The organism is Chromobacterium vaccinii, from assembly GCF_001855275.1.
In the GTDB taxonomy this organism is placed as follows: Bacteria; Pseudomonadota; Gammaproteobacteria; order Burkholderiales; family Chromobacteriaceae; genus Chromobacterium; species Chromobacterium vaccinii.
In genome coordinates, this window is the sequence record NZ_CP017707.1 from 1,067,292 (window position 1) to 1,290,817 (window position 223,526).

The window sequence follows — 223,526 nt, forward strand, 5'->3', positions numbered from 1 at the left end:
ACTATAGCAACTGATTTTTAGAGTGTTGCCAGGCAGAGCAGACAGTTGTATGCTGGCGAATGACTCCCACTTGCAAGCGGGAGTATAAAAAAAGGGCCGCATTAAGCGGCCCCAAGGGGTAGAGCACTGAAGCCCTGGCATTAGAGACTTCAGCCCACAAATAATAACATACGCATTATATTAAGCCAATAAATAACAGCCGCTTCTATGCGGCTGTTTTCTTTTTACCACGTCCAATAAATTATAATCACCTCTCGGTTTTTTATTTATTTACACCCAATTACCTCCATAAGCCCGATACCAAAATGAGAATATCAATCAAATAAAAACGGCTACATTTCTGTAGCCGTTTGCTTTACCACCCCCAGTTACTTCAACCACGTCGCACCAACTTCTTTATTTATTCATTCCTACTTTAAATTAATGCGTACCCAGCAAAGCAAATAACAAATCACTGACCAATGCCGATCCCAGGAACGTCCCGCCAAATACCAGCATGGCGACAATCATCAAACGCCAGCCATCCCTTTTAAATATCGTGACTTCCTGCTTTGTCAGCGCCAAACCGGCATACGCCAGAACCAGCGTCGCGCAAGACAGCGCGTCCACTTGGCTAAACCATTGGTTGCGCAAATCCGCGCCAGGCAGGCCCGGCAAGCTGGCCAATACGCCGACAATGGAAATCCATATCAGCGTCGAAATCTTGAACGGCAAATAGCGGTTCAGGAAGTACCCGCTCAAGCAAATTCCCAACATCAGCGCCACACCCGGCGCCACCATCACCAGTTCTTTCTTAGGCCCCATGACATGGCTCAGCACAATGATGGCGCCGGCCATCAACATGTTGCTGACAAAGCCGGCGACACCCAGCTTAGGCTCTTCCGTCTTCACCACCTCGATGTCCGATTCATGTATTTTGGCCGCCTCAGCCTGGCGCGGCTGGCGCAGCTTGCTCAACACCTTGTACAAGCCATTGGCGAACGGCAAGGCCACATACATGCCGAAGATAACGCCGGTTGCCGATGTCAGCAGATTACTCGCTGCAGCCAGCGCAAACAGTTCATCCTTATGCGTGGGCAGGATGGCTGTCAGCGTGGCGGCGCACGCGGCCATCATGCTGCCGCTACCGACGCCGCAGGCGATGCCCAACGCCTTATTGCTGAACACGTCCCAAGAAAAGACCAGCGGCACCAACAGCGAGAAAAAGATCGTGCCGAACATCGTCCCTATCGCGTACACGCTCAGCGTTCCCATGCCTTCCAGACTGCGCAGGCCGTAGCGCTCGGAAATGACGGCAATGTTTGGCTCACGATCAATGGAGAAGGTCGCCCCTACCGCCTCGCGCCCCATTCGGAACAACAGCACAGCAACCGGCATGGCCACTAGGGAAGTCGCCACGTTGCCGATCTCATGGAAGACCAGCACCGGCCCGGCCGCGATAATCGCGTTGATCTGCGGCCCCAGCAAGGTCGCCAGCTTGGCCCCCAGCGGCAACACCGCAATCAGTATCACCTGACTGAGCGAGTTTCCGACCGTCGGCCGCACCCAGCGGGCCGCAAGCGGATTGACGCTTGGGTTACAGATAGCGCCCAGAACAAAAGCGTACAGCAGGGGCAACAAAATGATGTTGCCCTTGCCGACCGCAAACTTTTGCACATAGATCAGCTCAGCAATGATGACGATGCCTATCGTGATTAGATGCGCCAGCTTGTTAAACCCTATGCCGCCTACCCCTTCCAACTCCCTGTACTGCTCTACGCCTGCATGTGCCATTTTTTTCTTTCTGCAGCTTCGTTGTGAACCCCGGCTTAGGGCGCCAGGATGGTTTCCACCAGCTTCACCCAATACGCGGCGCCCACGGATAGCGCCTGATCGTTGAAGTCGTAATGCGGGTGATGCAAGCCTGCTCTGCACGCCTCGCCCCCCACGCCCAACCAGGCATAGCAGCCCGGCCGCTGTTGCAACATGAAGGCGAAGTCTTCGGACCCCATCGACGGCCGCTGATTGGTCTTGATGTTCTCCGGTCCCAGCAAGGCCGCGGCGACTTCAATCGCTTGCCGGGCTTCCGACTTGGTATTGATCGTGGCCGGGTAGCGATACCAGTAATCCAGCTCGGCCTCGACACCCATGGCCAAGGCCACTTGATCGACCACTTCACGCATCCGGGCTTCGATCAGGGCTTGTACCGACGTTGACGCGTGCCGCACCGTACCGCGCAATACCGCGCGCTCAGGGAGGATGTTCCAGGTGGACCCGGCTTCCACTTGCGTAATAGACAGCACAACCGGGTCCAAGGGATCGACGTTACGGCTGACGATGGTTTGCAGCATGTTCACTAGCTGAGCCTGCGCGACCACCACGTCGTTGACCCGATTCGGCATCGCCGCATGGCCACCCTTGCCACGCAGGCGGATTTCGAAAATATCGAAGGCGAACATGATCGGCCCCGGATGCGTCGCCATCTGGCCAACCGGCAAATCTGGCCAGTTATGCAAGCCATAGACGCTATCCACCGGGAAGCGCTCGAACAGGCCGTCATCCAACATGTCACGGGCGCCGCCTTCATTCTCTTCCGCCGGCTGGAAAATGAAATGCACGACGCCGTCAAAATCCTTGCTATTGGCCAAATGCCGCGCTGCGCCTAGCAACATGGCGCAATGGCCATCATGGCCGCAGGCATGCATGCGGCCTTTATGCTCAGAGCGATAAGGCAAGTCGCCCTCTTCCTGCAGATGCAGGGCGTCCATGTCCGCCCGCAGCCCAATAGCGCGCGTTCCCTTCCCCGCCCGCAGCGTACCCACAACACCGGTTTTACCAATCCCGGTTTCCACTTCCAGTCCAAAGCTGCGCAGTAACTCAGCTATTTTCCCTGCCGTGCGATGCTCTTGAAATGCTGTTTCAGGGTGGCGATGGATGTCATGCCGCCAAATGGCCATATCCCGCGCTTCCGCATCAGATATTTTGTCAAAGCCGGTAACTCTTACATGTGCAATGGTTTCCACTTTTCCCCTCCCTTTAAATTCCCACTAGGACTTTCAATGCACTCGCTTGAGCCGAGTAAGAACCATGTCATAATGAGGGGCAATTCTAACCATCCATCAACTAATCGCCAATATCACAGATTAAAAATTTTGTTGCAGGCAGCGCAACAGGACTAATAGGGAATGTATGGAATTTAATGATATTAATGTTAGATATTTTTTTGAAGCCACCCGACTTGGAGGCATTCGGGCCGCTGCCGACTACCTCGATGTCTCACCATCCGCAGTTAGCCGCCACATCACCCAACTTGAAAATGAGCTAGGCATTGCATTATTTGAACGCCATCGCAGGAACATGATTCCAACACTGGAAGGTAATATTTTACTGGAATACTACAAGAGACATCAGACTGAACAAGAAACCGTAAAAACACGCTTGCAGGAAATTAAAGGTATTCATCGTGGCCATGTCGGTATCGTGACGGGCGGTGGGGTGATAGAGGATTTACTTGAGGCGACCAAAATATTCAGTAAGCAATATCCAAACATCACATACAATGTAGACATCCATGGCACCAATGACATCATAAGCGCCATCGTTACAGACAAAGCTCATATTGGTATTGTTTTTTATTCAATGCCCAACCCACACCTTAGAGTGCATCGAACTTCTATTCAGCCCCTTTATGCAATAGCGGCTCGCGGTCATCCGCTAGCCAATGAAACGCAACCGATTAGCTTTGCCCGCTTAGTACAAGAAAAAATCATCATGCCAGATATAAGCTTTGGCGTTCGGCAGATTCTACGCGATGCGGAAAAGAAAGAACGCTGCGAAATTATCCCCTACATTCAAACGAATAGCTTTGCTGTCATGATAGCGTTTGCCATTGCCGGGGAAGGCATCACAATTCAACCAAAATTCTCGGTACGAAAAGAAATTGAAAATGGCAGTTTAGTCGCCATCCCAATTCAACAGCAAAATCTTGAACAAGCAGAGTTACACCTAATCACACACCAAGGGCGCCAGCTAGGAATAGGCCCAGCCCGTTTACTGGAAATTCTGGCCAACAACATGCCCGCTTTCGTAGGCTGAAAAATAGTGACTGGCTCAACCTACCCACTTGACTTAGCCCCATTGGGGCTATAGAATTCGGCTCATAGGGTAGCGCATCAGGCGCAGCCCGCCACCCCTGAAAAGGAAGATAAAAATGGCAAGCTCCATCGCACAAGAAATTCACAGCCTGAAAATGCTGAGCGCGCAAATTGAATCCTTAATTAAAAAGGAAACTGGCGCAGAAATAGAATGGACATTCCGGGGGAAAGGAAATGAGAGATTCACAATCTCAGGCACTCCACGCGATGTGAATACTGCGGTGGCATTTTCTGCCCGAATGAAATCTTTACGACTTGAAGAACCCATCGTTTACGACGAAGAACTAGACACGTCCTTCGCCTACTTATGTAAATAAACCAGGGGCCTCGCATTGCGAGGCTTTTTCACATGAAAATTATCGAAAACTATACCGCCCCCACCACTGACGACCTTGCCAATCTGCGAAAAGCTCTTGGCTTTCAAGGCGAGGACATGGCGCACCTTGCGGGCGTGTCGGGCAGTAGCCAATGGAGAAAATACACTGGCGGCGCAGAGCCAAGAAAAATGAGCCTGCACATGCTGTTTTACGCTGCAGCACGCCTTACCCTGCCTGAACAAGAAATTCTTCAAGTCTTGGAAAAAATGCGTGAAATAGGTGCAACATTCGATTACAACGAGACCTCTAAAAAAATAGAGGGATAATAGCCACTCTGATTTCTATCCAGGCGAAATTGGCCTTATCAAAATTAGCATGGTGAGCTATGAACATTTTCGATACGTATAAACCTCTTCGCAATAAAATTAAAAAATATGATCTTGAAAAATCTTTGATTGGATTCTGGCGCTATGCCAATCACATAAGTGATAATACACCACTTCCCAGCGCTTCATGGTATTTCTATAATGGAACTACCTATATTCCACCCAGGGAGGTAATATTTCCATGGCAACTAGAAATTGCCTTAAAAGAACTTGTTTTAAATTGCAGTGAAAAAGGCGATGTAAGCATCGACCAATTTCATAACTTTGGAACTATCCTCGACGGCATAAGTAAAACCATCAATGCAGCTGACGGCATAAATCTTGATCGATCTAATATTTTTAATGGCATACTTAGAATATTGCATCAGCAGGTTGTATGGCAAGCAGGAATTCCATTTAGATCAATGCTAAGATATTATGAAATATTTAAACACCCAGACATATCCGCTTTGCTTCTTGAAAAATATGGACTGAATGCTACAGATATATTCCTCATTTCTCACCTATTGCTAGTTTCTCTTAAACAAAGCCCATTTATAGATCTCGATAAAAACTTTACCGAAATTGGCATTCCAAAAGACCTTTCATACAAATTGCTTTATGCGCTTATCGACAACTTAGAAAATACTAGAGCCTGCCTTAAAAATGACCAAGAATACAATAACTCATGGGCATACACGAAAAATCATCTTCGTTCCTTCCCATTAATTAAATTAAAAAACGGAAGAATAATATGCCCCTTCCCCTCTCTTCTTCACAAGAGACTAACAGAAGGTCTATACTTTGATTTTGTAAAAAATCCAACCTTCTCCAATCCTTACGGGCATTCATATGAGAATCACATTTTTAATGTCATTACTAAAACCTTTCCCTCCAATTACGAAGTAAAAAAAGAAACACCATACACTGTAAACAAAAATAAAAAACACGGATTTGATGCATTAATTGGCAGTAAAAATACATGCCTGCTCATTGAATGCAAAACATATCGCGCGCCACTGCTTGCCATATCTTCACAAGGTGGCGAAGAATTTAAAAAAGCTATAACCCGTCTCATTGACGCCGTAATTCAAACCTGCAAGAATGTCAAGGACATTGCAGATGGTCATACCTCATGGAACCTATCAGATCGAAAAATTGTCGTCTTTATTATCACTCTTGAGCCATGGTTTTTAGACGGCTTAAGTATGTTTTTGGATATGGATGCCGAAATTGAAACCAAGCTAAAATCCAAAAACTTTGACATGGCGCTCTATTCAACTATTGATTACTACATATGCTCAGCTGATCAGTTTGAAAAGTTCTGCCACATCACATCCCAAGTTGGCCTTGATAATTTTCTCCAAAAAACAGATAAGAAGTCCCATAGCATTAATAGCGCTCTAGATGGCGAATACTCATCGCATAGGATTAACTTCCCGCACACTACTATTTTTGAATTGGTAGATAAATTTAAAGAGCGAGTAAATCCATATTTTGATGAAGCACAATTCTAAAAAAATGCCCTGCCCCGCAGGGCATTTTTTTTACTTACCAAGCTAATGAAGAGATCGGGCGCTACACACCCCATACTGCATAGCCAAATTCATATATCCCCTTGCCACCTCATCCCAATTATCCACCGTCACCGGCTCCAGCTGCGGACATGGCCTGGCCAAGTTGACCGGAAGCGGCGGCGTTGGCGGCCTCGATGGCAGCATTGAGTTCGCGCAACCTGTCAGCACCAGGGCGACAGTCAATAGGCAGAGGCTGCTTTTCCACGACATGGTTATACCTTTCTATAATTTTTGGCTGCGCCTGGCGCAGTGCGCTCAACGTGGCTTCAATCCGCTGTGATAGTGCATGTAGCCGTTCTGTCTCAGCCCGGTAGCCTTCCAGATCGGCGCGGGCCTCGGCCGCCCCTCGCCGCGCATCGGCCATTGCCCATTGCTGGCGTATCGCGTCAGCTCCCTGGCCATATGCCCACCAGACCGACCCAAGCCAGCCCAGGACAACCACAGCGCCACCAGCGGCCCGTAGACGCCCTTTCACAGTCCCACCCGCAGAAAACCCTTGCACAGCTTCGCGCTGCGCACGCGTCTGCAGACGGCGTAGCCTTCGCGCCCGCCGCTGGCGTTAGTGTTGCCCTCGATCGTCAGCAACTTGTCGCCATCCACCCTCTCAACGATGCCGGTATGCCCCAGCCCCTTGCCGAAGTCCATGATGAACACGTCGCCAGGCTTCGGCGCGCTCACGCGCAGCGCTGGGCGCTCGTTCCATTGCCGCAATACCCCGCCAGTCTTCAACAATGGATTGACGGCGCCAGTCTCATCCGCCGCGCGCTGGGCGCACCAATAGACGAACGCCATGCACCAGGCCGCAGGAAACCCGATCCCCACCGCCTGCAGGTACTGACGCACCTTCGGCCCATCGTTGGAGCCGCGCGGCTGCTCCTCAACGCCTAATTGAGTCATTGCGGCTTGCACCAATTCCATATCATCCCCTTAGAAACAACAAAGCCCGCATCTGCGGGCATTTTTAATTCACTAAACTGCGTTACTGCTAACTGCCAAATTTATTGGCCTGCTTTTTAAGCCATGCCTCCAACCACTGCGCCCCCAAGATACCCACGACTGAACCGGCACCCACCAATGCCGGCAAAGGCATATCCGGAAACCGCATCAATACCAGGCCGGCAACCGTAGAAGTCGCGCCCCCCAAAATCGCACGCCCGACAGCCAGACGGGCCGTAATTTGCTCGCCACTTACCAGCATCTTGGCCAAGGCAATAGAAGCCCCGACCACTGCCAACATGATCACAATTAAAAGTGCCGCGACCCCTTTTCCAATCTCCTGCATGACACCTCGCTGATTACATATCATCATTTCACTTGCGCCACTGGAAGGTAATCGACAAAACAGGACTCACGCCCATCAACGCATCGTCTCTCAACCTTCTAACCGTACATTGCCATTGCACCCCTACGACCGGCTCCCGGCATTCAACCACTAGCGTCTTTAATTTATCGCGCCCGTTTTGCACTCTAACTTTTGGATTAACCTTGCCGACTTGCTCCCATTGATATTTCATCGCCTCGATCCCGGCATAGCGAACGATGCAATCCACTGGATTAGACTGAAACCAGCCGCCTACTACCTTTTCCGAATAGTCTTCTATTTTCGTGAGCGCAATTTCTACCTCCACTTGCTTACCTATAAAGTCCTTTGCGGAATAGGCTCCGTTCCCGACTTTCGCTAAGCGTCGGAACTCGGCCTCGCCTGCATTTCCTGCCGCCCCCTCGGCTCGCTCAATTTCAAGATTCAGCTCCCGCGCTGAAAACGCCCCGCTGGCCGGCAACGTCATGCGGCCTCCAACTGAGCAATGCGGGCCTCCAGCCGTTCGATATGGCTCTGCTGCTCCTTCATCGCCTCCACAAACAGGCCGGCCAGATTGCCGTAAGCGACCGTCAACGTCTTGGCTTCGTCGGCCGCCTCGGTCACCGCTTCCGGCTGCACCGCCTGCACCTCTTGCGCGATCAGGCCCACCTGACGCGCGCCGGTATCCTTGCGCGTGAACGTGTAACCGTTAAGACGTTTAACCTTGTCCAGCGCGTCCGCAATCGGCTCGATGTCGGTCTTCAGTCTCCGATCCGAAAACCACCCCACATTGCCCGCCGCAGTCATGTCGCCGGTTTTGGTATCGACAAACCATCGCCACTCATCGGCCGACCAGCCACCCAGGCCGAACACGCCGTCATGGCGAAGCGCCAGCTTTACCGCCCACACACCCGGCACATGAAAAGCCATGGCGGCAGTCTGCTTGTCGCCATTCCCATTAATATTAGCGCGCACCTCTAGCGCGGCGGCTTGATCACCCTTTGCCATCGCGCAGGCCAGATTGCCCGTCAGCAACTTATTACGCGCCTCAATATTGCCTGCCGCCCGGTAGTCGTTGCCCTGCCACAGATGCGGCATATCATTGACGCCCGGGCCGCCAAGGTGAAGCACCACTTGCGCCACGGCATCATCATTGCCGCCCTTGCACACCGCCAGCGCCGCCAGTTGCCGCTGCTGGCCTTCCTGCACCGCTCGCCAAACCGTATAGGCTTGTCCACTCGACGGGCAGGCGACTTGCAGACCACCCCAGCGCGCATCTGTCGCCCAATCCTTCCAGGAACTGCCGTTCGGCTGAGACGTCAGCGGCGCGAGAAACCGCTTGTTGCCCGTTACCTGCTGATCCCCGGCCAGCGCCAACAGGTCAGCCGCTTGCAACCCGTCCACGGTATCGGCATTCAGGCCGGACCCCGGACCGTGGTTTTTGTCATGCCAGACTTTCGCCCACGCGCCCCAACGCTCGTTATAACGACTGCGGAAATACAGCTGCGTGTTGTCCGGGTGATAGGTCTGGTACTGCTGAAACGTCATGCTGCCCTGCTCTAGCACCGACAACGCGCCGGCCACTGCCCACGGGTAATTGCTGCCTGTTGACGCGTTCGCGTTGGCTCCCTGCCAGAACCAGCCGTTTTGCCGACACGTGTTCAGATCAACGTCTTTGCCCAGGGCCTGCCGATGCATCAACAGCGCGCCATCGTTGCCGGTATGCCAATGACGGTTCCAATCGCTCCACGTGCCGTTTTCAAGCCGGGCCTCGTACACCTCGCCGCCCCATGCGCGGTATGTCAGCACGCCCCATTTGTCGCTCAGATAGTTGACCGTGAACATGCCATTGCTACCGCTGCCCGGTACGCCCTTGACGCCCTTTCCGCCATCGGCCTGCGCGTGATAAAAGCCGTTCGCGCGCTTGTCGGTCAGCTCGCCGCTGCCGATGTTGCGCGCATTGCCGCCCATGCCGTAGCTGGCCAGGTCCTGCGCCTCCAGCTTCTTGGCCAGCTGGCTAGCGACGGTATCGGAGAATTTGGCGTCGTTGTTCAACGCCGCGCCCAATTCCTTCAGCGTGTTCAGCGCATCCGGCGCACTGTCCACCACCCGCGCGACGGCGGCGTCAACATAGGGCTTGTCCGCGAACTTGTTTTCCAGCAGGCCGTATGCCTGCGACCACACCCGCCCCGCGCTATCGACCTCCAGCGTTTTCTTGCTGTTGATAAAAAACGCCAGGTTCTTCGTCCCGGTCATGGGTTTGTCGCCTTCATAGTCGGCAAACAGACCCGTGTCGGCGTCATCATCAAACCCATACCCGACCGCCGACGAATCCCCCTTATCCGGGTAGCCCTTGCCGGCGCGGACGGTATCCGCCCGCGACTGGCCGACCACATCCAGCCGGCTCGGCATGCCGGCGCGGCCAATCCGCACCCGGCCGCCTTCCTGATGCAACAGGGTATCGGACCCGCTCGCGCCAATCCGATGCTGTATCGTCGCGCTGCCGTCGCCGACGTGGATATCCACCAGCGCCGGCCCCTTCGTCGTCACATTGCGGAACACCCGCAGCGACGCGCCGGACACGCCATCCAGCGGCTGCGGGTCCAGATCGATCATCGCGCCGCCGGTCGCGGCCTGCGCGAACAGCCGGCCGTTGCCGTCGCTATGCACCACATCCAGCGACACAAAGCCCTTGTCCGGCGACTTGGCCGAATTGACGCGAACCGGGTCGCCTTTGCGCGCCGCCCAGCCGGTAATTTTGCGCGCCTCCTCGACGGCCTGCGCGACATCGCTGATGGACGCCGCGCTGGCCGCCGCGGCCGTGGCGCTGTCGCCGCCTGCCTTGGCGCTAGCCGCTGCTGCGGCGGCGCTGGCGGCGGCGTTTTTCTCGCTGGTGGCGCTCGCGCCCTGGCTGGCCTTGGCGGCGTCCTGACTGCCCTTCGCTGCCGTCTGGCTGGCCTTGGCCGCCTTCTCGCTGGCCGCCGCGTTCTTCTCGCTTTCCGCTGCCGCGTTGCGCGAGGCGATCAGATCGGCGGAATTGTCCACCACCACCTTGCGCGCCGCCTCCATCGCGCCCAGGCCCTCCCTGGCCCCGCGACTGATGGCCAGCCAGGACATCACCTGTCGCCCTTCGCCCAGCTCGTCGTAAAGCACGGCCTGATCGTTGTCGGTCAACAGCACATCGCGGAAGCCGGCCAGCGTCACCATCCAGCGCCGCTGCATCTTTGCCAGCTCGGCCGCCACTTCGCCCAGCGGCGAGCCGGTGAAGTTGCGAACGATGGCGTAAGCCTGGCCAGCCGCATTGCCGCCCGCGTAAGGCGTGCGCAGCTGCAAGGCGTCGCCGCTCACCGTGGCGATTTCATATAGCCTGCCGTCCGGGCCAATCAGGATATCGCCTGCGTTTGCCTGGCCATTCCATTTCGTGTCTTGGCCGCTTACAGTCAATGCCCCTTGCTGCACACTGATCTTGCCGACCCGATACCACGCAACATCCGTTGCCATTTCATTCACCCATAAAAAAAGCCCGCCGAAGCGGGCATCAACTTGAATTCAATTACACGTACAAACTGGCATCGGTAATCATGACGGTTTGCGAAATGCAGTCCATCGCGTCGCCGCCATCCTGCCCGCCTCTTGCCAAATGACAAAAGTCAGTTCGAAACCCGCCATCCTCCAAAAATCCATTCAGTAAGTCGTAATACGAGTAATAGCCAAAATCGCTGATGTATTTGCCATTGATCGAATAACAATACGCGGCATTCGGGCTATTCCAGCGCACTGGCGTAAACGTCCCATCCGCTCGCCGGCCGGGCGTCCCACCCTTGACTTGCTTGATAATGTGGATATTGGACGGCGTATGCACCACCGCATCCATCAACACCAAATTGCGCTGATTACTGTCATAGCAAATAGAACCATCCTCGCGCCGCAGTACCATGCCCCAGCGCCCGGCAACCGTGTTCGGCGTCCGACAGAACACCAAGACTTGCGGCTGGTGATTCGGATAGACCGCCAGCGTGATTTCCCAGCGCCCCGGCCCCGCGCCCTGCACCCCGACAATGCCGGCCCAGCCGCCGGAACGGCGAATGAACGGCAACGGCTCATACGGGCAGCTGACGTAGTAACGCAGCGTATACAGCGCCTTCATGAAGTCGTACCACTGAGGCACAATGCCGCTCGGCGTTCCCGTCACCGCGTTGAATTGCGCCACGCCGGCGAAGACCAGCGAATACGTCCGGTCGCTGACGACAATGCCGCCATTGCCATTTCGGACCATGAAACCATGCTGGCTCATCGAACAGACATCACATAAAGGGTTGTCGGCGCGACGTCGCCCGTCTGCTGCCACCAACGCACGACGGGATGGCCACGGCTGTAATCCATCCCGACACCGTGCATGCGCCTGCGGCCGCCGCCAATCGTCGGCCCGTAAATCTGCGTCACCCCCAGGGCGAACCCCGCCAACTCGGGATAGGCCCGTTCGCCATTGCCGCCGCCCAGGTAAATCACATCGACCAGGCTGCTCGCCATTGAATCGGTATGCAGCATCGCCCGGCCGCCCGCATCTTTCACCATCAATCCATGACTGCTCATGCTGACAAATCCCCAATTTTGACGCGCTCGACGCCGTTTTCATCGAACACGCGAATCACCCGATTACTGATTTCCGTCCGCGCGCCGCCGTCGCCGCTGCGGATCGACACATTGCCGCCGTTGTCCACGCTGAATCGGCCGCCACCCATATTCATGTTGCCGCCACGGATCGACGCGGCGTAGAGCGCCACCTCGGCGCGCACTTCGCCCGCCGAAATCTTGCTGGCCGACATCGTGCCATCTAGGATCAGATCCCCCGCGATGCCGACCGCCGACCGGCCGCCGACACTGCCGACCGTGAACACCTGGCGCACGCCCTCGCCATCCGGTTGCGCCACATAGAACTTGTCGGCCAACACGGCGAATTCGCTGCCGTTCGCCCCGTTGTTCAGCGCCAGGCCACTGGCGAAGGTCTTGCCGTTCGCCGTGCGGGTAATCTGAACCGACCATTTCCCCATCAGGCCATCCACGCTCTTGGCCTGCTGTGTAATCGTCGCCTCGTTGTCGCCTACCCGCGTGGACATCTGATCCAGGCGCTGCGCCAGCGAGCCGCTGGAGCCGGTCGCGGCTTGCAGCTCCTGGCGCACCGTCGCCAGCCCCGAATCCGTCTTGCTGGATAGCGTCTTGATGTCGGCCGCCATCGCATCATCGGCTTTGGCCCGTGCCGTCTGCTCTTGCAACAAGCCGGCCTGCGTCGTTTGCTGGGCGGCCTCATGCTTGGCTGTCAACTGGTCCAGCCGCTTGGCCAGCGCGCCACTAGCCCCCGTCGCCGTCTGCAACTCCTGCCGCACCGTCGCCAAGCCGCTATCGGTCTTGCTGGATAGCGTCTTGATGTCGGCCGCCAGCGAATCGTCCGCCGTCGCCCGCGCCGTTTGCTCTTGCAGCAAACCCGCCTGCGTCGTCTTTTGCGCGGCCTCATGCTTGGCCGTCAGCTGGTCCAGCCGTTGCGCCAGCGAGCCGTCCGGGCCGGTCGCGGTTTTGAGTTCCTGGCGCACGGCCGCAAAGTCGGATTGCGTGCGGCTGGCCAGCGTCTTGACGTCGCTGGCGATGGCGTTGTCCGCCTCAGCCCGCGCCGTCTGCTCCTGCACCAGATCGGCCCGCGCGTCGTCCAGCTTGGCGGACAGCTCCAGCCGCGCCGTCGCCTCCTGGCGCAGCGCGGTGGCCGTGGTCTTCAGCTCTTGCTTCGCCAGCGCGCGATGCCGGGCCTGCGTGTCGCCCAACTGGTCGCTGGTCAACACCGACTGCATGGCCGCATCGATGGCCGATTCCGCCAGCTTGGCGGCGTGGTCCACCTCCGCAGTGATGTTGGCCGCTTTTTCAATCGGCTTGCGCAACTCGTCGGCCAGCTCGCTGCCGCTGATCCCGCCTTGCAATTGTTGCAGCAACAGCGACGGGTCGCGGATGGTCGCCGCATCGGCGCGGGCGCGCGGCGATACATTGCCCCACCCGTCTGTGACTTGCAGCCAATAGTAGTAATGCACGCCCAGGCCGACGCCTTGATGCGTGAAGCTGTTCGCCGGATAGGCCCGGTCGCACAACGGCGTCGGATTGCCGTCGTTGGCGTCGGTGCTGTAGAACAACTCGGCCCCGATCAGTTCAGGCACGCCGGCCGGATAACGCCAGGTCAAACTGATTTGCATCGGGCCGCCCACGGCCGACAGCGCCGGCATCGGCGGCGGCGTGGTATGGCCGCGCGCGTTGACCTTACCCAGCGCCGGGATGCTGCGCAGGCCGGTGGCCGATACGCTGGACACCCGCACTTGCCAGACGCCCGGCAACAGCCCTTCTAGCTCGGCGTGATTGGCGGATTGTTCCGGCAGCTCGCGCCAGTTGCCGTTTTCCTCGCGGTATGCGACGACATAGCCGCGCAGGTAGGGATGATTGACCGCCGGCCAATCGACTTCCAACCGCACCGCGCGGCGGCCGTCGCCGGTCAGGTAGGACACTTCGCGCAGCGCCACCGCGCCGACCGGCGGAATCTGCGACGGATCGGGCAGGGTCGATGTCGGCGGCTGCTCGATGTACAGCCCCTGCTCGATGGCCGCCCACTTGTTCGGGTTGTGCTGCAAGCCGCTAATCTCGTAGATACCTGGCTCGCGCTCGCGCTTGGACACGCAGCGCCAAATCGTCGGCTGCAGATTGGTCCCGATCAGCGCCCAGGTCGTGCCCTCCACCGGCTGCGCGGGAAACGGCGCGACCAGCTGCAGGCGATCTGTTTCGCCCGCTTTGACCACCACGCCGCGCTGTATCAGCTGGCCGTCCGGCATCGGGCATTCCAGGCTATAGGCGATGCCGGCATCCAGCATGACCGGCGCGTCCAGCGTCACCGTCTTGCCCTTCACCGCCAGCAGCCGGCCGCCCATCCGCCGCCCGGCTACCGTTGGGTCAAACACCGTGAACAACTCGCCCGGCAGCAGATCGGCCGCGTACAGGCCGGCCCCGAAGTTGACCAGCTCCGTTTCCGTCTGCGCGGTTTCCAAGATGTAGCGCCCCAGCTGCTGCGCCTGCGCGCGGCTGGTACAGCCGACCGCGACCACTTCGGCCGGCTGGTAGCCGTAGCGCGCCAGGCCCTCGGCCTCCTCGACGTACTCAATCGACCGCTTCCAGCCGTCCGCCGGATCGACAAACGACACGCTGGCCACCGTATACCGGTCCGATTGCTCAGTGCTGGTATAGGTGAAGCGTCCATCCAGCACATTGGCCGGCGCGAAGTGCTTGCCGGGCGTGTCGCCGGGAATGTCGGCGACAACGCGGATGCCGCCCGCCGACGGAATCACCTTCCCGCAGAACACCGACGCCATGTCTTGCAGCGCCTTCCAGGCGTCCGCGCCGTCGCCGTGGTAGCCGTTCATTTCGAAGCGGCGACGCATGCCGCCCGCGCCGTCGCTGACAAGCTGGTCGCACCATTGGCCGATGCGGTACAAGTCCCATTTCCACGCGCCGTCCGCCGGCAGGCAGATATTGAACCGCTCGTCGGTGGCGAAGGTGTACAAGCACCAGGCCGGATTGCTGGAATGCGCCGGCTTGAACGTGCCGTCCCATGCGCCGCTATACGTCCCGGCGGCGGGATCGTAGTTGCTCGGCACCTGCAACACCGACAGATTCCATTCGCTGGTGATTTCCGGCAGCGCGCTGAACTGCCTGGCGTCGAATGTCACCCCAAGCAAGGCATAGCCCGGATAGCTTAGTTGCAGCGGCTGCAACACCGTATAGCTATCCCATGCCGTGGCGTTGATCAGCTTTTGCGACGTGCTGTCGGGCGTCAGCCGCCGCACCCGCACTTGCCACGGCCCGCGCCCCGGCAGATCGACCCGGACGCTACGCTGGTAATTGCTGCGGGTCTTGCCCTCGATGCCGATATTGCGCACCTGTTGCCAGGCCCCGCCAGGCTGGCAAACGTCAACCGCCAGATCCACTCTTGACGGGTTCGTGTCGCCGTCGTCGTTGATCGACATCAGGCCCCGCACGGAAACGGTTACGCGAATCGCGGCGGCATCCAGATTGTCGATGTTGCGCGAAATACCCGCTTTGTCGCCGGCCTTGACCTCGACCCCGACCGCGTATTCGGTTTCGATCTCATCGAACCCGGCCATCGGCGTTTGCGCCGCCGTACCGACCCGATGTTCCACCCGCACCCGTTCGAAGTTTCGCGTGCCATCCGAATTGTCCAGCGGCACGCCGCCAAAAAAAATGGACTTGTCACCCTCGACAAGTCCACCCATTTCGCCCAGCCCCACCAGCATCAACACCCTGGCCGTGGCCAGCGATTGCAGCGAGTCCAGCGCCTCTACCGGCCGGCGCGGCTCTTTTGGCCCGCCGCCGCCGGCACCGATGATTTCCAACGCCCCCATATCCCTTACATGTCCTCTACGCTGATACCCGCCGAAATGATGATGCCGCCCGCTCGATGTCGCCCCCAGCCCCAGGGCGCCGGCACGCCCTGCGCGCTGCTGTTCGCCGCGCCGTTGAACAGGTAGGACGGCTTGCCCTGCTGCTGCTCGCTCTGCGACTGATCCAGGCGCGGAACCGGCGTCAACATCAACACCGCGCCGCTAACCATCAGGCCGATGCCCAGCGCCATCAGCTGCGTTCCGCCGAATGCCCACGTCGCCGCGCCCACCGCGATCAGCACGCTGCCCAAAATCTGGCGACTGCCGCCGGCCCCGAACACTTCGGGCATGATCAGCACATCCCCTTGCGAAACCAGCGTCAGCTCTTGCTCCGCGATGTCTCTATCCGCGACCGTCACCCGGAAAGCCAGCCCCTGCTCGTCCAGGGCGCGCAGCGTGTTGTTAAATCCGGGATGCAGCGCGTTCAGCGCCGGCACCACCTCGGCCACCGACGCCACCGACAATCGATGCTCGTGGCCGTACTGTTCGCCCAACGCGCCCCCGAGGCGAATCGTTCTAATCTCGCTCATGCGCGATACCTCGCCCGGCGCACCGTCACCCGCTGCCACCAGCCGCCATAGATATGTGTCTCTGATTGCCGGTCGCGCAGATGGTGGAGAATGCGGCCGTCGCCCAGCCAGACGGCAACATGGTTCGGCCGCTGGCCTCGTATCTGCATCAACAGCACGTCGCCGGCCTGCGGCTCGTCATCGACCCAAACAAAACCGGCGGCCTCGGCCGCCGTGCTGAACAGGTCTAGACCGCGCTCCCACCAGCCGTCAGGCTCATTCGGGCGCGGCAAGGACACGCCGCGTTCGCCCGCGTACCAGTCCCGCACCAACTCCCAGCAGTCGAACACGCCATAGCAATACGGCCGCCCCAGGTAGTCGGCCCGCCAGCCGCACGGCTCGATATGGCGGTAATCGCCGCCCGGATGGCTAACGATGTGCCACGGCAGGCCAGAGCGCTCGCACATCGCCCGATCAATGAGCGACGGCTCCGCCGTGCCGTTCGGGTGGCTGTGCCAGATGCCGGCGACCCGACCCAACTGCTCGGCCGCCGCTCGCCCGGCGGGATCAAGACGGAAGAAGTTTTGCGGATCGTCCGCCAGGTTGCGGCAGGGATAGACGCGGCCGGAATCCAGCATCAGGCCGCAAGCCTCTCTCTCGCCGGCCTGCGCCGCAAAGTCCAGCATGGCGGCGATTTGTTCGGATGTTGCAGTCATCGCTTTACCTATGAAAAAAGCCGCTTTCGCGGCTTCTAAATTTGACGATCCTCTATTGCACATCCTGAAATGCCATTATCATTGAATGCTAGCTTGCATATCACATATGTTGAGACCCTGATCTACCCATACCGAAAATGGCTCTCAATTTCACAGTGAGTATTAAAGAATTAGCTTGAATGAAAAACATGGACCCTATTCAAAAAAATACCCCACCTAAAAAGCCCATCCTCCGAAAGAGCTTGAAGTCAATAGACTTGAAGAATCATCTTTTAAAGAAAGCCATTGATGTAAAAACGCAAGAAGAGGAAAAACTGAAGGCTGAAAAAGAAAAGACTGAGAGTGAAAATAGCAAAACCAAAGAAGACAAAAGAAAAGCCATAGCAGAGTGGCTATTAGCTCACTCAAAATTATTAATTGGATTTACGACTGCCTACGGTTTTATTTTACTGCTCTTATATTGCATTTCTCAAGCGAATTTCTTCCCCTCCGGGCTGTCAATTGGCGACAGCGTACTATTACTCTTCATCGCCTTAGCATTTGGATTTATAACTTTTCTTATTGCTGGAATGGGCTTGCTAACCTTCCAGCCTTGGATATCTTACACAGCCCAAGTAGAGAAGCCCCAGAAAAACCCAACTGAAGAAAATAAAAAAGCCGAAGAAAAGAGCAATGTAGAAAAAGAAGCAATTCAAGATGAAAAGAAAAAAACTCCCACAATAACACAGCTCATAGCATATATATTTTGCACACCCTGCCGAATATGGTTAATTTGCAAAAGGGCATACAACGAATGCAGAACTTTAACAGTAGGACTGTCATGCGAGCTTGTGAAAGGCTTTTTTTGTCGAATATGGTCCTTTATTAAAAGGGTTGCTGGAGCTATCAACAAAACCCCAGAAATGCTTATCAAAGTTATTCATGCTTTTTTTGACATACGCGCTCTAGTCATTACAACACCATTCCTACTTACATTTATAACCCTCTTCACTATCTACGTTGCAGAAAATGAAATATTCCCAAGCATTACAAACTTCTTCAACAACGAACCATACCTTAACATTAAAACATGGAGCCTATTACTTGGCCCCTTCCCATTTATTGCAATCTGGACCTACATCCTAACGTCAAAGTTTAAAAAACAAAATCTAAAAGCAGATTATTTTACGTGGATTATCGTATATTTCTCATGGTACTTCATAGGAATGATACTCGTAACATCCAAGGTTCCGTGGACATTTATTGTATACATGCTATCAAGTGGCTTTATCCTTTCATTGCTGGTCTTCCTAGTTATCGATTTAAACAAATCGATAAAGCAGGGGAAAAAAGACCAAACAAACATTAAAATTGGAATCGCAATTTTTTCAACAATCCTATTGGCAATGCCTTTATTTCAATGGGCAGATGTTGGATCAAAAATACTAAACAATGGTGTAATTCAGCCTCTTGGAATTTTCCAAGAAAGGGCTGCACTATGGGTTTCAAAAACAAACCTCGAAACCTTGGAAGATGCGGCCAAACTACAAGACATCCCGCTTAGTGTATGCAAGAATCCAGACGGCTCCGCAGTAGTAACCGACCTCAGAGTCTGGTGGCATGGGATAGGCAATCGAAGCTATGTTCAGTTGCTGGGGTTTTCTGATCAAGATGAAAAGAAAATAGAACGCGAGAAGAAAAACAACTTACTGAGAAACGAGAAGCCCTACTACACATATCCGAGAGTAGAATTAAAGGCAGACGAAGCACGCTTGATTTTCTCTAAAAATGTCCGCTGCACCGAAATTAACGATGCCCTTGTATTTCCATCAGACAAAAACCAGCCTGAAGATAGCTATTCCGCAAAGAAAATGCTTGCAGAACAAATTAAGCCCTTCATAGAAATCAAGAGCACTAAAGAAAATAAAAATCTTCTAGTGAAAATAACAGCCATAGGCTACGCCGATCCCATGCCACGACCTACCGCTAGCAATGAGGCTCTAGGTCGAGAACGTGCAACCCATGCTCTACTTATGTTATGCGACAAGAACCTTTACAAGGGAATTGACAATCCCAATATCGAAATTAAATCCATGGGCGCCCGCGCCCTTGTCAAGGACTGCACATCGATCAAGGATGTGAACTTATCCAAAGAGTGCAATGCCGCAAATAGACGTGTAGACCTACGGTTTAGCTATTCCCTAGAGAAGCCTAAATCGGCTAACACTCTTGATGATTTTTGCAAAAAAAATAAGCTTTAAACGTCTCTAGTTGTAACGGCGCATTCCGGGGCAACCACCATAATTGGCCAGGTTGTCTCGGATTTTTCAGCATCACGACTATCTAGCACTTCACTCATTGTTTTATCTATAAAAAAAGACCGCAGCTGCGGTCTTTTTTAACTATTTAACTGACAATCAACATTTGCTACCAAAAAGCAGGCCATTTTCATTCCAAAACAGCAGCCTACCCAATCTGACAACTACTTATTCACCAAAGGCTTCAATGCCTCACCTCTTAATTTATAGCTCTGATTAACCTGCTCGCTTCCAAATTTCAGCATTTTATCCATGTGTTTTTCAAAATTAGAGTTCTTCTCTTCCGAAACAAATTTGCATTCCACTAGTCTCATATTCAACCACTGCTGCAATGCCATTCCACTCATAGTATTAAGGCTTGTTACTTGCTGAGCCACTGAATTAGCGACATTAACACATGCACTATATTTACTTAACGCAGCCGCATCCATTTCTGCAGCGCTAGAAGACATCGAAAACACTAACGAAACCATTCCAAACAGCACAAACCTCATTACAAACCCTTTTCAAAACATCTAAAACAAAGCCCCCCAATGGGGGGCCAAAGCATCAGAACTTGTAGCTAACACCTACTTTGAATAGGTTAGTACCCGAGGCTACACTTTCTCCAGCCACTGAGTTCATCGCGCTCTTGATGTATTCGTATTCACCACGCAGAGCAACGTTTTTTGTGATGGCATAGCTGGCGCCTATACCAATACCAGGCATTACCTTGCTCTTGCTTTCGCTTCCGCTTTCACCTCCGGCCTCTCCTTTGAGCGTGGTGTGCACATTGTTGAGACTAACTTTACCAAAAATTTCCACATCATCAGACACCGGCAGGATGCCGACCAAAGCCAATCTCTCAGCGCGCATCGGAACCGAGAAATTGGCTTTCTCATCTTCATCGCCCGCCGCGTATTGCATCTTCCCGAGATCGATATATGACAACTCTGTCGCGAAATAGGAGCCGAAGCGGTAGCCTGCACCGACTTCCCAGCTGCCGCCTGCCGCTTTGTTATCTGTGATGCCTTCTTGGCTTTTCACCTTCTCCGTGTTGTAACCCAGATTACCAAAAACGTATGCGCCGCTCTCAGCCGCGTGAGCGGTAACTGCAGACATACCCAATACAGATGCAATGATGAAATTTTTCATTCTGATTAAATTTATTGTAGGTGGAACACTCATTTTCCCCAGAAACTTTCAAACGTATGTTTTCCTTCCGTGTTCCGACTAGGCAAGTTCCGTAACAGTATGTAAGGGTGTACTTACATATATTGTTTAACATGAAGATATTGTAAAAAAATCATTCAGGCATTAGAAAAATCATGAACAAATAGAGCAATTTAACTATATCGACGCATACCAGGACACCCGCCAAAGTGCGGCAGGTTGCCCCGAATGCGGCAGCTGGCCAACCGCTTTCCACATTTATCTAAACGCGGGTCCGTCACAGGCTGTTCCCGCGCGTCGAACATCGCCACACCCTGATAGCCGCAATGCGCCCCCCGATAGACAACATGCGCCGGGCAATAGCGTGTCACCAGCACACCCGGCGCTTTCTTGCCGGCCAGGTCTAGCCCGCTGCGCAATTCGAACGTGATGGCATCGCCGTTGTCGGCCTCGCGCCGATTAATCAGCCAGGTTTCCTCCGGGTACATTTCCGGGAAGTCTGCCAGCGCCCCACCTTCGCAAAATTTGGCATGCGTCACCCGTCGCACCAGCTGCCAGCCGACAAGGCCCTGATGCTGCATTACCAGCGCCGTGAAAATCCCCCGCACCTCTCGCCCATCCGACAGCGTCGCGACATTGCCGATAGACAGCTTCGGGCGCGGTGCGCCTTTCTGGCTGCTTTCAAATCCCTTGGCCTCGATGGCCCACGCCTCGTAAGCTAACCCTTGGAATGTCACCGCCTGGCCGTTGCCGCTGGCGGTAAACCGCATCGCCGGCACCGACACGCCAGGCGGCGGCCGCAGCTCAAACAGCTGCACAATCGCGTTCGGAACTAGCTTTTGCTTTTCCGCGTGTATCACGCCCATTTATTCCCCCGGATCGAAAACCTGTTCAAACGTCACCGCGACTACCTCATCTCCGGCCGCCAGATATGAGCGGTCCCACTCACTACAGCGGAACTTGGCCCGCGCCGCGCCGGGGTAGGTGAACCAGAACCAGCGCGCGCCGGCATGGCGCATTAAGAACGCCTCAATCGCATCCGCTTCGGCCTGGCTAACTGCGAAAGACAGCTTGCGCACGCGCGGCATACTGTTGATGCCGTCGGGCACCCGCTGGCCATAGCCATCGCCAAACCGGGCTTCCTTCACTCGCGCCCGGATTGACGACGCACCACCAAACAACGGCGTCCAGCTAAAAACCTCCGCCACATTACCCCCTGACAAAATCGTAAATCTGGCCGTCAGGTCTCATCGATTCGGCCAACTTGTTTTCTACTACGCGTTCAACCAGAACAAGAATTTCCCGGCCGCCGTCTGCGCCCTGCCGCTCCTCTGTTCGCGCCGTCGCACCTGGCGCAAGGTTGTTGATGATTACCTTCACCGGCTGAGCCGGCGCAGCGCCCCCGGCGGCGGGCGCGTTGACGCGGGTTAGAAAGTCCTTCAGATCGGCATTCGTCCGGCGATCTATTACGCGCTCGCCCTTGTCGAGCAACCACGTCCCTTCACGTGGGATAGTGTCGATACCGTCGTGCGCCATCCCCGACAAGTTCGTGCTGCTGATCGTGGACACCAGGCCGGCCGTAGACGACACCACCGACGCCATCGCGCCCATGTTCGCGGGCCAGGGCGCGCTTGCCGCAGCCGTTGCAATGGCTTGCTGAATTTTGATGATGGCGTCCGCAACGGCAAACGCCTTGCTCATGGCGAACATGGCGCGGTATATGCCGGATTGCTTGCCTTTGAAGCCAGCGGCCAAACCGGCCAGCCCATCAAACAGCTGACTGGAACTCGACAGCATCGCGGATGCGCGGTTGCGCTCAAGATTCAGTAGATCCGCATTCAACTGCTCTTGATTGCGTTTGATGTAGCCCGCGCGCTCGGTCTCTGTCAGCGTGGTCGCTTCCATGATCAGCCGATGCCGGTTTTCGTACTGGTCGCGTAACTGCTGGTCTTCGGACTGCAGCCCGATCCCCTGCCGCTCGCTACTGCGAAGCGCCTCGGTCGCCCGTTCATGCCGCTTGTCCTCGGCCGCGCCAAATTTGCCTTTCTCCTCCTGCGAAAGATTGCCGTTGTATTCGATATCGACTTTGCGTTGACCATGCTCGCGCTGCAGGCGCTCGGCGGCGTTGTCGTACTCGCCGCCGCGTAGTCGCTGGGCCGTGTCGCGCTGCTGCGCCTCGTAGCGCTCGACATCCCGGTTCAGCTCGTCTAGGAAGCGTTTGTTTTCCGCGCGCAACTGGCGCATCGCGTCCAACTCAGCCGCCATGGCCAACAGCCTTTGCTGGCTCGCCGCGCCCCACCCTGCATACTTGCCTTCCAAAATCTCAAAGCGCATGCGTTCAGCAGCTGACAGCTTTTCGACACCCATCAGCTCACGCTGCATCGCATCGATTGCGGCATCCTCTCTCCGGCCCTGCGCGCCGGCCCGCTTGCGCTCGGCGGCCTGCTTCTTGTCGAAGTCGTCGCGCAGCTTGCCGACGGCGGTTTGGTGCGCTCTCTCTGCCTGCAGATACGCCTTGCTACCTTTTTGCAGCTCGGCCACGATCGACTTAAACGCTTCCTCCTCTTTCTTGACGCGCTTGTCGTATTGCTCCCGGTCGCTCAGCCGGCTATCGTCTTCGGCGTATTTCTTCGCGCGGGCCTCGGCATCCTTGCGCGCCGCGTCCGCCGCTTCCCTGGCTTTTTGCGCCGCGCCGGCATCCTTCGATACCACCTTTGCCCGCTTCTCCAGCTCGGCCAGCTCCGACCGCATCGCAACCAGGCCCGCCCGCTTTTGTTCCAGCGTCTGCGAAAACGACCATTCATACAGATTGGCTTCGCCATCCTTGATCCGCTCCTTCAGCTGAGCCGCCCTGGCGTTGTCGCTCGATGCGTCGTAGTGCAGCGCGTTGACCGGATTCAGGAAGCGCAGCGCGGCACCGCCGGCCGCCTGCGCCTGTCCCCAGAACCCCGCCCCCTCTTTCCGGGCCTGGCGCATCGACTCTGCAACATCGTCGAAAGCGTCCGTCAAAATGGCCAACTGGCCAGAAATGAAGGACGCGACGCCCGATTGCGCGACCTCGGTTTTCATCGCTTCCCAAGAATTGACGAAATTGGCGCTGGCCTTTTGCGCCTCGCCGCCGAAAGCCGCCGCGTCCGCGCTCATGCGCTTCAGCTCGGCGGCGAACTTAGGCAGGAAGTCGGCGGCCAGCAGCTGGCCGGATTCCAGCATCTTGCTGAATTCGCCCGTTGTGACGCCAAGCGCGCGCGCCGCTGCCTGCGTTGCCACCGGCAAATGCTCGGCCAGCTGGCCCCGGAACTCCTCCGCCGATACCACGCCCTTGCCGGACATCTGGACCAGGGCCAACATCGCCCCCTGCGCCGTTTCTGCCGACAGGCCGAAGGCGCTGGCGGCCGTGGCCAGCGAGTCGAACACCTGGCGCGCATACGGCGCCAGCGGCGTCCCCTTCACTGCGCCGGCAAACTGCGCATAGGACGCTGACGCCTGGCCAAAGTCCGCCCCCAGCTCGGCCGCCAATTGACGCAGCCAGGCGATATCCGAAGCAATCGCCCGTAGGTCGCCGCCGCTGGCGTAAAACAGCGATTTCTGCAGCCGCTCGCTGGCGATCTGCGCACCATTCAGTGCCTGTACAACGGAAAGAACGCTGTCTTTCATCGCCTGCAGCGAAAGCGCTGCAGCAGCAAACAGCCCACCTTGCGAAAGCATCGCCGCGCTGGACGCCATGCTTTCGAGTGCCTTGCCTGCCCGCTTGCTGTCGCGCTCGATGTTGGCGGCGGCGTCCTCCACCGCCTTCTTACCCGCAGCCATATCGCTTTGCAGCTGGCCGACGCGCGCTTCCAGATTGATTACCAGCGAGCCAACGTTTTGCGCCGCCATTTACCCCCCTTTCCCCGACATCAGGCGTAGCGCCTCCCGCTCCATCGCCTGCAGCGCATCAAACAACCCGCTATCCAACGCCTCCCCACAGCGGGTCTCGACCACCGGCAGCGCGGCATAGTCCAGCCCATACGCCCCGACCGGGCCGACCCGCCATTGCGTTTGCATCGCGCTCCAAACCCGCCACGCCGGCAAGCCTTCGGCCAGCAGCTCGAAAGCCTCTGGCGCTGCTTCGGCCGGCAGCAGCGCATCCACCTGATCCGCCGGCACGCCGGCATCCAGCAGCGCGCGGCGGTTTTCCGACTGCGTGGCGGCGCGCTCCCCAAATTGCCAGCGCACCGCCTCTATCAGTTTTTTCTGACGGCGCCGCCGAATCGCAGCTCGTGGACGGCGCGCTGCAGCGCGGCATTCACGGCCGGCCCATCGACTGACAACAGCGCGACCTCCAGCGCCGCCAGGGACAACGGCACCGGCTGGCCATCCGGGCCGCATACGCCGTCCCAGGCCGTGAAGGTTTCGGCGTACAACCGCGCATTCTGGCGATAGATGGCCGACAGGTCGGCGGCCTCGTCCGCGCCAGCATGGCGCTGAAACAGCTCGTCCCAGGCCGGTTGCGACAACAGCCGGCCCGTCAGATGGATGGTGATGACGCGTTCGGTGCCGGACTCTGCGCGCGCATGGATTTCGGCCGGCACTCGCGCCAGACCGTCGTTTTTGATGATGAACATGCATACCTTTCACCAGGGCCAGAAAATCAGAACCGCCGCAACAACCGCCCTGACACGCAACGCAAAAGCGAGTGCTGCACCGATATCGACAGGGAACGAAAGCTCGATAACACAACCCCGGATGGAAAACTTGAATTGAAAATTTCTCGACATGACTGGTCCTTTGTTTGAAAAGCCCAGTCACTATTGCAGCCCCTAGCTGGTGGAATAAGGGGTGGATTTAGACGGTTAGCGCACCGTCAGCCTGAATTCGTCGTCGCCATTGGTTGGCAGCAGCGATAGTTGCAGCGTGGTCATGCTGATGTTGTCGCTGTCGCCGTAGTCGGCGTTACCGATGCTAACGGTTGCATCTAGCTGGATGATGTTGCCTTTCGCCTTGCCGTGAACCAGTGACAGCGGGCTGTTCATCACGCGCCGCGCCAAGCCGAACCAGTCGCGTTCGGCAATGCGGGTGGACTCGATTTGCAGGGAAGCCGTCGGCTTGCGGCCAGTAATCAGCACCCGTTCAGTACCGCCGGGCAAACTCCTGTGCTTGACCTCGTTGGCGATATCAATCGACAGGCTTTGCACGGCCGGGCTGAAGCCGAAAACTTGCAGACTGGCGACATTGGCGGCATCGAACGGCATGGGCGTCTGAAACGGCGTCAGCTTCAAGGCCGGCGCCACCTCATCGACAATGCCGCCATGGACGCCGGTAAACACGAATTTCATGCGCGGTAGCGCTTTGTTCTGCAGATCGAAGGACACCGTGCCGCGCGCGCCCGTCAGCTTGTGCTGAACGCCGTCCAGGTTGTAGTAAATGGTCAATGACTCATGGCCGGTGGAAACCGGCGCATAGCTCACCGCATCCTTGTCGATGGCCTCGACAAAACCGCAGCCCTTCAACAGCACGCCCCAGGCCGGCGCCGTGCCACGCGTCCCCGATCCGGCCAGCTCGACCTCGAATTCCGCCTTCATCCGTACCCCGGTCACAACCGATTCGGCATTGCCGAAGTAGGGCCGGACCACATTGCGCTCTGCCTTGTCGCTCTCGAATGGCGTGATTTTCGGGTTGGCGACCAGGATCGCGTTCGCGTCGCCTGTCGGTACGGCATCGATACCCTCTTGGCTTTCCACTTTGGCGACAATGGCCACCCGCTTACTGTTCAGCGGCATAAATCAGATCCCCCAAAACGCAAAAAAGCCCGCCGAAGCGAGCCAGAACATTTTCAATTTCCAATTAGTGTTCATTGGAAATTCACATCTCCCCTTCCCTGCGCCGGTACGTCAGCAGGTACTGCGCGCGGCAGACACCCAGCGCGGGGTTTTCCTCGTCGTAGTCCCAATCGATCATCCCTTGCTGCAGGTCTTGCAGACTGTACAGCGAGTCATGCAAAGCCAGATGCGCCGCCGTCAGCACGCCATCGCAGGCCGCATGCGGTTCATCGCCATCGGCCTGAATTTCCAACTCCACCGACAATTGCCGGTACTCGTAACCGACCGGACTGCCGGACAGCGGCGCGTCGCGCAGCTGATGCAGCACGATGGCCGGAAACTCGCCGAAACTGTAACCGCGCTCAAGGTCGCGGCTGACGCGATCCTCTGCCGGCGTCGCACCCTTCAACGCTTTCTCTATTGCCCGCATCAGGGCTTCAATCTTGCTCATATATCCCTTGAATAAAAAAAGCCCCGCATCGCGGGGCAATTTTTATACTCATTTACTTTCTATATCGGAACAAACAGACCTGCTCTATGCCTGCCTCTAATAAAGCACGCCTCAAAAAAGTGCTGGAATCATAAAACACATCTTGATCGCTAGGTCTTTTACCAATCAGATAATACGCCGCCTCCTGCGCCTGCACCCAGTTCCTTCTTGGCTCCCATACGCCATCAGGATAGACACTTACAACTGAAGGCTGCAAATCCGCATAATGATGCAGTGTGATTCGATCAAACTTCGCCATGTGTATAGCAACGGCAAAGTCCAGGTAAACCCCAAACAATCCGCTTACCGAAACTTGCTCTCGAAAGATACTTATATTCGGATACGTTTTATCAACATGAATCGGCCTTGTCATGAGCACCCCTGACAACACCTCTTCCAGCACCTCTTCCATAACCCCCCCCGGCAAGTGAATTAACTTCTCAAAATGCCTCCCCCGAGATAATACAAATTAAGGCATAAAAATAAAATTACATTATCGAAGTCGTTATGCCTCTTTCCAGTATATACGCCAAGTCGTGGCCACTATATGCGGAATTCCGTCTCCAATATCTTGTGATGACTCTTCCAATGCGTCGTAAACCAGCACCCCGCCGGCCCGGCCGCGCCAGCGCTCCAGGCGGCGCCGGATCACCCAGGCCACCGCATAGGCGGCGTCATAGTCCGGCGCGACGATGGACAGCTGTACCAGGCTGCGCACGCGGCCGGATGGCCGGCGCGCGATCTGCTGCCGCTTCTCGTCCAGCACCTGATAGGCAATCGCCGGCAAAACCGGCTCGTCCGGCAGATGCACCGGAAACACCCGATCCCCGACCAGGGCGGCCACTTCCGGCGCTGCCAGCAGTTCCACCAGCACCGCCCCTATCAACTCGACAACTCCCCGCTAATCAGCGCGCCGCGCACTTCATCCGCCACCGCGTCCAAGGCGCGCGGCAACTTGTCGGCGGCAGGCCGCATAAATGGATAGGGCGGGACAAATTGCCCCGCCCCTTTCAAGATTTCCCGCGTCGCGGCGCGTCTTCGTTCCCCGCCTGCAATCTTTTGCCCCCTCCCTCGTTTGATGTGGCCATATTCCAGATAACGGCCGTACCAAGCGCGCGACCGCAAGCCGACTTTGTAGGCGACCGCGCCGCGCTGGCCGCTGCCGCGCGAACTGGCAACCGTGATGGATTTGGCCAACACACCGGATCGACGCCGCACCCGGCGGCGGGCCTCGTCGCGCACCAGGGCGGCCCCCTTGCGCAGCCCGCGCCGTAAAATCTTGCGCTGCAGCTTGCGCGGCACCGCGTCCAAATGGCGCATCACCAGATCCAGGCCGTGAACCTCAACCGTTGCCATCGTCCGTCCTCAGCATCAGCACCAGATAGCCCCGGTCCTTGTGCGGCTCGATGGTTTTGACCTTCAGCGGCAGACCGTCCACCCACGCCCGCCACCCCTGCGCCACCAGCCGGCGCCGGATGGTGGCGCGCACGCTGCAGCCGGTTTGCTCGGCGAGCGCGGCCGTATAGGTCCGCGCGCCCAGGTAATCCACTTTGGCGTGCACCGGCTTCGGCTCACTCCAGCTGTCCCGCACCGCGCCGGACGGCTGGCGCGACTTGATGGGCTGGCTGAGCCGGATGCGGCTGTTCAGCATGCTGGCGTTCATAGCGGGCTTTCCGTCGGCCGGTAATGGGCAATCAGGCTGTCCACCAGGCTGTCAGGCAACGCCACCACGCTGCCGGCGCTGACTTCCTCGCGGTAGGCGTACAACGTGGCCACACGGAAGCGCAGCCACTGCCGCACATCCTCGGGCACGTCCGGCCCGGCCTCGGCAAAGCCGGCGCGGTAAACGATGGCAATCGCCCCCGGCACCGGGTCCACCGCCGGCCAGCCCTGCAACGGCTTGATGCACAAGCGCCGCTCGCCGCGCTCGATGTGGAAGGCGTCCAGCGGCAGCGGCTGGCGCTGTCCTTGCTGCAGCGCCTCAATGGCGACCACCTCGCGCCCGCCCGCAATGTCCAGATACAACCAGGGCAGGCCCGGCCAGGCGTCCAGCGTCTCGCGGCATTCGGCCAGCAGCAGCGGCCCGCCGATTCGCGCCTCGGCGCTGGCCACGGCCGCACGCTCAATCATCTGCAGCAGCGCGTCGTCGTCGGTCAAATCGGCATCAATCCGGCACTGCTCCCGCACTTCGTCCAGCGTCAGCACCGCCGCCGGGCTGCGCCGGATCACCTCGGCGGCCATTACTCGCCGCCTGGCTGCGCCTTGGCCTTGCTCTTGGCCGCCGGCTTGGTTTCGACCGGCGCCGGCTCGCCCTCGTCGTCTGCGCCCTCCAAGGCGGCCACGCCACGCGCAATCAGTTCATCGACGCGGGCCTGTCCCTCAAATCCAGCCACATCGCCCGGCGTATAAATGCCGTATGGCGCGGTAAACCTCACTGCAATCATGCTGTACCCCTCAAATGCAAAAAGGCCCGCCGTAGCGAGCCTTGAACCGTGCTTACTTGCCCCACTTGATGCCGACGCCGACCGCAATCGACTCTTGGTGGCGCGGGCCAAAATCATGCTTGGCGATCACGCGGATAAGCGTCTGGTCGCGCTGGAAGGCGCTTACCATCTGGCCGTCGGTATCCTTGTAAGTGGCTTCCTTGGAAAAATCGATTACCAAGGACTGGTCTTCACCGATGAAGCAATCCCCGAAGTCAGCGAAATACAGTTCCGACTCGTCGCCATCCTTGCCCAGGTTGTTCGGGATTTGCGTCGTCACGCCGACCGGGTAGCCCTTCAGCGTTCGATTGGCCAACTCCGGATAGACCTTGCTGCCCTTCATGTCCTTCAGGCCCTCCAGGAAACGGAAAGTCCTCGGAGACATCACCCAGCCCGGCGACACCATATTGGCGTCCGCGCCTTCCAGCGACAGAATCAGCTTGTTCAGGAAGTTTTCCAGCACCTGCAGCGCGGTCGCATCGATGGCGCTCAGCTCCGGCGCGGTAAACACGCTATTGGCCAAGGCCCAATGACGCAGGCCCTTGGGCAGGTTGCCGCTGCCGTCGTCGCGCAGAAACGCCTTGTCCTCGCGCGCGCCGACCGACGATGTCAGATCATCAACAATCAGCTGATCGACGTTCGGGCTGATGCCGGCATTGCTCAGCAAGTCATTGCTGATCGGCACCAGGGCCGACATCTTTTTGCTCGACAACTTCAGGTCATCGAACTTCACGCCGGTTACGGGCGCGTCGCTGTCAGAGCCGATATAGCCGACCGTCGCCCCGCCTCGCAGACGCGGAATCGTCAAATTGCCGTTGTTCAGCGGCAGCGAGCGCGCGCCCAGCTTGCGTACCACGGTTTTAGGACGCAGCAGCTCGATCACTTCGCGCGCCATATTGGTTGGCACCAGCACGCCGCCAGCGGACGGCGACCCGGTATTGAGCGCCGCCGCCACCTCCTGGCCATAACCGCGTTCATCCGCGATATTGGCGGCCTCGCGGTAATTGCCCTGCGCCTCGATCAGCGCCGCCGCCATGCGCGCCATGCCGCCGCCCTTCACGGTCGGCGCGGCCGGCGTCGCGTGGATCGGCGCCGCGCCAGCGCGCGGGCCTTGCGAGCTGTCCACCGGCTGCGCCGTGGCGGCTGTCATGCGCTCGGCGGCTTCAGCGCGGGCGATCTTGGCCCCGATGTCGTCAAACTCTTTTTGCATCGCGTCGATGCTGGCCACCTGTTCAGCGTTCAGCGCGGCGCCGGTCGCCTCCAGGGCGGCCAGCTGGTTCACAGCGGCGGACAGATCGGCACGGCGTTTTTTCAACTCAAGCACTACGGACATCCAGACTCCAGACGTAAAAAAGCCGCTGGAAGCGGCTGAAATGAAAAACGCGCCCGAAGGCGCGGTATGTTGGGTTTGTGTTGGGTTACAGCTGGGCGGCCATCGCCATCGCGGCGGCGGTCGCGCGCCGGGAAGACGCAAGCGGCGGCGGCCGGCTCGCGGCCACCTCGGCAGCCATCCGATTGATTGCCAATTGCTGGCTTTCCACCCGGTCGGCTAGGCCGACAAGCACGGCCTCAGTGCCGAAGAACAGCCCGGCATCGGTCGCCTTGACCGCAGCGACGGAAAGACCGCGGTTGTTTGCCACCACCCCGGCGAACTTGTCGTAATAGGCGTCCATGCGCTTTTCGACCGCCGCGCGAGCGTCGTCCGACAACGGCGCATCGCTGGCCATGTCGTTTTTGCGCGCGCCCCGGTAAAACGTGGTGACAGCTACGCCAGAGCTGGCCAGCTGCTGGCTGAAGTCGGCATGCTTCATGATCACCCCGATAGACCCCACCCCCGACGATTCGGACAGCGTGATATCGCTGCAGGCGCAGGCGATGGCGTAGGCGGCGGAAAACGCGTTGAAATGCACCAGGGCGTGAATCGGCTTGACCGCCTTGGCCGCCTCGATGTCGGCCACCAGCTCGAAACAGCCGACCACCGCGCCGCCAGGGCTATCCAGCTCCAGCACCATGGCGCTAACACGCGGATCGTTCAGGCCCGCTTGTATCTGGCTGCGGATGCCTTCATAGCTGGTTTGCGTGGCGCACAAATTGACGGACGCTTCGCGCGCCACCAACAGCCCTTGCACCGGGATCACCAGCAGGCCCGTTTGCTGCGCCGACTGCATCCGCTGTTCCGCCAGGCTGGCCATCGACGCCCGGCCGCCGTCATCGCGCCAGGCGGCAGGCTGCAGCGCGGCGGCGACGTGGACGCCCAGCTGGCGCAACTCGACGCCGGCCCGCTCCCCGGCCCAAGCCACCGCCTCATGCAGCACGTCCGGCAATACCATGTGCGGCTGATTCATCAGCTGCGACAGCAGAAATTGCCCCCTCACTGGCCAGCCTTTACCGACGGCGTGGCCAGCTGCGGCAACGAGGCCGCCACCGGATGGCGCGACAATGCGCCGATCAGCACGGCCGCCAGCAGGCTGCCGCCCTGGCCGCCGATCACGGCCGCCGGCGGCGTGTAGTTGGAAACGTTCATGTGTTGTCTCTCTCTTTCTGATCCTTGCGGGCTGCAAGGCTCTTTTCGCAGGTAGGGCTAGGCAGCTTTTGGCCCCAGGCAGGCCCATGCTGCCGCTGCCACGCGCGGAACTTGCCCATTGCCAAGGGCTTTAATCCGGTCCATCCGATGGGCCAACCCATCAACCACTCGACCCATTCCGGGTTCAGCTGGCCATGGTCCGAAGCCATCACCGCATGGTCTAGCCGGTCCCTTTCTCGGCTGGCGCCGGTCTTCCGGATCAGCGAGCCGGGCGACGTCCCCTTGCTGGCGCAGGCGGTCGGCGTTGGCCACAGCTTCACTTGTGCGCTCAGCCTCGGCTCCCCCCGGCTGTTCCACTTGCCCGCCGCTCGCTCTATCGCGTCGTCCGCGACCACGGTTTGCCACTGCGGCGAGCCAGATCCGATCCCGCTTATGGGGCGCTCCAAGGTCGGATGCTGATAGACAAGTCCATTCCGCATCGAACCCCATTTCGGCAAGATCACCGACGACCAAGGCCAAACCTCTTCCCACAAGCAAAGGTGAGTTTTCCAGCAAGACGAATCGGGGCTGTACTTCACCGATAATTCTTGCCATTTCGGCCCATAGTCCCGACCGCTCGCCCTTGATGCCGGCGCCCCGTCCTGCGGCGCTGATGTCTTGGCAAGGAAAACCGCCCGATACCACGTCAACAAGTCCCGCCCACGGTCTTCCGTCAAAACTGCACACGTCAGACCAAATTGGGAAAGGCGCGAGGCATCCATCGGTTTGTCGTTGCGCCAAAACTTGTGCGGCGTAGGCATCACGCTCAACGGCGCAGACGGTGCGCCATCCCAACAGATGGCCACCGAGTATTCCGCCACCAGCCCCGCCGAAAAGAGCCAGCTCATTCATTCGGCTCCCCAGCCGCTTACCGGGTCTTCCAAATCCATCACGTCGCGGCGGCCCTCCTTCACCGCCTCGATGATTTGCTCGCCGGTTTCCCGCGCCAGTTCCGAGTCAATTGGCTGCATGCCTTACCTTCCCGCATAAAAAAACCCGCCTTGCGGCGGGTCGGTTTAAAAATTACGGGTCAATAATACAACTTGAAAAAACAAACAATATCATATGATTAATATTGATTTTCTGGCACCCGCTCACAAATGTTTTCTATTCAACCTTGCGGAGGCTCAATATGAACTCCTACATAATCGAATTCAATGCAGATCGAACACCATCACAAGGCTTTCAAATCAGTCTTGACTCCATGGATGCAGGTCATTTCAGCGTACCAAACAATCACACACCCTGCAAGATAAAACCGGGAACCTATAGACTCACTTGGGAATTAGAAGGCACCATTGGCGACAGACTAATAGGAAAGCTGACCATAAAAGATAGATATAACAATCCAGTCAGCTTCAGCCCCATCCAAATCAACGACACAATCTTTGAAAATAACTACAAAATGGGTGCATTAGCACCTATCACCCTGCCAGAACAATAATCCACTTAATTTTTACAATTCCAAGTCCGGGTTATAGCTGGCTAGATAAAACACGCAGCCTCTGCATCCAAACACTCCCATAGCAAAGACTTACTTACGCAGTATCACTTACAATCTTGCTGTAATGAGGCATGAATACTAGAATCAATGCTCAAACACTTATGACTAGTCAGTCATGGGGCATGCCATGGACCCTTTCATCCTTGCCATACTCGGCGCCACTATGGCTGAGTTACTAGAATACAGGTACGCCAAGAGAAATCACATACCTTTCGACCTACTATACGCCATGTTCATTACTTTGTTTTCAGGGTTAATTTCATCCTTATACTTTAACACCTTTGATGCTCAGATCAATAAATTGACACCATTCCAATATGGCACATTTCTAGCATTTGCATTCAACACACTAATGCAACTATTTAGCCATACCGCGCAAAAACTCATAACCTGCATATATCAGTACAAAGCTCAAGTGCGTGTAATATATGTTCAAGAGCAAAAACAAGAATCTACCAATATTGACCTACAGCCATCACTCCCAACATCAGCTAGCTTATCACATGCGGTAACTGCCTCTGTCACAGCCGGCGCATCACCGCTTATAGTAAGCGGATGGCTTCAAATGTTCTTATGCGGCAGTCTCGGCTCACTAATTTGGGCTTTTTTTTCGCCTCCAACAGGAAAAATGCTAGCTCGACTCCCCCGCAACCCGGTATTAAGAACAACATTGATAGCTATCACCGGTGGCGTATACGTAATATTACTTGGGGCAAATAACGTCTCTGCGTTAATGGCTATTCAAATTGGCGCGTCTGCACCAATGATGTTAAAAAGATTATCAAATAACGAAACCTTACCTCAATAACATACAACTTATATTAATAACGGGCTGATTACAAAACGGTTAGTTATTGCAGAATGCTTTCGATCTCTGCTAGGGCCTCGGCATCAGCCTTGCTCTGCAGCGATGCGCCACGCGTGTCCACCATATTGAGCGGCTGCATATAGACATCGCCGCCAGGGATAGGCGGCAGGTTTTCCATTCGCCGGATATCATTCGCACATAGCCAGCCCCATTGCCGCCCAATCGCATACGCGGCATAGCGGCTCTGCGTGTCGCCGCGCAGCAGGCCGGACACGTTGAATTCGATATACAGCTCGCCACGTTCGGACGGCAACAACAGGTCGCGCATGCGGGCCTGTTCGTGGCGTTTGATCCAGGGCATCAGGCAATAGATCACATACTCGATGCCCTGATGCTCGATGTTGTTGTTTGTCGCCCGGTCCAAGAGACCGACTTTGTGTGGCGGCATTTTAAAAATCTGCGCCACCTCCAGGGCAGACAACTTACGCGCGTCGATCAGTTGGGCATCGGCATTCGTCATCGAAAGCGGTTTGAAGGTAATACCCTCCTGCAGCAACGCGACTTTCATCGCGTTGTCCCGGCCGGCGTACTCCCTCTTCCACGCCGCTTTGATCTGCAGCACCCGTTCCGCACTCAACGGCTTCACATCCTGGCCGCCGATCACCGCCGGCCGCTCCAACACGCCAGCCAGGTGCGTCCCATTCGCAAAAACCGCGCTGGCGTGGCCATGCGTCGCCAGGGCCAGGCCCAGGCTATCGCAATGCAGCTGTACCGGGCTGATGCCGGTATAGCCATTGCGCGTAAACCACCGCACATGATGGACCATGCGCGCCGGCATCGGCTCTTGGCCATTAAATTGGTAATACGGCATCAAATCCGCACCGCGCAGCACCGCCACCTTGCCGGCTTCCATCGGCAACAGTGCCACCGGCCGCCCGGCCTCGTCGCGCTCAATGTAGGAATAAGCGTTGCCATCATGCGCGGCAGCGATCTGCGCGCCTTCGGCATACTCGAACGGCGTTTGCCAGCCGTTGGGCTGGCGCAGAAGCTGGGCAACAGGATGATCCGTTACCCGCTCGCGCTGGTCGCCGTTGCGGCGATACAGTTCGCACGGCAGCTGCGCCAGCGACTCGGCCAGCGTGGTAATACATGCCTGATACGTGGTAATCGAAAGCGCCTTGTCCGGCGATACCGCCACCCCGGCCGCGCTCCGGCCGCCGCCGCCCAACAGGCTGGACAGCCACCCCGGATCGGGCGATGCCGCAGACTGGCCAAACTGCTGCGACATGAACATCAGCACGTCCTTCCCGCGCTGCGCGCCGTCATCCACGACCAGGCCAGCGCAAAGCCGCCGCCTACCATCCAACCGGCCGCAGCATGCAACAGCGACATGCCGACCGTCACCGCCGCCGCGCCGGCCAGTCCGACCAGCAGCGTCAAATAATCCAACTTACTCACAAACACACCTCGTCTTCGTAGGCGGAAACAAACGATTCCGCCATGGGGTGATACAGCGCCCGATTCAACGCCATGATCAACGCCACGATACCGTCGATTTTTTCCCTCGATTTGCCCTTGTTAGGGCGATAGTTGTCGTTGGAGTCGCGCAGCACCACCACATTGCCAGCCATCCAGCGCAATACCGGATGCCCGCCATGGGCCAGTGACTGCGAACAGATCATGGCTTCTAGCTCTTTGGTCGGTTCAGATAGGTTCTGGAAATTCTGCGATAGCGCGACCAGTTGCAAGCCGTCTTCCGTCAGTTCGCTGGCCAGCTTGCCGGCGTTCCATTCGTCAAAGCCGATGGCCTGCAGATCAAAGTTCGCCGCATCCTGCAGGATTTGGGCGCGGATCACATCCTGATCAATCCGCGTGCCTGCGGTGGCCGTGATATAGCCTTGCCGCGCCCACGTCGAGTAAGACACCCGGTCTTTTTGGTCGCGCACCAGCATGTTGTCCGCCGGCACAAAAAAGCGCGGTAGAACGTGCCATGGTTCCCCTGATTTTTCCGGGGGGAACAGCAGCACCCAGGCGGCAATGTCTGTCTTGCTGGCCAAGTCCAGACCTCCATAGCAGCGCCGATGCCGCAGCGCCTCGGCATCAACCACCGCAGCGCCTTTATCCCAGCTATCCAAGGAAATCCAGCTCTCGACCGACTGCGTCCAGATGTTCAGGCGCTTGGTCAGGAAGTTGAACAACGCGGTCGGCACCACGCGCGCTTTTTGGGCTTGCGTGCGCAACTCTTCCAAAAATACCGACACGCCAAGATTCGGATTGGCCTTGCACCATACCGACTCGTCAAACCAATCGTCATCCGGGTCCAGCGTGTAGATCACGCCGCCGAAACTATCGTCTTCCAACGCCGGGTCTTTGCCCTGATTTTCCAAAATCCGGATCAGGTAATTGCGCTGCTCCAGGCAGATGCTGCCCTCTTGGTTGAAACCGGCCGTGGTAATCGCGTGCATCACACTGCGGCGCCGCGCGCCGCGCCCGGTATCGATCACGTCCCATAGGTCGCGCGAGGGATGCGCGTGCAATTCGTCGATAATCGCGCCGTGGACGTTCAAGCCGTCCAGGGTTTTGGCGTCCGCGCCCAGCGGCACGAACTTGTTCGCCGTGCCAGGAATCCACAGCTTGTTTTTGTGGTTCTGCACCAGCTGGCGCAGGGCGGGCGACTTGGCGACCATCATTTCCGCCGCCGCATGCGTGATTTTGGCCTGCTCCAGCTTCGTCGCCGCCGTGTAGACCTGCGCGCCGGCCTCTTTGTCGGCGGCGAACAGGTACAAGCCCAGGCCGGCCAGCTTGGTGGACTTGCCGTTTTTGCGCGCTACCTCCTCGTAGAAGGTGCGGAAGCGCCGCCGGCCGTCTCGGTTGTACCAACCGAACTCGACCGCGATCCAGAACGCTTGCCACGGCGCTAGCTCCACCGGCTGGCCCGACCACTCGCCCTCGAAATGGCGGCAGTAGCGCGGGAAAAAGGCCAGCGCATGGGCGGCCATCTCTGGCCGCCAGGCCAGGCCGCGCGCTTCCTGCTGCTGCAGGTCGCGGAAATGCCGCTCCACCGCCAGCCGGACATATCGGCCGACCTTGATGCGGCCTTCCAGCACGTCCACGCCGTACTGATCCCACGGCTGTAAAACGTAACAGGCCGGAATCAATCCGGCCTGTCGTTGATGTACCCCAGCAGCTCGGCCAAGTCCTCGCTGATCACCCGGCCCTTGCTTAGCGCCTTGGTTTTTGCGCATGAGGCCACCGTCATTCCATTTCGTTTGAGCAATTCGCGTATCTGTTTGGCGATCTTTGCCCGGTTGTAGCTGGCGCTGACTTCATACCGGCGGCCGGTCTCCTTGGCCGCCGCGAAAATCTTGCCCCGATTGTCCAAAATCCACTGCTTGCAGGCTTGCCAGTCGGCAATAGCCGCGCAGATCAGGCCCAGCGCGATGCCGGCCGACGAATAGTCGAAGCCCGACGCCTGCAGCAGCGGCTGTATCTCGCGCCAGGCACGCGCTTCCGCCTTGGTCATCGACCAGGGCGGTTTTTTCGGCAAATTGGCGCCGCCCTCGCCCAGCTGGTCCATCACCGCGAACGGATCGGAGGCGAATAAGTCCGCCGTCAACATCCGATCCAGGGCGCGCACCTGGCCGGCGGCCATCACCGTCAAGCCGCCCTCGTCCAGGTCTTTCATCACCTCGCCCCGCGCCCGCCGCTCGGCGCGGGACTCATCGGTTTCCAGCGAACCGCCGTTGGCGTCCTCGTCGTAGCGATGGCCGTAGCGGTCCACTTCCTCGACATGCGTCCGCCAGTCATCGACCTTGTCCGCCAACAAGGCGATCTGCAGCAGCGCGGATGTCCAGTCCAGACCGGCGCTGTCCAGCGCGTTGATGGTGTATTTCCAAACGTCGCGGGCACGTTTGGAAGTCAAAAAGGCGGGCGGTTTGGGCATCACGCCGGAACCCGCTCGCAAAGGGGCTTTTCCGGCCATTTCAGAGCCTTTCAGCTAGTTGAGCGCGACAGAAAACAAAAAAGCCCCTTTCGGGGCTTGTTGGGGGGATTTAGACCCCCCCCTATGAAAATCCAGCGTGGAGAAAAGCGCGGTTAGGCACGCGGTCTTGGCCAGGCGGTCGGGCTGAAGGATTTCACCCCCCCTACCCCCTGGCCGGCCTCGCGCCGCCGGTTGCCGAACCCGCCGTCCTCCCGCGCGGTCTTGCGCGAGTGGCAGGAATGGCAAAGCGCCTGATGATTGGACGACTCGATGAACAACGACCAGTCGCCACGATGCGGGCGGATGTGGTCGCAATCGGTCGCCCGCTCCACGCATCCCGCCGTGGCGCAGCGATAGAGCGCCGCCTTCAGGCAGGCATCGCGCCGGGCAAACCAGATGCGTTGCCGATACCAGCGCCGAACCTTGGCCACGGTTTCATCCGACATCCGCCGTTGATCTGCCACCCGGCGAACATGGGATACATGGTCCGGACAGCAGCTGTTGCCAGGCGCTGCCATCTGGCGACAACCCTGCATCGCGTAGCGGCAAGGGCGGGAAGGTGCGACAGGCATAGACTCTCCTGAACAAAAAAGCCCGGCTGATTAGCTGGAGCTGGTACGTGAAACCCACTAGAACCCGTTAAAAGATTGCCCATCTAACCGTGGTCCCTATACTTAAAGCCCAGATGCTGAAGGCAACTCAGATGCTAGCGCCCCCGCTGCCGAGCAATGAGAAAGAACGTATCCAGTTCCTGCAAGAGCTCTTGATTCTGGACACATCGCCGGAAGACCGATTCGATATCTTGACAACGTATTGCCGCTCACGATTCAACGTCGATATCGCCTTGATTAGCCTCGTCGATCAAGACCGCCAATGGTTCAAGTCCCGAAGTGGGCTGGATGCTAGCGAAACCCCAAGAGAAATCAGCTTTTGCGGATACACCATCCTGAGTGCGGACATCATGGAAGTTCATGACGCGCTGAAGGACGAACGCTTTGCGGACAACCCGCTGGTCACAGGAATCCCAAACATCCGCTTTTATGCAGGCGCGCCGCTAATTCTCGCCAATGGGTACTGCATCGGCACGCTTTGCATCATCAACAAAGAGCCCATGCGACTGGCTGCGGAGGACAAGAGGCATCTGCAGGCACTTGCCAAAACAGTCACAGAAGAAATTGAAGCCACTACGGCAATCCAATGACAAGATGACCAAAATGCAAAAAGCCCAAGTCATTGACTTGGGCTCTGGACGCAACTATGGCGGTGTTTTCTGCATGTTATTGCGGAATTCATCCCGCGTCAAGCCATGTTCAATGCGTCATCCTCCATCTGCCGCAACAAAATCGGCTCCACAGCACCGCGCCCGGCCGCTAGCCACCCCTCAAGCAAGACCTCGATATGCTCCCGATAGAAGGTCGCCGCCGTCTGGCCATCAATCCCGAACTCACGGCCGAACTCTCGAAACGACCCCATACCGGTCAACCAGTACCGGACCCAATACGCAATGCCCTCACTGCCAAACCGCAGCGCATTCAAGTCACCCTCTTGGCCGTAGTGAGCGACAAAGGACGTCAGTTCCTTGAACGATCCTTCCAGATACAGCAAGCTGCCACTCATTACCCTTGCCATCAGTGCCACATGAAAACGCTGCTCCATCATGAGCAGTACCCGATGGATTTCACGCGCATCCATCAACGACAAGGCAAGACCTCGGGTGGACTCCCCGCCACACGCTTCGCCAAACGTCGCCACCGCCTTCATGCCGCCCGATTCAACACGTTCCAACGCACAACGCACAGCCGCTACAACATCACAAAACATCACGATTCCCCGAAATCTGTCAGCGAGGAAACCCCTTAGCCCGATCCGCGCCGGGCTTTGTTTTTGTCTGAAATTTTACCATGCGGGCGCGCTCAGCCAGCTAGGCGGCGGTCCCGATAATCCCCCCAGCTGCATTGCAGAATCAGGGCGTTTTCATACATCCGGCTCACGGCCCGATAGCCGATCATGTCCCGCAGACCGTCCTTTGTCTGGTTGCTTATGTAGACCGTTGGCAACCCTTCCGCCGACCGGCTATCTACCACCCGATTCAAATAGCGCAGGCCATGCCCGTTCGGGTCCAAGATTTCGACTTCATCAATGATCAGCACCGGATAGGAGGCGAAGCGGCTAAGCTCGGCATGCTCGCTGCGTCCGGGCCTCCCCCAGGTTTCGCATATCTCTGTCCGCATCTGGTCCGCCGTCACATAGCGCACCCCAAGGCCACAATGCCCAATCAGGTTTAAGGTCGCGGCGCTGGCCATATGGGTTTTGCCGGTTCCCGGCCCGCCGGTTATCACCACGTTGCCGGCGTTGCGGTCCCGTCCGACCCAAGCCACCCAGCCCTTAAACGCCTCAATGACTGCAGCTTGTGCTTCACACACCGGCTGCAAGTCCCGGAACTTTGCCTGTCGATACCGCCCCGGAATACCGCACCCCCACAACAACATATCGCGCCTTTCCTGCATTCTGCGTTCCCGCTCCCGCTCTTGACTGCACTTCAAGCAAATCGGCTTCCGCCCTGGCAATAGCTCGGCCTCAAACTCGCCATGCACGGCACAGACACCCATCGCCGGCACCATGCGCCCCAAGACCGGCAGACCATCAAAATATCGCAGCGCCTTATTCAATCCATCCATCGGCGGCCCCCTTCACATTCCCTAGCACAGCCGCCCCCTCATGCGCTTCCGCAGATGGCAGGCTTAGCCAACCCGGCGCAAACCGTCCAGCTTGACCACCCTTCACCACTCGCAGCCCACGGCGTATTGCATGCCCTGCAGACGGTTTTCCGTCCCCATCCATCGACTTCAAAACGCTGGCGAGATATTTGACCGGAATCTGTTCATCTGCTGGGATGTAAGCGCGACAGCGGGCGATGCCTTCCTCCAACGTCGGAACTGTCACCCCGGCATCTGCCCATGCCTGCACGGCAGGATGGGCAGCGCCGCCGACCTTCACCCCCAGCCGACGCGCGGTAATCGCCAGTGTCACCGCTGGGCTTGTCTGTCCTGCGGCCTCTCTCTCTCGCGCGGGATATGTATATTCATTACCCTGACTCCCTGATATGTCCTGTTCATCCTGCCGGCTCCCATCCTGATCAAGTCGCTGCAAATGGTCGGGAATGTGTTTCCAGACAAGGGTTTTCAACGCTGTAAGCTCTCCCCTTCCGCCTTTCCCCTTCGTGTCCCGTTCCTCCTGCGGACGTACCAATGCCAACGGCAGTTTCACCACCAGCTTTTGCACTTCCTGCACCGCGGCCGCACGCTTGACCAGCCCGACCCGGATCAACTCCTCAATCAAGGCATCAACCTGCTTATGCGACGGCCGCCAGGCTGGCCGTTTGCTACCGCGAGGCGGCACATACTGGCAGTTGATCGCCAGCACGGCGCGGCTAACGGGATAGCCCCGGCCGACGATGCCTGTCTGCATGTCCATGCACGGCCGCAAGCCGGCCACATACAGCCGATAAGCTTCCAAGCTGCATTCCAACAAAGTCGCCTGCTCTAGTTCAGATAGCAGAATTCTCATAGCCCCCCTTTTCCCCCAACCGCCGCAAGCGCGGCAAGTCGCGGGTTACCGTGTTTTTCCATCGGCAACGGCGGCAATTTCGACTCTGCCGCCGGCCAGTTCTCTTTAGCTGCCCGGCTCACGCTTTCACGATGCCCAGCGCCGTAGACTCGGCCCAAGCGCCTCAACTCGCGTTCGCGTAGCTGTATGGTCGGCAAGCTCAGCACATAGGCGGCATCAGCGACGACGTCACCGCTTACCCTCACCCACTCCATCCCGGCTCCCCAAGGATTTCTTCAATAGCTCGATATGGCGGCGCCGCAGCCGTGCCTTATCCTCCGGCTTGGCCTTGGATACCTTCCATGCCAGACGGTACAACTCCATGCGCAGCCAATCGGACATCAGCGCGCTACCTTCCTTCAGCCGGCTGAGCCAAAGCGCAGTCCACGAACCGCAACAACTCGGCATTGGCGCTGATCGACTCAGACAAGCCCGCTCTTGCTCTCGTCAACTGCTCTCGCGTCATGTCCTCGGCCAAGGCCGCAAACGCTGACAGACCTAGTCCAGTTTCTTTCGTGGCCACCATCATCAATGTGGCATGGCTACCCGCTGGCTCATGCATCAACAACTGAGCCGGAACCATGCCCAGCGGCGCCAGCAACTCGGTCAAGCACTGCAAGCGGATGCTCAGCGGCAATGTCATCAGGACTATCGGCATGGCGTTGCAATTGAGCAGGTTCTTTTCTTTCATCTGATCATCCAGCCAACGCCATATCCGATCCGAATTGCCCTTCAGCACTTGATAAGTGTCGCCCTCCACCATGAAATCAATGGGCCACACGCGTTCGAAGCCCATGACCAAATAGGTTTCCACCATCCGGGCGGCCGCAGCCTGACGGCTCAAGCCTTCCTGTTTTCGCCATAGGTCCACGTAATCCCGGATCACCCCTATTGGCGTTTTGTGCGAACTATGGCGCATGCAATTCATGTTCATTCCAGATAGCATATTTACCAATGTCATTTACAGAGGCCGCAACAGGCGACCCCGCGCAAGAAAAAAGCCGGACACGCCGGCAAGCGCTCCCGCTGACAGCAAGGGAACGAGGAGTAATCTAAGTTGGAGTCGATACCGCAGAGGGGGCGGTCCCGCGCAGATAGGCCCAATCGATATCGGGCCGCAGGGACTCACAACGGACACGTCCGTCAGTGAGTTTTTCCAAGTCGATACAGCGACCTGCAGGAACCTTGACCCGCCACTTGCAGACTGCCCACGGCGTTACACCGAGAGCACGACCGACAGCGGAAGGTCCATCCAGCAAGGCAAAAACGGCGTCAATAGGTGTTGCTTCTTTCATGGGCCGGGATTATCGATCCAAAGTTCATAAAAAGCAACCTTAAATAGACATGACCATGCTACCTAATCCAGATAACATTCAACTTATGGTTGAAGAAAAGAACACTGAAACACAGCTATCCCGGAACATCTGCACCCTAATGCAGCTGCACGGCCTCGCACCGAAGGCGTTTTCCACGCAGGTTCCAGTCACTTACGAGATGATGCGGCGCTATATGAGCGGCGCAGCCCGACCGCGTCCGGAAAAGCTTGCAAAGCTAGCCGAACTCTTTGGCGTAAAACCAGCAGATTTGGAATATGGCAGCTTCACGGCAGACATCACCGTGACCAGCCCCAGCATCACCATCACCCGACACGATGCCCCCATGGCAGAACCGACCACGCCCCCGGATCGGACCATTGCCATATCCGACCCGAAAGAACTCGCCAGTTGGCTAGTCGCCCAGGGCGACGACGCGCTAGCGGACTTTTTGAGAGGCTTGGCGGACACCCTGCAGAAGAAAAAGTAAAAGCGGCCAGTTGGCCGCTTTTTCTATTCAGGGTAATTTCCTATGCCGCGTTTGCAGGCAAGGGACGACGCTGCGCCATCATAGACGCCGAACTGAGCATAAAGGCCCACGCGCGCGAGGCATCGCCCCACTCGTCAACAAGAATGCTGCCATCACTTCTAATTCTTACTCGTACCTCAGCAACTAACTCTGTGTTTTCCGTATTTTTGTGCATTTTTATTTCTGCTTTTTGGGTAGTTCGAAGATGCAGCGCGAACTATACGCGTTCAAACAAACGAGCAAAACTAGACTTTCGTCTAATTACGTGTTTGTACTTACTTCAACGATTCTCTAACTCCCTTCCACAGCGGCAACTCGATACGCAAGCTGAGATAAAGTCTTGACTCCATGTAACTTTCTCATATTTTTCAGGTGCAGCTTTACCGTACTCAGGCCAATGTCCAGGCGCTTGGCCACCTCCTTTTGCGTTAGCCCCTCCCATACCAGCAAGTCGAAAACCTCCCTTTCTCTATCCGTAAACTTAGCCATTCGTGCATCCCGCGCCAATACGCGGGCGGCAACATCTGCCAGGGACGGCAGCAACAAAGACAGCATCTGCCTCGTGTAAGCCTCGCGCTCGACCGATTCACCGATCATCGAAATGATCACCCTACATTCATCACGATCCGCAATATAGGTCAGACCATGCATCATCCCTGCCCGCTTGCAGGCTGATTTGAAATCACGCAGCCGCCTACTATCACCTTCCTGCGGCACCAGTTCGTCGGACCATACTATCGGCCTCCCCGCCCCGGCCAAGATCACCGGATCGACCTCATGCCATGAGCGACGCCGATACAAGTCGAGCCAACGCCCTGGCCATCCCAAATCGATAGCCAAGATAGGTGTTCGTGACGGGATGTCACGCGACATCCTGGCCAGCAGCAAAGGAGGCGAGCCAGGCAAGCTGTACTGCAGCCCAAGCAAGAATGCCCTCAAATCATCCTGATCCGACATTGCCAGCAACGACCGCTGCCAGGGCACCAGCTGGGCCATGGCCAAAGGCGTCACCTCTCGCAACATCGAAACAACTTCCGGTGTCATTCGCATATACCTTGCAACCTACAATTTCCCTCCAAAGAATAGGGCTTGACGCGCAGGCCAACCATCCAACACATCCTAAGTTAATGAATAATAACAACTTACCTAGAATAGAACCATCTAAGCGAAGAAATAAAGTTCATTTAAATGAACTTTTAGTTGACACATCTACTTTTGATTGTAAAATGTGCAAACCTACTTTAAGTAGACCGCTCATTAACAATCTATGAAAACGTCACGGCATCCGTTCCGATGCCGTAACCGCATGCCCGACATAGTCAGGCATGGACACCAAGCTTATGCCGGCCAGCCGCACGATAAACAACGTGCGCGTCCCTGAACCGCTGGTCGGCATAAGCCTGCACCCGATAGCGCCCAATTGGACGTTATCGGATGCAGCCATGCGCTGCCGAATCTAAGGAGAATGAAAAATGCACCACCTGGACAAGACATCGCTGGAAGCCTTCAAGCAAGGGCTTGAGCAGCTGCAAGAGCAACTGCAAGCCAAACTCAACGAGGCCCGCAAGGCAATCAGCGAAATGCCGGAAAGTCAGCTGCGATCCGCTCACGGCCAATCACTGGAAGCCATGGCCGACAATCTGGATTCCTCGCTCACTTGGCTCAGAGAAGCCATTGCAGAGCAAGCGCAGTTGATAGACGAAATGGAATGAGCCTGCGCCATTACATCGTGCGGCAGATGCATCGACGCGAACAGCTGCTGCGCGTCTTTGCCCCTCCGGGCCTACCGCCAGAAATGGCCACCCGCAGGAATCGCACAAGACAACGAATCAACGACCGTGCAGAACGGATCTACCTGCGCGCCGACACCGCCAACGGCTGGGATTAACCAGCCGTTTTTTTACGCTCATTTCCGTTAGCACGCGTCACCGGCCGTTAGCAGTTTGTGAGCGCGCCGAAAGCGTCCCGTTAGCGGAAAGTGAGCAGTTTGTTAGCCCCCATGAGCAAACCAGACGCCAACCAGTTGCTTGCGGCTCTAGCAGGAACAGGCGAGAGCAAAGCGGCACGATTCCGCAGCCTCCTACCACAAATCAAGGCGGCAATAGAACGCGGAGTCAGGCACGCCCAAATCATCGAGGCACTGGCGGCCGATGGCCTGCACATGAGCCACGTTGAATTCCGGAACGCGCTCTATCGTGAACGCCGCCGCGAGGAAAACAAGAAAGCACCCCATGCCCAAGCAACCCAAAACATCCCGGCCAGCGCGGCCAATATGTCCATCGCAACCACGCCGGCCACCAAGACCTCACCTCAGTCAATCCGATCAGGTCGCTTTGACTACGGGAAATTCAGAGACGGAAAAACAAAATGGTGAACTCATGACATACAACGACACCCACATTACGCTTCAAGGCAAAGGCGGCGTAGGCAAGTCGCACATCACAAGCCTTCTCGCCCAAGCGATTTGGGCCATTTTTGGCATTCGTCCGTTGGGAGTCGATACCGATCCCGTCAACAAAACCCTGATGCATTTCCCTGCCTTGCAAGCGCGGGGGCTGGATATCCTGAACCACGATAACCAGATTAACAGCCGCCAGTTTGACACCATGGTGGAGTGGTTGCTTGAGCATGACGGCCCTGCAGTCATCGACAACGGCGCGACATCGTTCATTCCAGCGACGGGCTATCTAGCAGAGACCGGCGCCATTGACGTACTCAACGCGGCAGGCCGCCGCGTGTTTATCCATACCGTACTTGTCGGCGGCCAGGCGATGGACGACACCATAGACGGCCTAGCGGCGCTACTGGACAGCACTTCGGCCCCCATAGTGGTATGGGAAAACGAACACTTTGGCCCGGTTGAACGAGACGGCCGCAGATTCCGGGATTCCAGCGTCTATCACGAAAACCGCGAGCGCATCGCCGGCATTGTCACACTGCGCCGCCCAAATGCCGATCTGGCTGGCCGCGATATCGCAGAACTCAGTATCAAAGGCCAAACCTTTGCCGAAGCCCTGGCAAGTCCGGAATGGGGGCGCATGCCGAAACACCGGCTGCAAATGGTATGGGCTGATTACCTGCAGCAGCTTAGGCCGATCCTGACGCAAGGACTGCCGGAAGGGCTAGCCGCATGATAGCGCGCCCTCATAACGTCATTCCGCTGCAGGGGATGATGTCGCAATTATTAGCCTGCGGCTTCACCAATCCACTACGAGTCAAAATGACTGAAAGGCAGTTAATGCTTTTTGATGCAATGGAATCGCGCCAGCGGTATACCTTTCCCCAGCTGCACGCACAAACCAAAAATGAGCATGCTGACCAAACTAGGCGCGATATCGCTAAGCTCATGGCAATAGGCGCATTGCACATACAGCGCCAGCATAGTGCAAATGGCAAAACTTCTATGTACTGGAAAAAATAAAGCAATAATCAATTCCCAACAGGCTTATACCATCAGGACTCCACTCAATGAAAATTCAAGACGACATTCAACAACAATTCCATAACCTACAAAAAGCCATGCCAGAAATCCATAGGCATTTACGGTTGATGAAAGAACTGCTAGCAGACATTCAGGGCCAGTCTCTTATCTGCATTGAACATATAAACGCACACCTTCAAACGAATGCCGGCCCACACATTCGCATAATTGTCATAACGAGAGGTATACAGCTTAGCGTAGTAAAAGCGTTAGCAGCCAAACGGAATCTTTCAATGCATTACTCAATAGAAACCGGCGATATATATATCCATAGCGAACCATGGGCAGTGCTAGCCATATGCGACACCATGCTCAGCTTGCCTCTCACTCTTCCTGACGCAGCGTAACAAACAGCCCGCCACATAGCGGGCTGTTTAATTACCCCACCTCACCAATTAATATGCAAAAAGAAATCCACGCTATTATTGCGCCAATCCTCGCAGCCGGAGGCCAGCTACGGCAAGGACGAAAAAATCCAGTCCTGATCTTTCCTAATGGAAAAAAAACAGGAATCCCACACCATACAAGAGAGAAAAGAGCAATTAAAAATCTTAGATGCAGGCTAAAAAGGCTGCAAGAAACCAACCTAGCCATAGCTTAATTAACTTAGGGGAATAAAATGTGTATCGGGAATATTCAGGTAGGAAGTCTTGACCGTGCCAACATGAGCGCAGTCATATTTGAAGGTCTTACAATTCAAACAGCGGAGGGAAAGCCTGCACTGCTGGCCATTGTGGATGAAGATGGCAATATTATTGAAACAGGTGAAAAGGTTGCAAAAGAAGCGTGGAATGTTGCAATCGCAAGCTACAAGAATTTTCTAATAGGGGAAGGGCATATGCGAGTCCACACCTCCCCACCCGGACTGAAATTCCTTACTATTGAAAAGAAATCAGCTAAGCGCAGTAAACCACCAAAGCTAGCAGCTTAATACAAAGTCTAGGACTCTACTTTGATTTTTCCGCCAGTTTCCTAGACAACACCCGGATTTGCTCAACCACAAACAGGCGATCCGCGTCATCAAGTGGCGCAATTTCCTCTTGAATTGTTGCCGCCAGTGACGACAACCCCACGGAGGCCCCGCTCAGCAACTGCTGCAGCGAGATACCCAAGATATCCGCGAGCCGATCAAGAGTCGCCAAGCCTGGCAATGCATTACCGCGCTCAATCCTCGACAAAGACTCAGTTTCCATCCCTATGCGCTCAGCAACTACTTTTTGTGCCAGCCCTGCACGCTTCCGGGCCTCTGCGATGTTCGCCCCAACTCTAACCGCAAGCGTTGTTCCCATTTTCTTTGACGTTTCGCATCTACATATGATGTTTAACGTTGCCTTAGCTTGCCCATTAGTGGAATGACATGTTATGTTCACTATTGATGTATTAAGTTAATTTCAGGACATGTTTAGACCGCGCAACTTGTCATATGTCCGTCGTCAGGAAAGGACGCCATGCGACTCATCACCTGCCCACAATGCAAAGGAAAGCGCCATGTGCCTTGCAGTCTTCCATTCCTGACACAACGGCATCCATCGCATTGCCCGATCTGCAAAGGAGACGCGAGCGTTCGCATCCCCTGCCCATTCTGTGAAGGACGCGGCACCATCCCCGCCGCATGAATCAGGTTCTACCCCTTGCCCCCAGCCTTGCGCCGGGGGATTTTTTTGTCCAAACGCTATATCCACCTTTGACATCGCTTGCTAAACCATACGCGTCCGTCGATGCCTTCCGCACCCAGAGCATCCTGTTCGCGCTGTTCGCCTCGCTGCCGATGCTGGCGGTGGTCTATCTGTTCATCCGCCGCTTCGTCACCCGTCCGCTGCGGGAGATGTCCGAGGGCCTGGCCGAGCTGGCCAAGGGCGAAGGCGACCTCACCCGCCGCCTGCCGGAACGCAGCCGGGACGAAATCGGCGTCACCGCCCGCCTGTTCAACCAGATGCTGGGCACCGTGGCCGGCCTGGTGCGCCAGGTCAGCGACAGCGCCGACGCGGTGGCGCTGTCTGCGCGCAGCCTGTCCGACGGCGCTGGCCAGCTGGCCGCCAGCTCCCATCGCCAGAACAGCCAGTCGCAAGCCGCCGCCGAGGCGGTGGACCAGCTGGCCGCCCACATCGGCGAGATCGCCGGCAAGGCCGAGCACGTCAGCAGCGGCGCAGAGGAAAGCCTGCAGCGCTCGGAACAAGGCCGGCAAAGCCTGCACCGGCTGCAGCGCGAGGTAGGCCAGGCGGAAAGCGCGGTGCAGCTGATGGCGCAGGCGGAGAGCGAGCTGGTCAACTCCACCGCCGTGATCACCCACATGACCAAGCAAGTGCGCGAAATCGCCGAGCAGACCAATCTCCTGGCGCTGAACGCGGCGATCGAAGCCGCCCGCGCCGGCGAGCAAGGCCGCGGCTTCGCCGTGGTGGCCGACGAAGTGCGCAAGCTGGCGGAAAAGTCGGCCAAGTCCGCCAGCGAGATCGACGCAGTCACCGGCTCGCTCAATGACAAGACCGACGCGGTGCGCCAGGCGGTGAGCGCCGGCCTGCAATCACTGGAGGCCAGCCGCCACGCCACCGACAGCGTGGCCGGCGTGTTGGACGCGGCCAACCAGTCGGTGGCCGAGGTGCGCAGCGGCCTCAGGCAGATCGTGGAAGTGACCGAACAGCAGCGCCGCACCAGCCAGACGGTGAACGAGAACATCGACGCCATCGCCGGCATGGCGCGCACCAACGACGCCGACATCCGCCAGACCGTGGGCGCGGCCGCGGAGCTGGAGGCGCTGGCCAAGCGGCTGACCGACTCGGTGTCGCGCTTCCGGGTGTGAGCGCTTAACCCGGCAAAACCGGCTGCATCTGATAAAACAAGATAGACAGTTCCCCGCGCCCGGCTCTGCCGGGCGTTTTCCCAACCGAAAATGCGCCTGGCATTTGGCCGCGAGCCTCACTGCTGTTACACTGCCCAGCCTTTAGCCAACCGCGCCAAGTCATTGTGAAACCAGCCGCTTTTTCCAGTCTGCCCCTGCCCGCCCCCTTGCTGTCCAACCTGGACAGCCTGGGCTACCACCAGATGACCGCCATCCAGGCCGCCAGCCTGCCCGCCATTCTGGAAGGCCGCGACCTGATCGCCCAGGCCAAGACCGGCAGCGGCAAGACGGCTGCGTTCGGACTGGGCCTGTTGGCCAGCCTCAATCCGCGCTGGTTCGGCGTGCAGGCGCTGGTGATGTGCCCGACGCGCGAACTGGCCGACCAGGTGGCTCAGGAAATCCGCCGCCTGGCGCGCGCCATCGACAACATCAAGGTGGTGACGCTGACCGGCGGCACCCCGATGGGCCCGCAGATCGGTTCGCTGGAGCACGGCGCCCACATCGTGGTGGGCACGCCGGGCCGGCTGCAGGACCACCTGTTCCGCGAAACGCTGAACCTGGCCGGCGTGAAGACGCTGGTGCTAGACGAGGCCGACCGCATGATAGACATGGGCTTCATCGAGGAGATCGTCGGCATCGTCCGCGCCTGCCCGAAGACCCGCCAAACCCTGCTGTTCTCCGCCACCTATCCGGAAGACATCCGCAAGGCCAGCGCGCAGTTCCTGAAAAACCCGGTCGAAGTGAAGGTGGAGTCGCTGCACAACGCCGACCACATCGAGCAGTGGTTCTACAAGGTGAAGCCGGAAACCCGGCTGGAAACGGTGAGCCGCATCCTGCGCCATCTGCGCCCCACTTCGGCGCTGGCCTTCTGCAACACCCGCGAACGCTGCAAGGAGCTGGTGCGCGAGCTGCAGGAACAGGGCTTCAACGCGCTGACCCTGCACGGCGACCTTGAACAGCGCGAGCGCGACCAGATCCTGCTGCGCTTCGCCAACAAGAGCGCCACCGTGTTGGTTGCCACCGATGTGGCCGCGCGCGGCCTGGACATCAAGGAACTGGACGTGGTGATCAACGTCGACGTCACCCATGATCCGGAAGTGCACATCCACCGCATCGGCCGCACCGGCCGCGGCGAGCAGCACGGCCTGGCGCTGACCCTGGCCACCGACAGCGAAGCCAAGCGCCTGGTGCAGATCGAAAACTACCAGCAGGCCGACCTGACCTGGGCCGACGTGGAAGAGCTGACTCCGGCCCCCGGCGGCCCGCTGCTGCCGCCGATGGTGACGCTGGAAATCGCCGGCGGCAAACGCGAAAAGCTGCGCCCGGGCGACCTGCTGGGCGCGCTGACCGGCGACGCCGGCTTTCAGGGCAGCCAGATCGGCAAGATCAATATCTTCGAGTTCGCCAGCTTCGTCGCGCTGGAGCGCTCCATCGCCGAAGACGCGCTGGCCAAGCTGTCGCAATGCAAGATCAAGGGCAAGCAGTTCAAGATGCGGCTGGTCGGCTGATCCGTCCCGTCGTCATTCAAATGAAAAGGCCATCCCTGAGGATGGCCTTTTTGCTGCCTGCAAGACTCAACTCCGCCAAACTAGTACGGCTGGTCTCCCAGTATCGTCGCCCGGTGCATCACCCGCCGCGCCGGCCGGTAGTCGTCCACCGCGTAATGGATGGTGCAGCGGTTGTCCCAGAACGCCACGTCGCCCGGCTGCCAGCGCCAGCGGATCGAAAACTCCGGCTTGGACTGGTGGGCGAACAGGAATTGCAGCAGCGCGTTGCCCTCGCCGTCCGGCAATTCGTTGATGGCGATGGTGAAGCCTTCGTTGACGAACAGCGCGCGGCGGCCGCTTTCCGGGTGGATGCGCACCACCGGGTGGCTGACAGGCGGATGCTTGCGCCGCGTTTCATCCCAGCGGCGGCGATCGTCGTCGGTCAGGCCGTAGCGCGCCAGCGGGAACGATTTGGCGAAATCGTGGACGGCGCTCAAGCCTTCCAACCTGGCCTTCAGGCTGGCCGACAGCGCCTCGTAGGCGGCGATGCCGCTGGCCCACAGCGTGTCGCCGCCCAGCTCCGGCAGCTGCCGCGCCGCCAGCACCGCGCCCAGCGGCGGGGTCTCTATGAAGGTGACGTCGGTATGCCAGATAGCGTTGTCCTGCAAGTCCACCACATCGGTGTCCAGCACCACGATCTCGCGCGCGTCCGGGTGTTGCGGGTAGATCGGGTGGGTGTGCAGATCGCCGAAGCGCACAGCGAAATTGCGCTGCTGCAGCGGCGTGATGTCCTGGCCGCGGAAAAACAGCACCTGGTGGCGCAGCAGCGCCTCGTTCAATGCCCGGCGCTGCTCATCGTCCAACGGCCGCGCCAGGTCTATCCCCTCCACCACCGCGCCCAGCGCCGGGCTCAGGCGGGTCAATTGCAAACTCATTCAAATCCCCTCTTGCTTGTATTTAGTCTTGTTGTCCATGCCAAGGCGCCAGCCGATCCTGCAGCGCGCGCAGGCCCAGCTCCAGCGCGAAGGCCACCGCGGCGATCACCAGAATGCCCAGCACCACCACGTCGGTGACCAGAAACTGCGCCGCCGACTGCACCATGAAGCCCAGCCCACGCGTGGCCGCCACCAGCTCCGCCGCCACCAGCGTGGACCAGCCGGCGCCCAAACCGATGCGGATGCCGGTCAGTATCTGCGGCAGCGCCTCGGGCAACACCACCAGCCACAATAGCTGCGAGCGGTTGGCGCCCAGGCTCTGCGCCGCGCGCAGCCGGTTGCAGCTGACCTGGGCCACGCCGTGGCGGGTGGCGATGGCCACCGGCGCCAGGATGGCCAGGAAAATCAGCAGCACCTTGGACAGCTCGCCTATGCCGAACCAGATCACGATCAGCGGCAGATAGGCGAGCGGCGGCACCGGACGATATGCTTCCAGCATGGGATCAAGCAAGCCCTGTGCCAGCTGGCTGCGCCCCATCAGCGCGCCCAGCGGCACGCCCACCGCCACCGCGGCGCTCAAGGCCAGCGCGATGCGTTGCAGGCTGGCCTCCAGATGCTGCCACAGCGTGGCGTCCATGAAGCCCTGGCCGGCGACGACGAACAGCTTGCCCAACACTGCCTCCGGCGCTGGCAGAAACAACGCCGGCACCCAGCCGCTATGCGCCAGCAGCCACCAGCCGCCCAGCAGCAGCGCCAGGCTGGCCGCGCCCAGCCATAGCCGGGACGGCTCGCGCCCCGGCCTCGGGCCGGCCTCGATGCGGGAGGAAACCGTCAACAGCTCCCGCTCCGCGGTGGTTTCGGTGCCGCTCATGCCCATGCCTCCTGTCGGCGCTGGGCGAACACGTCGGCCAGCAGTTGTTCTCTCAAGGCGATGAATTCCGGATCGGACTTGATCGCCCGCGCGCTGTCGCCGGCGCGCCAGCGGCGGCTGAACGGCGGGCGCAGCGTCTTGACGATGCGGCCCGGCCCCGGCGACATCAACACCAGCTCGGTGGCGAGGAACAGCGCCTCCTCGATGTCGTGGGTGATCAGGAACACGCTGCTGCCGGACTCGGCCCATACCTTGAGCAGCAGCTCCTGCATCTGCTCGCGGGTGAAGGCGTCCAAAGCGCCGAAGGGCTCGTCCATCAGCAAGGCCCCGGCGCGGCCGGCCAAGGCGCGGGCGATGCCGATCCTCTGCTTCTGCCCGCCGGACAGCTGCCAGGGATAGCGGGCGCCGGCATCGGCCAGATCCACCTGCTCCAGCGCCCGCTCGGCCAATTCTCGGCGTTCGGCGCGCGGCGCGCCGCGCAGGCGCAAGCCGAAGGCGACGTTGTCCAGCGCGCTCAGCCAGGGCAGCAGCGCGTGCTGCTGGAACACCACCGCCCGGTCCGCGCCCGGCCCGGCCACCGGCGCGCCGCCGAAGCGCACGCTGCCGGAGTCGGGAAACTGGAAGCCGGCGAACAGATTGAGCAAGGTGGTCTTGCCGCAGCCGGACGGCCCCAGCGCCACCGCCAGCTCGCCCGGCCCCACGCTCAGCGACACGCCGTCCAGCGCCGGCTGCGCCTGGCCGGGATAGCGAACCGACACCCTGTCTGCGATCAGCGCCGCCATGCTCACCTCGCCGTCTTGACGAAGCGGTTGGTCACGTAGGGGCCGTAGTCCGGCTGCAGCGATTCCACCTTGCCCTGCGCCTTCAGGAAAGCGGCGGTCTTACCCACCGCGGCCACGAACGGCGACTGCAGCAGCGCGGCCTGATCGTCGCGGCCGAGGAAGCGGTTGCCCTTCAGCCCGGCCACCACGTCCGGCGCGGCGGCGCCGGTCAGCCGGCCGATCTTGGCGATGTTGGAAGCATTGGCGATGAAGGCCTGCGGATCGGCCAGATAAGCGCCGATGGCGTCCAGCGACACCTTGGCGAAGCGCGAGACGAACTCGGGATGCGCGGCGGCGAAGTCCTTGCGCACCACCCAGATGTCGTAGGTGGGCGCGCCCCATTTGGCCACTTCCGCAGAGCTGGTCAGCACCGCGCCGCCGGGCTTGATCTTGCCCAGCGCCGGGTCCCAGACATAGGCGGCGTCGATGTCGCCGCGCTGCCAGGCGGCCGCGATCTCGCCGGGGCGCAGATTGAGGATCTTCACCTTGGCCGGGTCAATGCCCCAATGGCGCAGCGCGGCCAGCAGGCTGTAATGGGTGGTGGAGACGAAAGGCACCGCCACCTTCTTGCCGACCAGGTCCTGCGGTTTGGCGATGCCGCTGCCCTTGCGCGCCACCAGCGCCTCGGCGAAGCCGATCTCGTCGGCCACCAGGAAGGTCTCGATCGGCAGGCCGCGGCTGGCGGCGGCCGCCAGCGGGCTGGAGCCGATGTTGCCGATGGCCACGTCGCCGGAGGCCACCGCCGCGATCAGGTCGGCGCCGCTGTCGAACTTGCGCCAGTTGATGCGGCTGCCGGTGGCCTTCTCGTAAGCGCCGTCGGCCTGCGGCACCTTGGTGGGGTCGATGCCGGTCTGGTAGCCGACGGTGACGGCGTCCGCCGCCGCGGCGACGCCCGAAACGGCCAATGCGGCGGAAAGGATCAGTTTGAGAAATGCGCGCGGTTTCGCCATGGCTTGTCCATTTGGTACGAGTTGGAAATACCGTTCCAATCTAACAAGCGCGCCGCGCCCGGCTAAGCAATTAATCCTGGCTTGCTTATCGCTTTTCCTGCAAAAACGTCCGCCCAAAAAAAACAGGGCCTTGCGGCCCTGTCGGATCTTCCCCGATCCCTGTCATTGTTCGGTTCACACTTTGTACTGCGCCACCGTGCGCTGGATATTGCCAGCCTGGTCGCGCAGTTCGCGGGCGGAATCGGCCGAATCGGACGACGCCTTGGAGTTGGCTTCCGCCATCTGCGCGATCTGCTCCACTTTTTGGGCGATGGTGTTGCTGGCGCTGCCCTGCTCGACAATGCTGTCGGAAATCTCGCCGATCAGCAGCATGCTGTGCGAGGAGTTGGTCTTGATCTGTTGGATGGTATCCCCGGCGTCGCGCGCTTTCTCCGCCTCTTCGTTCACCCTGGTCACCACTTGCTGCATGCCGGTCACCGCGGCCTGGGTGCCCTGCTGCATCTTGTCTATCACCGCGGAAATCTCGGTGGTGGAGCTGGCGGTGCGCTCGGCCAGCTTGCGCACTTCGTCCGCCACCACGGCGAAGCCGCGCCCCGTTTCGCCGGCGCGCGCAGCTTCGATCGCGGCGTTCAGCGCCAGGAGATTGGTCTGGTCGGCAATATCCTTGATCACGCCCAGCACAGTGGCGATGGTGACGCTGTCGTCGCGCAGCTTGCCGATGCGGTCGGACGCCTCGCCCACCGACTCCGCCACCGCGCTGATGCCGTCCACCGTGCCCAACACCACCCGACTGCCGCGGTCGGCGATTTCGCCGGCCTCCCTCGCCTGATGATTGGCCTCCCGGGCGCGGTCGGCCACATGGTTGATGCTGACCGTAACCTGCTCCACCGCGGCGGCCATCGCCGAAGCCGACTCGCTCTGCTGCACCGAGCTGGACGCGATTTCGCCGGACGAGTTCACCATATGGATGATGGAGCCTTCCATGTCCTCCACGCTGCGGCGGATTTCCTGGAAGCTTTGCTGCAGCCTGGCCATCAGTTCGTTGAACGCGGTGGCGGTCTTGCCGATCTCGTCCATCCTCGCCACCGGCGCGCGCAGGCGGAAGTCCAGCGAAGTCCGCACCGCCTGCATGGTGCTCAGCGTCTGCTCCAGGCTGCTGCGGATATTGAGGAACAGATGGCCGCTGAGCCAGCCGCACACCAGCACTGCCAGCGCCACCAATATCGTCGACTGCCACCAGGCGGCCAGATAGGCCGCAGCGTTGTCCTTGCTCAGCTGCTCAGCCAGTTTGTAGTTGAACTCGATATGATCGATCAGCGCCTGGTTCAACGCCTTGGCCTCGTTGGACATGTCGCCGGTCATCAGCTTGTCCGCCGCCGCCACATTATTGTCCTGGACCAGTTGCAGATACTTGTCGCGCTGCTGGCGATACATTTTCATGTCATCACGGTCTACCTGCAGCAGCTTGCGGTCGGCATCGTTGGAGATCAACTCTTTCTCGTATTTGTCCAGCGCCGCGTCGAAGCGCTTGTCCAGGTCCGCCAGCGCGGCGAACTCGGCCTTCTTGGCCGCCGGGTCCGACAAGGCCACGCTGCGCGCCAGCGTCAGCCTCACGTCCGCCAGCGCCTCCTTGGCGTCGTCAAGCGTGTGGATGCTGGGAAAAGTATTGATCTTCATGTAATCGAAGCGCTCATTGGCCTGCTGCTGCTTCCACAGGCCCTGCACGCCCAACGCCAGCATCACCAGCAGCGCCAGTATGGTGGTCAACAGCAGTCTTTTGGTAATGGTCATGTCCAACTCCTAGCAGGCCCGGCGCATCGAATTCGATTACGAGAATTTACTTAGAATATTTATAGCTTTCTTTGTCCAACAAACAACAAGTCATTCTGCATGACGCCATTCAGACATAAGCTGGCAATGGCCTTGATTTTGCGGAAATATTTTCATGTATAGACAAAAAGCGGTATCATCACGCCCCTCTGTCGCCGGGCCATGGGCCTCCGGCGGGTATTCACTGGGTTCCCTCACCCCATTCAGCAAAAAGGATGCATCAATGTTTGCCTTTACCGACCGGCAGCGCCTGTCCGCTCTGATACAGCTGTCGATGCTCCACATCGCCATCATCGCCTCCAGCAACTACCTGGTGCAGCTGCCGATCACCATCTTCGGCTTCCACACCACCTGGGGGGCGTTCACCTTCCCGTTCATCTTCCTGGCCACCGATTTGACCGTGCGTATTTTCGGCGCGTCCCTGGCCCGGCGCATCATCCTGGCGGCGATGGTGCCGGCGCTGGCGATCTCCTACCTGGTGTCCACGCTGTTCTATCAGGGAGCGTGGCAAGGCTTCCGGGCGCTGGAGCATTTCAACCTGTTCGTCGCCCGCATCGCCGCGGCCAGCTTCGCCGCCTACGCGCTGGGCCAGATCCTGGACGTGCAGGTGTTCAACCGGCTGCGCCAGCTCAAGGCCTGGTGGGTGGCGCCGGCCGCCGCGATGTTCTTCGGCAACATCAGCGACACGCTATCGTTCTTCTTCATCGCCTTCTACAAGAGCAGCGATCCGTTCATGGCCGCCAACTGGGTGGAGATCGCGCTGGTGGACTACAGCTTCAAGGTGCTGATCTGCATGCTGTTCTTCCTGCCCATGTACGGCGTGGTGCTGAAAATGATAGTCAAGCGCCTGCTGCGCGCCGGCGTCGGCGAACAGCTCCAGCCGGTGTAAAGCATCCTGACAAAGCAAAACGGCCAGCCTCCCTTCGGAGCTGGCCGTTTTTCATCGCGCTAAGCGATCAGGGGCGCATCGCCTCCCACACCTTGGCGCTGTCCACAATCTGCTCGAACTTGACGATCTTGCCGTCCTTCAGCGTGTAGACATGGGCGAAGGACGCGGTGAAGCTCTTGCCGGTGGCGCGGTAGGCGCCGTGGTAAAAGCCCTGGGCGACCACATTGTCGCCATCCACGTAGTAATGATCCACCGCCGCGCGGTAGCCGTCCCACTCGCTGCCCAGCCGCTGGAACACGTTTTCCACGATGGCCTGCGGGCCAACGTAAGTGCCGGCGTACGGAAAGCCCGCCGCCTCGGTCCATTCGGCGCCCGGCGCCAGCGCCGCCAGCAGGTTGCGGCCATTGTCTTCGGATTTGCCCTCGTAAGTGGCGCGGACAATGTCCAGATTGCTGCGATTCGTCATGATGCTTGCTCTCTCAAACAGGAATGGTTCTCAAATATGGCCGTACCCGGATAATTCAAGACAGCTCTTTCACCACCATACGCACCAGAAGGCAACTATCCCACCTGAAAGTGCCTACTTCTGACGAACGGCGCCGCTCCGTATACTGGCTTCATCCCGCGCCGGCGCCGTCCGCGCGCGCCAACACAGGCTGATTTGAATGACACCCTCCGCATCCCCGCGCCTCTCCATGCTGGAACTGGCGCCCATCGTCGCCGGCGGCGACGCCGCCCAGGCCCTGCGCGACAGCGCCGCATTGGCCCGTCATGTCGAGCGACTGGGCTACACACGCTTCTGGGTGGCCGAGCACCACAATATGGCCGGCGTGGCCAGTTCCGCCACCGCGGTGATGATAGGCCACATCGCGGCCCACACCCAACGCATGCGGGTCGGCTCCGGCGGCATCATGCTGCCCAATCACGCGCCGCTGGTGGTGGCCGAGCAGTTCGGCACGCTGGCCACGCTGTTCCCCGGCCGCATCGACCTGGGACTGGGCCGCGCGCCCGGCACCGATCCGCTCACCGCCCGCGCGCTGCGCCGCGACCGCCTGGGCCCCGGCGACGACTTCCCGCAGCAAGTGGCGGAGCTGCGCGGCTACCTGGGGCCGGAACAGCCGGGCCAAGCCGTGCGCGCCATTCCCGGCACCGGCACCAACGTGCCGGTATGGCTGCTGGGCTCCAGCCTGTACGGCGCGCAGCTGGCCGCGCAGCTGGGCCTGCCTTTCGCCTTCGCCGCCCACTTCGCCCCGGCCCAGTTGCATGAGGCGCTGCAGTTGTACCGCCATCTGTTCCAGCCCTCCGCCGCGCTGAGCCAACCGTACGCGATGGCCTGCATCCCGGTGCTGGCGGCGGACAGCGACGAAAAAGCCCAGCGCCTGGCCACCACGCCGTACCAGAAATTCCTCAATCTGATCCGCGGCGACCGCCGCCCGCTGCCGCCGCCGGTGGACAGCATGGATGGCCTGTGGAGCCCGCGCGAGGAGTTCTCCGTCCGCAGCGAATGGCTGGGCGCGGCGGTGTTCGGCGGGCCGGAAACGGTGAGGATAGGGCTGCAAAAGCTGCTGGACGAGACCGGCGTCGACGAGATCATGCTGTCGGTCGACTGCCACGACTTTTCCGACCGGCTGCGCTGCTGCGAGATCGTCGCCGGCATCCTGCCGCAGCTGAAAACGCGTCAGGCGACCCTCGCCGATTGACGCATGGGCGGACAAGAAAAAGCCGCGGCAAACGCCGCGGCTTTTTTTCCATGCGCCAACAGAAGCGGAGCTTACTCGGGCTCGCCGGCGATCAGGCGGTACACCTTCGCGCCCAGCACTCCGCCGATGATGGGGGCCAGCCAGAACAGCCACAGCTGCTGCACCGCCCAGCCGCCGACGAACAAGGCCACGCCGGTGCTGCGCGCCGGATTGACCGAGGTATTGGTGACCGGGATGCTGATCAGGTGGATCAGGGTCAGCGCCAGGCCTATCGCCAACGGCGCGAAACCGGCAGGCGCGCGCTTGTCGGTGGCGCCCATGATCACCAGCAGGAAGAACATGGTCATCACCACCTCGCACACCAGGGCCGCCAGCAGCGAATAGCCGCCCGGCGAATGCTCGGCGTAGCCATTGGAAGCAAAGCCCTTGGCCACATCAAAGCCGGCGCCGCCGCTGGCGATCACGTACAACACCGCCGCCGCCGCGATGCCACCCAGCACCTGCGCCACGATGTACGGTGCCAGTTGTCCCGCGGGAAAGCGCCCGCCGGCCCACAGACCGATGGACACCGCCGGGTTCAGGTGGCAGCCGGAAATGTGGCCGATCGCGTAAGCCATCGTCACCACCGTCAGGCCGAAAGCCAGCGCCACGCCGGCGAAGCCGATGCCCAGATTGGGAAACCCCGCCGCCAGCACCGCGCTGCCGCAGCCGCCCAGCACCAGCCAGAAAGTGCCCAGAAACTCCGCGCCATATGATTTCATCGTCTTTCCCCCTTCAGGTTTCGAAAAGACCAGGCGTCCAGTCCTCGATTCGCCATGCCAAGCATCTTTATGCGTGTCGGACGCCTGATCGCACGCCGTTTAACCATAGCAAATGAAAAAGGCCAGCATGCCCGCGCCATCCGGCGCTGCAAACTGGCCTAAATTCCCGACCTAATCTCTCCCAGCGAGATTGCCGGATCGCGCGGATGCAGGCAGGGCTGCCTTCCCGGCCGCCGCGCAAGAGCCGCCTTTACCACGCGATGCGCGGCGAAACCCCGGCCAGCCGGTGATATCATCGACGGCCCCCCACAAGAACGAACCCGCCCCCATGGAAGGACTGCTCGACTGGCTGCTCGGAACCCTGGCCCTGCCCAAAGTGGGCCTGTCGGCCGTTTTCATGATCAGCCTGGTATCCGCCACCCTGCTGCCGCTAGGGTCCGAACCCGCCGTATTCGCCTACATCAAGCTCAGGCCGGACATGTTCTGGCAGGTGATCGCTGTCGCCACGCTGGGCAATACCCTGGGCGGCATGATCGACTGGTGGATGGGTTACGGCGCCAAGGTGGCGCTGCTGCGTTACCGCCTGCGCCGCAGCCACCGCGCGCATAGCCATCCGCACGCGGAACCCACAAACCGTCCGCCGCGCAGCGGCAAACCGGCGCTGAATCCGCGCTACTTCCGCTGGATGCGCAAGCGCGGCGCGCCGATGCTGCTGCTGTCCTGGCTGCCGGGCATCGGCGACCCGCTGTGCACCCTGGCCGGCTGGCTGCGCATCCCGTTCTGGCCCAGCGCGTGCTACATGGCGATCGGCAAATTCCTGCGCTATGTTCTCACCACCGCCGCCCTGCTGTGGGTGCCGGACGATTTCTGGCGGGGTTTGGGGCAGTGGTTTTGAGGCGGGGCGGCGTTTTGGCTGCAGCCAAATCCGATTGAGAGCGGCGCTCGTCCTCAATCCCAGCCGAAAAGATAGGCCGGCTCGCTCAACTCGGCCAGCATCTGGCGGATGGTGGGACAGGCGTTGCCCTCCTCGTCCTCCACCGGCACGTCCAGTTCATCCTCCGCAATCGGAGCGACATCCCCGATAGTCAGATCGGTTTCGCCTGCCAGTTCCTCCAGCACGGCCAAAGCCTCTTCCACGGAACCGGCGGCGACGATATCGTTGCCGCCAACCTGATAAGCCTTCAACGGCTGCCCCATCCCTGCTTCCCTCATTAATGGTTCACTCATCCAACCGTCCCTGCGCGGGCCGGGTTTCCTAACTACAACGCTTTTCATGCGCATTCGCATTCCGGCGCATGATATTCCTTTTGTCGACATTTTCCGATCCGTCCACGCCGAAAAATCCGCTCTCCCACGCATGCGGGGAGGACATCCCGTCCATGCATGCCCCTCTGTCCACAATCCATGATCATGGCCTACTCGCAAGCGCCACCTCTTTGGAATGCACGGCCTATACTCAGTTTGCCTAACGCCAAGCCTGCATACAGTTGCCCAGCATGCCGCCAACCACCAAATAAAACCGAACAGGGACACTTTCAAGATGAAACCAGCAAAAATGATCGCGCAGGCCGCGTCCGTCGCCATCGCCTGCCTATTGCCGCACTCCAGCGCCAATGGTCAGGAGCTGTGGGATCCTCATCTGCGCGGCGTCAACGAAGGGCTGGCCGCAGGCGTGCTGCCGCCGAAAGGCGTCTATGGCGTGCTGAACAACTACTGGACCTGGGTGGACAAATACGACCACAACGGCGACAAGACCGGCCTGCGGGTCAGAGCGCTGATCGAATTGCCGGAAGTGCTGTGGTCGACCGGACTCAAGGTGTTCGGCGCCGACTACGCCGTGGCCATCGCCCAGCCGATCGACTACACCACGCTTAGCGGCGACGGCCTGCCCCCCAATGGCCGCTGGGGCACCTTCAACACCATCCTGGTTCCAGGACAGCTGTCCTGGGCCTTGCCCAACAACCTTCACCTCAAGGCCAGCCTGGCGGTCTACCTGCCCACCGGCAGTTCGTCCCCGGGCCGGCTGCCAAACGGCACCTATCTCGGCGCCGCCAACGGCTTCTGGACGCTGCAACCCGGTTTGGCGCTGAGCTGGCTGCGCAATGGCTGGAACCTGAGCATGGATGCCACCTACGCCTACAATTTCCGCAACCCGGACACCCAGTACAAGTCCGGTCAACAGCTGGCCATCGACTACACCGTCGCCAAAACCATAGGCAAATGGACGATAGGCATGGGCGGCTACCAGGAAAACCAGCTGAGCGACGACTCCGGCAGCGGCGCGGCGGCCTGCGCGCAGACCGGCGGCTGCCGCGCCAGCAACTACGGCATCGGCCCGCTGCTTGGCTATCAGCTTGGCAAAGTGAAGCTGATGGCGATCTACAACCACGGCTTCCACACAACCAGCGATGTCGGCGGCGACTCCTTCAATCTGCGGCTGAGCTTCCCGTTCCAGTAACGGACGGACGGCCTTCTTCGCTGGCGGAGGGCTGGCCCATGGCCGGCGCCAGCCGCCGCAAGATCTCCACAGCCGGCGACAGATGTGGTTGTGACAGCGAATCAGGGGCGGGTCAGGAATGTAGGTTAGGTTGAATGAAATGAAGCCCAACGTTTACCGAGGATGAATAGACTCCAAACATGGAAATCATCGTACTTTTCGCGACCAGCTGGACCGACAAGTTATTCCCAAATTGATTAATTGCATGAGCATGAAGCAACGCATTTACGCCAACAGAGCAATAATTACCCTGGCGTTATCTCAGAAACAGATATTGCACTTGCGCTAAAACTAACATCCATGCCTCCGGACATAACCACCGAAACATAACCTTCAGCACTACTTTCTATCACAAGATCGATAGGATTACAGTCATCAGAAATTACTTCATTTTGCAGCGCTTTTAAGTTTCTAGGCACCTGAACAACAAACATGATATGGATATAATTGCATACCACCCATTTCTTAGGCGGCGCACTTGGCTCTTTCCTAACCTTAATCACAAAACGAAGCAAATCCGACATCGGAGAAAACTCCAGCCTTATCAAATCCACACCATCATCCCATATCCGATCCCATAGTCCATCATAGATTTTATCTAGGAAAAAAACATTGCTGATAATATCTTTTTGAATCTTCATTTCTTCCTCCCCGGAAACACATAGTAATGATCTTTAGAACCATCAACATGCCCATTCTTCAACCCGTCACTCGGTCTAAGGTTAAAGTGCGGTCCTTGATCACCAACTTCACCAAAATCATGTCCTTCCATGTTATTTTGGATAACTACATATTGCCCCCGGAATTTTAAAGGTCCGTAGGTTGGGCTGAGCTTGCGAAGCCCAACCTACGGACCTCACTCTATTATGTTAACAAGCATTGCCTCCTCAAGTTTATCAATATTATTTACATCCATCCAAAGATCCTGATCTCTAAGCACATGAAATCTAAAAACGCACACCTCACCCAGTTCTGATTCATCATAACTAATAAATACAGCTCCTTTCTCCGAAGTACACGACTTCCATTCCTTACAAAAAGACTCAAGAAATGCCATTGCCTGACCAAAAACATCAGACGGGTCATCAACAAAATCCTCTACATGGAATTTATTTATAACAGCTTCCAATCCACTCACCCCCCCACACAACTCACTACCACCAACAACATCACCACCATCCCAAAACTTTGAAAAAAAGATACAACCCTCATCAAAAACAAATCCATCATTTAAAATATCACTTAAACCGCTTCCAAGATTCCCCTCAGAAAAAGAGCTCAACATCTTAGCCATCTTCGAATTAAAAAATCTCATCTCTTAACTCCCAAATATTGCTCCAACCCTTTATGCACAGCCTTTTCAAATCTATTATCCTTCAATAAATTCTGAATGGCTTTCGGAGCCACCTCACCACGTTTCAGATCAAAAAACTGCCATGAATTTGGATCAAAAATATATTTATTTCCATCATTATCCTGATAATGCAATTGACCGGCTCGTTTCCCAGGATTAGGATTTTCCACATCAATTCTTTCTTTCCCCACCCCTTTCCAAATTGTCTTACTAGCGGTTGCAGTGCCATCTGCTCCTAAAAGTTTCCCTCCATACTTCGTGGCATCTACTGGGCAACAATTAGCGTTGTGCACCCAAATCCCAAGCTCACCCACGTGGTAAGTTTGAAATTCCGCTACCTGGATGTTGAAAACAGTTTCCCGTACGGCCTCTTTCCCCTGGCTGATCACCGTCAACAAGCCATCAGCCTTGTCCAGCAAAGTCATGCCAGGCTGAAGCAACGCCGCCTTCCTCCATCCCCAATCCTTGATCCAGAATGGGTGCTCGGCCGTCGTCCTCAACACCTCCTGCTTACCTGCCGCATCTTCCACCACGACCCTGAAAATGTCCTGATCCGCAGTGGCTTTATGAGCTACAACCGGGCGGAAGCCATACTCTCCCGTTTCATCGCTGCGCGACCAAACCAGCTCCCCACCAACAAAAGTCTCAACTGGCTTCAAGCCCTTATCGGTCAAGATCGGCGTACCTGCTACGAAACATGCGCCGTTGGTACAGAAACTGACAATCTCTGTTTTTGCCTCACTCAAATACTTGTTTGCTGCGGCAAGGTCCCCCATTGCTACTGCTGCTTTCGCTTCTTTTGCCAACGATACGAGCAGGCCTGCATCCGGTAAACCACTTGCCAGAGACAGCATGACATCCGTTGCATCCTTGGCATCTCGTAACGATAGTGCCGTACCAACAATCGGTAATTGATCCGCCAAGGTCTTCAGAGCGAAAGCGCTACCCTTCTTTTCCGCATCTTTGACGATTTTCTGGATATCCTTGCCGCCACGCACTGGAATCTGCCAGTCCGCGAAAGCATTGTTCTCCATCTCCGTCTTCGCCGCGTTCACCGTCGTCGCGGCTGTCGAAGCGCCTCCTGTCCCCACCGACACACCGGCTACTAGCGCATTGACCAGATTCTCCCGGTCCGCCTTCTGCTCGGCATTCATGTCTTCCGGCTTCAGATGCTGCAGCACATTCAACGCATTGTTCAACGCCACTGCGGAAGCTCCCCCCGCAGCTGCCGCGCCACAATTTTGTCCGCTCGCCGCAGCGCCAGCGCATCCTACTGCGGCCTGCAGCACGGTACGCAGGGCTTCCGTTTGTCCTTCCGGCATGCCATGGTTGCTGAGGTCTTGCAAATAAGCTTTTACCTCCTGCGCCCCCATTCCCTGCAGGTATGCCAAGCCCGCATTCTGCGCCATGCCGGTCAAGCCATTGGCTAGGTTACCGGTGATACCTGCCAAGATAGCTGTCGTCACTTGACCATTTTTACTGCCGGGCGCCCATTTGGCGGCATCCGCCTCAGTGTCGATAGCAGCCTGCTGAAGCTTCTGGTACTCATCGCTGTCCTTCGACATGCCGCGATCTTCTGCCTGTTTCAACTCCTCCTTCGCCGCCTTGGCCGCTTCCATCTTGTTGGAGATGAATGTCCCCACCTGCTGGTTCAGCGCGTTGGCGGCATCAAACAAGCCCTGCACTTCGCTGGCGTTGAAGTTGTTGGCCAGCTTGCCGCTGCCGTCGCGGCCAGTGCTGACGTCGCGGTTGGCCGAGGCTGCCGCCTGTTCAGCCGTTTGACCGGTTTTCGCCTGTTGCAGCGCGCTGTCGGTGATGGTCAGGCTGCCGGCGCTGATGCCGGCGCGGGTGGTGCTGTTGTCGTGGTCCGACGCGGCCATGGCCATGCCGGTTACGCCATCGGTGCCGGCGGAGACGCTGATGCTGCTGGCGGTGAAGTCGGCGTGGTTGTCGATGTCCTTCAGCACCAATGCGCCGGTTTGCAGGCTGTTCTTGCCGTCCCGCGCCGCCTTGTCGGTGCTGGCGATTTCCGCTCCGTTCAGCATGGTGGCGCCTTTCACCGTCAGCTGGAAGCCGCCGTCGCCGGCCTGGATGCCTGACTGGCGCTGCACGCTGGCGTAATCGGCGTCCATTTTCTGCTGGCTGAGGCTGACCGAGCCGCTGAAGCTGCCGTTATAAGTGCCTTCGGCGCTGATCGATTGATTCAGGCTGTGGTAGGTGTTGGTGTCCTGCAGGCTATCGATCTTGAGGTCGCCAGCGATATCGCCCATCACCTGCTGGCCGCTGGCGATGCCCTGCAACGTGAAGTTGCCGCCGGACTGCAGGTTCAGCTTGCCGCCGGCATTCAGTTCGCTCAGCTGGTACTGGCTGCTGTTGCCGTCCACGTGGCCGCGGCTGAGGCTGACATTGGCGGTGATGCCGCCTTTGGGCTTGTCTTTCTCGAAGCCGATCATGACACCCACCCCGCCACTGCTGGCGCTGCTGGTGGTGTGCTCGCTGCTGGCGCTCTTGGCCGCCAACAGGGTGATGTCGCCTTCGGCCTGCAGGGTGAGGTCTTTGCCGGCGATGAACTGCGCGCCCTTGGCGGTGATGGTGCTGTCCTTGCCCGCGCCATGCGCCAGATCCATCACATTGCCGCTGGCCTTGAGCAGGCTGCCGCTTTCGTTATGGCTGTCGCTGACGGTGGTGCTTTCGCTGCGGCTGCCGCCAATCATCAGGCTCAGTTTGATGCCGCCCTTGGTCTTCTGGCCAGCGTCGCTCATCGCTTGCTGGTAGGCGGTGTAGCTGTTGTAGCCGGCCAGCGCGGCGGTGGCGGTGGACAGCGCCTTGACGCGGTCGTCCTTGCTCTTGAGCGCGGTCTCGGTGGCGGACTCCATCGCCTGCAAGCCGTTGATCAGCGGGCTGGTGAGCTGCAGCGTCAGGCCGCTGGACTTGCTGACGGTCTTCTGCACGCTGTGCCAGGTGTCCACCGCCACGTCCAGGTTCTGCTTCTTGGCGTCCAGCAGCAGATTGCCGCCGGCGGTGACGTCGCTGCCCTGCAGGGTGAGGGTGTCGCCGGTCTTGATGTTCAGATTGCCGCCTATGCTGCCCACCAGGCTGCGGTTCTGGCTTTGGGTGGTGCCCGCGCCGTCCATCTGCTGCGTCAGTTCCTTGCTGCCGATAGTGAAGCCCAGGCCGCCGCCGGAGAACAGGCCTGAGGTCTCCTCTTTGTGGTACTGGAACAAGCGGCTGGTATCGGTGCCGGAAGTGATGTTGAGATTGCGGCCGGCGTCCAGCGTCACGTCGCCGCTGCCCGCCACCTGGCTGGCGTGGATGTTGATGTCGCGCTGGCCCTTGAGGATCAGCGTATCGGCCGATACCGTGCTGCCAGCTTCGTGCGTGCTCTCGTGGGCCACGATATCGGTGGTGGTGCTGCTGCTGAACCAGCCGCTGGAGTGGTGCACGGTCTTGCTGTAATCGCTGTGCCGCTCCTCGGCGCTGCCGAGCGTGACGTCGCGCCCGGCCACCAGCGCTTCCTGGCCGTTGCTGGTCAAGCTGGCGGCCTGGGTGGAGATGTCGCGCCCCGCCTGCAAAATCAATCCGCCCTCGCCATGCGCGGCGGTGCCGTGCTGGGTGAGGTCGTAGTTGTTGCGGATGGTCTCGCCCCAGGTGTTGTCGTTGCGGCTTTCCGTCGCCACCGCGCCCAGCTTGATATCGTTGCCGGCGGACAGGGCCAGCTTGCCGCCGCTGGCCAGGCTGGCGCCGTTAAGCAGCGCGTCGCCGCCGGCGCGCAGTTGCAGGTCGCCCTTGCCGGCCAGGCCGGCCACGGTCAGGCTGTCGGCTTGCCAGTTATGGCTGTTGCCCCAGTTGTAGCCGATGTCGTGCTGGGTATTGACCTCGCTCTGCACGCTCAGCTGCTTGCCGGCCAGGGCCGTCAGGCTGCCGCCGGTGGATTGCGCGGTGGAGCCGGTCAGGCTCAGGTCGCCGCCGGCTTTCAGCAATACATCGCCGCCGCCTTGCAGCAACGAGGCATTGCGGGTTTGGCTCAGCGTATCGTAGCCGCCGCCCCACCAGCTGCCCGCACCGTGCTTGCTGTCCAGCGTGGACTCCATGGTCAGGCTGCCGCCGGCGGAGGCCAGCACGCTGCCGCCCGCCTTGGCGGCGCTGCCGGACAGGGTCAGGTCGTTGCCGGCGGCGAGCGCCAGGCTGCCGCCGATATTGAGCTGGCTGCCGACGTGGTCGGCCTGCTGGTATTGGTAGCTGCTGTACCAGTTGCCGCCGCCCAGGTCATAACGGGTTTCGCGGCTGAGGATGTCCAGATCGTGGCCGGCCTGCAGGCTGGCGTTGCCGGCCGCGTCGATGGCCGCCGCCTGCAGTTTCAGATCATTGCCGGCTTGCAGCTGCAAGTCGCCGCCGGCCCTGACGCTGCTGCCGGCCTGGCTGTGCTGGCTGTCGTCGGTGATGGTCAGGTTCTGCGCGGCGAGCAGGCCCAGATCGCCGCCGGCCTGCACCTTGCCGCCTTCGATGCGGATATTGTTGGCCTGCGCCAGCAGCGCGGTGTCGGACTTCAGCGTGCCGGTGTTGACCAGATCGCCGCTGGCCAACAGGCTCATGCTGTTGCCGGCCAGCACCGCGCCTTGTCCACGCAGCGATTTCTGATCGGCATTGGCCAGATAGACCATGGGCACCAGCACGTCCTGGCCGCCCACGTTCTGCTTCACCAGCCACACCATGTCGGACGTCAGCTTGGCCATCTGCTCGGCCGACAGCGCCATGCCCGGCGTCAGCTGGAACTGCTTGGCGTACTGCGCGCCGTTGCTCATCAGCTGCTGGTATTGCTGCATCGCGCTGCCATAGCCGGACAGGAAGCGCTTGCCGGTCATGTCGGTGACGGCGCGGGTGACCAGCTGCTGCTCGTAGAAGCCGTCGCCCAGGCGCTTCTCCACCTTGCTCGGGTCGTAATTCAGCTGCTTGAGCAGGTAGTCGGACGAGATGAAATTGCTGTACTGGGTGAATTGCGGGTTGGTTTCCACCAGGTAAGGCTGCTGCGGTGCCGGCTTGGCGTGGAACAGGCCGTTGTCCGGCACGGCGTAGCCCTTCTCCACCGGATTGGCGGCCTTGGCGCCGCCAGCGGACAGGGTCACCTGCTGGTTGGCTGGGGCCGGAGGATAAGCCTTGGCCAACTGGCTAGCCGCGGCGGCATCGACCCCGCCATTCTTCAGTTTCTGGCCATCCGCGCCGGACAGCGCGCCGTTCAACTGCGTGCCCTGGGTCTGGCCCACCATGCCCTGCAGGCTCTTGCCCGCCTCGCCCTGCACCGCAGTTCCGCCCAAGGCCTGGCCGGCCACGCTGGACAGCGCGCCGTTCAATTGCGCGCCCTGCGCCTCACCCACGCTGCCTTGCAAAGTTCGACCCGCTGTCGCGGCCTGCTGGCCGGCGCCATTGATCGCCTGCCCTTGGGTTTGGTTGACCGCTGACTGGTTATTGACGGCATTGCCGGTCACCGTGGACACACTCACCCGCGCCGCGTCCTTGCCATTGACGATGGTGGGGGCTTGTAGGCTTAGATGTTGGTTGGTGGAAAAAACAGCATCAAGGGAGCCTATTTTTTCTACTTGCTGCCTTGTAGATGAGTCACTCCACTCTTTATAGTAATTACCAGGAAATCCTTTATAGAAACTAGTCTCAACAGTCACTACCGTCTTATTCAAATCCTGCCCAACATTTTGAAGAGTTCCACTTACATGAGCATCACCACCAACATTGACTGAGCTATATCTATTCTGAAAATCATTTACATTTACAACCAAACCAGACCCAACCAATAAATTAGCTACTCGCGGCTGCGCAGATACCTGATCCTCTACAACTGCAATATCAGACACTCTTTTATACTCATCCAGCTTTACGGACACCCCCAAATGAGCACCCAATTCATACGGGGTGACATACTTACCATTATAAAGAACATTCTCTTGACTATATAGACCACCACCATAACCACTTGCAAAAGAAAAATCCGCGACAAACAATATATTTTTCGTCGAGTCGAATCTCAAGCCATCATTAAAATAGCGATAGCTTATTCCATCATTAGCACACACCGTCCTACCACCAGAATCACCGACACTCTCACAAGTTGGTTCCTTCACCACTTTTGTTGGAATAAAAAAAGCATCTTGCACAATAGTTCTTTTAGTAGAGGTTTTATTAACAGAAACCGGATTCGACTCATTACTCACCCTCCCGGCCTCAATAAACATATTCCCATCCGACTGCAAGGTCGCGATGTGATTCACCACCTGCCCCACCGCCGCGCCGGATTGTCCAATCCGCATATCCCCCTGGCTATATAACCAGGCGCCGTCATGGTTATTCAGCGTGCCGCCGATATTCAGCGCCATGCCCCCGGCCGAAGCCAGCAGCGCCTTGCCGCCGCTGTTGTCCAGGCTGCCGGCCTGGATGGCGATGTCGCCGGCGGTGATGGAGGCGGTATTGCTGAGGCTGGCGGCATGAATGTCCAGCGCGCCCGCGCCCAGGCTGCCGGCATTGACCAGGCTCTGGCTGAGCTGGGTGCTAAGCGTGCCGCCGATGTTGACGCTGCCGTTGTTGGTCCAGTTGACGCCCGTCAGGCTGAGATTGCCGCTGCTTTGCAGCTGGCCGTTATTGACCAGGTTGCCGCTGGCGCTGACGCTGAGGTTGCGGTTGGCTTGCAGCTGGGTGCCGGCGGCGTTGACGAAGTCGCCCTGCAGCTTCAGCGACAGGTCTTGCCCCGCCAGCAGGCTGCCGGCATTGGCCAGCGACACCGTGTCGATGGCTAGGTTGCGCTGGCCGTAGACGCTGCCGCCGCCGTTGTCCAGGCCCTGCGCTTTCATCTGCCAGTTGCCGTTGCCGGCGATCTGGCCGCCGTTGACCAGTTGGCCGGTCACGGTCAGCCGGCTGTCGCCGGCGCCCAGCGCCAGTACTTTGCCGCCGGCGTTGCGCAGGCTGCCGCTGTCCAGTTGCAGCGTCTGGCCGGCTTGCAGCAGGCCGCCGCTGTTGTCCAGGCTGCCGGCGTTCAGCGTCAACGCGCCGTTGCTGCCCAGCGTGCCCTGCTGGTTGTTCAGCGCCTTGCCGCTCAAGGTCAGGTCGCCCTGGCTGCTGAGCACGCCCTGGTTGTTGTTGAGGTCGCCTGCGGTCACTTGCAGCTGGCCGCCGGAGGTGATCTTGCCCTGCTTGCTGTTGTCGATCTGGCCGCTGATGGCCAGCGTGGCCTGCCCCGCGCCTGCCTGGCCGATCTGGCCATGCTGGTTGCCCAGGCTGGCGGCGCTGAGTTTCAGCAGGCCGGCCTGCAACGTGCCGCCGCCGTTTTGCGCGTCCTGCTTCAGTTGGACATCCAGCTTGGCGGCGCTTTGCAGCATGCTGCCGCTGTTGTCCAGTTGATTGGCGGTCAGCGTCAGGTTGCCGTTGGCGGCCAGCGCGCCGGCGGCGGAGTTGTCCAGCTTGCCATCCAGCTGAATCCGGCTATCGCCGGCGCCCAGCCCCTTGATTCCGCCGCCGCGGTTATCCAGGCTGGCGGCGTCCAGTTGCAAGCTGTCGCCCTGCACTACCCCCTTCTGGTTATCCAGCGCGCCCTGCAAGGTCAGCGTCAGCGCCTGGCCGCTGGCCAGCGTGCCGCCCTGGTTGTTCAGATCCTGCCGCACAGTAAGGGCCTGCGCGCCCTGGCTGCCCAGCGTGCCCTGGCGGTTGTCTAGCTGGCCGGCGTCCAGCGTCAAACCGCCGTTGCTCAGCAACTGGCCCTGCTGGTTGTGGAAGGCCTGGCCGATCTTCAGCTTGGCCTCGCCGGCGCCGATCTGGCGGATGTCCCCGGACTGGTTGCTGAGGGTGTCGGTCTTCAAGTTCAGGCCTTGGGCGGCGATATGGCCGCCATCGTTGGTGAGCGTGCTTTGCTTGCTCAGCTCCAGATGGCTGGCTGCCTGCAGGGTGCCCTTGCTGTTGTCTATCGTCGCCGCGTTGACGGTCAGGTCGGCGTTGCCGGCGACCTTGCCCTGGTTATGCAGCTCGCCGCTGACATCCACCTTGCTCGCCGCGTTCTTGCCCAACGCCAGGATCTGGCCTTTGTCGGCGTTGGTGAGGCTGCTTGCCGTCAGCTGCAGATCCTTGCCCGATTGAATCGTGCCAGCAGCGTTCTCCAGCGTACCGGCGCTCAGCTTCACTTGGCCATCGCTGCCGACAACGCCATCGTTATGCAACAGGGTGCTGGCGGTGAGGTCGACGCCCTGGCCGCCGATCAGGCTGCCCTTGCTGTTGTCGAACGTCTTCAGCTGGCTGGTGAGTTGCTGCTGGGCATAGATCTCACCCGCCTGGTTGCTGAGCGAGTCGGCGTTCAGCTTCAGACTTTGGCCGGCGATGTGGCCGCCATCGTTGATCAAGCTGGATTGTTTCGACAGGTCGAGATGGCTGGCCGCTTGCAGCGTGCCCTTGGCATTGTCTATCGTCGCCGCGTTGACAGTCAGGTCGGCGTTGCCGGCCAGTTTGCCCTGGTTGTGCAGCTCGCCGCTGACATCCACCTTGCTCGCCGCGTCTTTGCCCAGCGCCAGGATCTGGCCCTTGTCGGCGTTGGTCAGGGACGCGGCAGTCAGTTGCAGGTCCTTGCCGGACTGAATGGTGCCGGCGGCGTTCTCCAGCGTGCCGGCGCTCAACTTGACTTGGCCATCGCTGCCGACCACGCCGCCATTGTGCAGCAGGCTGTTGACAGTGAGATCGACGCCCTGGCCGCCGATCAGGCTACCCTTGCTGTTGTCTAGGGTCTTCAGTTGGCTGCTCAATTGGCCTTGAGCATACAATTCACCGCCCTTATTGCTGAGCGAGTCGGCATTCAGCTTCAAACTCTGGCCGGCGATATGGCCGCCGTCGTTGGTGAGCGTGCTTTGCTTGCTCAGCTCCAGATGGCTGGCCGCCTGCAAGGTGCCCTTGGCGTTGTCGATGCTGGCTGCGTTAACGGTCAGGTCGGCATTGCCGGCCAGCTTGCCCTGGTTATGCAGCTCGCCGCTGACGTCAACAGTGCTGGCGGCGTTCTTGCCCAACGCCAGGATCTGGCCCTTGTCGGCGTTGGTCAGGGACGCGGCAGTCAGTTGCAGGTCCTTGCCGGACTGGATGGTCCCGGCGACGTTCTCCAGTGCGCCGGCAGTCAGCTTCACCTGGCCATCACTGCCCACCACGCCGTCGTTGCGCAGCAGACTGCTGACGGTGAGGTCGACGCCCTGGCCGCCGATCAGGCTACCCTTGCTGTTGTCTAGGGTCTTCAGTTGGCTGCTCAATTGGCCTTGAGCATACAATTCACCGCCCTTATTGCTGAGCGAGTCGGCATTCAGCTTCAAACTCTGGCCGGCGATATGGCCGCCATCGTTGATCAAGCTGGATTGTTTCGACAAGTCGAGATGGCTAGCCGCTTGCAGCGCGCCCTTGGCATTGTCTATCGTCGCCGCGTTGACAGTCAGGTCTGCGTTGCCTGCCAGCTTGCCCTGGTTGTGCAGCTCGCCGCTGACATCCACCTGGCTCGCCGCATCCTTGCCCAGCGCCAGGATCTGGCCTTTGTCCGCGTTGGTCAGACTCGACGCGCTGAGCTGCAAGTCCTTGCCGGACTGGATGGTGCCGGCCACATTCTCCAGAGTACCGGCGCTCAGCTTCACTTGGCCGTCGCTACCCAATACGCCGTCGTTGTGTAGCAAGCTGCTGGCGGTGAGATCGACGCCCTGACCGCCGATCAGGCTGCCCTTGCTGTTGTCGAACGTCTTCAGCTGGCTGGTGAGTTGCTGCTGGGCATAGATCTCACCCGCCTGGTTGCTGAGCGAGTCGGCGTTCAGCTTCAGACTTTGGCCGGCGATGTGGCCGCCATCGTTAATCAAGCTGGATTGTTTCGACAGGTCGAGATGGCTGACCGCTTGCAGCGTGCCCTTGGCATTGTCTATCGCCGCCGCGTTGACAGTCAGGTCTGCGTTGCCGGCCAGTTTGCCCTGGTTGTGCAGCTCGCCGCTGACGTCAACAGTGCTGGCGGCGTTCTTGCCCAACGCCAGGATCTGGCCCTTGTCGGCGTTGGTCAGGGACGCGGCAGTCAGTTGCAGGTCCTTGCCGGACTGGATGGTCCCGGCGACGTTCTCCAGCTTGCCAGCCGTCAGTTTGACCTGGCCATCACTGCCCACCACGCCGTCGTTATGCAACAGGGTGCTGGCGGTGAGATCGACGCCCTGGCCGCCAATGACACTGCCCTTGGTATTGTCGAGGGTCTTCAGTTGGCTCATCAGCTGCTGCTGGGCATAGATCTCGCCGGCCTGGTTGCTCAGCGAGTCGGCATTCAGTTTCAGGCTCTGGCCAGCGATATGACCACCGTCATTGGTCAGGCTGGTTTGCTTGCTCAGCTCCAGATGACTGGCGGCTTGCAGCGTGCCCTTGGCGTTGTCTATCGTCGCCGCGTTGACGGTCAGGTCGGCGTTGCCGGCCAGTTTGCCTTGGTTGCTCAACTCGCCGCTGACGTCGACCTGGCTGGTAATGTTCTTGCCCAACGCCAGGATCTGGCCCTTGTCGGCGTTGGTCAGAGACGCGGCAGTCAATTGCAAATCCTTGCCAGACTGGATGGTGCCGGCGGCGTTCTCCAATTTGCCAGTCGTGAGTTTGACCTGGCCGTCGCTGCCCACCACGCCGTCGTTATGCAACAGGGTGCTGGCGGTGAGGTCGACGCCTTGGCCGCCGATCAGGCTGCCCTGGGCATTGTTCAGCGTCTTGAGCGTGCTGCTCAGCTGCTGCTGGGCATAGATCTCACCCGCCTGGTTGCTCAAGCTGTGGGCGTTCAGCTTCAGGCTCTGGCCTACGATATGGCCGCCATCGTTGGTCAGCGTGACTTGCTTGCTCAGCTCCAGATGATTCGCCGCCTGCAGCGTGCCCTTAGCGTTATCCATGCTGGCTGCGTTGACGGTCAGGTCGGCATTGCCGGCTACCTTGCCCTGGTTGTGCAGTTCGCCGCTGACATCCACCGTGCTCGCCACATCCTTGCCCAACGCCAGAATCTGACCCTTGTCGGCGTTGGTCAGACTCGACGCGCTAAGCTGCAAGTCCTTGCCGGACTGAATGGTGCCGGCGGCGTTGTCCAGCGTGCCGGCAGTCAGCTTCACTTGGCCGTCACTGCCGACCACGCCATCGTTGCGCAACTGGTCCGAAACGGTCAGATCGATACCCTGCCCGCCGATGACGCTGCCTTTGCTGTTGTCGAGCGTCTTCAACTGGCTGATCAGCTGCTGCTGGGCGTAGATCTCACCGGCCTGGTTGCTCAGGCTGTCCGCCTTAAGCGTCAGACTCTGGCCGGCGATATGGCCGCCGTCGTTGGTCAGGCTGGTTTGCTTGCTCAGCTCCAGATGGTTCGCTGCCTGCAAGGTGCCCTTGGCGTTGTCTATCGTCGCCGCGTTGACGGTCAGGTCGGCGTTGCCGGCCAGCTTGCCCTGGTTGCGCAGCTCGCCGCTGACATCCACCTTGCTCACCGCGTCTTTGCCCAGCGCCAGGATCTGGCCCTTGTCGGCGTTGGTCAGGGATGATGCGCTCAGTTGCAGATCCTTGCCCGACTGGATCAGGCCGGCGCCGTTGTCGAGCGCGCCGGCCCTCAGGTCCAACTTACCGTCGCTGCCCAGCACGCCGTCGTCGTTGTTCAACTGCTGGCGCGCGTCGACGGATGCCGACAGGACGCCGACCAGCCGGCCCTGGCGGTTGTCCAGTTGCGCCGCCTGCGCGTCCAGCCGGCCATCGCTGGCGATGCGGCCTTGTTCGCGGTTGTCGAGCGCGGCGGCGCTCAGGCGCAGCGCTCCGCCGCCGGCGTGACTGATTTCGCCGCCGCGGTTGTCTAGGTTGCCGCTTTGCAGCTTCAGACCGTGGCCGGCGCTGGCGAGCAGGCCCTGGCGGTTGTCGGTCTCGCCGTTGATGCGCCAGGCCGAGTCGGCTTGCCCGGTCTGCACGATCTTGCCCTGGCGGTTGTCCAGCGCGCCCAATTGCAAATCCACCTGGGCGGCGGCGAACTGGCCGCTACGGTTGTCGAGCTGGCCGTCGAGAGTGAGCCGGGCGGCGCCGGCGGCGCTCAGCCGGGCCTGCTGCGCGTTCACGTCGCCGGCGGCGCGGATGTCCAGCGCGCCGTGGCTGGCGCTGACCGTGGCGTGAGACAGATCGGCCTGGCCAGCCTTCAGACTGACGTCGCCGCCGGCCAGCAGCTGACCGCTGTGCTGCAACATGCCGGCGCTGGCCACCGCCAGCCGGCCATGGTCGGTCAGCTTGCCGTCGGCCTGGGCGCCGGCCGCCAAGGCGCCGTCGCCTTGCAGCGAGCCTGTGTTCAGCGTGAGGTCCCCGCCGGCGCTGAGCGCCTGATGCAGCGTGGTCTGGCCGGCGATATCGGCCTGGATCGCGCCCTCGGCGCGGGTGACGCCGTCGTGCCGCAATTGGCCATCGGCCTGCAGGATCAGATTCTGCTGGCTATGGGTCTGGCCGCGCAGGATAAGGTCGCCGGCGCTGGTCAACTGCAGATCGCCGGCCTGGGCCGCCATGGTGCCCAGCTGATTGACGCCGACGCCCTTCTCGGTGCCCACCAGCTTGATGGCGTTGGCGTACATGCCGCCCAGCTGCGCCACGTCCAGCGCAAAGGCCGGGGCGTCGCTCGGGCTTGCCGCCAACGGCTGGGCCGCCAGCGTGGCGGCGTCCACCTGATTGCGGCCCAGCACCAAGTCCAGCTTCTGCGCGTACAGATTGGCGTTGATCGATACCGCTCGGCTGATGATGGCGAAGCTGTCGACATTGGCGGCGTTGAGGCCGGCGCCATCGATGCTGACGCGGCCGCCGGCCACCTGGTAGCCGGTCAGCGCGCCTTGGGCGTTCAGCTGCGGCGCGCCGGTGGTCAGCGTGACTTGCGGGGTGTTGATGAAGCCGCAGCCGCTGCAGCTGATGCCCCAAGGGTTGGCGATCACCACCTGCGCGCGCTGGCCTGCCACTTCCAGGTAGCCGCGCAGCTGCGAGGGGTTGGCCTGCGTCACTTCGTTGAGGATGATGCGGGCGCTGCCGTTCTTCAGATTGGGGTTGCCGCTGATGTAGCCGGCCAGCTGGGTATTGACGTTGACCGTGCTGTTGTTGAGCAGCGCGCCGCCGGGGCCGACGTTGAATTGCTGGTACTGGTTGTGCGATACGCCGGCGGCGGTGGGCGCGGCGATCTGCACCACCGGCAAGCCGTTGGCCGACTGGATCACGCCCGGCTGCTTGCCCGCCGGCGCGTGCGGGTCAGCGGCGATGTCGGCCGCCAGGGCGCTGCTGCCCAATCCCAGGCCGATCAACAGCACGCTGAGGCGCAGCGAGAATGCCTTGGACGCCGCCGCCAGCGTGGCGGCGACGCTCTCCGCGCCATTGCCCTTGCCCTGTCCGCTGGCGTCTTCCTGCACCACCATCAGTTGGCCGCGGGATTGGTTGAAGATGATCCGATAAAAGTGTTTGTTCATGATGTCAGCTCAGCAAGACGGGACAGGGCAGCGGGCTCACCACTGCGCGGTGATCGAGAAATGGGTGATGGCGGGACGATCCCAGCCCTGCGGCTGGTGCAGCGCGCGCTCGTGGCTGAGTTCGGCGGACAGATGGCCGCCCAAGCTCATGCGCAGGCCGGCGGCCCAGCCGGACAGGCTGCGGACCGGACCAACATCGTAGGCCGGGCGCGCGATCTGGCCGGCATCCAGCCCCAGGTAGGGCTCCAGCGCCAGCGGACCGGCCGGCGGCAGCGGCCAGCTCAGCTCGTTGCGCAGGTAATAGCCGCTCTGCCCCACCAGCGTCTCGCCGTTGAAGCCGCGCACGGTGCAGCGGCAGCCGAGAGAGAACTGCTCGCTGGACATCAGCAGGTCCGGGCTGTACTGCCCGCGCAGCTCGCTGCTCCAGCGCAGCGTCTGCGATGCGACATGCAGCGGCAGCTGCAGCGCCAGCCTGCCCTGGTAAAGCTCGTGGCGGGCGGTCGGGCCGCCCAGCGCCGCCAGCGTGTCCGGCTGCGCGCCCCATGCGCCGATGCCCCGCTGGTAGCTGATCGAGCCATCCAGCACCGCCTCGCCCAGGTACTGGCGGTGGCTGAGCTCCAGCCCGGCGATGGTCAGGTCGCGCCGTTGCTGTACCACCTCGGCGTCCTCGATGAAGCTGCGCGACGCCTTGCGCGTCAGGCTCAGCTTCAGTTCGGTCTTGCCGCTCTGGTTGCGCCGCAACAGACGGGATAGCGACAGCAGCGTGTTGCGGCTATGGCCGCTGGAGGTGAAGCTTTGGTTCACCCCCTGCACCGTCTGGTGGTAGGCGAAGCCGCTGTAGCTGAAAAAACCGGTCCAGTTTCCCAGAGGCAGCAGCCAGGACAGCGACGCCGACTGGCTCAGCGGATGCGCCAGATGCTCGGCGTCCTGGCTCCAGGACAGCGACAGCGCGTCGTTGAGGCCGGTGGCGCCGCCCAGTGTCAGGCTGCCGGAGGTTTGCAGCCGTCCGGTAGCGTTCTGGCCCGAATCGTCCAGCGACAGCATGCCGGACAGCAAGCGGCCGCCGCTTCTATCCACCACCACGTCGCTCTCGCCCGGCGCGTCGGCCGGCGTCAGCTCCATCGTCGCCTGCTGGCCCGGCACCCGGCCCAGCTGCTCCAGGCCCTGCTCCAGGTCGCGCACATTGAGCAAGTCGCCCGGCCCGGCTGGGAAAGCGCTACGCAGGCCGATGTCGCCGCCCCCCGCCTTCAGCCGGATCGCGTGGATGCGGCCAGGCACCACCGCCAGCCGCAGTTGGCCGCCGCGCAGGTTCTGTTCCGGCAGGTAGACCCGGCTGGTGACGAAGCCACGCGCCACCATCTCGTTGGTGAGCGCCGCCGTCAGGCCGTTGATCCGGGCCAGGTCGACGCAACCGGCCAGGCCGGCGTCGGCCAGCGGCTGCAGCCAGGCCAGCCAGCCGGCCGGCGCGCCGTCCAGCTCCACCCTCGTCAGGGCGAAGCAGTGTTGGGCATCGGAAGCGGGAACAATCGTCTGCGGCGATGCCGCCGGCGTTGGAGCGAATACGTCCGGGCGCTGCTGCAGTTCCTGGCGGCGCTGTTCCAGTTGTTGTTGCTGGTGGCGGAGTTGTTGGTCGTTCTGTTGCAGCACCGCATCCGGCACGGTGGCGGCGCAAACCCAGGCGGGAAAGAGCAAGCCGCCCAGGCGGGCGGCTTTCGAGGCAAAGTTCATCGCGGAAATTAGAGTAAATGTTTAAATTTGTTTAAAATTTCTCCGCAAATGTTAACCATTTGTTTACATAATCGGATTACGTAAAAATACGTAATCAATCTACAGTTGATTGATAAACCCACCATTCATTCATTCAAAACGTATAAATTTCACAAAACTCAATAATGTAGATTTTAAATTCCAAAAATGACATGCAAATGCCATGAGCAAAAATACGACAACCATTCTGACTTCAGTTCCACGCATCCCTCCACGCCGCGCTCGACATCCTCGCATTCCCTTAAAAAAACAACGACATATTCCAAATAAGACCATATTCTCTACAGGGTGGTGCGGGATTGCGCTCTGCGGTAATCTGCCGACGAGCCAGCCAGGCTACTCGCCTGCGGCGCAATCATCCGCCGCCCGCGCACCCTCGCCCGGCAACCATTACAATACAAACTAAGAGACGCCTCGCGGCGCCCGACAACAACCCGGCCCGAGCCGGGAATTTCCCTTAGAGAAGCATTACCATGGCAATCAGTGTTTTCGACCTGTTCAAAATCGGCATCGGCCCATCCAGCTCCCACACCGTGGGCCCGATGCGCGCCGCCCGCCAATTCATCAGCCGCCTGGAAAAGGACGGCCAGCTGGACGCCACCGTCCGCGTCAGCGCCGAGATGTTCGGCTCGCTGGGCGCCACCGGCAAGGGCCACGGCACCGATGTCGCGGTGCTGCTGGGCCTGCAGGGCGAACAGCCGGACCTGATCGACACCGATGCCGTGGACGGCATGCTGGACGCCATCCGCAAACAGCGCAAACTGAAGCTGCTGGGCAAGCGCGAGATCGATTTCGTCGAAGGCGAGCACCTGATCCTGCACAAGAAGAAAACCCTGCCCTACCACCCCAACGGCATGATCTTCGAAGCCTTCGACGCGGCCGGCGAAAGCCTGTCCAAGCGCGCCTACTACTCGGTAGGCGGCGGCTTCGTGGTGGATGAGGCGGCGATCGACGCCGGCTTCGTCCCGCCGGGCGTCACCGAGCTGAAGCACCCGTTCAAGAGCGCGGCCGAGCTCTTGGCGCTGTGCCAGCGCCACGGCAAGAGCATCAGCCAGATCATGCTGGAGAACGAGCTGTCCTGGCGCAGCGAGGAAGAAGTGCGCGCCGGCCTGCTCAACATCTGGAACGTGATGCAGGCCTGCGTGAAACGCGGCTGCGAGCGCGAAGGCATCCTGCCGGGCGGGATGAAGGTGAAGCGCCGCGCCGCCGACATGCACCGCAAGCTGCTGGCCTCGCCGGAAGCCGCGATGCGCGACCCGCTGACGGTGATGGACTGGGTCAACCTGTACGCGCTGGCCGTCAACGAAGAAAACGCCGCCGGCGGCCGCGTGGTCACCGCCCCCACCAATGGCGCGGCCGGCATCATCCCGGCAGTGATGCACTACTACGCCCGCTTCGTGCCGGGCGCCAGCGACGACGGCATCGTCCGCTTCCTGCTGACCGCAGGCGCCATCGGCATCCTGTTCAAGCTCAACGCGTCCATCTCCGGCGCCGAAGTCGGCTGTCAGGGCGAGGTGGGTTCTGCTTGCTCCATGGCCGCCGGCGCGCTGTGCGAAGTGATGGGCGGCACGCCGGAACAGGTTGAAAACGCCGCCGAGATCGGCATGGAGCACAATCTGGGCCTGACCTGCGATCCGGTGGGCGGCCTGGTGCAGGTGCCTTGCATCGAACGCAACGCGATGGCTTCGGTGAAGGCCATCAACGCGGTGCGGATGGCGCTGCGCGGCGACGGCCAGCACTTCGTGTCGCTGGACCGCGTGATCAAGACCATGCGCGACACCGGCATGGACATGAGCACCAAGTACAAGGAAACCGCGCGCGGCGGCCTGGCGATCAACGTGATCGAGGTGCCGGTCAACATCGTCGAGTGCTGACCCCCCCCTGCTCCAAGCAAAAAAGCCGCGGCGAAAACCGCGGCTTTTTTTATTGGCTAAGCTCCTGCCCGCTGGCACACTGTAATCTGTCCCACCCACACCTGAGCTTCATTCCGTGCACTCACTAGACATAGAAACGCCGCGCCTGCTGCTGCGCCCGCTGCAGGAAAGCGACGCCCCCTTCATCCTGGAGCTGGTCAACGAACCCGCGTTCCTCGCCAATATCGGCGACAAGGACGTGCATGATCTGGCCGGCGCGCGCAACTACATCGAGAAAGGCCCGCAGGCCAGCTACCGCCAGCATGGCCACGGTCTGCTGATGGTGGCGCTGCGCGACGGCGGCGAGCCGGTCGGCATCTGCGGCCTGGTCAAACGCGACAGCCTGCCCCACCCCGACATCGGTTATGCCTTCCTGGCGCGCCACTGGGGCCGCGGCTACGCCAGCGAAGCCGGCGCCGCCTGTCTGGAGCACGGACGCGCACGACTGGATATCCACTACGTGGTGGGCATCACCGCGCCGCACAATCAGGGTTCGATCCGGGTATTGGAGAAACTGGGCCTGGTCTACGACCGCACACTGGACTTGCCCGGCATCGACGGCCCCAGTCTGTATTTCGTCCCGCCAGGCTCCGATCCAGTCTGATCGGCGCGCCAGGCGCAAAAAAACCGGGCTCAAGGCCCGGTTTTTTTACTGGCGAAAGCGTAGATCAAACCGCCAGATACGACGACTGCTTCAGACCGCGGCAGAACTCGGCGAAGTACAGGCTGCGCTCTTCCGGATTCAGATCGCACTCGCGGGTCTTGGCCTCGTAGCGGTTGAGCAGATCCTCCGGCGACAGGTGCACGTAGCGCAGCATGTCTTCGATGGTGTCGTGCTCCTCGATGCCGGAAACCTCCAGCTCGCCGCCTTCGCGCACGTAGACATTGACCGAGTCGGTATCGCCGAACAGATTGTGCATGTCGCCCAGGATTTCCTGGTAGGCGCCCACCAGGAACACCGCGATCAGGTACTCGTCGCCCTGCTTCACCTCATGCACCGACATGCTGGACTCGATGCTCTGCTGATCCACATACTGCTTCAGCTTGCCGTCTGAGTCGCAGGTCAGATCCTGCAGCACCGCGCGGCGGGTCGGCTGCTCGGCCAGGCGATGCACCGGCATGATGGGCAGCACTTGGTCGATGGCCCAGGTATCCGGCAGGCTCTGGAATACCGAGAAGTTGCAGAAGTACTTGTCGGCCAGGCGGTCGGTCAGCTCGTCGTACACCTGGCGCTGCGAACGCTGGCTGGCCTGCAGCTGGGTGTGCAGACGGCGGCACAGCGTGGCGTGGACTTCCTCAGCCAGCGCTTTTTCCTTCAGCGACAACCGGCCTTCGGCGTACATGTCGCTCACTTCCGACACACAATGGCTGGCGCGGTAGTAGATTTCGGTGACCAGCTCTTCATCGTTGAGGCTGGCCAGCTCCACCAGCTTGCGCAGCGGCAGCGACAGCTCTTCCGCGTTCTCGATCGGCTCCACCGTATCGGGCAGACGCTCGACGTCGGTCACGTTCATCAGCAGCACCGCGTGGTGGGCGGTCATCGCGCGGCCGGACTCGGACAGGATGCGCGGATGCGGAATGCCATTTTCGCCGCAGAATTCGGACAACATGGACACGATCACGTGGGCGTATTCGTCCATGTCGTAGTTGATCGAGCTGTCGTTGCGCGAATGGGTGCCGTCGTAATCGACGCCCAGGCCGCCGCCGACGTCGACATGGTCGACCGGCAGGCCCAGCGCGCGCAATTCGGCGAAATAGCGGATCGCTTCGCGGAAACCCAGGCGGTAATCGGCGATATTGGCGATCTGCGAGCCCATGTGGAAGTGCATCAGGCGCACGCAGTCGCCCAGGCCGGCCTCGATCAGCTTGTCGGTGGCCGAGATCAGCTGGCCGGCGGACAGGCCGAACTTGCCCTTCTCGCCGCCGGTGTCGGACCACTTGCTGGACGCCAGCGACGACAAGCGCACGCGCAGGCCGATGTTCGGGCGCACTTCCAGCTTGCGGGATTCCTCGATCACCAGCTCGACCTCGGACTCCTTCTCGATCACGATGAACACCTGGTGGCCCAGACGCTCGCCGATCAGCGCGAGGCGGATGAATTCGCGGTCCTTGTAACCGTTGCAGACAATGGTGCAGCCCTTGGGCGCCAAAGCCAGCACCGCCATCAGCTCCGGCTTGGAGCCGGCTTCCAGGCCGATGGACACGTCCTGGGTCGCGATGATGCTCTTGACCACCGCTTCCTGCTGGTTGACCTTGATCGGGTAGATGGCGGTATAGCGGTTGCCGTAGCCTTGTTCGGCGATGGCCTTGTCGAAGGCGCCGCACAGGCGGGTCACGCGATCCTGCAGAATGTCCGGAAAACGGACCAGAAGGGGCAGATCCAGGCCTTTGCCGCCCAGATCGCTCACCAGGCGATACAGATCGATTTCCTTACGCTGGCGCACATTGGGACGCACGACGATATTGCCGTTGTCGCCCACATCGAAATAACCAGCCCCCCAATGCCGGATGCCGTACAGGCTCCGGCTATCAGCCACAGACCAAGCCATGAGTTTTCCTCTCAGAACTTATGATGGATAACCCCGCTCCTTAGTGCACGGCTTTCGGGCTCTACAGCTTTTATGTGGGCCTGGGATGTCGGAGCGAAACAGAATGAATTGTCAGTTGTTGCATAGCGCAAACGAGCGCGGATTGTAACAACATCTCGCTGATTGACAAGTAAAAAAATGCACTCGTTCGCACTCGTCCGAATCGTTTTCCGCCGCCGCTCCCAAACAGCATCCTCCAGCTGGAAAAATCAAGGCAAGCAAAACAAAGGATTGCGCGCGCGGACCCGGCCCAGCCATGACATCGGGCACCATCCGCGCCCTCCTCAAGCATGCCTGTTTTTTCGCAAACGACAAGCTTTTCAACCAGATTCGCAACACTCTTTCCACCCCGCTGCCGCGCCGCGACATGACCGGAGAACAGGCCGCGATTACAATCGGGCATCACCCACTGCCATCGAACCGCCACGCCATGACGCACACGCCCTCCTTCCTGCAGCACGCGCTCGCCACGCCACCCGCACTCGCAGAATGGCCGCTGCCCGGCGGCCTGAAGGCCCGCTGGCTTGCCCCTGGCTGCGTGGAGCTGAATGGCGGCGCCGTCGATGCCGACTCTGTATTGCTGTCCTGCGGCGTGCACGGCAACGAGACCGCGCCCATCGAAGTGGTGGACGGCATGCTGAGCGACATCGCAGCAGGCCGGCTGGCGCTGCGCTGCCGCCTGCTGGTGATGTTCGCCAACCTGGACGCCATCCGGCAGGGCGTGCGCTACGGCGGCTACGACATGAACCGCCTGTTCAACGGCGCCCATGCCAAGCAAACCGAATGGCCCGAGTCGGCGCGGGCCGCAGAACTGGAAAGCGTGGCCGAAGCCTTTTTCGCGCCTTCTCGCGGCCGGCTCCTGCATTACGACCTTCACACCGCCATCCGCGGCTCGGCGTTCGAAAAATTCGCGATCTACCCCTTCATTCATGAACGCGCGCACAATCGCGAGCAACTGGCCTGGCTGCAACAATGCGGAGTCGAGGCCGTGCTGCTGCACAGCCAGCCGGCCAATACCTTCAGCTATCACACCAGCCATCGCTGCGGAGCGGACGCCTTCACGCTGGAGCTTGGCAAGGCGCGCCCATTCGGCCAGAACGACCTGTCGCGCTTCTCCGGCATAAACCGGGCGCTGCGCGCGCTGCTATCGGCCGAACCAGCCGCCAGCGGCGCGCAGCAGGCGCCGCTGCCCCTGTTCCGCGCCAAATACGATCTGGTCAAACTCAGCGAGGCTTTCCGTCTGCACCTTGCGGACGACGTCGAAAATTTCACAGTACTGCCGGATGGCATGCTGATCGCCGAGGACGGCGATGTCCGCTATGTGGCCTGCGGCGGCGAAGAGCGCATCCTGTTCCCCAACCCTGCGGTCAAGCCGGGACTGCGCGCCGGCATCGTGGTGGAACCCGCCAGCCTGGGCTGAGCGAGTCGGAATGCGCAAAAGAAAACGGGCCGCAATGCGGCCCGTTTTCGTCCAAAAGGCGCATCAGCCGGAAATGTAATTGAACAGCGACAGCTGCGCGACCTGGGCATAGGTCTTCTGCGTGTACTGCAGCGAGGTCTGAGTCAGGGTGAACTGGGAAATCGCCTGAGCCATGTCCAGGTTCTGCAAGTCGCCGATGCCGGAGTTGTATTGCAGATTCAAGTTGTCGCTCATGCTCTGCAGATTTGAATTTTCCTGCTCGCGCGCGCCCACCGACGCCAAACCGATGCTCATCTGCTGGGTCGCGTCGCTCATCTGGTTGATGATGGTGTTTATCTGCGTCGAAAAATTGGCCGGCTTGGGATTCTGACCCAGCAGGTTGTACAGATTGATCACCGAATCGAAAGCAGCAGTGGGGCTGCCGCCGCTTGCCAGCGAACCGAACACCGTATTGCCCGGATCGGAAATCGCCATGATCCGCGAGGAGCTGACCTGCACGCTGCGCTGGCCATCGTCGCCGTTGTAGGCGATGGTCGGCGGGTTGTTCGACAAATCCAGCGCGAAGGGCGCGGTGTTGATCTGATTGCCGCTGAACAAATAGCTGCCGTTGCCGTCGGTCGCATTGGCATAGCCAACCAACTCGGACAGCCCTTCCTTGACCGTTTTTTGAATCGCCTGCAGCTGCGTGGTCGACAAAGCGCCGCTTCCGGCATAGATCGCCTGGCTCTTCAACGAACCCATCAGGTCGATCGCGCTCTTCAGCGAGGTATCGGAATACGACAGCCAGCTGTCCACTGCCTGGGTATTCGCCTTGTACTGCGTATTCTGGCCGCTGGAAGTGTTCAGCAACTCGATTCGCGCGGCGGCGACGGGATCGTCCGATGGCGTGACCACGCGCTTCTGGTAGTCGATCTGCGTGTTCACCTGAACCAGCTGTGCCTGCAGGTTCGACATATTGTTCACGCCCGACTGATATAGCGTTGTTGAGCTGATGCGCATCGCCGCTCTCCTTCAAATAATGGCTTCAGGACATGATGCCCAGAATGCTGGAAAAGGTGCTCTGCGCAATCTGTATCACCTTGCTGCAGGCCTGATAGGACTGCTGGTATTTGATCAGATTGGCGGCCTCCTGATCCAGATTCACGCCGGAATAATTCGAGTTGTTGGTGGTGGCCTGCTCCAGCGTTTTTTGCGCGCCGGAATTCATCTGTCCGACGGCGAAACCCTGGTTGCCCACCGAAGCCACCATGGAGGTGTAATAAACCTGGTACGACTGATTATTGACCAGGTTGAGATTCTGCTGGGCGGTCAATTGCAGCAGATTGCTGTTGTCGCCCGACGCCTTCAAATTAGGCGCGCCAACCGTCGCGGGCCCCACGGTGAAGCTCTGGCCGAGGTCCGGCGAGCCGGACAGCTGGAAGCCGATGCCGACATCGACCGGCGGCACTGCCGTGGTCTGCAATTTGTAGCTGTTGGGCTGAGCGGTGTTGGCCACCACATTGTAAGGGCCGCCGCCATTCGTGCCGGTGATGGTCGCGGTCATCGTCACCGGTGCGGTGCCCGATGCCGTTATCGTCATATTGGTCATGCCGCTGGACGGGTGCGTCGCGTTTGTCGGAAACGGCAAGGTCGGAGGCGAGCCATTGATGCTGCCGGCGTAGGTGCCGGGCAAGGAAGACCACACGCCGGTCATCGTCACGCCGCTGGTGCCGCCCGCGGTGCCTGTCGGCACCAGATTGGAGGCGGTGGCCAGCGCCTTCGGGTCTCCCATCAGCACCTGGAACTGCCCCGCCGCGTATTGCGGCTTGGCGGCATAGGACGACAAGTCCTGGAAAATCGGCCCGCCGGGCTGCGCGTTGTAATCCAGCCCCAACGAGTTCTGGTAATTCATCGCCGCCGAGAAATTGATCGCCAGCGTGCCCAGCTGGGTTTGCGTCTGCAACAGCGCGCCGTCGCGGAAATTGAGCAGCCCGCCCAGCTGGCCGCTGCCCAACACGCTATTGGGCAAAATGACAGGAGCGCCGCCGGCCGGATTGACGAAACCGACCTGGCGATTGGTGTTGTTGTTGGGATCGGCCTGAGTGGTCAGTTGATTGACCGTGCCGCCGATCACCAGCGTCTGGCCGCTGCCGATATTGACCGTATAGGAGCCGTCGCTGGCGATGGAAACCGTCGCGCCCACCAGCTTGTTCAGCTGCAGCACCGCCTGATCGCGCGCGTCCAGCAGCCCGTTGGGCTGCGCCTGGGGAGCGGAGGCGTTGCCGCCGGTCGCGGAACCGATCTTCTGGTTCAGATCGGCGATCTGCTGGCCCAGGGCGTTGATGCTCTGCACCGTGGTGTCGATCTGGCCGTTGATCCCCTGCTGCATTTGCACCAGTTGGTTGTTCATCGAGGTCATCGACGTGGCCAGCGCCTGCGCCATGCTCAGCACGTTCTGGCGGACAGGCAGCGATGCCGGCTGCTGCGACAGCGTCTGCAACGCGCCGAAGAAGGACTGTATGGCCGGATTCGGGCTCTGGGTCGAGTTGGCGATGGTATTGTTGATCTGGTTCAACTGCTGCAGCTGGGAAGAATAAAAGCTGCTGTTGGCTTGCGCGCTCTGCACCTGGGTGGACAGGAACTGGCTATAGGTGCGCAGCACATTGGTGGCGTCCACGCCCTGCCCCAGAAAGCCGAAGCCGGCATTCTGCGGTTGGCGGTTTGCCTGGGTCAGGTATTCGACGTTGTAACCCGGCGTGGCCGCATTGGAGATGTTGTTGCTCGTCACCGACAACGCGTTCTGAGCGACGTTGAGGCCGCTCAGGCCGATGCTGAATATGTCTGCTCCGACGATTGCCATGATTATCCCCTATCCTGCCGTCCTTATCGGCTGTTTGCGCCAAAACTTGATCAAGCTTTGGCGACTTGTTGCGCCAGACTCGCCGCCACGTCCACCAGCTTGCGCGCATAGCGCGGATCGGTGGCGTAACCGCCTGCCTGCAGCCCCTGGGCAAAGCCATACATGTTCTGCCCCTGGTTCAACACGTTCTTGTAACGCGAGGAACCCTTGAGCACTTTGGCGTAATCGGAAAACGCCTCGGCGTAAGAGCCATAGGAACGGAAGGTTTCCATCCGTTTCTGAGGCGCGCCGCCCACGTACTCGGTGGTCATGACCGTAGTGGTCTTGCCTTGCCAGTCAGAACCGGCCTTGATGCCGAACAGGTTGTGGCTGTCCGAGCCATCGCCGTTGCGTATCGTGCGCTTGCCCCAGCCGCTCTCCAGAGCCGCGTGGGCCACCACGCACTCGGGCGCCACGCCCAGTTGCTGCGCCGCCCCGCGGGCATGCGGCAACAAACTGTTGGCGAAACTCTTGCCGCCTCCCGCCGTTTGCGGCGCGGGCGGCTGGACCAGGCTGGCCACCGCGCCGTCAGCCTCGGACTGCGCGCTCCGGTAAGCCTGCAGCATGCGCTGCCCAGCCGGTTGAACCATCAACGCGGGACCCGCCTGCCGATGCGCCAGCGCGGTCTTGCCTTCATCCGGGCTGAAGCCCGACTGCTTGGCGATCTGGCGGTAGATCATGTCCCCCAGCCCCAATCCGCCGTTGGCACTCATCGCCTGGATCATCTGCTGGTCGGACAAGCCGCGAAAGGTGTCCATACTGTTGGACTGGTCCGAATCGTCGAACTTGGTTTCGCGCATGGCTTTCAGCATATTGCCCATCAGCAGCGACTCGAACTGTGCGGCAGTCTCCCGCGCGGCGGCCTTTGGATCCGAAGCGGCCTTGGCGCGCAGGCTGCGCAGATGGCTCGGGTCTATCGCCAACTGGTGGCTGAGCGCGTCCTGCGGCAGAACAGACTGGAATTTAGCGGTCATCAATCACTCCTCGCCGCGTAAAAAGCAACAATCATGCCACAGTCGCGCCAGATTCAAATAATCTGCAAGTCGGCCTTCAGCGAACCCGCCGATTTCATTGCCTGCAAGATGGAAATCAGATCCTGCGGCGTGGCGCCCAACGCGTTGAGCGCGTTTACCACCTGGGACAGGTTGGCCCCGCCCTTCAGGCCCACCACCTTGCCGCTGGTGCTGTTGATGGTGATTTCAGCCTGATTGGTGACGACGGTCTTGCCGCCTGACAGGGGGTTGGGCTGGCTCACCTGCGGCGTGTTGTTGACGGTGACGGACAGATTGCCGTGCGATACCGCGCAGGAGCTCAGCGTCACCGCCTGGTTCATCACGATGGAGCCGGTGCGGGCATTGATGATGACCAGCGGGGAAAGATCTGCCGGATCGACGGCAATATTTTCCATCCGCGACAGGAATTGCACGCGCTGATTGCTGTCGAACGGCGCCCTAACCTCGATCAGCCGGCCATCCACCGCGCGAGCGGTATCCGAGCCGAACACTTTGTTGATGGCCTGCACCGCGCGGTTGGCGGTGGTGAAGTCCGCCTCCTGCAGCTCCAGATGAATGAATTCGCCGTCGCCCAGCGCGGTCTGCACTTCCCGCTCCACTGTGGCGCCGCCCGGAATGCGGCCCACGCTCAACTGATTGATCTGGGTGGAGCTGCCGCCGGCCGACGCGCCCGCGCCGCCCACCACGACATTGCCCTGGGCCATCGCGTAGATCTGGCCGTCGGCGCCCTTCAAGGGCGACAGCAGCAGCGTGCCGCCGCGCAGGCTCTTGGCGTCGCCGATCGACGACGCGGTGATGTCGATCGCCTGCCCGCGTTTGGCGAACGGCGGCAAGGTGGCGGTCAGCGTCACCGCGGCCACGTTCTTGGGATCGATCTTGGTGCCCGGCGGAACCTGCACGCCCAGCTGGTTCAGCATATTGGTCATCGCCTGGCCGGTGAACGGCGAGGAAGTCACCTTGTCGCCACTGCCGTCCAGACCCACCACCAGACCATAGCCGATCAACTGGTTGGGGCGCACGCCGCCGATATTGGCGATATCCTTCAAACGCTGCGCCGACAGGGCCGGCAGCGAGGCCAGCAACAAGCTGGCCAGCACGATCCATTTCTTCATCATCCCATCCCTCGCCGCGCTCAAATCGGCAGCAGCGACATGAAAATCTTGGACAACCAGCCGGGCTCGTTGTACAGCCGGTTATTGCCCTTGGTTTGCTGTTCGATGCGCGCATCCGCCACTTTCAGCGACGATACCGTGCGATCCGGAGAGACATCGCGCGGATTGACCACGCCGGACAGGCGGATGGACTCGGTGTCGCTGTTGATGCGCACCTGCTTCTCGCCGCTGACCACCAGGTTGCCGTTGGCCAGCATGTCGATCACCGTCACGGTGATGGAGCTGACGAAGGTGGTGGCGACCTGATTGTTGCCCTTGCCGGTATTGTTGGCGGTGCCCGAGCTGTTGAAGTTGGTGCCGCCCAGGCCGCTGGCCAAACCGCTCGGCAGGAAGGGGATCTTCACCCCCGCCGTGATGCTGGACGTCAGCCCGGAGGTGCGGGTGTCGGTGGTCTGTTCAGACTGCGACGTGGAAGAATTCTCCTGAATCGTGACCTGCAGCGTATCGCCCACCTGCACCGGCATCGCATCCTGGAACATCGGCCGGTAGCTGGCCGCCTGGAAGATGGCGCCATTGGCCGGCAAGCCCACCGAGCGCGGCTGCGGCCGCGCCGTGGTCGGGCCCTGCACCAGCGGCGGCTCCTGCACCACGCACCCCGTCAGCAAAGCCGCCCCGGACAGCAAAATCGCCAGATTGGTTTTCATCGCCCCACTCCCATCATGCCGGCCGCGCTCGGCCCATCGTTACAGATTGCTCAATTTTTGCAGCATCTGGTCGGCGGTGGTCACCGCGCGCGAATTCATCTCGAACGAGCGCTGAGCGGTGATCATATTGACCAGTTCCTCGGTCACGTTGACGTTGGACATTTCCAGAAAACCGGACCGGATCGAACCCCGGTTGTCGGTTTGAGCGTCGCCGTCCTGCGGATCGCCGGAAGCCGCGGTCTGCAGATACAGGTTGCCGCCCGTGCTCTCCAGGCCCTGGGGATTGATGAAGGTGGTCAGCAGAATCGTGCCCGCCGTCTGCGGCGCGGTGGCGCCGGGCAGCGTGTACTGCACGACTCCGGCCGTCGACACGGTGATCTGCGTCGCATTGGCCGGAATATTGATATTGGGGTTCATCGGATACCCCATCGCCGTCACCACGTCGCCGTTGGCATTGCGCTGGAACTCGCCGTCGCGGGTGTACGCGGTGGTGCCGTTGGGTAGCTGGACGCGGAAAAAGCCGTCGCCGTCGATCTGCATGTCCAGCGGCTGGCCGGTCTGGGTTGGAATTCCCTGCGCATGTATGCGAGTGGACGCCACAGCTGCGGCGCCGGTGCCGATCTGCAGCCCGGATGGCAAAGTGCTGCCGTTGGCGAGCTGCCCGCCAGGCTGGCGCAGAGTCTGGTAATACAGCTCTTCAAATATGCCGCGGCTGCGCTTGAAGCCTATGGTATTGACGTTGGCCAAGTTGTTGGACACCACGTCCAGTTGAAACTGGCTGGCATCCATGCCGGTCTTGGCGATATACAGTGCGCGCATCATGGCGTTTTACCTTGTTCTTTCTTCTGTCCCGGCATCAGCTCATGGACAGCAACTGCGCAGCCTGCTGATCGTTCTGCTGCGAGGTTTGCATCATCTTGATATTGAGTTCGTACTGGCGGCCATGGGAGATCATCTGCACCAGCGCCTCCACCGAATTGACATTGGAAGCTTCCAGCGTTTCCGGCACCAGCTTGACGTCGGCGCTGGCCGGCAGCGTGCCGCCGCCGTTGACGTGAAACAGGCCGTCCTCGCCCTTGTACACATCCTTGGGCCCGGGATTGACCATCTTGATCTGCCCCACCAGCTGCGGCGCGCGATTGGCGCCGGTCAGCGGCGCCGCCATCACCGAGCCGTCCTGGCCCAGCTGAACCTGGGTTCCCGCCGGCACCGTGATCGGGCCGCCATCGCCCATGATGACAAGACCGGTGCGGGTGTGCATCAAGCCATTGGCGTCCAGCACATAACCGCCGTCGCGGGTATACGATTCTTGCCCGTCCGCGCCCTGCACCGCGAAGAAGCCCGGCGAGCCAAGCGCGAAATCGGACGGGTTGCCGGTATGTTGCAGCGCGCCCTGGCTGGCGTCGAAGCCGATGGTGTTGTCGACGACATAGGTCCGGGTCGGCGCGCCGTCGCCGATCACCGGCAGCGCCCGATATGCCGCCAGATCCGCCTTGAAGGCATTGGTGTTGACGTTGGCCAGATTGTTCGCGGTAGTCGCCTGCTGCCAAGCCTCATGCTTGGCGCCGGTCATCGCGAGGTACAGCACTCTATCCATGCTTCAATCCGCCGCTTAGATGTTCAACAAGGTTTGGATCAGCGTGTCCTGCGTCTTGATCGTCTGCGCGTTGGCCTGATAGTAGCGCTGCGCGGTGATCATGTTCACCAGCTCGTTGGTCAGGTTGACGTTGGAATCCTCCACCTGCCCGGACGACAAGGTGCCGGCATTGCCAGCGCCCGGATTATTGACCGTCGGCGAACCGGAATTGCCGGTCTGAGACCACATATTGCCGCCGATATCCTGCATCCCCTGCGGATTGACGAAGGTGGCCAGGGCTATCTGGCCGATTGTCTTGGTCTGGCTATTGGAGAAGCTGGCCTGAATCAGGCCGTTGGCCGAGATGTTCACGCCCTGCAGCGTGCCCGGCGCGGTGCCGTCCTGAATCTGCGGCGACAAGGTGCCGAACTGCTGATTGTTCTGCACAGAGTTGGTGAAATCGACGGTCACGGTCTGAGGGATCGCCGAGCCGTTCACCGGCGTGGTGGTGAACGTGATCGGCACCGGCGTGAAGGGGGCGGGGGTCAGGTTGCCGCTGGTGTCGAAATTCAATGTGAAGCTTGCTCCGCCGCCAGTCGTAGTCGTTGGTTTGCCATCGACGTAGGTATTGACCGTCCAGGTGTTGCCGGTAGCGGCAGACGACGTCAGCGAGTAATAGAACACCATCTGGTGCGGATTGCCCAGGCTGTCGAACACCTGCACGGTATTCGGCCAGTTATACGACGTGGGGTCCGCCGGATTGTTGAGCGGCGAGCCGGTAGGCGTTTTCTGATTGGAGTTCAGCTGCACCGGCATGCTCAGCTTGGTGGTGGCGTGCGGAGCGATGGACGTGGTCGTCAATTGCAGATTGCCGACCGGCCCTTGGGAAACGCTCCCGCTCGAATTCGCCGTCCAGCCCTGGACAAAATTGCCGGCGGTGTTGACCAAGTAACCTTGGCTATTGACCTGGAACTGGCCGTTGCGGGTATACGCCTGCGTGCCGTTGGGCAAACCCATGATGAAGAAACCGGCATTGTTGATCGCCAAGTCCAGGCTGCGGCCGGTAGAGTCCAGATTGCCGTTACCCATGTTCTGGGTCACCGCCTGCACCTGGGTGCCGATGCCCGGCGTGGTCGCGGTGATGCCGTACAGGCTGTTGCCGTAGAGATCGGCGAACTCGGTGCGCGAGCTCTTGAAGCCGACGGTATTGGCGTTGGCCACGTTGTTGCCTATGGTGTCCAATTGCACGGACGCCGCGTTCAGACCACTCAGACCTTGTTGAAAGCCCATCTCAACTGCTCCTCATCAAGCTTTATTTAGGCAGAGTGCTTCAGGACATCTGCGCGACATTGGACAACGGCACCAGGTTGTTGCCCGGCAGCACCAGCATCGGCGAACCGTTTGCCCAGGATACCGCCTGGACCTGCTGGGTGTTGTAAGCCGTGGCGGTGGTGTTGCCGGACGAACTGGCCTGCGCCACCTTGACCTGGAAGGTATAACTGCCGCCGGCCGGCAACTGGTTGTTGTTGGCATCCTTGCCGTCCCAGCTGAAGGTCGTCAGCCCCTTGCCCGGATTTTGCAGCGGCACCGTATCCACCACATTGCCGTTCTGATCCAGCACATTGACCTGCACCGAGGCGGCGGGTCCGTTCAACAGCACGCCCGCCTGCGTCGTCTGGCCGGCGGCCGGCGCGGTCAGCGCGTTGCCGGCCACCATCACGTTCTTGCCTATCATGCTGGAGGCCATCAGCGACTGGGTGGCGCTCTGCGCCGACACCATTTGCTGCATGGTCTGGTTCAGCGTCTGCAGGCCGGCCACCTGGCTGATCTGGGCCATCTGGCTGGTCAGCTGGCTGTTGTCCATCGGATTCAGCGGATCCTGCGCGTTCAGCTGCGCGGTCAGCAAGGTCAGGAAGTTGTTCTGCAGGCTTTGCGCGCTGGTGGTGGACAAGGAGCCGCCAGTGCCCGAACCATTGGCCGTCTGAACACCGCTGCTGCCTGGCGTGGCCTGGCTGTTCAGCGAGTTGAAATTGAACGCGTTGCCGGTGGTGCTGTTGGTCGCTGCGGTAGTCATGGCGTCACCCTTTACCTGGTTTATTGGCCGAGCTGCAGCGTCTTTTGCAGCAGCGTCTTGGCGGTGTTCATCATTTCAACGTTGTTCTGGTAGGCGCGAGAGGCGGCGATCATGTCGGCCATCTCCTCCACCACGTTGACGTTGGGCATGGTCACGTAGCCGCGCTCGTCGGCCAGCGGGTTGCCCGGTTCGTACTTCAGCCTCGGCGGCGACTGGTCTTCCACCACCGACGTCACGCGCACGCCGGCCACTTGCGGCTGGGCGTTGTCCACCGGAATCGCGGTGAACACCACGTGGCGCCCCTTGTAAGGCTGGCCGGTCGAACTGGTGGCGCTTTCGGCATTGGCCAGATTGCTGGCCACCACGTTGAGCCGCATCGATTGCGCCGACAACGCCGAACCTGAAATATTGAAGAGATTAGACAGTGACATTCAATCAGCCTCCCGTGCCGCTGCCCTGGATCGCCGAGCTCAGGCCGCTGATCTTCTTGTTGAGGAAGGCCAGCGTGGTCTGATACTGCAAGGCGTTGTCGGCGAAAGCGCCGCGCTCCACGTCCATGTCGACCGTGTTGCCGTCCAGGCTGGGCTGCACCGCGCTGCGGTACTGCAGCGGCGTGCCGGAGCCTTCGCCGGCCTGATTGGCGATGTGGCGCGCGTCGGTCTGGGCCAGTTTCAGTTGCCCCTGCTTGTCCACCTGCGCCTGCAGCGCGGACTTGAAATCGAAATCCACCGCCTTGTAATACGGCGTTTCAGCGTTAGCGATGTTGCTGCCTATCACTTCGGCGCGATAGGCCTGCAAATTCAGCGCGCGCTGCTGAAAATCGAAATAGTGGGCAATTTTGTCTAGCATTGGGCAATCTCCTCGCTGGCCTACGCTAAAGCACGAAGTGTGCCAGTGCTTGAAAGCCGCGCAAAGCCAAGTTTTCACGCCGATTAGGCTTCAAGCGGCAAGTTTGCCGGCCGGGCGCGGCGCGAGCGGCGGCAAAACTTGCCGCCCCCATCCGCATCAAGCTATTTGAGGATTTTGCTTGCCGGCCCACCCAAATCGTGCCAAACCGACAATAATGTAAATAAGTAGAATGTCGGAGCAGAGCGATGCTGGCTTTGGAACAACTGCTGATCTCATTGGCCGAACCCTCCCAGGTGCAGGCGCAAATCATCACCAAGGCGCTGGAGGCGATGGGCGCCGCCCAGATAGAAGTCCACCCTTCCGGCCGCGAGCTGATAGAGCAGGCCCGGCAAAGGCGGCCGAACCTGATCATCAGCGCCTACCACCTGCCCGACATCACGGGCGCGGAGCTGGTCCGCGAGCTGCGCGAAAGCGATGATCTGTACGACCTGCCCTTCATCCTGATCTCCAGCGAAACCAATCCGGAAAGACTGGAAACGATACGCCAGGCCGGCAGCCTGGCCATGCTGCCCAAGCCGTTCACACCCGAGGAGTTCGATCTGGCGATGCAGTCGGTGATGAGTTTTCTCAACTGCCCCAGCCTGGGCGCCGAGGTCGACTCCGACATGGCGCTGATGAACGTGCTCATCGTCGACGACAGCAGCACTTCGCGCCACCACATCCGCCAGGTGCTGGAGAAGCTGGGCTTCGAGCATTTCTGCGAGGCGGCCAGCAGCGAAGCGGCCATACCCTACCTGGAGCAGGAGCCATTCAAGCTCATCATCACCGACTACCACATGCCGGGCATGGATGGACTGGACTTCGCCCGCCACGTCCGCAGCAGCGGCCTCCAGCCGGACACGCCGGTGATGATGATAACCAGCGACAGCGACAATATCGGCAAGGATGACCTGGAGGAGGCCGGCATCGCCGCCTGCTGCCAGAAGCCTTTCGACATGGACAAGATGCGCGAGCTGATCCGCACCTTGCTCAACGAGTACTGACGCCCGCGCAATCGGCGCCCAAAAAAACGCCCGGCTCAACCGGGCGTTTCATCTCCTCGGCAAGCGCTTTCGCGCCGCCGGGCAAGGCCTGCTCGCCAAGCTCAGCGCGGTGCCACCCATACCAGGCGCGAATGCGCCTTGTCCGCGCCGAAAGACTGGCGGCGCCAATAACCCTGGCTGGCATATTCGGTGCCATCGGCCAGCTCCGGCACCCGGCAGAAAGTCACCTCGCCGAAGCCGGACTTCAACAGCTGGCTGCGCGCCTTCCGCCGGGTTTTGACGCACGAAGGATGCGCGGCGTCCGCCACCCACTCCGCCGGCGCGGAAGCCTCCCAGCCCTTGGCCAGTTCCAGCTTGGGCTGAGTCATCATCGCCAGGCCGTTCAATACGGAAGACAGCAGCCCCTGCCAATCGGCGGCCACATTTTCCAGCTGCGGCGCCAACTCGCCCGGATACTCCACCCGCGCCAACTCAACTTGGTCCGCCGCTTGCAGCCAATTGACGCCATCCGGCGCGAAGCCCATCCGCACCATTGTCAGCAGCAAGGCGCGACGCTCCGGCTGATGCGCGATGAAGGCCCCGCCCTCGCCCGGCACATGCAGGAAGAAGGCTGCGGCGGGCAGATTCAGTGTATCGGGCAGGTTCGACGGCTGCCGGGTATGGGCCAAGGCGGCCGCCAACGCGCCATCCAGATGGGACACCACGCGCCCGTGGCGAGCGAAGTGTCCCCAGGCCTCGGCCAACGCCAATTCGCAGACGATGGTGGCCTGCGGAATCTCGAACACTTGCGCCGCGCGCTCCAACTCGCGCTTGATCACATCCTTCATCTGCGCCCGCGCCTCGGCGGCCTGGACCGTCTGGGCATACAGCTGCCCCACTCGCTTGGCCCAGGGCCGGGTGGCGGCGTAGCGTTGCACGGCGTATTCCATGCCACTGCTTCCTTCGAAATAAAAAGGGCCGCATTGTAGCAAACGCGGCCCCATGTCCCAACCCGTACCCCAAAGCCGCTCCAAGCCTCTAACGGCCGCCGCCCTTTCGCCGCGCCGGCGACCGGTCCTGAATGACCCCGGCGTACAGCCACTGCCGGAAGTGGTTCAGCGCCATCGGCTTGCCGAAATAGAACCCCTGCAGCAACTCGAATCCACTCGCTTTCAGATAGTTCCGCTGGCCCGCAGTCTCCACGCCCTTGACGATCACGCTCACGCCCAACTGGCGGGACGACGGCAACAGGCCGTCCAGCACATTGCCGCGCAGCGTGTCCTGCCCCAATGCGGAGGCAAAGCCTTTTTCCACCTTCAGATAATCAAAACCCCAGCGCCGCAGATAGTCCTTGTCGGCATAGCCGGAGCCGAAATCGTCCAGCGCCAGCTTCACGCCCTCCCGCTTGAGTCTTCGGATCACCTCGTGCGCGCCGGACGCCTCGCTCAATGGCGTCTGCTCCGAAATTTCCAGCACCAACGCCGCCTGCTTGGCCTGCAGCATCTCCCGCATTTCCCGGCAATCGTCGGCCAGCTCCGGCATCGCCAGATGCTCGCCGGCGATATTGACGCCGACGATGAAACCCGGCGGCAAGGCCACCTGGCGCAACTCGCCGGCCGCCCGCTTAAGCAGATAGCGGGTCAGCGGCACGATCAACCCCGCCTCGGTCGCCTCCCGGATGAACAGGTCGGCCCTCACATTGCCCTGCATCGGATGGCGCCAGCGCGCCAGCACTTCCGCGCCGACGCATTCTCCGCCCGCAGCGGTGACGATGGGCTGGTAATGGACGAAAAACTCCTGGTTGCGTATGCCTTCCAGTATTTCCCAGTCGCTGGCGCTGCGCACGCCCGCGCCGCGCCGCAGCCAGCCGGCGAACATCGCCCCGGCCAGCGCGGCCAGAACCCCCACCTCCGCGCCGAGCGCCCATCCGCGCCAGTCCGGCGGATCAAAGCCCGCCCGGCCCAGCCACCAAGGCAGGAACAGCGCCGGCAGCGCGCACGCCAGCACCGCCAGCGCATACACCGGCGCGGCGCCCGCCCCGGCCGCCCGCCGCGACAGCCACACCGCCAACTTCCGCCCCATCCGCATCCGCCCGCCCCCAGCCCGCTACCTTATAGTCCAGTGTAGCGAGCAGGGATGGCTTCGCCAGCCGCGCCCGCGCAGGGCGATCGCAGGCTATTTTTGCGGACAGTCCAAATCAAGACACAAACAATCAAATACTTATCCGGCCATTTTTCAGAAAACTGTTGCCTTGCCTCCGTAATTAATGTACAGTCCGGCCTCTTGTCATTTCACCGGGCAAACCCACACCACGCCTCTGCCCGAGTGTGTTTTCATCGTCCCTGACCCTTTACCAGGCTTCGTCCAAGCAATAATGTCGCTTTCGACTGGACCGCTGTTCGCCGCTTGCCAGGTTAGTGCCGATGATTTGCGGCCCAAAGGCGCCGTATAACCGCCACGAAATCTGGCTATAAGTGACGCCGGCATCATCCGGCCTGAAAGGATATACATGAACTTTTCCGATCTGGGCATCGCCCCGACCATCCTGCGCGCTCTGGAAGCTGCCGGCTACACCTCCCCGACCTCGGTTCAAGCCGAAGCCGTCCCGGCCGCCATCGCTGGCCGCGACCTGCTGGTTTCCGCTCAAACCGGTAGCGGCAAGACCGCCGCTTTCCTGCTGCCTGCGCTGACCAAGCTGTCGGAACGCTCCACCGGCAAGGGCCAAGGCCCGCGCGTTCTGGTGCTGACCCCGACCCGCGAACTGGCGCAGCAAGTTGAAAAGAACGCTCTGGAATATGGCAAGGACCTGCGCTGGATGAAGACCGCCTGCCTGGTGGGCGGCTCTTCCTTCGGCTTCCAGATTCGCGCCCTGTCCCGCCCGATCGATCTGATCGTGGCGACTCCGGGCCGCCTGATGGACCACATGCGCTCTGGCCGCATCGATTTTTCCCGTCTGGAAATGCTGGTGCTGGACGAAGCCGACCGCATGCTGGACATGGGTTTCATCGACGACATCGAAGCCATCGTCAAGGCTACGCCGGAGTCGCGTCAGACCGTGCTGTTCTCCGCCACGCTGGACGGCATCGTCGGCCGCATGGCTGAAAAGATGACCCGCGATCCGCAGCGCATCGAGATCGCCCGCACCGAAACCTCCGGCGGTACCATTGACGAGCACCTGCTGTACGCGGATGACCTGAACCACAAGCATCGCCTGCTGGATCACATCCTGAAGGAATCCGGCTTCGACCAGTGCGTGATCTTCTCCGCCACCAAGGCGTATACCGAAGAGCTGGCCGACAAGCTGTCGGATCAGGGCTACTCCGCCGCCTGCCTGCACGGCGACATGCCGCAAAGCTGGCGCAATCGCACCCTGAACGACCTGCGTCGCGGCCGCATCAAGGTATTGGTTGCCACTGACGTGGCCGCCCGCGGCATCGACGTGCCGACCATCACCCACGTGGTGAACTTCGACCTGCCGAAACAGGCCGAGGATTACGTGCACCGCATCGGCCGTACCGGCCGCGCCGGCCGCGACGGCACCGCCATCACTCTGGCGGAAGCGAAAGAGTCGCACAAAGTGCGCCGCATCGAGCAATACCTGAAGCGTTCCATTACCGAAGGCGTGATCGAAGGCATGGAGCCGACCCGTCGCCCGTCCAAGGGCGGCCCGCGTCGCAACGGCAAGCCGGGTGGCTACGGCGATCGTCGCGGCAATGGCGGCGGCAGCCGCGGCGGCTATCAGGGCAATCGCCGCGAAGGTGGTTACCAAGGCCAGCGCCGCGAAGGCGGCTACCAAGGCAACCGCGGTCCGCGCAGCAACGCGCAATAAGGCTGAGCTTGAAATGAAAAACGGCGGGAATCCCCGCCGTTTTTTTGCGTCCGCGCCGCGCCTTATTTCTTGGCCGCCGCAGGCTTGCACAACATGGCGCTCGGCGAATGGAAACTGCCGCTGGGCAGGCCGCGATTGTCGAACACGGTCCCGCCAAGAAGCAGGCCCTTGTTGGGATTCGTCACATTGGACGGCCAGGGAATGATGTAATTGATCTTGGAGATGCCGGAACTACCGGCGCTGCCTCCGGAGAACGACACGTCGCCCGCGAACTGGATCTGGGCGGTCCGGTAGCCGATGGGCCCCCACGGGCCGCCTTGCCTGACCTGTCCGGACACGATCATCACCTTGTCGCGCACTTCGATCGAAGTGATTCCGCCGCCGCTGCCTGCCGCGCCCGCCTCGTCGCCCCAGGATCCGCTGGCGGTGAAACCCACCAAGTCCATGTAGCCGGTCACTTTGTAGCCATTGACGTTGCCTGCGATCAACAGCCGGCTGGGCGACACCGCGCCGATGTAGTTGATGGTGGCGTTGGTGTTCAACTGGTTGAACCCCGGCCCGATGATCGCGAAGCGCGTATCGCAATCCTGATTCGAATCGGCCAGAACGGACGGACTGGCTCCTGCAAAAGCCGCGCCTGCCGCCAGGGCAAGCAGTATCTTGGACTTCATCACGGTTCCTTTCCTGTTGTCATCGCGGCGATTAGATGCCAATGGCCTCCTCGCCGCGTCGTCTATCGTGAAGCAAGCCAAGAAAAAATGACATTGATATCAAAAAACAAACAATAAAATTTGATTGATATCATGCCCCTTATTCCCCGCCTATCGCCTGCCGCCGCGCCAAAGCCAGCATCAGCCAGGCCCCATGGGGCAGCCACTGCTCGCTCCAGCGCCATGACTGGCTGATGTCGGTCTGCTCCGGCAAGAGGAAAGCGATGCCATCGCCCCTTCCCGGCTCGGCGGTGACGCCGTTGCAGACCCCGCCCGGCGCGTTGTGGTAGCCTGGCTCATAACGCGGATTGTTCCTCCCACGCCCCTGCCACATGCAAATATCGAATGGATTGCGGCCCAATACCCAGTCCACAGCGGCCTGGGCGTAGGCATCCAGGCTGTTGGCCAGTTCGGGCCAGCGCGCCGCGCCGCGCCAGGCGGCGGCGGCCAGCGAGCCCAGCCGCGCGTTCTCGCCCTGCCACCAATAGCCGCTGGCATTGCGCTGCGGCATGAAAAAACGCGCGCCTTCGATCTCGCCCGCCTGCCTCACCCATTGCCGCGGATAACCGAAAGGGTTGCCCGCCGCGCTGCGGGCCAACTCGCCTCGCAGTCCTAGCTTCCATCCCCGCTCCACGGCTTCGGCGCAAGGGCCGTCCGGCAAGGTTTCCAGGTAGCGCGCCAGCGCCATATAGGGCAGGCCTGCATCGGACGCGTGACAGAAACTGCGGGTTTGCCGGCGATCCAGCCAGAACCAGCCATCGCCATGCTGTCGGGCCAGCAAGCCGGCCGCGCGCTCCGCCGCCGCGTCGGCGTAACCGCTGTCGCCGCAGGCCGCGTACAGTTCGCAGGCGGCCAGCAGCGCGCAGTAGTCGTCGATCAGGTTTTCCTCGCCGTCCGGCAGATAATCGCGGCCATGCTCCCGCAGATGGGCGAAACCCTTCCGCGCGGCCGCCAGATATTCGGCCCGCTCGCTTTCGCCGTCTCGCGGCAGCGTCGACGCCGCCGCCAGCGCCGCCACCGCCATGCCGCCGCCCTGGCGCCAGCCCGCCTGGAAAGCCGAAGATCGCACGCCCTGCTGCGTGGAATAGGCGCACAGGCTGCGTCGGCCCTCGTCCTTGCTCCAGCCATCGAACAGGGTCTGGTAAAAGAAGCCCGACTCATGCTGCATCCGCAGCAGGAAATCGGCGCCATGCAGCGCCTCGTCCACCAGGCGCTCGTCGAACCATTTGCCCTGCTGCGGCAAGGCTTGCCGCGCCTGGATCAGGTTCCAGACCAGCAACGGCGTCTGTTGGGGGTTCAGATAATTGGCGTAGGACAGGTGGCTCAGGTACTTGGAGCAATCGCCGGAAGCGTCGAACCACCCGCCGTGCGCGTCGCGCCGCGCGTCGCCGCCCTCTTCCGGCGCCGCGCGGTCGGCCTGATCGTACAGGCCGCTGCAGCGCTGCGACTTGAAATAGAACACCAGATCCGACAACAGCGCCGGCCCGTACAGGCCATCCGCCACCTCGAACGGCGCCGACACCAGCGGCGGCGAGCTGCCTTCCAGCCACAGCTGGTAGCGCCCGGGCTTGGTCAATTCGTCGAGATCCGCGCGCCAATAATGATCGTCGCCCCAGCCGTTCACGCCGCCCTGCGCCCGCAAGGGCGCGCGCATCACCACCTTGCCGGCGGCATCCAGCACCGCCGCGCCATCCACCGCCGAGCCGGCCTCCGCCTGCAGCAATATCGGCTTGGCCGCCTTTCGCTCGAAACCCAGATGATTGAACAGAAACCGCATCGCCATCGTCGCCCTCCAGTCTGATTCCGCGCGCTCAGCGCCGCCCGCCCTTCAGCAACACCTCGTATTGCGGATTGAATTCGTCGAACACCAGCAAGGCCGCCGCCCCCAGCGCCACCACGTCGCGGCCGGCGCTGCCCTGCCGCACGCGCTCTCCGCTGCTACTGCGCACCGACAGCGGCAACGGATGCAGCCGCGCCATCAAGGCCTCTTGCCAGACTGGCGGCAGCAATCCGCCCAGCACCACCGCGTCGATGTCCAGCATGGATTCCAGAATGTTGATCGCCTGCCGCAGCGGCCCGGCCGCCGCGTCCAGCCAGCGCTCTCCGGCCGCGTCGATTCCCCGCGCGGCCAGATGCTCCGGCGTGGCGAGCGGGCCGCCGGCGATGCCCAGTTCCTCATACAGCGCCTGCAGCGATACGTAGCGCTCCAGGCAGCCGCGGTTGCCGCAATCGCAGGGCCGGCCGGCCGGCACCACCATCATGTGCCCCACTTCGCCGGCGTTGCGCCGGCCGCCGGTGTACAGCCGGCCATCCAGAAACAGTCCGGCGCCCAGCCCGGCGCCGATGAACAGGTAAACGAAATTGCGCAGCTCGCTGGCCATGCCGTACAGCCGCTCGCCTATCGCCGCCGCGGTGGCGTCCTTTTCCAGCAGCACCGGCAGGCCCAGCGTCCGCTCCAGCGCCGCCGCGTCCACACCCTCCCAGCCCGGCAGCGTGGTCGGCCCCACCGAGGTCATTCCCTCCACGCCGAACGGCCCCGGCATCACCAGGCCCAAGCCCAGCAATCGCCCCCAGTCCAGACCGGACTCCCGCCTCAGCCGCTGCAGCAGATCCGAGATCAACGGCAATGCTTCGTCCGGCGACGGATGCCTCACCGGCGCCTCCAGCCTGGCCCGCACCCGGCCCGACAAATCCAGCGCCAAGGCCACCAGCATCTGGTGATCCAGCTGCATCCCCACCGCGTAGGCGCCGTCCGGATTGAGGGTAAGCGGAATGGCGGGCTGTCCGCGCGCGCCCTCGCGCAAAGGCTGGCCTGCCAGCAGCATGCCGGCGTCCAGCAGCTCGGCGGCGATATTGGACACCGTCTGCGGCGTCAGCGCGGTCAATCTGGCCAGATCCGCCCGGGTCAATTGGCCGTTCAGGCGCACGGTTTCCAGCACCGCGCGGCGGTTATGCGAGCGGGCGTATTCGAGATTGGTGCCCGACACCGTGCGCGGCTCGGCGGCTGATGATGTTTTTTTCATGAAACGGAAGTATGACGGCGACGCACCGGCCAAACAAGCCATTGTCATTGAGCGGCACTTAAATAAATCAAGTTGACGAAATAAAATTCGAATGCTTTACTGATGAAAATTCAAATGTCATCATTCGAACGAGGCGGGCCGCAAGCCCGGCAAGCGATGAATCCAAGCATCCGATACCTGATAGGCGTGGATGGCGGCGGCACCGGCACCCGCATCCGCCTGAACGCGTCAGACGGCTCTCCGCTGGCCCAGTCGGAAGGCTGCGCCTCGGCGCTGTCATTGGGCATCGGCAAGGCTTGGCAAGCCGTGCGCGCCACGCTGAACGACGCTTTCGAGCAGGCCGGCCTCCCCGTGCCGCCCGTCCATGAGTGCGCGCTGGGCCTGGGCCTGTCAGGCGTTCACAACAAGCAGTGGGCGAGCGAATTCAAGGCCCTGGCGCCGGACTTCGCCGAGCTCCGCCTGGCCACCGACGGCTACACCACTCTGCTGGGAGCGCACGGCGGCCAACCCGGCATCATCGTCGCGCTGGGCACCGGCAGCATAGGCGAAGCGCTGTATTCCGACGGCAGCCACCGCGAGGTGGGCGGCTGGGGCTATCCCAGCGGCGACGAAGCCAGCGGGGCCTGGCTGGGCCAGCGCGCCGCCCAACTCACCCAGATGGCGCTGGACGGCCGCCGCAGCCACAGTCCGCTGACGCGCGCGGTGCTGGAATTCGTCGGCGGCGACTGGCAAGCGATGATGAACTGGAACGGCCGCGCCACGCCGTCCCAGTTCGCCCGGCTGGCGCCGCTGGCGCTGAGCGCCGCCCGCGTCGATCCTGAAGCCGACGCGCTGCTGCGCCAGGCCGGCGAGGACGCCTGGGCCATCGCCCGCGCGCTGGACCCGCGGGACGAACTGCCGGTGGCCTTGTGCGGCGGACTGGGCCAGGCGCTGCGCGACTGGCTGCCGCCGGGCTTCCGCCAGCGCCTCGTCGCGCCGCGCGGCGACTCCGCCCAAGGCGCCTTGCTGCTGCTGCAACGCTCGAACCCGCAACAATAAGGAGAAGACGATGAAACCGTTCCGCCCCGCCCTGGCCGCATTCGCGCTGCTAGCCTGCAGCCTGTCCGCCCATGCCGAAAAAGTCCGGCTGGAATTCTGGACCGACTCGCTGAAGCCCACCTTCGACGGCTACTTCGCCAGCGTCAAGAAAACCTACGAGGCGCAGCATCCCGACGTGGAAGTGCAATGGGTGGACGTGTTCAACGACAACTTCGAAACCAAGCTCAACGCCGCCATCGCCGCCGGCCGACCGCCGGCGCTGGTCAACCACGACGTGCCCCGGCTGTTCAAATACGCGCAAAAAGGCACGTTGATTCCGCTGGACACGGCGCTGGGCGCGGACAAGGCGGCCTATCTGCCCAACGCGCTGGCCGATCTCAGCTTCGGCGGCAAGCTGTACGGCCTGCCGTGGTACAACAACATCAATGTGCTGGTGATCAACGGCGAACTGTTCAAGAAAGCCGGCCTGGACCCGAAACGGTCGATCTCCAGCCTGGACGACGAACTGCGCCTGGCCAAGATCATCAAGGCCAAGACCGGTGTGCCCGGCCTGCTGCCCCAGCTGGGCCAGATAGACGGCATCATGCTGGGCCAGGGCCTGCCGCTGATCCAGAACGGCAAAGCCGTGTTCAACAGCCCCGCCCACGTCGCGCTGATCCGCAAGCTGGCCGACGCCTACAAGGCCGGCGCGCTGGCCAGGGACAATCTGTTCGCCGACGACAACTACCAGGCCAGCATCAAGCTGTACAACAGCGGCCGGCTGGCGATGATGGAAACCGCGCCTACCTCCGCCCAGCGCACCCAAAGCGACGCGCGCAACATCTACGCCGCCACCGTGGTGCAGCCGGCGCCGCAGGGGCCGACCAAGATCGCCCAGGGCGGCTATCTGTTCAGCTGGTCCGTATCCAAGGGCCTGCCGGCGCGGACGCAGCAGGAAGCGGTCAAGTTCGCCAGGTTTCTGACCGGCGACGCCCAGCAGCTGGCCTTCGCCAAGGTGACCGGCGCCACCTTCCCATCCACCCGCCGGGCGCTGGCCGACAGCTATTTCGTCAAGACCTCGGCCGGCGGCGGCGCGGTAGAAAGCTCGCGCATCGAGGGCGCCAAGGTGGCGCTCAACATCCGCACCCTGGTGCTGACCGGCGTGCCCAATGTCGGCGATCTGAAAAAGAATCTGGTCGACAACGTGGAAGCCGCGGTCACCGGCAAGAAGGACGCGCAGAAGGCGCTGGACGACGCCGTCGCCTTCTGGAACCGCCAGCTGAAATAAACCGCTTCCCTCCTCAGCCCCTCGCCGCGTCTTCCGGCAGGGGCGCTTTTTCTTTCGAAGGCCAAGCCGGACCGCAAGCATGACCCCGACTTCCACCCGCAACGCCTGGCTGTTCCTGTCCCCCGCCCTGCTGCTGCTGGGCGTGTTCACTTTTTGGCCGCTGCTGTTCGGCAGCTATGTCGCCTTCACCCGCTACGATCTGGTCTCACCGCCACAATGGGTGGGCCTGGACAACTTCCGCTACCTGCTGGACGACCCGGTGTTCATCCAGGCGCTGGGCAACTCGCTGCGCTACCTGCTGGTGGTGCCGGCCATCCAGCTGGCCGGCATCGCGCTGGCGGTGCTGGTGAACCGGGCGCTGCCCGGCATCAAGTGGTTCCGCGCAGCCTTTTACCTGCCGGTGATCACCACAGTGTCGGTGGTGGGCATCATGTGGAACTGGATGTACGCCGACTACGGCGTGCTCAACGGCGCGCTGCACTGGCTGGGATGGGTAAAGCAGGAACATGATGTCGGTTTTCTCAGCGACGAGGACCTGGCGCTGTATTCGGTGATGTTCGTCACTTTCTGGCGCGGCATCGGCTATTACATGGTGCTGTATCTCGCCGGCTTGCAGGCGATTCCGGCCGAGATGCAGGAGGCCGCGCGGCTGGACGGCGCCAATGCCTGGCAACGCTTCTGGCGCATCACCCTGCCCATGCTCAGGCCCACCATCCTGTTCTGCAGCCTGATCTCCACGCTGGACGCGATCAAGGCTTTCGAGGAGGTGCTGGTGATGACGCGCGGCGCGCCGATGAACTCTACCTACACCGCGCTCTACTACGCCTTCCATCAAGGCTTCAACCAGTTGGATTTCGGCCGAGGCAGCGCCGCCGGCCTGGTGCTGACCCTGGTCTGCCTGCTGCTGGCCTGGCTGAATTTCAAGCTGATCCGCGCCGATCACCGCTGAGGACGACATGACTGCCATCGCCCTGAACCGCGCCGCGCCTCGCAAGCTGCTGCGCCGCCTGCCCGACTACCTGCTGCTGCTCGCGCTGTCCTTCGCCTGCGTCTATCCCTTTCTGTGGACGCTGGGCATCGCCGTCGGCGACGGCGAGCAGGTGTTCGACTTCCCGCCGCCGCTGTGGCCTCAGGGCGCCGGCTGGCGACACTTCGCCGCGGTGTGGGACGCCATCCCGCTGGGGCGCTTTTTCTGGAATTCGCTGTGGATTTCCGGCCTGACCACGCTGGGCACGCTGGCGGTGTCGGCGCTGGCGGCGTTTCCGCTGGCCAAGTTGCGCTTCCGCGGCCGGCAGGCGGTGTTCTACGCCATCATCGCTACCCTGCTCTTGCCCAGCGAGATCAACTTCATCAGCAACTACGTCACCATCAGCCGGCTGGGCCTGGACGACACCCGCCTGGGCGTGGTGCTGCCGTCCATCGCAGGCGCTTTCGGCATCTACCTGATGAAGCACGCGTTCGAGGAGATTCCGGACGAGATCGTCGACGCCGCGCGAATGGACGGCGCCAGCGACTGGCAGGTGTTCCGCCGCATCTGCCTGCCGCTGTCCTTGCCCTACCTCGCCACGCTGGGCATCTTCACGCTGGTGTGGTCGTGGAACGTCTACGTCTGGCCCAGCGTGGTGCTGAAAACGCCGGACCTGTATCCGCTGTCGGTCGGCGTGCTCTATCTGAAGGGCGCATTCGCCACCTCCACCCGGATGGTCGCCGCCGGCGCGGTGCTGACCATCCTGCCGGTGCTGGCGGTGTTCGCGCTGTGCCAGCGTTACTTCATGCGGGGCATGGACGGGGCGGTGAAATGAAAAACACAGGCTGCGGTTCCGGCGCAGCCGCGCCGCTGCACGACATGGGTCCAGCCAGCCCGTATCATGGCGATTCATCTTTCTCTCAGGAACCCAGCGTGCGCAATATTGCAATGCGGGAGCTTCTCTCCGCCCTTCTGCTCGCCCTTTCCACCGGCGCCGCGGCCGCGCCGCCGGCCCGGAATCTGCCGGAACCGGCCATCACGGTCCGTTTCGACTATTACCCGCAAGACCTCGCCAGAATCCGCGCCCTGGAGCGTAAACTGGCCAGCGCGATCAAACGCGCCAGGGCCGGCGAATTGGGTGAAACCGAGCTGCACCTGGACGGCAATGACGGCTTTTTGTACCTGTACGGCCCCGATCCGGACCGGCTATATGCGGCGGCGGGCCCCATCCTGAAACCATCCAGGCTGATGGCCCATGCCGAAGTGACAAAACAATACGCCGCCAGCTCAAAGACCTTTCCGCTGGGCAAAGACAATTCGGATTAAATCCGCCAGCCACGGGATAAGCGCAGCCTAGACATGGGCTGGCTTAGAGATCCATCCATTTCCTGAAAGACCTCAACGCGCAGACCAGCGCCACGATGCCGGGCATCGCCACGCACAGGAAAACGGGAGCGCCCGCCGCGCGCATCAGGAAGCCGGCCAGTACCGCAGCCAAACCGTAGATGGGGAGAATCAGCCACTCCCATAGCGCGAGGTTGGCTGCATCCTCCGCCATCGGACGCGGCGGATGGCCTCTTCCCCGCCGGATCACGCGTATCAGGTAAAGATCCAGGACAAAGTCCAGCACGCCAAGCAGCATCCTGCCGATGAACTCCAGCATCGGCGCCTCCATGATTCGATACGCGATGGTCCGAGTCTAGCATTGCCGGATGAAGACAGTGCCCGAACAACCGCGCGCCGCGAACGAGTCTTATTGTCAGACATCGCCGCCGTCATTTAATCTGCTCGGCACGACCTTACATTCCACAACCATACGGTCGATACATAACCATACCAAGACAAAGGAAATCGCCGCATGGACACCCGCTCCCTCTCGCCGCACCGCCCATTGAACCGGCAGGACTGCAAGACGCTGTTTCTGGCCGCGCTGGGCGGCGCGCTGGAGTTCTACGACTTCATCATCTTCGTGTTTTTCGCCGTGGTGCTGGGCAAGCTGTTCTTCCCGCCGTCCATGCCGGACTGGCTGAGCCAGCTGCAAACCTTCGGCATCTTCGCCGCCGGCTATCTGGCGCGCCCGCTGGGCGGCATCGTGATGGCGCATTTCGGCGACCTGATGGGCCGCAAGCGCATGTTCACGCTGAGCATCGTGCTGATGGCGCTGCCGACGCTGGCCATGGGCATGCTGCCCACCTATCACGAAATCGGCATGGCCGCTCCGCTGCTGCTGCTGGCGATGCGCATCCTGCAGGGCGCGGCGATAGGCGGCGAAGTGCCGGGAGCCTGGGTGTTCGTCGCCGAACACGCGCCGGCGCGCCACACTGGCTTCGCCTGCAGCGTGATCACCTCCGGCCTGACCATAGGCATCCTGCTGGGCTCGCTGATCGCCACTGCGATCAACCTGGCTTTCAGCCCGCAACAGATCGCCGACTGGGCATGGCGCGTGCCCTTCCTGGTGGGCGGCGTGTTCGGCTTGGTGGCGATGCAGCTGCGCCAATGGCTGCACGAGACGCCGGTTTTCGCCGAGATGCAGGCGCGCAAGGCCCTGTCCGAGGAGCTGCCGCTGAAAACCGTGCTGAAGAAGCATAAGGCCGCCGTCGCGCTGTCGATGTTCGTCACCTGGTTCCTTGCCATCTCCATCGTCGTCGCCATCCTGATGGCGCCGGCCTATCTGCAAAAGCAGTTCGGCCTGCCGGCGGTGGACACGCTGCGCGCCAACAGCCTGGCCATCGTCGCGCTGACGCTGGGCTGCCTGGTGGCGGGCGTGTCCAGCGACCGCCTGGGCAGCGGCCCCACCTTCATCGGCGGCAGCCTGCTGCTGGCGGTCAGCAGCTACGCGTTCTACTCGTCGATGGCGGCGCACGCCGGCCAGCTGTACACCCTGTATCCGCTGCTGGGCTTCAGCGTGGGCATCGTCGGCGCGGTGCCGCTGGTGATGGTGCGCGCCTTCCCGCCGCAGGTGCGCTTCTCCGGCCTGTCCTTCTCGTATAACGTCGCCTACGCCTTCGCCGGCGGACTCACCCCCATCCTGCTGTCCATCTGGCTGAAGTACGATGCGCTGGCGCCGGCCTACTACCTGATGCTGCAATGCCTGATCGGCCTGCTGGTGGGCTGCTACCTGCTGTTCGCGGGCAGGAAAACCGGCTCGGCGGCGCTGGCTCAGGAAGGCTGAACCGGCATCACGCTGGTCTCGTCCACCGGGGGCAGCCTGGCCGCCGGGTCCTGGCGATAGAACTGGCTCAGCAGCCGGTACAGCTCGGGATAATCCCGCCGCGCCAGATGCGGAATCTCGAAGAAGGCCTCGCTGAGCACGGCGAAGAATTCGGCCGGGTTCTCGCTGGCGTACGGGTCCAGCCAGCCCTCCACCCCGTGGTCCACCTCGCGGCAGAACTGCCGGTAGGCCTGGTTCCAGGCCCGGCTCCACGCGGCGCGGTCCATGCCCTTGTGCAAGGGCGGCGCGCCGTTGGCCGGTCCGTCCAGCATGTCGAACTGGTGGGCCGTCTCGTGGATCACCACGTTCCAGCCGTCCAGCAACGGCGATTCGTTGACGTCCGGCCAGGAAAACACCAGCGGTCCCTGGTAGTGCGCCTGGCCGATCAGCACCTGCTCGCCCTCGTGGGTGAGCCCTATCCCGTCCTGCCAGCGGTTGCGCGCCACGAACGGGGCCGGGTACAGTATCGCCTCGCGCCAGTTTTCATAGGCGCGCATGCCCAGGTTCATGCCCGGCAACGCCAGTTGCAGGGCCAGCCGGCAGCGCATGGCGTCGTCCACTTCCATGTCTTCCAGGCCGGTGATGGTCTTGGCCAGCAGCAGTTCGCCGGCCAGCTTGACCAAACGGTCTGTTTCTTCGGTCGACAAACCGACCAGCAGCGGCATGCCGCCCGCCTCGTCCCGCAACCGCGACAGCAAGGCGGCCGGTATCCGTTTGCCGCCCAGGCGGCGCATCCAGTCTAATAGCATGAACTCTTGGCTCGGAATCGCGTCAGTCATTGATACCTTAGGGCGGGGAAGGAGCAATTCAATGCCCCGCCCCGCAATACAGGAGAAACCATAATGCCCCTCCCTCTCTGGCACAATCTGATGCTGAACCCGCTGGCAGCGTTCGGCATTCTGCTGGCGCTGGGCGTGATAGGCGGCCAGATCGCGGTGCGCGTGGCGCGCCTGCCCGCCATCACCGGCTACATCGTCACCGGCCTCATCATCGGCCCCTACAATCTCAACCTGCTCAATCAGCAATTGCTGAACGAAGCCTCGCTGTTCGTGCAGCTGGCGCTGGGCATCGCGCTGTTCGAAGCCGGCCGCCGCGTGGACCTGCGCTGGCTGCGGGTGGAGAAAACCCTGCTCGCCACCACCCTGCTCTACTGCCTGCTGGTGTTCGGCGCGCTGTTCGCGCTGCTGAACGGCAACGGCTTCGGCGCGCCGGCCAGCCTGATGCTGGCGGCGTTGGGCATGGCCACCTCGCCCATCGTGGTGCTAGAGATCGTGCGCGAATCGCGCGCCGACGGCCAGGTCAGCGAGCGGCTGCTGACCGCCACCGCGCTGTCCAGCCTGCTGGCGATGGCCGGCTTCGCGCTGGCGCTGTCCTACACCCATCTTTCCGCCGACCACAGCGTGGAAGACGGCATCCTGATGCCGGGCTGGCTGATCCTGGGCTCGGTGGCGCTGGGCCTGGTCGCCGGCCTGGTCATCACCCAGCTCAACCGCTGGCTGGGCGGCCACCAGCGCGAGGCGCAGCGCGTGCTGCTGTTCGGCCTGATCGCGCTGCTGGTCGGCGCCGCCGACATGCTGCAGCTGCTGGCCCTACTAGCGCTGCTGGTGGCCGGCATGAGCACCCGCACGCTGCGCCACGGCTACACCGTCAGCGAGCCCGGCATCCTGTCGCTGAGCCATGTTTTCACCGTCGCCTTCTTCGTCTCCGCCGGTGCCCACCTGTCGCCGCAGGCGCTGGCCTCGCACTGGCAACTGGCGCTGCTGTGCCTGATCCTGCGCAGCGGCATCGGCATGCTGGTGTGGTGGCTGGCCGCGCGCGGCAACGGCCTCTCCCGCAAACAGGGAGCCTGGCTGGGGCTGGCGCTCAGCCCGATGAACAGCGGCTCCGCGCTGCTGCTGGGCCTGGGCATCGTGTCGCTGGGCGAAGCCGCCGCCAGCTTCAGCGCGGCGCTGATGGCCGCGCTGCTGATCAACGAGATCGTCGCCCCCGTCCTCACCCGGCTGGCCTTGCGCCTGGCCGGCGAAACCGCAGGAGCCAGCCATGCTTGAATTCAACCAAAGCCAGCCGCTCACCCTGGGCGTGGAGCTGGAACTGATGATACTGAACCGCCGCGACTACAATCTCACCCGCGGTTCCGACGATCTGCTGCTGCAGATCAACCGCAAGCCGCACGGCTTCGACATCAAGCCCGAGATCACCCAGGGCATGATAGAAATCGGCACCGCTGTCCATAGCGACGTCAACGCGATGCTGGAAGAGCTGCTCGCCATTCGCAAGCTGCTGGTGGACAGCGCCCACAAGCTCAATCTGGGCCTGGCCGGCGGCGGCGCCCATCCGTTCCAGCACTGGGAAGACCAGCGCATCTACCCCAAGGAACGCTACCACCTGGTGTCCGAGCTGTATGGCTACCTGGCCAAGCAGTTCACCGTCTACGGCCAGCACATTCACATCGGCTGTCCGGACGGCGACGCCGCGGTGCGGCTCACCCACTACCTGGCCCGCTATATCCCGCACTTCATCGCGCTGTCGGCGTCATCGCCGTTCCACCAGGGCGTGGACACCTCGTTCCAGACTTCGCGGCTGACCAGCGTCAACGCCTTCCCGCTGTCCGGCTGCATGCCGGTGGTGGATAGCTGGAGCGCGTTCAACGACTACTTCGAGCGGATGGAGGCGCTGGGCATCGTCGCCAGCATGAAGGACTTCTATTGGGACATCCGGCCCAAGCCGGAATACGGCACCGTGGAAATCCGCATCTGCGACACCCCGCTTTCCATCGAGACCCCGGTGCTGCTGGCCGCCTACGCCCAGATGCTGGCTCGGCGCTGCTTCGAGGAAGAGTGGAACGACATCTGCTCCGAGCCCTACCTCACCTATAGCTACAACCGCTTCCAGGCCTGCCGCTTCGGCTTCGACGGCGTGATGGTGGATGCCCGCTCCAAGAACCAGCTGGGACTGCAGGAAGACCTGCTGGACACGCTGCGCGCGCTGGAACCGCACGCCGAGGCGCTGGGCAGCCAGCACCAATTGGCGGCGCTGCGCCAGCGGGCATTAAAATGCCACAGCGACAGCCGCTGGCTGCGCCAGGTGTTCGAACAGAGCGGCTCGCTGAGCGAAGTGGTGCGGCGCCAGAGCGAGCACTGGATGTACGCCGAGCCGGGAGTCGGCGTAAACTGAGCGATTCCAATCGGATCGCCCCTTTATGCCTTTCGAACTCCCGCAACAGCCGGCGCCGGAACTGCCCGCGCGCTGGTGCGTCTTCAACGGCGGCCTGCTCTGGCTGCAAAACCAGCAGTTGCCGCCACATCCGCCTGCCGGCTGCGCGCTGACCGGCCAGCGCTTTCTCGGCATCCACGAAGGCAGCAATCTGTTCATGGCGGACCTGGTCGGCGAAGCTCCGCCGCAAGCGGGAGAATGGCTGTCTCTGCGGCCGGCGCTGATGGCCATGCCCGCGGCCCAGGTGCAGGCGGCCGCCCGCGCCGCCCAGCTGCGCCAGTTCTTCCACAGCCACCGTTTCTGCGGCCACTGCGCCACGCCGCTGGCGGCAAACAGCGACCAGCTGGGCCGTCACTGCCCCAGTTGCGGCCAGCTGTACTACCCCCGCATCTCCCCCGCCATGATGGTGCTGGTCCGCCGCGGCCGCGAACTGCTGCTGGCCCGCAGCCCGCATTTCACGCCCGGCATGTACAGCGCGCTGGCCGGCTTCGTCGAACCGGGCGAAACGCTGGAAGAGTGCGTGCACCGCGAAACCTTGGAGGAAGTGGGCATCAAGGTGAAAAACCTGCGCTACGCCTTCTCCCAGTCCTGGCCTTTCCCGCACTCGCTGATGCTGGCCTTCACCGCGGAATACGACGGCGGAGACATCCGTCCGCAAGAAGGCGAAATCGAGGACGCCGGCTGGTTCGACATCGACGCGCTGCCGATGCTGCCCACGCCGATCTCCATCGCCCATCACCTGATCGCGCATGGGCGCGAGCTGATCCGCAATCAGCAAGCATAAGCCGCTCGCCAAACCTGAATCGGAGGGCGCGCCATCCCTCCGATCCAGCGCCCCCTCCCGGATTCGACAAACCGTCTCAAAAGAAACGCCCGCTATGGAAATGCCCAGCGCAGGCATCCGCCGGTACGTCCCCACGCCGTCTTTCATGAACAAGGCCGCGAACTGTCCATTGCCGCTGCGAGGAAAATTCAAATAGAATATTTACTCGAGAAAAACATTGCAAAATGCTGCTCGCCTTGCCTACTCCCGGATGAAAGAATCGATCGTGAAACAAAAAAATCTGCTGAACCTTGCCCTGACGATAAGCCTGCCCCTTGCCTGCGCAACCGCGCAGGCGGCCGCCATGACCGTGGACAGCCTGGACGGACCGGTCACCCGCAACGAAATCCAGTCCTTCGTCAATTACGCGCAGGGGCTGCAACCGGGCGCGTCCAATGTCGACAACGAATGGGCGCAAGGCCGCAGCGGCGAAAACCTGAAAGCCATGGCCCTGGTTTACGACATCGCGCCGAGCCAGCCCCTGCTGGACAAGATGGTGTCCTTCTGCGACGCGCTGCTGTCGGAACGCAACGACATCCTGCCGGCTCCAGCTGGCCAGCGAGTGATCTGGACCGGCCGCATCGATCCGGTATGGCCGAACAAGCCGGACGTCAGCCCGATCCAAACCGGCGGCGAACAAGGCGACCCGGTGGGCCACTTGGGCAACTGCGCCAGGCAGATCCTGAAAACCACTGCGGTATACAATCAGAAAGTGGCCGGCGACCCCTTCCATTTCGGCGCCACCTATCTTCAGCGCGCAAAGACCTACCTTAGCCAAGCCGACAAGACGGTTGACCAGCACATCCTGAAATCGCTGATCAAGCTGACCGACGGCAACCGCATGTACTTCGCCGCCAACGCGCCATACAAAGCCGGCCTGCCTGTGCCGTGGAACCAGCAGATGATGTTCGGCTACGGCTTCCTCAACCTGGCACAGGCGCATGAACTGCTGAAAGACGACCCGGCCCGCGTCAAACGCTACGACCAGATCCTGCAAGCCAATCTGGACTGGTTCCTCCAGTCCGGCCTCACCCGCTACACCGACAAGGCCGGCCGCCCCGCCTACGATTGGGGCTACACCATGCCCGACACCTCCGGCGAAGACAACAACCATGGCAGCCTGGATACCGCCGGCCTGTATCGGCTGTATCAAAGCGGACGCTACGGCCTGCAAGCCGCGCAGCTGGTGCCCATCGCCAACACCGTGCTCGACGTGATGCGCCTGGGCGACCGCCACTACGCCGGCCGCCTCAACGGCACCACCGGCGCCGGCAACAGCAAGGACACCAACTACCTGCGCAGCGGCTTCCTGTTCACCGCGCTGTTCCAGCCCAGCGCCTACTACACCATGATGAGCGACGCCGGCATCCAGGATGGCAGCAACGCCTCCCGCATCGACGCCTTCTCGCGCTTCCTGGCGGTGAAAGCCGCGCGCGCGACCGGCGGTGCCAAACAGAAATAATAGCGCCGCCCCCAGCGTCTTGCCAAAAACAAACCGCACAGCTCGCTGTGCGGTTTTATTTTTAGCTGCTTCGTAGCGAAGTTAATCCCGCAAACAACTTTTGGCTATTTAACGAAACCCTCTTCCTTCAGTTTTTCCGCTGGCCCGCTTCATGTTCTTGGACTGAGCAGCCGGTGGACATATTCCCCGCGGGTATTGTATTAGCCGCGCACCCGGCCATATGGTGACCTCCTCCCGCAAAAACGTAGCGGCGAAAAGTAGAGATTTCTGGCAAATTTAAGCCCATCCGGGCAGGAGATTTGTCATGAAAAATCGAAGTTCACCGAAGAACAGATTGCCTTCGCCTTGCGCCAGGCGGAGTCCGGTACCACCGTCGCCGAGGTCTGCCGCAAGATGGGCGTCTCCGAAGCCACCTTCTACAACTGGAAGAAGCAATACGGCGGCCTGGGTGTCAGCGAATTGCGCCGCCTGAAACAACTGGAAGAAGAGAACGCCCGCCTCAAGCGCATGGTCGCCGACCTGAGCCTGGACAAGCAGATGCTGCAGGAAGTCATCCAAAAAAAGCTGTGAGGCCGGCTCGCAAACGCGAGCTGGCGAACTTCCTGATCGACGCCTACCGCGTCAGCATCCATCGCGCCACCGCTGTCATTCAACTGCGGCAAGCTACCTATTTTTATCGCCCTCACCCTCGAGACGATCGTGCGGAGCGGCAGCGAATCCGCGAGATCGCCGCCACCCGCATTCGTTATGGCGCGCGCCGCATCCATGTCCTGCTGCGGCGTGAGGGCTGGCAGATCAATCACAAGAAGACCTACCGGATCTACTGCGAGGAGGGGTTGAACCTCCGGCGCAAACGGCCCAAGCGGCGAGTGGCGGCCGCACACCGGCAAGCTCGGCCGGCGGTCTCCAGTTTGAATGCCTGCTGGAGCATGGATTTCGTCGCCGATCAGTTGTTCAACGGCCAGAAAATCCGGGTCTTGACTGTGGTGGATAATTTTAGTCGGGAGAGCTTGGCGATCACGGTGGATTTCGCGCTGAAAGCCGCAGACGTGGTTGCTACGATGCAGCATGTGCAAGCCTTGCGCGGGACGCCGCAACGGATTCAGGTCGACAACGGCAGCGAGTTTATTTCCCTGGCGCTGGACCAGTGGGCCTATGAGCAAGGCGTCACGCTGGACTTCTCACGACCAGGGAAACCCACGGATAATGCCTTTATCGAGTCATTTAACGGCAGTCTGCGGGATGAGTGCCTGAATGTGCATTGGTTTTTATCGCTGGATGACGCACGTGAAAAGATCGAGCGTTGGCGGCAGGATTACAACGAATTCAGGCCGCACAGTTCGCTGGGCGACCAGACCCCGAGCGAGTTCAGACTTGCTCACCTTGAAGCCGGAAATCTCTAGACTAGACCGCTCGGTTAGCCGGGAGGAGGTCACACCCCAAAAAGAAACGCCCCAGCCAAAGCCAGGGCACTCATCCTGTATAAACCGCCAGAAATGCAAAAGCCCAAGCTGCTAGCTTGGGCTTTTGGAAAAACTTGTGGCAGTCCTGACGACATTCCATTAGGAAATCTGGAGACGATCAAGCCTCGGTCAACTTGCCGCCTTCATTTTCTTTTTTTCATAATAGACACGCACCATAAAGAGCATAGTCATGTACACAAAGAGAGAGGGGGTAATAAACTTTTCAGCAGTATCCCATGTCATCAGGAATAACGCCCTACCTACCAAACACCCGACTACCGCCTGCACCAAGCACTTTAAATACAGATTACTTTTCATCTTCAATCACCGCCTTCGCCGCCACCAATACCACCCGCATTGGATACAGGCCCAGCACTCACATGGCCGACAGAAGCAGACCTACCTGCATTTGCCCGGCCTCCATCACCATGCCCCGCGCCATCAAAGTTAGGCCCAAAATACAGAATAGGCCCCGCCGTAACAACCGGGTGTTTCTTAGCCTCTTGAGCAATTTGGCCAATTAAATTGTTAACTACTTGACTCGTCGCGTCCCCCGAATAAATCACAGCAGGCACACACAGTACACTTGCAAGCCCCGAAGTAGCTCCCTCACATGTCACTGCAACCACGCCACCAACTACAGCAGCAGCCGCGCCAGCCAAAGCGTTGCCCAGCGTGTACCCCGCGGGCATTATCGGAATAGGTGTTTGCGCTGCAGCAGTAAATCCTGCGGCCGCCAATGGCTTATATGTTGCTTGCTCTGCTTGGGCAGGAGGATTTGCAGCCGCCGCAGCAGCAACCGCTTCTGCACTTAATTTGACAAGGACCGAAGGTACTTGATTCGACTGCGCAGCCGATGCCTGAATGGTGGCAATCACATTCGCAATGTCTTGGAGCAGGAGTTAGATTATTCAAGCCTATCGCGCGAGTTAAATCAGCCATACTTGCCATACTTATTGAAGCCATGACAACAAATTCTCAAGAAATATTAATTTGACATAATACAGCAATGCCATTTCCCGGCATCACATAAATGTGTGCTAAGTGTTGCAAGACCCCATCAAATTGTTGCAATTTCATGACAGAATTAAGTAATGGTTTATTATAAATAAACCAAATTCAAATTCCCAATTGAAAAGCTAAGTTGCTAACACTCACAACACCTGCCACGAAGGGCCAAAATCAAAGCAAACCAGAATGCAAAAAGCCCAAGCGATTAAGCTTGGGCTTCTTCCGGGCGCGAAAAAGGTGGCCTACGCCACCTGTTCTGAACGCCGTACGGCGGTTTGCATCAATTGTGGGCGAGATACTACCGCCGCTCGCGACGATCTGCAAGCAATAATTCTGGCATGTTGCTCAATCTTTTTGGCTCCACGCAGCATCAAATACCAGAAATCACGGCCATTGATACCAGTTTCCTTCAATCAATAGACGACTTTGCGATGCCCTATGGCAGAAATACCCGCGCAATAGTTTTTTCTCTATTCGCGACACCGGCAACATTGCCCAGGCCGACTCGATCAAGCCGGCGTCCACCGGATCAAGCATTGCTCTTGGCTGCGACTGACTTTCCCGGATGCATGCATCGCAGGGCCTCTCGTCTTCATAACACTCAGGGCACCGACAAGAGCGAAACAACCCCTCCAATCCGCCAGAACGCCCTGCACGAAAACTGCCACGCTGACACGCTCCCCAATTTTGAAAACGGCCAAGAAGGTACTCGGGAAAATCTGTCTTACGAACAACTTCTACCAACATTTCATGAACTCCCCATTTACCCACTGAGGAATCCCCTAGCCCGGTCAGCCTTGCCGCCAGGCTTTATTTGAACCGCGATTTTACCATGTAGCGGCTGGCAAACCCGGAGGGATTGCCAACCTTTTCACCCTACCCTTCCGCTTGGGCAATATGCATCCTTCCGCCTTGGAGCATGGCCAGCAGCTTTTTCACCTGCTCCCGCCCCGACCGTCTTTCGGCGTCCGACATCACAGAGCCCGTCAGCAATAAATGGCGCTCCTCTACCGACTGAGCTGGCAACAAGGCCTGCGCCTGGCCAGCCGGCAAACGCCCCAGCTCCACAGCTCGCACAATTTCGGACGCCCGGCGATCCGCATCATTTCCCGCACTGACCCGCCACGATACCGACCGCCGCTCACCGCGGGCATCGGACACAATCCGCTCGGACGCAGTCAATCGCACCCTCAGCCGCACGCACGCCCTCAACGCTACCGCCATTGAGCTGCTGGACGATGGCATGCAAATCAATCCGCGCAACTTTGACACCTTGGTGGCCAGACTGATCGATAGCGAGACGGACGCAGTAATAGACGTGGGCAGCAACGGCTTCTTGCCATTGATGCACTACCTGGCCACGTCCGGCGCTGTCGAATTCCTGGCTATGAACAGCGTGCGCGTGCGACTGCATATCATCGTCGCCGGCGGCGACGAACTGACCGACACATCCACCGGCCTTGCAACCATGATGCGCCTGGTTGATGCGCCGGCAGTCGTTTGGCTCAACGAACACTTTGGCCCCGTCGTGAAAAACGGTAAGACCTTTGAAGAGTCTGCCATCTATCAAGAGTTCGCGCCGCGCATCTACGGAATCATCACCATGCCGCGCCTCGACGCAGCCACAACCGGCCGCGACCTGATCGAAATGAAAGAGCTGGGCCTGACCTGCGAAGAGGCAATGACACACCCCCAATTTGCCGGCATGCCAGGCTTCCGCATCTTGCGCACCTGGAACCAGATCCTCGACAGCGTAGCAGCTGCAACCATGGAGACCATCAACGCATGAACACCCAAATCACCGCCGCCGGCCAGTCCCCTGCCATTGAGCAAACCCTCCGCGACCTCGCCCGCGAGACAGCCCTGATGCAACTCACACTGGACGACAGAACGGCCCTCTCTCCCGGCCAGCTGGTACAGACCGGCCTTATCCATGCAGCCAACAACGAGCTATCTCTGAACGACCCGGATAGCTACATTGCGCTGCTGAAAATTTCGGCCAGGCTGCTGATTGCAAGTCGCAATGTCACATGTCACCCCATGGACGACCAGTAATGACGCTTCCTCTCATCCTCGCCGGACTGATCGCAAGCAAGAGCACCCTGGCCGCCATCGCCATCAGCGCAATCAAGCAAGCCGACAGCAAGCCCGTTCGGCTTCGTCGCTGCTATCAAATTCGGGGCTAGCATGGATATCTTGGACGCTATCACCAGCAAAGCCGGCGCGATACACGACGCGCAAGAGCAGATCAAACGCGACTGCGCCGAGTTCGTAGAGCTGCTACAAGACATCAACAACCGCCCGCACTCTACCGTTGAACGGCAAGCCGTCCGCCTGGCCTCTTCGCCGGAACCATGCGCGCACATCTCGGCAATCGTCGCCGGCATTCGGCTTAACGAACTGGACGAACTAGCAAAGCGCCGAGGGCTTCGCGCATCTGCTTCCAGCAAATCCACGTCGGTCTTCGTTTTCAACGCCACCGCCAACCTGCTGCAACTGGACGGCGTAATGCACAGCCACCCACCAGCATGACGCCCGGCAACAGCGAACAGCTGGTCGCCGCCTCCCATGACGCCCGCGCGCTGGGGACACCGGTTCAAGGCTCGCTCTTTCTGGAAAAATCACGGCAGTTTCTCGCCAAGGTCGAGGAAATGAAAAAGGAAAATAATTAATGAAAACAATAGCATACCAACTCTTTCTCTCTCAGGAAGAAGTTGCGCAATTGACCGGAAGAAAATTTAGAAACCTACAAATTGGCACATTAAAACTGATGGGCATTTCATTTCAGGTAAATGCATCGGGCTGGCCCATCGTAGTTCGATCGATCATCGAACCTGTAAAGACCAACAAGAGTAACCCAGCAAATAGAAGCCCAAAATAGGAACCATCCGTATTATCGAAAGCGAGTTAGAAAATGGGACGAAAGCCGACAGTTAATCTAAATCTCCCCAAAGGCATGAGAAGGAGAAAACAAAGAAGCGGCAAAGTCTATTATTACTACGACGCAGGCGGCAAGCCGCGAAATGAACTACCGCTAGGAGAGGACTACACTGAAGCCGTCCGAAAGTGGGCAGCGCTAGAAATGACTAAAGCCCCAAAATGCGCAAAGCAAAATTACAAAGACGCGCGTGATAAATATGCAATGGAAGTCATCCCTAAAAAAGCCACCGCTCCCAACAAAACAACTTAGGTGAATTAAAACACCTAGATAAGCTCTTTGGCAACCCACCCGCCCCATCAGATGAAATTGAGCCACATCATTTTGCAAAGTACATGGAGTGGAGATCAAACACTCCTGTTGCCGCAAATAGGGAGAAGGCTTTATTTTCCCACATGTGGAATATGTGGCGCAGCTAGGGACTAACCTCCCAACCAAACCCCTGCACTGGCATTAAAGGATATCGAGAAAGGGGGAGGAAGGATGTTTATATAGAAGACGTTGCTGCAGATATTGCATACAAACACGCAAGCCAATCGCTACAAGATTCATTCGATTTAGCCTACTCTACAGGTCAACGCCCTGCCGATGTTTTAAAAATGGGCGAAACAGACATCACTGGCGATCTGCTATGGGTAGTGCAGAACAAGACTAAAAAGAAAATAAGAATCAAAATTCAAGGAGCATTAAAAGCTCTAATTCTCCGAATAACAATGAGGAAGGCGCTATTAAACTCAACCACTAAAAAACTACTTGTCAATGAAAAGGGCGAGGCTCTGTCTAAAAACATGCTGAGGAACCGATTTGACAAAGCACGTGACGACGCGATTAAAGCCCATCCCGACCTGGAACAGAAAATCAGGCAGTATCAGTTTAGGGATTTGCGAGCAAAGGCCGGCACAGACATAGGCGATCGGGAAAAAGCGCAGGGCCTGCTAGGACACACTTCTATGACGATGACCGAGCACTATCTGAGGGACCGCGCTGGCGACATCGTGACCCCGACAAGGTAATTTTGCGGAGCAAGGTAGTTTTTGCGGAGCAAATGGAAAGGGCCTTGTATCGCTACAAGGCCCTTAGAATATGGTGCCGGCGGCAGGAATCGAACTCGCGACCCCCTGATTACAAGTCAGGTGCTCTACCAACTGAGCTACACCGGCGAAGAGAGACGCATTATGCCCGGCTGTTTATTGCTTGGCAAGAGCCTCAGCGCTTTTTCTTGTGCTTATGATGCGGCTTGGCGGCTGCCTTCTTGTTATGGACCTTATGCTTATGCGCTTTGGCGGGATTTTGGGCTTTCTTTTGAGCGTGATGCTTGGCCTGCCCTTTTTTCAGATGCTTGCCGCCTGCTTGGGCGCGCTTGTTTTTGGCGGCATGCTTGGATTTCGCGTGGTGCGGCTTGGCTGCATGTTTTTTGGCGTGGGCCTTGCCGGATTTGGCATGCGGGACCTTGGCTTTGCGCTGCTGCGCATGGGCGGCAGGCTTGGAAACGTGGCTTGGCGCTGCTTTGGCGCGGGGCTGGTGCAGCGGCTTGGCTGCGGGGGCGGGCTGGAAGTCGCCAGGCAGCGGCTGGTCTTCCGGCTCTGCGTGGCTCAATGGACTGGCGATTGCCAGGCCGATGGCGATGAACGGGCTTATCAGCTTGATCAGGTTCATTTTTTTATCGGATTCGTTTGAGGGAAACCGTTGATCGGAATCATGGCGGTATTTGCCTATATTAGCATGAGTGCGGAAGGCGGCCAGAAACCGGGGCCGGCCGAAGCCGCGTAACGAAGGATGTGCTGGATCAGGAGTGACTGCCATGAAGCTTTCCACCCGCCTGGGCATTCTGGTATTTAACGCAGGCCTGGGCCTTATCGTATTGGCGGACGTCGCCTTGTACAGCCTGCATGATTCGCAGCTGGAAGACCGCCGTTCTCAGATTCGCACCTTGCTGACGCTTGCGGGACAGCAGGTTTCTCATTTCCAGAAGCTGGAGCAGTCCGGCAAGCTGTCCCGGCCGGAAGCGCAGCGGCGGGCGATCGAGGCGATGAGCAGCCTGCGCGACAAGGGCACTTACGTTTTCGCCCGCGGCAGCGACAACCTGGTGCTGGTACACCCGGACAAGCGCAAGCTGGGCAAGAACGACCCCGGCGAAAAGCTGCCGGACGGACGCACGCTGGTGCAGGCTTACGAAGACGTGCTGCGCGACGCCGATTTCGGCTTCGTGCAGATCCGCACCCGCCGCCCCAATGGCGACGTGCCGCTGCCCAAGCTCAACGCGGTGATGCGCATCCATGGCTGGAACTGGACCATAGGCACCGGGGTGTTCCTGGATGATGTCGACCAGGTGTTCGACAGGCTGGCGCTGCGGCTGCTGCTGATCGGCGCGGGGGTGCTGGCGGTGGTGATCGCGATGGCCTGGCTGGTGGCCCGCTCGATCTACGCCGTGATAGGCGGGGAGCCTTATGACGCTTCGCGCACGGCGCTGGACATCGCGGCCGGCGATTTGACCTTGAGCGTGAAAAGCGAAGGCCGCGGCAGCCTGATGGAGGCGATCGCGACGATGCAGGCCAGCCTGCGCGGCATGATACAGAGCCTGCAGCGCGGCGCGACCGATCTGGAGCGCGCGGTAGGCGGCCTGAGCGGCCAGGTGGAGCGCATCAACGACGCGGCGCACCAATCGCTGCTGGCGACGCAAGGCACCTCCCGCGAGATCGAATCCATGGCGGCTTGCAGCAATCAAGTGAGCGCCTGCGCGGGAGAAACGGAGAGCGATTCGCTGCGGTCCTGCCGGCTGGCCGGCGAAGGCGAGAAGCTGGCGATGCTGGCGGCGGACGAAATCCAGCTTGTATCGGGACAGATCGCCAGCGCGTCTTCGCTGATCGGCGGCCTGACCGACCGCTCCCGCGAGATAGACGGCATCGCCGGCGAGATCAAGGAAATCGCCGACCAGACCAATCTGCTGGCCTTGAACGCGGCGATAGAGGCGGCAAGAGCCGGAGAGACCGGGCGCGGTTTCGCCGTAGTGGCGGACGAAGTGCGCAAGCTGGCCGAGCGCAGCGCCCAAGCCACGGAAAGAATCACCGGCATGGTGAGGCGGATCCAGGAGGATACCGGCTCCGTGGCGGACAGCATGAGCGAGGTGAGGCCGCTGGTGGCCCGCGGCGTGGAGCGCGCGAAAGAGGCCGCCCAGGCGCTGCGCGAGATCAACCAGGGCGCCGAACACACGCTGGACCAGATCCGCACAATGGCAAAGGTGGCCACGGAGCAGGCTGAGGCCGGGCATAGCGTCGCCACCAACGTGGCGTCCATCTCCCAGATGGTGGACGCGTCCCAAGCCTCGGTATCCGAAGTGAACGGCAATGTCGAGGCGCTGTCCGCGCTGGCCCACCAGCTCAAGGACTCGGTGGCCAAATTCCGTCTGTGATCAGCGCTCCTGTCCTATCCGAGCGACAGGCAGCCCGCTGCGGAAAGAAGGGCGGCTTTCGCCGCCCTTCTTTCCGCCATGGCGCTCAGCGCGTCCTTCCCGCCCGCCACAACACGTCAGGCACGCCCTGTTCCCGATTCAGGTAGCGCGCGAGCACGAACAGAAAATCCGACAAGCGGTTCAGATAACGGCGCAAGGCCTGGGACAGTTCTTCCTCGCGGGCCAACGCCACCACCGCGCGCTCGGCCCTGCGGCAAACGGAACGCGCCTGGTGCGCCAGCGCGGCGCTGCGCAAGCCGCCGGGAAGAATGAACTCCTTCAACGGCCCCAGTTCCTCGTTCATGAAAGACACCAATGCCTCCAGCGCCTGCACATGGCCGTCGGAAATGGCGCTGTAGCCGGGCACGGCGAGTTCCGAACCGAGATCAAACAGATCATGCTGGATTTCCGCCAGCCACTCCGCCATCGGCTGCGGCGGAGACTCCGCCAGCAACACGCCGATCACCGAGTTGAGCTCGTCGACATCCCCAAGCGCCTGGATGCGGGCGCTGTCCTTGGCGACGCGGCTGCCGTCGCCCAGGCCGGTGGAGCCGTCGTCGCCGGTGCGGGTGACGATGGAGGACAAACGGTCACTCATGCCCGTCCTCCCCTATCCTGCGCACGCCGTCGCCATCGCTCAGCGCCTGCCGCAAACTTTCTTTCAGCGCATCGCCGAACAGCATTTCATAATCCTCTTTCAATTGGTGCATCATCCCGGACAACATTTGCTTGGCCTGCACCTCGATCGCGTCCTGCAGCCAAAGCGACAGCTCCACTTTCATCCGCGGCAGCATGCGTTCGTACAGGGAGTTGAACAAGGCCTGCTCGTCCAGCACCGTCGCCGGCAGCCCTTGCCGCCCAGCCGCGGCGGCGGACGACATCGCCGCCACCTTGACCACCGAGACGGGCGCATCCAGCGCCATCTCCTGCGGCGGCGCAGGCGCATCCTCCGGCGCAGGCGCGGCCAGGCTCCGGCCCAACAAGCCGGACAAGGCCGGCATGTCCTCGTCTTCCAACGGCGCGGGCTGCGGCACCGCCTCGTACAAGGTGGACACCGCGTCGCCATGCCCCTCTGCCACGGGCTCCGCCTGGACATTTTCTGCGTGCGCATCCACAGCCTGCGGCGTCGGGACAGGCTCCGGCAAGGCCGCTTCCAGAGAAACGGCCCCCAGCGCCGCAAGGTCCGCGTCAAGGGCCGGCTCGGCCTGGGAGCGAGCCGCCTCGGCAGGCTCCGCGAAACCATCCATCGCCTCAGCATGTGCCGGATGGGCGTCCGGGGCCAGCTCCGCGAGCTCTGCCGGTTCGGTCATTGCCGCCGGCTCCGATGGGGCCGTTTCATCCGACTGCGCGCCATCCAAAGAGGAAGGCTGCGGAACGGACTCATCAGACGCCTCCATCTCTGCGTGCGGAAGCATCGCATCAGTGGAAGCCTCTTCGGCAAATCCCGGCTCGACATCCGCCACCGGCTCCAGAACCGTCGACTCGGCCAATGCCGCCGGCTCCGACTGGATCACGACATCCGGCTGCGCGCCATCCAGGGACGACGCCAGATCAGTCTCGCCAAACGGTTCCGCCTCTGCCGGCGAAAATTCGGCATCAGCCAGCTCGCCCTCCCCCAATGCCTGCTCAACATCGGCTTCTATCCGCTCAGACGCTCCGCCCTCCGGAGGCTCGGCCTCAATGAACGGCGCGGACTCGGCCACAGCCTCCTGCTCGACAAGCAAGGGCGTGGTCTCAAGCACAGCCTCATCCTCAACAAGCGCATCGGCAGCAAGCTCAATCGGCTCGGATACAGGCTCCAGTCCAGAATCCACCAACGGCTCCGCGTCGGCGACCGGCAGCGCCTCTTCCGCCAACTGCGGGACATCCGCGTCAAATGCCTCCACCGGCATGCCGGGATCAAGCGCCTGCTCGGTCTCCGCCGGCTCCGACGGCTCATCCGGCACGGTGAACGCCTCCATCTCCGGCATTGCCTGCGCCATATCCGCCTCAGCAGCGGCAACCGGCTCCGCCGGACTCTGCTCAAGCGCCTGGCGCTGCTCCGGCGGCATCGCGGCCAACGGCTCGACCGGCGCGTCCACAAATGGCTGCGGCGCTTCGCTCTCCAAGCCAGGTGCCGCCTCGTGAGCGGCGGCATCCGCCTCTGCTGTTTCCTGCGCCTGCTCGATGTCAGCCGTGGGCTGGGCGATCTCGGCCTCAAGGCCTGCGCCGGGCAAAGCGCCGTCGGCCTCCGCCGCATGCGGGACTTCCGACTCAACCACAGGGGCCTCGATGGGCTGCGCCGCGGCGATGGATGGCTCCTCCCGCTGCGGCAAGCCGAACGCTTCGGCCACTTCTCGATTGGCGGCCTGCTGCTTTGCCCGCTCTTCCGCCAGCACGCGCTCCGCCTCGGCGATCATGTCCTTGATCGTCGGCTTGGGCGGCTCGGCCTGCTGTAGGGACGGCAGCTCTGACAGCCACTCCAGCCCGCTGGACGGCGGCGGCTCGCGGCCTGCGCCGCCACCCAGCACGCCGCTGGGCAGGCTGTCGATGGAAATGGAAGTGAATGGCGGCGACGCATCGGCCGCCTGGGCCACCGGCACTGCATCCGCCGGAGAGGCCTCCGGCGCGGACTGCGCTGCGCGCCCGTCCGCCGCGTCTGGAATCGGCAGTTCGGGAAGGGATTCCACCTCGACAGGCGGCGTCTCAATCGCGCCCTCCGGCTCCAGCGCCGGCAGCTCTTCGGGCGCGCTCTCGGCAGCGGGCTGATGCGCGTCGGCGGGAAGCTCGCTGGCGGCGGCCACCACATCGCTCCAGCCCATCTCGTCCGGAACGACCGCCTCCGCGGCATCTTCCGCTGACGCCACCGAATGCGGCTCGAACGGCTCCTCGCCAGACGGCTGCGGATCGGCCCTGGCCATCAACTCAGCCAGTCCATCCGCCTCCGGGGCTTGCGCCTCGGCCTTGGGCTCCAGCACGAAGCCCAGCTCCTCGCCGTCGGCCACGATGTCGGCGTCCGCCAGCTCCAGCGACGGCAAACCGCTGAAATCCAGGCCGCCGGCCGGATCGGCTTCCGGCTTGGGCGCCTCCAGCAATTCGTCCAGCGTCAGTTCGGGAATTTCCAGCTGAGGTTCGCCCTCGTCCAATTCGGCCGCCAGCAAATCCAGCTCGGAAGAGAAATCGAACTCGGGCACCTCCGCCTGCGCTTCCGTGGATGCTTCCTCGGCCAGTGTCGGCACGGCCTGTTCGTCCACCACTTCAGTCAGGACCGGCAGGTTGAGGCCGCTCCAGTCGGGCTCGTCGGCTTTCGGCGACTCGGTCATGGCGTTTGACTCATGTCGTGATGTTCGATCGCGCAACCGTGCTCACGGTAGGCACGGAAACGCTCGCGGGCAGTGGCCAGCGACTCCGGGTCGCGCCCCACTATTTCAAGAATGCGCTCAAACCTGCCGAATTCATAGGGCAATTGCGGCCCCAGATTCAGCAATACCGGGTGGGTCAAGTCGTCCGGCAGACTGGCCGCGAGCCAGACCGGCGTCTCGGCCGCGCCCGGCTCGCCCAGCCGGCAATGCGGCACGAAGCGGGTATCGCCGAAACTCCACAAGCGGTTGCTGAACACTTCGACGCTGCGTTCGCTGTCCAGCCAGATCAGCAACCGTTCCTTCTTGCGCTGCACGGTATCCGCCAACCTGCAGGCAAAAGCCTGCGGATCGGCGACATTGGTGTAGAAATCAATCTTGCTCATCGTCTGCCACTTCGGGCGCCTCGCGGCGCGGGCGGCCGCGGCGCACCACGTTGCCCAGCGCGATGTCGGCGCGGTCTTGCAGGAACTGCACCAGCAGCGGCACCGGACGCGCGGTGGCGCCCTTGTCCTTGCCGCCCTTCCAGGCGGTGCCGGCGATGTCCAGGTGCGCCCAGTCGTAGGCTTTGGCGAAACGGGACAGGAAGCAGGCCGCGGTGATGCTGCCGCCCGGGCGGCCGCCGATATTGGCCATATCGGCGAACGGGCTCTTCAGCTGCTCCTGGTATTCATCCCACAGCGGCATGTGCCAGGCGCGGTCGGCGACTTCCTCGCCGGCGGCCAGCAACTCGCGCGCCAGGCTGTCCTGGTTGCTGTACAGGCCGGTGGCGATATGGCCCAGCGCGATCACGCAAGCGCCGGTCAGCGTGGCGACGTCCACCACCGTGGCCGGATTGAAGCGCTCCGCATAGGTCAGCGCGTCGCACAGGATCAGTCGGCCTTCGGCATCGGTATTCAACACTTCGATGGTCTGGCCGGACATCGAGGTGACGATGTCGCCCGGCTTGACCGCATTGCCCGCCGGCATGTTTTCGCAGGTGGGCACGATGGCTACGATGTTCAGCGGCAGATTCATCTCCACCACCGCGCGGAACGCGCCCAGCACGGTGGCGGCGCCGCACATGTCGTACTTCATCTCGTCCATGCCCTCGCCCGGCTTCAGCGAGATGCCGCCGGAATCGAAGGTGATGCCCTTGCCCACCAGCACGATGGGCTTGTCGCTCTTGTCCTTGGCGCCTTGGTGCTTGAGCACGATCAGGCGCGCTTCTTCGCTGCTGCCCTTGGCCACGGACAGGAAGGAATGCATGCCCAGCTCGGCGATTTCCTTCGGCCCCAGAATCTCGGCCTCGCCGCCGAAAGCATCGGCGACTTTGCGTCCCTCGTCGGCCAGGTAGCTCGGCGTGCAGACATTGCCCGGCAGATTGCCCAGGTCTTTGGCCAGCCTCATGCCGTTGCCGATGGCCAGGCCGCGTTGCAGGCCCTTTTCGCCGTCGGCCAGGTCGCTGCGGCGCGGCACAGCCAGCGTCAGCTTGCGCGGTTCGCGCGCGGATTCATCCTGCTTGCTCTTGAAGCGGTCGAAGCGGTACAGCGCGTCCAGGGTCACCACGGTGGCCTGTTCGATCATCCACTCCACGTCATGCTTCTTGACGGTCAATTCAGACAGGTAGCTGACGGCCTCGCTGGCTGAGGTCTGGGTCAGCGCCTTGACCGAGGCGCGCACGGCCTCGCGATACTCCTTGGCGCGGAACTCCCGCTCCTTGCCCAGGCCGACCAGCATCACCCGGTCGCACAGCGTGTGCGGCACCGAATGCAGCACCAGCGTGCTACCCAGTTTCCCCTCCATATCGCCGTGGCGGATCACGTCGCTGATGAAGCCGTTGGAGATGCGATCGAGCAGATCAGCGGCAAAGGTGAGCTTGCGCGATTCATAAACGCCGACCATCACGCAGGCGACGCGCTGCTTCTCCGGGCTGCCGCTTTTTATGTTAAATTCCATAGGTACTCCGCTGTAGAACGAGTGTCGTTGCGCCACCTCATGACGGCCGTCTAAGCTCGGGAAGACGGACGGCTCGGCCGCCGGTGAACGCAGGATTGTTGTATTAGTCCAAATTTGCCGGAATTGGCGATTCAGAATTGTCTCATCGAATTATCACAATGCTTTTCACAAAAAGTCAAAAAGGCACTGAATAAATGGTTTTTCAAAAAAGCCTGACACGGGAATTGACTTTAACCGCGCTGGGCGTATTCGTCGTGCTCCTCGCCATCATCGTTTCCACCCAAGCGATCAATCTGCTGGGGCGGGCGGCGGAGGGACAGATCGCGAACGAGGCGGTCACCGCGCTGATCGGTTTCTGGACATTGGGATTTTTCCCGGTTCTGATGATCCTGACCGTGTTCGTCAGCGTGCTGGTCGTGCTTACCCGCACCTGGCGCGACCACGAAATGGTGGTCTGGCTGTCTTCCGGCCTGTCGCTGCGCGACTGGGTCTGGCCCATCATGCGCTTCACCATTCCGTTGGCGGTGCTGATCGCCGGCGTGACGCTGTTCGTCGGCCCCTGGGCGGACCAGCGCAGCCAGGATTACGCGGAAATCATCAAACGCCGCGAAGAAATCTCCGCAATATCGCCGGGCGTGTTCAAGGAATCGGCATCGTCCAGCAAAGTGTATTTCATTGAAAACTATTCCGGCTTGCACAGCGCCGCCACCAATATCTTCATGCAGGATATGACCGACGGCAAAGTGAGCTCCATTTTCGCCAAGCGCGGCTATATCTCGATCAAACCGGACGGCGAGCGCGTGCTGGTTCTGGAAGATGGCAAACGCTACGTGGGCGAACCCGGCCAGGCCGATTACCAGATAGGCGATTTCAAGCGTTACACGGCCAGCCTGGGCGACAGCCAGGCCTCGACCGGACCGGCCAGCAACCGCCAGTCTATCCCCACCAGCGTCCTGCTCGCGGGCAGCAGCAACCCCGAATACCGCGCGGAGCTGGCCTGGCGCCTTTCCATGCCGATCAGCTGCGTCCTGCTGGCGCTGCTGGCGCTTCCCTTGTCCTATTACAATCCGCGCAGCGGCCATACCTACAATCTGCTGTTCGCGCTGCTGGCCTTCTTCGTCTACCAGAACGGCCTGACCCTGACCCGAAACTGGGTGGGCCAGGACAAGGTGGGCGTCTGGGCGGTGGCGCTGGTGCACGCGCTGCTGCTGCTGGCGGCGCTGCTGCTGCTAAAACACCGCGACCGTCCGCAGGCGCCGTTCTCGCATTCTTTGCGCCTGATGTTCAGCAAGAAAAGCTAAGCCACCACGTCGATGAAACTCATACACCGCTACATCATCAGCACCCTGACCCAGTCCACGCTGTTCACCTTGCTGGCGCTGCTGGGCCTGTACGGCTTTTTCGATCTGCTGGGCGAAGTGCCAGCCCTAGGCACCGGCACCTATACCGCCAGCGTGATGGCCACCTATGTGGCGCTGCTGGTCCCCGGCCACGCTTACGAACTGATGCCGCTGGCCGTGCTGATCGGCGGCATGGTGGCGATGACCCAGCTGGCCAGCTCCAGCGAATACACGGTGATCCGCACCTCCGGCGTCACGCTGGGCCAGATCGCCGCCACGCTGCTGAAATTCGGTCTGGGCTTCGCTGTGCTCACCATTTTGCTGGGCGAATTCGTTTCGCCGTGGGCGATGCAGGAGGCCGAGCGCACCAAGCTGACCGCCACCCACTCCATCGTCGCCAAGGAGTTCCGCTCCGGCACCTGGGTGAAAGACAACCAGAATTTCATCAACGTGCATGAAATGCTGCCGGACAACACCCTGCTGGGCATCCGCATCTACACCTACGATCAGGACTTCAAGCTGGAGCGCACCCGGATCGCCGAGCGCGGCACCTTCTCCAAGCAGGACCGCAGCTGGCAGCTGGAAAACGTCAAGGAAACCGTGCTGGCCGCCGATCACACCATCAGCAACGCCTACCCGGCGCTGAAATGGAAATCCATCATCGAGCCGGAAATCCTGTCGGTGCTGCTGGTGGTGCCGGAACAAATGTCGGCGCACAACCTGCTCACCTACATCGAGCACCTGAAGAAGAACAAGCAGCAGACCCAGCGCTACGAGATCGCGCTGTGGAGCAAACTGTTCTACCCGCTGGCCTGCATTTCGATGGCGCTGGTGGCGCTGGCCTTCACGCCGCAACAGCGCCGCCACGGCCAGTTGGGCATCAAGCTGTTCGCCGGCATCTGCCTGGGCGTGACCTTCCACTTCGTGAACCGCCTGTTCGGCCACCTGGGCTTGCTGTACGACTGGAACTCCATCCTGTCCGCAACCTTGCCCACGCTGATCTTCTTCCTGGGCGGCATCGGCATCATCGCGAAACAGGAAAGGCGCTGACATGACGCTTGCGGCCACCCCCCTGCAGCGCTGGCGGCAGACGCTGGCCGACAAGCGACAACAACTGGCGGACGCCTACCGCGCCGACCGCGACGCGCCGGCCTTCCTCCGCCATTACAGCCAGGCGGTGGACCAGGCGCTGGCCGAGCTATGGCGCGAGCAGGGCCTGGACGAACTGGCCACCCTGGCGGCGGTGGGCGGCTACGGCCGCGGGCAGCTGTTCCCCGGCTCCGACGTCGACATCCTGATCCTGCTGCCCGACCAGCCATCCGCCGAAACCAACGACAAGGTCAGCCATTTCATCGGCCTGATGTGGGACATCGGCCTGGAAATCGGCCACAGCGTGCGCACGACGGACGAATGCCTGCGCGAAGCCGCCGGCGACATCACCATCGAGACCAATCTGCTGGAAAACCGATTGGTGGCCGGCCCAGCCGAGCCCTGGCGCAAGCTGATGACGCGGCTGGAGGCGCAGCGCGACCCGCTGGCCTTCTTCGAAGGCAAGACGCTGGAGCAGCAGCAGCGCCACACCCGCCACTTCGGCGTCAGCAACAACCTGGAACCCAATCTGAAGGAAAGCCCGGGCGGCCTGCGCGATCTGCACACCATCCTGTGGATCAGCAAGGCGGCGGGACTGGGCGACAACTGGGATTCGCTGGTCCGGCGCGGCATCCTCACCCTGGCCGAGGCGCGGCTGATCAAGCACAGCGAGGAGCAGCTGCAGAAGCTGCGCATCGATCTGCACCTGCTGGCCCGCCGCCGCGAAGACCGGCTGATCTTCGACCTGCAGCAACAGGTGGCGCAGGCCTGGGGCCTGGCCGACACCCCGGCCAAGCGCGCCAGCGAGCAACTGATGCAGCTTTACTTCCGCGCCGCCAAGACAGTGAACCAGCTCAACGGCATCCTGCTGCCCAATCTGCGCGGACGCATCTACAGCCAGGTGCCGCGCGTCACCCAGCACATCAACGAATACTTCCACGCCGTCAATGGCATGCTGGGCATCCGCGAGGTCAATGTCTTCGACAAACACCCGCACGCCATACTCGAAGCCTTCCTGACGCTGCAGCGCCATCCCGAACTGTCCGGCTTCGCCCCGCGCATGCTGCGCGCGCTGTGGCACGGCCGCAGCCAGATCAACGACCGCTTCCGCCAGGATCCGCGCAACCGCGCAACCTTCATGCAGATTTTCCGCGAGCCCGCCGGCCTCACCCGCACGCTGCGGCGGATGAACCTGTACGGCATCCTCGGCCAGTACCTGCCCAACTTCGGCCAGATCGTCGGCCAGATGCAGCATGACCTGTTCCACGTCTACACCGTGGACGAGCACATCCTGATGGTGGTGCGCAATCTGCGCCGCTTCGCCATCAGCGCCTACAACCACGAATACCCGTTCCTGTCGCGGCTGATCAACGATTTCGAGCGCCCCGAGGTCCTCTATCTGGCCGGCCTGTTCCACGACATCGCCAAGGGCCGGGGGGGCGACCACTCCCAACTGGGCATCGCCGACGCCGAGGCCTTCTGCCGCGACCACGGCTTGCCTCCGGAAGACTGCGAACTGGTCGCCTGGCTGGTGGGCCAGCACCTGACAATGTCCAGCATCGCGCAGAAGCAGGACATCTACGACCCGGAAACGGTGCAACGCTTCGCCGATCTGGCGCGCACGCCGCGCCGCCTGGCCGCGCTCTACCTGCTGACCGTGGCCGACATCCGCGGCACCAGCCCCAAGGTGTGGAACACCTGGAAGGCCAAGCTGCTGGAAGACCTGTACCACGCGACGCTGCGCGTGCTGTCGCGCGGCGGCGAGATAGACCTCGCTTCAGAGCTGGAAGCGCGCAAGAACCAGGCCCGCGCCCAGCTGCGGCTGCACGCGATACCGGACGGCGCCGAGGCCGGCCTGTGGGCGCAGCTCGACACCGTCTACTTCCTGCGCCACGAGGCCAAGGAAATCGCCTGGCACGCCCGCGTGCTCAACCGCCAGCTGTCGCCCGACCTGCCGCAAGTGCGCGCGCGGCTGGCCGACGACCACGAAGGCCTGCAGGTGCTGATCTACTCGCCGGACAAGCCGGAACTGTTCGCCCGCGCCTGCGCCTTCTTCGGCCGCACCAACTACAGCATCGCCGACGCCAAGGTCTACACCACCCGCCACGGCTACGCGCTGGATACCTTCCACGTCTTCGTCCCCGAGCACCACGACGGCGACTACCGCGACATGATCAACTTCATCGAGTTCGAACTGGCGGCGGCGCTGGCCGCGGACCAGCCCTTGCAGCTGCCGCCGCAAGGCCGGATCAGCCGCCACTTGAAGCATTTCCCGATCACGCCGCAGGTATCGATCCGCCCGGACGACCGGGACAACGACTTCATCCTGTCCATCGTCGCCGGAGACCGCCCCGGCCTGCTCGCCCGCATCGCCAAGGTGCTGGCCGATTACCGGCTCAATGTGCAGTCCGCCAAAATCATGACCTTGGGCGGCCGGGCCGAGGACTCGTTCCAGATCTCCGGCGCCGCGCTGAAGGACGACAAGACCTCGCTGGCGCTGGAAGCCGCCCTGATCGCCGCGCTGCGGGTCTGAAATCCTGCTTGGAATATTCCACATCATGACGTTAACATTGCATTGCGCAATGCAAGGAACATGACATGTCGGATATTCTGCGGGACATTCCCGAACAGATCGAAAGCGAACGCCTGATCCTCCGCTGCCCGCTGCCGGGAGATGGCTCCGCTGCGCACGCCGACAGGAAAACACCCAGCGCGACACCGCCCAGTACGCGCTGGCCAACTAGGCGACATATATGGATTTGCTGACGCCTTATCTGGAACGCCTGGCCGCCGACGGCAATTTCAGCGGCGTCATCCTGGCTGCCGAGGGCGATAGGCAATGGCTACGCAGCCATGGCTGGGCCGACGCGGCTTCCGGCAGGCCGATGGCAAACGATACGCCGCTGCGCATAGGCTCGCTCAGCAAAAGCTTTACCGCCGCGCTGGTTTTGCGCCTGGTGGACGATGGCCTGCTGGCGCTGGATCAGCCCCTTCAGCCGCTGTTGCCTCAATTCAAGCTGCCGGACGCCCTCACCGCCGGCCACTTGCTGCGCCACCGCTCCGGGCTGGGCAACCATACCGCCCTGCCCGACTACTGGCCGACGCGGATGCGGCAACGCTGGACGCCGGACCAACTGATAAACGACATCCTCGCCCATCCGCAGCTGTTCGCTCCGGGCGAAGGCTGCGCCTACAGCAATACCGCTTACGCCTTGCTGGCGCGGCTGCTTGAGATTTTGCGCGGCAAACCGTTCGCGGCTCTGTTGCGCCAGATGCTGGCGCCGGCGGGGCTGAGCGGCATACACGATGAAATGGAAGCGCCGGCAACCGATGGCGCGCGCGGTTATTGGCTGGACACCGAATGGCAAGAGGCGCCGCCCTTGGACATCAGCAACGGCTTCGGCGCCTACAGCCTCAGCGCCAACGCTCCCAGCCTGCTGCGCTGGTGGCAAGCGCTGAGCAGCAGCGACATCCTCTCCCCGGACAGCCGGGAGTGGATGTTCGCCACCGAAAACGGCGAGGACGGCTTCGCCGCCGGCTGGTATCGCGAACACACGCCCGACGGCCCCGTATTCTCCCATCTTGGCGACATCAACGGCTTTGTTTCGGTATTGCTGGCCCAGCCAGCCAAAAACCGTTGCGTGATCGCGCTCAGCAATCTGGCTCAAACCGATGCCTGGGCGCTGGCGGAAACGGTTTGCCAGCTCCTTGACGGCAAACCTGTCGATACCGGCCCCGCCGCAACCGGCTTCGCCGCCCTGCCCGATTGGCTCGATGGGCGCTACCTGGCCGGCGACGGCGATGAAATCATCATGAATGGCGGCATCGCCACGCTCACGCGCCGCTACGGCGCGCGCTGCGACTGCGCCGTCATCGCCAGCCGCAGCGGGCCGGAGCATTGCGAGGCCAAACTGGAGCGGCTGCCCGAACGGCTGATCTTCAGCCGCCAGGCCGCCGGAACCCGGCTGACCCACATCAGCGGCCTGAAGCGCCGCGAATATCGAAAAACCTCCAACGCCTCGCACTGAATCCATCATGCAATATTTCTCGCTTTCCCAGCCGCAAGCCATGCTGCGCTGCCACGACATTCCCGGCCACGGCGCGCCGCTCATCATGCTGCACGGCCTGGGCTGCGCCTCTTCGTTCGATTATCCCCGGCTGCTGGCCGAACCGGGCCTCGCCGGCCGCCGCGCGCTATTGGTGGATTTGCTGGGCCACGGTTTCAGCGACAAACCGGAGGACTTCAGCTACGACCCTGGCGCCCAGGCTCAAGCGCTGGCGCAATGGATCGAACAACTGGGCTTGCGCGAATTCGATCTATACGGCCACAGCATGGGCGGCAGCATCGCCATCGACCTGGCTACGCTCATGCCGGATCGCATCCGGCGCTTGGTATTGGCCGAACCGAACCTGGACAGCGGCGGCGGCGCCTACAGCCGCGCGCTGGCAAGCTGGAGCGAGGCCGACTACGTCGCCCGCGGCCATCGGGAAATCATTCGGACCTTCGGCGCGGACAGCCCCAACTGGGCCGGCAGCATGGCCGTCGCCTCGCCGCTGGCCGTGCATAGGGCTGCCAAGGGCCTGATCGCGGGCAGCGCAGTCAGTTGGCGCGAGCAGCTGCGGGCCTTGTCCATGCCGCGCCGCATCATCTTCGGCGAGAAATCGCTGCCCGATCCGGACGTCGAATGGCTGCCCCGGCATGGCATCGACACCAGCATCGTCGCCGACGCCGGACACTCGCTGGCCTGGGACAATCCCGCCGGCCTTGCCGAGACTATCGCCGCCGCGCTGGATTGAGAATGATGCTTTGACCAATTTCAACGCCGGCGCTATGCTGCAAGCCTGATATTACGTTAACGTAAGATGAATCATGCTCTACTTCGAAGACCTTAGGCCCGGCCAGCTTTTTTTAAGCGCCGAACACACGCTGAGCGAGCAGGAAATCATCGCTTTCGCCCGCCAGTTCGACCCGCAGCCTTTCCATACCGATCCAGAGGCCGCCAAGCAGACATTCTTCAATGGCCTGGCCGCCAGCGGCTGGCATACCAGCAGCCTGTCGATGCGGCTGGTGGCGGAGTCTGAACTGGGCCGCGCCGCCAACGGCCTGATCGGCATGCAGATCGACAAGATGCGCTGGCCGCAGCCGAGCCGCCCCGGAGACACGCTGCAGGTGGAAGTGGAAGTGCTGGACAAGCGCCGCTCAAGCAGCCAACCCGGCTTCGGCGTGGTCAAGGTGAGCTGGACCACCCGCAACCAGCGCGGCGAAACGGCGATGCAGCTGGAGTGCGCGATCTGGCTGCAATGCCGCAGCAAGGCCGAGGCCGCCGCGCCGGAGCTTGCCGGCGCCAAATAAGCGCGGACATGAAAACGGCCGCGCAGCGCAAGCCCGCGGCCGTTTATCGTTTCAGGCCATGCCCGCTCAGCGGTAAACCTGGATCATCTCCACCTCGCGCAGCGCCGACAGCGTGGTGCCGCCCGCGTAGCTGACCGAGGACTGCAGGTCTTCCTGCAGTTCGCGCAGCAGCTTGCCCATGCTGCCCTTGTACTCGACCAGGATCTTCTTGCCCTCGACGTTGACATAAGCGCCCTTGTTGAACTGCGAGGCGCTGCCGAAGTATTCCTTGTAGTGTTTGCCGGCGATTTCGACGATGTCGCCGGCCGACTCGTCGTAGCCGGCGAACAGCGAACCGGCCATCACCATCGCCGCGCCGCAAACCAGCGCCTTGGCGATGTCTCCATGCTCGACGATGCCGCCGTCGGCGATGACCGGGATCTTCACCGCGGCCACGCAATCGCGCACGGTGGAGACCATCGGGCGATGGAAGCCGGTCTTGTTCTTGGTGATGCAGACGCGGCCGCCGGCGATGCCGGCCTTGATCGCGTCGCAGCCCCAGGCTTCGAGGTCGCGCGCGGCCTCGGCGGTGGCGACATTGCCGCCGATCAGGAAAGTATTCGGAAAGTGCTGCTTGATGTGCTTGATCATGCGCTCAGCCTTCACGCACCAGGCGTTGGCGACGTCCAGCGTCATGTATTCGGGTTCGAGGCCGGCGGCCTTCAGCGCGTCCAGCTGCTCGTAGGTGTCGTCGTTGACGCCGACGCTGATCGAAGCGAACAGACCCTGCTCCTGCATGTAGCGGGTGAACGCCACCGCGTCGACGTTGAAGCGGTGCAGGGTGTAGAACCAGCCTTCGCGGGCGAACAGCTCGCAGGTCTCGGCAGAAACCACCGACTTCATATTGGACGGGTAGACCGGCATCGCGAAGCGGCGCGGGCCGAACTGCACGGAGGTGTCGCACTCCTTGCGGCTGTCCACCACGGTTTTCTTCGGCACCAGGTATACGTCGCCGTAGTTGAGTTCGGTCTTGATCATGCGTGTGCTCCCACAAAAACAGGTTTGGATGAAAAAAACAGGGGCCCCAAACAAAGACGGGAGCCGTATAGGCTCCCATTTGCAGCTACCCCTGCGACGCCTGTCTTCGGCTCGCACGCAGTTACGAAACAAAGCTACGCGTATTGAATCTCGACGTCAAGAGTCTACACGTAAAAATTTTCGCTACTTGTCGCACCAAGCCGCCGGATCGTCTCCCAGCCAGCGCAGTATCGGCAGCCAGGCTTCGCGGTCCCGTTCGGTACGCGAAGCCGGCAGATCGAACAAGGACATCCCCGCCGAAGCCGCCTGCACGTAAAGCTGGGTATCGCGCAGCCAACTGAGCACCGGCACGTCATGCCGCGCCAGGAACTGCTCCAGCTCGCGCGCGGAACGGGTGCGCGGATCCACTCTCATGCCCACTACCGCCATATAAGCCTTGTTCTTGCGGATGGATTTTTCCTCCAGCATCTGCTCGAAAAAGGCCTCGCTGGCCCACGCGTCGAACGGCGACGGCTGGATCGGCACGATCACATGCCCCACCTGCGACAACAACGAGGTCAGTTTCTTGCCGTGCAGGCTGGCGGGACTGTCCAATACCACCACCTCGGTGCCGCGCGGCGGGCGCTTGGGTTCGTTGGCGGCCACTTCCCAGCCGGAGATGCCGGGCAGCGCATGATCGCGCCGGGCCAGCCAGTGCAAGGAGGTCTGCTGGCGGTCGACATCCCCCAACATCACCTTCTTGCCACTGGCTGCGTAATAGGCCGCCAGATTGGTGGCCAGCGTCGACTTGCCGCTGCCGCCCTTGGGATTCGCTATCAGTACCGACCTCACCCTCGCCTCCTTCGCCTTGCGCTTGACCCGGACCACTATACCAGAGTCATCGCCCTTGCCGGCAGCCGGGGAAAACGATAGTTTCGGGTAGAAAGGAGAGGGAATGAACCGTAGTTTCGACGCTCTGCTGTTCGACATGGACGGCCTGATGCTGGATACCGAGACGCTGTCCTGCGCGGCCACCCGCCGCGCCGGCGCCGAGTTGGGCATACAGATAGACGACGCGATGCTGATGGGGATGGTCGGTTTGTCCGAAGCCCGCTGCACCCGCTACATCGCGGAATACCTGGCAAACGAGGAATTGGCCGCGCGGCTGCAGCAAACCAGCCGCGCCGGCTACCGCCGCATGCTGGAGCACGAGGAGATTCCGCTCAAACCCGGCATCGTGGAGCTGCTGGACTGGGCGGAAAGCCAAGGCATTCCGCGCGCGGTGGCCACCTCCACCCGCCGCGCGGTCGCCGACGTCAAGCTCGCGCGCAGCGGACTGGCCCGCTACTTCCGGCACACCATCGCCGGAGACGAGGTAGCGCGCACCAAGCCAGAGCCGGACATCTATCTGGCCGCCGCCGCGCTGCTGGGCGCGGCGCCTGAGCGCTGCATCGTGCTGGAGGATTCGCCGTACGGCATGCAGGCCGGCGTCGCCGCCGGCGCCAGGGTGATCCTGGTGCCGGACCTGATCGCGCCGTCGGAAACGCAGCGCGCGCAGGCGCTGGCCGTCTGCGGCGACCTGCATCAGGCGCTGACGCTGCTGCGAACCTTGTAATCGCGGCCGGCGGACCTTCGCCAGCCGCTCGTCGCCCTAACCGTGACCGCGGATGCGCGCGATCAGCTCGTCCAGCACGTCCTCGGACTGGTCATGCCCCACCTGGCAGGTGCCGGCGGCCTCATGGCCGCCGCCGCCATACTGCAGCAGCAGCGCGCCGATATTGGTGCGCGAAGTGCGGTTGACGATAGACTTGCCCACCGCGAACACGGTGTTCTGCTTGTTCAGCCCCCACATCTGGTGGATGGAGATGTTGCAGTCGGGAAACAGCGCATAGATCATGAAGCGATTGGTCGGGTAGATGGTTTCCTCATGCAGCAGGTTCAGCACCACCACATTGCCGTGCACGCGGGAACAGCGGCGGATCTGCTCCTTGGCCAGCGTCTCGTACTGGCGGTACAGCGCCACCCGTTCCTGCACATCCGGCAGTTGCAGGATTTCATCGATGCCGTGATTGCGGCAGTAGCCGATCAGATCCATCATCAGCTGGAAATTGCTGACCTTGAACTCGCGGAAGCGGCCAAGGCCGGTGCGGGCGTCCATCAGGTAATTGAGCAGCACCCAATCCTTGGGGTCGAGTATTTCGTCGATGGAAAACTGGGCGGAGTCCGCCTTGTCCACCGCCGCCATCATTTCGTCGCTGATGCCGGGAAACGCCTTCTTGCCGCCGTAATGGTTGTACACCACCCGCGCCGCCGACGGCGCGCGCGGATCGATCACGTAGTTGTCGACGTCGGTGGTGTTGCGCAGCGTCTCCGACAGATGGTGGTCGAAAACCAGATGCGCCTTGGCGACGTATGGCAGGTTGGTGGTGATGTCGTCGCCGGTGATCTCCACCTTGCCGTCCTGCATGTCTTTGGGATGAGCGAACATCACCTCGCGGATCAGCTTGAGTTCGTTGAGCAATACCGCGCACACCAGTCCGTCGAAATCGCTGCGCGTCACCAGGCGGTACTGTTTTTGCTGCGTCATCTGCGCCTCCCGTTCGTTGCATTCTCAGCGGTCCGGCCCCGCCACCTCCAGCGCGCCGGCCATGCGGTCGGCCAACCCGGCCAGCCTCGCGTCCACATCCGCCTCGGGCAGCTCCACCGTGAGCCAGACCCTGTCGGCGTATTGCTGATCCACCACCGCCAGCCCCGTCTCCTGGCATGCGTGCCGCAGACGGGCCTCGCCGGAGAAATCCACTCCCAGCCGCCGCAGGCAGGTTCGGCTCAGCGGCGTCAGGACGGCCTCGGCCAGCGCGGCATTGACAGCTTGAGTGTAGGCCCTGACCAGGCCGCCCGCACCCAGTTTGATGCCGCCGAAGTAACGCACCACCACCGCCAGCACATTGACGATGTCCTTGTGCCGCAATACGTTGTACATCGGTTTGGCCGCAGTGCCCGACGGCTCTCCGTCGTCGTCCAGCATGGAATCGCCGGCGCACAGCAGCACCGCGCAGTAGTGGCGGGCATCCGGCCAGCGCGCGCGTATGGCCGCCAGCTCCCGCATCGCCTCGTCGCGGCTGGCCACCGGAAGCACGATGCCGATGAAGCGGCTCTTGCGGATTTCCACCTCGGCCTGGGCCTTTTCTTGCACCTGGAACATTCAACCCATCCTGCTGTCTGAAACGGGCGGGCATTGTAAACCCGGAGGTCGCAATCCGGCACCGCCGGCAACGCATTCGCGGTCTAAACTGAAAGCGGGAACCCATCCGGAGGGAACGGCCATGACCGCCCTGCTCCTGCTTGCACCGCTGATCGTCGCCGGCCTGTGGCTTTATGTCAGGAAATGCTGGCTGGACAGCGAAGACGCCATCCACCTGTCCCATTTCCTGCCGGACCGCGACCACGTTTGAGCTTTGTCCGCGCCGCCGGCCCCGCCGGCGACCCCGTTGTCATTCGCAAGAAATGGCCGGACAATAACCGTGATGATCGCCCCCTGAGGATTTCATGTCGCAACTCACCTTCTGGTTCGGCTGCGCGCTGGTCGCGCTGATCGCCGAATTCGTGTCGGGCACCTTCTATCTGCTGATGGTGGCGCTGGCCCTGGCCTGCGGCGGCCTCGCCGCCTGGCTGGGCGCACCGGAGCCGTGGCAATGGCTGATCGCCAGCGTCAGCGGCGCCGTCGGCCTGCTGCTGATCTATCGCCGCAGGCGCAGCCTGATGCCTCCTCCCCCGCCCCAGGACGATCCCGACTGGGGCCAGCAGGTGGAAATCCGCGCGCTCACCACCCCGGGCCATGCCCGCATCCACTACCGCGGCGCCGAATGGGACGCCGTGCTGCTGGACAGCAGGCTCAGCGCCGGCGGCACTGGTTATATCTCCGGCCGCGAAGGCAATCAGTTCAAGATCTCGTCACAACAACCGCAATAAAGAGAAAATCCATGGAAATCGTCCTGATCCTGTTCGTGGCCGTCGTCATCTTCATTTTCAAATCGCTGGCGGTGGTGCCGCAGCAGCACGCCTATATCGTCGAGCGCCTGGGCCGCTACCACGCCACCCTGACTCCGGGCCTGAACATCATCACGCCCTTCATCGACCGCATCGCTTACAAGCACAGCCTGAAGGAGATCCCTCTGGACGTGCCCAGCCAGATCTGCATCACCCGCGACAACACCCAGTTGAAGGTGGACGGCATCCTCTACTTCCAGGTGACCGACGCCAAGCTGGCCTCGTACGGCACCAGCAACTTCATCGTCGCCATCACCCAGCTGTCGCAGACCACGCTGCGCTCGGTGATCGGCAAGCTGGAGCTGGACAAGACCTTCGAAGAGCGCGACGACATCAACCGCACCGTGGTGGCCTCGCTGGACGAGGCGGCGATCAACTGGGGCGTCAAGGTGTTGCGCTACGAAATCAAGGACCTGGTGCCGCCGCAGGACATCCTGCACGCGATGCAGGCCCAGATCACCGCCGAACGGGAAAAACGCGCCCGCATCGCCCAGTCCGAGGGCGTGAAGGTGGAGCAGATCAACCTGGCCACCGGCGCGCGCGAAGCGGCGATCCAGAAATCCCAGGGCGAGATGCAGGCCACCATCAACAACTCCGAGGGCAACAAGCAGGCGGCGATCAACCAGGCGATGGGCGAGGCCGAAGCCATCCGTCTGGTGGCCGACGCAACAGCCGACGCGATCAACCGCATCGCCGGCGCGGTCCGCACCGAGGGCGGCATCGAGGCCGTCAACCTGAAAGTAGCCGAGCAATACATCGACGCCTTCGGCAAATTGGCCAAGGAAAACAATACCATCATCATGCCGAGCAACGTCGCCGACGTCGGCGGACTGGTGGCGAGCGCGCTCAGCGTCGTCAAACAAACTAATCGTTAATCCCTCTGAGAGGCCCGGCGCGGCTTGAATCTGGCCGCGCCAGCCCCCATAATCACCCGCATGAAATTTTTTACCGATCTCCTTCCCGTCCTGCTGTTCTTCGGCGCCTACTGGCTGACACGCGACATGTTCCTCGCCACCGGCGTGGCCATCGCCGCCACGGCGGCGATGGTGGCATGGGCCTGGTTCAAGCACCGCAAGGTGGACACCATGCAATGGATCAGCCTCGGGCTGATCGTGGTCCTGGGCGGCGCCACGCTGCTGCTGCACGACAAGCACTTCATCATGTGGAAGCCCACCGTGCTGTACTGGGTGATGGGCGCCGGCCTGCTGATCAGCGAATTCGCCGGCAAGAACGGCCTGCGCCTGATGATGGGCAAGCAGATCGAGATGCCCGATTCCGTGTGGCGCAAGCTCACCTGGGCCTGGGGCGGCTTCTTCGCCTTCATGGGCGCGCTGAACCTGTTCGTCGCCTATCACTTCAGCGAGGACGTCTGGGTCAACTTCAAGCTGTTCGGCGGCATGGGGTTGATGCTGCTGTTCGTGATCGCCCAAAGCCTGTTCCTGGCCAAGTACATCGAGGAAAAGAAATAATGCTGTACGCCATCATCGCGCGCGACCATCCCGGCAGCCTCGAGCGCCGCATCGCGCTGCGCGCCGAACACCGCGCGCGGCTGGCCGCGCTGCAGGACCAGGGCCGGATGAAACTGTCCGGCCCGCTGCCCGCCATCGACAGCGCCGATCCGGGCCCAGCCGGCTACTGCGGCAGCCTGGTGGTGGCCGAGTTCGCGTCGCTGGAAGAAGCGCGCGCCTGGGCCGCGGCCGATCCGTACCAGGGCGGCGGCGTTTACGCCAGCGTGGACGTCCAGCCCTTCGTGCAGGTATTTCCCGCATGAGCGGCACCGTGGAATTGCTGGAAACCGCGTTGCGGGCTCTGGAGCCCGAGCATCTGGACATCCGGGATGACAGCGCGCTGCATGCCGGCCACGCCGGAGCCAAGAGCGGCGGCGGCCACTACACGCTGACCATCGTCAGCGCGCGCTTCGCCGGCCTCAACCGCGTGGCGCGGCACCGGTTGATCTACCAGACCCTGGGCGAACTGATGGCCGGCCGCGTTCACGCGCTGGCCATTCGCGCCCTGACACCAGAAGAACTCTGAATTTCTACCAAAGGGACAATATGAAACTCTCCCGTATCGCCGCCCTGACGCTGGCAGCCTCGATCAGCCTGCCGGTCGCCGCGGAGTCGATCGCCGTGGTCAACGGCGTTTCCATCGATAAGTCCGAACTGGACACCGCGGTCGCCAATGTCGTGCAAAGCAATGGCGGCAAGGTGCAGGACAGCCCGGAACTGCGCGAGCAGTTGAAGAATTCGCTGGTCAGCCGCCAACTGATCCTCCAGGAAGCCTCCCGCCGCGGCCTGGACAAGCAGCCGGCCTTCGTCAAGCGCATGGATGAAGCGCGCGCCGAACTGTTGCGCGACGCGCTGTTCGCCGACATCGCCGAAAAAGCCAACGTCGGCGATGCCCAGATCAAGGCCCGCTACGACGAGATGGCGGCCCAGGTCTCCGGCAGCAAGGAAGTCCACGCCTACCAGATCACGCTCGGCAGCGAAGCCGACGCGCAGAAGGCCATCGCCCAGTTGAAGAAGGGCGCCAAATTCGAAGAGCTGGTCAAGACCCGCTCCATCGATCCCAACGCCAAGCAAAGCGGCGGCGACATGAACTGGGGCAATCTATCCCGCATGGAGCCCAAGCTGGCCGAAGCGCTGAAAGCCATCCCCAAGGGCCAGGTCAGCGGCTCGCCCTACCAGTCGCAACTGGGCTGGCACGTGTTCAAGGTAACGGACATCCGCAACGCCCAGATTCCGCCGCTGGACGCCGTCAAGCCGCAGATCGCCCGCCAATTGCAGGAAGAAGCCATTGCCAAGGCCGTGGAAGATCTGCGCGCCAAGAGCAAGATTCAGTAAATCCACCTCATCCGGGAATAGAACAAAATGCGTAAAATCTTGCTGCAAACCGCCCTGGTAGCCGCGTTCGCCGGCAGCGCCATCGCCGTGGCCGGCCCGACTGTCAACGGCCAGCAAATCTCCGACGCCCGCGTCGACGCCGTGGCCAAAATGATGGAAGCCCAGGGCCAGAGCGTGAACCCGCAGGCCCGCGACCAGATCAAGGACCAGCTGGTGACCGCCGAAGTGCTGCGCCAGGAAGCCGTGAAGAAGGGTCTGGACAAGTCTCCGGAATTCACCGCCGAACTGCAGAACATGCAGTCGATGGCGCTGGCCAACCGCCTGATCAAGGACTACGAGAAAGCCAACCCGATCAGCGACGCCGACCTGAAGGCCGAATACGACAAACTGGTGGCCTCGGTTCCGGAAACCAAGCAGTTCCACGCCCGCCACATCCTGGTGAAGAGCGAGGCGGAAGCCAAGTCCGTCATCGACGCGCTGAAGAAAGGCAAGTCCTTCGACAAGCTGGCCAAGGAAAAATCGCAGGATCCGGGCAGCAAGGCCAATGGCGGCGATCTGGGCTGGCAGGAAGCCGGCACCTTCGTCGCGCCGTTCTCCGAGGCGATGAGCAAGCTCGCCAAAGGCGAAGTGACCGCCAAGCCGGTGAAGACCGAGTACGGCTGGCACGTGATCAAGCTGGACGACGTGCGCACTCAGCGCAATGTGCCGCAGCTTGAAGAAATCCGGCCGCAGCTGACCCAGCGCGTGATGGGCGGCCGCATCGAGAAGTACGTCGCCGATCTGAAGGCCAAGGCCCAGATCCAGCAGTAAGCCCGCGCAACGCGCGTTACGGGGACGGCATGCCGTCCCCGTTTTGCTTGACAGCGTCCCCCGCCGCGCTTAACTTCGCGCTCAACCGAAGCAGGCCCGCCCTGCCCTTGTCACCGCTGCCGCCGGCAGCCCCATCGGAAACGCCATGACATGGCCGCTCCCTCACAGGAAAATCACATGACCATCATCGTCAACGGCGTCGAAATCAGCGAAGACATGATCGCCTCGCAACTGGAACACTACGCGGATACCCCTAGCCCGCGCGATACCGCGATCCAGCAACTGGTCCTGCACACCCTGCTGGTGCAACAGGCCAAGAGCGAAGGCCTGGACGTCGCCGACGAGCAGCAAGCCATCCAGGCGCTGCTGGACCAGAAACTGGAAGTGCAGCCGATCGACGAAGCGAGCTGCCGCGAATTCTACGAGCGCTATCCGGAGCGCTTCTCCGCCGGCGAAAGCGCCGTCGCCAGCCACATCCTGCTGCCCAAGGGCGAAGGCCTGGAAGCCAGCCTGATCAAGGCCAAGGCCGAAGGCATCCTGGCGGAAGTGCAAGCCAGCCCGTCGCGCTTCGCCGCGCTGGCGCAAGAGCACTCCACCTGCCCGTCCGGCAAGCAAGGCGGCAGCCTCGGCCAATTCGGCCTCGGCCAGATGGTGCCGGAATTCGAACAAGCCGTGTTCAGCACCGAAGCCGGCCAGATCACCCCGCACTTGGTGGAAACCCAGTTCGGCTATCACATCATCCAGGTGAACGAGCGCGCCGACGGCGGCAAGATCGGCTTCGACGAAGTCAAGGAACGCCTGCAGCACTACCTGACCGACATGGCTCTCAACCAGGCGATGCACGAGTATCTGAACATGCTGGTATCCGGCGCGCAGATCAGCGGCTACCAGATGACCGCCGCCTAAGCGACGGCCACCCGGCTCAGGCTCACCAGGCCGTCCGCGTCGCGCGGACGGCTTTTTTCTTGCTCGCCGCCGCGACAGGCAACTGGCGCAAGCTGGCCGCCACCGGCTTGGAGAAGTTGTAGCCGTCATGGCGGTCCCAGTTGATCGACCAGGTCATCGCGCCGCGGAAGGTTGGATAAGCCTGCGCCGGCAGCACGCCGCCGCAGCCCTGCAGCGCGGTCAGGCAGCTCAATGCCTTGGCCACGGTGTCCGGCGTGACGAAACCGGAATTGGCCGAGCTGCGTCCGGACGGCACGCCGAAGGCCACCTGGTCCGGCCGCAGGCCCTTGAAGCTGCCGGATGCGCCGTTGCCGAGCGGGAAGCCTTCGATCAGCATCTTGCTGCCGCCGACCAGCATGTCCACCGAACCCTCCGGCAACGCGCCGGTGGAGTACGGCGTGTACAGCCCGCCGTTGTTGTAATACTGGACGTGGATCACCGAGAGGTCGTCGCGCAGCCCGTCGATGATGGGCAAGTAAGCGCCCCAGTTGCCGCCGTAGGCGACATAGCCGCCCTGCACATACGGATGCTCGGGCGCCATCGACAGATAGAAACTTGGTCCGATCTTGGCCTTCAACTGCTTCACCGCGCTGACCAGATTGCTGATGATCGGCGCGCCCACCGACACGCCGCTTTCCAGATCCAGATCGATGCCGTCGAAGCCGTACTGCCCGATGATGGCGGCCAGGCTATTGACGAAATTCTGCGCCTGCGCGGCATTGTTCAGCGTCACCGAGCCGTTCTGGCCGCCCAGCGACAACACCACCTTCTTGCCCTTGGCCTGCTTGGCGCGGACATCCTGGATGAACTGGACGGCGCTGCCTGCGGCCGGGTCCAGCGTGAAACTGACATTGCCGTTGCCGGCATCGTCGGCGAAAGCCACCACGATCACGTCCCAATCATCGGAAACCTGCGCCAAGGGGAAAGCCGCGCCGCTGGGATTGGCGAAATTGTGCCAGTAACCAACCAGCGCGTGCTTGGCGAACGGCGCTGGCGTGCCCGGCGGCGGACTGGGCGGCGTCGGAGGATTGGGCGGGGCGGGGTCGCCGCCGGAGCAGCTGCCCCCCGCCTTCCACAACGTCGGCGTCGCGGCGGGATTCCAGTTGGCGCCCGGATAGGCGGTATGCGCGGTCAGCGCGGTGTAATTGGCGTTTTGGTAGGCGACCACATCGCCAGCCTTATAGCTGACGCCCTCGGCCCAATCAGGGCAGGCAGCCCACACCTGCTGGCCAAGAACCAGCGACAACGCCATTGCAATTGCCCCGCCTGTCGTTCTGCGCATCGACCCTCTCCTCATTGCGATTAATTGGTATCAGATTGGTATTTCATGATATGTCGGCGACAATATCTTTCAAGTCATGAATTCCAAATAAATATCAATGGCAGTCAGGCCATCCATTAGGGCGAACTATAAAAACAAATAAACGACATTGGCATCGCAAGGCGATCCGCGTACGATAGCCGTTTTGCTCTGCCCGCCACCTCTCCATGCCACCTTACTCAGTCGCCAAACTCGCCGCAGCCCTGCTTCTAACCGTTCCATCCTGCTTCGCATCCACAGCAGCCTCGGACGCGGCGTTCGACCGACAGGCCTGGTTGCAGGATTACCGGCTGCTGAAGCTGGAACTGGAAAAACGCTACTCCCACCTGGCCTGGATGGCCTCGCCCGGCAGCGGCGTCAACCTCCCTGCTCTGGACCGGCAGGCGCAAGCCATGCTGGCACGGGCTCGCGACAACGCGGAAGCCAGGCAGGCCATCCTGTATTTTCAAAACGGCTTTCGCGATGGCCATTTCTCTTCGATCAAGCCGGTCACCGAGCCATCCTCAGCCGCCGCGGAACCCCCGAAACGGGACTTGTCGCGCGACAATGCGCTCGATGGCTGCGCATCGTTGGGCTATGTCAACGGCAATGGCGGCGCCTTCTCGCTCCCTTTCGAAACCCTGCCCGGCGTGCGGCTGACCGCTGATGGCCTTGCCCTGCCGATGAGAAGCGGCATCGCCGATCTGGGAGCGGCCGGCAAACTCGCGCTGCTGCGCATTCCGTCCTTCAATCCCCGCAACTATCCCCAGTTGTGCCAGCAAGCGTGGCAAGCGATGCTTGAACGCGGCGACCGCCTCGATCCCGACAAGCTTTTCACCGATATCATGCGCGCGTGGTACCGCGAAACCGCCCAGCGGCTGCGCGAGCTACGTTCGGCCGGCACCCGCGCGCTGATCGTCGACATCGGCGACAACCCCGGAGGCAACGACAGCGGTGACGCGATGTCCCGCCTGCTGGGCAGCGGCCCGGTCCGCTCCGCGCCGTTATGGCTGGCGCGCTCGCCGCAGGGAGAGGCTTATCTGCGGGAATGGATAGAGAACTTGAGCGCAGGCCTGCCGCCGGAAGCCACGGCGGAAGATAAAGCCGTCCTGCAACCATTCCTTGATGCGTTCCGCGCCCAGGCGTCGCAACTGCGGCAAGCGCCGCCCGTAGACATGAGCTGGGTCTGGCGCGAGCAGCGCGCCTTCGATCCCGGCGCGGCGCGCAGCCGCTTGGTCCAGGTCGCTTACGCATCCGGCGCGGTGGATCACCTGGAGCCGGGCCGCTATTCGAAAATCGTGTCCGAAGCGCTGTTCTGGCCCGCGCAGTCCTTCGGCAGCCAGGGCGCCTGGCAAGGGCCGGTCTATCTGCTGACCAATGGCCAGACCTATTCCGCCGCCGAGATGTTCGCCGCCGTCAGCCGGGACAACCGATTGGCCAAAACAGTGGGGCAGCGGACCGGCGGCGACGGCTGCGGCTTCATGAGCAAAATGCAGCCCCTGGTTCTGCCGCACTCCGGCCTGAGCTTCCGCATTCCCGATTGCGTCAGGCTGCGCGCCGACGGCAGCGACGAAGTCGCCGGCATCGCGCCGGATCTGCCAGTGGATGCCGCGCCGGGAGAAAGCAGGCGCGCGATGGCGCAAAAGACGCTGCTGGCCATCGCCGCCGATCTCGCGCCTCTCCCCTAGCCGGACTTGATGTCCGCTTGAGCAATACTCCCGGCATTGGCTCGCCCATGAAAAAACCGCCGCTCCCGATGGAACGGCGGTTTAACCTGCGATGGAAAATCAGCGGCAGCTGTCCGGCGTGCAGAACAGCGCGTCGTCGCCGGCCTCTGCCGGCTTGGGCAGCTTCTCCGCCAACGCGGCGGCCAGTTCGGCCGGCTTGCCCAGCCAGCCGGACAGCTCCAGCCGCTCCAGCTTGCCGTCCTGCTCCAGCACCACGGACGGGAAGCCTCGCAAGCCCAAACGGCCCATCTGGCGGCGAGTGTCGTCGATGTGCGTTTCGGCTTCTTCTCGAGCGGACTGCCAGGCCGCCTGGAAGGATGCCGCGTCCGTGCCCAGCTCGACCGCCAATTCGCTCAACACCGCGAACTCGGCGATGCGCCGGCCTTCCAGATAATGGGCGCGCTGGATGCGGGCCAGCATCGCCAGCGGCGCGATGCCCAGCCTGGGGGCTGCCAGCACCGCGGCGATCGGCGGGTTGGACGCCAGCGGCGCGCCGATGTCGTTCAGCAGGCCATCGTAGTAGGCGTCGCCGAAGGGCTGGCCGCTCATCTGGGCGATGCGCTTGTCGTGCGGCATCACGTAGGCGCGCCAGTCCGGCGTGATCGCGCGGCCCTCTTCCTCGTCTATCATGCCGCCGGCGTGCATTTCCACGCTGACGCCGGGCAGCGCGGCCGCCGCCTGCAGCAGCGGGGAGGCGCCGTAGCACCAGCCGCACAGCGGGTCGTAGAAGTAATGCAGTTTCATGCTGATCACCACTTCATCTCGCCCTTGCGCACCTTGGCGCCCAGCTCCAGCGTGGAGACTTCGGCCGCCTTCGGATAGGCCTGCTTCATCGCCTCGATCAGCTCGCCGCTGTTGCGGGTTTCGGCGTTCTTGGCTTCGAAGGTCTTCAGATAGTCGCGGGTGTAGCGGATGGCGGACACGTCCATCTTGTCGCCGGCGATCATGTGGCCCGGCACCACCACTTCCGGCTTCAGCGCTTCCATGTCGTCCAGCTGCTTGTACCAGCCCTTGCGTTCGGCGTCGTTCTGGGTGTCGGCGGTCCAGACATGCATGCCGGAGTAGATGCCCACGTTGCCGACGATGGCGCGGATGGACGGAATCCACATATAGCCGCGGTGCGCCATCACGCCCTTGGTGTCGCGCAGCTCCAGCGCCTTGCCTTCCAGCATGATCTTGTCAGTTTTCAGCGCGGTCGGCAGCAGCGGCTTGGCCTGCGGCGCGTTGGCGCCCATCTTCGGACCCCAGAACGCTACCTTGCCCTTCACATTGCCCTTGATGTGGGCCAGCACTTCCGGCGCGGCCACCAGCTCGGCCTTGGGGAATATCTGCTTCAGCACCGAAGCGCCGAAGTAGTAGTCCGGATCGGCCTGGCTCACGTAGATGGTCTTCAGGTTCTTGCCGCTGTCCAGCACCTTGGCGGCGATGCGGTAGGCGTCGGCGCGGGTGAAGCCGGTGTCGATCAGCACGGCGTCCTTGTCGCCGGTGACCAGCACGGAAGAAACATTGAAGCTGTTGCCGTCGGCGTTGTACACCGACAATTTCAGGTCGCCCGCATGGGCGAAACCGGCGGCGGCGAGAGCGGCGGCGATCAGGGTTTGGCGGATCATAAGGTGACTCCTTGGTCTAATGCCGGCGCCCGCCGGCGGGTTGCACTGCGTTTCAGTGATGATGCGCACACTATAAGCGCAAGAATCGATCCAATAAATCAGCTAAACTGCACATTATTGTTTCTTAAATCGTGCAAATAAATGGACCGACTCACCGCCATGCAAGTCTTCGCCGAAGTCGCCCAGCTGGGCAGCTTCACCGCCGCCGGCGACAAGCTGGACATGTCCCGTCCGATGGTCACCCGCTATGTCGAGGAGCTGGAGCAATGGCTGGGCGTCCGCCTGCTGCAGCGCTCCACCCGCAAGGTCACCCTCACCGACGCCGGCCTCGCCTGCCTCGCCCGCTGCCGGCAGATGCTGGAGCTGGCCGACGAAGTTCGGGCGGATGCCGGCCAGCGCGACGGCCAGGTGCGCGGCCTGCTCCGCGTGGCGGCCAGCACCTCGTTCGGACTGGCGGTGCTGGGCGGCGCGGTGGCGGAGTTCGGCGAGCGCCATCCCCAGCTGCGGGTGGACCTGCAGCTGGGCGATCGCGCCGTCAACCTGATTGAAGAAAGAATAGACCTCGCCATCCGCATTACCAACGAGCCGGATCCCGGCCTGGTGGGAAGGCGGCTGTGCGACTGCCGCTCCTTGCTGGTGGCCGCGCCGTCCTACCTGGCGCGGCACGGCGCGCCGCAGAGTCCGGAAGACCTGGAGCGGCACCGCTGCCTCAGCTACAGCAACTTCGGCCGCAGCGAGTGGAAACTGAAACGCGGCGGCGAAGAACAAAAGGTGCGGGTCTCCGGCAATATCAGCGGCAACGAGGCCAGCGCGCTATTGAGCGCGGCGGTGGCCGGCGCCGGCATCGCGATGCAGCCCAGCTACCTGGCCGCGCACCACGTCAGCCGCGGCGAGCTGGTGGCGCTGTTGCCGGAATGGCAGCCGACCGTCCTAGGCATACACGCGCTCTATCCATCGCGGCGGCTGCTGCCGCTGGCGCTGCGCAGCCTGCTGGACTTCCTGGTGGACCGCCTGGGAGGGCCGCTGCCGCCATGGGACATTCCGTCGGCGCTGGCCGGGCGCACCGCTTGAAAGACGATCCGCGGCCAGGCATTGCAAGCCACGCCCTGCGTTACTGACGCAGAATTCCGCAGCTACCCTCGACTTCGACGCTTATATCGATCAGTCATGCCTGCATAACTTTTGCTATCGGCTATCGCAGGGCGATTGCCTGCGGCCGCAAGATCGCCTAAGCTCAGCTACAAGACCATCCCGGCAGCCAGGCCGGAGCCGCGCAAACCGTTTCAAGAAGTGGAATCAAGCCGATGTGCCAGCTGCTGGGCATGAATTGCAATACCCCGACCGATATCCTGTTTTCCTTCGAAGGCTTCCACCGCCGCGGAGGCCTCACCGACCACCATGCCGACGGCTGGGGCATCGCCTTCTTCGAAAACAAGGGCTGCCGCGTCTTCCTCGACGACAAACCGTCGGTGGAGTCGCCGGTGGCCGATCTGGTGCGCCGCTACCCGATCAAATCCGAAAACGTCATCGCCCACATCCGCAAAGCCACCCAGGGCGAGATCAACCTGGCCAACACCCATCCCTTCATGCGCGAGATGTGGGGCCAGTACTGGATCTTCGCCCATAACGGCAACCTGGAAAGCTTCAACCCCGGCCCCGGCGAGCACTACCGTCCGGTGGGCACCACCGATTCCGAGCGCGCGTTCTGCCATTTGATGGAAAAGCTGCGCGTCAAATGGGCGGAGCCTCCAGAGGAGGGCGCGCTGTTCGAGGAAGTGGCGAGGCTGGCCGCGGAGATCAGCGCCAGCGGCGTGTTCAACTTCATGCTGAGCAACGGCCAGTCGCTGTTCGTCCACTGCTCCACCCATCTGCATTACATCATCCGCCGCGCGCCGTTCAACACCGCCCATCTGGTGGACGACGACGTCAGCGTGGACTTCGCCACCGTCACCACCCCGCGCGACCAGGTGGCGATGATCGCCACCCAGCCGCTGACCGACAACGAGCGCTGGACCCCGCTGTCGCCCGGCGAGCTGATCCTGTTCCGCGACGGGGCGCCGCGCCTGATCCACAAACCGGCCGGCTGACACCGGAGCGGCGATAGGCGTTATGCTGAAGGGAACCACCCGCAGCACGGACACGCCATGAGCCGCTTCGATCTCAATCACCCGCCGTTCGACACCCTCGCGCCCGCGGAACGCGACGCGCTGGAAGCCCGCTCCGACATCGTCTATTTTCCCGACGACGCCCAGATCGTCGGCCCGGACCAGCCGATGGACGCGCTGTACATGGTGATCAAGGGCGTGGCGGCCGAGCTTGCCGGCGACGAAACGCTGGGCCGCTACCGCATCCACGATGTATTCGACGCCCGCTCGCTGGTGGCCGGCCGCGCGGCCAACCGCTTCGTCGCCGAGGAGGAAACGCTGCTGCTGGCCCTGCCTCGCGACGCGGTGCTGGCGCTGACCGACAGCAACCCGCGCTTCGGCGCCTATTTCTACGCCAGCGTCGCGGAAAAAATGGGCCTGCTCGCCCAGCGCGCCGGCAGCCGCGAACTCCAGACCCTGTTATCCGCCACCGTGCGCGACGCCGGCTGCCGCCAGCCGGTTTTCGTCGACGCCGCCGCCAGCATCCGCGACGCCGCGCGCGCGATGAAGGAGCAGCGCAGCAAATCGGTGCTGGTCCGCGACGGCGAAAGGCTGGGCATCTTCACCACCACCGACTGCCGCGACGTCATTTTGGAAGGCGTGGACAGCGGAGAGCCGGTGGGCCGCCACAGCAGTTACCAGCTGTTATGCATAGACAGGGACGACTTCCTGTTCAACGCCCTGCTGCTGATGACGCAACGTAATCTGCGCCGGCTGGTGGTGACCGAAAACGGCCAGGCGGTCGGCATCCTGGCCCAGGTGGACGTGCTGTCCTATTTCTCCAATCATTCCCACCTGATCGCCCAGCGGCTGGACCGCGCCGCCGATCTGGATGAGCTGGCCGACATAGCCGGACAGATCGACCGGCTGATCCGCATCCTGTCCGGCCATGGCGTGCGCCCTCCCCAATTGGGCCGGCTGGTGCAGGCGCTGAACGCCCGGCTGTTCGCTCGCGCCTGGCGCATGATCGCGCCGGCGAGGCTGGCGGAAAGCAGCTGTTTGCTGGTGATGGGATCGGAAGGTCGCGGCGAGCAGATACTGAAGACCGATCAGGACAACGCGCTGCTGCTGCCGAATGGAGAAGACTTTCCGGAAGCCGCTGCCTGCTGCGAGGCGTTCTCCGCCGCGCTCGCCCGCTTCGGCTACCCGCCCTGTCCCGGCGGCGTGATGGTCAGCAATCCGCATTGGCGCCTGTCCCTCAGCGACATGCGCGACCGCATCCACCATTGGCTGACCCGCCCCGACGGCGACAGCATGCTGCAACTGGCTATTTTCTGCGACGCCGAATCCGTATGCGGCGACGAGGCTTTGCTGGCGGATTGCCGCGGCTACCTGCGCGCGCGGCTGCAGGACGACGCCGGCTTCTTTTCCCGCTTCGCCCGCGCCATCGACCAATTCGACACCCCGCTCGGCCCTTTCTCGCGGCTGCGCACGCGGGAAAGCGGCGGCCGCGAGCTGCTGGACCTGAAAAAGGGCGGCATCTTTCCCCTGGTCCACGGCCTGCGCGCGCTGGCGCTGGAAAACGGCATCGACGCCGCCTCCAGCGCGGAGCGCGCCAGCTTGCTGGCGGCGGCGGGCAAGCTGGAAGCCGGGCTCGCCGACGACATCCTCGAGGCGCTGGCCTTCCTGTCCCAGCTGCGGCTTGAACGCGGCCTGCGGCGGCTGAACGCCGGCGAGAGCCCCGACAATCTGATCGAGCCGGAAGCCCTGTCCACGCTGGAGCGCGATCTGCTCAAGGACGCGCTGGCGGTGGCGAAGCGATTCAAGACCCAACTGCGCCACCATTACCGGCTGGGTAGCTTCTGATGCTGGAGCGGCTGCGGCGGCGCTGGCAACGCGCGCGGCTGCGCGATCCGGCCTGGAGCGGACTTTTCGACGAGCCTGCGGGCGAAATGGTCAGCCTGGACTGCGAGACCACCAGCTTGAACGCGGCCGAGGCCGAGCTGCTGTCGATAGGCGCGGTCAAGCTGCGCGGCAACCGCATTCTGCACAGCGAGGCGCTGTACCTGCTGGTCAGGCCGGAGGGCATACCCAGCGCCGGCAACATCGCCGTGCACGGCCTGCGCCGCCGCGACCTGGCCGACGCCTTGCCTCCGCGCGAGGCGATTCTCAGGCTGCTGGCCTTCATCGGCGGGCGGCCGCTGCTGGGTTACTACCTGGAGTACGACGTCGCCGTGCTCAACAAATACGTGAAGCCCTGGCTGGGCATCGGCCTGCCGCAGCGGCAGATCGAACTCTCCGCCCGCTATTACGACTACCGCTTCCGCCAGCGTCCGGATTCCCACATCGACATCAGCCTGGACGCGCTGCACCGTGAGCTGGGCGTGCCGGCCTTGCCGCGCCACGACGCGCTCAACGACGCGCTGAGCGCCGCGATGCTGTACCAGGCCCTGCGCAAGCGCGGCTTCGGCTGAGAACCGCCGACCAAGCCAGAACCAAATCAGTACGACGGCGCTCGGATCCTCCGCGAGTTTTTCCAGCGGCGCCCATGGCGCAACATCTGTAAACATCTCCCCCGCTCGACGACGGCAATCTGGCACGCCTATTGCTGAGCCAATCCACGCCAAGCCATTGTTTTCGATTGGAAAATCAGAAAAACAGCGATTTCCGCGGCGACAACGGCAAACATTGAACGGCAAGGCGGCAACAATTGCCGGCCGGACGGGAGTCCACGCTCCGACCGGCTGCCGCCAAGGACAGCAGCGGATCCGTGAAGCGCTGCCCGGCAACATCGTTTTCAAGGAGAAGCACCATGTCCGTCAGCAGCACCAATACTTCGAACGCCTATTGGCAGCAGATGCAGACGCAGCGCCAGCAACGCCGGCAAGACTTCAGCAATCTGACCCAGTCGGTCCAGCAGGGCGACATCACCGGCGCGCAGCAGGCGCTAGCCGCGCTGCAGCAGTTGAACGGCTCGAACAACGGCAATAGCGGCAACAGCGGCGGCGACTTCAGTTCCGCGCTGAACAACGCCATCAGCGCGGCGTCCTCCACCTCGCCTTCCAGCTCGAGCGATCCGTTCGCCGCGGCGAACGGCAGCCAAACCAGCAGCGGCGCAAGCAGCGCCGGGAGCTCCATCTCCTCCTTGCTGAACACGCTGGGCCAGGACCTGCAGTCCGGCAATCTCAGCCAGGCGCAGCAGGATTTCCAGCAACTGCAGCAAGGCCTGCAGGCCGACGGCACCCAGCAAGCCAGCGGACAGCACCGCCATCACCACCATCATGGCGGCGGCGAGCAACAAAACGACAGCGGCCTGCAAAGCCTGCTGAATGCCGCCAACGGCAGCCAAGCCCAATCCTCTGGGACCACAGGCTCCGCCAACTCGACCAGCGCCCAGCAATTGCAGGCCGCATTGAGCCTGTATCAGGCGAATGCCGGCAGCAACGACATCAGCAGCCTGTTGATGTCGATGTCGGTCTGAAATGGACGCCCGGCGGGGACGGCTTGCCCGCCCCCGCCGCGTCTAATGATAGGGGGCCAGCAGGCGGCGCATCTCCTGCTGGCCTTCCAATGATTCGCAAGCCTGCTTCAACCTGCCCATCGCATCCGCGTCGCGCGCCAGCGCGCTGGACTTCGAGACGTAAATCCTCAGCGGCTGGACGTCCAGCTGCCATTCTCCCAAAGCCTTTCCGGCCAGGCCCGCCTCATCCAGCACATTGCCGCAGCCGGGCCGCACGCAAACGGTGGCGTCCAGCCTGCCCGCCGCCAGCATCTTCGCGCCTTGATCCATATCGCCGAGCAGCACTCTGGCATGCGGCACCGCGCGGTCGAACGCATCCAGCGTGTGGCTGCCTCTAAGCTCCCCGACAGCGAGGCCGGCGAAGCTGCGCGCCGATGGATGCGCGCGCCCCGGCTCCTTCAGATAGACCAGCGATACCTTGAGCGTCGCCACTTCGCAGATGGGGATGCCGTAACGCTCTCTCTCCTCGGTGGGGATGCCCAGATTGATCGCGTTGGCTCCGCTGCGCATGCCGTCTATCACCCGCAGATAGGGTCTGACCTCGGCCTTGATCAGCACGCCGGTCTGCGCCGCCAGGAAACGGACGAAATCCGGTCCTACGCCCCGGTCGCTGTCGGCCACGCCCCACGGCTCCACCGCGAGCGTGTAGGAATGGAACAACACAGGCCCCGCGGCCGCAGTTGCGGCAGCGGCGGCCAGAACCAGCCAAACAAGCCGCGGTTTCATCGCCTCTCCCGGCCTGCGCGGCGGCGATCCGGCAACGCATCCGCGCGCTCCGGGCCTCCGCTCGGGCCACTTTCGTCAGTGTAGCCCAGCCGCCGTCCTCCACAGCGCCGCCTCCCCCAACCAATTAATGACAAAAGCATTATTTCAATTTGGATATTCATTTACGAAAGAAAAATATTCATCAAAAGATGTTGCCTGCATATAAAAGCGGCGTAAAATGCAACGGCGTTCACTCTCAAACAAAAAGGCGTTCGATCATGAAACCCGGTAATGCCGACGCGGACGGCCTCAGTCCCCGCAATCTGCTGCAATACTGGCTGCGCAAGCTCAACGGCTCCCGTCTGAGCGCACATGACAAACTGCATTTCGAACCGCTGCAGGAGGAAATCCTGCTCAATCTGATGGTGGCGGCCTGCATCCTGATGTTGGCGCTGTACGCCTACTTCGCCCGTTAAGACCCGCTAACAAAACCCCTGATCCCGCGTCGCGCCTCCTTGTCGTACGACTAGTACTGCCTGCGTCGGCGCGCCTTGGCTCAGGTTCTCTACGAGGTTTTGTTAGCGGCTCTAAGCGGCCCTGGCTGTTCCCGCGCGACAAGCTCTCCGCTTCGAACTATCCTGTCTGCGGCATGTCACCGTACTGAAGCCAAAACAAAGGAAACGATAATGAGACTGTCCGCACTGACACTATGCTGTGCCCTGGGATTCAGCCTGCCGGCCTTGGCCGACAGCGCCGACAATCTGTTCACCGTGCCGCTGGACGCCTTCCAGCCCGGCAAGATGGTGCCCGGCCAGCGCGTGTACCAGAAACCCGGCGTGGATCTGAAGGCTTATCATTCGGTGTTGCTGGAACCCTTGCTCTTTCTGCGCCAGGCGGATGACGGCAGCTGGGAATTGCTGCAGGCAGGAGACGAAAACGCGATCGTCGGCTACTTCCATGATCGGATGCAGGCGGAACTGAAAGCCGCCGGCGTAGAGGAAGCGCTGCAGCCGGCGACGGGCGTCGCCCGGTTGCGGGTGGCCGTCACCGGCGTGAGCCAGGACAGACCCGGCGTCAACGCCATTGATCTGCTGCCGGTCAAGGCTGTGTTCAATCTGGCCCGCCTGGCCACGGGCAAAGAGCCCTACTTGCTGAAGATCGCGAGCATGGCGCAACTGGAGGATGCCCAGGACGGCGGCCTGCTGGCCGGCACCGTCAACCTGCGCCAGAACGAAAAGAACAAGACCAAGGAACAGCCGATGACGCTGGACCTGATCAAGCCGCTGATAGACGAATGGTGCCGCCAGAGCGCTCGCCAACTGGCCGCCCATCTGGGCAAGGCCCCGTGACTCACAGCGGCTTGCGCATGAACAGGCTGTGCGGGTCTTCCCGGTAATCGCCGAAAGGCGGGCAGAAATCGTAGCCGGCGCGCCGATACAAAGCGATCGCCTCATGCTGATGGATGCCCGTCTCCAGCATCACCACCGCGCAGCCCCTGGCGCGCGCCTGCTCCTCCAGGAATGACAGCACGGCCCGCGCCGCTCCCTTGCCCCGGCATTCCGGCTTGACGAATACCCGCTTGAGCTCGCCGAACTCCGCTCCGCACCATACCGCGCCGCATCCCAGCACCGCGCCTTCCTCTCCTCGAATCACGGCGAAGGCCACATCCGGCTTCAACAGCGCCGACACATCCACCCCATAATGGCATTCTGGCGGATACAGGGGTTTCTGGTAGGCGTCCAGCTCATCAATCAAAGCTATCACCTCAGGTTGGTCCGGACGCTCCAGTCTGATCGACACCCTGTTCGCCGCTCCATCGATGTCTGGTCTTGTTCTTTCTTGCAAACGCATCCTGTTTCCTTGGCTATTGTTCTCAACTCGGCCGGATCCATTCCGCCATCTGGCCGCGGTACTTGACGAATCCCCTCTTGGCGTCGCCGCGGAAGCCGGCGCGCAGAAATAAGCGGTGCGCGTCCTCCCGGCCAAGCGAGCTGAGCAGCATGATCTTGGAGCAATCGCGCGCCAGACTGCGCCGCTCGGCCTCCCGCAGCAGCATCGCGCCCAAGCCGCGGCCGCGCCAGCGCGCGTCGACCACCAGGTTCTCCAGCACGGCGAATGGCTGCTCCCCGTACATGATGTCATCGCAAAAACCGAGCCAGGCGGTGCCGGCCAGCTCGCCGCCGCACTCGCACACCAGCACCTGCGCCCGTTCGCCGCCCGCCAAGGCATCCAGCCGCTCCCGCAACACTCGCGTTCGCGCGTCGCCGGTCAACTGGCGATACAGGGCCGCCAGCGCGTCGGCATCCGCGCCGGCGGCGAGCCTTATTTCAACCGGATGCCCTGCGCTGGCGCGCTCATGCATGCCAGAAGCCTCCCATGACAAGGCCCGCCTCGCGGCGGGCCCGATGTGTCTGAAAACGGCAATCTAGCAGAAAACGGCGGCAGCGACAGCCAAACAGATGACGATGGTAAACAGGATCAGGAGGCTTCGTCCGCCAATTGCTGCCAAGTCTCGTCCTGCTCCCACCGGCGGCACCAGTCCATCACCTTGTCGGCCTCCATCGGCCGGGCGATGCCGAAACCCTGGGCGTAGCGGCAGCCAAGCCGGCGCAGCAGCGCGGCGTGCTCCATCGTCTCCACGCCTTCGGCGATCGCCTTGCGGGCGAAAATGGAAGCCAGCTCGATCACGCCCTCGACGATTCGCCTGTCGTCCAGACTGTCTATCATGTCGTGCACGAAACTATTGTCTATCTTCAGCGCATCCACCGGCAGGCGGCGCAGGTGGGTCAGCGACGCGTGGCCGGTGCCGAAATCGTCCAGCGCGAAATGCACGCCCAGTTCGCGGCAGCGCTGCAACACCCGTATGGTTTGCTCGACGTCGCCGGCCCCGCTCTCCACGATTTCCAGCTCCAGATGCCAGGGCGGGACGTTGGGATAGCGCCCCAGCACGGTGGACAATTGCTGGCTGAAATCGGCGCGCAGCAGGTAATTGGTGCTGACATTGGTGCTGATCTTGACGTGGAAGCCGGCCTCCGCCCACCGTGAAACCTGGCTGAGAGCGGCATCCAGCACCCACAGGCCGAAGGCGGCCTCCAGTTCATTGCCGGACAGGTGGGGCAGGAATTCCGCCGGCGCCAACAGCCCGCGCCTGGGGTGGCGCCAACGGATCAGCGCCTCCACGCCGATGATCTCGCCGCTCTGCAAATCCACCACCGGCTGGTAGAACAGCGTGAACTCCTCGCGGACCAGCGCCTGGCGCAGCAGCTCCAGGAACTGGCGGTGCTCCTGCGCCTTGCGGTCGTTTTCCGGATCGAACAGCTGGTAACGGTTCTTGCCGGCATTCTTGGCCAGATACATCGCCTGATCTGCATGGCGCAGCAGCGTATCCGGATCGACATTGTCCTGCGGGTACAGGCTGACGCCTATGCTGGCGGTGACGCCGACATCCGCGTCTCCCAACAGCATTGGCCTCGACACCGTCACCAGCACCCGGTCCAGCACCAGCATGCATTCCTCGGGCGATGCCACTTCCGACAGCAGCACCACGAACTCGTCGCCGCCCAGCCGCGCCAGCGTGTCGTCGCCGCGCAAGATGGCCTTGAGATTGTTGCTCACCGTCATCAGCAGTTGGTCCCCCGCCGCATGGCCGTACTTGTCGTTGACCGCCTTGAAGCCGTCCAAATCCAGAAAGCAAACCGCGCAGGACTTGCCGCTGCGGTTGGCCCGTACGATGGCCTGCCGCAGCCGGTCGGACAGCAAACGGCGGTTGGGCACGCCGGTCAAGGGATCATAGTGCGCGACGCGATCCAGTTCGGCCTCATGCTGCTTGAGCTGGGTGATGTCGGAGAAAATGCCGATATAGTGCTGCACCTGCCCTTGTTCGTCGCGCACCACGGAAATCGACAGCAGTTCGGCGTAGAGCTCGCCGCTCTTGCGGCGGTTCCACAGTTCGCCGCGCCAGAAATCGTGCCCCTTGACCGAGCTCCACAATTCCTCGTAGAAACTGGTAGGCTGCTTGCCGGAAGACAGCAGGCTGGGCCTCTGCCCGATCGCCTCCTCGGCGTTGTAGCCGGTGATGCGGGAGAAGGCGTTGTTGACCTTGGTGATCACGCCGTCCGGGTTCACCATCAGGATGCCTTCATAGCTGCTGTCGAACACCGCGGCGGCTTCCTTCTGCGCCTGCTCGAACACCTTGCGCTCGGTGATGTCGGTGTGGGTGCCGGACATCATCAGCGGCTCGCCATTGTCATCCCGCTCCACCACCCGGCCGCGCGACAGTATCCAGCGCCAATCGCCGCCGCGGGTCCGGCAACGCACTTCCACCTCATGGCTGCTCAATTCGCCGCGCAGATTGCGCTGGATGGAATCCCGGGTTTGGGCCACGTCGTCCGGGTGCAGATGCTCGTACCAGTTGTCCGCGGTGATGTGCATCTCGCCGGGGCCATAGCCCAGCATGCTTTCCCAACGCGGACTGATCTGGAAGCGGTTGGTTTTCAGGTTCCAGTCCCAGAAGCCCTGGTCGGAGCCGGCGATCACCCGCGCCAGCTGGCGCTCGCGGTCGCGCAGTTCCTGCTCGGCGCGATGCTGCTCGGTCAGGTCGCGGCCGAAGGCGATGTAACGGCCGTCTTTCATCCTGCCTGAGGTCAGATCCACGTTGACCCCGCCGCCCTTCTTCAGCCTCAGCTTCCATTCGGAGCGCAGGAAGGGGCCGTTATTGATCTTGGCCAGATGCTCGGCCAAAAGACCCAGGAACTCCGGGGCCACCAAGTCGTGGATGTGCATTTCGCGCAACTCGTCCAGGCTATGCCCGGTCAGGCGGCAGGCGGCGGGGTTGGCGAAGATGAAGTAGCCATCCACGTCGGTGACCCAGATCGCGTCGCCGGCTTCGTTCAGCACCAGCCGGAGATCTTCGTCGGCGCGCTTGCGCTCGGTGATGTCGGACAGATTGCCGACCAATCTCACCGCGCCGCCGCGCTCGTCCCACTCCACCGCGCGGCCCCGCACCTGAAGCCAGCGCACGCCCTCGTCCTGCTTGGCCAGCCGGAAATCGATTTCTATCTTCGGGCTCTTGCCTCGGCGATGCGCCTCTATCGCCTGCAACACATAAGGCAGGTCGGCCGGATGCACCATCCGGCGAAAGAAACGGAAGTCTCCGCTGTCCTCCTCCGGCTGGGCGCCGGTCACCTCGTAGTAACGGGGCGAGCGGTACACCTTGCCGCTGCGCAAATCCCAATCCCAGAATCCATCGCTGGTAGCCTCGGCCACCAATTGCAGCCGGGATTCGCTGGCCTTGACCTGCATGGCCATCTGCTTGCGCTCGGTGATGTCCTGCATGGTGCCGTAAAGCCCGGTGATGACGCCCTCCTCGCCGCGCCGCGCCTCTCCCCGCATCGTCAGCCAGCGGCTTTCGCCATCCGCGCGCAGCAATTCCACATCGCACTCGTAGCCCATGCCCACCAGCTTGCAGCGTTCTATCGCCTCCGACAGCTGCTCCCAGCCCTCGTCGCTGAAAAATCGCCGCATCGCCGGATAGCCGGGCGGCCCGAAACGTTCGGCCAGGCCGAACAGGCGATAGGCCTCAGGCGACCAGTAATGCCGGTCTTCAGCCAAATTCCAGCTCCAGCTGCCTATGCCGGCCAGCTGCTGCGCCTGCTGCAACATGGATTCGCTGTCGCGCAATAGCTGTTCGGCCTGCTTTTGCCGGGTGACATCGCGCGAGATGCCGAATAATCCACCCAGTTGCCCCGCGCTGTTGTAGACCGGCCCCTTGGTCACCAGAAACACCATCCGCTCGCCATTTTGCAGCACCAGGCACTCCTCGTGGGTCTGCACCCGGCCGCTTTGCATGATCAGCCGATCCTGAACGATCAACTCCTTCGCGGTTTCCTCGTCGAACAGCTCCCAATCGTCCTTGCCTATCACCTCGCGGTTGGACTTGCCGACGAAGGCCAGCGCCGCGTGATTGACCAGCAGGTAGCGCCCCTGCACGTCCTTGACGAACACCGCGTCGGAGGTGCTGGTCACCACGGCGTCCAGCAGCGCCCGGTGCATGACGCCGCGCTCCAGCGCCAAGCGCAGCAGTTCGCTGAGCAGGCTCACCGCCAAGCCATTCAAGGTCAGAAACAACAGCTGCAGCTTGCTGTGCCATGGTGTTTGCGCGGCATGCAGATGGGGCTCGGCCACTAGGTCGACGGCCAGCACCGCCAGCACGGTGGCCAGCAAGCCGGGGCCAAGTCCCCCCATGCAAGCCCCTAGGATGATGGGAAGCATGAACAGGATCAACATCGGATGATCGCTCAAATCCGGCCCCATCAGGAACTGCCGCAACGCCAGCGCGCCGCCCAGCAACGCCAGCACCACCGGGTAGGCAAGCCAGTTGGTCCAACGCTCCGACCGCACGCCATTGGCCAGACTACCCAGCCAAAACAGTTGCATGCCGTTATCGCCGGACGGCACCGCCCGCAATGCCATCAACAGCAGAACCGAGGTCACCAGAACGAAGAAAATGCCCTTGGCTATGGAAAGGGAAACCACTCGGGAAATATCCAGTCCGGCCAGCAATTGGTCGGAGAAAAAGATCCAGGCCAGCGCGAACAGCGCGTAACAGGGCACCGCCAGCAGAATGAATCTGGTCCGCGCGTTGCTTGCCATAGAGAGCCCCCTGAGCCCGGCGCCGGCCGGGTCTGTCGTCCTCCGCGCCGCGTTGCCGGCGGAGTCTTGTCGAACTTACGCCGAAACGGACGGCATGCCATCCGTTTCGTTTGGATTCGTTCCTTACAGGTATAGCATTCGCCTTGCCCCCTGCCGCGGCGGGAAGACAAACAGGCATTCAAATCATCCTAGCCTGAACTATGCTGAGCGAAGAACCGTTGTCGCGAGAGGAACCGGGGATGGAGTTTCTGTTCGATCTGGATGATCCCCTGCAGTGTCTGGAGCATATCTACCAGTTTCTGAGTCCGATGGTAGTGGCCTTTCATCCGAAAAAAAGCGCCGGCCGCACCGGCCCCTGCTTTGGCAGCGGCCTGCTGCTGAGCTACCGGGGCGAAAAGTTCATCGTCACATCCGAAGCCGTGCTGTCCGCCGCCTGCGTCAATCACGGCCAGAACGTGGTGGCCAGCAATGGCTCGCGGCAATGGCCGCTGCTGCAGCTGCGTTGCGCCAGTCCGCAGCACCTGGACCTGGCTGCGATACACCTGCCGGCCGACTGGCTGGCGCGCCACCCGGTGGAGAACTGTTTCGAGCTGGATTACGGCACCCTGCCCGATCCGATGGCCAGCGCCTTCACCCTGTTGCTGGGCTATCCAGTCAGCAACGGCCGCCCCGCCGGCCAGCTCAGCTCGGCCATAGGCGTGGTATCCCGGCCATACAGCAGCAATACCCGCCGCAACCAGGTGGTTCAGCCCTTGTTCGTGGAATTCGACAGCCGCGACATCCTCAGCCGCTGCCGGCTGGACAAGTCGACGCTGCAGGCCTTTTACCAGTTGGGCGGCGCGCCGGCCATCAGCCTGTACCACTCGTTCCAGCAGGACAGCAATCGTCTGACCGCCTACCTGCAAGGCGTGGTGGTGGAATGGGACCATGCCCGCATCGGCGCCACCGTCACCTCGTCCGCGCTGCTATCCGGCTTCTTGGATAGCTTCCTGCTGCGGCTTAGGCAGGACGGCGAGGCCGCGCCGCCGGAACTGGCCGAACTGCTCGCCCGCTTCCGCCACTAAGGCCGCAGGCGCTATCTCGCAGCGCGCCGGCGCAGGCCGCGCGCGATCGAGACTCCGCTTAGCTGGGCATCTCGCCGGCCAGCGCCCTGGCGCGCTCATCGCCGCTGCCCGCCAGGCCCGCGCGCACGCTCAGCCGGGTCGCTTCGTCCTGGTTCTGGCTGAGCTTGTACTTGCCGTCCAGCCGGCTCACCGTCAGCTCGATGCCGACGATGGCCCGCAGCATCTTGTCCAGATAGTCGGCCGGCGCGTCGGCCACTTGCCAGGGCAAGGGGAAAGCCGCCTCGCGCCGGGCGGTCAATTCTTCCAGCAGTCGCCGCAGCCATTGTGGATCGTCCACCGCCCGCAGCCGCCCCCTGGCGTGCGCCACCATATAGTTCCAGGTGGGCACCACCTTGCCGTGCTCGGCCTTGGCCGGGTACCACGACGGGGTGATGTAGGCGTCGTCGCCCTGGAACACAGCCAGCGCTTGCGGCTCCGCCTCCAGCAGCCGCCACAAGGGATTGGCCCGCGCCACATGGCCTCTCAGCCTCAACGCGCCGCCCTCCTCCACCGCCAGCAGCGGCAGGTGGTTGGCCAGCGGGCCGTCCTCGCCGTTGATCGCCACGGTGGCCAGCGGCCGGGCGCGAATCAGGCTCAACAAAACGGCTGGATCGGCCTCGACGAAATGGCTGGGCTGGTACATGATGGGCTCCCGGGAAAAATCACCACATTACAAGCAGGCGTCATCGCTCGGCAAGCGCTCCCGCCGCGATACAATGACAACAGTATTGCCAATCCATTTCGAGAAACCCATGCCCAGAAAACCGCGCGTCCGCTCCGGCAGCGGCGTCACCATGCACGACGTGGCCAAGGCGGCCGGCGTCAGCGCCATCACCGTGTCCCGGGTGCTGAATCAACCGCAGCAGGTTTCCGAAGCGCTGCGCGAAAAAGTGATGCAGGCGGTCGACGCGCTGGCCTATGTGCCCAGCCGCTCCGCCAGCACGCTGGCCTCGGCGAGATCGAGGACGGTGCTGGTGCTGATCCCCTCGCTGGCCAACACCGTGTTCCTGGAGACGCTGGCCGGCATCGAAACGGTGCTGGACGCCGCCGGCTACCAGATGCTGATCGGCAACAGCCATTACGACGCCGGCCAGGAACTGCAGCTGCTGCGCGCCTATCTGCAGCACCGGCCCGACGGCGTGCTGATCACCGGCCTCAGCCACGCCGAGCCATTCGAGCGCATTCTTTGCCAACACGCGCTGCCGGCGGTCTACATGATGGATCTCGCCGACGACGGCCGCTGTTGCGTCGGCTTTTCGCAGGAGGAGGCCGGTGCCGCCATCACCCGCCACCTGCTGTCGCGCGGCAAGCGCCGCATCGGCTTTCTCGGCGCCCAGCTGGACGAACGGGTGATGAAACGCCTGGAAGGCTACCGCGCGGCGCTGGACGCGGCCGGTTGCCACGACGCCGGACTGGAATGGCTGGACCCTCAGCCCTCCAGCATGCAGATGGGCGCCGACATGCTGGACGCGGCGCTGGCGCAGCGTCCGGACTGCGACGCGCTGTTCTGCTGCAACGACGACCTGGCGATCGGCGCGCTGTCGCGCAGCCAGCAGCTGGGGCTGGATGTGCCGGAGAGGCTCGCCATCGCAGGCTTCAACGACCTGCAGCCGTCGGCCTGGTGCACGCCCACGCTGACCACGGTGGCCACGCCGCGCCGCGACATCGGCGTCCATGCCGCCCAGGCCTTGCTGAAGCTGATCGACGGCGAGGAGCCGGAATCGCGCCGCGCCGACCTGGGCTTCCAGCTGATGCTGCGCTGCAGCAGCTGAAATCCCGCGCCCGCGAGGCTTTCCGCCTCAGGCCGCGATGTTGCTATCCCACTACAGCGCCGCGCGGACAAAACGCAAAACTTGATCCAACTGCTTGTTGTGAACTTTTTGTTAGCGCTAACATCAGTGTCATCCAGCCGGGCTTGTTCCGGCTATCCTTCAACACAAAATGTTAGCGCTAACATGAAAAATGGCAATATCGTGGTGATGGGCGTGGCCGGCTGCGGCAAAAGCAGCGTGGGCCGCCTGCTGGCCGAGGCGATCGGCGCCAGCTTCATCGAAGGCGACAGCTTCCATCCCCCTGAGAACATCGCGCGGATGCGCGCCGGCATACCGCTGGACGACGACGACCGCGCCAGCTGGCTGGCCAATCTGGCAGGCAAGCTGCGCCAGGGCCGCGAGAGCGGCGAACCCATGGTGCTGGCCTGCTCCGCCCTGAAGCGCCGCTACCGCGACGTGCTGCGCGGCGGCGATCCTGGCCTGCGCTTCGTCCATTTGTTCGGCGACAAGGCGCTGATCGCCGAGCGCATGCGCGAGCGCAGCGGCCACTTCATGCCGGAAAGCTTGCTGGACAGCCAGTTCCGCGATCTGGAGGCCCCCGGCGCCGACGAAGCCGCGATTCCCTGCGACGTCGCCCTGCCGCCAGATGCGCTGCTGCGGCGCATCCTGGCGGAGCTGGACTGAACCCAACCGTTTCAACGCAAAGGCAGTATCAAAGAGGAGAACAACAATGAACGCCCCGTCCCCGCAACAATTCAAGGTTCCCGCCCGCCGCTGGCGCATAGGCTGGCTCTTGGGCATAGGCATCCTGGTCAATTACTTCGACCGCATCAGCCTGTCGGTGGCCGCGCCGCAGTTGCAGCAGGAGTTCAGCCTCAGCAACGGCGAGCTGGGCCTGTTGTTCAGCGCCTTCTTCTGGAGCTACGCGCTGCTGCAGATTCCCACCGGCGTGATTCTGGACCGCTTCGGCACCACCCGCATCGGCCGCCTGGGCGCGCTGCTATGGGGCGTGGCCGCCACTCTCACCGCCTGTGCCGGCGGCTTCGCCGGCATCTTCGCCGCCCGCATGCTGCTGGGCGTCGCCGAAGCGCCGGGCTTCCCGGTCAGCTCCAAGGCCACCGGCTACTGGTTTCCCCGCCGCGAGCGGGCGATGGCCACCGCCATCTTCGACGCCGCCGCCAAGTTCTCCAATGTGATCGGCGTGCCGATGGTCGCCTTGGCGGTGGTGCACCTGGGCTGGCGCTGGGGCTTCGGCGTGTCCGCCATCCTGAGCGTGCTGTACTTCATCGCCTTCTACCTGATCTACCGCGACCCCAGCGCCGACAAAAACCTGAGCGAAGCCGAGCGCCAATACATCGTCCAGGGCGGCGCGGCCGAGGAAGGCGTCAGCCAGCAAAGCTCGATGGCGATGCTGGGCTACCTGCTGCGCCAGCGCAAGGTGTGGGGCCTGTCCATCGGCTTCGCCGCCTACGGCTACGTGTTCTACCTGTTTTTGACCTGGCTGCCCGGCTACCTGGTGCAGGCGATGCACATGGACATCCTGAAATCTGCGTGGTTTTCCGCCATTCCGTGGATGTTCGCCACTCTGTCCGACCTGTTTGTCGGCGGCTGGCTGATCGACAAGCTGATCGCCCGCGGCCACGATGAAACCCGCGTGCGCAAGACGGTCCTGCTGTGCGGGATGGCCATGGGCATGGCGGTGTTCGGCGCCACCACGACCACCGATCCCTACATCGCCATCATCTGGATCACCATCGCGCTCAGCGGCCTGGCCGCCGCCGCCCCGGTGGGCTGGTCGCTGCCGTCCTTGATCGCGCCGCGCGGCGGCACCGGCACCGTCGGCGGCATCATGAATTTCGCCAACAACATGATGGGCGCGGTCGCTCCCATCGTCACCGGCTTCATTGTCGGCGCCACCCACTCCTTCGCCAACGCCTTCATGGTGGCCGGCTTCATGCTGGTGATCGGCATCCTGGCCTTCGTCTTCCTGCTGGGCCGCATCGAACAACTGCCCGAGCCCGGCGCAGTTGCAGACTAGGGCACGTTTAGCAGGCTCTGCGCTTGCCGTCTCCTCACTTGCCGCACAAATCGCGCGGTTTGGGAGTCGGCGGCGCAGGCTTGGGATGCGATTTAGTCGATGCGCCGCCGCAAAATTGGTTGACTTGCACCATGAGCTGGCCAGCGGCGCCTTTGACAAGGGGCTCGTCCTTCTTATCATCCAAAAACTTGTCGATCAGCTTTTTCGCCGCTTCGACCATGATTTCCTTCCCCCCTTCCACAGCATGCGTCAATAACTCCGACTTCAATGCCGAGGCATCCTTCGCCATGATCGCGCCTGCCGCGGCGAATTTATCGATCAAGGAAACCAACCCGGAAAGCGGAATCGCGCCCTTCTTCGGTGCCCCGCCTCCCTCCGGATAAGACTCCACTGCCAGACGCAGCAAGATCAAACCGTCCTTTCCCGCAATCTGCGGCTCCATGCTTCCCGCCACGCCAGCAGTCTTCGCGTCCCGAGCGTTGTTGGCAGCCTGCTCTGACGCAGCTCTCGACTCCGCTTTCGCCTCGCGCTCAATTCGCAACTGGAAAAACGCCAATCCATAATGAGCAGCGGCGCATAGCAAAACTATCAGCAGCAGGGCCCTCCACATCGACCGAATCAAATCCAGCACGATGTCCAAGCGCATCGTTCTCGCGTTTTCCACTTCAGCAGCGCGCTCCCGTCCTACCTTAAACTGCGCCTCGAGAACTGCCAGTCTCTCGGAAAGCTCCAATTCGCGCTTTGAACTTCTTTCCTCTTCGCGTTCCTGCATCGCCAGCCTCCATCATTTGGATCATTCCAGAATATGCATTTAATTTTGAAATCATTCTTTCATGCCAAAAGCATCAAGAAAAGCCATATTCACAAGGCATAAAAAACCCGCCGAAGCGGGTGGAAGGAGATGGACGGAGGGGCAATCGGCTCAGCTCTCCAGCCCCAGCTTCTTCGGCAGCATGCGCAGCGCCTCGGCGTTGGATGGCGAGAACGCCAGCTCGGCGGCCTCATCCCACGGCAGCCAGCGGTAGCCCAGATGCTCGCGCGGCGCCAGCGCCACCTCGCAGGGCTCGGGCAGCAGCAGGCCGAATACATGCTCGTCGTTGTGGGTGACGCCTTCCGGGTAGCGATGGCGCCAGTGCTGGTAGATTTCGTAGCGATTGACCATATGCCAGTCGCTCAGTTCGAAACGGGACGCGTCCAGGCCGGTTTCCTCCGCCACTTCGCGGCGGGCGGTGTCGATCAGGTCTTCGCCGCCCTCGCGGCTGCCGGTCACCGACTGCCAGTAGCCCGGCTTGTCGGCCCGCTCCATCAGCAAGGCCCGTCCATCGCGGCTGTGTATCACCACCAGCACCGACACCGGCTGCTTGCTGCCCATTTAAAGCTTGCCTCCCTGGGCCCCGGGCGCGGCCAGCATGCCGGCCAGCTCCACTGCCGATTTCACGCCCATCTTCTCGAACACCCGCGAACGGTGGACCTCCACCGTCTTCATGCTGATGCTGAGCTCCTCGGCGATCTGCTTGTTCAGCTTGCCGGCCAGGATCAGCTGCATCACCTCGCGCTCGCGCTCGGTCAGCAGCGCCAGCGCCGCCGACACCTTGCGCTGCAAGCCGTGGCGCTGGCGGTTCTGCTCGTCCAGCTCCACCGCCGCCGCCGCGCGCTCAAGCAGGCGCACGTCGTCGAACGGCTTCTCGATGAAATCGAGCGCGCCCAGCTTCAGCGCCGCCACCGCGTGCGGCACGTCGCCGTGCGCGGTCAGCATGATCACCGGCGGGCAGTACGGCCACAACGCCAGCTTCTCCAGCAGCACGATGCCGCTGATGCCGGACAGGCGCAGGTCCAGCACGATGCCGTTGTAGTCATGGCCGTTGCCGGCGGCCAGGAAGGCCTCGCCGCTGTCGAAGCCGTCGGCGCGGTAGCCCTGGCCGTCCAGCAGCCACAGCAGCGACTGCCGCACCGCCTCGTCGTCGTCGATGATGGCCAGTCGTTTCGCGCTCATGATGCCTCCTCAGCCCTGCTGCGCCGGCTGGTCGCCAACGATGCGCACTTCCCGCTGCGGGAAGGGGATTTCGATATTGTGCTGCTTGAACAGCCGCCAGATGGCCAGGTTGATGTCCGATTTCAGGCCCATGAAGCCGTTTTCCGGATCCGCCACCCAGAAACCCAGCTCCAGATTGATGCCGCTGTCGGCGAACAGGGTGACGAAGGCGTTGGCGCCCGGATTCTTCAGCACGCGCGGATGGTCCGACGCCTGCTTGAGCAGGCTGAGCGCCAAGTCCAGATCCGTGCCGTAGGCCACCTGCACCGGCAGGCTGGTCCACATATTGCGGTCGGAGTACGACTGGTTGATCACGGTGTTTGAGATCAGCGCGTCGTTCGGGATCAGCGCCTCGGTGCCGTCGGCGCCCTTCAACACCACGTAGCGCGAGGTCATCTTGGTCACGTAGCCGACGCGGTTTTCCACCATCAGTCGGTCGCCGATGCGGATCGAATGGTCGAGCAGGATGATGAAGCCGGACACGAAATTGCTGGCGATCTTCTGCAAACCGAAACCCAGACCGATACCCACCGCGCCGCCGAACACCGACAACACGGTCAGATCGATGCCCACCACCGGCAGCGCGATCAGCACCGCGGCCACCACCAGACCGGTGCGGGTCAGCTTGGCGAACACGATGCGCAAGTTGGAATCGAGGTGCTTGAGCTTCATGATGCGGGCTTCGAGCAGGCGGCTGGCCCACAGCGCCACCACCACGATCACCGTCACCCACAGCAGGCCGTTGAGGATGGTCAGCAGGTCCAGCCGGGTCTTGCCGACGTGGAAGGAGATCGACTCCAGCCAATCCATCACCGCCACGTCGAAGCCTATGGTCCAGCTGACGAAGCCCAGCCACAAGGCCGAGGCCAGGAAGTGCTCGGAATGCCGCTCGAAGCGGCTATGCGGGAAGGCTTGGCGCACCACCGCCGTGCACAGCCGGATCACCGCCAGCCAGAACAGCAGCGCGCTCAGGATATGCAGCACCAGCATCGGCGCATGCTCCAGCTGGCCCCAGGTGAAGCTGGTCAGCACCACCAGCACCTGGGCCGACACCGGCAACACCAGCCGGAAGCCGGTATAAGGCAGGAACTGGTCGTAGCGCTCCGGGTTGTGGGCAAACCAGTAGCGATACAGCCGGCGGGCCAGCGCATAGGCGGCGATCACGCACATCAGGCCCAGCGCCAGCTCGATCAGGCCGTTCTTGGTCTGCAGCGCGTCAAGCAGCGCGAAAAAATTCATTTCCTTGCGGATGAACAGCAATGTCCGACTCCTTGGTCAAAACGCGGCGGGCAAGCCGCCATCAGGCAGAAACGGCATCCGACGCCGCCAGCCGGCCCTCGTTCAGCCGCAGCACCCGCTGGGTGCGGCCGGCCAGTTCCAGGTCGTGGGTGACGATGATCAGGCTGGTGCCCAGCGTGCGGTTCAATTCCAGCATCAGCTCGAACACCTGGCCGGCGGTATGGACGTCCAGATTGCCGGTGGGCTCGTCGGCCAGCAGACAGGCCGGCTGCGTCACCAGCGCGCGGGCGATGGCGGCGCGTTGGCGCTCGCCGCCTGACAACTCGCCCGGCTTATGCTCCAGGCGCTTGCCCAGCCCGACCTTCTCCAGCATTTCGCCGGCGCGGCGGGCGGCTTCGGCCTTGTCCATCCGGCGGATCAACAACGGCATCATCACGTTCTCCAGCGCGGTGAATTCCGGCAGCAGGTGATGGAACTGGTAGACGAAGCCCATCGACTCGTTGCGCAGCCTGCCGCGCTCGGTTTCCGACAGCGTGGACAGGTCGCGGCCCAGCACCTCCACCGCGCCGGAAGTCGGCGTGTCCAGTCCGCCCAGCAGATGCAGCAGCGTGCTTTTGCCGGAGCCGGACGCGCCGACGATGGCCAGGTGCTCGCCCTTGCCAACATCCAGATTCACGTCTGACAGCACGTCCAGCCCCAGCTTGCCTTCCTGGTAGCGTTTGCCGAGCGAGCGGCAGCTCAATACCTTATTCATAGCGCAGGGCCTCCGCCGGTTGGGTGCGCGAGGCGCGCCAGCTGGGATACAGGGTGGCGAACAAGGCCAGCAGCAGTGAAATGATGGTGATGGTGGACACGTCGCCCCACTGCACGTCGGAAGGCAGGTAGTCGATCATGTAGACGTCGCTGGACAGGATCTTGGTGCCGATAATGCGTTCGATCACCGGCACGATCACGTCCAGGTTCAGCGCGATCACCACTCCGCTGGCCACCCCGGCCAGCGTGCCCAGCACGCCGGCCACCGCGCCCTGGATCACGAAGATCTTCATGATGCTGCCGGGCGACGCGCCCAGCGTGCGCAGAATGGCGATGTCGGCCTGCTTGTCGGTCACCACCATCACCAGCGTGGACACCAGGTTGAACGCCGCCACCGCGACGATCAGCGTCAGGATGATGGTCATCATCCGCTTCTCGATCTGCACCGCGCGGAAGTAATTGGCGTTGGTGTCGGTCCAGTCGGTGACCAGCAGTTGCGGCAGTTGCGGCCGCAGCTCGGCCTTCAGCTGCGGTGCCAGCATCGGATCGTCCAGCCGCAGCCGCACGCCGCTGACGGAATCGCCCATCCGCTCCAGCACCTGGGCGTCGCGCAGATTGACCATCGCCAGCGAGGCGTCGAATTCGAACATGTCCACCTTGAAGATGCCCACCACGGTGAACTGCTTGGAGCGCGGCACCATCCCGGCCGGTGTGATATTGCCCTGCGGCGTCATCAGCGTCACCTTGTCGCCGACGCCCACGCCCAGCTGGCGCGCCAGCTCCACGCCCAGCGTCATGCCGAAGCTGCCAGGCTTCAGGTCTTCCAGCTTGCCGGACACCATGTGGCGGCCCACGTCCACCACCTTGTTTTCCAGCGCGGGCTCGATGCCGCGCACCAGGCCGCCGCGCACATTGCCGTAGGCGACGAACAGGCCCTGGCTGCTGACGAAGGGCGCCGCCGCCTGCACATGCGGCTGCTTGACCAGCATCGCCTGCGCGTCGCGCCAGCCGGCGAGGCGGCCGTCGTAGCCGCTGACTTCCAGGTGGGAGGCCACGCTGAGGATGCGGCCGCGGATTTCCTTCTGGAACCCGTTCATCACCGACAGCACGATGATCAGCGCCGCCACGCCGAGGGCGATGCCGACGATGGAAATCAGGGAAATGAAGGAGATGAATCCGTTGCGGCGCTTGGCGCGCAGGTAGCGCAGCCCGATAAAGGCTTCAAATGGCATCTCGGGTTTTCTCACTCGGAACGGTAGGGATTGTCCAGGCTCTGCATCATCGCCACCAGGAAGTCGCGCACCTGCCGCTCCTCGCAGCCCATCAGCACCGCGTCCTCGAACGCGTCCTGGGCCATCTGGGCGATTTCCTCCAGGTTCTCGCGCATCACTTTCAGCTTCTCGACGCAGGCGACGACGTTGCCCTCCGGGTCGCGCCATACCGGTATTTCGATTTTCAATGCCATATTCCTGTTCCTGAAAACACGATGCCCGCGAAAAGCGGGCATCGTCGCTCGGCCGGACCGCTCAGTGCCGGCCCTTTTTCTTCTTGCCGACCGATTTCGCCGCCTTTTGCGCCTTGGCGCCCTTCTTGCCTTTGGGCTCGGCCGCCGCCTTGCATTTCCTGCCTTTGCGGCACTTCGACGCTTCCGGCGCCGCGGACGATTTCGCCGCGCTTTTCACGCTGACGTCATCGGAAGTATCGGCGGCCTGCAAGGCGGTGCTACGATTGACCCTGCGCGCGCCATTGTAACGCGCGGTCCAGTAGCTCTGCGACAGGTTCGACACCTCGATGTTCTTGCCGGTTCGCGGCGCGTGGATGAATTTGTTGTTGCCCATGTAGATGCCGACATGGGAGTAATTGCGGCCCAGGGTGTTGAAGAACACCAGGTCGCCCGGCATCAGTTCGCCGCGACCGACCGACTTGCCCACCCGGGCCATTTCGGCCGCGGTGCGCGGCAGGTTCACCCGCAGCGATTTCTGGAACACGTAACGAATGAAGCCGCTGCAGTCCAGGCCGTCGTCCGGCGTGTTGCCGCCGAAGCGATAGGCGACGCCCAAGAGGCTCATCGCTTGCAAAAGCAAGTCGCCCACCGCATCCTCTTGCGGAGCGGCGTACTTGGAGATGGGATCGTCCGATTTGTCCGTCGCCGAACTGTCGGCGGCGGCCTTCCCCTCGGTCGGGGCCTTGTCTGGCGCGGCCTGGGCAAAAACCATGAAGCCCGCCAGCGCCAGCGCTGATAAGCGGAGTTGCAATTTCATAGGCCGCACTCTATCGGACGGGACCGGTAGTGTAAAGCCAAGCGGGACGGCGAAAAGCACATGATTCGGGAAACCTTGATTGCAATGCGGGACTTACCGCGGTTAAGAGAAATCAGCGGAATTTTGATCCGTCATGGACTGGGAGAGTTCGCTCAGCGGCTGAAGTTGCCGCGCGCGATGGAAAAGGCCGGAGAATGGCTGAACCTGTCGCTGCCGGAGAACGAATCCGGCCAGCCGACGGCGGTTAGGGTGAGGCTGGCGTTCGAGGAGCTGGGCCCCACTTTCATCAAGCTGGGCCAGATCCTGTCCACCCGCGTGGACGTGTTCCCCCCTGACTGGATAGACGAATTCGAGAAGCTGCAGAACCGGGTGCCGCCGCTGCCGCCGGCCATGGTGCGCAAGCTGATAGTCGACGCGCTGGGCGCCGAGGCCGACCAGCTATTCGCCGAATTCGACATGCAACCGATAGGGGCCGCGTCCATCGCCCAAGTCCACCGGGCGCGCCTGCAGGACGGCAGCGAGGTGGCGGTGAAGCTGCGCCGGCCCGGCATCGCCGACAAGGTGGAGGCCGACCTGCGCATCCTCGCCCATCTGGCCCACCTTCTGGAGCTGGAGTTTCCCGAGCTGCGCCGCTACCAGCCGTCCGGCATCGTCGCCCAGTTCTCGCGCTCGCTGCGCCGCGAGCTGGACCTGGCGATCGAGGCGCGCAATATGGAGCGCTTCGCCCGGGACTTCATCGACGACCCCTTCGTCGAAGTGCCGAGGGTGCATTGGGAATACACCAATGCCGCGGTCAACGTGCAGAGCTACGTTGACGGCGTGCCGGCCAGCGATCTCGCCCGACTGCGCGGCAGCGGCCTGGACCCGGTGCTGCTGGCCCAGCGCGGCGCCGACGCGGTATTGAAGATGATCCTGGTCAACGGCTTCTTCCACGCCGACCCCCACCCCGGCAACGTGTTCTTCCTGGCCGAGCATCGCATCGCCTTCATCGATTTCGGCATGGTCGGCCGCATCAGCCACGTGCGGCGCGACGAAATCGTCGACCTGCTGTCGGCGGTGGCCGAGCGCAACGAGCACGGCATCATCGACGTGCTGGTCGAGTGGACCGGCAACACCCCGGTGGACATGCCGAAATTCGCCGACGAGGTCGGCGAATTCATGTTCCAGTACGAACACGTGCCGCTGAAGGGGCTGAACATCAGCCAATTGATCGGCGACATCATGGCGCTGATCCGCAATCACGGCATCGTGCTGCCGCCGGACATGGCGATGCTGTTCAAGGCGCTGGTGACGCTGGAGGGCCTGGGCCGGCAGCTGAACCCGGAATTCCAGCTGGTCGCCCACATCACCCCCTTCGTCAAGGAGCTGATCGTCGCCCGCTACCACCCGGCGGCGCTGCTCAAACGCGGCCGCCAGTCGCTGTCCGAAGGGCTGGAGATGATAGCCGGCCTGCCGCGCGACCTGGTCCGCATCGGCCGCGACATGCGCCACGGCAAGTTCCGCGTCAACCTGGACCTGCAGCGGCTGGACAGCTTCGGCAAGCAGCTGGACCGCAGCAGCAACCGGCTGACCATGGGCATCGTCACCGGCTGCCTGATCATAGGCTCGTCGATCGTGATGACCGTCAACGCCGGTCCCAAGCTGTTCGGCCTGCCCTTCTTCGGCTTCTTCGGCTTCATGCTGGCGCTGTTCAACAGCGTGTGGCTGGTCTGGTCGATCTGGCGCTCGGGCAAGGACTTATAACCGCTGGTACGAGCATCGGAACCATTGGCAATACGGGGAACTGCGGCATCAAGTCGGGCGGAGGCGGGTCGATAGCGAGGGGGTACACCTTAAGGGACGCCGCCATGAAAATCGCCTCCGCCACCGTCAGCCTTGGCAGCAGCGTCAGCCAGAGCCAATCCCTCAGCGTCACCCAGACCCTCTCCGTGACTTCCCCGCAGCCGAGCTCCGCCGACAACGTGCAGCTGAGCAGCCAGGCGACGCAGGCCAGCCTGCTGGACCAGCTGAGCTCCGACAAGGACGCGGTCTACAGCCTGATCGAGGCGATACTGGAAAAGGCTTTCGGCGTCCATTTCAAGCTGCTGCGCCTGTTCCCGCTCCGGCCGGAGAATTCGCAGCTCTCCGCCATCCCCGACCCCGCCGTCAGCGCGCAGCAGGACATCGACTACCAGCAACAGCAGCAGCTGAGCTTCACCGCCAACGGCCAGATCACCACCCAGGACGGCAGGCAGCTGCAATTCTCGCTGAACATGCAGATGCAGAGCAGCTACCAATACCACAGCAGCCAGAGCTACCAGTCCGGCGGCAAGAAAAGCTGCGATCCGCTGATGGTCAATCTGGGCGGCGCCGCCGGCAGCCTGGATGGCGCCAGCGTCAGCTTCGATCTGCAGAACAACGGCCAGATGGTGAATCTGCCCTTCTCCAGCCAAGGCGGCTGGCTGGCTCTGGACAAGAACGGCGACGGCAAGATCAATGACGGCAGCGAGCTGTTCGGGCCTCAGTCCGGCAATGGCTTCGCCGACCTGGCCAAGCTGGACAGCAACCACGACGGCGTGATCGACGAAAGCGATCCCGCCTTCGCCCAGCTCAAGATCTGGGCCGGCCGCGGCAGCGACGGCAAGGATCAGCTGAGTTCGCTGAAAGATGCCGGCATCGGCGCCATCCTGCTGCCCAGCGTGGACGCGCCGCTGACGATGCGCGCCAATTCAAGCGACGCCGACCCGCAGGCGCAGATGCGGCGCGCCGGCGTATTCGTCAAGGAGGATGGCCAGGCCGGCATGATCAGCCAGTTGGACATCTACGGCTGAACTCGGCCAGAAGACGGCGTCCCCAGGCCGGCCGCCTACTGCGGCCGGCTGACGATGTCGGCCTTGAACCACTTGCGCGACAGCGTCTGCAAGGTGCCATCGCGCTGCAGGTGGCCTATCGCCCGGTTCACCGCCGCCAGCAACTGCGGACTGCCTTTGCGCAGCACCACGCAGGCGTCTTCGCGCGCCAGCATGCGGCCGGCGGGCGCCAGCTCGCCCTGCGTTTTCTGCGCCAGGTTGAAAGCCGCCAGCCGGTTGATCACGATGGCGTCCACCTCGCCGCGGCGCAGGCCGTCGTATTTCGTCGGATCGTCCGGGTAACGATGGATGTGGGCCTGCGGCGCGTTGTCGCGCAGCCATTGCTCGTAATTGGTGCCCGCGCTGACGCCGACATGGGCGCCGGCCAGATCCCCGGCGCCATGGAAGCGCGGCAAATCCGGCTTGCGCACCACCAGCTGCAACCCGGAGTAAGTGTAGGGAATGGAAAATTCGAAGCGCTTCCTGCGTTCCGGCGTCGCCACCACCTGGTTGATCACCACATCCATCCGGCCAGCCGCCAGATTGTCCAGCATATGATCCCAAACCATGGTCTGAAAACGCGCCGCCACGCCCATCTGCGCGGCCAGCGCCCGGCCGAAGTCCACCTCGAAGCCCTGCAACTGGCCGCTCGCCAATTGGCTATAGGGCGGATAGGTGCCTTCCAGACCGATCTGCAACGCGCCGTCGCGCCGAATGCGCGCCCACTCTTCGCCGCCCGCTAGCGCCGGAATCTGCGGCAATAGCAACAGCGCGCAAAGCGCCCATCCTTTCCAACCGGCCAAAGTCATATCGCCTCCCGCTCCGCCGCCGCACTGGCACTAAGGGCAAAAACCATTCCTTACACCATAGGCGATGGCCGTCCGGCGGCCAGGCCAAATCCGTAAAAAATCCTTTCCACGCAATGCTTTGCGCCATGGCTTCCACTCCAGGCATGGCCAGACGGAATCGGATCATTCGGTAGCGGTGGAAAAAAGACCTTGAAAAACAGGATTGACTCTGCGAATGATAATTATTATCATTTTCAAAACTCACACAGGAGAACGTCACGATGAACGCCATGCTGGTTGGAGCCGACACCCTGGGCAACATCCCCGACGTGCTGCAGAACTACGGCATCACCATTCACCGCCACCTGAGCGGCCGCAACAGCTCGCATCAACGCAAGGTGGACCGCCTGCCCGCCGGCACCGACCTGCTGATCCTGTTCACCGATTTTCTCGGCCACAACGTGATGCGCCATTTCCGCGAACTGGCGGCCGAACAACAGATCCGCTTCATCGCCTGTCGGCGTTCGGTCTGCGCCCTCAAGCAATCGCTGACCGGCGCCGGCATGTGCGAGCAGCCTTGCGCCGCTTGCCCGCAACGCAGCGGCGGCGACAAGCCGATCAAACGCAAGCGTTGAAGCGTCTGTTTCAGCAAGATTTTTCTCTAAGCTCTTACCTTTGTAGCTTCACGAGCCGGCCACAGCCGGCTCTCTTTTTGCCCGCCGCGCGCAGTCGTCGAACCACGGACGCAGATCTGAATCGAACGAGGCCGCCAACGCCTGCGCCTCGGCACAAGCCGCTTCCGCCTCAGCCTGGCGGCCCGATCCGCCCAGCGCCCGCGCCCTCTCCAGCAACAGGAAAGCGCGGTCCACCTCCTCCTCGCCATTGGCCGCGATCAAGGCCAGCCCCGCGTCGGCGGCCAGCAAGCCATCCGGCCAGCGCTCGAAACGGTTAGCCGTCAGCGCCAGCAGGTATTCCGCCCGCTCGTGGTTGACCCAGTTTCCCGCCCTGCCCCATAGCAGCCTGGCGATCCGCGCGCCACTGAACAGCGTCTCCTCGCAGAACGGATCTCGAACATCAAGCTCGTTTCTGTCCAGGAAGGCCGACACGATATTGTTGACCAGCGCCGCCAGCACGGCATCGGTCTCGCCAGCCTCGCCCAGCTCCAAAGCCGCCTGCAGGACAGCGAACTCGGTCAGCGATTCCCGCAGCGGGGCGCCGCCCAACGCGCCGAGCAGCACCCCAAGCCGGATCGCGAGGCGGGCGCCGTCGGCGCTCGCGCCTCCCGCCAGGCATTGCCGCTCCAGGCGCCAGGCCGCCAAAGCGTCGCCGGCCAGCGTGGCGGCCACCACGCAATGGCGCAGCAGCGCCGGACCGGCATCGGCCAGCGGCATCGCCTTCAACAGGGCCCAGGCGCCCCGCCAGTCGCCCCTTTTTTCGCCCAGCAAGTGGTTGGCCAGCCAAGCCGCTCTCGAGAGCGAAGCGGCGGGGAGGCCCGGAGAGGCGAGCAAGGCGGGCAATTGCGCGATCGCCTCGTCCGGGCGGTCGTCATGGGTTCGCATCAATGCATCGAGAACAGCAATCGCAGACATGAAAAAAGCCTTTCCAAAAAAGAAAGGCCCAGTGTCTCCAGCGCGCGCAAAAATGTCAAAAGCATTAATCGCCGGGCGCGTCATCTCCCCTGCCCGCCCGGCGCGCGGCGTCCCGCAGCGCATCCAGCTGCCGCGAAAACTGCCGGCAGTTGCCGCACAGCGCCAAATGCATTCTCAGCTTGAGCAACTCCCCCATGCCCAGCGGGCGGTCCATCCCAATGGATATCAGCCGGCTGGCCGCGCGGCAACTCAACTTCATCGCTCGTCCTCCCGGCTCCAGCGTATTGAAAAACATTCGCGCAGGCTCATCCGCGCGCGGTACAGCAGCACTGAACAGTTAGTCGCGGTGATCTCTAGATTGTTACAAATGTCGGCGATCTCCATCCCCATCACCTCGCGCATCGCGAACACCATCGCGGTGCGGCGCGGCATCACCTTGGAACACTCCTCGAACACCTGCCAGAACTGCTTGGAAACCAACTGCGACTCCGGCCCGCTCCAGGCGCGCATCGGCTCGCGCCAATGCCCATCCTGGGTGAACAAGCCGTCGAAATCGCTATCGTCGCACTCATCCTCCAGCGATTCGAACAGCTTTTCCTTGCCCTTGCGGCGCAAGGCGTCGATCAGTTTGAAACGCAAAATGGAGGTGAGCCAGGTGCGCAGGGTCGACTTGCCCGAAAAATTATCCCGCGACTCCAGCGCCGCCAGCAGCGTCTCCTGCACCGCCTCCTCTGCGGCGTCGCGCTCGCGCAGCTGCGCCAGCGCGTAACGCAGCAGATAAGGACGTTCCTGCTCTATCGCTTGCGGATCCACCATGCCGCTACTCCCTGCAGTATTCCACCGCCTGGTCCAGGCGGTCCACGGCCAATACCTTCAGGCCCTCGATTTCCTGGCGCGGCTTGTTGGCGCTGGGCACGATGGCGCGGGTGAAGCCCAGCTTGGCGGCTTCCTTCAGCCGTTCCTGCCCGCGCGTCACCGGCCGCACCTCGCCGGCCAGGCCCACCTCGCCGAACACCACCAGCTTCTCCGGCAGCGCCTTGTTGCGCAAGGACGAAACCATGGCCAGGATGATGGCCAGGTCGGCCGCCGGTTCGTTGATCTTGACGCCGCCCACCGCGTTGAGGAACACGTCCTGATCGAAGCAGGCCACGCCGCCGTGGCGGTGCAGCACCGCCAGCAGCATCGCCAGCCGGTTCTGCTCCAGGCCGACGGTGAGGCGCTTGGGCTGGAAGCCGTGGCAATCGTCCACCAGCGCCTGGATCTCCACCAGCAGCGGCCGCGTGCCTTCCTGCGTCACCAGCACGCAGGATCCGGCGACGTCATCCCGGTACGATGAGAGGAAGATGGCCGACGGGTTGGACACGCCCTTCAGGCCGCGATCGGTCATCGCGAACACGCCCAGCTCATTGACCGCGCCGAAGCGGTTCTTGATCGCGCGTATCATCCGGTAGCTGGAATGGGAATCGCCCTCGAAATACAGCACGGTATCCACCATGTGCTCCAGCACGCGCGGACCGGCCAGCGAGCCTTCCTTGGTGACGTGGCCGACCAATAGCACGGTGATGCCGCTCTGCTTGGCCATCCGCGTCAGCTGCGCCGCGCATTCGCGCACCTGCGACACCGAGCCCGGCGCCGAAGTCACCTGCTCGGTGTACAGCGTCTGGATCGAGTCGATCACCACCACCTCGGGCTGTTCGCGCTTCAGCGTGGCCAGGATGTTTTCGATGCAGATCTCGGCCAGCAGGTCGACGCTGCTGGTATCCAGCGCCAGTCTTGAGGCGCGCAGCGCGATCTGCTGCGCCGATTCCTCGCCGGACACGTACAGCACCTTGCGGTTCTGGCCGATCTGCGACAGCGCCTGCAACAGCAGCGTGGACTTGCCGATGCCGGGGTCGCCGCCGATCAGCACCACCGCGCCGCGGACGATGCCGCCGCCCAGCACCCGGTCCAGTTCGTCGATGCCGGACGGATCGCGCGGGGTTTCCTCGGTTTGCACCTCGGACAGCTTCTGCACCTTGGTGACGTTGGCCGCCCACGACTGGAAGCGCGGACCGGCCGCGGCCGGCGCGGCCACCGCCTCTGTCAGCGTGTTCCAGGCATTGCAATGCGGGCACTGGCCCTGCCACTTGGGCGATTGTCCGCCGCACTCGGTGCAGCTGAATACGGTTTTGTTCTTGGCCATCAGGGAAGGATTCAGGGTGAATCAAAGGCGGAAGGATAGCAGGACGGCGCGAAACCGGCAGTCAAAAACGCTTCAGCCCGGGCTGCGGCCCGGGTCGGACTTGTTCAGTTGCTGGATGATGTTGAGCAGGCGCTTCTGATCCTCGGGCGGCGCCGACGATGAATGCTTGGCCGGCTGGCCGTTGCGTATCGCGCGCATCACCGCCGCCACCTGGGGATCGTTCTTGGCGGCGCGGTCGGCCTCTTCGCTGCTCATCAGATCGGGCAGACCGGTCTGCCCGGCCGAAGAGGTGGAGCCGCTGGCCGCGCGCTTGCCGGCCACCGCCGGCGTCGGGCCGGAAGCCGGCTGCGCCGCGGCTTCGGGCAACGGCTCCATCGTTTCCAGCTTGTTCTTGGCCATATACTCGTTCATCTCGCGCCAGCCGGCGTAGATGAAGGCCTTGTCCGCGCTCGGATTGCGCTGGTAGCACTCCTCCAGCGAGCGGCCGGTCTGGCGGCAGGCCGCGCCTATCGCCTTGTCCGAATCCTTGCTCAGCCCGGTCACGCTGTTCACATAGTTGCAGCCGCCCAGCAGCAGCGCGCAGGCCAACAACAGCAGTCTCTTCATGCCCTCTCCCCGTTTCAGCCGCGCGGCTTGCGCAGGTCGAGCTCCACCACTTCCCCGCTGCGGCCGCGGCTGTCGCCGCCCAGCCAGTACAGGAAATGCGGCATCAGATCGGCCAGATCGGCGCGCTCGCTCTTGTCCTCGCCCGGATGGGTGCGGTTGCGCTGCGGCGAATTGACCGGCCCCGGCAGCAACAGATTGACGCGTAGATTGGGCAGCATCTCCCACTCGTCGGCCGCCACCTTGGTCAGGTACGGCAAACCGGCGTTGGACGCGCCGAAACCGCCCCAGTAGGCCGCCGGATGCAGCGCGTGATGTTCGCCGACGAACAGTACCGACGCGTCCGGCGCGTCCTTCAGCAGCGGCAGGCAGGCGCGGGTCAGCGCGAACGGCGCCACGGTGTTGATCCGGTACTGGTTCATCCATTCTTCTATGGTCTGGTTGCTCAGCGGCGACAATGCGTAGAAATGCGAGGCGCAATGCACGATGCCGTCCAGACGATCGAATTCGCGCTTGATGGTCAGCGCCAGCTGGTTGAATTCGTTCTCGCCCGCGTTCAGCAAGTCCAGCGGCACCGCCGCCGGCTCCGGCCCGCCGGCCGCCACGATTTCATCGTAGACCTTCTCCAGCCCCTTGACGCTGCGCGAGAGCAGCACCACGGTGGCGCCGTGGCGGGCGAAGGCCAGCGCGGCTTCGCGCCCCACGCCCTGGGAGGCGCCGGTGATCAGGATCACGCGCCCTGCCAGCGCGTCTTGGGCAAACTCGGTCTTCATCGTCATGGTTCTATTCCTAAGTCCTGCAATGCGGCTGCCGCCGCGGCCACGCCGCTGCGCGCCGCCCCCTCGAGCGTCGCCGGATAATCGGGATGCGCCCAATCCCCGGCCAGATAGATTCCTCTTTGCGCCGTCCGCGCCGTCGGCCGCTCCAGGCCGACTTCGCTGGCGAACGTCGCCCGCTTTTCCACGATCACGCGGCTGCGCGCCGGTTCGGGCAGATGCGGCGCCAGCCGGCGCGCGTCGGCCAGCGCCCTGGCGACCAGTTCCTCGGCGTCCGGCAGCGCCGTCGGCGCGCTGAGCACCGCCGCCACCAGGCCGGCCTCCCCTGCCAGCGCCTCGCGATCGAACAGCCAGTCCATGCCGCCGCCGCTGACGCCCATCATCGGCGCCGGCAGCCGCGGCGAAACGTCGAAACTCAGGTAGACGGTGGCGATCGGCCAGTAGCGGTAGGCCTCCAGCGCCACGCGCAATTTCGGATCATCCAGCAGTTCCGCCGCATGGTAGGGCGCGACGGCGCTTATCACCGCATCATACCTCTCATCGTCCACTTGCGGACCATCCTGAAGCGGGGCGATCCGCCGCGCCCGGCATCCGGCGCGCAGATCCGCGCCCTTCTCCGCCAGCCAGCGCCAGGCCGGATCGGGAAACAGCGCCGACAGCCCGGCGGCCGGCAGCAGCAGGTCGCTGTCCGCGCGCCGCGCGCCCAGACTGTCGCGCAGCGTCGCGGCCAGCACGCGCATCGACGCCCGCTCCGGCGGCGTGTTCAGCGCCGACAACACCATCGGCCGCCAGAAATCGTCGCGCAGCCTGCGGCTCTGGCCTTGCTCCGCCAGCCATTCGGCCACGCTGCAATCGCGCGCCAGCCGGTAGCCGCCGCGCCGCAAGCCGTCCAGCGCGCGCGCCAGCAGCCATTTGTCGCGCCAGCCCAGGCCGCGCGCCGCCAGCAATCCCGCGGCCAGATGCAGCGGCGCCGGCAGGCGCGGGCAGTCCAGGCTCAGGCCCCCTTCCCGCCGCCACTGCAGCGGCTGGCGCAGCAGCAAGCGGTCGGGATCGGCGCCGACCGTCCGCATCAGGCGCAGGCATTCTGCATAAGCGCCGAGCAGAATGTGCTGACCATTGTCAAACCTGTCTTCCGCGCGCCCGATGCAGCGCGCGCGGCCGCCGGGCTCCCGCCCGGCCTCGTAGACGGTGACATCGGCATGGCCGGCCAGCTCCACCGCCGCGGCGAGCCCGGCCCAGCCGGCGCCCACCACCGCCACCCTGGGTTTCACGGCTTGTAGCCGAAGGTCCAGGTTTTCCAGGCCAGCCACAGCTTGCGGCCGGTTCCCAGCGACAGGCGCTGGTTCAACACCTTGGCTGGGCCATCCTGCTGGATTTCCCGCAGCGTGGCGCGGTAGATGGCCGCCATCAGGAGGCCCGGACGCTGCGATTTGCGATCCGCCGCCGGCAGCAGTTCCCAGGCCTTGCGGTAATGCTCGTGCGCGCGTTCGATCTGGAATGCCATCAGCGACTTGAAGGCGTCGCTTTCCTCGAAATGCAGAATATCCATCGCCGGACAGTTGAAGCGCTGCAGCTCCTCCATCGGCAGATAGATGCGGTCGCGCCGCGCGTCCTCGCCGACGTCGCGGATGATGTTGGTCAGCTGGAAGGCGACGCCCAGCTCATGCGCGTACTCCAGCGTGCGCTCGTCGGTGTAGCCGAAGATGCGCGCCGCAAGCTTGCCCACCACGCCTGCCACCCGGTGGCAATACAGCAGCAGGTCCTGGAAGCGCTGGTAGCGCACCATGCTCAGGTCCATCTCCATGCCGTCGACGATTTCTTCCAGCTCCGACTGCGGCAGGTGGAAAGCTTCAAGATGCGGCAGCAGCGCGCGCATCACGGGGTGATCCACCTCGCCGCGGTAGGCCCGCTGCACCTGGCCGCGCCACCAGGCCAGCTTGGCCTGGGCCACGCTCAGGTCGTGGCATTCGTCCACCGCGTCATCCACCTCGCGGCAAAACGCGTACAGCGCGGTGATCGCCCGCCGCCGCGCTTCCGGCAGGAAGCGGAAGCTGTAGTAGAAACTGGAACCGCTGGCCGCGGCCTTGTCTTCGCAATACTGATCGGGCGTCACGCGCCTCTCCCCTACTGTCGCCGGCCCGTCTTGGGACCGGATGCATTCCATCCATGGCGCGGCGCCGGCTCATTTTGCCCGGCACGCCCGCCACATCATATATATCCAATCGCCAGCGCCCAGCTTGGGACGCTGCCCGAATACGTCGCCGCCGGACGCGTGCAGCTTGTGCAGAATGCGGTCGCCGCCCATCACGATCAGCCTCAACTCCAGCCCCAGCCTGCCGCGCAGCGTTCTGCCCAGCGGCGCGCCGGCCTGCAGCATCTTGCGAGTCCGCTCCACCTGGTACAGCATCAATGCCCGCCACTGGGCGTCGAAACGGCCGGCGGCGATCTGCGCCTCGTCCACGCCGAAGCGGGCCAGATCCTCCTGCGGCAGGTAAACCCTGCCCTTGCCCCAGTCCAGCGCCGCATCCTGCCAGAAATTGATCAGTTGCAAGGCGGTGCAGATGCCGTCGGACTGCGCCAGGCTGCGCGCGTCGGACTCGCCGTACAGCGCCAGCATCAGCCGGCCGACCGGGTTGGCGGAGCGGCGGCAGTAGTCGACCAGCTCGGCGAAATTCTGGTAACGAGTCTTGGCCACGTCCTGGCGGAAGGCGGATAACAGATCGCGGAACGGCTGCAATGGCAAGTCGTGCGCGGCGATGGCCGCCGCCAGCGGCGCCATCAGTTCGATTCTCGTCGGCTCGCCCGCCGCGATGCGGTCCAGGTCGGCCTCCAGGCGGTCCAGCTCGGCCAAGCGTTCGGCGGGACTGGCTTCGCCCTCGTCGGCCACGTCGTCCGCATAGCGGGCGAAATGGTAGATGGCGTGGACCGCGCGCCGCATCTTGCGCGGCAGCAGCAGCGAACCCACCGGGAAATTCTCGTAGTGGCCGACCGACATCGCGCCCTCCTGCGTATCCGGGCCGCCGATTATACCCGACGCCTCCTCGCAGCGTCCTGCCCGCTGACAATGCCATGCCCGCATGTCCTGAGCCATGCCGACAGCGCCATCGCGGCAATTTTCACTTTTTGCACGGCAAGGTATTTACAAGCCCAAAAGACACGCATAGAATGCTCAGCACTGTGAACGCAGCGATGGACCAACGGGGGTATAGCTCAGCTGGGAGAGCGCTTGCATGGCATGCAAGAGGTCAGCGGTTCGATCCCGCTTATCTCCACCAACCTTCTGCTTCACAACGAAATCAGCCCGCGCATGCGGGCTTTTTTCATTCCCCTTCCGCTGCAAACTCCCTCGACGCAACTATCATAAAATGGTCCGGCCCCGCCTGCCGATATCATTCCATCGTTGCGACGACAGCCACCATGACGAGAAAGCCCTACACTTCCTCCGCCATCCGCTGGGCGGCAGTTACGCTGCTGCTGGGCCTGTCGCTGACGGCGCTCGCCTGCCTATACATCGATCGGCGCAATGCCGAAACGCTGCAACAGGCCGCTAATCGCCAGGCCCAAAGCGCGCTCGACGCAATCGTCGAACGCTTGCAGCGCTACGAATACGGCCTGCGCGGCGCCCGCGGCGCGTTCATCGCCGCCGGCCCCGCCGGACTCAACCGGGAAATCTTCCACCGCTATGCCCAAAGCCGCGAACCGGACCGGGAATTCCCCGGCGCTCGCGGTTTCGGCATCATCCGCCGCGTGGCCGACGCCGAACTGCCGCGCTTCCTGTCCGCCATGAAAACCGGCGGCAGCCCCGGCTTCAAGCTGCGCCAGTTCAGCCGCTACCACGGCGAACACGCCATCATCCAGTTCATCGAGCCGGCATCCGGCAATGGCGCGGCCATCGGCCTCGACATCAACTCAGACCCAACCCGGCGGGCCGCGACCCAGGAGACCGTGGACAGCGGCGGAGCCCGGCTGTCGGAACCCATCACGCTGCTGCAGGCGACGCCGCTGCGCGGCCAGGGCTTTCTGCTGCTGTTGCCGATCTACCGCGGCATCGCCGTGCCGGCCGACGTGAACGAGCGCCGCCGTCAGATCACCGGCTGGAGCTACGCGCCGCTGGCGATGCCGGAAGTTCTCGCCGGACTGAACCTGCCGCGCCAGGAAGGCTGGATCGAACTAAGCGATACGAGCAACCCGGCGCGTCCGGCACGCTTTTTCCGCAGCCGGAGCGGCGCCGCGTCGGCCGATGCCGCCATCGCCACCCAGAGCGCCCCGCTGTTCGGCCGCGTCTGGCGGCTGGACTTCCATGCCGACCCCGCCTTTACCGAAGCGCTGCGCCTACCCAACCCCCGGCTGATCGCGCTGGCCGGCCTGCTGGCCAGCCTGGCCGGAGCGGCGCTGGCCTATGCTTGGCGCAGCAACGCGCTATCGCGCCGCAAACTGCAGGACACCCGCGAAGACTTGGCCGCCATCGTCGAAAGCTCGATCGACGCGATCATAGGCAAGACGCTGAGCGGCGTGGTCATCAGCTGGAACAAGGGGGCGCAGCAAATGTTCGGCTACGCCGCCGACGAAGCCGTCGGCCAATCGCTGCTGAGGCTGATCGTGCCTGAGGACAGGCAGGCCGAGGAACAGGACATCCTCACCCGAATCGCCCGCGGCGAGCGCATCGCCCATTTTCAGACCACTCGCCGCCGCAAGGACGGCAGCCAGCTAGAGGTGGCGGTTTCCGTAGCCCCCATTTACGGCGATGACGGCAAGGTGACCGGGGCCGCCAAAACCGTGCGCGACATCACCCGGCAAAAGGAAATGGAAGCGGAGCTGCACGCGCTGAACACCAGCCTGGAAGCACAAGTGGCCGAGCGCACCAGACAGCTGGAAACCGCGCGCCGCGACCTGCGCACCGTGCTGGACGGCGTGCCGTCGATGATAGGCTACTGGGACAAGGAACTGATCAACCGGGTGGCCAACCACGCCTACCACGCCTGGTTCCACCGGGAGCCGGACACCCTGCCCGGCACCCGGCTGCCGGAACTGCTGGGCGAGGAGTCGTTCGCGATCAGCCGCCCCCATGTGGAAGCCGCGCTGGCGGGCCGCCCGCAAAGCTTCGAACGCACGCTGGAAGGCCTGGACGGCGAATTGCGCCACACGCTGGTCCACTATCTGCCCGACAAGGAAAACGGCGAGGTCCGCGGCTTCTACTCGGTGGTACACGACGTCACCGAGCTGGTGGACGGGCGCACCCGGCTCGCCGCCGCGCTGCGCGAGAACGAGGCGCTGCTCGGCATCATCAACGAACAGCTGCAGTACTCGGAAATCGATGCCACCGGCCGCTTCCTGGAGGTGAACGAGCGCTTCTGCGAAGTGAACGGCTACGCGCGCGGCGAGCTGATCGGCCGCAACCACCTCTTGCTGACCGGCGACCTGCAGGACCAGGCCTTCTGGCGCGCGCTGAAAAAGACGCTGCGGCACGGCGAAGCCTGGCACGGAGAAATCTGCAACCGCGCCCGGGACGGCAGCCTGCGCTGGTCAGACACCGTGATCGCCCCGCTGCACGATGGCGCCGGCGCCATCGAGCGGGTGATCGCGCTGCGGATCGACACCACCCGCCGCCGGCTGATAGACGCCGAAATCAATCGACTGAGCCTGCTGCTGTCCAATGTGCTGAGCGCCGCATCCGAAGTCTCCATCATCGCCACCGACCGGGACGGCCTGATTACCGTGTTCAACGCCGGCGCCGAGCAGATGCTGGGCTACACGCAGCAGGAAATGGTAGGCATTCATACGCCGGCCCGCTTCCACCTGGAAAGCGAAGTCGCCGACAGAAGCCGCGAACTCAGCGAACAGTTCGGCAAGGACATCTCCGGCTTCAGGGCTTTCGTCCACATGCCGGAGATCTTCGGCGCGGAAACCCGCGAATGGACCTATGCGCGCAAGGACGGCAGCCATGTTTCCGTCTCGCTGGTCGTGACGGCGATGCGCGAGACGGGAGGCGGCATCAGCGGCTACGTCGGCATCGCCACCGACATCACCGAACGCCAGCGCTCGGAAACCCGGCTGCTGCAGGCCAAACAGCTGGCAGAGCAAGCCAGCCAAGCCAAGAGCCGTTTCCTCGCCAACATGAGCCACGAGATCCGCACCCCGCTGAACGCCGTGCTGGGGCTGCTGCAGCTGATGCGGCACACCGCGCTGGACGGCCGCCAGCTGGACTACGTGACCAAAACCCAGACCGCGGCCAAATCGCTGCTAGGCCTGCTCAACGACATCCTCGACTTTTCCAAGATAGAAGCCGGCAAGCTGCAGCTGGACCGCCACCCTTTCCAGTTGGACAACCTGTTGCGCGACCTGGGCATCATCCTGTCCGGCAACCGCGGCGACAAGGAAGTGGAGACGGTGTTCGAGATCGATCCGGCCCTGCCCTCCGCCATCGTCGGCGACCGGCTGCGATTGCAGCAGATACTGATCAACCTGGCCGGCAACGCGATGAAGTTCACCGAGCGCGGCCAAGTGATCGTCAGCGTCGCCCTGATCCGCGAGCAAGAACGGCAGGCCGCGCTGCGCTTCTCGGTCAGCGACACCGGCATCGGCATAGAGGCGGAGCAGCTGGGCCGCATCTTTGACGGCTTCACCCAGGCGGAAGCCTCCACCGCGCGCCGATTCGGCGGCACCGGGCTGGGCCTGGCCATCAGCCAGCGGCTGGTCAGGATAATGGGCGGCCAACTGACGGCGCAGAGCGCGCCGGGCCGCGGCAGCCGCTTCAGTTTCGAGATCGAACTGGAAACCGCGGATGCCGCGCCGCTGGTCGCCGCAGACGCCGCATTGCCGCAGAACCTGCGCGCGCTGATCGTGGACGACAATCCGCTGACGGGGGAAGTGCTTGGCCGCACACTGGAGACAGCCGGCTGGCGCGCCGATTACGCCGCCAGCGGCGCCGAGGCCGTGCGCATGGCAGAAGCCGGCCAGCGCTACGACGTGGCGCTGATGGACTGGAAGATGCCCGGCATGGACGGCGTGGAGGCCGCGTCGCGCATCCGGGCCGCCGTTTCCACGCCGCCGGTGGTGATCATGCTCACCGCTTTCGGCCGCGAGGTGCTGTCCGAGATCGCCGACAGCGGCGACCCGCCGTTCGCCGACTTTCTCACCAAGCCGGTGACGCCGCAGCAGTTGCTGGACGCGGTGCGCCGCAACCTGCTGGGAGAACGCGCCCCGCCGCCTTCGCCGGCCATCCGCCAGCGCCTGGGCGGCATGCGGCTGCTGCTGGTGGAAGACAATGCTCTGAATCGGCAGGTCGCCTCCGAACTGCTCAGCGCCGAAGGCGCCAGGGTGGAACTGGCCGAAGGCGGGCTGGCCGGCGTCGAGCTGGCCACCGCCGCCGACGCCGACTACGACGTGGTGATCATGGACATGCAGATGCCTGACATTGACGGCCTGGAAGCCACCCGCCGCATTCGCGCCGGCGGATGCGGCACGCCCATCCTGGCCATGACCGCCAACGCCACGCTCGCCGACCGCGCCGACTGCCTGGCCGCCGGCATGAACGACCACATCGGCAAGCCGATCGACATCGACCAGCTCGCGTCGCGGCTGCTGGCGTTGTCCGGCCGCGCCCCCGACTCGGCGCCGGCGGCGCCCGAAACCTGCCCGCCTTGCGACATCGAGCCGGAAGAACAGGTATTGCAACGCTTCGGCCAGCATGCGGGCGCCATGCGCGCGGCGCTGCGACAGTTCCGGACGGAAGCGCATCGGCTCGCCGCCGTTTTGCGCCAACAGCTGGAAAGCGGCGATACCGCCCAAGGCGCCGCGACGCTTCACGCGCTGAAAGGCATCGCCGCCACCGTCGGCGCGGCGGCGCTGGCCCGGCAGGCCGGCGAGCTGGAGCAACGCGCCAGGCAGTCCGATGGCAGCGAGCTGGATGCCGAGGCCTGGCGCGGCGCCGCCGAGACGCTGCAGCGGCTGGTGGCCGAAAGCGTGGCCAAGCTGGACGGCCGCCTGCCGGCGGTGCCATCCGCAGCGCCCGCCGAAACGCCGCCATTGACGCCGCAAGAGTGGAAAGAACGCCTGCTCGAGATACTGCCCTTGCTGGAAAGCGGCAACCTCGCCGCCATCGACCTGGCCATGGCGTTGCCGCCGCTGGCCGGCGGACACATTCGGCAGCAGGTGGAAAGCCTGGCGGAACAAGTGGGGCGCCTGCAATTCGCCCCCGCCGCCCAGATCGTCAAAACCCTGATCGGGAGCGAACCCTGACATGGACCTGCCGCTGAACGAACTGCCCAGCCACGCCCGGCCGCGCATCCTGGTCGTGGACGACCAGACCACCAATATCCTGCTGATACGGGAGCTGTTCAAAGATGAATGCGAAGTCTTCATGGCGCTGGACGGCGAGCAGGCGATTGCCCAGTGCCTGTCGCTGAAGCCCGACCTGATCCTGCTGGACCTGGTGATGCCGGGCATCGACGGCTTCGAGGTGTGCCGCAGGCTGAAAACCGATCCGCACACCCGCTCGGTGCCGATCATATTCGTCTCGGCGCAGCGCGAGGAGGCGGATGAAGTGCGCAGCTTCGAACTAGGCGGCGTCGACTACATCGTCAAGCCGGTCAACCGCACCATATTGCGCGCCCGGGTTCAGACCCATCTGGCGCTTAAATTCCAGACCGACCTGCTCAGCTCGATCGCGCTGCAGGACGGCCTGACCGGCGTGGCCAACCGCCGCAAGTTCGACGAAGCGCTGCAATCCGACTGGCTGCAATGCGCCCGGCAGCAGCAGCCCGTCTCCCTGCTGATGCTGGATGTCGACCATTTCAAGCGCTTCAACGACCATTACGGCCACCAGGCCGGAGATGACTGCCTGCGCCGGGTGGCCCAGGCGATACGCTTGTCGCTGCGCAGGCCCAGGGACCTGGCGGCGCGCTACGGCGGCGAAGAGTTCGCCTGCCTGCTGCCGGAGACGGCGCTCGATGGCGCCGCCCGCCTGGCCGAAGAGATTCTGCAGGCCATCCGCGCGCTCGACATCGCGCACGAGACATCCGACGCCGGGCCGGCGGTTACGGCCAGCATAGGCGTCGCAGCCATCGTCCCGGACGGCTCGACCCCGCCGCAAACGCTGATCGAGGCCGCCGATCGACAGCTGTACCAGGCCAAGCGCGCCGGCCGCGCGCGCGTCAGCGCCGGCTGAATCGCCGGCCGGCGGATCAGATCTGCACCAGATCCCTGGCGCCGGCCGTCAGCGTGGACACATACTCCGCCGTGCGCGCCTCGCGCGGCGCGCCGAATATCTGCGCGGCGGAGCCCGCCTCGACCACGCGGCCGTTTTCCAGAAACACCACGTCCCGGGCGACGCTGGAGGCCAGACGCAGATCATGCGTGGCCATCAGCATGGTGACGCCGTCGGCGGCCAGCTGGCGCAACACCGCCACCACTTCCGCGGCCAGTTCCGGGTCCAGCGCCGACGTCGGCTCGTCGCACAGCAAGAGCTGCGGCGATGGCGCCAGCGCGCGGGCGATCGCCACGCGCTGCTGCTGGCCGCCGGACAGCGTGGACGGCCAGGCGTCGGCCTTGTGCGCCATGCCCACCTTGTCCAGCAGCTCCCGCGCCCGCACCTCCGCCTTGTCGCGCGGCCAGCGCTGAACGGTCAACAGTCCTTCCATCACGTTCTGCAGCACAGTCTGGTGCGGAAACAGCTGGAAGCTCTGGAACACCATGCCGGTGACGCGGCGCACGCGCAGGATGGCGTCGCGGGGCAACTTCCTGCCGGGCTCGAAACGCAAGGTCTCGCCGGCCAGCTGCAGTTCGCCGGCATCCGGCGTCTCCAGCAGATTGGCGCAGCGCAGCAGCGTGCTCTTGCCGCTGCCGGACGGACCGATCAGCGCGGTGACGCCGCCCTCGGCCAGCTCCAGGCCGACATCGTGCAGCACGGTCTGCCCGCCGAAGGATTTGACGATACGGCTCAGCTTGATCATGACGCGGCCCCTACCGGCGCCACGTGCCGGTCAAAACGTTTTTCCAACCGTTCCTGCAGCCAGGTCAATACGGTGCTCAACAACAGATAGATCAGCGCGGTCTCCAGATACAACAGCAGCGGCTCGTAGGTGGTGGCCGCGATGCGCTGCGCCGCCTGGAACATTTCCGGCACCGTCAGCACCGCCGCCAGCGAAGTGTCCTTCACCAGCGAGATGAAGGAGTTGGCCAGCGGCGGCACAGCCACCCTGCCCGCCTGCGGCAGGATGGTGCGGCGCATCGCCTGCGACCAGCTCATGCCCAGCGAGTACGCCGCCTCCCACTGGGCCTTCGGCACCGACGAAATCGCCGCGCGTATCACTTCCGAGGTGTAGGCGCCTACGCTGAGCACGAAGCCGAGCAGCGCCGCCGGAAACGGATCGAACACGATGCCGACCCGCGGCAGACCGTAAAAGATCACGAACAGCTGCACCAAGAGCGGCGTGCCGCGCACCAGCCAGGAATAGCCGCGCACCAGCAAAACCAGCGGGCGCGGCCCGAACAGCCGGATCAAGGCTACCGCCAGGCCCAGCGCCAGGCCGCCGGCGAAGGACAGCAGCGTCAGCGGCACGGTGAACACCATGCCGGCATACAAAAGGGATGGCAGCGAATCCGCCATCAACTGCAACCACGGGGGCATTGCCGCTCCTCAACTCAGCGCGACACGTCGGCGCCGAAATACTTGTGCGAAATCTTCTGATAGGTGCCGTCGGCCTTGATCGAGGCCAGCGCCTTGTCGATGGCGGCCTTCAGCTCCGGATTGCCCTTGCGCAGCAGCACGCCGGACGCATCGCCGTTCGCCTCGGTGGCTGCCACCTTCAGGCGGGACTTGGGCTGCTTCTTCTTGAAGTCGAGGAAGGACAGGCTGTCGTTGATGGTGGTTTCCACCCGGCCGGACTCCAGCAGCGCGACCGATTCGTTGAAGCCCTGGGTCGGCACGATCTCGGCGCCGTAGCGTTGCGCCAGCTTGCCGAAGTTGCTGGTCAGGGTGTTGGCCGACTTGCGGCCCTTCAAATCTTCGAAACGCTTGATGTCGCGGTTGTCGTCGCGGACGATCAGCACCGCCTTGGACACGATATAGGGCGCGGAGAAATCGTACTTGACCTTGCGCGCGTCGGTGATCGCCACTTCGTTGATCACCACATCGTAACGCTTGACGTCCAGACCGGCGATCAGGCCGTCCCACTTGCCTTCGACGAATTGCGGCTTGACGCCCAGCTTGGCGGCGATCGCCTGGGCGATCTCCACGTCAAAGCCGGTCAGGCCGCCCGCGGCGTCATGATAGGTGAAGGGCGCGTAAGTGCCTTCGGTGCCGATCTTCAGCACGCCGGTCTTGCGGATGTCGGCCAGATCGTCGGCATGGGCCGCGGAGCCTGCCGCGGCGAGGATCAGAGCGAAAGCTGCGTTCAGTTTCTTCATTGTCCATTCTCCAGAATATCGTTCCTCCAGCCTGGATTCGGCCGGGCATGGCGACACCATAGCAGTCGAAAATTAGAACGCTAAGTAATATTATTTTACTTTGTTATTCTTAAAATACATATCAATGCGCCATCAGCCTCGCCTTAGCGTACCCAGTAACAGCCATGTTAATCAAAATAGATAAATTATGCGTTTTTTCAAAATATTTTCACAAAGAGCTTGCATGGGGAATTTGCTGCATGTATAGTTCGCCTCCTGTCGAGACCGAACGGTCCCGCGAATAGCGAAATCGGCGGATATGTGGGGGTATAGCTCAGTTGGGAGAGCGCTTGCATGGCATGCAAGAGGTCAGCGGTTCGATCCCGCTTACCTCCACCAAAAATTTAGTCCCTATCGTCTAGAGGCCTAGGACACTGCCCTTTCACGGCGGCGACCGGGGTTCGAATCCCCGTGGGGACGCCAAGCATCATCTGGGGGTATAGCTCAGCTGGGAGAGCGCTTGCATGGCATGCAAGAGGTCAGCGGTTCGATCCCGCTTATCTCCACCAAACTACAATTAGGCATTACGTCCCTATCGTCTAGAGGCCTAGGACACTGCCCTTTCACGGCGGCGACCGGGGTTCGAATCCCCGTGGGGACGCCAAAGCATCATCTGGGGGTATAGCTCAGCTGGGAGAGCGCTTGCATGGCATGCAAGAGGTCAGCGGTTCGATCCCGCTTATCTCCACCAATCAAAAAGCCGAAATCTTACGATTTCGGCTTTTTCCTTTTTATTTTCCAAAAATCTGCATAAATGAAAATTGGCGCCCTTGGCGCCAATCTCTTTTCCCTAGGACTCAACGGATGCTCTTGCGGAACTGCCCCGCCAGACCCGCCAGCTTGCCGGCATAATCGGGATCGGTCGCATAGCCGCCGCGCGCCAAAGCCTCGGCGAAAGCCTTCGCGTCGCCGCCGACGCCCAGCGCCGCGCGATAGCGCGGATTCGACGCCAAGAGATCGGCGTAATCGTTGAACGCCGCGCGATAATCGGGATAGGCGCGGAACGGCTCCACCCTGCTCTGCTTCTGGCCGTGAATGAACTCCGTGGTCAGCGCCGTCGCCACCTCCCCGCCCCAACGCGCGTCGGCCTTGATGCCGAACAGGTTATGGCTGTTGCCGCCGTCGCTGCGCGTCAGCGGCTTGCGCCCCCAGCCCGACTCCAGCGCCGCGTGAGCGAGCACCAGATCCGGCGTCACGCCCAGACGCGCCGCAGCTGCCTGCGCGTGCGGCAGCATTTCCTCGACGAAACCCTGCCGATCCCGCGGCACCGCGGAAAAATCGGCCGCGCCGGCGCGCAGTTGCTGCTGAACGCGCCACGCTTCCGGCGACAACTGCTGAGCCGAGCCCGACTCGCCGCCGGCGATGAAACGCTCCACTTCGGCGCGAACGCCGGCGAACTGCTCGGAAAAACCCGCGCCCTCCGACGGCAGGCTCAACGACAGAGCCACCGCGTCCGACGAAACGGCCCCGCCGGCGGACTGCCAGGACTCACTGCGCTGCGTAAACATCGCTCTCGCCCTCCAGCACGCGCTGCAACAGCTGCCTGCGCTCCTGCAGCAGCTGGCCATTGCGCAGATTGCGTTCGCGGCAATCCGCGATCAGCGCGCGCAAACGCCGCCAATGCGCGTCGCCCTGCTCTCGCATGGCCTGCGGCAAAACCTTCAGCACTTCAGCCATCGATCGCTCCGTCCCCGGCGGCAGCAACGACGCAACCAATTCCAGACGCTCGCGGCGGCTGCGTTCCAGCTTGTCGCACAATGCGGCGATTTCGCCGGCGCACCGATCCAGCTCAGCCGCGTCATGCGCCAGCGCGGCGCGGAACTGCCGCTCCAGCAAGGCGTTCAGACGCGGATAGTCGGCGAGGTCCTCGCCCACGGTGGCGAATAATCGACGATAGCGCTGTTTTCTATCCATCAGCGGCCGCCGTGGTACTGCTCGATCAAGCCTGCCAGGCGCCGGGCATCGAAACGAACTTCGCCCCTGGCCAGCGCGGCGCGCACCGCCTCCACCTTGGACTGGTCGATCTCGGGCATCGCTTGCAGGGAGGCCGCCAGCGGCGCCTCGGCGCTTGCAACCGACGAAATCGCGCGAGGAGCCGCGTCGGCCGCCGACGCGGTTTCGAACTTGCCCGCCGCGGCTTTTTCGCCGCGCCAGGTGGAAAGAGAGGAGATCTGCATCTGTCTGCCTAGCAACTGTATGGATGTGATACCAATACAGGGCGACCCGCGGCCGCCAAACTTAAACCTTGAAAACAAAAAACCGCGCGACTCGGTGTCGCGCGGCCTCTCCGCCGGATTAGAAATTCTCCGGCAACATCTTCAGCACCACGATGCGCCTGTTCTCCAGGCGAATGTAATGGCCGTAGACCAATTCTTTAAGGATACGCGCCACCATCTCGCGGGAGGAGCCGATCTGGTCGGCGATTTCCTGCTGGGTCAGTTGCTTGCGCAATATCAGCACGCCGTCCTGTTCGATCAACATCTGATTGATCAGGATGCGCACCCGGCCGTAAACATCCAGCAAGGCTAGGTTGCGCGCCAACGTGGTCATGTGGCGCACCAGAGAAACCAGGTAGCGCATGATGCTGCAGCGAACCCTGTCGCAACCGGGCAAGCCATCCTCGCTGTCGAACACCTGCCTGAGCGTTTCCCGCGTAAACCGCAGCAACACGCTGTCCTCGTCCGCCACCACATTGTTGCCGCGCTCGCCGCAGTCGACAAACGACTCCATGCCCAGCAACTGGCCCGGCATGACCATCTGCAGCACATACTTCTTGCCACTGGGCTCAGACACATAAACCTGCATGCATCCATCCAACAGCAGCCCTACGGAATCGGATTCATCTCCCTCCTCGTAAAGGGACTCGCCCTTCGCCAGACGCACCGCTTCGGAACATTCCACGACATGATCCAACGCCCCGTCTTCCAAATGGCCAAACAGCGGCGTCTGCCGCAACATCTGCCTAACTTGCTCTTGATTCATCTCGGTAACACGTCCCCGACTACCAGCACCCGGACCTCGAAGGCACGGACATGCCTTAGTCATTATTTATTGTTTGCGATATGAGAAGTGGCTCATATGCCTGACATTGTTATCAACACTGTGTTAATTGTAAATAATTTGATTAAAATTTATGTGAAAAACACACAATAAAAAAGCCTTGCAAAGGCAAGGCTTTTATGAGAACAAAGCATACTATCAGCAACTTATCGTATGTTTATGGTATTTTCCCGCATGGTTTTCAAGTCCTCTGCATTTGGTAGCGCTAACGCAACACCCGGCGCATTTACCGCCTCCGTCGCCGCCGCGCCGAACATCGACACCACCGCCTGAGCCTGCCCCGAGGTCAACACCAAGAGCTCGATCCGGCGATTCAACGCCGCCAGCGGATGCTGCTTGTCCAGCGGCGCCCGCTCCGCCATGCCCACCACCTGCAGCACCGAATCGCCGGCCAGGCCGCCCTGCATCATGTGCAGGCGCGCGGCCATCGCGCGGTTGCTGGACAGCGACCAGTTGGACATCGCGCCGAAGGCGCCGGCCCGGTGGTATTGCGCGGCATCGGTGTGGCCGACCACCAGCAGGCGGTTGTCGATCTCGCCCAGCATGGCGCCGATCTGCTGCAGCAGGCCGCGGAAGCGGGGGTCGACGATGGCGCTGCCGCGCTCGAACATGCCTTGCTGATCCGTGTCGTGCAGCGTCACGCGCAGGCCGTAGGGCGTGATCACCGTCTGAAGATTGCTGGACAGGCCGGCCTTCTGGCTCATTTCGGACAGCTGGGCGGCCAGCTTGCGCAGATCGGCCTCGCTGTCGTAGCTGCGGCGCGGCAGCTCAGGCTGCTCGCTGGCGCGCTTGTCGCTGTCCCTCACCGCCGACTTGCTGGCCACCTGGCTGCCGGTCTGGCCCGGGATGGGATCGCGCGGAATCAGCGTGCCGGGCGGGTTGCCCATGTGGTCTATCTGCCGGCCGTTGCCCTGCAGCAGCGGACTGCCGCCGGAAGTGGTCAGCAATTGCTGCAGGTTTTCCTGATCGCGCGCGGCCAGCACCCACAGCACCAGAAACAGGCACATCAGCGCCAGCACGAAGTCGGCGAACGCCACTTTCCAGGCGCCGCCATGCCCCTCTTCCGCATTGCGGCGGGACACTTTCTTGATCACCGCGCCTTCGTGATCGCCCTTGTTCTTCTGGCCGGCCATCTCTTAACCCAGCCCTTCCATCGCGTTGATCCACGACTCCAGCTGCGAGAAGCTGGGCTTGGTGTTCAGCTGCACCAGGCGGCGGCCGGCGTCGATCGCCAGCAGCGGCGGCTTGCCGGATACGTGGGTGGTCAGCACCACTTTCACCGATTCGAAATTGGACAATTCTTCCTTGACCAGCTGGTGCATCACGTTGGACAGCGGGTCCAGCACGCCGTAGCAGAAGAAAATGCCGATGAAGGTGCCGACCATGGCGGCGGCCACGCTGGCGGCGATCTCGCCGGCGCTGGCGCCCTGAGCGACGGTGTTCATCGCCATCACGATGCCCAGTACCGCCGCCAGGATGCCGAAGCCCGGCATCGCTTCGGCGATCTTGTGCAGCGATTTGGACGGCTGGATCAGTTGTTCATGGATGGCGTCCAGCTCCTGGTCCAGCACGCCCTCCAGCTCGTGGGCGTTGATCTTGCCCATCGCCATCAGCCGGAAGTTGTCGACGATGAAGGCCAGCAGCTTGCGGTTTTCCAGCACCATGGGGTAGCGGTTGAACAGCGGGCTCTGGCGCGGCGCTTCCACGTGCTGGTCCAGCGCCTTCAGGCCGCGGCTGGCGGTGATCAGCAATTCGTACATCAGCAACAGCTGCTGGCGCTGGAATTCCGCGCCCTGCTTCTTGCGCACCACCACGCGCTTGATCTGGCCGCCCATCTCCTTCAGCACGTGCGGCGGGTTGCCCAGCACCACCGCGCCCAGCGCCGCGCCGCAGATGATCAACAGCTCGGTCGGCTGCCAGATGATGGACAGCACGCCGCCGTGCAGCATGAAGCCGCCGAATACGCAAACCAGCACGATCAGAATGCCAAACAATTGCTGCATGGGGTGTTTCCTTGCTTCAGGCCGCCATCAGGCAGGCCTGCATCTTTTTCAGGGCGCTCTTGTTGATCTGGCAGATGCGGGCCTCGGTCAGCTCCAGCACCGCCGCGATCTCCTTGAGACTCAGTTCGAACTCGTAATACAGCTGGATCACCTGCTGCTCGCGCTCGTTGAGCGCGGTCAGCGCGCGCGCCAGCTCGCTTTGCCGCTCCAGCCTGGCTTCCGGCGAGCCTTCCGCCGCCAGCTCCATTCCGCCAGCCACCAGTTCGTCGAAGCTCGCCATCGCCTCGGCGTTTTCGGCCAGCAGCGCGTCGCGGTAGGCGTCGGCGTCCAGCCCCAGCAAGGTCATCGCCTCCGCTTCGGTCGGCTCGCGCCGAAGCTTGCGCCTCAATTCGCGCAGCCCGTCGCGAACCCGGTGCGCTTCCTGCCGCACCCCGCGCGGACGCCAGTCCAGCCGCCGCAATTCATCCAGGATGGCGCCGCGGATGCGCAGCATGGCGAAGCCGGCGAAGCGTTCGTCCGGCTCGCCGCCATAGCGGCGCAGGCAGTCCAGCAGCGCCATCAGGCCGATCTGCTCCATGTCCTCGCGGTCGAACACGCCGCCGGCCTGGCTGGAGAGCTGGCGCGCGGCGCGCTTGACCAGCGGCGCGTAGGTCGCCAGGTGCCTGGCCTCGTCGACGGCTTGGGACGGCTGCTCGTAGCTCTCGGCGTACATCGCGCTTACTCGATGATCAGCTTGCTGACCATCACCTCGGTGAACGGCTGTCCGCGCGCCTCCCGCGCGAAGGTGGCGCGGTAGGAGCGGTCCAGCAGCTTCTGGAAGTCGTCGATGTTAAAGGCGTTGGCGCGCTCGCGCGTCAGTTGCGACAGCGCGCGCACCGCCACGCTCTTGAGCAGCGGCAGCTGCTCCTTCACCTTGCCCTCGTTTTCCGCGGTGCTGCGGAACACCAAGTCCACCGCCATGTAGCGGGCGTCGCCGCCCGACTCGCTCTTCAGCATCACGATGATCTTGTCCAAGGTGACGAAGCGGTAATCCACCGGTTGCGGCTTGGCGGGTTCGGCATGCGCCGCCTGCTGGTAATACCACCAGCCGCCGCCGCCGATGCCGGCCACGCCGGCGGCCACCAAGGCGGCCACGATCAGGGTCCTGCTATTCATCTATCGATATCCTTCGCTGTCTCAGCCCTGATCCAATTGAAACGAGCCTGCCGTCTGCCAGCCCTGTTCGCTCAGCGCCCGGCCCGGCTGCTGCTGGGCCTGCTGCTCCCGGCCCTGGCGGCCGCCCTGCCCCTGCCCGGACGGCATGCCTTCGCGCACCTCCACCGCCACCTGCGTGTACTGGCGGCTGCCCAGATCCTGGCGCAGCGCGTCGCCTATGCCTTGCAGCTGGCGCACCACTTCGCCGTGCGAGGCGGTCAGCTCTACGACCAGCGCGCCGGCCTGGTGGCGCAGCGAGATTTCCAGCGTGCCCAACGACGGCGGATCCAGCCGCAGCGTCGCGCGGTCCATGTTCTGACTGGACAACACCTGCAAGCGCTCGCCCAGCGCCGCCTGCAGCTTGCCGCTCCAGCTCTCCGGCTGCGCTGGCGGCAAGGCCAGGCTGAAGCTTTCCGCTGCTTTGGCGGCATCGGCCGCGTGAGCCGGCGGCAAGGCCGCTACGATATTGTCCATACGCGGCGCGGCTTCCCGCGGCATGGCCAGATCCGCCGCTTGAATCTGCAGCGCCTTGTCGGCCGGCTTTGGAGACGCCGGCGCGGCATCCAGAACGGGCGCGGCAACCTTGCCGGCGTCCGCTGGCGCTTCGGCATCCGCTGTAGGCGCCGCCTGGCGCGGCATCAACGCCTGCCAGATTTGCGGCTGCAACGCCGGACTCAGCGCGGCCAGATCCACCGGCTTGCGCGTCTTCTCATCCTCGCCGTCGCCAACCGCGGCATTCTGATCGACAGCCGCCGGCATGGCCGGCAGGCCTTGGCGAACAGCATCCGCCAAGGAAACCGGCTCTTGCGCCGATTCCTCCATGGCCGGCGACTGCCGCGCGCCGGCGTCAGACATCGCGTCGGCGAAGCCTGCCGCCGGATCGGCGTCCATCCACGACAGGTCGTCCATCGCCTGACTGACTACTCCGTCACCGCTCCCCGCCTGGACGGGGGAAACGGGCGCGGATTGCGGCGGCGCCACTCTGCTCATGCTTGTTCCCATTCACTGAATTGCGCGTAGGCCAGACGGCCTTCGCGCTGTTGTCCCGCCTCTGCCATCTTCGCGCTCAACGCGTCCAGCTCGGCGCCGCTCGCGGCCAGCGCGGCGCGGTAGGCGGCCGACAAGGCCGCCCTGTCATCCGCGTCCAGGCTCAGCCCGGACTCGGCCAACAGCCGGCGCAGACGCGCGTCCATGGCCGTCAGCGCGTCCCAGTCCCGCCGCTCCGCCGCGTCGGCGATGGCAAGGCACCAGCGCTCGACCTCAGGCCGCGGCATGCTGGTCCCGCACGCCTGTCCAGCCGCCCTTGAGCGTGACCAGCAGCTTCTCCGCCTCGTCCAGCGCCACGGCGTCGAGCTCGACGCTGGCCTGGTAAAGGCGATGGGCACAGTAGTCGTACAGCCGCGCCAGATTGGTCACCACCTCGCCGCCGGTTTCGAAATCCAGCGCGCTGGACAAGCCGTTGAGGATGTTGATGCACTTGCTGATGCTCTCGCCCTTCTGCTCGAAGCGCTGCTGCTGCAAATGGCCGCGGGCGCGGGCGATCTCTTCCAGGAGACCGTCGAACAGCACCAGCACCAGTTCCACCTGGCTGGCGGCGCCGGTCTGGGCTTCCAGATTGACCGCGTGGTAGCTGCGATAGGCGTCGTAATCCACGATCTCGATCCTGCTTTCTTTAAATTCAGAAGAAGTTGGAGTTGTTGAACATGCCCATGGTCTGGGTCATCTGATCCTGCATGCTCTGCAACTTGGTGAACTGCGCCAGGTAGCGGTTGTAGGTCTGCTCGAAGGTCTTTTGCAGCGCGTCTTGCCGCCGGGTCAGATCCTTCTGGCCGCGGTCTTCGCTGTCGCGGCGCTGCTTGAGCAGACCGTTGCTGCCGTTCAGCCACTTGTCCAGATAGTCGGCGCTCTGCTTCAGCGCGCCGTTCTGGCCGGTGCCGTTGAAGAAGCGGTCCAGCGCGTCCGGGCTGGCCTTCAGCGTGTCGCCCAGCTTCTTGCTGTCCAGCGCCAGGGTGCCGTCGCGGCTGGCCTTGATGCCCATCTGGCCCAGCGTGACGCCGTCGAAGGACTGCCGCAGGATGGCGTTGAGCTGGCTTTTCAATACGCGGATGCTGGAGTCGTCGGCGAAGGCCGCGCCCGGTTTGCCGTTGCTGCCTGGCTGGGACAGATCGGAAATCGCCTTGTAGATCTTGTTGTACGAATCGACGAAGGACTGGACGTTGGCCGTGGTGTCGCTGTCGCCGCGGCTGATGGAAATCTGCAACGGCGGATCGGTGTCCTTGCTCACCTTGTTGACGGTGAAGCTGACGCCCTCGATGTTGTCGAAGGTGTTGGAGCCTTGCTGCAGCTTGACGCCGCCGGCCTTGCCGCCCAGCCAGACGACGGCGTCTTGCGCCTTGCTCAGCTCCTTGGGCGCGGACAGGCCGTTTTTCAGGGCGCTGTCGCTCACTCCGGCCAAATCCAGGGAGATGGTGTTCTTTTCGCCGCTCTTGCCGGCGGACAGCACCAATTGGCTAGCGCCGTTGTTGTTCAGCACCATGGCGTTGACCTTGCCGGCGTTGCCGCTGGCGCGGTTGATCGCCAGCGCCAGTTCGCTGGGCGACAGCTTGCCGTCCTTGTCGCGGTCGGCGCCGTCCAGCGCCACTTCGAAGCTTTCGCCGCCCGCCAGCTTGACGGTGAACTTGTCGCCGGCCTGGGCGGTGGCGCCGGCCAGATCGCCCATCAGCAATTGCTGGGAGCTGGCCAATTGCTCGACGAACACGCTGTAGTTGCCGGCCTGGGCATTGCCCTTGGCGGTGACGGTTGCCATGCCGTCCGGCGTGGCGGAGGCGTTCATCGCCACCAGGCTCTTCTTGCCGGTCAGCGTGGTCAGGCTGGTCTTGTAATCCTGAAGGGCCTTCTGCAACTGGCCCAGCGCATCGGTGCGCGCCTTGGCGTCCTTGGTCTGGGTGTCCAGCTGGGCCTGCTGCTTGCCCAGTTGCTTGCGCGCCAGGTTTTCCGCCCAAGTGGAGGGCGGCACCGCGTTGAAGTCGATCGCCATCAGTATTCCTTTCGTCCGCTAACGGTATGTACCGATACAGGGCGACCATCTCCGGCGCGGACTGAAACGACGTGAATATTCACCACTAGCCACGCCCTCTCAGCCAGGCCTGGCCGGCGGTCTCGTCGGTGCGCTTCTGCTCCGCCCGCCCTTGCTCGGTCCGCCATTCCAGCAGCTTTTCCTCGCGCAGAAGCTTGACCTGCTCTTCGCGCCGGCGCGCGTCCTGCAGGCGCGAGCGGCTGACTTCGGCGTCGGCCTGGGCCAGTTGCAAGTCCTGCTGTTGCGACTGGCGCAGGCCCAGCAGATGGCTCTTGTAGCCGGCGCAGTTGAGCGCCAGCGCCGGGTGGCCGGCCGCCGCGCTCGGGCCGCTGGCCGCGCTGAGCTGGTCCAGGCGCTCGATATTGCGCCGGTAGCGCTCCTGCAGCCGTCGCTTGGCGGCCAGCTCGCTCTCCAGCCGCTCGCCGTCGCGTTCGCGCAGCCTGAGCAGCAGGTCCAGTTGTCGTATCGGTTGGTTCATGCGCCGGCGAGCTCCTGCAATTGCCTGAGGGTGTCGTCATAGGGCGCGGCCTCGCCCGCGCCCTGGCACAGCAACGCCTCGATGCGCGGCTGCAATCGCAACGCGCGGTCGGTGGCCGGATCGGCTCCGGGCACGTAAGCGCCCAGCGGCAGCAGGCCGCGCACCTCCTGGTAACGGCTCCAGGCGCCGCGGACGTCGCGCGCGGCGGCGGCGTGCCCGCCATCGATCAGCTGGCTCATGCAGCGGCTGACCGAGCGGGAAATGTCTATCGCCGGGTAGTGGCCACGCTCGGCCAGCTCCCGGCTCAATACGATGTGGCCGTCCAGAATGGCGCGGGCAGTATCCACCACCGGGTCTTGCTGGTCGTCGCCCTCGGCCAGCACCGTGTAGATGGCGCTCATGCTGCCCTCGCCGCCCTCGCCGTTGCCGGCGCTTTCCGCCAGGCTGGGCAACAGGCTGAACACCGACGGCGGATAGCCGCGCGTGGCCGGCGGCTCGCCCAGCGCCAGCGCCACTTCGCGTTGCGCCATCGCGTATCGGGTCAGGGAATCCACCAGCAGCAGCACGTTGCGGCCGCGGTCGCGGTAATGGGCGGCGATGGTGTGGCACAGCTCGGTGGCCTTCAGCCGCATCAGCGGCGACTCGTCGGCCGGCGCCACCACCAGCACCGCCTTGGCCAGCCCTTCCGGCCCCAGCGCATGCTCGACGAACTCGCGCACTTCGCGGCCGCGCTCGCCGATCAAGCCGACGACGACGACCTCGGCCTCGGTGTGGCGGGTGATCATGCCCAGCAGCACGCTCTTGCCGACACCGGAGCCGGCGAACAGCCCGACGCGCTGGCCGCGGCCCATGGTCAGCAGGCCGTTGATCGCGCGCACCCCGACATCCAGCGGCCTGTCGACCGGTTTTTTCCTCAAGGGATTGACTTGGGGCGGGTGCGCGCCCAGCGGCGCGTCGCCGCCCAGGCGGCCCTTGTCGTCCAGCGGCTCGCCCAGGCCGTTGACGATGCGGCCGAGCCAGCCATCGCCTATCATCAGCCCGCCGTTGTCCGGCGCGGGCAGCACCCGCGCGCCGGTGGCGAGGCCGACCGGCTTTTTGAACGGCATCAGGAAGGACACCTCGCGGCGGAAGCCCACCACCTGCGCCTGCAGCCAGCCGCCGCCGGCGGTTTCCACCAGGCAGCGCTGCCCGGTCTGCAGCGGGCAGCCCACGCTTTCCAGCAGCAAGCCGTTGACGCCCACCAGCTTGCCGCTGACGGTGGCGACCGGCGCGTCCGGCACGGAGAGCTGGCTGAGGGCCTGGCGCAGCATCGCTTAGCCCTCTTCCGCTTGCAGTTGTTCGCGCAGGCTGTCCACGCAATGCTCCAGCCGCTGCTGGCAGCCGGCGTCGGCCTCGAACTCGGCGCCGCGCACCCGGCATTCGCCCGGGGCCAGCGACGAATCGGCGCCCAGCTTCCATTGCGCGGCTCGCTCCGGCGCCAGTTCGCGGATGCGCTGGCACTCTTCCGGATTGAGCAACACCTCCACCTCGCCCTGGGCATGCGCGCCCTGCGGCAGCGCCGCCAGCGTTTCCTCCACCAGGTCGAGGATCTGCACTGGCTTCAGCGCCAGCTCGCAGCGAATCACCTGGCGGGCCACCTTGGCCACCAGATCCACCACTTCATCGCGCTGCGCGGCCTGGTAGTCGCGGCACAGCTTGCTCAGTTGTTCGATGGCCGCCGCCAGCGGCGCGCCCAGGGTTTCCAGCCCGGCCAATGTCTCGGCGCGCGCGGCGGCGACGCCTTCGGCGCGGCCCTGCTCCAGACCTGCCTGGTAGCCGGCGTCGCGGCCGGCGGCCTCGCCGCTGTCGAAGCCCTCGCGGTAGCCGGCGTCCATGCCCTGGCGGAAGCCGTCCGCGGCCGAGGCCTGCACTTCGGCCGCGGCGTCGGGCGCCAGCGGCGCGCCGTCTATCAACGGCGGGAATCGGAAAGGTCGCCAGTGCTTCACTCGACCACTTCCTCAGGGAACAGCTGCAGGTCGATCTCGCCGGCGTCCGCCAGCTCCTTGACCTGGGCCATGATGTCGCGGCGAGCCTCCTCGACGCGGCTCTTGGGCACCGGCCCGGAGCGGCGCATGGTGGCCTCGAAGTTCTGCGCCTGGCGACGCGGCATGGTCTGGATGATGGCGTCGCGCACCGCGGGCTCGGCGCCCTTGAGCGCGATCGCCCACTGCTCCAGCGGAATGTCCTCGCAGATGCGCATCAGCACTTCCTCGGTCTGGCGCGACAAGATGAAGAAGTCGTACATCCTCACCTCGATCTCGTCGACGATCTCCGGATCGTGCGCGCGCAGCAGCTCCATCATCCGGCTGCGGTCGCCCGGCAGGCGGTTGATGATGTCGGCGGTCTGCTGCATGCCCTCCACCGCGGTGCTCTGGGTATGCAAGCTCTCCAGGCAGCGGTTGACCAGTTCGTCCAGTTCGTTCAGCAGTTCGCGGTCCACGTCCGTCAGGCGGGCGACATTGACCAGCACCCCGTCGCGGCTGGCCTCCGGCAACGCCTCCACCACCTGGCCGGCCAGCGCCGGCGGCAGGAAGGCGAGGAAGACAGCCTGCATGCGCACGTGTTCGGCGGCGATGCGGTCGGCCAGCCACTGGGGCGACACCCATTGCAGCCGCGCCATCTTGGGGCGGATCGCGTCGCCGTAGATGGTGTCCAGCACGCTGCCGGCGATGTCGCCGCCCAAGGCCAGCTCCAGCGAACGCTTGAGGAAGCTGCGGCTGGCGCCGTGCACGCCGCTCTGCTCGCGGTATTCGTCGAAGAAGCGCTGCATCGTCGTCCTCACCGCGTCCACCTTGATGCCGCTCATGCCGGACATCGCCTGCGTCACTTGCAGCAGCTCCTCGCGGCTCAGGCAGCGCAGCACCGCGGCGGCGGGCTCCTCGCCCATGCACAAGAGCAGCACCGCGGCCTGTTCGATGGCGCTCATCTGGCCGTTGCCGGCGGGAGGAGAGGGAGGAATGTAGGCCGGGGATTCCGGCGCCGGATTATTGTTTGCGTCCATTGTTCTGCACCCATTGCTTGACCACTTCGGCGACGCGCTCCGGCTCCTTGGCAGCCAGGCCCTTCAGGTGTTCCACCATCACGTCCACCGGCGAGCCGGCGGGCGGCAGGTCGTAATTTTCCAGCAGCGGCACCACCGGGCTGTCGCCGGGCGCGGCCGACAACGCGGCCTGGCGCTGGGTCGCGGTTTCCCGCAGCGAGCGGTTGTCCAGCAGCGGATCGTCCGGCGTCACGTCCAGCTCGTCCGGCGTGTAATCGCTCAGCTTGCGCTCGGCGAATTGGCGGGCCAGCTTGAGCAGCGGCCGCGCCAGCAACAGGTAGGCCAACAGCAGCGCCACGCCGTAAACCGCCCAGCGCGCGCCCTCGAACCAGGTTTCCGGCTGCTCCCAGAACGGCTCCGCTTGCGCCGGCCGCGCGAAACGCAGCGTGGACACCGCCAGCACGTCGCCGCGGTCTGCGTTGATGCCCAGGCCGTTGCGCAACAGCTTGTCGATATTGGCCAGCTCAGCCGGCTGCCAGCCCTTGCCGCCCGGAGCGGCGGCCTGGTTCAGCGCCACCGCCACGCTGAGGCGGCGCAGCGTGCCGCGCGCGCGCTTGATGTTGGTGATGTTGCGGTCGTACGCGTACTGGCGAGTGACGGCGTTCTTGCTGTTGCCGGCCTTGTCGGCGGCCGGGGACGAGGAATCGGTATTGACCGGGCGGTTGCTCAGCGAGCCCGGCACCCCCAGCGCCATCCGTTCGGTGCTGGTCTCCTCGCGGGAAGCCTCGTTGGTGACCTTGGGCGACTCGCCGTATTTCTCGCGGGTTTCCTCGACGCGGTCGTTGTCGACGTCGGCGGTGACGCTGACCTTGTAGTTGTCGGCGCCCAGCGCCGGCGTCAGCAAGTCGCGCACATTCTGCAGCGCCTCCTCGCGGAAGCGGCGCGACGCCTCGCTGTTGTTGCCGGCGATGCCGCCGTCGCTCAGGTCCACGTGGGCGGACAGCAGATTGCCGGCCTGATCGACCAGCGTCACCTGGGACGGATCGAGCGAGGCCACGCTGCCAGCCACCAGCTTGACCACGGCGGCGGTCTGCTCGCTGGACAGTTGCTGGCCCGGCTTCAGCGTCACCACCACCGAGGCGGAACCCTTCTCGCCGCCTGCGGTGACGAAGGACGTGCTGCGCGGCAGCGACAGGTGCACCCGCGCCGAACGCACCGGATCCAGCGCCTGGATGCTCTGCACCAGTTCGCCCTCCAGGCCGCGGCGGAAGCGCACGTCCTGCACGAACTGGCTGACGCCCAGCGGATCGTTCTTATCCAGTAGCTCCAGGCCGGCCGGCAGCTGGGCGACCACGCCCTTGGCCGCCAGCTGCATCCGGGCGCGGGCCAGATCGCCGTCAGGCACCAGCACCTGGCCGGTCTGCGGATGGACGCGGTAAGGAATCTTTTCGGCGTCCAGCACCGCCATCATGTCGGCGCCGCTAACCTTCTCCTGCGCGCCGAACACTGGTTTGTAGCTGGAGTCGTCGCGCCACAGCCACAGCGTCGCCACCACGCTCAGGCCGATGGCCAACAGCACGATGGGCAGCAGGTAGCGCCAGGCGTTGGCGGGCACCAGCTGGCGCCCCGCCATTCTTTGTTGAACCGCGGCCAGGCCGCTGCGCAATTGTTTGACCACAGTCGGCTCCCGCTTACAGCTGCATCTTGATCAGGTCGTCGACCGCGCCGACCACCTTGTTACGCACCTGCATCAGCATCGAGAACGACAGGCTGGCCTCCTGGCTCATCAGCATCGCGCCGACCAGGTCGTCGCTCTGGCCGCTGTCCACCTCGGTCATCTTCTCGGCGGCGAGGCGGTTCTGCTGATCGACGTCGCGCACGGCCGACATCATAGACTGGCTGAAGCTGTGGCCGGCGGCGGGGGCTTCTTCCTGCGCGGCGATAGGCGCGGGGGCGGATTGCCCCAGTTTCGCCATCTCCCCCAGCAACTGGCTGCGGTCGGCGTGGATCATCAAGCCCAGATTGGTGGCCATCGTTCATCCTTAGAAAAGCGGTCTCGAAACTACTCGGTCAACCTGCAGCGCTTGTTAAATGCAGGCTGGCGGATTTTAAACTCACCGCTTTAGCATACCGATGGTACTTTTCACATTCCCAGCCGTGAATTTTCCCCCTTTACCGCTGGCGGACAGCCAGTAAGATGCACACTCCCAGCAATAGCCGGGGGCTGCCGCGCAGCCGCCCGCCACGATAACGAAGCTCCGATGCCCAAAGCCAAAATCGTCGCACCGCAGGAAGGCGCCCGCCTGCAGGCCTTGGACCTGCGCACGCTGGGCCGCCCGATACACCTGCTGCCGCTGTTTGCCCGCGCCTTGCGGCAGGAACTGGATGACTTTCTCGAACGCGAGCTGAACCGCCGCTACCACGCCGGCTTCCGCATCGACGCGCTGCGCCAGCAGCTTCCGGCCGCCGACGAGCTGCGCTGGCAGTGGCACGCGCTGGACGACTGGCAGCTGGGCAGCCATTTCGACCGCGGCCTGCTGCTGGGCATACTCGATTACCGCTTCGGCGCCCGCGCCGCCGCGCCGGACGGCGAACTGCCGGCCGAAACCGAAACCGAGCGCCGCCTGGCCCGCACGCTGGCCGAGCGGCTGCTGCCGCGCCTGGCCCGCGCCATCCATCAACTGGGCCGCGCCCCGCAGCCGGACGCGCCCAAGCCGCAAGCGCTCGGCTATCCGGCCCAATCCGCCTGGCAGCTGGAAGTGGACCTCAGCGACGGCGACGCCAGGCTGGGCACGCTGCGCCTGCGGCTGAACGCCTCCGCCTTCGACGCGCTGCTGCAAAACCTGTCCGGCCAGCGGCCGCGGCTGGGCGGCAACGCCGACTGCGCCAATTTCAGCGACCGGCTGCGCATCCGCCTGGACGCCCGCCTGCTGGAACAGGAGCTGCCGCTGGGCGCGGTGCTGGACCTGCGCCCCGGCAGCGTGCTGCCCGTCGCCATGCAGCCCCACGCCGAGGTCTGCGCCCAGGGCTCGCCGCTGTTCCGCGCCCAAGTGGTGGAACGCCAGGGCAAGCTGTGCCTGTCCGGCTTCGCCGACATCGAATAAACCAAGGAACCCGCAATGGAACTGAACCAAGACTTCGACCTGGACGGCATCCTGGACGGCCTGGACGCTGAAGCGCCGGCCGCCGCCGAGCCCGCGCCGGCCCCGCGCGACATGACGCCCTTCCTGCGCAAGATTCCGGTCAAACTGACGCTGGAGGTCGGCAGCGCCGACATCAGCCTGGCCGACCTGTGCCAGATCGGCGCCGGATCGGTGGTGGAGCTGGACAAGATCGCCGGCGAGCCGCTGGACATCAAGGTGAACGGCACCGTGATCGGCCGCGCCGAGGTGGTGGTGTCCGGCGACAATTACGGCCTGCGCGTGGTGGAGCTGAACGACCTGCAGCTGGACAGCCTGGCCTGATGAAACGCGTCCTCCCCCTGCTGCCGCTCGCCGCCGCGGGCCTGCTCGCGGCCGCGCCGGCCTGGGCCGAGCCGCTGAAGCTGCTGTCCGCCAACGCCGGCGGCGCGTCGGTCGACTTCACGATCAAGACCCAGATCCTGATCCTGATGACGGCGCTGGGCCTACTGCCGGTGCTGGCGCTGATGATGACCAGCTTCACCCGCTTCGTCATCGTGCTGTCGCTGCTGCGCCAGGCGCTCGGCCTGCAGCAGGGCCTGCCCAACCGCCTGATCACCGGCGTGGCGTTGATCCTGACACTGCTGGTGATGCGCCCGGTGGGCCTGCAGGTGTGGAACGAGGCGATGGTGCCGTTCGACCAGGACAAGATCACCATGCAGCAGGCGCTGGAAATCGCTTCCAAACCGATCAGCCGCTTCATGCTGGCCCAGACCGGCAAGACTGCGTTGGCCCAGGTGGCGCGGCTGTCGGGCGAGGAGAACGTCGCCAAGCCGGAAGACCACGCCTTCACCGTCAAGCTGGCCGCCTTCGTGCTGTCCGAGCTGAAAACCGCGTTCCAGATCGGCTGCATGCTGTTCATTCCCTTCCTGGTGATAGACCTGGTGGTGTCCAGCGTCCTGATGGCAATGGGCATGATGATGCTGTCGCCGCTGGTGATCTCGCTGCCGCTGAAGCTGCTCTTGTTCGTGCTGGTGGACGGCTGGTCGCTGACCGTCAACACCCTGGTCACGTCGATACAGGCTTACTAGGAGAGACGGAGCCATGCTGACGCCCGATATCGCGGTCGACATCGTCAACGACAGCCTGCGCGTGGTGGTGACGCTGGTAGTGCTGCTGGTGCTGCCCAGCCTGATCGTCGGCGTGGTGGTCAGCCTGATCCAGGCCGCCACCCAGATCAACGAGCAGACGCTATCCTTCCTGCCCCGGCTCTTGATCGTGCTGTTGACCATCGCGCTGGCCGGCCACTGGATCACCGGCTACCTGATGGATTTCTGCGTCGCCATGTTCCAGCGCGCCGCGAGCCAGGTGGGATAGCGATGCAGGGCCTGTACGCCCAGTTGCTGGACCTGATCCCCGCCGTCTGGTGGCCGTTCTGCCGGCTGATGGCGGCGTTCGCCATCGCGCCCTTCATCGGCGACGCGGTGGTGCCGATCCGCGCCCGCGTCGGCCTGGCGCTGGCCCTGGCCGTCGCCTGCATCCCCGGCATGCCCGTCCATTCCCCCATCGACCCGTTTTCGTTGCACGGCGTCGCCGCCAGCGTCGAGCAAGTGGTCATCGGCCTGTTGTTCGGCCTCGCATTTCAATTGACGCTGTCCGTGCTGTCGCTGCTCGGCTTCCTGCTGTCGTCGCAGATGGGCCTGTCGATGGCCATCATGAACGACCCCGGCAACGGCAACAGCTCGGACGTCGTGTCCAGCCTGCTCTACCTGTTGGCCGCGCTGCTGTTCTTCGCGCTGGACGGCCACCTAGTGCTGGTGCAGGTGGTGTACGCCAGCTTCCGCGCCTGGCCGCTGGGCGGCGGCATTCCGCAAGCCTCGCTGCCGGTGCTGGCCGCCAGCGTCGGCTGGGTGATGTCGGCGGCGATGATCCTGGCCCTGCCGGTGGTGTTCGCCACCTTCGTGGTGCAAGCCGGCTTCGGCATGATCAACCGCGTGGCGCCGGCGCTGAACCTGTTTTCGCTGGGCTTCCCGGTAGTGACGCTGTTCGGCCTGTCCACACTGACCCTGCTGATGCAGGTGCTGCCGCCGCAATACCTGAGCCTGAGCGAGCAGACGCTGCGCCTCTTGGACCGCCTGCTGGAGATGGGGCATGGCTGAGGCGCAGCAAGGCGACAAGACAGAAAAGGCGACGCCCCAGCGGTTGCGCAAGGCGCGCGAGCAGGGGCAAGTGCCCCGCTCCAAGGACCTGGCCGCCGCGCTGGGCCTGCTGCTGGCGCTGAAGATGATGTTCTGGCTGGCGCCGGGCTGGCTGGACGATTTCCGCCAGCTGTTCGCGCTGGCCTTCGCCTCCCTGTCCGGCCAGGGCGCGCTGGAGAACAGCTGGTCCAAGCTGTTCGGCGGCACCCTGCTGCTGCTGATCAAGATGCTGGCGCCGCTGGCCGTCATCCCCCTGACCATGCTGCTGCTCAGCCTGTTTCCCGGCGGCTGGGTGTTCGTGCTGAGCCAGATCAGCCCCAAGTTCGAGCGGATGAACCCGCTGGCCCACCTGTCGCGGCTGGCCTCGCCCAAGCACGCCAGCGAGATCGGCAAATCCATCGCCAAGGCGCTGGTGCTGGGCTGGCTGCTGTACCGCGTGGCCAGCGACGCGCTGCATGAGTTCTTCGCGCTGCACAGCATGCCTCTGCTGCCCACCCTGGCCGGCGCGGCCGACCTGCTCTTGTCCTGCCTGCTCAAGCTGGCCGCGGTGTTTTTGTTGTTCGCGCTGGCCGACCTGCCGCTGCAGGTGTTTCTGTTCATGAAGCAACAACGGATGAGCAAGCAAGAAATCAAGGAAGAGCACAAGAACACCGAAGGCCGCCCCGAAGTGCGCCAGCGCATCCGCCAGCTGCAGCAGCAGATGGCGCAGCGCGGCGTGCGCAAGGCGCTGCCCGGCGCCGACGTGATCATCGTCAACCCCAGCCATTACGCGGTGGCGCTGAAATACGACGAGAACCGCGCCGAGGCGCCGTTCATCGTCGCCAAGGGCGTGGACGAGATGGCGCTTTACATCCGCCAGTTGGCGGACGAACTGAAACTGACGGTGCTGCCGCTGCCGCCCTTGGCGCGCGCGGTGTACCACACCACCCAGGTCAACCAGCAGATCCCCGCGCCGCTGTACCGCGCGGTGGCGCAGGTGTTGACCTATGTCTTGCAACTGAAGGCGTTCCAGGCGGGTAGCCGCCGCAGCCGGCCCACCCTGCCGGACCTGCCCATCCCCCGCGAACTGTCCGACCCCGAGCCCGCACCATGAACTCGCTGACCAAACTGCTTGCCGACATCGGCCGCCACAAGCTCGCCGCCCCGTTGTTCCTGCTCGCCATCCTGGCGATGGTGATGCTGCCCCTGCCGCCATTGGCGCTGGACATGCTGTTCACCTTCAACATCGTGCTGGCCATCATCGTGATTCTGGTCAGCGTGTCGGCGCGGCGGCCGCTGGACTTCTCGGTGTTCCCCACCATCATCCTGGCCACCACGCTGCTCAGGCTGTCGCTGAACGTGGCCTCCACCCGGGTGGTGCTGCTGCACGGCCACGAAGGCACGCATGCCGCCGGCCGGGTGATCGAGGCCTTCGGCAACGTGGTGATAGGCGGCAACTTCGTGGTCGGCATGGTGGTGTTCGTCATCCTGATGATCATCAACTTCATGGTGGTGACCAAGGGCGCCGAGCGCATTTCCGAAGTATCGGCCCGCTTCACGCTGGACGCGCTGCCGGGCAAGCAGATGGCGATCGACGCCGATCTCAACGCCGGCCTGATCAATCAGGAGCAGGCTCAGCAGCGCCGCCGCGACATCGCCACCGAAGCCGACTTCTACGGCGCGATGGACGGCGCGTCCAAGTTCGTCCGCGGCGACGCCATCGCCGGCATCCTGATCCTGATCATCAACCTGTTCGGCGGCGTGGCCATCGGCGCGCTGATGCACAATCTGTCGATGGGCGACGCCTTCCGCCAGTATGCGCTGATGACCATAGGCGACGGCCTGGTCGCGCAAATTCCGGCACTGCTGCTGTCGTCCGCCGCCGCCATCATCGTCACCCGCATCAGCGACGACGGCGACATGCAGCAACAGGTGGGCAACCAGATGCTGGCTTCGCCCACCGTGCTGATGAGCGCCGCCGGCATGATGCTGATCCTGGCCATCATTCCCGGCATGCCGTGGCCGACCTTCCTCGGCTTCGCCGCGCTCTTGGGCTATGTGGCCTGGCGCATGCATGCCCGCCGCCCGGTCGCCGTCAATACCTTGAATCAAACGGCGGTGAAGTCCGCGCTGCAGGGCGAAGCGGAAATCGAGCTGGAATGGAACACCTTGCCCTACGCCGACACGCTGGGCATCGCGCTCGGCTACCGGCTGGTGACGCTGCTGGACGCCGGCCAGGGCGCGCCGCTGACCAAGCGGGTCAAGGGCGTGCGCCAGAGCCTGTCCGAGCAGATGGGTCTATTGCTGCCCACCGTCAACCTGCGCGACGACCTCAGGCTCAAGCCCTCGCAATACGCGGTGCAGATCTCCGGCAACACGGTGGCCGAGGCCGAGGTCTACGCCGACCGGCTGATGGCCATCCCCTCTCCCGACGTCTACGGCGAGATCGACGGCATTCCCGGCATCGATCCGGCCTTCGGCATGCCGGTCACCTGGATCGCGCTGGCCGACAAGAGCAAGGCGCTGGGACTGGGCTACCAGGTGGTGGACTGCTCCAGCGTGATGGCCACCCACTTGAACAAGGTGATGCGCGAAAACCTGGCCGAACTGTTCCGCCACGACGACGTGGCCGCGCTGGGCGAGCGGCTGTCGGCGCTGGCGCCCAAGCTGGCGACGGCGCTGGGCCAGGCGCTGACGCCGGTGCAGCAGCTGCGCGTGTTCCGCCAGCTGCTGCAGGACAATGTGTCGCTGAAAGACATCGTGCCCATCGCCTCCGCCCTGCTGGAAGCCAGCGACGCGACCAAGGACCCGATCATGCTGTCGGCCGAGGTGCGCTGCGCGCTGAAACGCCAGATCGTCCAGACCATCGTCGGCCCGCGCGACGAAATCCGCGCCTTCAACCTGTCCGCCGATCTGGAAAACCTGCTGCTCGGGGCCCTGTCCCAGGCCCAGCAGACCGGCAAGCCGCAACTGGACAGCTTCCCGATCGATCCCAACGTGCTGCAGCAGCTGCAGGCCAATATGCCGGTGGTCCGCGACCAGATGAAGCAGCAGGGCCAGGCGCCGGTGCTGCTGGTGATGCCGCAGATCCGGCCGCTGCTGGCCCGATACGGCCGCTTGTTCGCGCCCGGCCTGCATGTGCTGTCGTACAACGAGGTGCCGGAAAACCGCCAGGTCAGCCTGACCGGCACCTTGGGCTGACGCTCGCATTTCTTGCGCCGGATGCCTGCCATCCGGCGCAAATCTTCCCTCCCGCCCACCGGGCAACCCCAAGCCATCCTGCCGATTCCCGCATGTTATTCACGCATTTAGCGCCATTCGCTCTCTAATATCCGGGCTATGGAATAGATCCGTCCCGACAAAAAATCATCTGTACTTTTTCGCATGTTGTGAAAATGCAAACGCATGATTCGCAAAATTAGGAAAAATTGCCAGTATGAGCATTTTTTGCGCACATGTCGGCCGCATGGATGCTAGGATCACGATTATGAAAATCATGTGACGGGACATCGCCATGACCACCCCCAAGTCCGCCAACGAAATCATCTGCGACAACATCCGCAAGCAACTGGAGCAGTTCCGCTGGCCAGAAGCCCAACAGGCCAGCCTGATCGAACAGATCCTGGGGCTGAGCACTTCCCAGGCCTACCGCAAACTGAACGGCAGCAGCCCCTGGCAACTGACCCAGGTGGAGCGCCTGGCCCAGTACTTCAATATTCCGCCCTCCAGCCTGCTGGTCGATCACAGCCAGCAGATCGGCCAGAATCCGATGGACAACGAACTGCTGCCCGCCATCCTGCATCTGAACAATCAGAGCGGGGAGGCCCACTGTTGGATTCAGCTGGGCGAACAGCTGGCCGACGATTCCTGCGCGCCGCTGTTCCTGGCCAAGCGCCTGCACGACTGTTGGCACGTGTTTCCCGGCACCCTGTTCGACGGCGAGGACGGCTATGAGGTCGGCTACCTGACCATACGCCCGCCCAAGCGCGCCAACACCAAGCGGCTGCTAGTGGCGGTGCTGGACGACAAGGACGCCGACCTGTTGTCGGCGATCCTGGTGCAGCAAGGCCTGTTCGCGCTGCCCTACCACCAGCCGCAGGCGCTGCTGCAGGCCATGCAACATGAAGAGTTCGACGCCTTCGTTCTGGACTGGGTGCTGGGCGAGCCCACCAGCTGCATGGAGGTGATCGAGACCATACGCCGCCACTCGACCACGGTGCCCATCGTGGTGCTGACCGGCTACGCGCTGGAGCACGAAAGCGAACTGTCCCGCGCGCTGGAAACCCATGGCGTCTATTACATCGGCAAACCGGCGCCCGGCTCCATCCTGGCGCTGCAGATCAAGAACATGGTCACCAACGCGCTGGAGCACGCCTGAGCGCGCGTGACACCTGCGCATGAAAACAGGCTCCCGCGGGAGCCTGTTTTTTTTATCTTTTCCACCCCGCCGCTACAGGGGCAGGCTGGCCAGCGCGGCGCGCAGCTGGCCGCTGTCGAAAGGCTTGCTCAGCCGCGCCGCGAACCAGCCGGAACGGGCATCGGCGAACTCGTCTGGATCGGCGCTCATCGCCAGCATCAGCGGCCGCTGCGGCTGCTTGCGGGCCAATTCGGCCAACTGGTAGCCACTGTCCCCGCCCAGCTGCATGTCCAGCAGCAGCACATCGAAACGCCGCTGCACCAGGCAATCGGCCGCCTGGCTCAAGGTGGCGGCGCAGGATACCTGGTAGCCGTCCTGCCCCAACAGCTCCGCCACCGAGCCGCGAATCTCGTCGTCGTCGTCGACGATCAGCACGCTGCGGCTCTGCTCGCTCCCGCCCACTTCGCGCAGCGGCAGCCTGACGGTGAATACGGAGCCGGCTCCGACCGCGCTTTCCATCTCGATGCTGCCGCCGAACAGCCGCACCAGCTCCTTGACGATGGACAGGCCCAGGCCGCTGCTGCCGGGGCGGCGGTTGCGCCCCTGGCTGAACGGCTGGAAGATTCGCAGCCGGTCCTCGTCGGCGATGCCGATGCCGGTGTCGCTGACCTCCAGCCGCAATTCGGAATGATCGGCATCGTTGACGCCGCGGGCCCTCAGCGTCACGCCGCCCTGGTCGGTGTAGCGTATCGCGTTGGACACTAGATTGCCGACGATCTGGCGCAGGCGGATCTCATCCAGCAACACCCACTCCGGCAGCGACGCCTCCTCGTAGCGCAGCGTCAACCCCTTGGCGTCCGCCAGCGGCTGCATCACATCCATCACCGCGCGCAGCGCGGCCGATGGCTTCACCCTGCCCGGATTCAGCCGCAATTGCATGTTCTTGATCGCCGAGATGTCCATGATGTCGTGGATCTGGCTGGTCAGCTGCGCCATGCCGGCCTTCATCCGCTTGAGCGCCAGCTGGGCGGCCGGCTGCGGCGTCACCGCCGGCTCCACCAGTTCCATGCACATCTGCATCGATTGCAGCGGCGAGCGGATTTCATGGCCCAGCGTGCCGAGGAAGGTAGTGCGGTCCAGCTCCAGCGCCACCGTCGCCTGGTGGGCGGCGCGCTCTTGCTCCAGCAGCGACTGCCGCACCTCCGCCAGCTCCTTCACCTCCCTGAAGCGCATCAGCACCAGCAGCACGCCGCAGATGCCGCCGCACAACACCAGCTGCAGCATCAGCATCTGCGAGCGCTGGCTGGCCAACGCCTTGGTGCGCGCCACGCGGGCCGACACCTCGGCTTCGCGGCTTTGCACCGCGAAATTGGCCAGCACCGGGCGCAGCGCGTCGATGCGCACCACCATGCGGCGCGCCCAATCAGGCGTCATCCGCAGCCAGCTCTTGTCGTGGATCAGCGGCCCCAGCGCGCCGACCAGGGCGTCGAAACCGGCCACGCGGCGCAATTGGCGATGCACCAGCACGCTGTCCGGGGCCTCGAACACTTGGTAGCGGCTTTGCAGCAACTGGAACTGCGCGCCCGGATCGAACGACGACGGCTCCGCCGCGTAGCCGATCAGCTCGGCGCGGGTCTTCTCCAGTTCGATGTGCAGTTGCGCTACCGTCCAGTACAGCTGCTCGCTCTTGCCGCCGTCTATCAGCGCCTGGCTGGCGCGGTCGATGCGGTAGAAATTCCACGCCGCGGCCAGCAGCAGCAGCAGCAGCGACACGATCAGCCACCATGGCGCCTGCACATAGCGCTTGATGCCGCCCAGCCTCACATGACCTCCATCGCCTCGACCTGCCACACCAGCTTGGCATCCAGCGGCGGCCCTTTGTCGGCATCGGGTATGCTTTGCAGCGGATACATCAGCCACAGCGGGCCATAGTGGGCGACATCGAAAGGCTTGTTGTCGATGCGGCGCGCCAGCACCACGCTCTGCTTGCCCAGCTCGTCCACCGAGATGTCGTAGCGATAGTAGTTGATCGCCAGCACCCTCACCATGGAGCCCTTGGCCTCCACCTTGGCCAGGATGTCGCGCACCAGCGGCCCGCTGAAGCGCACCGAGGGCGTCCAGCTGGTGGAGGTGGAGAAGCTGACCTGCCTGAGCTTGCCCAGGTCGCTGTCGCGAAACTGGTAGATGCCGCGCTTGGCATCGGTGAAGCGCCCGATCTTGCCCGACACCGTCAACACCACCGGATCGCCGCCCGCCAGCGCGGGAGCGCACAGGCAGAGGCCTATCAGCCAGCACAAGGCCTTACGCATAGCCATCCTCGAATCGCAGATAAAAAACGGCCAATTATATTCATCCTGGGCCCTTCGCAACCAGTGTTATACGAAGAAAACGCTTCCCGCCCCACATTTTGCAACCATTTTTCATCCACGCCGCTGAACCATCGAATGAAAAACGCAAAAAGCCAGTGGCGAACCACTGGCTTGCATCGACGCGGCGCAAGGCCGCGCTTCGACGATTACTGCAGCAGGGACATGGCCAGGCTGCTCATGCTGCCGCTTTGCTTCAGCATGGAGGTGCTGGCTTGCATCAGCATCTGCTTGGCGGTCATGGTGGAGCTTTCGTTGGCGTAGTCGGTATCCATGATGCGACCCTTGGCTGCCAGCGTGTTGTTGTTCACGTTGGACAGGTTGTTGATCACGTGGTCCAGACGGTTGGCGTTGGCGCCCAGCGCGGAGCGCACGGTGCCGACGGCGTCCAGCGCCTTGGAGATGGTGTCGATGGTGGCCTTGTCGCCCACTTCGGTGCCGGCGTCAGCGCCTGCGCTTACCGCGTCAACGGCTTTTTTCACATCGGCATTGGCAGAAGCGTTTGCAACGTAACCATCGTAGTACTTGGCATATGCCTTGGCTTGAGCTTCCTGCTCGGCAGCAGTGCCGCTCGCCATATTGCCGATAGCGGTCAGGTCATTACCACCCGCGGCTGCTTTTGCGGCGGTAACTGCATCTGCATCCACGCTGCCGGCGGCGGCCTTGGCGGCGGTTTCCGCGGCGGTGAACTTTTTCAGCGCCTCAGCCTTGGCGTCGTTAGCCTTTTCCAGATCGGTCTTCGGGGTAGCGGAAGCCACTTCGTACTTGGAGGAAACCGACTTCAGCGCGGTATCCAGGCCGGTCATGTTGTCCTTCAGGTTCAGCGTCATGGACTCGGTGGAGGCCGCGCCGATCTGGAAGTTCAGTTCCTGGGTCAGCTTGCCGCCTTGCAGCAGCTTCTCGCCGCCGAAGGAGGTGTTCTTCATGATGTTGGTCAGTTCTTTGCCCAGAGCATCGTACTCAGCCTGCATCGCCTTCTTGTCGTCGGCAGTGGCGGTGGCGGTGGCGCCTTCGGTGCCCAGGTCTTTCATCCGTTGCAGGATGTTGGTCACTTCGTTCAGCGCACCTTCGGCGGTCTGCAGCATGGAGATGCCGTTTTGGGCGTTCTTCATGGCGACGTTCATGCCGCGGCTTTGCGCGTCCAGACGGGTGGCGATCTGCAGGCCTGCGGCGTCGTCCATCGCGGAGTTGATGCGCAGGCCGGTGCCCAGGCGGGTCATGGAGGTGGACAGCGCGCCTTGGGTGCTGTTCATGTTGGACTTGGTGTTCAGTGCCGCGATATTGGTGTGCAGGCTCAGCATGGGAATGCTCCGTCGGTTTGGTTTGGTAAGCGGCATCGCTGCCGTTACCCCAACAAGGCGGCGCTTATTGCCGGGAACTTAAATCTCAACAGAACGTGAAAAATCACAACGACTTTTATCAAGCGCAAGCACAGTTCGGCATAATGTCTATAACATATTCATCGCAGTCCGAACGCTTGCCCTCGCCGCCGAGCGGAAAGAACCCGTCGATGAACGTGCAATCGAATCCCTTCCTGTTCGAAAGCGCCGCCCTCAGCCACCTGCCTGGTTTCGGCGCAGTCCGGACCACCCAGTTCGCCGGCTATCTGTCCGTCGGCGACTCGGCCGGCGGCTGGCTGTATTTCTGGTTCAGCGAAGCGGGAGACCATCCTGAGAAAGCGCCGCTTCTGGTCTCGATCAACGGCGAGCCGGAGTGGAGCGCGCTGGACGCGATGCTGGATGAGCATGGCCCCTATCTGCTGGACCCGTCCGGCCGCGTCTACTCCAATCCCTTCAGCTGGCATCATCACGCCAATCTTCTGGTCATCGACCAGCCGCTGG

General features: G+C 62.6%; 221 protein-coding genes, 7 tRNA genes and 1 pseudogene (1 of these 229 only partly in view). 93 read left to right on the plus strand and 136 right to left on the minus strand.

Annotated features, from left to right (window positions below):
* Positions 1 to 420: 420 nt before the first annotated feature.
* Together BKX93_RS04740 and BKX93_RS04745 are read right to left on the minus strand one after the other, a co-directional pair.
* A complete protein-coding gene (locus BKX93_RS04740; protein ID WP_082107287.1) occupies positions 421 to 1,773 on the minus strand; it encodes a DUF3100 domain-containing protein in 1,353 nt (450 codons plus the stop codon).
* A gap of 35 nt (positions 1,774 to 1,808) precedes the next feature.
* Positions 1,809 to 3,002: a M20 aminoacylase family protein gene (locus tag BKX93_RS04745; protein ID WP_244887241.1), complete on the minus strand. Its 1,194-nt coding sequence runs from the start codon at positions 3,000 to 3,002 to the stop codon at positions 1,809 to 1,811.
* A gap of 166 nt (positions 3,003 to 3,168) precedes the next feature.
* Here BKX93_RS04745 and BKX93_RS23585 point away from each other — a divergent pair, with 166 nt between their 5' ends.
* The 4 genes from BKX93_RS23585 (at position 3,169) to BKX93_RS24520 (ending at position 6,332) form a co-directional block, all read left to right on the plus strand.
* Positions 3,169 to 4,074: a LysR family transcriptional regulator gene (locus tag BKX93_RS23585; RefSeq protein ID WP_082107285.1), complete on the plus strand. Its 906-nt coding sequence runs from the start codon at positions 3,169 to 3,171 to the stop codon at positions 4,072 to 4,074.
* A gap of 115 nt (positions 4,075 to 4,189) precedes the next feature.
* Positions 4,190 to 4,450, plus strand: a complete 261-nt coding sequence (locus tag BKX93_RS24515; protein WP_144408880.1) for a hypothetical protein — start codon at positions 4,190 to 4,192, stop codon at positions 4,448 to 4,450.
* Positions 4,451 to 4,482: 32 nt separating this feature from the next.
* Positions 4,483 to 4,776 (plus strand): transcriptional regulator, encoded by a 294-nt coding sequence (locus BKX93_RS04750; protein ID WP_070978941.1) that lies wholly within the window; start codon positions 4,483 to 4,485, stop codon positions 4,774 to 4,776.
* Positions 4,777 to 4,835: 59 nt separating this feature from the next.
* A complete protein-coding gene (locus BKX93_RS24520; RefSeq protein WP_145929266.1) occupies positions 4,836 to 6,332 on the plus strand; it encodes a hypothetical protein in 1,497 nt (498 codons plus the stop codon).
* 531 nt (positions 6,333 to 6,863) lie between these two features.
* On the opposite strand, the gene BKX93_RS04760 is transcribed toward BKX93_RS24520, so the two are convergent.
* The 9 genes from BKX93_RS04760 to BKX93_RS04800 all read right to left on the minus strand — a co-directional run bounded on the left by BKX93_RS04760 (position 6,864) and on the right by BKX93_RS04800 (position 17,400).
* Positions 6,864 to 7,310 carry a CHAP domain-containing protein gene (locus BKX93_RS04760; protein WP_046168287.1) on the minus strand — a complete coding sequence of 149 codons (447 nt, stop codon included), beginning with the start codon at positions 7,308 to 7,310 and terminating at the stop codon, positions 6,864 to 6,866.
* A gap of 67 nt (positions 7,311 to 7,377) precedes the next feature.
* Positions 7,378 to 7,674 carry a phage holin family protein gene (locus BKX93_RS04765; protein ID WP_046158868.1) on the minus strand — a complete coding sequence of 99 codons (297 nt, stop codon included), beginning with the start codon at positions 7,672 to 7,674 and terminating at the stop codon, positions 7,378 to 7,380.
* 28 nt (positions 7,675 to 7,702) lie between these two features.
* A complete protein-coding gene (locus tag BKX93_RS04770; protein ID WP_046158867.1) occupies positions 7,703 to 8,179 on the minus strand; it encodes a hypothetical protein in 477 nt (158 codons plus the stop codon).
* Entirely contained in the window at positions 8,176 to 11,193 is a 3,018-nt protein-coding gene (locus BKX93_RS04775) for a pyocin knob domain-containing S74 family peptidase (RefSeq protein ID WP_145929267.1), read from the minus strand. The genes BKX93_RS04770 and BKX93_RS04775 overlap by 4 nt, the downstream gene beginning before the upstream one ends.
* Before the next feature lie 52 nt (positions 11,194 to 11,245).
* Positions 11,246 to 11,986 (minus strand): hypothetical protein, encoded by a 741-nt coding sequence (locus BKX93_RS04780; RefSeq protein ID WP_046168285.1) that lies wholly within the window; start codon positions 11,984 to 11,986, stop codon positions 11,246 to 11,248.
* Complete coding sequence (locus BKX93_RS04785; protein WP_070978948.1) at positions 11,983 to 12,285, minus strand: hypothetical protein; 303 nt, start codon at positions 12,283 to 12,285, stop codon at positions 11,983 to 11,985. The genes BKX93_RS04780 and BKX93_RS04785 overlap by 4 nt, the downstream gene beginning before the upstream one ends.
* Complete coding sequence (gpJ, locus tag BKX93_RS04790) at positions 12,282 to 16,127, minus strand: TipJ family phage tail tip protein (protein WP_070978949.1); 3,846 nt, start codon at positions 16,125 to 16,127, stop codon at positions 12,282 to 12,284. Before gpJ ends, BKX93_RS04785 begins: the two co-directional genes overlap by 4 nt.
* A gap of 14 nt (positions 16,128 to 16,141) precedes the next feature.
* Positions 16,142 to 16,705 (minus strand): tail assembly protein, encoded by a 564-nt coding sequence (locus BKX93_RS04795; protein WP_070978951.1) that lies wholly within the window; start codon positions 16,703 to 16,705, stop codon positions 16,142 to 16,144.
* Entirely contained in the window at positions 16,702 to 17,400 is a 699-nt protein-coding gene (locus BKX93_RS04800; RefSeq protein WP_070978953.1) for a C40 family peptidase, read from the minus strand. Before BKX93_RS04800 ends, BKX93_RS04795 begins: the two co-directional genes overlap by 4 nt.
* Positions 17,401 to 17,579: 179 nt before the next feature.
* Between BKX93_RS04800 and BKX93_RS24525 the strand changes: the two genes are divergently transcribed.
* On the plus strand, positions 17,580 to 19,640 hold the full coding sequence (locus tag BKX93_RS24525; RefSeq protein WP_145929268.1) for an OmpA family protein: 2,061 nt from the start codon (positions 17,580 to 17,582) through the stop codon (positions 19,638 to 19,640).
* 221 nt (positions 19,641 to 19,861) lie between these two features.
* On the opposite strand, the gene BKX93_RS24530 is transcribed toward BKX93_RS24525, so the two are convergent.
* The 20 genes from BKX93_RS24530 to BKX93_RS25885 all read right to left on the minus strand — a co-directional run bounded on the left by BKX93_RS24530 (position 19,862) and on the right by BKX93_RS25885 (position 33,154).
* The gene (locus tag BKX93_RS24530; protein ID WP_144408877.1) at positions 19,862 to 20,191 is read right to left on the minus strand and encodes a hypothetical protein; all 330 of its coding nucleotides are present in this window, start codon (positions 20,189 to 20,191) and stop codon (positions 19,862 to 19,864) included.
* A 55-nt stretch (positions 20,192 to 20,246) separates the two neighbouring features.
* On the minus strand, positions 20,247 to 20,831 hold the full coding sequence (locus BKX93_RS04805) for a porin family protein (RefSeq protein ID WP_186009492.1): 585 nt from the start codon (positions 20,829 to 20,831) through the stop codon (positions 20,247 to 20,249).
* 191 nt (positions 20,832 to 21,022) lie between these two features.
* Positions 21,023 to 21,715, minus strand: a complete 693-nt coding sequence (locus BKX93_RS04810; protein ID WP_070978957.1) for a phage minor tail protein L — start codon at positions 21,713 to 21,715, stop codon at positions 21,023 to 21,025.
* Positions 21,716 to 22,057 carry a phage tail protein gene (locus BKX93_RS04815; RefSeq protein WP_046157790.1) on the minus strand — a complete coding sequence of 114 codons (342 nt, stop codon included), beginning with the start codon at positions 22,055 to 22,057 and terminating at the stop codon, positions 21,716 to 21,718.
* 1 nt (position 22,058) lies between these two features.
* Entirely contained in the window at positions 22,059 to 24,725 is a 2,667-nt protein-coding gene (locus BKX93_RS04820; protein ID WP_070978959.1) for a tape measure protein, read from the minus strand.
* Positions 24,726 to 25,064, minus strand: a complete 339-nt coding sequence (locus tag BKX93_RS23590; RefSeq protein ID WP_052729322.1) for a DUF1799 domain-containing protein — start codon at positions 25,062 to 25,064, stop codon at positions 24,726 to 24,728. It lies immediately after the preceding gene.
* Between the two features lie 8 nt (positions 25,065 to 25,072).
* The gene (locus tag BKX93_RS25475; protein ID WP_046157774.1) at positions 25,073 to 25,453 is read right to left on the minus strand and encodes a hypothetical protein; all 381 of its coding nucleotides are present in this window, start codon (positions 25,451 to 25,453) and stop codon (positions 25,073 to 25,075) included.
* A 228-nt stretch (positions 25,454 to 25,681) separates the two neighbouring features.
* A complete protein-coding gene (locus BKX93_RS04835) occupies positions 25,682 to 26,608 on the minus strand; it encodes a phage tail tube protein (RefSeq protein WP_070978960.1) in 927 nt (308 codons plus the stop codon).
* Positions 26,609 to 26,690: 82 nt separating this feature from the next.
* The gene (locus tag BKX93_RS04840; RefSeq protein ID WP_070978962.1) at positions 26,691 to 27,098 is read right to left on the minus strand and encodes a hypothetical protein; all 408 of its coding nucleotides are present in this window, start codon (positions 27,096 to 27,098) and stop codon (positions 26,691 to 26,693) included.
* Between the two features lie 52 nt (positions 27,099 to 27,150).
* Positions 27,151 to 27,549, minus strand: coding sequence for a hypothetical protein (locus BKX93_RS04845; RefSeq protein ID WP_070978964.1), 399 nt, complete (start codon positions 27,547 to 27,549; stop codon positions 27,151 to 27,153).
* Positions 27,550 to 27,642: 93 nt separating this feature from the next.
* Complete coding sequence (gene gp17, locus BKX93_RS04850; RefSeq protein ID WP_046168274.1) at positions 27,643 to 28,011, minus strand: tail completion protein gp17; 369 nt, start codon at positions 28,009 to 28,011, stop codon at positions 27,643 to 27,645.
* An 8-nt stretch (positions 28,012 to 28,019) separates the two neighbouring features.
* On the minus strand, positions 28,020 to 28,493 hold the full coding sequence (locus tag BKX93_RS04855) for an HK97-gp10 family putative phage morphogenesis protein (RefSeq protein WP_070978965.1): 474 nt from the start codon (positions 28,491 to 28,493) through the stop codon (positions 28,020 to 28,022).
* On the minus strand, positions 28,480 to 28,800 hold the full coding sequence (locus tag BKX93_RS04860) for a phage head completion protein (protein ID WP_046157769.1): 321 nt from the start codon (positions 28,798 to 28,800) through the stop codon (positions 28,480 to 28,482). The genes BKX93_RS04855 and BKX93_RS04860 overlap by 14 nt, the downstream gene beginning before the upstream one ends.
* A complete protein-coding gene (locus BKX93_RS04865; protein ID WP_070978967.1) occupies positions 28,797 to 29,378 on the minus strand; it encodes a head-tail connector protein in 582 nt (193 codons plus the stop codon). The genes BKX93_RS04860 and BKX93_RS04865 overlap by 4 nt, the downstream gene beginning before the upstream one ends.
* Positions 29,378 to 29,581, minus strand: a complete 204-nt coding sequence (locus BKX93_RS04870) for a hypothetical protein (protein ID WP_070978968.1) — start codon at positions 29,579 to 29,581, stop codon at positions 29,378 to 29,380. The genes BKX93_RS04865 and BKX93_RS04870 overlap by 1 nt, the downstream gene beginning before the upstream one ends.
* 52 nt (positions 29,582 to 29,633) lie before the next feature.
* Entirely contained in the window at positions 29,634 to 30,953 is a 1,320-nt protein-coding gene (locus BKX93_RS04875; protein ID WP_070978970.1) for a phage major capsid protein, read from the minus strand.
* Positions 30,954 to 31,038: 85 nt separating this feature from the next.
* Complete coding sequence (locus BKX93_RS04880) at positions 31,039 to 31,995, minus strand: S49 family peptidase (protein WP_186009493.1); 957 nt, start codon at positions 31,993 to 31,995, stop codon at positions 31,039 to 31,041.
* On the minus strand, positions 31,992 to 32,144 hold the full coding sequence (locus tag BKX93_RS25040; RefSeq protein ID WP_166441387.1) for a hypothetical protein: 153 nt from the start codon (positions 32,142 to 32,144) through the stop codon (positions 31,992 to 31,994). Before BKX93_RS25040 ends, BKX93_RS04880 begins: the two co-directional genes overlap by 4 nt.
* Before the next feature lie 57 nt (positions 32,145 to 32,201).
* Positions 32,202 to 33,035, minus strand: a complete 834-nt coding sequence (locus BKX93_RS04885) for a DNA cytosine methyltransferase (RefSeq protein WP_083340449.1) — start codon at positions 33,033 to 33,035, stop codon at positions 32,202 to 32,204.
* Positions 33,032 to 33,154 (minus strand): hypothetical protein, encoded by a 123-nt coding sequence (locus BKX93_RS25885; RefSeq protein ID WP_280513636.1) that lies wholly within the window; start codon positions 33,152 to 33,154, stop codon positions 33,032 to 33,034. The genes BKX93_RS04885 and BKX93_RS25885 overlap by 4 nt, the downstream gene beginning before the upstream one ends.
* Positions 33,155 to 33,315: 161 nt before the next feature.
* Here BKX93_RS25885 and BKX93_RS24540 point away from each other — a divergent pair, with 161 nt between their 5' ends.
* Positions 33,316 to 33,627 carry a hypothetical protein gene (locus tag BKX93_RS24540; RefSeq protein ID WP_145929270.1) on the plus strand — a complete coding sequence of 104 codons (312 nt, stop codon included), beginning with the start codon at positions 33,316 to 33,318 and terminating at the stop codon, positions 33,625 to 33,627.
* A 187-nt stretch (positions 33,628 to 33,814) separates the two neighbouring features.
* A complete protein-coding gene (locus BKX93_RS24545; protein WP_145929271.1) occupies positions 33,815 to 34,495 on the plus strand; it encodes a hypothetical protein in 681 nt (226 codons plus the stop codon).
* 43 nt (positions 34,496 to 34,538) lie between these two features.
* Here BKX93_RS24545 and BKX93_RS04890 read toward each other — a convergent pair whose 3' ends face one another.
* From BKX93_RS04890 to BKX93_RS23595, 5 genes are all read right to left on the minus strand, one after another.
* On the minus strand, positions 34,539 to 35,789 hold the full coding sequence (locus BKX93_RS04890) for a phage portal protein (protein WP_070981710.1): 1,251 nt from the start codon (positions 35,787 to 35,789) through the stop codon (positions 34,539 to 34,541).
* Positions 35,789 to 35,953 carry a hypothetical protein gene (locus BKX93_RS25045; protein WP_186009494.1) on the minus strand — a complete coding sequence of 55 codons (165 nt, stop codon included), beginning with the start codon at positions 35,951 to 35,953 and terminating at the stop codon, positions 35,789 to 35,791. The genes BKX93_RS04890 and BKX93_RS25045 overlap by 1 nt, the downstream gene beginning before the upstream one ends.
* Positions 35,950 to 37,608, minus strand: coding sequence for a terminase large subunit (locus BKX93_RS04895; protein ID WP_186009495.1), 1,659 nt, complete (start codon positions 37,606 to 37,608; stop codon positions 35,950 to 35,952). The genes BKX93_RS25045 and BKX93_RS04895 overlap by 4 nt, the downstream gene beginning before the upstream one ends.
* Before the next feature lie 41 nt (positions 37,609 to 37,649).
* Positions 37,650 to 38,438: a hypothetical protein gene (locus tag BKX93_RS04900; protein WP_046168269.1), complete on the minus strand. Its 789-nt coding sequence runs from the start codon at positions 38,436 to 38,438 to the stop codon at positions 37,650 to 37,652.
* A 152-nt stretch (positions 38,439 to 38,590) separates the two neighbouring features.
* Positions 38,591 to 38,923: an HNH endonuclease gene (locus BKX93_RS23595; RefSeq protein ID WP_081528061.1), complete on the minus strand. Its 333-nt coding sequence runs from the start codon at positions 38,921 to 38,923 to the stop codon at positions 38,591 to 38,593.
* 239 nt (positions 38,924 to 39,162) lie between these two features.
* Here BKX93_RS23595 and BKX93_RS04910 point away from each other — a divergent pair, with 239 nt between their 5' ends.
* A complete protein-coding gene (locus tag BKX93_RS04910; RefSeq protein ID WP_244887242.1) occupies positions 39,163 to 39,678 on the plus strand; it encodes a GAF domain-containing protein in 516 nt (171 codons plus the stop codon).
* Positions 39,679 to 39,776: 98 nt separating this feature from the next.
* Here the strand turns inward: BKX93_RS04910 and BKX93_RS04915 are convergent, their stop codons facing one another.
* The 5 genes from BKX93_RS04915 to BKX93_RS25975 all read right to left on the minus strand — a co-directional run bounded on the left by BKX93_RS04915 (position 39,777) and on the right by BKX93_RS25975 (position 43,378).
* The gene (locus BKX93_RS04915; protein ID WP_145929272.1) at positions 39,777 to 40,298 is read right to left on the minus strand and encodes a hypothetical protein; all 522 of its coding nucleotides are present in this window, start codon (positions 40,296 to 40,298) and stop codon (positions 39,777 to 39,779) included.
* Positions 40,299 to 40,390: 92 nt separating this feature from the next.
* Entirely contained in the window at positions 40,391 to 41,155 is a 765-nt protein-coding gene (locus tag BKX93_RS04920; protein WP_083340451.1) for an ATP-binding protein, read from the minus strand.
* Positions 41,139 to 42,044, minus strand: a complete 906-nt coding sequence (locus tag BKX93_RS04925) for a hypothetical protein (protein ID WP_070978979.1) — start codon at positions 42,042 to 42,044, stop codon at positions 41,139 to 41,141. Before BKX93_RS04925 ends, BKX93_RS04920 begins: the two co-directional genes overlap by 17 nt.
* Before the next feature lie 388 nt (positions 42,045 to 42,432).
* Positions 42,433 to 43,011: a hypothetical protein gene (locus BKX93_RS04930; RefSeq protein ID WP_070978980.1), complete on the minus strand. Its 579-nt coding sequence runs from the start codon at positions 43,009 to 43,011 to the stop codon at positions 42,433 to 42,435.
* A 124-nt stretch (positions 43,012 to 43,135) separates the two neighbouring features.
* Complete coding sequence (locus BKX93_RS25975) at positions 43,136 to 43,378, minus strand: transcriptional regulator (RefSeq protein WP_082113771.1); 243 nt, start codon at positions 43,376 to 43,378, stop codon at positions 43,136 to 43,138.
* Positions 43,379 to 43,427: 49 nt separating this feature from the next.
* On the opposite strand from BKX93_RS25975, the gene BKX93_RS04935 reads away from it, so the two are divergent.
* Entirely contained in the window at positions 43,428 to 43,886 is a 459-nt protein-coding gene (locus BKX93_RS04935; RefSeq protein ID WP_115617295.1) for a helix-turn-helix domain-containing protein, read from the plus strand.
* A gap of 330 nt (positions 43,887 to 44,216) precedes the next feature.
* Here BKX93_RS04935 and BKX93_RS04940 read toward each other — a convergent pair whose 3' ends face one another.
* The gene (locus BKX93_RS04940) at positions 44,217 to 44,969 is read right to left on the minus strand and encodes a helix-turn-helix transcriptional regulator (RefSeq protein WP_160298950.1); all 753 of its coding nucleotides are present in this window, start codon (positions 44,967 to 44,969) and stop codon (positions 44,217 to 44,219) included.
* A 428-nt stretch (positions 44,970 to 45,397) separates the two neighbouring features.
* Between BKX93_RS04940 and BKX93_RS04945 the strand changes: the two genes are divergently transcribed.
* The 7 genes from BKX93_RS04945 (at position 45,398) to BKX93_RS23605 (ending at position 48,337) form a co-directional block, all read left to right on the plus strand.
* Entirely contained in the window at positions 45,398 to 45,637 is a 240-nt protein-coding gene (locus BKX93_RS04945; RefSeq protein ID WP_046157759.1) for a hypothetical protein, read from the plus strand.
* Positions 45,634 to 45,813, plus strand: coding sequence for a hypothetical protein (locus BKX93_RS24550; protein ID WP_144408874.1), 180 nt, complete (start codon positions 45,634 to 45,636; stop codon positions 45,811 to 45,813). The genes BKX93_RS04945 and BKX93_RS24550 overlap by 4 nt, the downstream gene beginning before the upstream one ends.
* 111 nt (positions 45,814 to 45,924) lie before the next feature.
* Complete coding sequence (locus tag BKX93_RS24555) at positions 45,925 to 46,299, plus strand: hypothetical protein (RefSeq protein WP_144408873.1); 375 nt, start codon at positions 45,925 to 45,927, stop codon at positions 46,297 to 46,299.
* Between the two features lie 4 nt (positions 46,300 to 46,303).
* Positions 46,304 to 47,059: a P-loop NTPase family protein gene (locus tag BKX93_RS04950; protein WP_046157758.1), complete on the plus strand. Its 756-nt coding sequence runs from the start codon at positions 46,304 to 46,306 to the stop codon at positions 47,057 to 47,059.
* Positions 47,056 to 47,346, plus strand: a complete 291-nt coding sequence (locus BKX93_RS04955; RefSeq protein ID WP_046157757.1) for a hypothetical protein — start codon at positions 47,056 to 47,058, stop codon at positions 47,344 to 47,346. The genes BKX93_RS04950 and BKX93_RS04955 overlap by 4 nt, the downstream gene beginning before the upstream one ends.
* A gap of 47 nt (positions 47,347 to 47,393) precedes the next feature.
* Positions 47,394 to 47,753: a hypothetical protein gene (locus BKX93_RS24560; protein WP_144408871.1), complete on the plus strand. Its 360-nt coding sequence runs from the start codon at positions 47,394 to 47,396 to the stop codon at positions 47,751 to 47,753.
* A gap of 272 nt (positions 47,754 to 48,025) precedes the next feature.
* Positions 48,026 to 48,337, plus strand: coding sequence for a hypothetical protein (locus tag BKX93_RS23605; RefSeq protein WP_186009496.1), 312 nt, complete (start codon positions 48,026 to 48,028; stop codon positions 48,335 to 48,337).
* A gap of 16 nt (positions 48,338 to 48,353) precedes the next feature.
* Here BKX93_RS23605 and BKX93_RS04960 read toward each other — a convergent pair whose 3' ends face one another.
* The gene (locus tag BKX93_RS04960) at positions 48,354 to 48,695 is read right to left on the minus strand and encodes a helix-turn-helix domain-containing protein (protein WP_046157756.1); all 342 of its coding nucleotides are present in this window, start codon (positions 48,693 to 48,695) and stop codon (positions 48,354 to 48,356) included.
* Between the two features lie 395 nt (positions 48,696 to 49,090).
* On the opposite strand from BKX93_RS04960, the gene BKX93_RS04965 reads away from it, so the two are divergent.
* A complete protein-coding gene (locus BKX93_RS04965; RefSeq protein ID WP_235429537.1) occupies positions 49,091 to 50,203 on the plus strand; it encodes a methyl-accepting chemotaxis protein in 1,113 nt (370 codons plus the stop codon).
* A gap of 164 nt (positions 50,204 to 50,367) precedes the next feature.
* Entirely contained in the window at positions 50,368 to 51,750 is a 1,383-nt protein-coding gene (dbpA, locus tag BKX93_RS04970) for an ATP-dependent RNA helicase DbpA (RefSeq protein ID WP_046157755.1), read from the plus strand.
* Between the two features lie 80 nt (positions 51,751 to 51,830).
* Here the strand turns inward: dbpA and tauD are convergent, their stop codons facing one another.
* The 5 genes from tauD to BKX93_RS04995 form a co-directional block, all read right to left on the minus strand.
* Positions 51,831 to 52,664, minus strand: coding sequence for a taurine dioxygenase (gene tauD, locus BKX93_RS04975; RefSeq protein WP_046168911.1), 834 nt, complete (start codon positions 52,662 to 52,664; stop codon positions 51,831 to 51,833).
* A 22-nt stretch (positions 52,665 to 52,686) separates the two neighbouring features.
* A complete protein-coding gene (tauC, locus tag BKX93_RS04980; protein ID WP_070978982.1) occupies positions 52,687 to 53,535 on the minus strand; it encodes a taurine ABC transporter permease TauC in 849 nt (282 codons plus the stop codon).
* Positions 53,532 to 54,317: a taurine ABC transporter ATP-binding subunit gene (gene tauB, locus BKX93_RS04985; RefSeq protein WP_046157752.1), complete on the minus strand. Its 786-nt coding sequence runs from the start codon at positions 54,315 to 54,317 to the stop codon at positions 53,532 to 53,534. Before tauB ends, tauC begins: the two co-directional genes overlap by 4 nt.
* Positions 54,318 to 54,319: 2 nt before the next feature.
* Entirely contained in the window at positions 54,320 to 55,306 is a 987-nt protein-coding gene (gene tauA, locus BKX93_RS04990) for a taurine ABC transporter substrate-binding protein (protein ID WP_070978984.1), read from the minus strand.
* 174 nt (positions 55,307 to 55,480) lie between these two features.
* Positions 55,481 to 57,097: a methyl-accepting chemotaxis protein gene (locus BKX93_RS04995; protein WP_046168885.1), complete on the minus strand. Its 1,617-nt coding sequence runs from the start codon at positions 57,095 to 57,097 to the stop codon at positions 55,481 to 55,483.
* A 262-nt stretch (positions 57,098 to 57,359) separates the two neighbouring features.
* Between BKX93_RS04995 and BKX93_RS05000 the strand changes: the two genes are divergently transcribed.
* Positions 57,360 to 58,025: a 7-cyano-7-deazaguanine/7-aminomethyl-7-deazaguanine transporter gene (locus tag BKX93_RS05000; RefSeq protein WP_070978987.1), complete on the plus strand. Its 666-nt coding sequence runs from the start codon at positions 57,360 to 57,362 to the stop codon at positions 58,023 to 58,025.
* A 67-nt stretch (positions 58,026 to 58,092) separates the two neighbouring features.
* Here the strand turns inward: BKX93_RS05000 and BKX93_RS05005 are convergent, their stop codons facing one another.
* Positions 58,093 to 58,491, minus strand: a complete 399-nt coding sequence (locus BKX93_RS05005; protein ID WP_070978989.1) for a nuclear transport factor 2 family protein — start codon at positions 58,489 to 58,491, stop codon at positions 58,093 to 58,095.
* 199 nt (positions 58,492 to 58,690) lie between these two features.
* Here BKX93_RS05005 and BKX93_RS05010 point away from each other — a divergent pair, with 199 nt between their 5' ends.
* Positions 58,691 to 59,725 (plus strand): LLM class flavin-dependent oxidoreductase, encoded by a 1,035-nt coding sequence (locus tag BKX93_RS05010; protein WP_070978991.1) that lies wholly within the window; start codon positions 58,691 to 58,693, stop codon positions 59,723 to 59,725.
* Positions 59,726 to 59,796: 71 nt separating this feature from the next.
* Here BKX93_RS05010 and aqpZ read toward each other — a convergent pair whose 3' ends face one another.
* A complete protein-coding gene (gene aqpZ / locus BKX93_RS05015) occupies positions 59,797 to 60,486 on the minus strand; it encodes an aquaporin Z (RefSeq protein WP_046157746.1) in 690 nt (229 codons plus the stop codon).
* Positions 60,487 to 60,814: 328 nt separating this feature from the next.
* Here aqpZ and BKX93_RS05020 point away from each other — a divergent pair, with 328 nt between their 5' ends.
* Complete coding sequence (locus tag BKX93_RS05020; protein WP_070978993.1) at positions 60,815 to 61,381, plus strand: YqaA family protein; 567 nt, start codon at positions 60,815 to 60,817, stop codon at positions 61,379 to 61,381.
* 53 nt (positions 61,382 to 61,434) lie between these two features.
* Here the strand turns inward: BKX93_RS05020 and BKX93_RS05025 are convergent, their stop codons facing one another.
* A complete protein-coding gene (locus BKX93_RS05025) occupies positions 61,435 to 61,683 on the minus strand; it encodes a hypothetical protein (RefSeq protein WP_070978995.1) in 249 nt (82 codons plus the stop codon).
* 343 nt (positions 61,684 to 62,026) lie between these two features.
* On the opposite strand from BKX93_RS05025, the gene BKX93_RS05030 reads away from it, so the two are divergent.
* Positions 62,027 to 62,944: a SphA family protein gene (locus tag BKX93_RS05030; protein ID WP_186009497.1), complete on the plus strand. Its 918-nt coding sequence runs from the start codon at positions 62,027 to 62,029 to the stop codon at positions 62,942 to 62,944.
* Positions 62,945 to 63,228: 284 nt separating this feature from the next.
* Here BKX93_RS05030 and BKX93_RS24565 read toward each other — a convergent pair whose 3' ends face one another.
* The 5 genes and pseudogenes from BKX93_RS24565 to BKX93_RS05045 all read right to left on the minus strand — a co-directional run bounded on the left by BKX93_RS24565 (position 63,229) and on the right by BKX93_RS05045 (position 79,540).
* On the minus strand, positions 63,229 to 63,624 hold the full coding sequence (locus BKX93_RS24565; RefSeq protein WP_145929273.1) for an Imm50 family immunity protein: 396 nt from the start codon (positions 63,622 to 63,624) through the stop codon (positions 63,229 to 63,231).
* Positions 63,621 to 63,776, minus strand: a pseudogene (locus tag BKX93_RS25980) (HNH/endonuclease VII fold putative polymorphic toxin); the annotation flags it as partial. The pseudogene BKX93_RS25980 and the gene BKX93_RS24565, both read right to left, overlap by 4 nt.
* A 63-nt stretch (positions 63,777 to 63,839) precedes the next feature.
* Positions 63,840 to 64,298, minus strand: coding sequence for a hypothetical protein (locus tag BKX93_RS24570; protein ID WP_145929274.1), 459 nt, complete (start codon positions 64,296 to 64,298; stop codon positions 63,840 to 63,842).
* Positions 64,295 to 77,812, minus strand: coding sequence for a two-partner secretion domain-containing protein (locus tag BKX93_RS05040; protein ID WP_070979000.1), 13,518 nt, complete (start codon positions 77,810 to 77,812; stop codon positions 64,295 to 64,297). Before BKX93_RS05040 ends, BKX93_RS24570 begins: the two co-directional genes overlap by 4 nt.
* A 36-nt stretch (positions 77,813 to 77,848) precedes the next feature.
* Positions 77,849 to 79,540 carry a ShlB/FhaC/HecB family hemolysin secretion/activation protein gene (locus BKX93_RS05045; RefSeq protein WP_052717485.1) on the minus strand — a complete coding sequence of 564 codons (1,692 nt, stop codon included), beginning with the start codon at positions 79,538 to 79,540 and terminating at the stop codon, positions 77,849 to 77,851.
* 512 nt (positions 79,541 to 80,052) lie between these two features.
* Here BKX93_RS05045 and BKX93_RS05050 point away from each other — a divergent pair.
* Both BKX93_RS05050 and BKX93_RS05055 read left to right on the plus strand, forming a co-directional pair.
* Entirely contained in the window at positions 80,053 to 81,453 is a 1,401-nt protein-coding gene (locus BKX93_RS05050) for an L-serine ammonia-lyase (protein WP_046167519.1), read from the plus strand.
* 115 nt (positions 81,454 to 81,568) lie between these two features.
* Positions 81,569 to 82,096, plus strand: a complete 528-nt coding sequence (locus BKX93_RS05055) for a GNAT family N-acetyltransferase (protein ID WP_046159041.1) — start codon at positions 81,569 to 81,571, stop codon at positions 82,094 to 82,096.
* 64 nt (positions 82,097 to 82,160) lie between these two features.
* On the opposite strand, the gene speA is transcribed toward BKX93_RS05055, so the two are convergent.
* Positions 82,161 to 84,041 (minus strand): arginine decarboxylase, encoded by a 1,881-nt coding sequence (gene speA / locus BKX93_RS05060; RefSeq protein WP_070979002.1) that lies wholly within the window; start codon positions 84,039 to 84,041, stop codon positions 82,161 to 82,163.
* A 469-nt stretch (positions 84,042 to 84,510) separates the two neighbouring features.
* Here speA and astE point away from each other — a divergent pair, with 469 nt between their 5' ends.
* Positions 84,511 to 85,500 (plus strand): succinylglutamate desuccinylase, encoded by a 990-nt coding sequence (astE, locus tag BKX93_RS05065; RefSeq protein WP_046167531.1) that lies wholly within the window; start codon positions 84,511 to 84,513, stop codon positions 85,498 to 85,500.
* Between the two features lie 63 nt (positions 85,501 to 85,563).
* Here the strand turns inward: astE and flgL are convergent, their stop codons facing one another.
* From flgL to flgB, 11 genes are read right to left on the minus strand one after another with little or no spacing between them, the layout of a single operon-like run.
* The gene (gene flgL / locus BKX93_RS05070) at positions 85,564 to 86,499 is read right to left on the minus strand and encodes a flagellar hook-associated protein FlgL (protein WP_046167518.1); all 936 of its coding nucleotides are present in this window, start codon (positions 86,497 to 86,499) and stop codon (positions 85,564 to 85,566) included.
* Between the two features lie 25 nt (positions 86,500 to 86,524).
* Positions 86,525 to 88,339, minus strand: coding sequence for a flagellar hook-associated protein FlgK (gene flgK, locus BKX93_RS05075; RefSeq protein WP_046156622.1), 1,815 nt, complete (start codon positions 88,337 to 88,339; stop codon positions 86,525 to 86,527).
* 50 nt (positions 88,340 to 88,389) lie between these two features.
* A complete protein-coding gene (flgJ, locus tag BKX93_RS05080) occupies positions 88,390 to 89,352 on the minus strand; it encodes a flagellar assembly peptidoglycan hydrolase FlgJ (protein ID WP_070979003.1) in 963 nt (320 codons plus the stop codon).
* Positions 89,353 to 89,405: 53 nt separating this feature from the next.
* Complete coding sequence (locus BKX93_RS05085; protein WP_031296417.1) at positions 89,406 to 90,503, minus strand: flagellar basal body P-ring protein FlgI; 1,098 nt, start codon at positions 90,501 to 90,503, stop codon at positions 89,406 to 89,408.
* Positions 90,504 to 90,523: 20 nt separating this feature from the next.
* Positions 90,524 to 91,207 (minus strand): flagellar basal body L-ring protein FlgH, encoded by a 684-nt coding sequence (locus BKX93_RS05090; protein ID WP_046156620.1) that lies wholly within the window; start codon positions 91,205 to 91,207, stop codon positions 90,524 to 90,526.
* A gap of 39 nt (positions 91,208 to 91,246) precedes the next feature.
* A complete protein-coding gene (gene flgG / locus BKX93_RS05095) occupies positions 91,247 to 92,029 on the minus strand; it encodes a flagellar basal-body rod protein FlgG (RefSeq protein ID WP_046156619.1) in 783 nt (260 codons plus the stop codon).
* A 34-nt stretch (positions 92,030 to 92,063) separates the two neighbouring features.
* A complete protein-coding gene (locus BKX93_RS05100) occupies positions 92,064 to 92,804 on the minus strand; it encodes a flagellar basal body rod protein FlgF (RefSeq protein ID WP_046167516.1) in 741 nt (246 codons plus the stop codon).
* A gap of 15 nt (positions 92,805 to 92,819) precedes the next feature.
* Complete coding sequence (gene flgE, locus BKX93_RS05105) at positions 92,820 to 94,073, minus strand: flagellar hook protein FlgE (protein WP_046156617.1); 1,254 nt, start codon at positions 94,071 to 94,073, stop codon at positions 92,820 to 92,822.
* A 40-nt stretch (positions 94,074 to 94,113) separates the two neighbouring features.
* Complete coding sequence (locus BKX93_RS05110; protein WP_052717484.1) at positions 94,114 to 94,857, minus strand: flagellar hook assembly protein FlgD; 744 nt, start codon at positions 94,855 to 94,857, stop codon at positions 94,114 to 94,116.
* Between the two features lie 20 nt (positions 94,858 to 94,877).
* Positions 94,878 to 95,288 (minus strand): flagellar basal body rod protein FlgC, encoded by a 411-nt coding sequence (gene flgC, locus BKX93_RS05115; RefSeq protein ID WP_021477269.1) that lies wholly within the window; start codon positions 95,286 to 95,288, stop codon positions 94,878 to 94,880.
* Positions 95,289 to 95,292: 4 nt separating this feature from the next.
* Positions 95,293 to 95,706 carry a flagellar basal body rod protein FlgB gene (flgB, locus tag BKX93_RS05120; protein ID WP_046156616.1) on the minus strand — a complete coding sequence of 138 codons (414 nt, stop codon included), beginning with the start codon at positions 95,704 to 95,706 and terminating at the stop codon, positions 95,293 to 95,295.
* 245 nt (positions 95,707 to 95,951) lie between these two features.
* Between flgB and BKX93_RS05125 the strand changes: the two genes are divergently transcribed.
* Positions 95,952 to 96,749 carry a response regulator gene (locus tag BKX93_RS05125; RefSeq protein ID WP_052729223.1) on the plus strand — a complete coding sequence of 266 codons (798 nt, stop codon included), beginning with the start codon at positions 95,952 to 95,954 and terminating at the stop codon, positions 96,747 to 96,749.
* 101 nt (positions 96,750 to 96,850) lie between these two features.
* Here the strand turns inward: BKX93_RS05125 and BKX93_RS05130 are convergent, their stop codons facing one another.
* Together BKX93_RS05130 and BKX93_RS05135 are read right to left on the minus strand one after the other, a co-directional pair.
* Complete coding sequence (locus tag BKX93_RS05130; protein ID WP_070979005.1) at positions 96,851 to 97,678, minus strand: hypothetical protein; 828 nt, start codon at positions 97,676 to 97,678, stop codon at positions 96,851 to 96,853.
* Positions 97,679 to 97,766: 88 nt separating this feature from the next.
* Positions 97,767 to 98,810, minus strand: a complete 1,044-nt coding sequence (locus BKX93_RS05135) for an EAL domain-containing protein (protein WP_052717482.1) — start codon at positions 98,808 to 98,810, stop codon at positions 97,767 to 97,769.
* Positions 98,811 to 99,237: 427 nt separating this feature from the next.
* Between BKX93_RS05135 and BKX93_RS05140 the strand changes: the two genes are divergently transcribed.
* A complete protein-coding gene (locus BKX93_RS05140) occupies positions 99,238 to 100,557 on the plus strand; it encodes a DEAD/DEAH box helicase (protein ID WP_046167514.1) in 1,320 nt (439 codons plus the stop codon).
* Positions 100,558 to 100,619: 62 nt separating this feature from the next.
* Here BKX93_RS05140 and BKX93_RS05145 read toward each other — a convergent pair whose 3' ends face one another.
* The 3 genes from BKX93_RS05145 to BKX93_RS05155 all read right to left on the minus strand — a co-directional run bounded on the left by BKX93_RS05145 (position 100,620) and on the right by BKX93_RS05155 (position 104,290).
* The gene (locus tag BKX93_RS05145) at positions 100,620 to 101,228 is read right to left on the minus strand and encodes a hypothetical protein (protein WP_046156614.1); all 609 of its coding nucleotides are present in this window, start codon (positions 101,226 to 101,228) and stop codon (positions 100,620 to 100,622) included.
* Positions 101,229 to 101,367: 139 nt separating this feature from the next.
* Positions 101,368 to 103,050: a glycoside hydrolase family 9 protein gene (locus BKX93_RS05150; RefSeq protein WP_244887243.1), complete on the minus strand. Its 1,683-nt coding sequence runs from the start codon at positions 103,048 to 103,050 to the stop codon at positions 101,368 to 101,370.
* A gap of 28 nt (positions 103,051 to 103,078) precedes the next feature.
* On the minus strand, positions 103,079 to 104,290 hold the full coding sequence (locus BKX93_RS05155) for an ROK family transcriptional regulator (protein WP_070979007.1): 1,212 nt from the start codon (positions 104,288 to 104,290) through the stop codon (positions 103,079 to 103,081).
* A 156-nt stretch (positions 104,291 to 104,446) separates the two neighbouring features.
* On the opposite strand from BKX93_RS05155, the gene BKX93_RS05160 reads away from it, so the two are divergent.
* The 5 genes from BKX93_RS05160 (at position 104,447) to BKX93_RS25480 (ending at position 108,888) form a co-directional block, all read left to right on the plus strand.
* The gene (locus tag BKX93_RS05160) at positions 104,447 to 105,328 is read left to right on the plus strand and encodes a glucosamine kinase nucleotide-binding domain-containing protein (RefSeq protein WP_070979009.1); all 882 of its coding nucleotides are present in this window, start codon (positions 104,447 to 104,449) and stop codon (positions 105,326 to 105,328) included.
* Positions 105,329 to 105,338: 10 nt separating this feature from the next.
* Positions 105,339 to 106,595: an ABC transporter substrate-binding protein gene (locus BKX93_RS05165; RefSeq protein ID WP_070979010.1), complete on the plus strand. Its 1,257-nt coding sequence runs from the start codon at positions 105,339 to 105,341 to the stop codon at positions 106,593 to 106,595.
* Between the two features lie 79 nt (positions 106,596 to 106,674).
* Positions 106,675 to 107,544 carry a carbohydrate ABC transporter permease gene (locus tag BKX93_RS05170; RefSeq protein WP_070979012.1) on the plus strand — a complete coding sequence of 290 codons (870 nt, stop codon included), beginning with the start codon at positions 106,675 to 106,677 and terminating at the stop codon, positions 107,542 to 107,544.
* 7 nt (positions 107,545 to 107,551) lie between these two features.
* Positions 107,552 to 108,397: a carbohydrate ABC transporter permease gene (locus BKX93_RS05175; RefSeq protein WP_070979014.1), complete on the plus strand. Its 846-nt coding sequence runs from the start codon at positions 107,552 to 107,554 to the stop codon at positions 108,395 to 108,397.
* Positions 108,394 to 108,888, plus strand: a complete 495-nt coding sequence (locus BKX93_RS25480; RefSeq protein ID WP_222103290.1) for a hypothetical protein — start codon at positions 108,394 to 108,396, stop codon at positions 108,886 to 108,888. The genes BKX93_RS05175 and BKX93_RS25480 overlap by 4 nt, the downstream gene beginning before the upstream one ends.
* Positions 108,889 to 108,931: 43 nt before the next feature.
* Here the strand turns inward: BKX93_RS25480 and BKX93_RS05185 are convergent, their stop codons facing one another.
* Positions 108,932 to 109,225 carry a hypothetical protein gene (locus BKX93_RS05185; RefSeq protein ID WP_145929276.1) on the minus strand — a complete coding sequence of 98 codons (294 nt, stop codon included), beginning with the start codon at positions 109,223 to 109,225 and terminating at the stop codon, positions 108,932 to 108,934.
* Positions 109,226 to 109,420: 195 nt separating this feature from the next.
* On the opposite strand from BKX93_RS05185, the gene BKX93_RS05190 reads away from it, so the two are divergent.
* A complete protein-coding gene (locus tag BKX93_RS05190) occupies positions 109,421 to 110,734 on the plus strand; it encodes an MFS transporter (RefSeq protein WP_046156607.1) in 1,314 nt (437 codons plus the stop codon).
* Here BKX93_RS05190 and BKX93_RS05195 read toward each other — a convergent pair.
* Complete coding sequence (locus BKX93_RS05195; RefSeq protein WP_235429447.1) at positions 110,722 to 111,522, minus strand: M90 family metallopeptidase; 801 nt, start codon at positions 111,520 to 111,522, stop codon at positions 110,722 to 110,724. The two genes, BKX93_RS05190 and BKX93_RS05195, sit on opposite strands and share 13 nt — an antisense overlap.
* Positions 111,523 to 111,615: 93 nt before the next feature.
* On the opposite strand from BKX93_RS05195, the gene BKX93_RS05200 reads away from it, so the two are divergent.
* The 5 genes from BKX93_RS05200 (at position 111,616) to BKX93_RS05225 (ending at position 117,674) form a co-directional block, all read left to right on the plus strand.
* Entirely contained in the window at positions 111,616 to 112,821 is a 1,206-nt protein-coding gene (locus tag BKX93_RS05200; RefSeq protein ID WP_070979017.1) for a cation:proton antiporter, read from the plus strand.
* Positions 112,814 to 113,947, plus strand: coding sequence for a YbdK family carboxylate-amine ligase (locus BKX93_RS05205; RefSeq protein WP_046167506.1), 1,134 nt, complete (start codon positions 112,814 to 112,816; stop codon positions 113,945 to 113,947). The genes BKX93_RS05200 and BKX93_RS05205 overlap by 8 nt, the downstream gene beginning before the upstream one ends.
* A 25-nt stretch (positions 113,948 to 113,972) precedes the next feature.
* Positions 113,973 to 114,770 carry an NAD(+) diphosphatase gene (gene nudC, locus BKX93_RS05210; RefSeq protein ID WP_070979019.1) on the plus strand — a complete coding sequence of 266 codons (798 nt, stop codon included), beginning with the start codon at positions 113,973 to 113,975 and terminating at the stop codon, positions 114,768 to 114,770.
* 265 nt (positions 114,771 to 115,035) lie between these two features.
* Complete coding sequence (locus BKX93_RS05215; RefSeq protein WP_145929278.1) at positions 115,036 to 116,271, plus strand: hypothetical protein; 1,236 nt, start codon at positions 115,036 to 115,038, stop codon at positions 116,269 to 116,271.
* A gap of 297 nt (positions 116,272 to 116,568) precedes the next feature.
* A protein-coding gene (locus BKX93_RS05225) for an IS3 family transposase (RefSeq protein WP_145929279.1) occupies positions 116,569 to 117,674 on the plus strand; the annotation gives its coding sequence in 2 pieces (ribosomal slippage) (positions 116,569 to 116,836 and positions 116,836 to 117,674; 1,107 coding nt in all).
* 380 nt (positions 117,675 to 118,054) lie between these two features.
* On the opposite strand, the gene BKX93_RS24575 is transcribed toward BKX93_RS05225, so the two are convergent.
* A complete protein-coding gene (locus BKX93_RS24575) occupies positions 118,055 to 118,612 on the minus strand; it encodes a hypothetical protein (RefSeq protein ID WP_145929280.1) in 558 nt (185 codons plus the stop codon).
* 1,376 nt (positions 118,613 to 119,988) lie between these two features.
* Here BKX93_RS24575 and BKX93_RS05240 point away from each other — a divergent pair.
* The 6 genes from BKX93_RS05240 to BKX93_RS25490 all read left to right on the plus strand — a co-directional run bounded on the left by BKX93_RS05240 (position 119,989) and on the right by BKX93_RS25490 (position 122,696).
* On the plus strand, positions 119,989 to 120,534 hold the full coding sequence (locus BKX93_RS05240; RefSeq protein ID WP_070979028.1) for a P-loop NTPase family protein: 546 nt from the start codon (positions 119,989 to 119,991) through the stop codon (positions 120,532 to 120,534).
* Positions 120,531 to 120,800, plus strand: coding sequence for a hypothetical protein (locus BKX93_RS05245; protein ID WP_070979030.1), 270 nt, complete (start codon positions 120,531 to 120,533; stop codon positions 120,798 to 120,800). The genes BKX93_RS05240 and BKX93_RS05245 overlap by 4 nt, the downstream gene beginning before the upstream one ends.
* Before the next feature lie 132 nt (positions 120,801 to 120,932).
* Positions 120,933 to 121,277 (plus strand): hypothetical protein, encoded by a 345-nt coding sequence (locus tag BKX93_RS05250; protein WP_070979031.1) that lies wholly within the window; start codon positions 120,933 to 120,935, stop codon positions 121,275 to 121,277.
* The gene (locus BKX93_RS25050) at positions 121,274 to 121,417 is read left to right on the plus strand and encodes a hypothetical protein (RefSeq protein ID WP_186009498.1); all 144 of its coding nucleotides are present in this window, start codon (positions 121,274 to 121,276) and stop codon (positions 121,415 to 121,417) included. Before BKX93_RS05250 ends, BKX93_RS25050 begins: the two co-directional genes overlap by 4 nt.
* Complete coding sequence (locus tag BKX93_RS23615; RefSeq protein WP_083340454.1) at positions 121,417 to 121,626, plus strand: DUF4224 domain-containing protein; 210 nt, start codon at positions 121,417 to 121,419, stop codon at positions 121,624 to 121,626. The genes BKX93_RS25050 and BKX93_RS23615 overlap by 1 nt, the downstream gene beginning before the upstream one ends.
* A 569-nt stretch (positions 121,627 to 122,195) precedes the next feature.
* A complete protein-coding gene (locus tag BKX93_RS25490) occupies positions 122,196 to 122,696 on the plus strand; it encodes a tyrosine-type recombinase/integrase (protein ID WP_425304949.1) in 501 nt (166 codons plus the stop codon).
* 71 nt (positions 122,697 to 122,767) lie between these two features.
* Here the strand turns inward: BKX93_RS25490 and BKX93_RS05260 are convergent.
* Positions 122,768 to 122,843 (minus strand) — tRNA-Thr (locus BKX93_RS05260).
* A gap of 46 nt (positions 122,844 to 122,889) precedes the next feature.
* A complete protein-coding gene (locus BKX93_RS05265; protein WP_145929281.1) occupies positions 122,890 to 123,486 on the minus strand; it encodes a hypothetical protein in 597 nt (198 codons plus the stop codon).
* Here BKX93_RS05265 and BKX93_RS05270 point away from each other — a divergent pair.
* A complete protein-coding gene (locus tag BKX93_RS05270) occupies positions 123,485 to 125,092 on the plus strand; it encodes a methyl-accepting chemotaxis protein (RefSeq protein WP_070979035.1) in 1,608 nt (535 codons plus the stop codon). The two genes, BKX93_RS05265 and BKX93_RS05270, sit on opposite strands and share 2 nt — an antisense overlap.
* 85 nt (positions 125,093 to 125,177) lie before the next feature.
* On the opposite strand, the gene BKX93_RS05275 is transcribed toward BKX93_RS05270, so the two are convergent.
* From BKX93_RS05275 to BKX93_RS05290, 4 genes are read right to left on the minus strand one after another with little or no spacing between them, the layout of a single operon-like run.
* Positions 125,178 to 125,729: a cob(I)yrinic acid a,c-diamide adenosyltransferase gene (locus BKX93_RS05275; protein ID WP_021477571.1), complete on the minus strand. Its 552-nt coding sequence runs from the start codon at positions 125,727 to 125,729 to the stop codon at positions 125,178 to 125,180.
* On the minus strand, positions 125,722 to 128,433 hold the full coding sequence (locus tag BKX93_RS05280) for a hypothetical protein (RefSeq protein ID WP_070979037.1): 2,712 nt from the start codon (positions 128,431 to 128,433) through the stop codon (positions 125,722 to 125,724). Before BKX93_RS05280 ends, BKX93_RS05275 begins: the two co-directional genes overlap by 8 nt.
* Positions 128,430 to 128,855, minus strand: coding sequence for a DNA polymerase III subunit chi (locus tag BKX93_RS05285; RefSeq protein WP_021477573.1), 426 nt, complete (start codon positions 128,853 to 128,855; stop codon positions 128,430 to 128,432). Before BKX93_RS05285 ends, BKX93_RS05280 begins: the two co-directional genes overlap by 4 nt.
* Positions 128,842 to 130,407, minus strand: coding sequence for a leucyl aminopeptidase (locus BKX93_RS05290; protein ID WP_070979039.1), 1,566 nt, complete (start codon positions 130,405 to 130,407; stop codon positions 128,842 to 128,844). Before BKX93_RS05290 ends, BKX93_RS05285 begins: the two co-directional genes overlap by 14 nt.
* A gap of 194 nt (positions 130,408 to 130,601) precedes the next feature.
* Here BKX93_RS05290 and lptF point away from each other — a divergent pair, with 194 nt between their 5' ends.
* The 6 genes from lptF (at position 130,602) to BKX93_RS05320 (ending at position 138,189) form a co-directional block, all read left to right on the plus strand.
* Complete coding sequence (gene lptF, locus BKX93_RS05295; protein ID WP_046167492.1) at positions 130,602 to 131,708, plus strand: LPS export ABC transporter permease LptF; 1,107 nt, start codon at positions 130,602 to 130,604, stop codon at positions 131,706 to 131,708.
* A 12-nt stretch (positions 131,709 to 131,720) separates the two neighbouring features.
* Complete coding sequence (gene lptG / locus BKX93_RS05300; RefSeq protein WP_021477576.1) at positions 131,721 to 132,797, plus strand: LPS export ABC transporter permease LptG; 1,077 nt, start codon at positions 131,721 to 131,723, stop codon at positions 132,795 to 132,797.
* 1 nt (position 132,798) lies between these two features.
* A complete protein-coding gene (locus BKX93_RS05305) occupies positions 132,799 to 135,369 on the plus strand; it encodes a [protein-PII] uridylyltransferase (RefSeq protein ID WP_046167491.1) in 2,571 nt (856 codons plus the stop codon).
* A gap of 220 nt (positions 135,370 to 135,589) precedes the next feature.
* Entirely contained in the window at positions 135,590 to 136,864 is a 1,275-nt protein-coding gene (locus tag BKX93_RS05310) for a serine hydrolase domain-containing protein (RefSeq protein ID WP_052717476.1), read from the plus strand.
* 7 nt (positions 136,865 to 136,871) lie between these two features.
* Positions 136,872 to 137,633, plus strand: a complete 762-nt coding sequence (locus BKX93_RS05315) for an alpha/beta fold hydrolase (protein WP_070979041.1) — start codon at positions 136,872 to 136,874, stop codon at positions 137,631 to 137,633.
* 73 nt (positions 137,634 to 137,706) lie between these two features.
* Positions 137,707 to 138,189 (plus strand): MaoC family dehydratase, encoded by a 483-nt coding sequence (locus BKX93_RS05320; protein ID WP_046156593.1) that lies wholly within the window; start codon positions 137,707 to 137,709, stop codon positions 138,187 to 138,189.
* A 66-nt stretch (positions 138,190 to 138,255) separates the two neighbouring features.
* On the opposite strand, the gene BKX93_RS05325 is transcribed toward BKX93_RS05320, so the two are convergent.
* On the minus strand, positions 138,256 to 139,206 hold the full coding sequence (locus BKX93_RS05325; RefSeq protein ID WP_070979043.1) for a GMP reductase: 951 nt from the start codon (positions 139,204 to 139,206) through the stop codon (positions 138,256 to 138,258).
* Positions 139,207 to 139,389: 183 nt separating this feature from the next.
* Positions 139,390 to 140,037 (minus strand): ParA family protein, encoded by a 648-nt coding sequence (locus BKX93_RS05330; RefSeq protein ID WP_046156591.1) that lies wholly within the window; start codon positions 140,035 to 140,037, stop codon positions 139,390 to 139,392.
* A 103-nt stretch (positions 140,038 to 140,140) separates the two neighbouring features.
* Here BKX93_RS05330 and BKX93_RS05335 point away from each other — a divergent pair, with 103 nt between their 5' ends.
* The gene (locus BKX93_RS05335) at positions 140,141 to 140,800 is read left to right on the plus strand and encodes an HAD family hydrolase (protein WP_046156590.1); all 660 of its coding nucleotides are present in this window, start codon (positions 140,141 to 140,143) and stop codon (positions 140,798 to 140,800) included.
* A 36-nt stretch (positions 140,801 to 140,836) separates the two neighbouring features.
* Here BKX93_RS05335 and BKX93_RS05340 read toward each other — a convergent pair whose 3' ends face one another.
* Both BKX93_RS05340 and BKX93_RS05345 read right to left on the minus strand, forming a co-directional pair.
* Complete coding sequence (locus BKX93_RS05340; RefSeq protein ID WP_046156589.1) at positions 140,837 to 141,772, minus strand: exopolyphosphatase; 936 nt, start codon at positions 141,770 to 141,772, stop codon at positions 140,837 to 140,839.
* Positions 141,773 to 141,796: 24 nt separating this feature from the next.
* The gene (locus BKX93_RS05345) at positions 141,797 to 142,387 is read right to left on the minus strand and encodes an IMPACT family protein (protein ID WP_070979045.1); all 591 of its coding nucleotides are present in this window, start codon (positions 142,385 to 142,387) and stop codon (positions 141,797 to 141,799) included.
* A gap of 121 nt (positions 142,388 to 142,508) precedes the next feature.
* On the opposite strand from BKX93_RS05345, the gene BKX93_RS25890 reads away from it, so the two are divergent.
* The 9 genes from BKX93_RS25890 (at position 142,509) to BKX93_RS05385 (ending at position 147,791) form a co-directional block, all read left to right on the plus strand.
* On the plus strand, positions 142,509 to 142,637 hold the full coding sequence (locus tag BKX93_RS25890) for a hypothetical protein (RefSeq protein ID WP_260799699.1): 129 nt from the start codon (positions 142,509 to 142,511) through the stop codon (positions 142,635 to 142,637).
* A 94-nt stretch (positions 142,638 to 142,731) separates the two neighbouring features.
* On the plus strand, positions 142,732 to 143,154 hold the full coding sequence (locus tag BKX93_RS05350) for an NfeD family protein (protein ID WP_046156587.1): 423 nt from the start codon (positions 142,732 to 142,734) through the stop codon (positions 143,152 to 143,154).
* An 11-nt stretch (positions 143,155 to 143,165) separates the two neighbouring features.
* Positions 143,166 to 144,107: an SPFH domain-containing protein gene (locus tag BKX93_RS05355; protein ID WP_046156586.1), complete on the plus strand. Its 942-nt coding sequence runs from the start codon at positions 143,166 to 143,168 to the stop codon at positions 144,105 to 144,107.
* Between the two features lie 60 nt (positions 144,108 to 144,167).
* Positions 144,168 to 144,701 carry a septation protein A gene (locus BKX93_RS05360; protein ID WP_046156585.1) on the plus strand — a complete coding sequence of 178 codons (534 nt, stop codon included), beginning with the start codon at positions 144,168 to 144,170 and terminating at the stop codon, positions 144,699 to 144,701.
* Complete coding sequence (locus BKX93_RS05365; RefSeq protein WP_021477589.1) at positions 144,701 to 145,003, plus strand: YciI family protein; 303 nt, start codon at positions 144,701 to 144,703, stop codon at positions 145,001 to 145,003. Before BKX93_RS05360 ends, BKX93_RS05365 begins: the two co-directional genes overlap by 1 nt.
* Positions 145,000 to 145,266 carry a BolA family protein gene (locus BKX93_RS05370; RefSeq protein WP_046156584.1) on the plus strand — a complete coding sequence of 89 codons (267 nt, stop codon included), beginning with the start codon at positions 145,000 to 145,002 and terminating at the stop codon, positions 145,264 to 145,266. The genes BKX93_RS05365 and BKX93_RS05370 overlap by 4 nt, the downstream gene beginning before the upstream one ends.
* Positions 145,267 to 145,286: 20 nt before the next feature.
* Entirely contained in the window at positions 145,287 to 146,075 is a 789-nt protein-coding gene (locus BKX93_RS05375; protein ID WP_070979046.1) for a peptidylprolyl isomerase, read from the plus strand.
* Positions 146,076 to 146,102: 27 nt separating this feature from the next.
* Positions 146,103 to 146,885 (plus strand): peptidylprolyl isomerase, encoded by a 783-nt coding sequence (locus tag BKX93_RS05380; RefSeq protein WP_021477592.1) that lies wholly within the window; start codon positions 146,103 to 146,105, stop codon positions 146,883 to 146,885.
* A 177-nt stretch (positions 146,886 to 147,062) separates the two neighbouring features.
* Positions 147,063 to 147,791 (plus strand): peptidylprolyl isomerase, encoded by a 729-nt coding sequence (locus BKX93_RS05385; RefSeq protein ID WP_070979048.1) that lies wholly within the window; start codon positions 147,063 to 147,065, stop codon positions 147,789 to 147,791.
* A 22-nt stretch (positions 147,792 to 147,813) separates the two neighbouring features.
* Here the strand turns inward: BKX93_RS05385 and BKX93_RS05390 are convergent, their stop codons facing one another.
* Positions 147,814 to 149,112, minus strand: coding sequence for a chitinase (locus BKX93_RS05390; RefSeq protein WP_046168738.1), 1,299 nt, complete (start codon positions 149,110 to 149,112; stop codon positions 147,814 to 147,816).
* A 206-nt stretch (positions 149,113 to 149,318) separates the two neighbouring features.
* Here BKX93_RS05390 and BKX93_RS05395 point away from each other — a divergent pair, with 206 nt between their 5' ends.
* Positions 149,319 to 150,818 carry a S41 family peptidase gene (locus BKX93_RS05395; RefSeq protein ID WP_083340455.1) on the plus strand — a complete coding sequence of 500 codons (1,500 nt, stop codon included), beginning with the start codon at positions 149,319 to 149,321 and terminating at the stop codon, positions 150,816 to 150,818.
* A gap of 99 nt (positions 150,819 to 150,917) precedes the next feature.
* Here the strand turns inward: BKX93_RS05395 and BKX93_RS05400 are convergent, their stop codons facing one another.
* Together BKX93_RS05400 and BKX93_RS05405 are read right to left on the minus strand one after the other, a co-directional pair.
* Positions 150,918 to 151,601, minus strand: coding sequence for a DsbA family protein (locus BKX93_RS05400; protein ID WP_070981714.1), 684 nt, complete (start codon positions 151,599 to 151,601; stop codon positions 150,918 to 150,920).
* 5 nt (positions 151,602 to 151,606) lie between these two features.
* Complete coding sequence (locus tag BKX93_RS05405; protein WP_070979053.1) at positions 151,607 to 152,467, minus strand: MBL fold metallo-hydrolase; 861 nt, start codon at positions 152,465 to 152,467, stop codon at positions 151,607 to 151,609.
* A 141-nt stretch (positions 152,468 to 152,608) separates the two neighbouring features.
* Between BKX93_RS05405 and BKX93_RS05410 the strand changes: the two genes are divergently transcribed.
* The 5 genes from BKX93_RS05410 to BKX93_RS25055 all read left to right on the plus strand — a co-directional run bounded on the left by BKX93_RS05410 (position 152,609) and on the right by BKX93_RS25055 (position 158,032).
* Positions 152,609 to 153,538, plus strand: coding sequence for a LysR family transcriptional regulator (locus tag BKX93_RS05410; RefSeq protein WP_070979055.1), 930 nt, complete (start codon positions 152,609 to 152,611; stop codon positions 153,536 to 153,538).
* A gap of 233 nt (positions 153,539 to 153,771) precedes the next feature.
* Positions 153,772 to 154,554 (plus strand): class II glutamine amidotransferase, encoded by a 783-nt coding sequence (locus BKX93_RS05415; RefSeq protein ID WP_046156577.1) that lies wholly within the window; start codon positions 153,772 to 153,774, stop codon positions 154,552 to 154,554.
* A gap of 57 nt (positions 154,555 to 154,611) precedes the next feature.
* Positions 154,612 to 156,417, plus strand: coding sequence for a putative nucleotidyltransferase substrate binding domain-containing protein (locus BKX93_RS05420; RefSeq protein ID WP_070979056.1), 1,806 nt, complete (start codon positions 154,612 to 154,614; stop codon positions 156,415 to 156,417).
* Positions 156,417 to 157,025 (plus strand): 3'-5' exonuclease, encoded by a 609-nt coding sequence (locus BKX93_RS05425; protein WP_070979058.1) that lies wholly within the window; start codon positions 156,417 to 156,419, stop codon positions 157,023 to 157,025. Before BKX93_RS05420 ends, BKX93_RS05425 begins: the two co-directional genes overlap by 1 nt.
* A gap of 338 nt (positions 157,026 to 157,363) precedes the next feature.
* Positions 157,364 to 158,032: a hypothetical protein gene (locus tag BKX93_RS25055; RefSeq protein WP_070979060.1), complete on the plus strand. Its 669-nt coding sequence runs from the start codon at positions 157,364 to 157,366 to the stop codon at positions 158,030 to 158,032.
* Positions 158,033 to 158,074: 42 nt separating this feature from the next.
* Here BKX93_RS25055 and BKX93_RS05435 read toward each other — a convergent pair whose 3' ends face one another.
* Positions 158,075 to 158,797, minus strand: coding sequence for a substrate-binding periplasmic protein (locus BKX93_RS05435; protein ID WP_070979062.1), 723 nt, complete (start codon positions 158,795 to 158,797; stop codon positions 158,075 to 158,077).
* 257 nt (positions 158,798 to 159,054) lie between these two features.
* Here BKX93_RS05435 and BKX93_RS05440 point away from each other — a divergent pair, with 257 nt between their 5' ends.
* A complete protein-coding gene (locus BKX93_RS05440) occupies positions 159,055 to 159,252 on the plus strand; it encodes a hypothetical protein (protein ID WP_046156572.1) in 198 nt (65 codons plus the stop codon).
* Between the two features lie 210 nt (positions 159,253 to 159,462).
* Positions 159,463 to 160,125, plus strand: a complete 663-nt coding sequence (locus BKX93_RS05445; protein ID WP_070979064.1) for a DUF3313 domain-containing protein — start codon at positions 159,463 to 159,465, stop codon at positions 160,123 to 160,125.
* Position 160,126: 1 nt separating this feature from the next.
* On the opposite strand, the gene BKX93_RS05450 is transcribed toward BKX93_RS05445, so the two are convergent.
* The 3 genes from BKX93_RS05450 to BKX93_RS05460 form a co-directional block, all read right to left on the minus strand.
* Entirely contained in the window at positions 160,127 to 160,540 is a 414-nt protein-coding gene (locus BKX93_RS05450) for a GNAT family N-acetyltransferase (RefSeq protein WP_244887245.1), read from the minus strand.
* A gap of 109 nt (positions 160,541 to 160,649) precedes the next feature.
* Positions 160,650 to 161,138 (minus strand): GNAT family N-acetyltransferase, encoded by a 489-nt coding sequence (locus BKX93_RS05455; RefSeq protein ID WP_070979067.1) that lies wholly within the window; start codon positions 161,136 to 161,138, stop codon positions 160,650 to 160,652.
* 116 nt (positions 161,139 to 161,254) lie between these two features.
* Positions 161,255 to 165,427, minus strand: coding sequence for a PAS domain S-box protein (locus tag BKX93_RS05460; RefSeq protein ID WP_070979069.1), 4,173 nt, complete (start codon positions 165,425 to 165,427; stop codon positions 161,255 to 161,257).
* Between the two features lie 239 nt (positions 165,428 to 165,666).
* On the opposite strand from BKX93_RS05460, the gene BKX93_RS05465 reads away from it, so the two are divergent.
* Entirely contained in the window at positions 165,667 to 166,491 is an 825-nt protein-coding gene (locus BKX93_RS05465) for a hypothetical protein (RefSeq protein ID WP_046167283.1), read from the plus strand.
* A 58-nt stretch (positions 166,492 to 166,549) separates the two neighbouring features.
* Here the strand turns inward: BKX93_RS05465 and BKX93_RS05470 are convergent, their stop codons facing one another.
* Positions 166,550 to 167,173, minus strand: coding sequence for an FMN-binding negative transcriptional regulator (locus BKX93_RS05470; protein WP_070979071.1), 624 nt, complete (start codon positions 167,171 to 167,173; stop codon positions 166,550 to 166,552).
* 109 nt (positions 167,174 to 167,282) lie between these two features.
* On the opposite strand from BKX93_RS05470, the gene gntR reads away from it, so the two are divergent.
* The 3 genes from gntR to BKX93_RS05485 all read left to right on the plus strand — a co-directional run bounded on the left by gntR (position 167,283) and on the right by BKX93_RS05485 (position 170,340).
* Positions 167,283 to 168,302 carry an HTH-type transcriptional regulator GntR gene (gntR, locus tag BKX93_RS05475; RefSeq protein WP_070979073.1) on the plus strand — a complete coding sequence of 340 codons (1,020 nt, stop codon included), beginning with the start codon at positions 167,283 to 167,285 and terminating at the stop codon, positions 168,300 to 168,302.
* A 183-nt stretch (positions 168,303 to 168,485) separates the two neighbouring features.
* Entirely contained in the window at positions 168,486 to 168,986 is a 501-nt protein-coding gene (locus BKX93_RS05480) for a gluconokinase (RefSeq protein ID WP_070979075.1), read from the plus strand.
* 46 nt (positions 168,987 to 169,032) lie between these two features.
* The gene (locus tag BKX93_RS05485) at positions 169,033 to 170,340 is read left to right on the plus strand and encodes an MFS transporter (RefSeq protein ID WP_070979077.1); all 1,308 of its coding nucleotides are present in this window, start codon (positions 169,033 to 169,035) and stop codon (positions 170,338 to 170,340) included.
* Positions 170,341 to 170,374: 34 nt separating this feature from the next.
* On the opposite strand, the gene BKX93_RS05490 is transcribed toward BKX93_RS05485, so the two are convergent.
* From BKX93_RS05490 to BKX93_RS05525, 8 genes are all read right to left on the minus strand, one after another.
* On the minus strand, positions 170,375 to 171,112 hold the full coding sequence (locus BKX93_RS05490; protein WP_070979079.1) for a hypothetical protein: 738 nt from the start codon (positions 171,110 to 171,112) through the stop codon (positions 170,375 to 170,377).
* A 150-nt stretch (positions 171,113 to 171,262) separates the two neighbouring features.
* On the minus strand, positions 171,263 to 171,712 hold the full coding sequence (nudB, locus tag BKX93_RS05495; protein ID WP_070979081.1) for a dihydroneopterin triphosphate diphosphatase: 450 nt from the start codon (positions 171,710 to 171,712) through the stop codon (positions 171,263 to 171,265).
* On the minus strand, positions 171,713 to 172,333 hold the full coding sequence (locus tag BKX93_RS05500) for a response regulator transcription factor (RefSeq protein ID WP_046156562.1): 621 nt from the start codon (positions 172,331 to 172,333) through the stop codon (positions 171,713 to 171,715).
* Between the two features lie 9 nt (positions 172,334 to 172,342).
* Positions 172,343 to 173,632, minus strand: coding sequence for a mechanosensitive ion channel family protein (locus tag BKX93_RS05505; RefSeq protein ID WP_083340456.1), 1,290 nt, complete (start codon positions 173,630 to 173,632; stop codon positions 172,343 to 172,345).
* Positions 173,633 to 173,672: 40 nt separating this feature from the next.
* A complete protein-coding gene (lolD, locus tag BKX93_RS05510) occupies positions 173,673 to 174,365 on the minus strand; it encodes a lipoprotein-releasing ABC transporter ATP-binding protein LolD (RefSeq protein WP_070979083.1) in 693 nt (230 codons plus the stop codon).
* Entirely contained in the window at positions 174,358 to 175,596 is a 1,239-nt protein-coding gene (locus BKX93_RS05515; protein ID WP_046156560.1) for a lipoprotein-releasing ABC transporter permease subunit, read from the minus strand. The genes lolD and BKX93_RS05515 overlap by 8 nt, the downstream gene beginning before the upstream one ends.
* An 11-nt stretch (positions 175,597 to 175,607) precedes the next feature.
* Positions 175,608 to 175,829, minus strand: a complete 222-nt coding sequence (locus tag BKX93_RS05520) for a hypothetical protein (RefSeq protein ID WP_046156559.1) — start codon at positions 175,827 to 175,829, stop codon at positions 175,608 to 175,610.
* Between the two features lie 61 nt (positions 175,830 to 175,890).
* Complete coding sequence (locus BKX93_RS05525; RefSeq protein WP_046156558.1) at positions 175,891 to 176,625, minus strand: C40 family peptidase; 735 nt, start codon at positions 176,623 to 176,625, stop codon at positions 175,891 to 175,893.
* A 123-nt stretch (positions 176,626 to 176,748) separates the two neighbouring features.
* Between BKX93_RS05525 and BKX93_RS05530 the strand changes: the two genes are divergently transcribed.
* Together BKX93_RS05530 and BKX93_RS05535 are read left to right on the plus strand one after the other, a co-directional pair.
* Positions 176,749 to 178,368 (plus strand): ABC1 kinase family protein, encoded by a 1,620-nt coding sequence (locus BKX93_RS05530; protein WP_235429440.1) that lies wholly within the window; start codon positions 176,749 to 176,751, stop codon positions 178,366 to 178,368.
* 104 nt (positions 178,369 to 178,472) lie between these two features.
* Positions 178,473 to 179,435 carry a hypothetical protein gene (locus BKX93_RS05535; RefSeq protein WP_046167277.1) on the plus strand — a complete coding sequence of 321 codons (963 nt, stop codon included), beginning with the start codon at positions 178,473 to 178,475 and terminating at the stop codon, positions 179,433 to 179,435.
* A gap of 35 nt (positions 179,436 to 179,470) precedes the next feature.
* Here BKX93_RS05535 and BKX93_RS05540 read toward each other — a convergent pair whose 3' ends face one another.
* Entirely contained in the window at positions 179,471 to 180,262 is a 792-nt protein-coding gene (locus BKX93_RS05540; RefSeq protein WP_070979086.1) for a transporter substrate-binding domain-containing protein, read from the minus strand.
* Between the two features lie 260 nt (positions 180,263 to 180,522).
* Between BKX93_RS05540 and BKX93_RS05545 the strand changes: the two genes are divergently transcribed.
* Positions 180,523 to 180,876 carry a DUF2325 domain-containing protein gene (locus BKX93_RS05545; protein WP_070979088.1) on the plus strand — a complete coding sequence of 118 codons (354 nt, stop codon included), beginning with the start codon at positions 180,523 to 180,525 and terminating at the stop codon, positions 180,874 to 180,876.
* Between the two features lie 48 nt (positions 180,877 to 180,924).
* Here the strand turns inward: BKX93_RS05545 and BKX93_RS05550 are convergent, their stop codons facing one another.
* The 9 genes from BKX93_RS05550 to hpnC all read right to left on the minus strand — a co-directional run bounded on the left by BKX93_RS05550 (position 180,925) and on the right by hpnC (position 188,386).
* A complete protein-coding gene (locus tag BKX93_RS05550; protein ID WP_070979089.1) occupies positions 180,925 to 181,800 on the minus strand; it encodes a hypothetical protein in 876 nt (291 codons plus the stop codon).
* Between the two features lie 94 nt (positions 181,801 to 181,894).
* Entirely contained in the window at positions 181,895 to 182,089 is a 195-nt protein-coding gene (locus BKX93_RS05555) for a zf-HC2 domain-containing protein (protein ID WP_021477627.1), read from the minus strand.
* Positions 182,086 to 182,646 carry a sigma-70 family RNA polymerase sigma factor gene (locus BKX93_RS05560; protein WP_046156552.1) on the minus strand — a complete coding sequence of 187 codons (561 nt, stop codon included), beginning with the start codon at positions 182,644 to 182,646 and terminating at the stop codon, positions 182,086 to 182,088. Before BKX93_RS05560 ends, BKX93_RS05555 begins: the two co-directional genes overlap by 4 nt.
* Positions 182,647 to 182,650: 4 nt before the next feature.
* A complete protein-coding gene (gene radA / locus BKX93_RS05565) occupies positions 182,651 to 184,012 on the minus strand; it encodes a DNA repair protein RadA (protein ID WP_021477629.1) in 1,362 nt (453 codons plus the stop codon).
* A 72-nt stretch (positions 184,013 to 184,084) separates the two neighbouring features.
* Complete coding sequence (locus tag BKX93_RS05570) at positions 184,085 to 184,618, minus strand: hypothetical protein (RefSeq protein WP_046156551.1); 534 nt, start codon at positions 184,616 to 184,618, stop codon at positions 184,085 to 184,087.
* Between the two features lie 14 nt (positions 184,619 to 184,632).
* Positions 184,633 to 185,394, minus strand: a complete 762-nt coding sequence (locus tag BKX93_RS05575) for an SDR family oxidoreductase (protein WP_082113677.1) — start codon at positions 185,392 to 185,394, stop codon at positions 184,633 to 184,635.
* A complete protein-coding gene (hpnE, locus tag BKX93_RS05580; RefSeq protein WP_070979091.1) occupies positions 185,391 to 186,662 on the minus strand; it encodes a hydroxysqualene dehydroxylase HpnE in 1,272 nt (423 codons plus the stop codon). Before hpnE ends, BKX93_RS05575 begins: the two co-directional genes overlap by 4 nt.
* The gene (gene hpnD, locus BKX93_RS05585) at positions 186,659 to 187,504 is read right to left on the minus strand and encodes a presqualene diphosphate synthase HpnD (RefSeq protein WP_046156549.1); all 846 of its coding nucleotides are present in this window, start codon (positions 187,502 to 187,504) and stop codon (positions 186,659 to 186,661) included. Before hpnD ends, hpnE begins: the two co-directional genes overlap by 4 nt.
* A gap of 69 nt (positions 187,505 to 187,573) precedes the next feature.
* Positions 187,574 to 188,386, minus strand: a complete 813-nt coding sequence (hpnC, locus tag BKX93_RS05590) for a squalene synthase HpnC (RefSeq protein ID WP_070979093.1) — start codon at positions 188,384 to 188,386, stop codon at positions 187,574 to 187,576.
* 204 nt (positions 188,387 to 188,590) lie between these two features.
* Here hpnC and BKX93_RS05595 point away from each other — a divergent pair.
* From BKX93_RS05595 to BKX93_RS05605, 3 genes are all read left to right on the plus strand, one after another.
* Positions 188,591 to 188,666: transfer RNA gene (locus tag BKX93_RS05595), tRNA-Ala, on the plus strand.
* A 142-nt stretch (positions 188,667 to 188,808) separates the two neighbouring features.
* Positions 188,809 to 193,629, plus strand: coding sequence for a CHASE domain-containing hybrid sensor histidine kinase/response regulator (locus tag BKX93_RS05600; RefSeq protein ID WP_070979095.1), 4,821 nt, complete (start codon positions 188,809 to 188,811; stop codon positions 193,627 to 193,629).
* Position 193,630: 1 nt separating this feature from the next.
* Positions 193,631 to 194,557, plus strand: a complete 927-nt coding sequence (locus BKX93_RS05605; protein ID WP_046167274.1) for a diguanylate cyclase domain-containing protein — start codon at positions 193,631 to 193,633, stop codon at positions 194,555 to 194,557.
* 16 nt (positions 194,558 to 194,573) lie between these two features.
* Here the strand turns inward: BKX93_RS05605 and BKX93_RS05610 are convergent, their stop codons facing one another.
* The 3 genes from BKX93_RS05610 to BKX93_RS05620 are packed head-to-tail and all read right to left on the minus strand — an operon-like array spanning position 194,574 to position 196,797.
* On the minus strand, positions 194,574 to 195,341 hold the full coding sequence (locus BKX93_RS05610) for an amino acid ABC transporter ATP-binding protein (RefSeq protein WP_070979096.1): 768 nt from the start codon (positions 195,339 to 195,341) through the stop codon (positions 194,574 to 194,576).
* Complete coding sequence (locus BKX93_RS05615) at positions 195,338 to 196,018, minus strand: amino acid ABC transporter permease (protein ID WP_046167273.1); 681 nt, start codon at positions 196,016 to 196,018, stop codon at positions 195,338 to 195,340. The genes BKX93_RS05610 and BKX93_RS05615 overlap by 4 nt, the downstream gene beginning before the upstream one ends.
* A 14-nt stretch (positions 196,019 to 196,032) precedes the next feature.
* The gene (locus tag BKX93_RS05620) at positions 196,033 to 196,797 is read right to left on the minus strand and encodes an amino acid ABC transporter substrate-binding protein (protein ID WP_046156544.1); all 765 of its coding nucleotides are present in this window, start codon (positions 196,795 to 196,797) and stop codon (positions 196,033 to 196,035) included.
* Positions 196,798 to 197,099: 302 nt separating this feature from the next.
* On the opposite strand from BKX93_RS05620, the gene BKX93_RS05625 reads away from it, so the two are divergent.
* The 5 genes from BKX93_RS05625 to BKX93_RS05645 all read left to right on the plus strand — a co-directional run bounded on the left by BKX93_RS05625 (position 197,100) and on the right by BKX93_RS05645 (position 197,527).
* A tRNA-Ala gene (locus BKX93_RS05625) sits at positions 197,100 to 197,175 on the plus strand.
* Between the two features lie 8 nt (positions 197,176 to 197,183).
* A tRNA-Glu gene (locus BKX93_RS05630) sits at positions 197,184 to 197,259 on the plus strand.
* Between the two features lie 10 nt (positions 197,260 to 197,269).
* Positions 197,270 to 197,345 (plus strand) — tRNA-Ala (locus tag BKX93_RS05635).
* Between the two features lie 19 nt (positions 197,346 to 197,364).
* A tRNA-Glu gene (locus BKX93_RS05640) sits at positions 197,365 to 197,440 on the plus strand.
* 11 nt (positions 197,441 to 197,451) lie between these two features.
* Positions 197,452 to 197,527, plus strand: a tRNA-Ala gene (locus BKX93_RS05645).
* A 106-nt stretch (positions 197,528 to 197,633) separates the two neighbouring features.
* Here BKX93_RS05645 and flgJ (BKX93_RS05650) read toward each other — a convergent pair.
* From flgJ (BKX93_RS05650) to fliE, 18 genes are all read right to left on the minus strand, one after another.
* The gene (gene flgJ / locus BKX93_RS05650; RefSeq protein ID WP_046156543.1) at positions 197,634 to 198,344 is read right to left on the minus strand and encodes a flagellar assembly peptidoglycan hydrolase FlgJ; all 711 of its coding nucleotides are present in this window, start codon (positions 198,342 to 198,344) and stop codon (positions 197,634 to 197,636) included.
* On the minus strand, positions 198,325 to 198,750 hold the full coding sequence (locus BKX93_RS05655) for a flagellar protein FlgN (protein WP_046156542.1): 426 nt from the start codon (positions 198,748 to 198,750) through the stop codon (positions 198,325 to 198,327). Before BKX93_RS05655 ends, flgJ (BKX93_RS05650) begins: the two co-directional genes overlap by 20 nt.
* A complete protein-coding gene (gene flgM, locus BKX93_RS05660) occupies positions 198,750 to 199,091 on the minus strand; it encodes a flagellar biosynthesis anti-sigma factor FlgM (protein WP_082107124.1) in 342 nt (113 codons plus the stop codon). Before flgM ends, BKX93_RS05655 begins: the two co-directional genes overlap by 1 nt.
* Before the next feature lie 40 nt (positions 199,092 to 199,131).
* Positions 199,132 to 199,794 carry a Crp/Fnr family transcriptional regulator gene (locus BKX93_RS05665; protein ID WP_244887246.1) on the minus strand — a complete coding sequence of 221 codons (663 nt, stop codon included), beginning with the start codon at positions 199,792 to 199,794 and terminating at the stop codon, positions 199,132 to 199,134.
* 248 nt (positions 199,795 to 200,042) lie between these two features.
* The gene (locus BKX93_RS05670) at positions 200,043 to 201,029 is read right to left on the minus strand and encodes a flagellar motor protein MotB (RefSeq protein WP_070979098.1); all 987 of its coding nucleotides are present in this window, start codon (positions 201,027 to 201,029) and stop codon (positions 200,043 to 200,045) included.
* Positions 201,030 to 201,032: 3 nt separating this feature from the next.
* Positions 201,033 to 201,899, minus strand: a complete 867-nt coding sequence (motA, locus tag BKX93_RS05675) for a flagellar motor stator protein MotA (protein WP_021475129.1) — start codon at positions 201,897 to 201,899, stop codon at positions 201,033 to 201,035.
* A 16-nt stretch (positions 201,900 to 201,915) separates the two neighbouring features.
* Positions 201,916 to 202,611 (minus strand): FliA/WhiG family RNA polymerase sigma factor, encoded by a 696-nt coding sequence (locus tag BKX93_RS05680; protein WP_046156538.1) that lies wholly within the window; start codon positions 202,609 to 202,611, stop codon positions 201,916 to 201,918.
* A 5-nt stretch (positions 202,612 to 202,616) separates the two neighbouring features.
* Positions 202,617 to 203,054 carry a flagellar basal body-associated FliL family protein gene (locus BKX93_RS05685; protein ID WP_046156537.1) on the minus strand — a complete coding sequence of 146 codons (438 nt, stop codon included), beginning with the start codon at positions 203,052 to 203,054 and terminating at the stop codon, positions 202,617 to 202,619.
* A 21-nt stretch (positions 203,055 to 203,075) separates the two neighbouring features.
* Positions 203,076 to 204,083 carry a flagellar hook-length control protein FliK gene (locus BKX93_RS05690; RefSeq protein ID WP_244887247.1) on the minus strand — a complete coding sequence of 336 codons (1,008 nt, stop codon included), beginning with the start codon at positions 204,081 to 204,083 and terminating at the stop codon, positions 203,076 to 203,078.
* Positions 204,080 to 204,367 (minus strand): hypothetical protein, encoded by a 288-nt coding sequence (locus BKX93_RS05695; RefSeq protein WP_046156536.1) that lies wholly within the window; start codon positions 204,365 to 204,367, stop codon positions 204,080 to 204,082. The genes BKX93_RS05690 and BKX93_RS05695 overlap by 4 nt, the downstream gene beginning before the upstream one ends.
* A complete protein-coding gene (fliS, locus tag BKX93_RS05700; RefSeq protein WP_046156535.1) occupies positions 204,354 to 204,746 on the minus strand; it encodes a flagellar export chaperone FliS in 393 nt (130 codons plus the stop codon). Before fliS ends, BKX93_RS05695 begins: the two co-directional genes overlap by 14 nt.
* A gap of 25 nt (positions 204,747 to 204,771) precedes the next feature.
* Entirely contained in the window at positions 204,772 to 206,130 is a 1,359-nt protein-coding gene (gene fliD, locus BKX93_RS05705; protein WP_070979102.1) for a flagellar filament capping protein FliD, read from the minus strand.
* A gap of 85 nt (positions 206,131 to 206,215) precedes the next feature.
* Entirely contained in the window at positions 206,216 to 206,647 is a 432-nt protein-coding gene (gene fliJ / locus BKX93_RS05710; protein WP_046158807.1) for a flagellar export protein FliJ, read from the minus strand.
* Positions 206,644 to 207,957 carry a flagellar protein export ATPase FliI gene (gene fliI, locus BKX93_RS05715; protein WP_070979104.1) on the minus strand — a complete coding sequence of 438 codons (1,314 nt, stop codon included), beginning with the start codon at positions 207,955 to 207,957 and terminating at the stop codon, positions 206,644 to 206,646. Before fliI ends, fliJ begins: the two co-directional genes overlap by 4 nt.
* A 3-nt stretch (positions 207,958 to 207,960) precedes the next feature.
* Positions 207,961 to 208,632: a flagellar assembly protein FliH gene (gene fliH / locus BKX93_RS05720; RefSeq protein ID WP_046158809.1), complete on the minus strand. Its 672-nt coding sequence runs from the start codon at positions 208,630 to 208,632 to the stop codon at positions 207,961 to 207,963.
* Positions 208,629 to 209,687 (minus strand): flagellar motor switch protein FliG, encoded by a 1,059-nt coding sequence (locus BKX93_RS05725; RefSeq protein ID WP_082107122.1) that lies wholly within the window; start codon positions 209,685 to 209,687, stop codon positions 208,629 to 208,631. The genes fliH and BKX93_RS05725 overlap by 4 nt, the downstream gene beginning before the upstream one ends.
* Positions 209,671 to 211,344, minus strand: coding sequence for a flagellar basal-body MS-ring/collar protein FliF (fliF, locus tag BKX93_RS05730; RefSeq protein ID WP_083340458.1), 1,674 nt, complete (start codon positions 211,342 to 211,344; stop codon positions 209,671 to 209,673). The genes BKX93_RS05725 and fliF overlap by 17 nt, the downstream gene beginning before the upstream one ends.
* Before the next feature lie 13 nt (positions 211,345 to 211,357).
* A complete protein-coding gene (gene fliE / locus BKX93_RS05735) occupies positions 211,358 to 211,699 on the minus strand; it encodes a flagellar hook-basal body complex protein FliE (protein WP_021477812.1) in 342 nt (113 codons plus the stop codon).
* A 228-nt stretch (positions 211,700 to 211,927) separates the two neighbouring features.
* Between fliE and BKX93_RS05740 the strand changes: the two genes are divergently transcribed.
* The 8 genes from BKX93_RS05740 (at position 211,928) to BKX93_RS05775 (ending at position 219,340) form a co-directional block, all read left to right on the plus strand.
* The gene (locus BKX93_RS05740; protein WP_046167266.1) at positions 211,928 to 212,770 is read left to right on the plus strand and encodes a flagellar motor switch protein FliM; all 843 of its coding nucleotides are present in this window, start codon (positions 211,928 to 211,930) and stop codon (positions 212,768 to 212,770) included.
* Between the two features lie 15 nt (positions 212,771 to 212,785).
* Complete coding sequence (fliN, locus tag BKX93_RS05745; RefSeq protein WP_021477810.1) at positions 212,786 to 213,130, plus strand: flagellar motor switch protein FliN; 345 nt, start codon at positions 212,786 to 212,788, stop codon at positions 213,128 to 213,130.
* Positions 213,130 to 213,876, plus strand: coding sequence for a flagellar type III secretion system pore protein FliP (fliP, locus tag BKX93_RS05750; protein ID WP_046167265.1), 747 nt, complete (start codon positions 213,130 to 213,132; stop codon positions 213,874 to 213,876). The genes fliN and fliP overlap by 1 nt, the downstream gene beginning before the upstream one ends.
* 13 nt (positions 213,877 to 213,889) lie before the next feature.
* A complete protein-coding gene (gene fliQ / locus BKX93_RS05755) occupies positions 213,890 to 214,162 on the plus strand; it encodes a flagellar biosynthesis protein FliQ (protein ID WP_011136551.1) in 273 nt (90 codons plus the stop codon).
* A 2-nt stretch (positions 214,163 to 214,164) separates the two neighbouring features.
* Positions 214,165 to 214,944 carry a flagellar biosynthetic protein FliR gene (fliR, locus tag BKX93_RS05760; RefSeq protein ID WP_070979107.1) on the plus strand — a complete coding sequence of 260 codons (780 nt, stop codon included), beginning with the start codon at positions 214,165 to 214,167 and terminating at the stop codon, positions 214,942 to 214,944.
* On the plus strand, positions 214,937 to 216,076 hold the full coding sequence (gene flhB / locus BKX93_RS05765; RefSeq protein WP_070979108.1) for a flagellar type III secretion system protein FlhB: 1,140 nt from the start codon (positions 214,937 to 214,939) through the stop codon (positions 216,074 to 216,076). The genes fliR and flhB overlap by 8 nt, the downstream gene beginning before the upstream one ends.
* Positions 216,073 to 218,163, plus strand: coding sequence for a flagellar biosynthesis protein FlhA (locus tag BKX93_RS05770; RefSeq protein WP_070979109.1), 2,091 nt, complete (start codon positions 216,073 to 216,075; stop codon positions 218,161 to 218,163). Before flhB ends, BKX93_RS05770 begins: the two co-directional genes overlap by 4 nt.
* Before the next feature lie 313 nt (positions 218,164 to 218,476).
* Entirely contained in the window at positions 218,477 to 219,340 is an 864-nt protein-coding gene (locus BKX93_RS05775) for a helix-turn-helix domain-containing protein (protein WP_021477805.1), read from the plus strand.
* Between the two features lie 72 nt (positions 219,341 to 219,412).
* On the opposite strand, the gene BKX93_RS05780 is transcribed toward BKX93_RS05775, so the two are convergent.
* The 3 genes from BKX93_RS05780 to BKX93_RS05790 form a co-directional block, all read right to left on the minus strand.
* Positions 219,413 to 221,143, minus strand: a complete 1,731-nt coding sequence (locus BKX93_RS05780) for an ATP-binding response regulator (protein WP_046167261.1) — start codon at positions 221,141 to 221,143, stop codon at positions 219,413 to 219,415.
* Positions 221,140 to 221,634, minus strand: a complete 495-nt coding sequence (locus tag BKX93_RS05785) for a putative pterin-binding protein (RefSeq protein ID WP_144408767.1) — start codon at positions 221,632 to 221,634, stop codon at positions 221,140 to 221,142. Before BKX93_RS05785 ends, BKX93_RS05780 begins: the two co-directional genes overlap by 4 nt.
* 200 nt (positions 221,635 to 221,834) lie before the next feature.
* A complete protein-coding gene (locus tag BKX93_RS05790; protein WP_070979110.1) occupies positions 221,835 to 222,986 on the minus strand; it encodes a flagellin N-terminal helical domain-containing protein in 1,152 nt (383 codons plus the stop codon).
* Positions 222,987 to 223,195: 209 nt separating this feature from the next.
* On the opposite strand from BKX93_RS05790, the gene BKX93_RS05795 reads away from it, so the two are divergent.
* Positions 223,196 to 223,526, plus strand: the beginning of a protein-coding gene (locus BKX93_RS05795) for a S10 family serine carboxypeptidase-like protein (protein WP_070979112.1). 923 nt of this gene lie beyond the right edge of the window; only the first 331 of its 1,254 coding nucleotides appear in the window; it begins with the start codon at positions 223,196 to 223,198; the stop codon falls past the right edge of the window.

What these genes read in the sequence shown, in the direction of transcription:
- BKX93_RS04740 (WP_082107287.1), bottom strand. Translation starts at nt 1,773, where the DNA reads ATGGCACATGCAGGCGTAGAGCAGTACAGGGAGTTGGAAGGGGTAGGC.
- BKX93_RS23585 (WP_082107285.1), top strand. Translation starts at nt 3,169, where the DNA reads ATGGAATTTAATGATATTAATGTTAGATATTTTTTTGAAGCCACCCGA.
- BKX93_RS24515 (WP_144408880.1), top strand. Translation starts at nt 4,190, where the DNA reads ATGGCAAGCTCCATCGCACAAGAAATTCACAGCCTGAAAATGCTGAGC.
- BKX93_RS04750 (WP_070978941.1), top strand. Translation starts at nt 4,483, where the DNA reads ATGAAAATTATCGAAAACTATACCGCCCCCACCACTGACGACCTTGCC.
- BKX93_RS24520 (WP_145929266.1), top strand. Translation starts at nt 4,836, where the DNA reads ATGAACATTTTCGATACGTATAAACCTCTTCGCAATAAAATTAAAAAA.
- BKX93_RS04760 (WP_046168287.1), bottom strand. Translation starts at nt 7,310, where the DNA reads ATGGAATTGGTGCAAGCCGCAATGACTCAATTAGGCGTTGAGGAGCAG.
- BKX93_RS04765 (WP_046158868.1), bottom strand. Translation starts at nt 7,674, where the DNA reads ATGCAGGAGATTGGAAAAGGGGTCGCGGCACTTTTAATTGTGATCATG.
- BKX93_RS04770 (WP_046158867.1), bottom strand. Translation starts at nt 8,179, where the DNA reads ATGACGTTGCCGGCCAGCGGGGCGTTTTCAGCGCGGGAGCTGAATCTT.
- BKX93_RS04775 (WP_145929267.1), bottom strand. Translation starts at nt 11,193, where the DNA reads ATGGCAACGGATGTTGCGTGGTATCGGGTCGGCAAGATCAGTGTGCAG.
- BKX93_RS04780 (WP_046168285.1), bottom strand. Translation starts at nt 11,986, where the DNA reads ATGAGCCAGCATGGTTTCATGGTCCGAAATGGCAATGGCGGCATTGTC.
- BKX93_RS04785 (WP_070978948.1), bottom strand. Translation starts at nt 12,285, where the DNA reads ATGAGCAGTCATGGATTGATGGTGAAAGATGCGGGCGGCCGGGCGATG.
- BKX93_RS04795 (WP_070978951.1), bottom strand. Translation starts at nt 16,705, where the DNA reads ATGAGCGAGATTAGAACGATTCGCCTCGGGGGCGCGTTGGGCGAACAG.
- BKX93_RS04800 (WP_070978953.1), bottom strand. Translation starts at nt 17,400, where the DNA reads ATGACTGCAACATCCGAACAAATCGCCGCCATGCTGGACTTTGCGGCG.
- BKX93_RS24525 (WP_145929268.1), top strand. Translation starts at nt 17,580, where the DNA reads ATGAAAAACATGGACCCTATTCAAAAAAATACCCCACCTAAAAAGCCC.
- BKX93_RS24530 (WP_144408877.1), bottom strand. Translation starts at nt 20,191, where the DNA reads ATGAGGTTTGTGCTGTTTGGAATGGTTTCGTTAGTGTTTTCGATGTCT.
- BKX93_RS04805 (WP_186009492.1), bottom strand. Translation starts at nt 20,831, where the DNA reads ATGAAAAATTTCATCATTGCATCTGTATTGGGTATGTCTGCAGTTACC.
- BKX93_RS04810 (WP_070978957.1), bottom strand. Translation starts at nt 21,715, where the DNA reads ATGGGCGTGATACACGCGGAAAAGCAAAAGCTAGTTCCGAACGCGATT.
- BKX93_RS04820 (WP_070978959.1), bottom strand. Translation starts at nt 24,725, where the DNA reads ATGGCGGCGCAAAACGTTGGCTCGCTGGTAATCAATCTGGAAGCGCGC.
- BKX93_RS25475 (WP_046157774.1), bottom strand. Translation starts at nt 25,453, where the DNA reads ATGTTCATCATCAAAAACGACGGTCTGGCGCGAGTGCCGGCCGAAATC.
- BKX93_RS04835 (WP_070978960.1), bottom strand. Translation starts at nt 26,608, where the DNA reads ATGCCGCTGAACAGTAAGCGGGTGGCCATTGTCGCCAAAGTGGAAAGC.
- BKX93_RS04840 (WP_070978962.1), bottom strand. Translation starts at nt 27,098, where the DNA reads ATGAGCAAGATTGAAGCCCTGATGCGGGCAATAGAGAAAGCGTTGAAG.
- BKX93_RS04845 (WP_070978964.1), bottom strand. Translation starts at nt 27,549, where the DNA reads ATGGAAGAGGTGCTGGAAGAGGTGTTGTCAGGGGTGCTCATGACAAGG.
- BKX93_RS04855 (WP_070978965.1), bottom strand. Translation starts at nt 28,493, where the DNA reads ATGGCAACGGTTGAGGTTCACGGCCTGGATCTGGTGATGCGCCATTTG.
- BKX93_RS04860 (WP_046157769.1), bottom strand. Translation starts at nt 28,800, where the DNA reads ATGAACGCCAGCATGCTGAACAGCCGCATCCGGCTCAGCCAGCCCATC.
- BKX93_RS04865 (WP_070978967.1), bottom strand. Translation starts at nt 29,378, where the DNA reads ATGGCCGCCGAGGTGATCCGGCGCAGCCCGGCGGCGGTGCTGACGCTG.
- BKX93_RS04870 (WP_070978968.1), bottom strand. Translation starts at nt 29,581, where the DNA reads ATGATTGCAGTGAGGTTTACCGCGCCATACGGCATTTATACGCCGGGC.
- BKX93_RS04875 (WP_070978970.1), bottom strand. Translation starts at nt 30,953, where the DNA reads ATGTCCGTAGTGCTTGAGTTGAAAAAACGCCGTGCCGATCTGTCCGCC.
- BKX93_RS25040 (WP_166441387.1), bottom strand. Translation starts at nt 32,144, where the DNA reads ATGAACGTTTCCAACTACACGCCGCCGGCGGCCGTGATCGGCGGCCAG.
- BKX93_RS04885 (WP_083340449.1), bottom strand. Translation starts at nt 33,035, where the DNA reads ATGAATGAGCTGGCTCTTTTCGGCGGGGCTGGTGGCGGAATACTCGGT.
- BKX93_RS25885 (WP_280513636.1), bottom strand. Translation starts at nt 33,154, where the DNA reads ATGCAGCCAATTGACTCGGAACTGGCGCGGGAAACCGGCGAGCAAATC.
- BKX93_RS24540 (WP_145929270.1), top strand. Translation starts at nt 33,316, where the DNA reads ATGAACTCCTACATAATCGAATTCAATGCAGATCGAACACCATCACAA.
- BKX93_RS24545 (WP_145929271.1), top strand. Translation starts at nt 33,815, where the DNA reads ATGGACCCTTTCATCCTTGCCATACTCGGCGCCACTATGGCTGAGTTA.
- BKX93_RS04890 (WP_070981710.1), bottom strand. Translation starts at nt 35,789, where the DNA reads ATGTTCATGTCGCAGCAGTTTGGCCAGTCTGCGGCATCGCCCGATCCG.
- BKX93_RS04900 (WP_046168269.1), bottom strand. Translation starts at nt 38,438, where the DNA reads ATGCCCAAACCGCCCGCCTTTTTGACTTCCAAACGTGCCCGCGACGTT.
- BKX93_RS23595 (WP_081528061.1), bottom strand. Translation starts at nt 38,923, where the DNA reads ATGTCGGATGAAACCGTGGCCAAGGTTCGGCGCTGGTATCGGCAACGC.
- BKX93_RS04910 (WP_244887242.1), top strand. Translation starts at nt 39,163, where the DNA reads ATGCTGAAGGCAACTCAGATGCTAGCGCCCCCGCTGCCGAGCAATGAG.
- BKX93_RS04915 (WP_145929272.1), bottom strand. Translation starts at nt 40,298, where the DNA reads ATGTTTTGTGATGTTGTAGCGGCTGTGCGTTGTGCGTTGGAACGTGTT.
- BKX93_RS04920 (WP_083340451.1), bottom strand. Translation starts at nt 41,155, where the DNA reads ATGGATGGATTGAATAAGGCGCTGCGATATTTTGATGGTCTGCCGGTC.
- BKX93_RS04925 (WP_070978979.1), bottom strand. Translation starts at nt 42,044, where the DNA reads ATGAGAATTCTGCTATCTGAACTAGAGCAGGCGACTTTGTTGGAATGC.
- BKX93_RS04930 (WP_070978980.1), bottom strand. Translation starts at nt 43,011, where the DNA reads ATGAATTGCATGCGCCATAGTTCGCACAAAACGCCAATAGGGGTGATC.
- BKX93_RS25975 (WP_082113771.1), bottom strand. Translation starts at nt 43,378, where the DNA reads ATGAAAGAAGCAACACCTATTGACGCCGTTTTTGCCTTGCTGGATGGA.
- BKX93_RS04935 (WP_115617295.1), top strand. Translation starts at nt 43,428, where the DNA reads ATGACCATGCTACCTAATCCAGATAACATTCAACTTATGGTTGAAGAA.
- BKX93_RS04940 (WP_160298950.1), bottom strand. Translation starts at nt 44,969, where the DNA reads ATGACACCGGAAGTTGTTTCGATGTTGCGAGAGGTGACGCCTTTGGCC.
- BKX93_RS04945 (WP_046157759.1), top strand. Translation starts at nt 45,398, where the DNA reads ATGCACCACCTGGACAAGACATCGCTGGAAGCCTTCAAGCAAGGGCTT.
- BKX93_RS24550 (WP_144408874.1), top strand. Translation starts at nt 45,634, where the DNA reads ATGAGCCTGCGCCATTACATCGTGCGGCAGATGCATCGACGCGAACAG.
- BKX93_RS24555 (WP_144408873.1), top strand. Translation starts at nt 45,925, where the DNA reads ATGAGCAAACCAGACGCCAACCAGTTGCTTGCGGCTCTAGCAGGAACA.
- BKX93_RS04950 (WP_046157758.1), top strand. Translation starts at nt 46,304, where the DNA reads ATGACATACAACGACACCCACATTACGCTTCAAGGCAAAGGCGGCGTA.
- BKX93_RS04955 (WP_046157757.1), top strand. Translation starts at nt 47,056, where the DNA reads ATGATAGCGCGCCCTCATAACGTCATTCCGCTGCAGGGGATGATGTCG.
- BKX93_RS24560 (WP_144408871.1), top strand. Translation starts at nt 47,394, where the DNA reads ATGAAAATTCAAGACGACATTCAACAACAATTCCATAACCTACAAAAA.
- BKX93_RS23605 (WP_186009496.1), top strand. Translation starts at nt 48,026, where the DNA reads ATGTGTATCGGGAATATTCAGGTAGGAAGTCTTGACCGTGCCAACATG.
- BKX93_RS04960 (WP_046157756.1), bottom strand. Translation starts at nt 48,695, where the DNA reads ATGGGAACAACGCTTGCGGTTAGAGTTGGGGCGAACATCGCAGAGGCC.
- tauD (WP_046168911.1), bottom strand. Translation starts at nt 52,664, where the DNA reads ATGAGTTTGCAATTGACCCGCCTGAGCCCGGCGCTGGGCGCGGTGGTG.
- tauC (WP_070978982.1), bottom strand. Translation starts at nt 53,535, where the DNA reads ATGAGCGGCACCGAAACCACCGCGGAGCGGGAGCTGTTGACGGTTTCC.
- tauB (WP_046157752.1), bottom strand. Translation starts at nt 54,317, where the DNA reads ATGGCGGCGCTGATCGCAGACAGGGTGTCGGTTCGCTATCCCGGCCAG.
- tauA (WP_070978984.1), bottom strand. Translation starts at nt 55,306, where the DNA reads ATGGCGAAACCGCGCGCATTTCTCAAACTGATCCTTTCCGCCGCATTG.
- BKX93_RS04995 (WP_046168885.1), bottom strand. Translation starts at nt 57,097, where the DNA reads ATGACCATTACCAAAAGACTGCTGTTGACCACCATACTGGCGCTGCTG.
- BKX93_RS05000 (WP_070978987.1), top strand. Translation starts at nt 57,360, where the DNA reads ATGTTTGCCTTTACCGACCGGCAGCGCCTGTCCGCTCTGATACAGCTG.
- BKX93_RS05005 (WP_070978989.1), bottom strand. Translation starts at nt 58,491, where the DNA reads ATGACGAATCGCAGCAATCTGGACATTGTCCGCGCCACTTACGAGGGC.
- BKX93_RS05010 (WP_070978991.1), top strand. Translation starts at nt 58,691, where the DNA reads ATGACACCCTCCGCATCCCCGCGCCTCTCCATGCTGGAACTGGCGCCC.
- aqpZ (WP_046157746.1), bottom strand. Translation starts at nt 60,486, where the DNA reads ATGAAATCATATGGCGCGGAGTTTCTGGGCACTTTCTGGCTGGTGCTG.
- BKX93_RS05020 (WP_070978993.1), top strand. Translation starts at nt 60,815, where the DNA reads ATGGAAGGACTGCTCGACTGGCTGCTCGGAACCCTGGCCCTGCCCAAA.
- BKX93_RS05025 (WP_070978995.1), bottom strand. Translation starts at nt 61,683, where the DNA reads ATGGGGCAGCCGTTGAAGGCTTATCAGGTTGGCGGCAACGATATCGTC.
- BKX93_RS05030 (WP_186009497.1), top strand. Translation starts at nt 62,027, where the DNA reads ATGAAACCAGCAAAAATGATCGCGCAGGCCGCGTCCGTCGCCATCGCC.
- BKX93_RS24565 (WP_145929273.1), bottom strand. Translation starts at nt 63,624, where the DNA reads ATGAAGATTCAAAAAGATATTATCAGCAATGTTTTTTTCCTAGATAAA.
- BKX93_RS24570 (WP_145929274.1), bottom strand. Translation starts at nt 64,298, where the DNA reads ATGAGATTTTTTAATTCGAAGATGGCTAAGATGTTGAGCTCTTTTTCT.
- BKX93_RS05040 (WP_070979000.1), bottom strand. Translation starts at nt 77,812, where the DNA reads ATGAACAAACACTTTTATCGGATCATCTTCAACCAATCCCGCGGCCAA.
- BKX93_RS05045 (WP_052717485.1), bottom strand. Translation starts at nt 79,540, where the DNA reads ATGAACTTTGCCTCGAAAGCCGCCCGCCTGGGCGGCTTGCTCTTTCCC.
- BKX93_RS05050 (WP_046167519.1), top strand. Translation starts at nt 80,053, where the DNA reads ATGGCAATCAGTGTTTTCGACCTGTTCAAAATCGGCATCGGCCCATCC.
- speA (WP_070979002.1), bottom strand. Translation starts at nt 84,041, where the DNA reads ATGGCTTGGTCTGTGGCTGATAGCCGGAGCCTGTACGGCATCCGGCAT.
- astE (WP_046167531.1), top strand. Translation starts at nt 84,511, where the DNA reads ATGACGCACACGCCCTCCTTCCTGCAGCACGCGCTCGCCACGCCACCC.
- flgL (WP_046167518.1), bottom strand. Translation starts at nt 86,499, where the DNA reads ATGCGCATCAGCTCAACAACGCTATATCAGTCGGGCGTGAACAATATG.
- flgK (WP_046156622.1), bottom strand. Translation starts at nt 88,339, where the DNA reads ATGGCAATCGTCGGAGCAGACATATTCAGCATCGGCCTGAGCGGCCTC.
- flgJ (WP_070979003.1), bottom strand. Translation starts at nt 89,352, where the DNA reads ATGACCGCTAAATTCCAGTCTGTTCTGCCGCAGGACGCGCTCAGCCAC.
- BKX93_RS05085 (WP_031296417.1), bottom strand. Translation starts at nt 90,503, where the DNA reads ATGAAGAAATGGATCGTGCTGGCCAGCTTGTTGCTGGCCTCGCTGCCG.
- BKX93_RS05090 (WP_046156620.1), bottom strand. Translation starts at nt 91,207, where the DNA reads ATGAAAACCAATCTGGCGATTTTGCTGTCCGGGGCGGCTTTGCTGACG.
- flgG (WP_046156619.1), bottom strand. Translation starts at nt 92,029, where the DNA reads ATGATGCGCGCACTGTATATCGCCAAGACCGGCATGGATGCCAGCCAG.
- BKX93_RS05100 (WP_046167516.1), bottom strand. Translation starts at nt 92,804, where the DNA reads ATGGATAGAGTGCTGTACCTCGCGATGACCGGCGCCAAGCATGAGGCT.
- flgE (WP_046156617.1), bottom strand. Translation starts at nt 94,073, where the DNA reads ATGGGCTTTCAACAAGGTCTGAGTGGTCTGAACGCGGCGTCCGTGCAA.
- BKX93_RS05110 (WP_052717484.1), bottom strand. Translation starts at nt 94,857, where the DNA reads ATGACTACCGCAGCGACCAACAGCACCACCGGCAACGCGTTCAATTTC.
- flgC (WP_021477269.1), bottom strand. Translation starts at nt 95,288, where the DNA reads ATGTCACTGTCTAATCTCTTCAATATTTCAGGTTCGGCGTTGTCGGCG.
- flgB (WP_046156616.1), bottom strand. Translation starts at nt 95,706, where the DNA reads ATGCTAGACAAAATTGCCCACTATTTCGATTTTCAGCAGCGCGCGCTG.
- BKX93_RS05125 (WP_052729223.1), top strand. Translation starts at nt 95,952, where the DNA reads ATGCTGGCTTTGGAACAACTGCTGATCTCATTGGCCGAACCCTCCCAG.
- BKX93_RS05130 (WP_070979005.1), bottom strand. Translation starts at nt 97,678, where the DNA reads ATGGAATACGCCGTGCAACGCTACGCCGCCACCCGGCCCTGGGCCAAG.
- BKX93_RS05135 (WP_052717482.1), bottom strand. Translation starts at nt 98,810, where the DNA reads ATGGGGCGGAAGTTGGCGGTGTGGCTGTCGCGGCGGGCGGCCGGGGCG.
- BKX93_RS05140 (WP_046167514.1), top strand. Translation starts at nt 99,238, where the DNA reads ATGAACTTTTCCGATCTGGGCATCGCCCCGACCATCCTGCGCGCTCTG.
- BKX93_RS05145 (WP_046156614.1), bottom strand. Translation starts at nt 101,228, where the DNA reads ATGAAGTCCAAGATACTGCTTGCCCTGGCGGCAGGCGCGGCTTTTGCA.
- BKX93_RS05150 (WP_244887243.1), bottom strand. Translation starts at nt 103,050, where the DNA reads ATGGCGATGCGGTTTCTGTTCAATCATCTGGGTTTCGAGCGAAAGGCG.
- BKX93_RS05155 (WP_070979007.1), bottom strand. Translation starts at nt 104,290, where the DNA reads ATGAAAAAAACATCATCAGCCGCCGAGCCGCGCACGGTGTCGGGCACC.
- BKX93_RS05160 (WP_070979009.1), top strand. Translation starts at nt 104,447, where the DNA reads ATGAATCCAAGCATCCGATACCTGATAGGCGTGGATGGCGGCGGCACC.
- BKX93_RS05165 (WP_070979010.1), top strand. Translation starts at nt 105,339, where the DNA reads ATGAAACCGTTCCGCCCCGCCCTGGCCGCATTCGCGCTGCTAGCCTGC.
- BKX93_RS05170 (WP_070979012.1), top strand. Translation starts at nt 106,675, where the DNA reads ATGACCCCGACTTCCACCCGCAACGCCTGGCTGTTCCTGTCCCCCGCC.
- BKX93_RS05175 (WP_070979014.1), top strand. Translation starts at nt 107,552, where the DNA reads ATGACTGCCATCGCCCTGAACCGCGCCGCGCCTCGCAAGCTGCTGCGC.
- BKX93_RS25480 (WP_222103290.1), top strand. Translation starts at nt 108,394, where the DNA reads ATGAAAAACACAGGCTGCGGTTCCGGCGCAGCCGCGCCGCTGCACGAC.
- BKX93_RS05185 (WP_145929276.1), bottom strand. Translation starts at nt 109,225, where the DNA reads ATGCTGGAGTTCATCGGCAGGATGCTGCTTGGCGTGCTGGACTTTGTC.
- BKX93_RS05190 (WP_046156607.1), top strand. Translation starts at nt 109,421, where the DNA reads ATGGACACCCGCTCCCTCTCGCCGCACCGCCCATTGAACCGGCAGGAC.
- BKX93_RS05195 (WP_235429447.1), bottom strand. Translation starts at nt 111,522, where the DNA reads ATGCTATTAGACTGGATGCGCCGCCTGGGCGGCAAACGGATACCGGCC.
- BKX93_RS05200 (WP_070979017.1), top strand. Translation starts at nt 111,616, where the DNA reads ATGCCCCTCCCTCTCTGGCACAATCTGATGCTGAACCCGCTGGCAGCG.
- BKX93_RS05205 (WP_046167506.1), top strand. Translation starts at nt 112,814, where the DNA reads ATGCTTGAATTCAACCAAAGCCAGCCGCTCACCCTGGGCGTGGAGCTG.
- nudC (WP_070979019.1), top strand. Translation starts at nt 113,973, where the DNA reads ATGCCTTTCGAACTCCCGCAACAGCCGGCGCCGGAACTGCCCGCGCGC.
- BKX93_RS05240 (WP_070979028.1), top strand. Translation starts at nt 119,989, where the DNA reads ATGCAAATCAATCCGCGCAACTTTGACACCTTGGTGGCCAGACTGATC.
- BKX93_RS05245 (WP_070979030.1), top strand. Translation starts at nt 120,531, where the DNA reads ATGAACACCCAAATCACCGCCGCCGGCCAGTCCCCTGCCATTGAGCAA.
- BKX93_RS05250 (WP_070979031.1), top strand. Translation starts at nt 120,933, where the DNA reads ATGGATATCTTGGACGCTATCACCAGCAAAGCCGGCGCGATACACGAC.
- BKX93_RS25050 (WP_186009498.1), top strand. Translation starts at nt 121,274, where the DNA reads ATGACGCCCGGCAACAGCGAACAGCTGGTCGCCGCCTCCCATGACGCC.
- BKX93_RS23615 (WP_083340454.1), top strand. Translation starts at nt 121,417, where the DNA reads ATGAAAACAATAGCATACCAACTCTTTCTCTCTCAGGAAGAAGTTGCG.
- BKX93_RS05270 (WP_070979035.1), top strand. Translation starts at nt 123,485, where the DNA reads ATGAAGCTTTCCACCCGCCTGGGCATTCTGGTATTTAACGCAGGCCTG.
- BKX93_RS05265 (WP_145929281.1), bottom strand. Translation starts at nt 123,486, where the DNA reads ATGGCAGTCACTCCTGATCCAGCACATCCTTCGTTACGCGGCTTCGGC.
- BKX93_RS05275 (WP_021477571.1), bottom strand. Translation starts at nt 125,729, where the DNA reads ATGAGTGACCGTTTGTCCTCCATCGTCACCCGCACCGGCGACGACGGC.
- BKX93_RS05280 (WP_070979037.1), bottom strand. Translation starts at nt 128,433, where the DNA reads ATGACCGAGTCGCCGAAAGCCGACGAGCCCGACTGGAGCGGCCTCAAC.
- BKX93_RS05285 (WP_021477573.1), bottom strand. Translation starts at nt 128,855, where the DNA reads ATGAGCAAGATTGATTTCTACACCAATGTCGCCGATCCGCAGGCTTTT.
- BKX93_RS05290 (WP_070979039.1), bottom strand. Translation starts at nt 130,407, where the DNA reads ATGGAATTTAACATAAAAAGCGGCAGCCCGGAGAAGCAGCGCGTCGCC.
- lptF (WP_046167492.1), top strand. Translation starts at nt 130,602, where the DNA reads ATGGTTTTTCAAAAAAGCCTGACACGGGAATTGACTTTAACCGCGCTG.
- lptG (WP_021477576.1), top strand. Translation starts at nt 131,721, where the DNA reads ATGAAACTCATACACCGCTACATCATCAGCACCCTGACCCAGTCCACG.
- BKX93_RS05305 (WP_046167491.1), top strand. Translation starts at nt 132,799, where the DNA reads ATGACGCTTGCGGCCACCCCCCTGCAGCGCTGGCGGCAGACGCTGGCC.
- BKX93_RS05310 (WP_052717476.1), top strand. Translation starts at nt 135,590, where the DNA reads ATGGATTTGCTGACGCCTTATCTGGAACGCCTGGCCGCCGACGGCAAT.
- BKX93_RS05315 (WP_070979041.1), top strand. Translation starts at nt 136,872, where the DNA reads ATGCAATATTTCTCGCTTTCCCAGCCGCAAGCCATGCTGCGCTGCCAC.
- BKX93_RS05320 (WP_046156593.1), top strand. Translation starts at nt 137,707, where the DNA reads ATGCTCTACTTCGAAGACCTTAGGCCCGGCCAGCTTTTTTTAAGCGCC.
- BKX93_RS05325 (WP_070979043.1), bottom strand. Translation starts at nt 139,206, where the DNA reads ATGATCAAGACCGAACTCAACTACGGCGACGTATACCTGGTGCCGAAG.
- BKX93_RS05335 (WP_046156590.1), top strand. Translation starts at nt 140,141, where the DNA reads ATGAACCGTAGTTTCGACGCTCTGCTGTTCGACATGGACGGCCTGATG.
- BKX93_RS05340 (WP_046156589.1), bottom strand. Translation starts at nt 141,772, where the DNA reads ATGACGCAGCAAAAACAGTACCGCCTGGTGACGCGCAGCGATTTCGAC.
- BKX93_RS05345 (WP_070979045.1), bottom strand. Translation starts at nt 142,387, where the DNA reads ATGTTCCAGGTGCAAGAAAAGGCCCAGGCCGAGGTGGAAATCCGCAAG.
- BKX93_RS25890 (WP_260799699.1), top strand. Translation starts at nt 142,509, where the DNA reads ATGACCGCCCTGCTCCTGCTTGCACCGCTGATCGTCGCCGGCCTGTGG.
- BKX93_RS05350 (WP_046156587.1), top strand. Translation starts at nt 142,732, where the DNA reads ATGTCGCAACTCACCTTCTGGTTCGGCTGCGCGCTGGTCGCGCTGATC.
- BKX93_RS05355 (WP_046156586.1), top strand. Translation starts at nt 143,166, where the DNA reads ATGGAAATCGTCCTGATCCTGTTCGTGGCCGTCGTCATCTTCATTTTC.
- BKX93_RS05360 (WP_046156585.1), top strand. Translation starts at nt 144,168, where the DNA reads ATGAAATTTTTTACCGATCTCCTTCCCGTCCTGCTGTTCTTCGGCGCC.
- BKX93_RS05365 (WP_021477589.1), top strand. Translation starts at nt 144,701, where the DNA reads ATGCTGTACGCCATCATCGCGCGCGACCATCCCGGCAGCCTCGAGCGC.
- BKX93_RS05370 (WP_046156584.1), top strand. Translation starts at nt 145,000, where the DNA reads ATGAGCGGCACCGTGGAATTGCTGGAAACCGCGTTGCGGGCTCTGGAG.
- BKX93_RS05375 (WP_070979046.1), top strand. Translation starts at nt 145,287, where the DNA reads ATGAAACTCTCCCGTATCGCCGCCCTGACGCTGGCAGCCTCGATCAGC.
- BKX93_RS05380 (WP_021477592.1), top strand. Translation starts at nt 146,103, where the DNA reads ATGCGTAAAATCTTGCTGCAAACCGCCCTGGTAGCCGCGTTCGCCGGC.
- BKX93_RS05385 (WP_070979048.1), top strand. Translation starts at nt 147,063, where the DNA reads ATGACCATCATCGTCAACGGCGTCGAAATCAGCGAAGACATGATCGCC.
- BKX93_RS05390 (WP_046168738.1), bottom strand. Translation starts at nt 149,112, where the DNA reads ATGCGCAGAACGACAGGCGGGGCAATTGCAATGGCGTTGTCGCTGGTT.
- BKX93_RS05395 (WP_083340455.1), top strand. Translation starts at nt 149,319, where the DNA reads ATGCCACCTTACTCAGTCGCCAAACTCGCCGCAGCCCTGCTTCTAACC.
- BKX93_RS05400 (WP_070981714.1), bottom strand. Translation starts at nt 151,601, where the DNA reads ATGAAACTGCATTACTTCTACGACCCGCTGTGCGGCTGGTGCTACGGC.
- BKX93_RS05405 (WP_070979053.1), bottom strand. Translation starts at nt 152,467, where the DNA reads ATGATCCGCCAAACCCTGATCGCCGCCGCTCTCGCCGCCGCCGGTTTC.
- BKX93_RS05410 (WP_070979055.1), top strand. Translation starts at nt 152,609, where the DNA reads ATGGACCGACTCACCGCCATGCAAGTCTTCGCCGAAGTCGCCCAGCTG.
- BKX93_RS05415 (WP_046156577.1), top strand. Translation starts at nt 153,772, where the DNA reads ATGTGCCAGCTGCTGGGCATGAATTGCAATACCCCGACCGATATCCTG.
- BKX93_RS05420 (WP_070979056.1), top strand. Translation starts at nt 154,612, where the DNA reads ATGAGCCGCTTCGATCTCAATCACCCGCCGTTCGACACCCTCGCGCCC.
- BKX93_RS05425 (WP_070979058.1), top strand. Translation starts at nt 156,417, where the DNA reads ATGCTGGAGCGGCTGCGGCGGCGCTGGCAACGCGCGCGGCTGCGCGAT.
- BKX93_RS25055 (WP_070979060.1), top strand. Translation starts at nt 157,364, where the DNA reads ATGTCCGTCAGCAGCACCAATACTTCGAACGCCTATTGGCAGCAGATG.
- BKX93_RS05435 (WP_070979062.1), bottom strand. Translation starts at nt 158,797, where the DNA reads ATGAAACCGCGGCTTGTTTGGCTGGTTCTGGCCGCCGCTGCCGCAACT.
- BKX93_RS05440 (WP_046156572.1), top strand. Translation starts at nt 159,055, where the DNA reads ATGAAACCCGGTAATGCCGACGCGGACGGCCTCAGTCCCCGCAATCTG.
- BKX93_RS05445 (WP_070979064.1), top strand. Translation starts at nt 159,463, where the DNA reads ATGAGACTGTCCGCACTGACACTATGCTGTGCCCTGGGATTCAGCCTG.
- BKX93_RS05455 (WP_070979067.1), bottom strand. Translation starts at nt 161,138, where the DNA reads ATGCATGAGCGCGCCAGCGCAGGGCATCCGGTTGAAATAAGGCTCGCC.
- BKX93_RS05460 (WP_070979069.1), bottom strand. Translation starts at nt 165,427, where the DNA reads ATGGCAAGCAACGCGCGGACCAGATTCATTCTGCTGGCGGTGCCCTGT.
- BKX93_RS05465 (WP_046167283.1), top strand. Translation starts at nt 165,667, where the DNA reads ATGGAGTTTCTGTTCGATCTGGATGATCCCCTGCAGTGTCTGGAGCAT.
- BKX93_RS05470 (WP_070979071.1), bottom strand. Translation starts at nt 167,173, where the DNA reads ATGTACCAGCCCAGCCATTTCGTCGAGGCCGATCCAGCCGTTTTGTTG.
- gntR (WP_070979073.1), top strand. Translation starts at nt 167,283, where the DNA reads ATGCCCAGAAAACCGCGCGTCCGCTCCGGCAGCGGCGTCACCATGCAC.
- BKX93_RS05480 (WP_070979075.1), top strand. Translation starts at nt 168,486, where the DNA reads ATGAAAAATGGCAATATCGTGGTGATGGGCGTGGCCGGCTGCGGCAAA.
- BKX93_RS05485 (WP_070979077.1), top strand. Translation starts at nt 169,033, where the DNA reads ATGAACGCCCCGTCCCCGCAACAATTCAAGGTTCCCGCCCGCCGCTGG.
- BKX93_RS05490 (WP_070979079.1), bottom strand. Translation starts at nt 171,112, where the DNA reads ATGCAGGAACGCGAAGAGGAAAGAAGTTCAAAGCGCGAATTGGAGCTT.
- nudB (WP_070979081.1), bottom strand. Translation starts at nt 171,712, where the DNA reads ATGGGCAGCAAGCAGCCGGTGTCGGTGCTGGTGGTGATACACAGCCGC.
- BKX93_RS05500 (WP_046156562.1), bottom strand. Translation starts at nt 172,333, where the DNA reads ATGAGCGCGAAACGACTGGCCATCATCGACGACGACGAGGCGGTGCGG.
- lolD (WP_070979083.1), bottom strand. Translation starts at nt 174,365, where the DNA reads ATGAATAAGGTATTGAGCTGCCGCTCGCTCGGCAAACGCTACCAGGAA.
- BKX93_RS05515 (WP_046156560.1), bottom strand. Translation starts at nt 175,596, where the DNA reads ATGCCATTTGAAGCCTTTATCGGGCTGCGCTACCTGCGCGCCAAGCGC.
- BKX93_RS05520 (WP_046156559.1), bottom strand. Translation starts at nt 175,829, where the DNA reads ATGGCATTGAAAATCGAAATACCGGTATGGCGCGACCCGGAGGGCAAC.
- BKX93_RS05525 (WP_046156558.1), bottom strand. Translation starts at nt 176,625, where the DNA reads ATGAAATTGCAACTCCGCTTATCAGCGCTGGCGCTGGCGGGCTTCATG.
- BKX93_RS05535 (WP_046167277.1), top strand. Translation starts at nt 178,473, where the DNA reads ATGAAAATCGCCTCCGCCACCGTCAGCCTTGGCAGCAGCGTCAGCCAG.
- BKX93_RS05540 (WP_070979086.1), bottom strand. Translation starts at nt 180,262, where the DNA reads ATGACTTTGGCCGGTTGGAAAGGATGGGCGCTTTGCGCGCTGTTGCTA.
- BKX93_RS05545 (WP_070979088.1), top strand. Translation starts at nt 180,523, where the DNA reads ATGAACGCCATGCTGGTTGGAGCCGACACCCTGGGCAACATCCCCGAC.
- BKX93_RS05550 (WP_070979089.1), bottom strand. Translation starts at nt 181,800, where the DNA reads ATGCGAACCCATGACGACCGCCCGGACGAGGCGATCGCGCAATTGCCC.
- BKX93_RS05555 (WP_021477627.1), bottom strand. Translation starts at nt 182,089, where the DNA reads ATGAAGTTGAGTTGCCGCGCGGCCAGCCGGCTGATATCCATTGGGATG.
- BKX93_RS05560 (WP_046156552.1), bottom strand. Translation starts at nt 182,646, where the DNA reads ATGGTGGATCCGCAAGCGATAGAGCAGGAACGTCCTTATCTGCTGCGT.
- radA (WP_021477629.1), bottom strand. Translation starts at nt 184,012, where the DNA reads ATGGCCAAGAACAAAACCGTATTCAGCTGCACCGAGTGCGGCGGACAA.
- BKX93_RS05570 (WP_046156551.1), bottom strand. Translation starts at nt 184,618, where the DNA reads ATGAAGAGACTGCTGTTGTTGGCCTGCGCGCTGCTGCTGGGCGGCTGC.
- BKX93_RS05575 (WP_082113677.1), bottom strand. Translation starts at nt 185,394, where the DNA reads ATGACGATGAAGACCGAGTTTGCCCAAGACGCGCTGGCAGGGCGCGTG.
- hpnC (WP_070979093.1), bottom strand. Translation starts at nt 188,386, where the DNA reads ATGTCGGTCGGCCACTACGAGAATTTCCCGGTGGGTTCGCTGCTGCTG.
- BKX93_RS05600 (WP_070979095.1), top strand. Translation starts at nt 188,809, where the DNA reads ATGACGAGAAAGCCCTACACTTCCTCCGCCATCCGCTGGGCGGCAGTT.
- BKX93_RS05605 (WP_046167274.1), top strand. Translation starts at nt 193,631, where the DNA reads ATGGACCTGCCGCTGAACGAACTGCCCAGCCACGCCCGGCCGCGCATC.
- BKX93_RS05610 (WP_070979096.1), bottom strand. Translation starts at nt 195,341, where the DNA reads ATGATCAAGCTGAGCCGTATCGTCAAATCCTTCGGCGGGCAGACCGTG.
- BKX93_RS05615 (WP_046167273.1), bottom strand. Translation starts at nt 196,018, where the DNA reads ATGCCCCCGTGGTTGCAGTTGATGGCGGATTCGCTGCCATCCCTTTTG.
- BKX93_RS05620 (WP_046156544.1), bottom strand. Translation starts at nt 196,797, where the DNA reads ATGAAGAAACTGAACGCAGCTTTCGCTCTGATCCTCGCCGCGGCAGGC.
- flgJ (WP_046156543.1), bottom strand. Translation starts at nt 198,344, where the DNA reads ATGTTTACGCAGCGCAGTGAGTCCTGGCAGTCCGCCGGCGGGGCCGTT.
- BKX93_RS05655 (WP_046156542.1), bottom strand. Translation starts at nt 198,750, where the DNA reads ATGGATAGAAAACAGCGCTATCGTCGATTATTCGCCACCGTGGGCGAG.
- BKX93_RS05665 (WP_244887246.1), bottom strand. Translation starts at nt 199,794, where the DNA reads ATGTTGCGGCAGACGCCGCTGTTTGGCCATTTGGAAGACGGGGCGTTG.
- BKX93_RS05670 (WP_070979098.1), bottom strand. Translation starts at nt 201,029, where the DNA reads ATGGCCGGCCAGAAGAACAAGGGCGATCACGAAGGCGCGGTGATCAAG.
- motA (WP_021475129.1), bottom strand. Translation starts at nt 201,899, where the DNA reads ATGCAGCAATTGTTTGGCATTCTGATCGTGCTGGTTTGCGTATTCGGC.
- BKX93_RS05680 (WP_046156538.1), bottom strand. Translation starts at nt 202,611, where the DNA reads ATGTACGCCGAGAGCTACGAGCAGCCGTCCCAAGCCGTCGACGAGGCC.
- BKX93_RS05685 (WP_046156537.1), bottom strand. Translation starts at nt 203,054, where the DNA reads ATGAATAGCAGGACCCTGATCGTGGCCGCCTTGGTGGCCGCCGGCGTG.
- BKX93_RS05690 (WP_244887247.1), bottom strand. Translation starts at nt 204,083, where the DNA reads ATGAGCAGAGTGGCGCCGCCGCAATCCGCGCCCGTTTCCCCCGTCCAG.
- BKX93_RS05695 (WP_046156536.1), bottom strand. Translation starts at nt 204,367, where the DNA reads ATGCCGCGGCCTGAGGTCGAGCGCTGGTGCCTTGCCATCGCCGACGCG.
- fliD (WP_070979102.1), bottom strand. Translation starts at nt 206,130, where the DNA reads ATGGCGATCGACTTCAACGCGGTGCCGCCCTCCACTTGGGCGGAAAAC.
- fliJ (WP_046158807.1), bottom strand. Translation starts at nt 206,647, where the DNA reads ATGAACCAACCGATACGACAACTGGACCTGCTGCTCAGGCTGCGCGAA.
- fliI (WP_070979104.1), bottom strand. Translation starts at nt 207,957, where the DNA reads ATGCTGCGCCAGGCCCTCAGCCAGCTCTCCGTGCCGGACGCGCCGGTC.
- BKX93_RS05725 (WP_082107122.1), bottom strand. Translation starts at nt 209,687, where the DNA reads ATGGACGCAAACAATAATCCGGCGCCGGAATCCCCGGCCTACATTCCT.
- fliE (WP_021477812.1), bottom strand. Translation starts at nt 211,699, where the DNA reads ATGGCCACCAATCTGGGCTTGATGATCCACGCCGACCGCAGCCAGTTG.
- BKX93_RS05740 (WP_046167266.1), top strand. Translation starts at nt 211,928, where the DNA reads ATGCCCAAAGCCAAAATCGTCGCACCGCAGGAAGGCGCCCGCCTGCAG.
- fliN (WP_021477810.1), top strand. Translation starts at nt 212,786, where the DNA reads ATGGAACTGAACCAAGACTTCGACCTGGACGGCATCCTGGACGGCCTG.
- fliP (WP_046167265.1), top strand. Translation starts at nt 213,130, where the DNA reads ATGAAACGCGTCCTCCCCCTGCTGCCGCTCGCCGCCGCGGGCCTGCTC.
- fliQ (WP_011136551.1), top strand. Translation starts at nt 213,890, where the DNA reads ATGCTGACGCCCGATATCGCGGTCGACATCGTCAACGACAGCCTGCGC.
- fliR (WP_070979107.1), top strand. Translation starts at nt 214,165, where the DNA reads ATGCAGGGCCTGTACGCCCAGTTGCTGGACCTGATCCCCGCCGTCTGG.
- flhB (WP_070979108.1), top strand. Translation starts at nt 214,937, where the DNA reads ATGGCTGAGGCGCAGCAAGGCGACAAGACAGAAAAGGCGACGCCCCAG.
- BKX93_RS05770 (WP_070979109.1), top strand. Translation starts at nt 216,073, where the DNA reads ATGAACTCGCTGACCAAACTGCTTGCCGACATCGGCCGCCACAAGCTC.
- BKX93_RS05775 (WP_021477805.1), top strand. Translation starts at nt 218,477, where the DNA reads ATGACCACCCCCAAGTCCGCCAACGAAATCATCTGCGACAACATCCGC.
- BKX93_RS05785 (WP_144408767.1), bottom strand. Translation starts at nt 221,634, where the DNA reads ATGGCTATGCGTAAGGCCTTGTGCTGGCTGATAGGCCTCTGCCTGTGC.
- BKX93_RS05790 (WP_070979110.1), bottom strand. Translation starts at nt 222,986, where the DNA reads ATGCTGAGCCTGCACACCAATATCGCGGCACTGAACACCAAGTCCAAC.